The 223765-nt window shown below is 67.7% G+C and carries 210 protein-coding genes, 1 tRNA gene and 7 pseudogenes (2 of these 218 running past the window's edge); 91 read left to right on the top strand and 127 right to left on the bottom strand.

Annotated features, from left to right (window positions below; all coding sequences use genetic code 11):
• Both EZH22_RS01640 and EZH22_RS01635 read right to left on the bottom strand, forming a co-directional pair.
• Window positions 1-70, bottom strand: the start of a protein-coding gene (locus tag EZH22_RS01640) for an LLM class flavin-dependent oxidoreductase (protein WP_203194084.1). 1283 nt of this gene lie to the left of the window's left edge; 70 of the gene's 1353 nt are visible here — the first part of the coding sequence; it begins with the start codon at window positions 68-70; its stop codon lies off the left edge, out of view.
• Window positions 71-246: 176 nt separating this feature from the next.
• Window positions 247-948, bottom strand: a pseudogene (locus EZH22_RS01635) (aldo/keto reductase); the annotation flags it as partial.
• Between the two features lie 233 nt (window positions 949-1181).
• Here EZH22_RS01635 and EZH22_RS01630 point away from each other — a divergent pair.
• A complete protein-coding gene (locus EZH22_RS01630) occupies window positions 1182-2162 on the top strand; it encodes a LysR family transcriptional regulator (protein ID WP_203196327.1) in 981 nt (326 codons plus the stop codon).
• On the opposite strand, the gene EZH22_RS01625 is transcribed toward EZH22_RS01630, so the two are convergent.
• The 17 genes and pseudogenes from EZH22_RS01625 to EZH22_RS01545 all read right to left on the bottom strand — a co-directional run bounded on the left by EZH22_RS01625 (window position 2050) and on the right by EZH22_RS01545 (window position 19599).
• The gene (locus EZH22_RS01625) at window positions 2050-2334 is read right to left on the bottom strand and encodes a DUF2274 domain-containing protein (RefSeq protein ID WP_203194083.1); all 285 of its coding nucleotides are present in this window, start codon (window positions 2332-2334) and stop codon (window positions 2050-2052) included. The genes EZH22_RS01630 and EZH22_RS01625 overlap by 113 nt on opposite strands.
• Window position 2335: 1 nt before the next feature.
• Window positions 2336-3583, bottom strand: coding sequence for a TrbI/VirB10 family protein (locus tag EZH22_RS01620; protein WP_203194082.1), 1248 nt, complete (start codon window positions 3581-3583; stop codon window positions 2336-2338).
• Complete coding sequence (gene trbG / locus EZH22_RS01615; protein WP_203194081.1) at window positions 3580-4632, bottom strand: P-type conjugative transfer protein TrbG; 1053 nt, start codon at window positions 4630-4632, stop codon at window positions 3580-3582. The genes EZH22_RS01620 and trbG overlap by 4 nt, the downstream gene beginning before the upstream one ends.
• On the bottom strand, window positions 4629-5318 hold the full coding sequence (gene trbF, locus EZH22_RS01610; protein ID WP_203194080.1) for a conjugal transfer protein TrbF: 690 nt from the start codon (window positions 5316-5318) through the stop codon (window positions 4629-4631). The genes trbG and trbF overlap by 4 nt, the downstream gene beginning before the upstream one ends.
• On the bottom strand, window positions 5315-6592 hold the full coding sequence (gene trbL, locus EZH22_RS01605; protein WP_203194079.1) for a P-type conjugative transfer protein TrbL: 1278 nt from the start codon (window positions 6590-6592) through the stop codon (window positions 5315-5317). The genes trbF and trbL overlap by 4 nt, the downstream gene beginning before the upstream one ends.
• A complete protein-coding gene (gene trbK-alt / locus EZH22_RS01600) occupies window positions 6589-6849 on the bottom strand; it encodes a putative entry exclusion protein TrbK-alt (RefSeq protein ID WP_203194078.1) in 261 nt (86 codons plus the stop codon). Before trbK-alt ends, trbL begins: the two co-directional genes overlap by 4 nt.
• A gap of 9 nt (window positions 6850-6858) precedes the next feature.
• The gene (gene trbJ, locus EZH22_RS01595; RefSeq protein WP_203194077.1) at window positions 6859-7593 is read right to left on the bottom strand and encodes a P-type conjugative transfer protein TrbJ; all 735 of its coding nucleotides are present in this window, start codon (window positions 7591-7593) and stop codon (window positions 6859-6861) included.
• Window positions 7590-10019 carry a conjugal transfer protein TrbE gene (trbE, locus tag EZH22_RS01590; protein ID WP_203194076.1) on the bottom strand — a complete coding sequence of 810 codons (2430 nt, stop codon included), beginning with the start codon at window positions 10017-10019 and terminating at the stop codon, window positions 7590-7592. Before trbE ends, trbJ begins: the two co-directional genes overlap by 4 nt.
• Before the next feature lie 12 nt (window positions 10020-10031).
• The gene (locus EZH22_RS01585) at window positions 10032-10304 is read right to left on the bottom strand and encodes a VirB3 family type IV secretion system protein (RefSeq protein ID WP_203194075.1); all 273 of its coding nucleotides are present in this window, start codon (window positions 10302-10304) and stop codon (window positions 10032-10034) included.
• A complete protein-coding gene (locus EZH22_RS01580) occupies window positions 10304-10600 on the bottom strand; it encodes a TrbC/VirB2 family protein (protein WP_203196326.1) in 297 nt (98 codons plus the stop codon). Before EZH22_RS01580 ends, EZH22_RS01585 begins: the two co-directional genes overlap by 1 nt.
• Before the next feature lie 32 nt (window positions 10601-10632).
• Window positions 10633-11618 (bottom strand): annotated as a pseudogene (gene trbB, locus EZH22_RS01575) (P-type conjugative transfer ATPase TrbB).
• A 262-nt stretch (window positions 11619-11880) separates the two neighbouring features.
• Complete coding sequence (locus EZH22_RS01570; protein WP_203194074.1) at window positions 11881-12996, bottom strand: hypothetical protein; 1116 nt, start codon at window positions 12994-12996, stop codon at window positions 11881-11883.
• A gap of 62 nt (window positions 12997-13058) precedes the next feature.
• Window positions 13059-14231 carry a hypothetical protein gene (locus EZH22_RS01565; RefSeq protein ID WP_203194073.1) on the bottom strand — a complete coding sequence of 391 codons (1173 nt, stop codon included), beginning with the start codon at window positions 14229-14231 and terminating at the stop codon, window positions 13059-13061.
• Window positions 14224-15105, bottom strand: coding sequence for a hypothetical protein (locus tag EZH22_RS01560; RefSeq protein WP_203194072.1), 882 nt, complete (start codon window positions 15103-15105; stop codon window positions 14224-14226). Before EZH22_RS01560 ends, EZH22_RS01565 begins: the two co-directional genes overlap by 8 nt.
• Before the next feature lie 378 nt (window positions 15106-15483).
• The gene (locus tag EZH22_RS01555) at window positions 15484-17442 is read right to left on the bottom strand and encodes a hypothetical protein (RefSeq protein WP_203194071.1); all 1959 of its coding nucleotides are present in this window, start codon (window positions 17440-17442) and stop codon (window positions 15484-15486) included.
• Window positions 17443-17854: 412 nt separating this feature from the next.
• Entirely contained in the window at window positions 17855-18682 is an 828-nt protein-coding gene (locus EZH22_RS01550) for an aldo/keto reductase (RefSeq protein ID WP_203194070.1), read from the bottom strand.
• 47 nt (window positions 18683-18729) lie between these two features.
• Entirely contained in the window at window positions 18730-19599 is an 870-nt protein-coding gene (locus EZH22_RS01545; RefSeq protein ID WP_203194069.1) for an NmrA family NAD(P)-binding protein, read from the bottom strand.
• 178 nt (window positions 19600-19777) lie between these two features.
• On the opposite strand from EZH22_RS01545, the gene EZH22_RS01540 reads away from it, so the two are divergent.
• Window positions 19778-20689: a LysR family transcriptional regulator gene (locus EZH22_RS01540; RefSeq protein ID WP_203194068.1), complete on the top strand. Its 912-nt coding sequence runs from the start codon at window positions 19778-19780 to the stop codon at window positions 20687-20689.
• Between the two features lie 69 nt (window positions 20690-20758).
• On the opposite strand, the gene EZH22_RS01535 is transcribed toward EZH22_RS01540, so the two are convergent.
• From EZH22_RS01535 to EZH22_RS01475, 14 genes and pseudogenes are all read right to left on the bottom strand, one after another.
• Window positions 20759-21187, bottom strand: coding sequence for a CopG family transcriptional regulator (locus EZH22_RS01535; RefSeq protein ID WP_203194067.1), 429 nt, complete (start codon window positions 21185-21187; stop codon window positions 20759-20761).
• Between the two features lie 5 nt (window positions 21188-21192).
• Window positions 21193-23172: a conjugal transfer protein TraG gene (locus EZH22_RS01530; protein ID WP_203194066.1), complete on the bottom strand. Its 1980-nt coding sequence runs from the start codon at window positions 23170-23172 to the stop codon at window positions 21193-21195.
• A gap of 24 nt (window positions 23173-23196) precedes the next feature.
• Window positions 23197-24936 carry a relaxase/mobilization nuclease domain-containing protein gene (locus EZH22_RS01525; RefSeq protein ID WP_203194065.1) on the bottom strand — a complete coding sequence of 580 codons (1740 nt, stop codon included), beginning with the start codon at window positions 24934-24936 and terminating at the stop codon, window positions 23197-23199.
• A 555-nt stretch (window positions 24937-25491) separates the two neighbouring features.
• Window positions 25492-26580 (bottom strand): IS110 family RNA-guided transposase, encoded by a 1089-nt coding sequence (locus EZH22_RS01520; protein ID WP_203195835.1) that lies wholly within the window; start codon window positions 26578-26580, stop codon window positions 25492-25494.
• 190 nt (window positions 26581-26770) lie between these two features.
• Window positions 26771-27547, bottom strand: coding sequence for a lytic transglycosylase domain-containing protein (locus EZH22_RS01515; RefSeq protein WP_203194064.1), 777 nt, complete (start codon window positions 27545-27547; stop codon window positions 26771-26773).
• 42 nt (window positions 27548-27589) lie between these two features.
• A complete protein-coding gene (locus tag EZH22_RS01510; protein WP_203194063.1) occupies window positions 27590-28135 on the bottom strand; it encodes a S26 family signal peptidase in 546 nt (181 codons plus the stop codon).
• The gene (locus tag EZH22_RS01505; RefSeq protein WP_203194062.1) at window positions 28132-28659 is read right to left on the bottom strand and encodes a DUF2840 domain-containing protein; all 528 of its coding nucleotides are present in this window, start codon (window positions 28657-28659) and stop codon (window positions 28132-28134) included. Before EZH22_RS01505 ends, EZH22_RS01510 begins: the two co-directional genes overlap by 4 nt.
• Window positions 28659-28913, bottom strand: coding sequence for a hypothetical protein (locus EZH22_RS01500; protein WP_203194061.1), 255 nt, complete (start codon window positions 28911-28913; stop codon window positions 28659-28661). Before EZH22_RS01500 ends, EZH22_RS01505 begins: the two co-directional genes overlap by 1 nt.
• Window positions 28910-29563 carry a ParA family partition ATPase gene (gene parA / locus EZH22_RS01495; protein ID WP_203194060.1) on the bottom strand — a complete coding sequence of 218 codons (654 nt, stop codon included), beginning with the start codon at window positions 29561-29563 and terminating at the stop codon, window positions 28910-28912. Before parA ends, EZH22_RS01500 begins: the two co-directional genes overlap by 4 nt.
• Window positions 29560-30714, bottom strand: a complete 1155-nt coding sequence (locus tag EZH22_RS01490) for a replication initiator protein A (protein WP_203194059.1) — start codon at window positions 30712-30714, stop codon at window positions 29560-29562. The genes parA and EZH22_RS01490 overlap by 4 nt, the downstream gene beginning before the upstream one ends.
• A gap of 15 nt (window positions 30715-30729) precedes the next feature.
• Window positions 30730-31010, bottom strand: a pseudogene (locus EZH22_RS31545) (helix-turn-helix transcriptional regulator).
• Between the two features lie 140 nt (window positions 31011-31150).
• On the bottom strand, window positions 31151-31609 hold the full coding sequence (locus EZH22_RS01485) for a DUF2285 domain-containing protein (RefSeq protein ID WP_333473665.1): 459 nt from the start codon (window positions 31607-31609) through the stop codon (window positions 31151-31153).
• Window positions 31575-31919, bottom strand: a complete 345-nt coding sequence (locus EZH22_RS01480; RefSeq protein WP_203196845.1) for a transcriptional regulator domain-containing protein — start codon at window positions 31917-31919, stop codon at window positions 31575-31577. The genes EZH22_RS01485 and EZH22_RS01480 overlap by 35 nt, the downstream gene beginning before the upstream one ends.
• A gap of 127 nt (window positions 31920-32046) precedes the next feature.
• Window positions 32047-32307, bottom strand: coding sequence for a DNA -binding domain-containing protein (locus EZH22_RS01475; RefSeq protein WP_203194058.1), 261 nt, complete (start codon window positions 32305-32307; stop codon window positions 32047-32049).
• Window positions 32308-32441: 134 nt separating this feature from the next.
• On the opposite strand from EZH22_RS01475, the gene EZH22_RS01470 reads away from it, so the two are divergent.
• A complete protein-coding gene (locus EZH22_RS01470) occupies window positions 32442-32690 on the top strand; it encodes a helix-turn-helix domain-containing protein (protein WP_203194057.1) in 249 nt (82 codons plus the stop codon).
• Window positions 32691-32764: 74 nt separating this feature from the next.
• Here the strand turns inward: EZH22_RS01470 and EZH22_RS01465 are convergent, their stop codons facing one another.
• From EZH22_RS01465 to EZH22_RS01425, 9 genes are all read right to left on the bottom strand, one after another.
• Window positions 32765-33091 carry a DUF736 domain-containing protein gene (locus EZH22_RS01465; RefSeq protein ID WP_203194056.1) on the bottom strand — a complete coding sequence of 109 codons (327 nt, stop codon included), beginning with the start codon at window positions 33089-33091 and terminating at the stop codon, window positions 32765-32767.
• Between the two features lie 651 nt (window positions 33092-33742).
• The gene (locus EZH22_RS01460; protein WP_203194055.1) at window positions 33743-34183 is read right to left on the bottom strand and encodes a hypothetical protein; all 441 of its coding nucleotides are present in this window, start codon (window positions 34181-34183) and stop codon (window positions 33743-33745) included.
• 137 nt (window positions 34184-34320) lie between these two features.
• Window positions 34321-34488 carry a hypothetical protein gene (locus EZH22_RS01455; protein WP_203194054.1) on the bottom strand — a complete coding sequence of 56 codons (168 nt, stop codon included), beginning with the start codon at window positions 34486-34488 and terminating at the stop codon, window positions 34321-34323.
• Between the two features lie 387 nt (window positions 34489-34875).
• On the bottom strand, window positions 34876-35799 hold the full coding sequence (locus tag EZH22_RS01450; protein WP_203194053.1) for a DUF2493 domain-containing protein: 924 nt from the start codon (window positions 35797-35799) through the stop codon (window positions 34876-34878).
• A 324-nt stretch (window positions 35800-36123) separates the two neighbouring features.
• Window positions 36124-37176, bottom strand: coding sequence for a DUF7146 domain-containing protein (locus EZH22_RS01445; RefSeq protein ID WP_203194052.1), 1053 nt, complete (start codon window positions 37174-37176; stop codon window positions 36124-36126).
• Between the two features lie 92 nt (window positions 37177-37268).
• The gene (locus EZH22_RS01440) at window positions 37269-39332 is read right to left on the bottom strand and encodes a ParB/RepB/Spo0J family partition protein (RefSeq protein ID WP_203194051.1); all 2064 of its coding nucleotides are present in this window, start codon (window positions 39330-39332) and stop codon (window positions 37269-37271) included.
• A gap of 173 nt (window positions 39333-39505) precedes the next feature.
• The gene (locus tag EZH22_RS01435; protein WP_203194050.1) at window positions 39506-40702 is read right to left on the bottom strand and encodes a DUF932 domain-containing protein; all 1197 of its coding nucleotides are present in this window, start codon (window positions 40700-40702) and stop codon (window positions 39506-39508) included.
• A gap of 315 nt (window positions 40703-41017) precedes the next feature.
• A tRNA-Gly gene (locus tag EZH22_RS01430) sits at window positions 41018-41092 on the bottom strand.
• A gap of 317 nt (window positions 41093-41409) precedes the next feature.
• Window positions 41410-41886: a cupin domain-containing protein gene (locus EZH22_RS01425; RefSeq protein ID WP_203194049.1), complete on the bottom strand. Its 477-nt coding sequence runs from the start codon at window positions 41884-41886 to the stop codon at window positions 41410-41412.
• A 102-nt stretch (window positions 41887-41988) separates the two neighbouring features.
• Between EZH22_RS01425 and ettA the strand changes: the two genes are divergently transcribed.
• Window positions 41989-43644 carry an energy-dependent translational throttle protein EttA gene (gene ettA, locus EZH22_RS01420; RefSeq protein WP_203194048.1) on the top strand — a complete coding sequence of 552 codons (1656 nt, stop codon included), beginning with the start codon at window positions 41989-41991 and terminating at the stop codon, window positions 43642-43644.
• 32 nt (window positions 43645-43676) lie between these two features.
• Here ettA and EZH22_RS01415 read toward each other — a convergent pair whose 3' ends face one another.
• The 5 genes from EZH22_RS01415 to EZH22_RS01395 form a co-directional block, all read right to left on the bottom strand.
• On the bottom strand, window positions 43677-44489 hold the full coding sequence (locus EZH22_RS01415) for a DUF7946 domain-containing protein (protein WP_203194047.1): 813 nt from the start codon (window positions 44487-44489) through the stop codon (window positions 43677-43679).
• Between the two features lie 917 nt (window positions 44490-45406).
• A complete protein-coding gene (locus EZH22_RS01410; RefSeq protein WP_203194046.1) occupies window positions 45407-45697 on the bottom strand; it encodes a GIY-YIG nuclease family protein in 291 nt (96 codons plus the stop codon).
• Window positions 45698-45836: 139 nt separating this feature from the next.
• On the bottom strand, window positions 45837-46517 hold the full coding sequence (locus tag EZH22_RS01405) for a hypothetical protein (RefSeq protein ID WP_203194045.1): 681 nt from the start codon (window positions 46515-46517) through the stop codon (window positions 45837-45839).
• Window positions 46518-46659: 142 nt separating this feature from the next.
• Window positions 46660-48411 (bottom strand): solute carrier family 23 protein, encoded by a 1752-nt coding sequence (locus EZH22_RS01400; protein ID WP_203194044.1) that lies wholly within the window; start codon window positions 48409-48411, stop codon window positions 46660-46662.
• Between the two features lie 349 nt (window positions 48412-48760).
• Entirely contained in the window at window positions 48761-49075 is a 315-nt protein-coding gene (locus tag EZH22_RS01395) for a hypothetical protein (protein ID WP_203194043.1), read from the bottom strand.
• A gap of 55 nt (window positions 49076-49130) precedes the next feature.
• Here EZH22_RS01395 and EZH22_RS01390 point away from each other — a divergent pair, with 55 nt between their 5' ends.
• The gene (locus tag EZH22_RS01390; protein ID WP_203194042.1) at window positions 49131-49313 is read left to right on the top strand and encodes a hypothetical protein; all 183 of its coding nucleotides are present in this window, start codon (window positions 49131-49133) and stop codon (window positions 49311-49313) included.
• A 59-nt stretch (window positions 49314-49372) separates the two neighbouring features.
• Here the strand turns inward: EZH22_RS01390 and EZH22_RS01385 are convergent, their stop codons facing one another.
• A complete protein-coding gene (locus tag EZH22_RS01385) occupies window positions 49373-49570 on the bottom strand; it encodes a DUF2735 domain-containing protein (protein WP_203194041.1) in 198 nt (65 codons plus the stop codon).
• Between the two features lie 512 nt (window positions 49571-50082).
• Here EZH22_RS01385 and EZH22_RS01380 point away from each other — a divergent pair.
• Both EZH22_RS01380 and tam read left to right on the top strand, forming a co-directional pair.
• Window positions 50083-51117 carry a glutamine synthetase beta-grasp domain-containing protein gene (locus tag EZH22_RS01380; protein ID WP_203194040.1) on the top strand — a complete coding sequence of 345 codons (1035 nt, stop codon included), beginning with the start codon at window positions 50083-50085 and terminating at the stop codon, window positions 51115-51117.
• A gap of 518 nt (window positions 51118-51635) precedes the next feature.
• Window positions 51636-52409 carry a trans-aconitate 2-methyltransferase gene (gene tam, locus EZH22_RS01375; protein ID WP_203194039.1) on the top strand — a complete coding sequence of 258 codons (774 nt, stop codon included), beginning with the start codon at window positions 51636-51638 and terminating at the stop codon, window positions 52407-52409.
• Between the two features lie 38 nt (window positions 52410-52447).
• On the opposite strand, the gene EZH22_RS01370 is transcribed toward tam, so the two are convergent.
• The 8 genes from EZH22_RS01370 to EZH22_RS01335 form a co-directional block, all read right to left on the bottom strand.
• Window positions 52448-53248 carry a MetQ/NlpA family ABC transporter substrate-binding protein gene (locus EZH22_RS01370; protein WP_231711253.1) on the bottom strand — a complete coding sequence of 267 codons (801 nt, stop codon included), beginning with the start codon at window positions 53246-53248 and terminating at the stop codon, window positions 52448-52450.
• Between the two features lie 42 nt (window positions 53249-53290).
• A complete protein-coding gene (locus EZH22_RS01365) occupies window positions 53291-53899 on the bottom strand; it encodes a methionine ABC transporter permease (RefSeq protein WP_408647757.1) in 609 nt (202 codons plus the stop codon).
• Window positions 53900-53969: 70 nt separating this feature from the next.
• Window positions 53970-55079 (bottom strand): methionine ABC transporter ATP-binding protein, encoded by a 1110-nt coding sequence (locus tag EZH22_RS01360; protein ID WP_203194038.1) that lies wholly within the window; start codon window positions 55077-55079, stop codon window positions 53970-53972.
• A gap of 296 nt (window positions 55080-55375) precedes the next feature.
• Window positions 55376-55939: a TetR/AcrR family transcriptional regulator gene (locus tag EZH22_RS01355; RefSeq protein ID WP_203194037.1), complete on the bottom strand. Its 564-nt coding sequence runs from the start codon at window positions 55937-55939 to the stop codon at window positions 55376-55378.
• Window positions 55939-56406 (bottom strand): nuclear transport factor 2 family protein, encoded by a 468-nt coding sequence (locus EZH22_RS01350; protein ID WP_203194036.1) that lies wholly within the window; start codon window positions 56404-56406, stop codon window positions 55939-55941. The genes EZH22_RS01355 and EZH22_RS01350 overlap by 1 nt, the downstream gene beginning before the upstream one ends.
• A gap of 99 nt (window positions 56407-56505) precedes the next feature.
• On the bottom strand, window positions 56506-59649 hold the full coding sequence (locus tag EZH22_RS01345; RefSeq protein ID WP_203194035.1) for an efflux RND transporter permease subunit: 3144 nt from the start codon (window positions 59647-59649) through the stop codon (window positions 56506-56508).
• Complete coding sequence (locus EZH22_RS01340; protein ID WP_231711252.1) at window positions 59649-60869, bottom strand: efflux RND transporter periplasmic adaptor subunit; 1221 nt, start codon at window positions 60867-60869, stop codon at window positions 59649-59651. Before EZH22_RS01340 ends, EZH22_RS01345 begins: the two co-directional genes overlap by 1 nt.
• 110 nt (window positions 60870-60979) lie before the next feature.
• Entirely contained in the window at window positions 60980-61642 is a 663-nt protein-coding gene (locus tag EZH22_RS01335; RefSeq protein WP_203194033.1) for a TetR/AcrR family transcriptional regulator, read from the bottom strand.
• Between the two features lie 321 nt (window positions 61643-61963).
• On the opposite strand from EZH22_RS01335, the gene EZH22_RS01330 reads away from it, so the two are divergent.
• Complete coding sequence (locus EZH22_RS01330; protein WP_203194032.1) at window positions 61964-62419, top strand: DUF3574 domain-containing protein; 456 nt, start codon at window positions 61964-61966, stop codon at window positions 62417-62419.
• Between the two features lie 68 nt (window positions 62420-62487).
• Window positions 62488-63201: a sulfate transporter family protein gene (locus EZH22_RS01325; protein WP_203194031.1), complete on the top strand. Its 714-nt coding sequence runs from the start codon at window positions 62488-62490 to the stop codon at window positions 63199-63201.
• 43 nt (window positions 63202-63244) lie between these two features.
• On the opposite strand, the gene EZH22_RS01320 is transcribed toward EZH22_RS01325, so the two are convergent.
• The 3 genes from EZH22_RS01320 to EZH22_RS01310 form a co-directional block, all read right to left on the bottom strand.
• Window positions 63245-64591: an ABC1 kinase family protein gene (locus EZH22_RS01320; protein WP_203194030.1), complete on the bottom strand. Its 1347-nt coding sequence runs from the start codon at window positions 64589-64591 to the stop codon at window positions 63245-63247.
• Between the two features lie 30 nt (window positions 64592-64621).
• Window positions 64622-65119, bottom strand: a complete 498-nt coding sequence (locus EZH22_RS01315; RefSeq protein WP_203194029.1) for a DUF6790 family protein — start codon at window positions 65117-65119, stop codon at window positions 64622-64624.
• A 156-nt stretch (window positions 65120-65275) separates the two neighbouring features.
• Window positions 65276-66151 (bottom strand): LysR substrate-binding domain-containing protein, encoded by an 876-nt coding sequence (locus tag EZH22_RS01310; protein WP_203194028.1) that lies wholly within the window; start codon window positions 66149-66151, stop codon window positions 65276-65278.
• A 99-nt stretch (window positions 66152-66250) separates the two neighbouring features.
• Between EZH22_RS01310 and EZH22_RS01305 the strand changes: the two genes are divergently transcribed.
• Complete coding sequence (locus EZH22_RS01305) at window positions 66251-66658, top strand: tautomerase family protein (RefSeq protein ID WP_203194027.1); 408 nt, start codon at window positions 66251-66253, stop codon at window positions 66656-66658.
• An 82-nt stretch (window positions 66659-66740) separates the two neighbouring features.
• On the opposite strand, the gene EZH22_RS01300 is transcribed toward EZH22_RS01305, so the two are convergent.
• Together EZH22_RS01300 and EZH22_RS01295 are read right to left on the bottom strand one after the other, a co-directional pair.
• Window positions 66741-67418: a DsbA family protein gene (locus EZH22_RS01300; protein ID WP_231711251.1), complete on the bottom strand. Its 678-nt coding sequence runs from the start codon at window positions 67416-67418 to the stop codon at window positions 66741-66743.
• Window positions 67419-67640: 222 nt separating this feature from the next.
• Window positions 67641-68195, bottom strand: a complete 555-nt coding sequence (locus tag EZH22_RS01295; protein ID WP_203194025.1) for a DUF721 domain-containing protein — start codon at window positions 68193-68195, stop codon at window positions 67641-67643.
• Between the two features lie 9 nt (window positions 68196-68204).
• Between EZH22_RS01295 and mutY the strand changes: the two genes are divergently transcribed.
• Window positions 68205-69305, top strand: a complete 1101-nt coding sequence (gene mutY / locus EZH22_RS01290) for an A/G-specific adenine glycosylase (protein WP_203194024.1) — start codon at window positions 68205-68207, stop codon at window positions 69303-69305.
• A 73-nt stretch (window positions 69306-69378) separates the two neighbouring features.
• Here the strand turns inward: mutY and EZH22_RS01285 are convergent, their stop codons facing one another.
• A complete protein-coding gene (locus EZH22_RS01285; RefSeq protein ID WP_269902903.1) occupies window positions 69379-70665 on the bottom strand; it encodes a site-specific DNA-methyltransferase in 1287 nt (428 codons plus the stop codon).
• 94 nt (window positions 70666-70759) lie between these two features.
• Here EZH22_RS01285 and EZH22_RS01280 point away from each other — a divergent pair, with 94 nt between their 5' ends.
• Window positions 70760-71014, top strand: coding sequence for a hypothetical protein (locus tag EZH22_RS01280; RefSeq protein ID WP_203194023.1), 255 nt, complete (start codon window positions 70760-70762; stop codon window positions 71012-71014).
• A 75-nt stretch (window positions 71015-71089) separates the two neighbouring features.
• On the opposite strand, the gene EZH22_RS01275 is transcribed toward EZH22_RS01280, so the two are convergent.
• On the bottom strand, window positions 71090-72007 hold the full coding sequence (locus EZH22_RS01275) for an NAD(P)-dependent oxidoreductase (protein ID WP_231711250.1): 918 nt from the start codon (window positions 72005-72007) through the stop codon (window positions 71090-71092).
• 106 nt (window positions 72008-72113) lie between these two features.
• On the opposite strand from EZH22_RS01275, the gene EZH22_RS01270 reads away from it, so the two are divergent.
• Entirely contained in the window at window positions 72114-73181 is a 1068-nt protein-coding gene (locus EZH22_RS01270; RefSeq protein WP_203194021.1) for a LacI family DNA-binding transcriptional regulator, read from the top strand.
• A gap of 10 nt (window positions 73182-73191) precedes the next feature.
• A complete protein-coding gene (locus EZH22_RS01265; protein WP_203194020.1) occupies window positions 73192-73998 on the top strand; it encodes a TrmH family RNA methyltransferase in 807 nt (268 codons plus the stop codon).
• Between the two features lie 6 nt (window positions 73999-74004).
• Here EZH22_RS01265 and EZH22_RS01260 read toward each other — a convergent pair whose 3' ends face one another.
• Window positions 74005-74721 carry an MgtC/SapB family protein gene (locus tag EZH22_RS01260; RefSeq protein ID WP_203196321.1) on the bottom strand — a complete coding sequence of 239 codons (717 nt, stop codon included), beginning with the start codon at window positions 74719-74721 and terminating at the stop codon, window positions 74005-74007.
• A gap of 142 nt (window positions 74722-74863) precedes the next feature.
• Here EZH22_RS01260 and EZH22_RS01255 point away from each other — a divergent pair, with 142 nt between their 5' ends.
• The 11 genes and pseudogenes from EZH22_RS01255 to nadC all read left to right on the top strand — a co-directional run bounded on the left by EZH22_RS01255 (window position 74864) and on the right by nadC (window position 85231).
• Window positions 74864-75028 (top strand): hypothetical protein, encoded by a 165-nt coding sequence (locus EZH22_RS01255; protein WP_203196844.1) that lies wholly within the window; start codon window positions 74864-74866, stop codon window positions 75026-75028.
• A 102-nt stretch (window positions 75029-75130) separates the two neighbouring features.
• Window positions 75131-76558 carry a 3-isopropylmalate dehydratase large subunit gene (gene leuC / locus EZH22_RS01250; RefSeq protein ID WP_203194019.1) on the top strand — a complete coding sequence of 476 codons (1428 nt, stop codon included), beginning with the start codon at window positions 75131-75133 and terminating at the stop codon, window positions 76556-76558.
• 600 nt (window positions 76559-77158) lie between these two features.
• Entirely contained in the window at window positions 77159-77590 is a 432-nt protein-coding gene (locus EZH22_RS01245) for a metallopeptidase family protein (protein WP_203194018.1), read from the top strand.
• Window positions 77591-77668: 78 nt separating this feature from the next.
• Window positions 77669-78226 (top strand): cytochrome b, encoded by a 558-nt coding sequence (locus EZH22_RS01240; protein WP_203194017.1) that lies wholly within the window; start codon window positions 77669-77671, stop codon window positions 78224-78226.
• Between the two features lie 189 nt (window positions 78227-78415).
• Window positions 78416-79021, top strand: coding sequence for a 3-isopropylmalate dehydratase small subunit (gene leuD, locus EZH22_RS01235; protein ID WP_203194016.1), 606 nt, complete (start codon window positions 78416-78418; stop codon window positions 79019-79021).
• A 9-nt stretch (window positions 79022-79030) separates the two neighbouring features.
• Entirely contained in the window at window positions 79031-79687 is a 657-nt protein-coding gene (locus EZH22_RS01230; RefSeq protein ID WP_203194015.1) for a chemotaxis protein CheB, read from the top strand.
• On the top strand, window positions 79684-80706 hold the full coding sequence (locus EZH22_RS01225) for a two-component system response regulator (protein WP_203194014.1): 1023 nt from the start codon (window positions 79684-79686) through the stop codon (window positions 80704-80706). The genes EZH22_RS01230 and EZH22_RS01225 overlap by 4 nt, the downstream gene beginning before the upstream one ends.
• A 115-nt stretch (window positions 80707-80821) precedes the next feature.
• Window positions 80822-81744 (top strand): annotated as a pseudogene (locus EZH22_RS01220) (NUDIX hydrolase).
• Window positions 81745-81802: 58 nt separating this feature from the next.
• The gene (gene nadA / locus EZH22_RS01215) at window positions 81803-82813 is read left to right on the top strand and encodes a quinolinate synthase NadA (RefSeq protein ID WP_203194013.1); all 1011 of its coding nucleotides are present in this window, start codon (window positions 81803-81805) and stop codon (window positions 82811-82813) included.
• Window positions 82810-84354, top strand: coding sequence for an L-aspartate oxidase (locus EZH22_RS01210; protein WP_203194012.1), 1545 nt, complete (start codon window positions 82810-82812; stop codon window positions 84352-84354). Before nadA ends, EZH22_RS01210 begins: the two co-directional genes overlap by 4 nt.
• Before the next feature lie 10 nt (window positions 84355-84364).
• Window positions 84365-85231, top strand: coding sequence for a carboxylating nicotinate-nucleotide diphosphorylase (gene nadC / locus EZH22_RS01205; protein ID WP_203194011.1), 867 nt, complete (start codon window positions 84365-84367; stop codon window positions 85229-85231).
• Window positions 85232-85423: 192 nt separating this feature from the next.
• Here nadC and EZH22_RS01200 read toward each other — a convergent pair whose 3' ends face one another.
• A complete protein-coding gene (locus EZH22_RS01200; protein ID WP_203194010.1) occupies window positions 85424-88030 on the bottom strand; it encodes a ligase-associated DNA damage response DEXH box helicase in 2607 nt (868 codons plus the stop codon).
• 118 nt (window positions 88031-88148) lie between these two features.
• Between EZH22_RS01200 and ftsW the strand changes: the two genes are divergently transcribed.
• The 3 genes from ftsW to murC all read left to right on the top strand — a co-directional run bounded on the left by ftsW (window position 88149) and on the right by murC (window position 91996).
• Window positions 88149-89342 carry a putative lipid II flippase FtsW gene (gene ftsW, locus EZH22_RS01195; protein WP_203194009.1) on the top strand — a complete coding sequence of 398 codons (1194 nt, stop codon included), beginning with the start codon at window positions 88149-88151 and terminating at the stop codon, window positions 89340-89342.
• 117 nt (window positions 89343-89459) lie between these two features.
• Window positions 89460-90587 carry an undecaprenyldiphospho-muramoylpentapeptide beta-N-acetylglucosaminyltransferase gene (gene murG / locus EZH22_RS01190; RefSeq protein ID WP_203194008.1) on the top strand — a complete coding sequence of 376 codons (1128 nt, stop codon included), beginning with the start codon at window positions 89460-89462 and terminating at the stop codon, window positions 90585-90587.
• Complete coding sequence (gene murC, locus EZH22_RS01185) at window positions 90584-91996, top strand: UDP-N-acetylmuramate--L-alanine ligase (RefSeq protein ID WP_203194007.1); 1413 nt, start codon at window positions 90584-90586, stop codon at window positions 91994-91996. Before murG ends, murC begins: the two co-directional genes overlap by 4 nt.
• Window positions 91997-92059: 63 nt before the next feature.
• On the opposite strand, the gene EZH22_RS01180 is transcribed toward murC, so the two are convergent.
• A complete protein-coding gene (locus tag EZH22_RS01180; protein WP_203194006.1) occupies window positions 92060-93037 on the bottom strand; it encodes an aminopeptidase in 978 nt (325 codons plus the stop codon).
• Window positions 93038-93307: 270 nt separating this feature from the next.
• Between EZH22_RS01180 and EZH22_RS01175 the strand changes: the two genes are divergently transcribed.
• Window positions 93308-94072, top strand: coding sequence for a GntR family transcriptional regulator (locus EZH22_RS01175; RefSeq protein ID WP_203194005.1), 765 nt, complete (start codon window positions 93308-93310; stop codon window positions 94070-94072).
• Between the two features lie 153 nt (window positions 94073-94225).
• Here EZH22_RS01175 and EZH22_RS01170 read toward each other — a convergent pair whose 3' ends face one another.
• Window positions 94226-95617 carry an aspartate aminotransferase family protein gene (locus EZH22_RS01170; RefSeq protein ID WP_203194004.1) on the bottom strand — a complete coding sequence of 464 codons (1392 nt, stop codon included), beginning with the start codon at window positions 95615-95617 and terminating at the stop codon, window positions 94226-94228.
• A gap of 331 nt (window positions 95618-95948) precedes the next feature.
• On the opposite strand from EZH22_RS01170, the gene EZH22_RS01165 reads away from it, so the two are divergent.
• Entirely contained in the window at window positions 95949-96455 is a 507-nt protein-coding gene (locus EZH22_RS01165) for a thioesterase family protein (RefSeq protein WP_203194003.1), read from the top strand.
• Window positions 96456-96459: 4 nt separating this feature from the next.
• Here the strand turns inward: EZH22_RS01165 and EZH22_RS01160 are convergent, their stop codons facing one another.
• The 6 genes from EZH22_RS01160 to EZH22_RS01135 all read right to left on the bottom strand — a co-directional run bounded on the left by EZH22_RS01160 (window position 96460) and on the right by EZH22_RS01135 (window position 102323).
• Window positions 96460-97164: an ABC transporter ATP-binding protein gene (locus tag EZH22_RS01160; RefSeq protein WP_203194002.1), complete on the bottom strand. Its 705-nt coding sequence runs from the start codon at window positions 97162-97164 to the stop codon at window positions 96460-96462.
• Window positions 97142-97933 carry an ABC transporter ATP-binding protein gene (locus EZH22_RS01155; protein ID WP_203196320.1) on the bottom strand — a complete coding sequence of 264 codons (792 nt, stop codon included), beginning with the start codon at window positions 97931-97933 and terminating at the stop codon, window positions 97142-97144. Before EZH22_RS01155 ends, EZH22_RS01160 begins: the two co-directional genes overlap by 23 nt.
• On the bottom strand, window positions 97930-98952 hold the full coding sequence (locus EZH22_RS01150) for a branched-chain amino acid ABC transporter permease (RefSeq protein ID WP_203194001.1): 1023 nt from the start codon (window positions 98950-98952) through the stop codon (window positions 97930-97932). Before EZH22_RS01150 ends, EZH22_RS01155 begins: the two co-directional genes overlap by 4 nt.
• Window positions 98953-98957: 5 nt before the next feature.
• The gene (locus tag EZH22_RS01145; RefSeq protein WP_203194000.1) at window positions 98958-99839 is read right to left on the bottom strand and encodes a branched-chain amino acid ABC transporter permease; all 882 of its coding nucleotides are present in this window, start codon (window positions 99837-99839) and stop codon (window positions 98958-98960) included.
• A gap of 7 nt (window positions 99840-99846) precedes the next feature.
• Window positions 99847-101040 (bottom strand): ABC transporter substrate-binding protein, encoded by a 1194-nt coding sequence (locus tag EZH22_RS01140; RefSeq protein WP_203193999.1) that lies wholly within the window; start codon window positions 101038-101040, stop codon window positions 99847-99849.
• A gap of 122 nt (window positions 101041-101162) precedes the next feature.
• Complete coding sequence (locus EZH22_RS01135) at window positions 101163-102323, bottom strand: CaiB/BaiF CoA transferase family protein (protein WP_203193998.1); 1161 nt, start codon at window positions 102321-102323, stop codon at window positions 101163-101165.
• A gap of 97 nt (window positions 102324-102420) precedes the next feature.
• On the opposite strand from EZH22_RS01135, the gene EZH22_RS01130 reads away from it, so the two are divergent.
• The 8 genes from EZH22_RS01130 to EZH22_RS01095 all read left to right on the top strand — a co-directional run bounded on the left by EZH22_RS01130 (window position 102421) and on the right by EZH22_RS01095 (window position 111905).
• Entirely contained in the window at window positions 102421-103212 is a 792-nt protein-coding gene (locus EZH22_RS01130; RefSeq protein ID WP_203193997.1) for an enoyl-CoA hydratase-related protein, read from the top strand.
• Window positions 103213-103223: 11 nt separating this feature from the next.
• On the top strand, window positions 103224-105239 hold the full coding sequence (locus tag EZH22_RS01125; RefSeq protein ID WP_203193996.1) for a hydantoinase/oxoprolinase family protein: 2016 nt from the start codon (window positions 103224-103226) through the stop codon (window positions 105237-105239).
• 9 nt (window positions 105240-105248) lie between these two features.
• Window positions 105249-107306: a hydantoinase B/oxoprolinase family protein gene (locus EZH22_RS01120; RefSeq protein WP_203193995.1), complete on the top strand. Its 2058-nt coding sequence runs from the start codon at window positions 105249-105251 to the stop codon at window positions 107304-107306.
• Entirely contained in the window at window positions 107303-108226 is a 924-nt protein-coding gene (locus tag EZH22_RS01115; RefSeq protein ID WP_203193994.1) for an NAD-dependent epimerase/dehydratase family protein, read from the top strand. Before EZH22_RS01120 ends, EZH22_RS01115 begins: the two co-directional genes overlap by 4 nt.
• Window positions 108223-108963 (top strand): SDR family NAD(P)-dependent oxidoreductase, encoded by a 741-nt coding sequence (locus EZH22_RS01110; RefSeq protein WP_203193993.1) that lies wholly within the window; start codon window positions 108223-108225, stop codon window positions 108961-108963. Before EZH22_RS01115 ends, EZH22_RS01110 begins: the two co-directional genes overlap by 4 nt.
• Window positions 108964-109234: 271 nt before the next feature.
• On the top strand, window positions 109235-110023 hold the full coding sequence (locus EZH22_RS01105; RefSeq protein ID WP_203193992.1) for an ABC transporter ATP-binding protein: 789 nt from the start codon (window positions 109235-109237) through the stop codon (window positions 110021-110023).
• Window positions 110020-110841 (top strand): ABC transporter permease, encoded by an 822-nt coding sequence (locus tag EZH22_RS01100; RefSeq protein WP_203193991.1) that lies wholly within the window; start codon window positions 110020-110022, stop codon window positions 110839-110841. The genes EZH22_RS01105 and EZH22_RS01100 overlap by 4 nt, the downstream gene beginning before the upstream one ends.
• A 71-nt stretch (window positions 110842-110912) precedes the next feature.
• Window positions 110913-111905 (top strand): ABC transporter substrate-binding protein, encoded by a 993-nt coding sequence (locus EZH22_RS01095; RefSeq protein ID WP_203193990.1) that lies wholly within the window; start codon window positions 110913-110915, stop codon window positions 111903-111905.
• Window positions 111906-111990: 85 nt separating this feature from the next.
• Here EZH22_RS01095 and EZH22_RS01090 read toward each other — a convergent pair whose 3' ends face one another.
• Complete coding sequence (locus EZH22_RS01090) at window positions 111991-113139, bottom strand: mandelate racemase/muconate lactonizing enzyme family protein (protein WP_203193989.1); 1149 nt, start codon at window positions 113137-113139, stop codon at window positions 111991-111993.
• Window positions 113140-113326: 187 nt separating this feature from the next.
• Between EZH22_RS01090 and EZH22_RS01085 the strand changes: the two genes are divergently transcribed.
• Window positions 113327-114058 (top strand): GntR family transcriptional regulator, encoded by a 732-nt coding sequence (locus EZH22_RS01085; protein WP_203193988.1) that lies wholly within the window; start codon window positions 113327-113329, stop codon window positions 114056-114058.
• Between the two features lie 59 nt (window positions 114059-114117).
• Window positions 114118-115002 carry an alpha/beta fold hydrolase gene (locus EZH22_RS01080; RefSeq protein WP_203193987.1) on the top strand — a complete coding sequence of 295 codons (885 nt, stop codon included), beginning with the start codon at window positions 114118-114120 and terminating at the stop codon, window positions 115000-115002.
• A gap of 192 nt (window positions 115003-115194) precedes the next feature.
• Here EZH22_RS01080 and EZH22_RS01075 read toward each other — a convergent pair whose 3' ends face one another.
• From EZH22_RS01075 to ccrA, 3 genes are all read right to left on the bottom strand, one after another.
• Window positions 115195-116538: an amidase gene (locus tag EZH22_RS01075; RefSeq protein WP_203193986.1), complete on the bottom strand. Its 1344-nt coding sequence runs from the start codon at window positions 116536-116538 to the stop codon at window positions 115195-115197.
• A 125-nt stretch (window positions 116539-116663) separates the two neighbouring features.
• Window positions 116664-117599 (bottom strand): LysR family transcriptional regulator, encoded by a 936-nt coding sequence (locus EZH22_RS01070; RefSeq protein WP_203193985.1) that lies wholly within the window; start codon window positions 117597-117599, stop codon window positions 116664-116666.
• Window positions 117600-117931: 332 nt separating this feature from the next.
• Window positions 117932-119215 (bottom strand): crotonyl-CoA carboxylase/reductase, encoded by a 1284-nt coding sequence (gene ccrA / locus EZH22_RS01065; protein ID WP_203193984.1) that lies wholly within the window; start codon window positions 119213-119215, stop codon window positions 117932-117934.
• Between the two features lie 250 nt (window positions 119216-119465).
• On the opposite strand from ccrA, the gene EZH22_RS01060 reads away from it, so the two are divergent.
• The 8 genes from EZH22_RS01060 to EZH22_RS01025 all read left to right on the top strand — a co-directional run bounded on the left by EZH22_RS01060 (window position 119466) and on the right by EZH22_RS01025 (window position 125652).
• On the top strand, window positions 119466-119702 hold the full coding sequence (locus EZH22_RS01060) for a GlsB/YeaQ/YmgE family stress response membrane protein (protein WP_408647657.1): 237 nt from the start codon (window positions 119466-119468) through the stop codon (window positions 119700-119702).
• A 121-nt stretch (window positions 119703-119823) separates the two neighbouring features.
• A complete protein-coding gene (locus tag EZH22_RS01055) occupies window positions 119824-121797 on the top strand; it encodes a protein meaA (RefSeq protein ID WP_203193982.1) in 1974 nt (657 codons plus the stop codon).
• Between the two features lie 132 nt (window positions 121798-121929).
• Complete coding sequence (locus tag EZH22_RS01050; protein WP_203193981.1) at window positions 121930-122142, top strand: hypothetical protein; 213 nt, start codon at window positions 121930-121932, stop codon at window positions 122140-122142.
• Window positions 122139-122549 (top strand): hypothetical protein, encoded by a 411-nt coding sequence (locus tag EZH22_RS01045; RefSeq protein WP_203193980.1) that lies wholly within the window; start codon window positions 122139-122141, stop codon window positions 122547-122549. The genes EZH22_RS01050 and EZH22_RS01045 overlap by 4 nt, the downstream gene beginning before the upstream one ends.
• Window positions 122550-122697: 148 nt before the next feature.
• On the top strand, window positions 122698-123561 hold the full coding sequence (locus tag EZH22_RS01040) for a VOC family protein (protein WP_203193979.1): 864 nt from the start codon (window positions 122698-122700) through the stop codon (window positions 123559-123561).
• A 227-nt stretch (window positions 123562-123788) separates the two neighbouring features.
• A complete protein-coding gene (locus EZH22_RS01035; RefSeq protein WP_203193978.1) occupies window positions 123789-123944 on the top strand; it encodes a DUF5993 family protein in 156 nt (51 codons plus the stop codon).
• Between the two features lie 10 nt (window positions 123945-123954).
• Window positions 123955-124533: a disulfide bond formation protein B gene (locus EZH22_RS01030; RefSeq protein ID WP_203193977.1), complete on the top strand. Its 579-nt coding sequence runs from the start codon at window positions 123955-123957 to the stop codon at window positions 124531-124533.
• 189 nt (window positions 124534-124722) lie between these two features.
• Window positions 124723-125652, top strand: coding sequence for a DMT family transporter (locus EZH22_RS01025; protein ID WP_203193976.1), 930 nt, complete (start codon window positions 124723-124725; stop codon window positions 125650-125652).
• Window positions 125653-125754: 102 nt separating this feature from the next.
• Here the strand turns inward: EZH22_RS01025 and serA are convergent, their stop codons facing one another.
• The 9 genes from serA to EZH22_RS00980 all read right to left on the bottom strand — a co-directional run bounded on the left by serA (window position 125755) and on the right by EZH22_RS00980 (window position 139317).
• Window positions 125755-127341, bottom strand: a complete 1587-nt coding sequence (gene serA, locus EZH22_RS01020) for a phosphoglycerate dehydrogenase (RefSeq protein ID WP_203193975.1) — start codon at window positions 127339-127341, stop codon at window positions 125755-125757.
• A gap of 288 nt (window positions 127342-127629) precedes the next feature.
• The gene (locus tag EZH22_RS01015; protein ID WP_203193974.1) at window positions 127630-128805 is read right to left on the bottom strand and encodes a phosphoserine transaminase; all 1176 of its coding nucleotides are present in this window, start codon (window positions 128803-128805) and stop codon (window positions 127630-127632) included.
• 124 nt (window positions 128806-128929) lie between these two features.
• On the bottom strand, window positions 128930-129766 hold the full coding sequence (locus tag EZH22_RS01010) for a metal ABC transporter permease (RefSeq protein ID WP_203193973.1): 837 nt from the start codon (window positions 129764-129766) through the stop codon (window positions 128930-128932).
• A complete protein-coding gene (locus tag EZH22_RS01005) occupies window positions 129763-130626 on the bottom strand; it encodes a metal ABC transporter permease (RefSeq protein ID WP_203196319.1) in 864 nt (287 codons plus the stop codon). Before EZH22_RS01005 ends, EZH22_RS01010 begins: the two co-directional genes overlap by 4 nt.
• A gap of 63 nt (window positions 130627-130689) precedes the next feature.
• A complete protein-coding gene (locus EZH22_RS01000) occupies window positions 130690-131592 on the bottom strand; it encodes a manganese/iron ABC transporter ATP-binding protein (RefSeq protein ID WP_203193972.1) in 903 nt (300 codons plus the stop codon).
• The gene (locus EZH22_RS00995) at window positions 131589-132515 is read right to left on the bottom strand and encodes a metal ABC transporter substrate-binding protein (protein ID WP_203193971.1); all 927 of its coding nucleotides are present in this window, start codon (window positions 132513-132515) and stop codon (window positions 131589-131591) included. Before EZH22_RS00995 ends, EZH22_RS01000 begins: the two co-directional genes overlap by 4 nt.
• An 81-nt stretch (window positions 132516-132596) precedes the next feature.
• Entirely contained in the window at window positions 132597-134558 is a 1962-nt protein-coding gene (gene ybaL, locus EZH22_RS00990) for a YbaL family putative K(+) efflux transporter (protein WP_203193970.1), read from the bottom strand.
• Between the two features lie 224 nt (window positions 134559-134782).
• Complete coding sequence (locus EZH22_RS00985) at window positions 134783-135742, bottom strand: CheR family methyltransferase (RefSeq protein WP_203193969.1); 960 nt, start codon at window positions 135740-135742, stop codon at window positions 134783-134785.
• Window positions 135739-139317, bottom strand: a complete 3579-nt coding sequence (locus EZH22_RS00980; RefSeq protein WP_203193968.1) for a response regulator — start codon at window positions 139315-139317, stop codon at window positions 135739-135741. The genes EZH22_RS00985 and EZH22_RS00980 overlap by 4 nt, the downstream gene beginning before the upstream one ends.
• Window positions 139318-139577: 260 nt before the next feature.
• Between EZH22_RS00980 and EZH22_RS00975 the strand changes: the two genes are divergently transcribed.
• The 3 genes from EZH22_RS00975 to EZH22_RS00965 are packed head-to-tail and all read left to right on the top strand — an operon-like array spanning window position 139578 to window position 143096.
• Window positions 139578-140417 carry a MetQ/NlpA family ABC transporter substrate-binding protein gene (locus EZH22_RS00975; protein WP_203193967.1) on the top strand — a complete coding sequence of 280 codons (840 nt, stop codon included), beginning with the start codon at window positions 139578-139580 and terminating at the stop codon, window positions 140415-140417.
• A 44-nt stretch (window positions 140418-140461) separates the two neighbouring features.
• Complete coding sequence (locus EZH22_RS00970) at window positions 140462-141667, top strand: acyl-CoA dehydrogenase family protein (RefSeq protein WP_203193966.1); 1206 nt, start codon at window positions 140462-140464, stop codon at window positions 141665-141667.
• A gap of 16 nt (window positions 141668-141683) precedes the next feature.
• On the top strand, window positions 141684-143096 hold the full coding sequence (locus tag EZH22_RS00965; RefSeq protein WP_203193965.1) for an LLM class flavin-dependent oxidoreductase: 1413 nt from the start codon (window positions 141684-141686) through the stop codon (window positions 143094-143096).
• 125 nt (window positions 143097-143221) lie between these two features.
• On the opposite strand, the gene EZH22_RS00960 is transcribed toward EZH22_RS00965, so the two are convergent.
• The 3 genes and pseudogenes from EZH22_RS00960 to EZH22_RS00955 form a co-directional block, all read right to left on the bottom strand.
• Window positions 143222-144061, bottom strand: coding sequence for a universal stress protein (locus EZH22_RS00960; protein ID WP_203193964.1), 840 nt, complete (start codon window positions 144059-144061; stop codon window positions 143222-143224).
• A gap of 196 nt (window positions 144062-144257) precedes the next feature.
• Window positions 144258-144452, bottom strand: a pseudogene (locus EZH22_RS31540) (FUSC family protein); the annotation flags it as partial.
• Between the two features lie 197 nt (window positions 144453-144649).
• Entirely contained in the window at window positions 144650-145558 is a 909-nt protein-coding gene (locus EZH22_RS00955; protein ID WP_203193963.1) for a LysR family transcriptional regulator, read from the bottom strand.
• Window positions 145559-145926: 368 nt separating this feature from the next.
• Between EZH22_RS00955 and EZH22_RS00950 the strand changes: the two genes are divergently transcribed.
• The 17 genes from EZH22_RS00950 to EZH22_RS00870 all read left to right on the top strand — a co-directional run bounded on the left by EZH22_RS00950 (window position 145927) and on the right by EZH22_RS00870 (window position 161894).
• A complete protein-coding gene (locus EZH22_RS00950) occupies window positions 145927-147183 on the top strand; it encodes an ABC transporter substrate-binding protein (RefSeq protein WP_203193962.1) in 1257 nt (418 codons plus the stop codon).
• A gap of 6 nt (window positions 147184-147189) precedes the next feature.
• Window positions 147190-147981, top strand: coding sequence for an ABC transporter ATP-binding protein (locus tag EZH22_RS00945; RefSeq protein ID WP_203193961.1), 792 nt, complete (start codon window positions 147190-147192; stop codon window positions 147979-147981).
• The gene (locus EZH22_RS00940; RefSeq protein ID WP_203193960.1) at window positions 147968-148681 is read left to right on the top strand and encodes an ABC transporter ATP-binding protein; all 714 of its coding nucleotides are present in this window, start codon (window positions 147968-147970) and stop codon (window positions 148679-148681) included. Before EZH22_RS00945 ends, EZH22_RS00940 begins: the two co-directional genes overlap by 14 nt.
• 75 nt (window positions 148682-148756) lie before the next feature.
• Window positions 148757-149620 carry a branched-chain amino acid ABC transporter permease gene (locus EZH22_RS00935; protein ID WP_203193959.1) on the top strand — a complete coding sequence of 288 codons (864 nt, stop codon included), beginning with the start codon at window positions 148757-148759 and terminating at the stop codon, window positions 149618-149620.
• Entirely contained in the window at window positions 149620-150627 is a 1008-nt protein-coding gene (locus tag EZH22_RS00930) for a branched-chain amino acid ABC transporter permease (RefSeq protein ID WP_203193958.1), read from the top strand. Before EZH22_RS00935 ends, EZH22_RS00930 begins: the two co-directional genes overlap by 1 nt.
• A 46-nt stretch (window positions 150628-150673) precedes the next feature.
• Window positions 150674-151174 (top strand): ester cyclase, encoded by a 501-nt coding sequence (locus tag EZH22_RS00925; RefSeq protein ID WP_231711249.1) that lies wholly within the window; start codon window positions 150674-150676, stop codon window positions 151172-151174.
• 39 nt (window positions 151175-151213) lie between these two features.
• A complete protein-coding gene (gene nthA / locus EZH22_RS00920) occupies window positions 151214-151846 on the top strand; it encodes a nitrile hydratase subunit alpha (RefSeq protein ID WP_203193957.1) in 633 nt (210 codons plus the stop codon).
• Complete coding sequence (gene nthB / locus EZH22_RS00915; RefSeq protein ID WP_203193956.1) at window positions 151843-152505, top strand: nitrile hydratase subunit beta; 663 nt, start codon at window positions 151843-151845, stop codon at window positions 152503-152505. The genes nthA and nthB overlap by 4 nt, the downstream gene beginning before the upstream one ends.
• A complete protein-coding gene (locus EZH22_RS00910; RefSeq protein WP_203193955.1) occupies window positions 152489-152842 on the top strand; it encodes a nitrile hydratase accessory protein in 354 nt (117 codons plus the stop codon). Before nthB ends, EZH22_RS00910 begins: the two co-directional genes overlap by 17 nt.
• A gap of 843 nt (window positions 152843-153685) precedes the next feature.
• Entirely contained in the window at window positions 153686-154339 is a 654-nt protein-coding gene (locus tag EZH22_RS00905; protein WP_231711248.1) for a GntR family transcriptional regulator, read from the top strand.
• A 246-nt stretch (window positions 154340-154585) separates the two neighbouring features.
• Window positions 154586-155347, top strand: a complete 762-nt coding sequence (locus EZH22_RS00900; RefSeq protein WP_203193954.1) for an SDR family oxidoreductase — start codon at window positions 154586-154588, stop codon at window positions 155345-155347.
• Between the two features lie 34 nt (window positions 155348-155381).
• The gene (locus EZH22_RS00895; protein ID WP_203193953.1) at window positions 155382-156698 is read left to right on the top strand and encodes a (Fe-S)-binding protein; all 1317 of its coding nucleotides are present in this window, start codon (window positions 155382-155384) and stop codon (window positions 156696-156698) included.
• Between the two features lie 84 nt (window positions 156699-156782).
• The gene (locus tag EZH22_RS00890) at window positions 156783-157034 is read left to right on the top strand and encodes a 2Fe-2S iron-sulfur cluster-binding protein (RefSeq protein WP_231711247.1); all 252 of its coding nucleotides are present in this window, start codon (window positions 156783-156785) and stop codon (window positions 157032-157034) included.
• Between the two features lie 145 nt (window positions 157035-157179).
• Entirely contained in the window at window positions 157180-158388 is a 1209-nt protein-coding gene (locus EZH22_RS00885; RefSeq protein ID WP_203193951.1) for an NAD(P)/FAD-dependent oxidoreductase, read from the top strand.
• Between the two features lie 23 nt (window positions 158389-158411).
• The gene (locus tag EZH22_RS00880) at window positions 158412-159287 is read left to right on the top strand and encodes a dihydrodipicolinate synthase family protein (protein WP_203193950.1); all 876 of its coding nucleotides are present in this window, start codon (window positions 158412-158414) and stop codon (window positions 159285-159287) included.
• A 361-nt stretch (window positions 159288-159648) separates the two neighbouring features.
• Window positions 159649-160896: an MFS transporter gene (locus EZH22_RS00875; protein WP_203193949.1), complete on the top strand. Its 1248-nt coding sequence runs from the start codon at window positions 159649-159651 to the stop codon at window positions 160894-160896.
• An 83-nt stretch (window positions 160897-160979) separates the two neighbouring features.
• On the top strand, window positions 160980-161894 hold the full coding sequence (locus EZH22_RS00870) for a phytanoyl-CoA dioxygenase family protein (protein ID WP_203193948.1): 915 nt from the start codon (window positions 160980-160982) through the stop codon (window positions 161892-161894).
• A 240-nt stretch (window positions 161895-162134) separates the two neighbouring features.
• Here EZH22_RS00870 and EZH22_RS31535 read toward each other — a convergent pair whose 3' ends face one another.
• The 9 genes from EZH22_RS31535 to EZH22_RS00830 form a co-directional block, all read right to left on the bottom strand.
• A complete protein-coding gene (locus EZH22_RS31535; RefSeq protein WP_231711246.1) occupies window positions 162135-162440 on the bottom strand; it encodes a 2Fe-2S iron-sulfur cluster-binding protein in 306 nt (101 codons plus the stop codon).
• Between the two features lie 155 nt (window positions 162441-162595).
• Window positions 162596-163075 carry a ferredoxin reductase gene (locus tag EZH22_RS31530; protein ID WP_231711245.1) on the bottom strand — a complete coding sequence of 160 codons (480 nt, stop codon included), beginning with the start codon at window positions 163073-163075 and terminating at the stop codon, window positions 162596-162598.
• Window positions 163075-163602, bottom strand: a complete 528-nt coding sequence (locus tag EZH22_RS00860) for an MOSC domain-containing protein (RefSeq protein ID WP_408647656.1) — start codon at window positions 163600-163602, stop codon at window positions 163075-163077. The genes EZH22_RS31530 and EZH22_RS00860 overlap by 1 nt, the downstream gene beginning before the upstream one ends.
• A 57-nt stretch (window positions 163603-163659) precedes the next feature.
• On the bottom strand, window positions 163660-164973 hold the full coding sequence (locus EZH22_RS00855; protein WP_203193947.1) for an MFS transporter: 1314 nt from the start codon (window positions 164971-164973) through the stop codon (window positions 163660-163662).
• A gap of 107 nt (window positions 164974-165080) precedes the next feature.
• Window positions 165081-165434 carry a RidA family protein gene (locus EZH22_RS00850; protein ID WP_203193946.1) on the bottom strand — a complete coding sequence of 118 codons (354 nt, stop codon included), beginning with the start codon at window positions 165432-165434 and terminating at the stop codon, window positions 165081-165083.
• On the bottom strand, window positions 165431-166084 hold the full coding sequence (locus EZH22_RS00845; RefSeq protein WP_203193945.1) for a 2-hydroxychromene-2-carboxylate isomerase: 654 nt from the start codon (window positions 166082-166084) through the stop codon (window positions 165431-165433). The genes EZH22_RS00850 and EZH22_RS00845 overlap by 4 nt, the downstream gene beginning before the upstream one ends.
• Window positions 166085-166104: 20 nt before the next feature.
• Window positions 166105-166974 (bottom strand): ABC transporter permease, encoded by an 870-nt coding sequence (locus EZH22_RS00840; protein ID WP_203193944.1) that lies wholly within the window; start codon window positions 166972-166974, stop codon window positions 166105-166107.
• Window positions 166971-167786 (bottom strand): ABC transporter ATP-binding protein, encoded by an 816-nt coding sequence (locus EZH22_RS00835; protein ID WP_203193943.1) that lies wholly within the window; start codon window positions 167784-167786, stop codon window positions 166971-166973. The genes EZH22_RS00840 and EZH22_RS00835 overlap by 4 nt, the downstream gene beginning before the upstream one ends.
• Window positions 167786-168826 (bottom strand): ABC transporter substrate-binding protein, encoded by a 1041-nt coding sequence (locus tag EZH22_RS00830; RefSeq protein ID WP_203193942.1) that lies wholly within the window; start codon window positions 168824-168826, stop codon window positions 167786-167788. The genes EZH22_RS00835 and EZH22_RS00830 overlap by 1 nt, the downstream gene beginning before the upstream one ends.
• Window positions 168827-169210: 384 nt before the next feature.
• Between EZH22_RS00830 and EZH22_RS00825 the strand changes: the two genes are divergently transcribed.
• Complete coding sequence (locus EZH22_RS00825; protein WP_203193941.1) at window positions 169211-169807, top strand: helix-turn-helix domain-containing protein; 597 nt, start codon at window positions 169211-169213, stop codon at window positions 169805-169807.
• A gap of 261 nt (window positions 169808-170068) precedes the next feature.
• On the opposite strand, the gene EZH22_RS00820 is transcribed toward EZH22_RS00825, so the two are convergent.
• Window positions 170069-170770 (bottom strand): GntR family transcriptional regulator, encoded by a 702-nt coding sequence (locus EZH22_RS00820; RefSeq protein WP_203193940.1) that lies wholly within the window; start codon window positions 170768-170770, stop codon window positions 170069-170071.
• A gap of 185 nt (window positions 170771-170955) precedes the next feature.
• On the opposite strand from EZH22_RS00820, the gene EZH22_RS00815 reads away from it, so the two are divergent.
• The 12 genes from EZH22_RS00815 to EZH22_RS32750 all read left to right on the top strand — a co-directional run bounded on the left by EZH22_RS00815 (window position 170956) and on the right by EZH22_RS32750 (window position 182110).
• Window positions 170956-171333 (top strand): carboxymuconolactone decarboxylase family protein, encoded by a 378-nt coding sequence (locus tag EZH22_RS00815; protein ID WP_203193939.1) that lies wholly within the window; start codon window positions 170956-170958, stop codon window positions 171331-171333.
• 143 nt (window positions 171334-171476) lie between these two features.
• The gene (locus EZH22_RS00810) at window positions 171477-172463 is read left to right on the top strand and encodes an ABC transporter substrate-binding protein (RefSeq protein WP_203193938.1); all 987 of its coding nucleotides are present in this window, start codon (window positions 171477-171479) and stop codon (window positions 172461-172463) included.
• Window positions 172453-173298 (top strand): ABC transporter ATP-binding protein, encoded by an 846-nt coding sequence (locus EZH22_RS00805; RefSeq protein WP_203193937.1) that lies wholly within the window; start codon window positions 172453-172455, stop codon window positions 173296-173298. Before EZH22_RS00810 ends, EZH22_RS00805 begins: the two co-directional genes overlap by 11 nt.
• A 9-nt stretch (window positions 173299-173307) precedes the next feature.
• The gene (locus EZH22_RS00800; protein ID WP_203193936.1) at window positions 173308-174057 is read left to right on the top strand and encodes an ABC transporter permease; all 750 of its coding nucleotides are present in this window, start codon (window positions 173308-173310) and stop codon (window positions 174055-174057) included.
• A 2-nt stretch (window positions 174058-174059) separates the two neighbouring features.
• Window positions 174060-174716 (top strand): CoxG family protein, encoded by a 657-nt coding sequence (locus EZH22_RS00795; RefSeq protein ID WP_203193935.1) that lies wholly within the window; start codon window positions 174060-174062, stop codon window positions 174714-174716.
• Between the two features lie 36 nt (window positions 174717-174752).
• Entirely contained in the window at window positions 174753-175619 is an 867-nt protein-coding gene (locus tag EZH22_RS00790) for an FAD binding domain-containing protein (protein WP_203193934.1), read from the top strand.
• A gap of 17 nt (window positions 175620-175636) precedes the next feature.
• Window positions 175637-176137, top strand: a complete 501-nt coding sequence (locus EZH22_RS00785) for a (2Fe-2S)-binding protein (RefSeq protein WP_203196315.1) — start codon at window positions 175637-175639, stop codon at window positions 176135-176137.
• The gene (locus EZH22_RS00780; RefSeq protein WP_203193933.1) at window positions 176134-178554 is read left to right on the top strand and encodes a xanthine dehydrogenase family protein molybdopterin-binding subunit; all 2421 of its coding nucleotides are present in this window, start codon (window positions 176134-176136) and stop codon (window positions 178552-178554) included. Before EZH22_RS00785 ends, EZH22_RS00780 begins: the two co-directional genes overlap by 4 nt.
• Window positions 178555-178565: 11 nt before the next feature.
• Complete coding sequence (locus EZH22_RS00775; protein WP_203193932.1) at window positions 178566-180071, top strand: 2-hydroxymuconic semialdehyde dehydrogenase; 1506 nt, start codon at window positions 178566-178568, stop codon at window positions 180069-180071.
• Window positions 180072-180084: 13 nt separating this feature from the next.
• Window positions 180085-180867 (top strand): fumarylacetoacetate hydrolase family protein, encoded by a 783-nt coding sequence (locus EZH22_RS00770; RefSeq protein ID WP_203193931.1) that lies wholly within the window; start codon window positions 180085-180087, stop codon window positions 180865-180867.
• A gap of 7 nt (window positions 180868-180874) precedes the next feature.
• On the top strand, window positions 180875-181645 hold the full coding sequence (locus tag EZH22_RS00765) for an HpcH/HpaI aldolase family protein (RefSeq protein WP_203193930.1): 771 nt from the start codon (window positions 180875-180877) through the stop codon (window positions 181643-181645).
• A 66-nt stretch (window positions 181646-181711) separates the two neighbouring features.
• Window positions 181712-182110 carry a LysR family transcriptional regulator gene (locus tag EZH22_RS32750; RefSeq protein WP_203193929.1) on the top strand — a complete coding sequence of 133 codons (399 nt, stop codon included), beginning with the start codon at window positions 181712-181714 and terminating at the stop codon, window positions 182108-182110.
• Between the two features lie 130 nt (window positions 182111-182240).
• Here the strand turns inward: EZH22_RS32750 and EZH22_RS00755 are convergent, their stop codons facing one another.
• The 7 genes from EZH22_RS00755 to EZH22_RS00725 form a co-directional block, all read right to left on the bottom strand.
• The gene (locus EZH22_RS00755) at window positions 182241-183416 is read right to left on the bottom strand and encodes an ABC transporter substrate-binding protein (RefSeq protein WP_203193928.1); all 1176 of its coding nucleotides are present in this window, start codon (window positions 183414-183416) and stop codon (window positions 182241-182243) included.
• A gap of 65 nt (window positions 183417-183481) precedes the next feature.
• Window positions 183482-184183, bottom strand: a complete 702-nt coding sequence (locus EZH22_RS00750; RefSeq protein WP_203196314.1) for an ABC transporter ATP-binding protein — start codon at window positions 184181-184183, stop codon at window positions 183482-183484.
• Window positions 184184-184191: 8 nt separating this feature from the next.
• On the bottom strand, window positions 184192-184998 hold the full coding sequence (locus EZH22_RS00745) for an ABC transporter ATP-binding protein (RefSeq protein ID WP_203193927.1): 807 nt from the start codon (window positions 184996-184998) through the stop codon (window positions 184192-184194).
• On the bottom strand, window positions 184995-186005 hold the full coding sequence (locus EZH22_RS00740; RefSeq protein ID WP_203193926.1) for a branched-chain amino acid ABC transporter permease: 1011 nt from the start codon (window positions 186003-186005) through the stop codon (window positions 184995-184997). The genes EZH22_RS00745 and EZH22_RS00740 overlap by 4 nt, the downstream gene beginning before the upstream one ends.
• 3 nt (window positions 186006-186008) lie before the next feature.
• Window positions 186009-186887 carry a branched-chain amino acid ABC transporter permease gene (locus EZH22_RS00735; protein ID WP_203193925.1) on the bottom strand — a complete coding sequence of 293 codons (879 nt, stop codon included), beginning with the start codon at window positions 186885-186887 and terminating at the stop codon, window positions 186009-186011.
• Window positions 186888-187050: 163 nt separating this feature from the next.
• Window positions 187051-187239 carry a DUF2783 domain-containing protein gene (locus EZH22_RS00730; protein ID WP_203193924.1) on the bottom strand — a complete coding sequence of 63 codons (189 nt, stop codon included), beginning with the start codon at window positions 187237-187239 and terminating at the stop codon, window positions 187051-187053.
• Window positions 187236-188915, bottom strand: coding sequence for an FAD-dependent monooxygenase (locus tag EZH22_RS00725; RefSeq protein WP_203193923.1), 1680 nt, complete (start codon window positions 188913-188915; stop codon window positions 187236-187238). Before EZH22_RS00725 ends, EZH22_RS00730 begins: the two co-directional genes overlap by 4 nt.
• A gap of 222 nt (window positions 188916-189137) precedes the next feature.
• On the opposite strand from EZH22_RS00725, the gene EZH22_RS00720 reads away from it, so the two are divergent.
• Complete coding sequence (locus tag EZH22_RS00720; RefSeq protein ID WP_203193922.1) at window positions 189138-189977, top strand: helix-turn-helix transcriptional regulator; 840 nt, start codon at window positions 189138-189140, stop codon at window positions 189975-189977.
• Window positions 189978-190127: 150 nt separating this feature from the next.
• Here the strand turns inward: EZH22_RS00720 and EZH22_RS00715 are convergent, their stop codons facing one another.
• The 3 genes from EZH22_RS00715 to EZH22_RS00705 form a co-directional block, all read right to left on the bottom strand.
• The gene (locus tag EZH22_RS00715) at window positions 190128-190358 is read right to left on the bottom strand and encodes a DUF2783 domain-containing protein (protein WP_203193921.1); all 231 of its coding nucleotides are present in this window, start codon (window positions 190356-190358) and stop codon (window positions 190128-190130) included.
• Between the two features lie 13 nt (window positions 190359-190371).
• Window positions 190372-191976 carry an FAD-dependent oxidoreductase gene (locus EZH22_RS00710; protein WP_203196313.1) on the bottom strand — a complete coding sequence of 535 codons (1605 nt, stop codon included), beginning with the start codon at window positions 191974-191976 and terminating at the stop codon, window positions 190372-190374.
• 102 nt (window positions 191977-192078) lie between these two features.
• Complete coding sequence (locus tag EZH22_RS00705; RefSeq protein WP_203193920.1) at window positions 192079-192618, bottom strand: VOC family protein; 540 nt, start codon at window positions 192616-192618, stop codon at window positions 192079-192081.
• Between the two features lie 209 nt (window positions 192619-192827).
• On the opposite strand from EZH22_RS00705, the gene EZH22_RS00700 reads away from it, so the two are divergent.
• Window positions 192828-193292, top strand: a complete 465-nt coding sequence (locus EZH22_RS00700) for a MarR family winged helix-turn-helix transcriptional regulator (RefSeq protein ID WP_203193919.1) — start codon at window positions 192828-192830, stop codon at window positions 193290-193292.
• Between the two features lie 9 nt (window positions 193293-193301).
• Here EZH22_RS00700 and EZH22_RS00695 read toward each other — a convergent pair whose 3' ends face one another.
• Window positions 193302-193769 carry a MarR family winged helix-turn-helix transcriptional regulator gene (locus EZH22_RS00695; protein ID WP_231711244.1) on the bottom strand — a complete coding sequence of 156 codons (468 nt, stop codon included), beginning with the start codon at window positions 193767-193769 and terminating at the stop codon, window positions 193302-193304.
• 204 nt (window positions 193770-193973) lie between these two features.
• Between EZH22_RS00695 and EZH22_RS00690 the strand changes: the two genes are divergently transcribed.
• Together EZH22_RS00690 and EZH22_RS00685 are read left to right on the top strand one after the other, a co-directional pair.
• Window positions 193974-194948: an MBL fold metallo-hydrolase gene (locus tag EZH22_RS00690; RefSeq protein WP_203193918.1), complete on the top strand. Its 975-nt coding sequence runs from the start codon at window positions 193974-193976 to the stop codon at window positions 194946-194948.
• Between the two features lie 107 nt (window positions 194949-195055).
• Window positions 195056-196300 (top strand): ABC transporter substrate-binding protein, encoded by a 1245-nt coding sequence (locus EZH22_RS00685; protein ID WP_203193917.1) that lies wholly within the window; start codon window positions 195056-195058, stop codon window positions 196298-196300.
• Window positions 196301-196307: 7 nt separating this feature from the next.
• On the opposite strand, the gene EZH22_RS00680 is transcribed toward EZH22_RS00685, so the two are convergent.
• Window positions 196308-196793: a MarR family winged helix-turn-helix transcriptional regulator gene (locus EZH22_RS00680; RefSeq protein WP_203193916.1), complete on the bottom strand. Its 486-nt coding sequence runs from the start codon at window positions 196791-196793 to the stop codon at window positions 196308-196310.
• Between the two features lie 56 nt (window positions 196794-196849).
• Between EZH22_RS00680 and hmgA the strand changes: the two genes are divergently transcribed.
• The 3 genes and pseudogenes from hmgA to maiA all read left to right on the top strand — a co-directional run bounded on the left by hmgA (window position 196850) and on the right by maiA (window position 200253).
• On the top strand, window positions 196850-198211 hold the full coding sequence (gene hmgA, locus EZH22_RS00675) for a homogentisate 1,2-dioxygenase (RefSeq protein WP_203193915.1): 1362 nt from the start codon (window positions 196850-196852) through the stop codon (window positions 198209-198211).
• An 88-nt stretch (window positions 198212-198299) separates the two neighbouring features.
• Window positions 198300-199612: pseudogene (gene fahA / locus EZH22_RS00670) on the top strand (fumarylacetoacetase).
• Window positions 199613-199617: 5 nt separating this feature from the next.
• A complete protein-coding gene (maiA, locus tag EZH22_RS00665) occupies window positions 199618-200253 on the top strand; it encodes a maleylacetoacetate isomerase (RefSeq protein ID WP_203193914.1) in 636 nt (211 codons plus the stop codon).
• A gap of 166 nt (window positions 200254-200419) precedes the next feature.
• Here maiA and EZH22_RS00660 read toward each other — a convergent pair whose 3' ends face one another.
• The 8 genes and pseudogenes from EZH22_RS00660 to metC form a co-directional block, all read right to left on the bottom strand.
• A complete protein-coding gene (locus EZH22_RS00660) occupies window positions 200420-200899 on the bottom strand; it encodes a VOC family protein (RefSeq protein ID WP_203193913.1) in 480 nt (159 codons plus the stop codon).
• A gap of 215 nt (window positions 200900-201114) precedes the next feature.
• Complete coding sequence (locus EZH22_RS00655; RefSeq protein ID WP_231711243.1) at window positions 201115-202737, bottom strand: ATP-binding protein; 1623 nt, start codon at window positions 202735-202737, stop codon at window positions 201115-201117.
• Between the two features lie 47 nt (window positions 202738-202784).
• Window positions 202785-203480: a response regulator transcription factor gene (locus EZH22_RS00650; protein ID WP_203193911.1), complete on the bottom strand. Its 696-nt coding sequence runs from the start codon at window positions 203478-203480 to the stop codon at window positions 202785-202787.
• 9 nt (window positions 203481-203489) lie between these two features.
• A complete protein-coding gene (locus EZH22_RS32535; protein ID WP_333473657.1) occupies window positions 203490-203909 on the bottom strand; it encodes a DUF4153 domain-containing protein in 420 nt (139 codons plus the stop codon).
• Window positions 203910-203997: 88 nt separating this feature from the next.
• Window positions 203998-205023, bottom strand: a pseudogene (locus tag EZH22_RS32530) (DUF4153 domain-containing protein); the annotation flags it as partial.
• Between the two features lie 413 nt (window positions 205024-205436).
• A complete protein-coding gene (locus EZH22_RS00640) occupies window positions 205437-207758 on the bottom strand; it encodes a molybdopterin-dependent oxidoreductase (protein ID WP_203193910.1) in 2322 nt (773 codons plus the stop codon).
• A gap of 17 nt (window positions 207759-207775) precedes the next feature.
• On the bottom strand, window positions 207776-208801 hold the full coding sequence (locus EZH22_RS00635; RefSeq protein ID WP_203193909.1) for a M14 family metallopeptidase: 1026 nt from the start codon (window positions 208799-208801) through the stop codon (window positions 207776-207778).
• A 40-nt stretch (window positions 208802-208841) separates the two neighbouring features.
• On the bottom strand, window positions 208842-210023 hold the full coding sequence (gene metC / locus EZH22_RS00630; protein WP_231711242.1) for a cystathionine beta-lyase: 1182 nt from the start codon (window positions 210021-210023) through the stop codon (window positions 208842-208844).
• 260 nt (window positions 210024-210283) lie between these two features.
• On the opposite strand from metC, the gene EZH22_RS00625 reads away from it, so the two are divergent.
• Window positions 210284-211135, top strand: coding sequence for a LysR substrate-binding domain-containing protein (locus tag EZH22_RS00625; RefSeq protein ID WP_231711241.1), 852 nt, complete (start codon window positions 210284-210286; stop codon window positions 211133-211135).
• Window positions 211136-211206: 71 nt separating this feature from the next.
• On the opposite strand, the gene EZH22_RS00620 is transcribed toward EZH22_RS00625, so the two are convergent.
• From EZH22_RS00620 to EZH22_RS00590, 7 genes are all read right to left on the bottom strand, one after another.
• A complete protein-coding gene (locus EZH22_RS00620; RefSeq protein ID WP_203193906.1) occupies window positions 211207-211932 on the bottom strand; it encodes a maleate cis-trans isomerase family protein in 726 nt (241 codons plus the stop codon).
• Between the two features lie 18 nt (window positions 211933-211950).
• Window positions 211951-212586, bottom strand: a complete 636-nt coding sequence (locus EZH22_RS00615; protein ID WP_203193905.1) for a glutathione S-transferase family protein — start codon at window positions 212584-212586, stop codon at window positions 211951-211953.
• A gap of 39 nt (window positions 212587-212625) precedes the next feature.
• The gene (locus EZH22_RS00610) at window positions 212626-213564 is read right to left on the bottom strand and encodes an ABC transporter ATP-binding protein (protein ID WP_203193904.1); all 939 of its coding nucleotides are present in this window, start codon (window positions 213562-213564) and stop codon (window positions 212626-212628) included.
• Entirely contained in the window at window positions 213545-214576 is a 1032-nt protein-coding gene (locus tag EZH22_RS00605; RefSeq protein ID WP_203193903.1) for an ABC transporter ATP-binding protein, read from the bottom strand. The genes EZH22_RS00610 and EZH22_RS00605 overlap by 20 nt, the downstream gene beginning before the upstream one ends.
• Window positions 214573-215460 (bottom strand): ABC transporter permease, encoded by an 888-nt coding sequence (locus tag EZH22_RS00600; protein WP_203193902.1) that lies wholly within the window; start codon window positions 215458-215460, stop codon window positions 214573-214575. Before EZH22_RS00600 ends, EZH22_RS00605 begins: the two co-directional genes overlap by 4 nt.
• The gene (locus EZH22_RS00595) at window positions 215460-216446 is read right to left on the bottom strand and encodes an ABC transporter permease (RefSeq protein WP_203193901.1); all 987 of its coding nucleotides are present in this window, start codon (window positions 216444-216446) and stop codon (window positions 215460-215462) included. The genes EZH22_RS00600 and EZH22_RS00595 overlap by 1 nt, the downstream gene beginning before the upstream one ends.
• Before the next feature lie 82 nt (window positions 216447-216528).
• Window positions 216529-218151, bottom strand: coding sequence for an ABC transporter substrate-binding protein (locus EZH22_RS00590; RefSeq protein ID WP_231711240.1), 1623 nt, complete (start codon window positions 218149-218151; stop codon window positions 216529-216531).
• Window positions 218152-218654: 503 nt separating this feature from the next.
• Here EZH22_RS00590 and EZH22_RS00585 point away from each other — a divergent pair.
• On the top strand, window positions 218655-219242 hold the full coding sequence (locus tag EZH22_RS00585; RefSeq protein ID WP_203193900.1) for a cysteine dioxygenase family protein: 588 nt from the start codon (window positions 218655-218657) through the stop codon (window positions 219240-219242).
• A 15-nt stretch (window positions 219243-219257) separates the two neighbouring features.
• The gene (locus EZH22_RS00580) at window positions 219258-220850 is read left to right on the top strand and encodes a rhodanese-like domain-containing protein (protein WP_203193899.1); all 1593 of its coding nucleotides are present in this window, start codon (window positions 219258-219260) and stop codon (window positions 220848-220850) included.
• Window positions 220851-221110: 260 nt separating this feature from the next.
• Here EZH22_RS00580 and EZH22_RS00575 read toward each other — a convergent pair whose 3' ends face one another.
• Window positions 221111-223765, bottom strand: partial view of an efflux RND transporter permease subunit gene (locus tag EZH22_RS00575; RefSeq protein WP_203193898.1) — the 3' portion only. The gene runs 573 nt beyond the window's last position; the window shows 2655 of its 3228 coding nt (coding positions 574-3228); the start codon falls outside the window, past its right edge — the gene reads right to left on this strand; the stop codon is at window positions 221111-221113.

Below are 223765 nucleotides of genomic sequence, written 5' to 3'. Positions count from 1 at the left end.
CACGCCAGGCCGAGCTGTAGAAGCCGGCATTGAGGGTGTTGACGTTCAGGTGCAGCTGGCGTGGGGCCATGGCGTCTCTCCCGAAGGGCGGAGACCGGCCGGTGACTCACGTTGGAAACGGGGCCGGCCAATCGGTTCCGGCTACTCTACGATCACAAATAAGTTTGTCTATAAATTTAATGGAAATATAGATCGGGCCGAGCCTAATGCACCGCCGGCCGTGGCCGGGCTGGCGGTGTGGCCCGTTCAGGGCGCGGGGTTTCCGTGCAGCTGGTGCAGGGCGTCGATGCGGTCCTCGATCTCCGGCGTCAGGGTCACGTCGAGCGAGCCGAGATCCTCCTCCAGCTGCGCGAGGGTGGTGGCGCCGATGATGTTGGAGGTCACGAACGGCCGGCTGGTGACGAAGGCGATGGCGAGCTGCGCCGGGCTCACCCCCACCTCCCGCGCCAGCGCCACATAGGCGCGCACCGCCTCTTCCGTGCCCGGCTTTTCATAGCGCTGGGCGCGGTTGAACAGCGTCTTGCGGGCGCCGGCGGGCAGGGCGCCGTCGAGATATTTGCCGGTGAGAAAGCCCTGCGCCAGCGGCGAATAGGCGAGCAGGCCCACATCCTCGCGCTGGTGGAATTCGGCGAGGCCCGTCTCGTAGGTGCGATTCACGAGGCTGTAGGCATTCTGCACCGAGGCGACGCGCGGGCCGATGCCCTTTTCCGCCGCGGCGAGGAAGGTGTGCAGGCCCCAGGCGGTCTCGTTGGAGAGGCCGATGTGGCGCACCTTCCCGGACTTCACCAGCGCATCGAGTGCGGCCAGCGTCTCCTCGATCGCAACCTCCGGGCCGTCGCCGCCGCCCCGTGCGCGGGTGGTGGCGCGCTGGCCGAACAGGGGCACGGCGCGATCGGGCCAGTGGAGCTGGTAGAGGTCGATATAGTCGGTGCCGAGACGTTTCACGGTCTCGCGCTTGCCGGCCAAACGAGGTGAGCGCCAAGTCGGAGGGGTAAAATGGGTGGTCAGCGATCAAGGTAAGAGCGGGATCCCAGCGGATGATGCAACGATCCCCTCGGCGGCGAACGGGCGAGGGATGCCGAGAGCGCTGGCAAATGCGACGCTAAGGACAACTTAAGATTGCGATTTGGGCTGAAGGGCGGTAAATTTACCCCTATTTGGGTTGTGCGTTGAGGCGTGTTGTGAGGCGATCATTATTTGATATCGAAGTGCGTGATCTCCGATATTTCACCGCGGCGGCAGATGCTGGAAGCTTTCGGAAGGCGGCAGCGGCACTCGGGGTGCAGGAATTCTCCGTCAGTCGTCGCATTCGCGACGTTGAAAGCCAGATCGGTGCCTCCCTATTCGTGCGGCACTCCGGGGGAATCAACCTGACGATGGCCGGCCAGCGGTTCCTTCATCGTGCCTGCCTTGCGCTGGACCACATTCGCGACGGAGCGGCGGAGGTGGCCGCCATTGGCCGGTCGGAGGTGGGCCATCTGAGCGTTGGACTGTTTTCGTCCCTCGCCTCCGGCTTTGTCTCCAAGCTTTTCGCGGCTTACGACAATAAGTATCCAAATGTCGAAGTGAAATTCAGCGAGGGATCGGCTGCGCACCATCTTTTATCGATCGACAGGTCTCATATTGACCTCGCCTTCACGATCGGAAACCGCCAGCCACATCCCTACGATGCTCATCAGCTTTGGCGCGAGAACGTGTTTGCGGCGCTTTGGGACGGGCATCCTTTGAGCACCAAGAGTGAGTTGAGCTGGAGTGACCTTGCCCACGAATCATTTCTTGTGTGTTCAGGTGGTCCTGGAGATGAGGTCCTCGACTATCTCAGCCTTCGGCTTTGCCAGATGGGGCACCGCCCTAGGTTCCTGATCCAGAGCATAGAGCGCTATAGCCTCTTAACGCTCGTCGCATTACGTCGAGGAGTGGCTCCAATGCTCGAGTCCGAGACAGCAGTTTCGATTCCAGGTGTGGTCTATCGGCCAATCGCGGGAGAGCGATTGCCATTTTTTGCGATCGCGTCCCCAAGGAACGACAATCCGGCTGCACGAACTCTTCTCAGTCTTGCTCGCACGATGGCGCACCCGTCAGCGCCCTTCGGGACGACGCCAGCGTCGGATCTCGATGGCTCGAACGCCGCGCCTTTGCGAATGCGCGATCCGTCGCCATGAACCGCTCAAGCATCGGCGCAATGAGCCGGACAGGGTCGGTGATCGGGCTCCCCTTCTCCTCGCTCAGGACCTGCGCATAAGCGACAAGATCGCGATGAAGCTTCGCCGGCAATTCGACCGTCACCTTCACCGGTTTGTCGTCGAGTATCTCGGTCAGCTTCAGCTTGGGCATGTCAGCCTCCATAACGTTCTAGAACGAGATCCCGCGAAACGATGACCCGCACCGGGTATCCAGGCCGGATGGTCAGCGTCGGGGCGATGTTGAGCTGGCGCTGGACGATCTGGCGGCCGGTCTGGCTGATGCTGTCGGAGGCGCCCTCCCGCAGGGCGCTGGCGAGGTCGCTGTCGCTGTCGGATGTCCCTGCGCTCGCCCCGACGCTGAGGATTGTGGACAGCACCGCGGCCTTGAACAACTCGCCCCAGTGATAGTCGACCCCGTCCTCGAGGCCGGCGTAACCCCCGGCATCGGCACCCGGCAGGCGTTCCAGCACGATGGAGCGGCCATTGGGGAAGATAAGGCGGTTCCAAACCAGGAGCACCCGGCGCTGGCCGAAGCCGACGCCGTTGTCATATTGGCCGACGATGCGGGTGCCCTGAGGGATCAAGAGGATCCGGCCGGTCGGGCTGTCATGGACATTCTCGGTGACCTGGGCGGTGATCTGTCCCGGCAGATCGGAGCGGATGCCGGTGATCAGCGCTGCAGGGATGACGGCGCCGGCCTGCAGGATGTTGGCCGAGGCTGGAGCCGCCACGCGGTCGAGGGACACGGTGCGTCGGTCGACCGCCTGGTTGAGGAAGGCCGTCTGCCGCTCCTGGGGCGTTTGTGTCACCGCCTGCGGCGTAAGACCAACGGAAGTCAGATCCGGGACAGATGCCGCCGTTGTAACCGACGCTGCGCTCACCTGTTGCGCCACGACGGGGCTCGCCGGCCGCGTGTTGGTCTGGGCAAAAAGCCGCCCGATCCGGGCGGCCTCGGTCTCCTGCTGCTGGCGCTGCTCCTCCGGGCTCAGAGCAGGATTGGGCATGCCTGCCATCGCGGGGATCGGTGGCTGCGCTGTGGCCTGGGCATTGAGGATCGGCCGACCGAGGTCGCCGGGCAGAGGCGGCCCGAGCTTGGGGATGCCAGTGTAGTCCTTCGGCAAGCCGGCGAGTCCGTCCGGCGTCGCCTTGACATCGGTGGCGTAGAGTTCCTGTCCTCGGCCATGGTCCTTGCGCGTCTGAAGGGCGTAGATCAGCGCCCCGCCGATCCCGAGGCCCGCGACCAGCCCCAGCCCGGCCAGCACTTTTCGGGACAGGCGGGTCACCCGTGGGGGCTCCGGCCGCAGCCGCATGGCCGCAACAGCTTCCCCTGTCAGCGGGCGGGCTCCGTCAGTGCTGGTGCGTTCCGGCCCTCTCTCCCTCCCGGTTTCATTGACGCTCATAGGACCGGCCTCCCATCGGTACGGGAGATGCGCACGCGCTTCTGGTCCTTGTCGGCGCCAAAGCGCAGCTCGGCTGCGGCGAAGAGGCGGTCGACGATCATGTAGCTGCCACGCACGCGATAGTTCACGAGCTCGGAGGTGTCGCCCTGGGGGCCGACCACGAACAGCGGCGGCATCTCGCCCTGGGCGATCCCGCGGGGAAACTCGATGAACACCTGCTGGCCATCGTCGAACGCCCGTAGCGGTCGCCACGGCGCCCGGTCACCGGTGACCTCGTAGCGGAAGTTCACTTTGGTCAGGTCGATGCCGGCGGCGACGGGTTGCATGACTGCCGCCTCGGCATTCTGGCGCCTCAGGGCGATAAGCTGGTCCTGGGGATACTGCCAGGAGACCGAGGCCATGTAGGTCTTCTCGGTGGACCGCAGCTCCATGTGATAGGTGCGCAGATTGGTGTTGATGACGAGGTTGGTGACGAGGTCCGATCGCGTGGGCTTGACTAGGATGTGGACCTGCTTCCCGCCCCCTGCTCCGCTCTCCGTATCACCGATGATCCAGCGCACGGTGTCGCCGGCCGCCACGGGCCCCGTGCCCACCAGTTGCTCGCCGGGCTGCAGGGCGATGTCGGTGACCTGGCCGGGCGCGGCATAGACCTGATAGAGGGCGCCCTCCACGAAGGGATAGACCTGCATGGAGTTGATGAAGCCATTGCGCACCGGCTGGACCCGGGCGGCGGCATTGGCCTGATTGACCCGGGAGGCAGGGTCAGCGGCTTCGGGCTCCGCCTTGCCATCCTTTCCCACCGGCTTCAGCTGGCCCGGCAGCGGCAAAGGCTTCGGCAGCTCGACGATGCGCACCGGCCCCGGCGGCTCGGCCTTGAAGACGGCGGGCGGCGCATCGTCATATTCGATCTCCGGCGGCTTCTCGAAGGTGGCACAGCCGGCGAGCGCGGAAGTGCAAATGAGGAGAAGCGGCAAGCCGGACTTACGGAAAGCCAGAAAGGAGAGGCCCCGGAAAGCCGGCCTCCCGGAATTGCGGATGGCCGTCGTCATTGTGCGAGTTCCTTCGACCAGTTGATGGCGTTGACGTAGATCCCAAGCGGATTGGCCCGGAGGCGCTCGGCGTCCCGCGGCGCCTGCACCCCGACGGTGAGGATGGCGCTCCAGCGGACAGTGTCGGCGAGGCTGCCGTCCTGGTAGCAGCGCTCGGTCCAGGCAATGCGGAAGGAGTCCGGCGAGGCGCGGATCACGCTCGAGACCTCCACCGCGACCTGTTGCTTGCCGACCCGGGCGAAGGGATCGTTAGCCCGGGCATAGTCGTTGAGGGCGACTGCTCCGGCCTGCGTCGTATAGGCATAGGCCCTAAGCCAGTTCTGACGCACGATGACAGGATCGGCGGAGATGCTGCGCACCTCCTCGATGAAGCGGGTGAGGTGGAAGGCGATCTGGGGATCGGAGGGTCGATAGTCCGAGGTGGCGGGTGCAACCGCCTGCGCCTGCCCCAGCTTGTCCACCTGGACGACCCAGGGGACCACTGAGCCGCTCAGGGCCTGCCACACCAGGGCCCCGGAGAGGCCGGCCGCCAGCGCCAGGCAGCCGAAGGCCATGAGACGCCAGTTCTTCGCCTGCACGCGGGCCGAGCCGATGCGGTCATCCCAGACCTGGGCTGCGCGCTGATAGGGCGTCTCAGGCTCGGGCGAGCGGCCGTAATGAACCGAGGGTCGCTTAAAAGGCGTCATGAGCGATCGCTTTCGGAGAGGGAGATGGAGGAGCCGCCGCCATGGCTGTCGCCGGACCGGACCGCATGGGTCGCGGTCTGGATGCCGTGGGCCATCTGCTGGGAGCGGCGCATGCGCTGGGCCCACTCGGGAACATCACCGGAAGCCGGGGCGCTCGACGAGGTGGCGTTGGCTCCGGAGGCCGGCGGCGCGGCGGCTGAACCGCGCAATGGAGAGGCTGCGGCAGTGGCTCCGGCGCGCGCGACACCACCAAGCCCACCCGCGACGCCGGATAGCCCGGATTGGCCGGCAGCTCCCGCGCTGTAGGCGGATGCGGCACCCCCGGTGAGGCTCGCGCCAGCACGGGCCGCCGCGGCCGTTCCGGAGAGCGCGGCACCTGCCCCTCGCGCCGCGAGTCCAGCGGCGCCGGCGCCCGCGAGCGCCACACCTCCTGCGGCAAGCCCAGTCCCCACGGCGGCGCCGGCTCCGAGTTGCGGCGCGCCGGTGATCAGGCCGGTGGCGATCCCCGGTCCGAAAATGCCGAGACCAAGCAGCGCGAGCGCCGCCAGCACCGCCGACAGGGCCTGGCTGATGGTCGGCTGGGCATCGCCGTAGGAGGTGGTGAATTGAGAGAACAGCCCGGAGCCAATCCCGACGATGACGGCGAGGACCATCACCTTCACACCGGAGGCGACGATGTTGCCGAGCACCCTCTCGGCGAGGAAGGCGGTCTTGCCGAAGAAGGCGAAGGGGATGAGGACGAAGCCGGCGAGCGTCGTCAGCTTGAACTCGATGAGGGTGACGAAGAGCTGCACCGCCAGGATGAAGAAGGCGATCAGGATCAGGAGCCAGGAGATCAGCAGCACCGTGATCTGGACGGCATTGACGAAGAGCGCCACGGGTCCGGTGAGCTGGCTCGCGGCATCGAGCAGCGGCTGGCCGGCGGTGAGACCCACTTCCGCGAGCCGCCCGGGACGGAGGAATTCCGCCGTGCTGATGGAGGAGCCGCCGGCCTTGAGGCCGAGCCCGGCGAAGCTCTCGAATACGATCTTCGCGAGCGCGTTGAAGTTGCCGACGATCCAGGCGAAGAAGCCGATGGCCAGCGTCTTCCTCACCAGCCGGCGCATGACGTCCTCATCCGCCCCCCAGGCCCAGAACAGGCCGGCGAGCGTGATGTCGAGGGCGATCAGGATGGATGAGAGGCCCGTCACCTCGCCCTTGATCAGGCCGAAGGCGGAATCGATGTAGCTGGTGAAGGTGTTGAGGAAGGTGTCGATGACGCCCACGTCGTTCATGGCGCAGCTCCGTCCACGGGCCTGCCGAAGAAGCGGCGGCGGTTCGCCTCCCACAGCGCGGCGCAGCGCGGATCGATCTGATCTGCGGTCTCCAGCTTGGCGCAGTTCTTGAGATCGGCTGATGAGATGGTTCCTGCCGGCACACTGGTTGCGACGACCGGCTCCACCTGCAGGCCGGAGGCCATGGCAAGAGCCGCGATCACCGACCCGACTAGCCCGGCGACAACAAGGGTTCTGAGCACGGTGCCCTGATCCATGGCCGCACCTCAATTCCCGCGGAACATGGTGACGGCGGAGGGCTGGTAGCTCGACGGGGTCGAGAAGCGCCGGTAGTGCTCCTGGCCCTCAGACACCGCCGTCGCGCGCTCGGCTTCGGACAGCGCCTGCGCCCGGCCGTTGGCGGCGACCACGGCGGTGAGGTCGGAGAGCTGCTGCGCCTGGAGCGCCTGGAGCTGGTTCCCCGCCTGCATGGCCTGCAGAGCGCCGGTCGCCGCCTGACTCTGCCCGACCAGCGTCGAGGCCTGCGAGCGGCCGCTGTCGAGATTGCCGACGACGCCCGCCTGCACCCGCAGCGCATCCTGGAGGCCGGCGACCGTGGTCTCCCAGCGGCTCCTGGCCTGGGTGACAAGGGCGGCGTCCGACGCGCTCAGGGAGACCGAGCCGTACTGGCCTTGGAACGCCCGATCGATGGCGGTGACGTCATAGGCGATCTTCTGGGCCTGCCCGAGCAGTTGCTGGGTGCGTTGGGCGGATTGCTGGAGCGCGCTGAGAGAGGAATATGGCAGGCTCGCGAGGTTGCGGGCCTGGTTGATCAGCATCTGCGCTTCGTTCTGTAGCGAAGTGATCTGGTTGGTGACCTGCTGCAGCGCCCGTGCTGCCTGGAGGAGGTTCTGAGTATAGTTGGAGGGGTCAAAGACCACGGCCTGTGCCGCGGCCGGCACGAGCGGACACGTGAGGAGCGGCGCGGCGACGAGCGCCGCCCGCAACGAACGGCGGATCATTGGCGTGTCTCCAGAAGGTCGAGGGTGGGGATGAGGTCGGCCGCCCAGCCGAGGCCGCGATGCCGCAGCCAGGCGGCGAGGAAACCATCGCGCCCATGCTCGGCGAGGATCTGCGAGAGCGCCGCCTGATCGGTCTTGGACCCGGCGGCGCACAAGGCGAGCGCCACCTGCGAGAGCCCGAGCTCGAACAAGCGGTTGCCGCGCCGGGACTGGCAGTAATAGTCCCGCTTCGGGGTGGCCCGTGCGAGGATCTCGATCTGCCGGTCGTTGAGGCCGAAGCGGCGGTAGATGGCGGTGATCTGGGGCTCGATGGCCCGCTCGTTGGGGAGAAGCAGCCGGGTCTGACAGCTCTCGATGATGGCGGGGGCGATGGCCGAGCCGTCAATGTCCGAGAGGGACTGGGTGGCGAACACCACGCTGGCGTTCTTCTTGCGCAGGGTCTTCAGCCATTCCCTGAGCTGGCCGGCGAAGCCCGGATCATCGAGGGCGAGCCATCCCTCGTCGATGATGAGGAGGGTGGGAGACCCGTCGAGGCGGTCCTCAATGCGGTGGAAGAGATAGGAGAGGACAGCCGGCGCGGCGCTGGTGCCGATCAGCCCCTCGGTCTCGAAGGCCTGGACGGACGCCTGCCCCAGATGCTCCGCCTCGGCATCGAGCAGCCGGCCTTGGGCGCCACCGATGCAATAGGGCCGCAGCGCCTGCTTCAGCGCATTGGATTGGAGCAGGACGGCGAGGCCGGTCAGCGTGCGCTCTTCAACGGGCGCGGAAGCGAGCGACGAAAGCGCCGACCAGATATGTTCCTTCACCTCCGGGGTGATCGAGATGCCTTCCCGGGTGAGGATCGCCACGATCCAGTCCGCCGCCCAGCTGCGCTCAGAAAGCTCATCGACGCGGGCGAGCGGCTGGAGCGCGGTGCTATCCTCCGCGAGGCTTCCACCGAGATCGTGCCAGTCGCCACCCATGGCGAGGGCCGCCGCTCGGATGCTGCCGCCGAAGTCGAAGGCGAACACCTGGGATCCGGCATAGCGCCGGAACTGCAGGGCCATGAGCGCCAGCAGGACCGACTTGCCGGCACCGGTCGGTCCCACTACCAGCGTATGGCCCACGTCTCCCACATGGAGCGAGAAGCGGAACGGGGTCGAGCCTTCCGTCTTGCCATACAACAGCGGCGGCGCCGCAAGATGCGCGTCCTGCTCGTCTCCGGCCCAGACGGCGGAGAGCGGGATCATGTGTGCGAGGTTGAGGGTGGAGACGGGCGGCTGGCGGACATTCGCATAGACATTGCCCGGAAGGCTGCCGAGCCATGCGTCCACGGCGTTGATGGTCTCGATCATGGCCGTGAAGTCCCGGCCCTGGATCACCTTCTCGACCAGCCTGAGCTTCTCGTCCGCGATACGGGGATCAGCATCCCAGACCGTTACCGTGGCGGTGACATAGGCGATGCCGGCATGGTCGGCGCCGAGCTCCTGGAGGGCGAAATCGGCATCCTCCGCCTTGTTGGCGGCATCCGAATCCACCAGCACCGAAACTTCGTTGGTCATCACCTCCTTGAGGATGGCGGCGATGGATTTGCGCTTGGCGAACCACTGCCTGCGGATTCTCGTGAGCAGCCGGGTCGCGTCTGTCTTATCGAGGAGGAGGGCCCGGGTCGACCAGCGATAGGGGAAGGCCAGCCGATTGAGATCGTCGAGGATTCCCGGCGTCGTCGCCGTGGGAAAGCCCACGACGGTGAGGACGCGCAGGTGCTGGTCGCCCAACATGGGCTCCAGCCCGCCAGTGAGCGGCTGGTCGGCGAGGAGCGCGTCGAGATACATGGGTGTCTCGGGGACACGGACCCGCTGGCGCCGGGTTGAAACGCAGCCGTGGAGATAGGTCAGGGTCTCGGCGTCATCGAGCCAACGGCACTCCGGCATGAAGGCTTCGACCAGCCGGAGCACCCGGTCTGTCCGATCGACGAAGCCACCCAATGCTTCGTGTGGATCGACACCCTCGCGCCCACGCCCCTCATAGAGCCAGCTCTCCGCTCGCGCGGCATCCTCCGCTGGTGGGAGCCAGGTGAAGGTGAGGAAATAGCTCGACTCGAAATGGCTGCCGGCCTCGGCGAAGCCCGCCTTACGTTCGGCATCGACCAATGCGGAGGCCGGATCGGGGAAGGCGCTCTCCGGATAGGCGCCCGCCTCGTGCCGCTGGGCCTCCACGTACAGTGCCCAGCCGGAGCCGAGGCGGCGGAAGGCGCTGTTGAGGCGACCCGCCACGGCAACCAGTTCGGCGGGCACGGCGGAATCCAGGTCCGGCCCGCGGAACCGTGCGGTCCTCTGGAAGCTGCCGTCCTTGTTGAGGACAAGGCCTGGGCCGACCAGGGCCGCCCACGGCAGGTAGTCCGCGAGCCGGCTCCCGTGTCGGCGATACTCGGCGAGGTTCATCATGGCGTGCCCCGCTCAGGCCGAGAAATAAGTCGGGAAGCGCAGATGCCGGCGCACCACGTCGACGAAGAGCGGATCGCGCTTGGCGGCCCAGACGGCGGCGAGGTGACCGATCGCCCAGAGGCCGAGGCCCACGAGCCAGAGCCTCAGCCCCAGCCCGACGGCGCCGGCGAGCGTGCCGTTGAAGATGGCGAGGGCCCGCGGCGCGCCGCCAAGCAGGATCGGCTCACTGAGCGCCCGGTGGACCGGCACGGAGAAGCCTGGCACCTCTCCGACATCGCCCGCCATCAGACCAGCGCTCCGCCACTGAAGGAGAAGAAGGAGAGGAAGAAGCTCGAAGCGGCGAAGGCGATGGAGAGTCCGAACACGATCTGGATCAGTCGCCGGAACCCACCCGAGGTATCGCCGAAGGCGAGCGCGAGGCCGGTGGAGATGATGATGATCACCGCGATGATCTTGGCGACGGGCCCCTGGATGGACTCCAGGATCGACTGCAGCGGCGTCTCCCAGGGCATGGAGGAGCCGGAAGCATGGGCGGCGGAGACCGCGCAGGCGAGGGCAAGAGCCCCTGCGACGGTGACCATCAGGCGGCGATAGGGGGAAACACAGCTCGGCTTCACGGGGAGGTTCCTTCTTGACAAGGAGGGATGAGGGGGGAGATGCGGTAATCACCGTCAGGGCCGAGCCCTTCGACGCGGGTGAGCTCGGTCAGCCGGCGTGCAGCCCCACGGCCCGAGAGCACAGCGATGAGATCGATGGTCTCGGCGATCAAAGCGCGCGGGACGGTGACGACGGCTTCCTGGATGAGTTGCTCCAGCCGGCGCAGGGCGCCCATGGCGGTTCCAGCATGGATGGTGCCGATGCCACCGGGATGGCCCGTCCCCCACGCCTTCAGGAGATCCAGAGCCTCTGGGCCGCGCACCTCTCCGATGGGGATGCGGTCGGGACGCAGCCGGAGCGAGGAGCGCACCAGGTCTGACAGCGAGGCGACGCCGTCCTTCGTGCGCAACGCCACCAGATTGGGCGCGGCGCACTGGAGCTCGCGCGTATCCTCGATCAGGATGACGCGCTCGGATGTCTTGGCCACCTCCGCGAGGAGGGCATTGGTGAGGGTGGTCTTGCCGGTGGAGGTTCCGCCGGCCACCAGGATGTTGGCCCGGGAGGCCACGCCTTGGCGCAGGGCCTCGGCCTGCGGCGCCGACATGATGCCTGCGGTGACGTAGTCGTCGAGCGTGAATACCGCGATGGCGGGCTTGCGGATGGCGAAGGTCGGAGCCGCGACGACAGGTGGGAGCAGGCCTTCGAAGCGCTCTCCCGTTCCGGGAAGCTCGGCGGAGAGCCGCGGGGCACCGGCATGGACCTCGGCGCCGATATGGTGCGCGACGAGGCGGATGATGCGCTCGCCGTCACCGGGGCCAGTCGCTCACCGGTGGTGCCGAGCCCGTTGGACAGGCGGTCGACCCAGAGGCATCCATCCGGGTTGAGCATGACCTCGACGACGGTTGGGTCATCGAGAAGGCGGGAGATCACCGGGCCAAGGGCGGTGCGCAGCATGCGCACGCCACGCGTCAGACCCTGCGAACTGTAAGCTGAACCCGCCATATCATCCCCGCCTTGGCCGGGAGAACAGCAAGGCTTCCCGGACGGGGATGATTAAAGAAGGGGGAATTGGGGGAGATTCAACAACGGAACGCGAGCATCGCAGCGTGGCGTGCGATTGCCTGAAATCGGCGTGGTGCTCCTCCTCGGCACTTGGCCGCAGCTACCGGAGTTGACCCTTCTCGGACAGTGGGAAGGTCTGCTTTCGGGTGAAGCCCGAACCCTTCTTCTCAACGCGCAAGAGCACACTAGCTTGTGCCATCGCCTACGCTCCAGAATCCGCATCGCCATCCGGATGATTTTCAGAGCGCCGGAAAAGTTCGCAAATCCTCTCACGAAGATGCTCATCCACCACGCCTTCCCGATCAGCGTAGCTGATAACGAGATCGACCTGCTCGCGCGAATTCCGCCGCAGCCTGTAGACGGCTTCGAGCTGCTCCGAGTTCAGATAGCGGTCCAGATGGTTGTGCGGATCGGGCGGCCGTTTCCAGTTCAGCCAGTTTCCGAGCATGGCATGGTACATCATACGCCTGTCTCGCAGCACTTTCTCCGCGATGATGCTGTCGTAGTCGCGCAACGCGACGATGCGCTCGGATTGAAGTTCGAATGTGAGCCAGTCATTGAAGCTATCTGCGCGCGCGGCGTAGTCGGCGAACATGTTGCGCAGATCGATCGATGACGGCTGCGCCGCGAGATAGGCTTTGGCCTTGCTCGATAGCTTGTCGGTTTCGCTGCTGATGCGCGTCAAGGTTTCTTTGCTGAGGACGAACGAAGCAGTCTTGTCGCCGTTGCGATAGTCCGCAGTCAGGTTCCATCCTGCGTCGACGATACGCAGGTGATGGAGAAGCACCCTGAGCGACACCACAAATTCATGAAGCCCGTCGGTTCCAAAGCATTCCACGCGCTTGCGGTTGTAATCCGGAAAGGAGATGGCTTCTGAAACGCGCCTAGCGTGGTCGACAAGCGATACGGCCGCATTCGTGCAGGTGAACAGCTCTTTCTGGACATCCAGCACTATCTCGCCAAGGCGCTCCTCGCCCTGCGCACCCATAAGGTTCGAGTCTTCCGCCAGCGCTTCCGCCTCGAAGCGTGCAATCATGTCCAGCAGACAGCGAAGGCTTCGCCGCATGATGGCAAGGCTTGAGCGATAGGAGTCTCGCTTTCCGGCCAATGGATAGCCCGTGTGGCTGCGCAGGATGTCGCGCATATCGCTGTTGAAGAGCAGAACAAGCTCCTGCCGTAGATCAGGCGGTAACGGCGCAGGGCTTTCGGCGACGCACCTGCGAAGCTCCTCACGCCATTCCGCTTTGCGCGCTTCCTGGCGCCGCCATATCTCGTCGATCTCTGCGCGGGTAAGGCGCGGGCGTGCCGCTTCGGTCATTTCCAACCACTCTCCTAGCAAGAGTTACCACACACTGCTGCCATGCAACGCGGGAGACGGCTTCAGTCCTCCGCTGCAAGGACAATGTCGTCGTGCTTTGCGAGAAAGCCCTGCATGGCTTTCGAAAGCGGGCTTTCGACGACAAAGCTCCCGAACTTCTCCCGGAACATCGGCCACCTGCTGGACAGCAATCCGCTGCAGCGGAATTTCGGGGCGACCCACACCCACTGAAGGCCCCACCATGTCCGGCCCTCGTGCTCCCGCAACCGAAAGGCGCATGCGCCCGCAATCACGTCGCCCGGGCCCGCGAACAAAAACCCGTGCACGTTCGGGTCCTTGTCTCCTTTCGGGCTCAGCCATTGAACAAAATCGTACCGAAATTCGCGCTGGAAGGCCAAAGCGCGCTGGTAGATTTCCTTGTGCTTCCACCGCGCGGATGAATGGGAGACGAGTTCGGCGGCATCCCTATCTTCCGCCAGAGCGGCAACGAATTGCGGGACAGGCGCCGGCTCCAGGTAGCCTAGTCGCTGCTTGTGCGCGCTCCGGTGAGCCGCGCTGGAATCCGGATCGCCGCGATACCATTCCACACCGCACACTGCGCAGACGGTTTTGACTGGCTCGGGCCTCCGGCGATACTTCGGCGCCCTGACCGTCAGATGGATTGGTTGGTCGTTGCCATCAAACCATGCTTCCAGCTTGTAGCCGGTCGCCAGCGTTCGCTTCTGGATGCTTTCCGTATCCGGCCAGGGCCAGTTCAACGACAGCGTCAGCGCCACCGTTCTCTGGCGCTCCTTCTTGTAGCGCAGCACGGAAAGTTCGGCGCGCGTGACGTGGTCTTGGGTACGCAGCCGGGGCTCAAGCAGCTCGACATATGGCATCGGGTCCACCGCATAACCCACGCGCTCGAGCTGGATCAGCAGCTCAGTAACGTCCGCGGCACGAACCGACTCGGAACTGATGAAAGTTGCCTGCTTGGCGCGCGGCCGCGGATAGACGGCGACCAGAGGGACGTCGAATATCGTGCACCAGGCGCGCACATCGACATCGTGACGCAGGTCGTCCAGGCGGACATCGGTGGCGTAAAAGATATCCTCGATATCGGCGAACGACGCCCATCCGCGCTCCACGATGTTAGCTGCGAGACGCTGTGCGGAGGCGTGGTTTGGAAGGCGCAGCGTTTTCCCGAGAGAGGCGACGATCGCCGTTAGCTGTTCGGCGCTTGGGTTCTCAGCCATCGCTCACCTGCTCGACCACGGTGTTATCAGCGCGAAGTACCCCCGCCTCGATCAGCGCGAGGCGGTAAACGGCAATGAACTGGCTCGCGATCCCCCATTGCTTGCTCGGCGGCTTTCCGCCCATCGCAACGGCGAGCGCCCAGAGGAGATCATGATAGGTTTCGGCGAATTGCGCGCACAGATCACCGTAATCGTCACCCAGGGAGACCGAACCGCCGTCCGTGGCATAGAGCATGTGATTGCGGAATTCGGCGCGTGCCAGAACGTACTGCTTGAGTGTGAGGCCGAGCTGCTCCGCGACGATTCCGATCATGTGTTTCATGATGACTGGAACGGTATCCTGGCCGCGCAACTCGCCATGGGAAATATCGATGGCGAAGGGGTCGGTTCGTATGAGCTCTTCGCCGTTTTCCTTACAGAGTGCGAGCCTGATCTGCTTTCCCTCGACGACCGGCTTCACTGAAAAGCTCAGGACGTCTTCCAACCCGTCGAGCGTAATACCGTCGGTCAACATGTCGCCGATAACGAACCGGAACTGGCGAAGAACGGGATAAAAGGCGAGCTTCACGACGTGGTTTTTGAATTTCCCGACAAAGTCCTTGTGCTCGGGAAAAATCTTATCGTTCAGCTTGAGCCACTCGAAGATTGCGACGACCAGTTCCTCCTCTCCGGCGATGAGCCGGATGACCCCCATTTCCTCATCGATCCCGGTAAGTTTCTCGGCACCGGCGAAATGTTCAATCGCTTTGCAGACACGTGTCGCAACTTTGCGTGGTGCGTTCTCCAGAATGAAGCTGATGATGTCTTCGCCAATGAGCGCCGCAAAGGGCGCGATATCGACGTCTTTCACTTGGTCATAGACAATGGCTTTCAATCTAGACCCCTCCAAGGGCAAGCGTAGCATCCGAGGCGAGCCGGGCTCACGAGAATTCTTTTTACCCCTCCACGTCGCGGGAAATTCCCGATCCGCCCGGTCGTGGTGACGCAAAAGGGTATGCGCCTGTGTCGTCCTGCGGAAGCCGTGCTCGCGATCCTACTGAATCCGGCGATCGGCACGTTTACGAAGGAAGACGGGGAAATCGTGCCGGGCCTGCATCCGTAGGTCTGAAGCCGCCTTCCCCCCGACGATGGGTCCAGGCAGAAAACGATCTCCATGGTCAACCACGACTGCCTCTATCAAGCTTGGGGATCCCCATGGAAGTCGTTGAGAAGGCCTCGCCAAGCCGATCAGCGTTCGCTCGCTGATGCGGGGTCACTTAACCGGTCGCCATTTGCCGGCGGTCAGCCCGCCGCGTTCGGCATGAGCCAGCTCGGTCCAGAAATCACGGGAGCTGAAGGTGATGTGCTTGAGTGGCCGAAACGCATCCCAGACGGTGTCGGCCCGGTCCAGAACGTACAGTAGCTGGCCGAGGTCCAGCCAGAACACGTCGATGAGGTACGGGAACAGCTCGGCAAGCCCGTCCTTTTTCGGCGCCACCTGGACTATGTCGTCGAGGAGCGAGGCGGTCCTCTTGTTGAACGCGGCGATGATCCGTTCATTCTCTCGATCCGGCGTCACCACCGACAGCTTCGCGCCGACCAGCGAGCGAATAACAGTATTCGACAGCGCTTTGTCACTTGCAGGCCCATAGCTCAGCGGCGATACGGCGACTTTGACCGGCCTAAGATCGTCGACCGCTTCGCCTGGCGAAGTCAGCGGTGTGTCGCCCGCCCGGAGATTTATCTCGTGGCGGACGAGTTGGCTCAGCATGCGAAGGAAGCTGTCGCTGTAATCGCGAAAGAAGGAGAACATGTCACCGGAGCGCGACTGCCGGGTCAGCATCTTCCCCTTTGTTTCGATCAGAACGATGCGGTCCTCATGCCGTGTTGCGGCATCGAATTCGTAGCGCTGCCCCCTAACGGCGTATGCCTGACTTGCGAGCACCGTGGGTGCCTTGCCGCAGCACGCGGTCTCTATCGCCCGCTCCATGGTCAGCCCAACTACATCGGCGGCTCGTGAGCCCAGCTTCGACCAGACAAGGCCGAACACAAACTCGCACGCCGCTTCCGCCAGAAATGAGCGGGGCAGCGTCATTGCACGATTTGGCCCGCACGCAAAAAACAGAACGCTATCTTGAGTGCGCCCATCGACAGCGAGCGGATCGCTGTAGCCGCTGTCTACCCGCTCAGAGGGACCTTTGGTCAGCCGGTTGAGCAGAGGAAGTGCCCGTTCGACATCCGGGCGGGGAAAGGTGGTTATACCGTCTTCCGCCGACCACTCACAAAGCTTCGTTATCTCGCTCACCAGTGCGGAAGGCTTGAAGCCCAGGCGATGTGCATCGTCCTCGGTCAGCACCCCGACCAGCGCATCCAGCACCTTGCGCATGGCCTGCGCTGGCATTTGTGGCAGCGTGAAGAACTCTCGCCATAACGTCGAGGCAGCCAGCGTGCGGTGAAGCTGACTGGGATGAAGGTCCATATCCTCGAATGAACTGTATCGCTGGCAATCGTGGACAGCGGCGAAGTCCGTCGCCAGCTCGATGAGCGTAGCCCATGCGACCGCAGGTTTTCTTGCATTTCCTTTCTTTTCTATGATTCGCAGAGCTAGAGACATCAACCAGCCGACCGGGATCATCGGCTGCTTGGCGTCGTAAATGCCCAGCCCGACCTCTCCAAACAGCCACATTCCGTCGTGAAGATTATTGGCGTCCCGCATAGCGCGAAGGATTTGATTAGCGGTTTCAAATCCACCCAGGAGACCCATATATCCTTCGACGATTCTGACAATCTCTCGGCGGGAGTTTCCGTCTATTCGTGGCCCATAGGCGCCGACGTTAATTTTGAAGCCGCGCTTTCGCAGGCGTAGGCAGGCATCCCCAACGATGGTTTCGCGATCTCGAAACGATAAAGAAGCTAGAGCATCCGGATTGCGAAGCGCTGGCTGTGTCACTGCCCAGGCTATCGCCTGAGACCAAGCATTGTGTTCAGCCAAGGGTGCAAATCGCTGTGCTTCTATAGCGTTGAGTATGAGCCTCGCTGCAGCGGCCGCCAGTGGAGGGGCGTCTCCGAGAACAGCGGCGATTTGTAGGGAGCTTACGAGACGACCGAACTCGGTAGCAAACAGGCCATCCTCGCTCAGCAAGACCTCAGCGGGCGGCCTAGGGTCAACGCCGGGCAAATGCCTGGCTTCGAAGGCGCTCAGGAACTGAGTTAAGTCACCATCATCGAGCAAAGCAACCGCCTATCACCCTGAGGCCAAACCCAGAGGTTGAGGCTCTGAATCTCCATCGTTGTCCCATGGCCGCGTCAGCTCTGGAAGGCCCTCCCATCCTGAGCAGCGGAATACTGGGTGAAAGGGTTTCACTGAGCGCTCGCCATTCATAGTAGCGACCACCGATTCTCCGCCAAAGCATCTTTTGCAATTTAAGGCTGACGGCCACGTCTGCATCCTTCCAGATAACTCGACTCCGCGCATATTCGCTTCACACGCAGCGCTGGTCAGCTATCCGGAGAGAGACCAGTAGGCAAGCCGTTCCTACCCCCGCTCAGCACCACGGCCTCGCATTAAGAGGGGGCAATCGCGAATGCCCGCTTCCCGGCAACGACCAAACGTCCGCAAGTGGCGCACCCCGTCCATAGATTGCCTACGCCGCCGCGTCCCAATCCGGCGCGAAGGGCGGGCGCACGAAGCGCTGGTCCTTCGGGAGCGCGGCGATGGCGGTGCGATCCTCGTTGTCGAGCCGGATCGCGAGCGCATCGAGATTGGCCCGCTGGCTCTCGGGACGGGCGGCCTTGGGGATCACCGCGATGCCCGGCTGGTCCAGCAGCCAGGCGATGGCCATTTGCGCGGCGCTACAACCATGCTTGGCGCCGAGCGCGGCAAGCGTCGGATCGTTCGCCGCCCGTCCCTGCGCGAGCGGCGCATAGGCGGTCAGCGGAATACCCTTCTCCCGCAGATAGGCAAGCATCGGCGCCTGCGACAGGAACGAGTGATACTCGAGCTGGACGCTCGCGATCGGCGCGTCGATTTCTTCCAGGGCGCGGCGAAGCATCGGCAGGTTGAAATTGCATACGCCCATCGCCCGCGTCAGGCCGCGCTCGCGCAGCGACATCAGCGCCTCCAGCGTCGCCGCCATGTCCATGTCCCGCGCAGGCCAGTGGATCATGTAGAGGTCCACATGATCGAGGCCGAGCTTGCGCAGGCTAATGTCGAAGGCGCGATGGAGCGCATCGGGCGCAAGCTGGTCGTGCCAGACCTTGGTGGTGACGAACAATTCGTCGCGCGCCACGCCGGAGGCCGCGATGGCGGCGCCGACGGCGGCCTCGTTCTCATACATCGCCGCCGTGTCGATATGCCGGTAGCCGAGCGCGAGCGCGCTTTCGACGACGGGCTGGGCATCGGCGCCGGGCATGCGGAACGTGCCGAAGCCGAGACGCGGGATCGCGACGCTTTGAGCAGTGACGGTTTCCATGATCTTTTCCTTATCTGGCATATGGAGATGCCGGCTCACGCCGCGGCCTAGCCGCCACTGGCCTTCACCAGGTCGGCGATGACGATCTCGACTGTGGTAGTCCCCTTGCGCGCCGCGCGGCCCTCGTTAGCAAAATCGATCCAGCCTTCGTTGAAGCCGTCGATCATGCGGATGCGCGGCTGCGGGTTGCGCGCGCCCTGCGCCCGGAAAATGTCCTTCCAGGTCTCGCGCAGCACGATCTCCATCGACACCGGGTGCCCCAGCGCGGCGGCAAAGGCGCGGGCGATGTCGTTCGGCGAAACGCGGGCGGGACCTTCCAGCTCGACGATCCGCGTTCCGCTCCAGTCTTCGCGCAGCAGCGCGGCGGCAGTGCAGCCGACATCCTGCGTCGCGATCATGGGGAACGGCTTGTCGGCGGGCTGCAGGAAGCTGCGCAGCACACCTTCGTCGCGGGCCGCAGGAACATCCCATTGCGCATTCTCCATGAACCAGCCCGGCCGCAGGAAGGTGACCGGCAGGCCGAGGCCCCCCACCGCCTTTTCCAGCAGTGTGCGCTGGGTGAGCAGGTTTTCATGGGGCGCGTCGGCGCCGATGGTGGACAGGCACACGACCTTGGCCGGGCGGGCCAGGATGAGCGCCTCCGTCACGGCGTCGATGACGCGGCGGGCTTCAGGGAAGCCGGGCTCCGGGTCGAATTCCGACGGCGGCAGGATGAAGACGCCCTCGGCGTCCGTGAAGGCGGCGGCAAGGCTTGCCGCATCGTCCATCTCGGCGATGGCGGCCTCGCACCCTCTGGCGCGCCACTCGGCCGCCTTGGCCACGTCGCGCAGCACGGCGCGAACGGGCAGATGATCGGCGAGCAGGCTGCGCGCCAGCGCGCCGCCGACCTTGCCGGTGATTCCGGTGATGGCATACATGGTGGTTCTCCGTGAAACTTATGGGATCGCTCGGGCTCAGGCGAGCAGCGCCTCATTCCGCCGCGCGTTCCGTTATGGAGATGGTTGTATGTGGTGCCGTGGCGTGATTCCTGCGCATTAGTATCAGTGCTATATTGACTAAAAATCACTTCGGTGCAGGAAGCGGAGCGTGCGGGGCATGGTGTTCGATACGCGACTACTGACGGGCGTGGGCGTGATGGCTGCCGTCACCGAAGCGGGCAATTTTGCGCGCGCCGCCGAGATGCTGGGCCTGACGCCTTCTGGCGTGAGCCGGGCTGTCGCGCGGCTGGAGGCGCGGGTGGGCGTGCGGCTGTTCGATCGCAACCCGCGCGAGGTCTGCCTGACGGAAGAGGGGCGACGCTTCCATGCGCAGGTGATGCCGCTGCTCGCCGGCCTCGAGGAGGCCGCGTCCGAGGCCGCCGGCGCAGCGGCTGTGGTGCGTGGGCGGCTGCGCGTGTCGGTGGACCCGTGGTTCGCACGAATGGTGCTCGCCTCGCGTCTACAGGAGTTTCTGCAGCGCTACCCGCTGCTGTCTGTGGATTTTTCCACCAGCAATTACCGCGAGGAGATGATGGCGGGCTTCGACGTGGCGGTGCGTTTCGGTCCGCCTGATGCGTCATCCCTCATCACCCGTAAGCTGTTGGACACCCGTGTGGTGACGGTGGCCGCACCCACCTATCTGGAGCGGCACGGGGAGCCGCGCTCGCCGCATGACCTTGTCCATCACGAGGGGCTGCTGTTTCGCGATCCACAGACCGGCCTACCCTTTCCCTGGGAGTTCCACCGCGACGGCGAGCTCGTCCAGGTCAAGGTCTCGAGCCGTTTGGTGCTGGACGATCCATCGGTCGCGGTCTCCGCCTGCCTGGCGGGCCTGGGGATTTTCCAGAGCCTCGCCGTGGGCCTCGCGCCCTTTCTGTCAGCGGGTGACCTCGTGCAGTTACTACCGGAGTGGTCGGAGGAGCTTTATCCGCTCTACGCTTACCACCCCTCGCGCCAGCTCCCGCCGGCAAAGGTCCGAGCGTTTCTCGACTTCGTGCGGGAGATCGCCCAGAACCCTGGTTCTGCTTGACCGCCGTGGTGCGAAAGTCGGCTTCCTGGCACGGGCCTCGTGTCCGAAATTGGCGCGAGAGCCCCTTTCTCAGGCTTTGGCAGCATCGCCGTCCTCGGCGATCTCCTGCGCCAGCCACGGCCCCTTCGCGAGCCGCCGCCCCAGCGCCGCGACGAACGCCTCATAGCGCTCCGCTGCCTTTGCACGTGCTGCCTGCGCGGCTGGTTCCGGCAAAGCTGGCGTGGTGGCCAACCAAAACCTCACGAACACGGCCAGCGTCTCGACCGAGATGCTGAGATCGCGCTCCAGCCGGGTCATCCGTCGGTCCAGCTGATCGAGCCGCTTGGCGATGGTAGCTTCCCGTTGCTCGGCAGCGTCTGGAGAAAGGAAGGACGCAATGGCAGCCTCCGCGATCAAGGACTGAGGTTGATCCCTCCGCGCGGCATAATCGGCTAGAAGCCCCATCGTCGTCGGATCCAGATAGACCGAGATCTGCGCCTTCTTCTTGCGTGGGGCCATCGCCGTCACAGCTCCAAGCCGTCGTTGGGATCGAGTGAGACCTGACGCGCGACGCCCTGCATGAGACGGGTCATGCGACTGGTCCGGGCCACGTCGTCGTCCGTCTCATCGACCGGATCGATCTCGAACTCGTTGCGGGGTTGCGCAGGCGCCTCCAGGGTCTCCACCCGCGCCAGCTCCGGTTGGCGCCGCTGCTCCGAACCCGTGGTGTCCTCATCATCGGTCTCCTCGACCAGCAGACTGAGCTGTGACGGCACCGGCAACGGGAGCACTGTCCAGTCGTCGGGCTGGCGATCGCGCGGGGCTAGAAGCTCCGGCGGGTGCATCACGCGTTCCCTGAACCGCTCATCCTCGTAGTAGCGGGCCTTCTTTGCCCGGATCGGCGGTGTGCCAGCGACCATGACGATCTCGTCCGCAGGCGGAAGCTGCATCACCTCGCCCGGCGTGAGGAGCGGACGGGCCGTCTCCGAGCGCGAGACCATGAGATGGCCGAGCCAGGGGGAGAGCCGGTGGCCGGCATAGTTCTTCATGGCCTTCATCTCGGTGGCGGTGCCGAGGGCATCGGACACGCGCTTGGCGGTGCGTTCGTCATTGGTGGCGAAGCTCACCCGCACATGGCAGTTGTCGAGGATGGAGTTGTTCGGCCCGTATGCCTTCTCGATCTGGTTCAGGGACTGGGCGATCAGGAAGCTCTTGAGCCCATAGCCCGCCATGAAGGCGAGGGCGCTCTCGAAGAAGTCGAGCCGCCCGAGCGCCGGGAACTCGTCCAGCATGAGGAGAAGCCGATGCCGGCCGGCCTTCGCCTGCAGGTCCTCGGTGAGGCGACGCCCTACCTGGTTGAGGATCAGCCGGATGAGCGGCTTAGTCCGGTTGATGTCCGAGGGCGGCACGACGAGGTAGAGGCTGGTCGGGCGGGTACCCGTCACCAAGTCGGTGATGCGCCAGTCGCAGCACCGGGTCACCTCGGCCACCACGGGATCTCGGTAGAGCCCGAGGAAGGACATGGCGGTGGAAAGCACGCCGGACCGTTCGTTCTCGGATTTGTTGAGGAGCTCGCGGGCGGCGCTGGCGATTACGGGATGAGGACCCGTCTCTCCGAGGTGAGCCGTCGTCATCATGGCGGCGAGGGTCGTCTCGATGGGCCGCCGGGGATCAGAGAGGAAGGCCGCGACACCGGCCAGGGTCTTGTCCCGCTCGGCATAGAGCACATGGAGGATGGCGCCCACGAGGAGGGCGTGGCTGGTCTTCTCCCAGTGGTTGCGCTTTTCCAGCGAGCCCTCGGGATCCACCAGGATGTCGGCGATGTTCTGGACGTCGCGGACCTCCCATTCTCCGCGGCGGACCTCCAGCAGGGGATTGTAGGCTGACGAGCGCACGTTGGTGGGGTCGAACAGGAGCACACGCCCGTGCCGGGCCCGGAAGCCGGCGGTGAGCTGCCAGTTCTCGCCCTTGATGTCATGGACGATGGCAGAGCCCGGCCAAGTCAGCAGCGAGGGGACGACGAGGCCCACGCCTTTACCGGATCGGGTGGGCGCGAAGCACAGGACGTGCTCGGGCCCGTCATGGCGCAGATAGTCCCCGCCATTGCGCCCCAGCACCACGCCGTCAGGACCGAGCAGCCCGGCTGCGCGGATCTCCTCGGGCTCGGCCCAGCGGGCGGAGCCATAGGTCTCGACGCGCCTTGCTTCCCGCGCCCGCCAGACCGAGAGGCCGATGGCGGCGGCGATGGACAGGAACCCGCCGGATGCGGCGATGATCGCCCCCTCGGTGAAGATGACCGGCGCATAGGCGTCGTAGAAATACCACCACCAGAAGAAGGCCGGCGGGGGATAGACCGGCCAGGGTCCCAGCAGGAACCAGGGCGGGCCGAGCTGGTCCTGGAAGCCGAGCCGCCATGCCACGAACTGAGTAGCGCCCCAGGTGGTGACGAGCACGATGGCGAAGACGAGGAGGATCTGGCCCCAGAGAATTTTGGTCGCGGACATGCGGCGCTCCGGTGATGTGCGGTGTCAGAGGCCAAGGCCGCGCTTGCGGCCGAAGGACCAGTCGATGCCGCCATCGGCACGGGCGACACCGGAGACGTGCTTGCCGAGTTGCTTCTCCAGCGAGGGTGTCCACGGCACGAGCTGAAAGCCGAGGCCGTCGTCGAGCATCGCGAAGCGGCTGGAGGCGAGCACGAAGCGCTGGCGATAGGTGCCCGCAACATAGTCTCCCGCGCCTGATCGGTTGAACGGCTGCCCGCTCTCGGCTGAGAGCTTCTCGCCCAGTGCCTCCACCTCCCGCAGGCGCAAGGTCTCGATCAGGTCCCGGGTGAAGGTGACACGCTGGCCGTGACGCTCCGCGAGCCCCTCCCGAATTAGATGATCGGCGCGGCGCTCCAAGGCTTCACGCACCTCGGCGCCGAAGCCGCCTTCGGAGAGCGATGCGGGCGCGCGGCTGAGCGCCTGCCGGTCGAGCCAGGTGCCGCCCGATGCCGTGACCTGCCGGTCGATGTCGAGATCAGAGCGGACCGCGAGGGCAACACGGGGCTGGCCACGCACATCCTCAAACCTCCGGAGTTCGACGATAGAGCCGAGAGCACCGTCGCCGGCCGCATCGAGGTCGGGCAGCCGGATGTGGTGAGTGCGCCCGTCGACGCCATCCACCACGGCATAGGCTGTGCCCTTCAACTCATCATCGAGACCACGATCGACGAGACGGCCGATGATGGGAGCATCGAGGCTCTCGCCCGCGAGCACATAACTTGCCATGCCGCGCTCGATGCCCTGGGTGGTGAGCGCCCGGTGCATCCGCTTGATGATATCGCCGCGCTCGCCCAACGCGCGCAGCGTCGCCTCGGCCTTCTCGTCGATCACCCACTGGCCGGGGCCGATCTCGTCAGCGAGGCCGAGGGCTTCAAGCTTGCGCAACCGCGCGACCTTCATCGGCAGGAAGGCGTCCGGCCCACCATCGCGATCGCGCGCCACGTCGATCACGCCGGTCTCGCGCTGGTCCCGGACCAGTTGGCGGTCGAGCTGCGTCCACCTCTCCGCCTCCACCTGTCGCTCGGCGGCGCGGTGGATGTCGAGGTCGGCGCGCGGGCCAAGCTCCTGCGTGACCAAATCCTGCGCGCGGGCGCGCATGCCCTCCTTGATGTAGTCGCGGGAGATGACGAGGTCCTGGCCGTCATCGGTCCGGCCCCGCACCAGAATGTGCAGGTGGGGATTGTCCGTGTTCCAATGGTCGACGCCGATCCAATCCAGCTTCGTGCCGAGGTCCTTCTCCATTTGCCCCGCGAGGTCGCGGGCGAAGGACCTGAGGTCGGCCATGTCCGCTGCATCCTCGGGCGAGACGATGAAGCGGAAATGGTGCCTGTCGTCGGCGCACCGCTCGGCGAAGGCGCGGCCGTCCCCCTCCTCGGCGCTCGGCCCGAACAGGCGGGCCTTCTCCCCGTCCCGGGTCACGCCTTCCCGGCGCAGATAACTGAGGTGAGCCGAGAGCGGCACTGCCCGCGCCGTATGCCGGACCACACGGGTCTTGATCACGACGATACGCGAGCGCCCGGTGAGCAGGCCGTTGGCGACGATGCTCGCCGTCCGGCCTCGGCCGAAGTGCGAGCGGCTGCCCGATGAGATCCGGCCGGATCGGGAGATTTGCCCACCGGCCTTCTGGGCCGCCGCGAGGGCCTGGGCGATGAAGGGGCGGGCTCGCTGCGCTCGGGTCGAGCGGATGCGGCCGGGCCGGACACGGAACTCGCGCTCATCGGCCATGGCGCGACCCCGCAAGGTGCGAGAAGTTCTGCGGTGGCAGCGACTTGAGTGTTCGACACACATTGCCGATCAACGCCGCAATGTGTGTTTGGTCGCGAATTTCCCAATAGAAACAACCGCCCAACCGCAGCGCACCCTGCGCCCTTTTATCTCGCCCTCCTAATCGGTCGTATTTCCACTGCTCTTGCGGACATCGTCGCTCATCCTTCCTGATGCGAGAATATACTATGCTGTTCGCCACGGCACGCCTCCGCTCGCGGGCTTCAAGTTCCGATGCGCCTTGCACTCCTCCGCGCTCTGCGACGGGGTGTTCCGGCTGCACGTCGGCAGCGCTCGAACCGTCGCGGCGCACTTTTCCATCGGATTGACGGAGCATCGTCACAGGCAATCGAGCGCGGTCCGGCCGTCTTCCGATCGGCACGGCCGCAGGCAAGATAACGTGCGTTCCGTCGGTCCTGGTCTGCATCGGTCCTCATCCGCCGAGGGCGGATCTCCGTGTTCAGAATGACGTCCGTCAGTTGCGGGCGCGCTGCATGTCTCGTGTCAGCAAGTTGCTCATCGGTACGCTCCCAGGAGCTTGCGATCCTTGGTGTGCGCCCGCTGGGCGGCGTCGGCAGTGCTCGCTGCCGGATCGCCGAGATAGAAGGTGCCGTCGCTCCACATGGCGTGCATGATGACGGCGAGTTTGCGGGCCACGGCGACGCATGCTTTGCGGTGGCAGGAGCGCTTGGCGATCTCCTGGCCCCAGGCCTTCACCTTGTCCTTGCCCTTGAAGCGGGTCAGCAGTCCCGATGCCGCCTCGTAGAGCGCGCGGCGCACATCGGGGTCCCCAGCCTTTGAGATGCGCCCCTGCACGTCGATCGATGTGCCCGACTGCCATCGCCTGGACGTCAGCCCGAAATAGGCGGCAACGTCACGCGAGCGGCGGAAGCGGGACGGGTCGTCGATCGCCGTCATGAAGCTGAGCGCCGTCACCGGCCCGACGCCGGGGATCGCCATAAAGCGCCGGCACAGCTCGCTTTGCGCCACCAGCTTCACGACGAGATCGTGCAGCCGGCAATACTCCTTCCACAGCGCGGCGCGCGCCGACAGCATGGCGTCCATCAGTTCGCTGGACAGCGGATCTTCGGCCACGGCCTCCCTCACGGCCTGGTCGAACTTGCCGCGCGAGGTGCCACCGAGCTTGATCCCGAAACTCTTCAGCGAGTGGCGGATGGCGTTCTCGAGATCGAGGAACTTGCGCTTCAGGTTGCGTCGATGCGTCAGCAGCAGACGCATCCGGTAGCAGCCTTCCGTCTTCACATGAGCCTGGCGGAACCAGCCGGTGCGCATGATGTGGGCGATCCCGAGGGCGTCCGCTGCGTCGGTCTTGTTGCGCTGGGCCGACATTGCGGCACGCACATGCTGCGTCTCCAGGCAGATCGCCGGCAGGCCGAGCCTCTTGAGCTCGGGATGCAGCCAGGGCGACAGCGAGCCGGCCTCGTGGCCGACACGCTTCAACCGCCCAACGAAGGGCTTCAGCACCGCCAGCAATGCCTCCGGCTCGGTCGCCACCTTCACCGTCAGATGTACTTCACCGCGGTCATCGACGACGCACACCGCCGTCTCCTCGATGGCCACATCCAGCCCGCAAAAGAAGTCCATCACCCGCCTCCTGCGTTGCGTAACGCGGGAGATTTTACCGGGCGGCGAAGCTGTTGGTGGTGTGCTCTTCGGCAGGGAACCGTCCTGCCGATTACGGGCGGCAATCGGTCGGTCGTTTCCCAGTCCTTCCGCCCCGTCCTTCGCTTGAACGGCAGAAAACCCGACGAGGTGCGAATGAGCCCGGTCGTGGTCATTGCACGCCTCCCGAGCCACCAAGAGCCACGAAGAGGCCTTCCGCGCGCGGAGCGATCGCTGAGACATCCCGTACGTCGGGCGTCGGCTGGGCACGATCGTGTGGCGCCGGATCTGCAGCCAAAGCGCGGAACGGCTGCACCGCAAAGAGGGGTGCTTGAGCCCAGGACGGCGTCTCGACCGCCGGCGGAGCGGCCCACTTCAGTGCGGACGGCTCGGCCTCGTCGCGCGCGATCTCTGGCACCAGCTTGTCGACATAAGCGCGCGTCTCCGGTGACAGGGCACGCCCCTTGCGCGAGGCCTCATGGCGGCCAGGACCTGCATTGTAGGCGGCGAGGAAGCCGGGATTGCCGTAGCGGTCGAACAGCTCTCGCAGATACGCCGCGCCGGCCATGATGTTGTCATGCGGATCGTAGGGGTCGTCGCCGAGGCCGTAATGGATGCGCAGTTCGGCCCAGGTCTGCGGCATGATCTGCATCAGCCCCATGGCGCCCTTGGGCGACGTCGCGCGCGCATCGCCGTCGCTTTCTGTGCGCATCACCTTACGGATCCAGGCGGAGGGAATATCGAAGCGCTCCGTGGCCTCCGTGATGAAATCGGCGTAGCGATCGACAGCGGGGCGCGCGTTCCGGGCCGCCTGCCCTTCAGCCGCGGGGACAGTCGTCGACGCGCCTGAGAGCACCCCCGAAAGGACAAGGAGGACGGCGGCACGATGGCCGTTGCGCGCTCGCAGCAGCAGGTGCACGGCAGCCGAAATTAATCCGGTCCGCAGCATGGCGGCCTCGCGAAGCTGATGATGGTTGAGGTGGGACTGCGCTCAGCGTGTCGGCGCGCGCCAGACGAAGTGGCCGTCGCCGGCTTCATCGGTGTAGATCGGCATGGCGCGCCCGATCACAGTGCTCGCCGGCAGCGGCCCGAAGTACCGTCCGTCGAGGCTGTCCGGCACGTCGAAGTTCATGAGGAATAGCTCGCCCTTGGCGATGCGACGGCATCCGCGCCAGACCGGCAGTGGCCGACCCATGCGGTCGCGCTCCAGCGCCTCGCCGTAAGCCACGCCATCGACGGTGATGATGCGGTCCTTGCGGCAGACCTCCTGCCCGGGAAGCGCCGCTACGCGCTTCATCAATGGGACGCCGGCGCCCACATAGCCGCGCTCCACCAGGAAGCGGGCGAGCGCCGCCGGCGGCGCGATGGCGAGAAGGTCCGTGACATCGGGCCTGCGCGCGGGCTCGATGGCGTAGAGCCCGACGGGCGCGCTGGCGGAGACGTTCCACACCAGCTTGAGCGGTGTCGGAACGAACGCGGAGGCTGCCACTCCCATCACAGAGAAGTACGTGACCATCACGGTGCCGAAGCGGGTCATGCCTCGCACTCCCGGCGCTTGAGCCACGCTTGATGGCGCTCCGGCGTGTAGGCGCGGGGCATGTGGCCGGCGATCAGGCGATTGTGGACATGCCGCCAATGGTCCGGCGCCACGTCCGCGCCGTGGACGCCGATCGCCTCGACGGCATCCATATGTTGGAGCACCTTCTCCACCTTCGGCCAGCCGTCGACGCGCAGCAGGATTTCTCCGCCGGGACGCACGAAGGGCAGCGTCTGGTAGGCTTCGCCCGGTGCAACGGCGCGCACGACGTCGATGCGCGACACTACGGTGCCGAAGTCGTTCGCGGCCCATCGGACGAAGGCGAAGATCGCTCCGGGCGCGAACGATACGATGCGGCGGCTGCGGTCGAGTGTTTGCGCATGGACTGGCCGGCCGAAGCGGATCCAGTTCTCAATGCGCTTCGCGATCCAGGTCAATTCCACATGGGTAAGCGGGTCAGCGGTCGGTGCGGCGGGTGCTGGGGCGATGGGTTTGGGAACGGAGGATTGCACAGGCTGGCTCATCATGACGCCTCTCCTGATGTCGGGGGAAACTCACGGGCGAGGAGATCGCGGAGCATGTCCGCGACGGTCTGGCCGCGGCCGAAGGCGGCGATCTTGATGCGCCCGCGAAGGTCGGGCGTGATGTCGATGGTGAGCCGCGCGGTAAAGGCGCCGGATGAGCCATCACCTGCCGGCTTGGCCTCGGCGGCCTTGATCCAGCACTCCGGATCAGCCGGGCGCGCGGCGAAGCCCTTGCGGATCGGTGGCGCGTTCATGGCAGGCGTCCCGAACCGGCGAGACCGGCGATCTCCGCCGCCAGCGCCATGATCTCGCGCGCCGCCGGCCCGCCTTCGTCGAGCTCGCTGACGAGCCGCCCGGACTGCGCCGACATGGCGAAGGCGACGCGCTGGCCGATGGTGGTCGCGAGTACCGGCGGATCGTGATCCGCCAGCGTCTCGGCGGTCTCACGGGCGAGCACGGTGCGGGCGCCGCAGCGGTTCAGCACGAACCGCGCGGCAAGTTCCGGCCGGTAGACGCGGGCCTCACTGAGGAGGGCCAGCATCTCGGCGGAGGCCCAGCCGTCGAGGGGCGAGGGCTGCACGGGGATCAGCACCAGGTCGGCGGCGAGGAGCGCGGAGCGCATGAGGGCAGCGACACGGGGAGGCCCATCGATGACGATCATATCGGCATCGCGCGCCAACTCGGGGGCTTCCCGGTGCAGCGTGTCACGGGCGAGCCCGACGACGCCGAACAGGCGCGGCAGCCCTTCGCGGCCGCGTTGCTGCGACCAGTCGAGGGCCGAGCCCTGGGGATCCGCATCGATGAGCGTGACGCGCCGGCCGCGGCTCGCCCACGCGCCGGCAAGGTGCAAAGCGAGCGTCGTCTTGCCGACGCCACCCTTCTGATTGAGCAGCGCGACGATCATCGAGGGCCTCCCGATGTGTCGGCAGGCATCGTCTCGGGTGCGGAGAGAGGATCTGGAGCCTGAAATCCGTCTTTACGGAAAGACGGAAGACCTTCATCCTTAAAGGTGCGCAGATGGGCAGGCTTTTGGGCCGGCTGAGCGCAGTTATCCACATTGCCCGCGCGCCGTTTAAAGTTAGAGTCTATGTTAGAGTCTAAGTTAGGGGCGCGATTTTGCCTTTTCGGGCTTGGGGTTAACCCCTGTTTGGGTTCCCGAAAGCACGAGGGGCCGGTTCCTGATGGCACGTGGCACCGGGTTCCCGATGGCACGAAGGGATTCACAGGTTGTCCACAGGCCGGCTCGAAGGCGAGCAGCGCGCGCGCACCCGCGTCACACTCCAGGAACAGGGTGTAGCCGGGCAGCGGCTGGCGGCGGATGATGTCCCGCAGCTCGAAGGCGAAGCGCTTGAAGGGCGAGAGGCTGCCGGATTTCAAATAGAGGTGGCGGAAGTCGAAGCGCCAGCCGGCGTGCTGGCGGCCGCCGTGCTTGCGCACCAGCCGGTAGAGCCAGCGGTCGAGCCCGCCGGTCAGCTCGAAATACGTCCGGTCGATGGTGAGGACGAGGGCGTCCTCCACGATGGCGCAGTAGAACCAGTCGGGGACGATGAGCTCGATTCCCGCGGGCCTGCCATCCCGGTCCGTGCGTTCCTTCCATTCATTGATCCAGGAGAAGCGATGGCGCCGTCCCTCGGCCGGCTGGCGGATCGAGGTGGACACGGTGGTGGACTGCAGCCGGTCGAGTGCAGCTTTGAGGCGCTGATAGTCCCGGAGCGAGGTGCCGCGCCCCACGAACCTGAGGATTTCATAGGGGGTGGCGACCATGAAGCGCGACGTGCGCAGGCCGGCGTCGCGGGCTTCCACGATCTGGCTCGCCGCCCAGATCAGGATGTCGGCGTCCCAGATGGTCGCCATGCCGTGGTCAGGCACGGCCTCGACCCGGATGGAGACATCGCCGGCGGCAAAATCGATGGGCGCGATACGATGGGTCTTGGAGAGGGAGAAGAAGGGATAGGCCATGAGATCCTGCGCATCTCGTGGCGCGAACGCGCCGGGAAGCGCGCGGAACAGATCGAGCTGTCCGCGCTCCGGCTGGGAGCGATGCCGCGCCGCCATGGAGAAGGGTTCCGATCAGCGTGCGAAGCGGTGGTGCTCGGCAATGCCGGGCAGGCCCTGGCGCTTGGCCGGCAGGATGCCGCCTCGCGGATCGGAGGTGGAGGTGACGGCGCCGCGGGCGACCCAGGCCTGCAGATCCTCGATGGCATAGACTACCCGTCCGCCGAGCTTGCGATAGGCGGGACCGGTTCCGTAGGTGCGGTGTTTCTCGAGCGTCCGGGGGAAAGGCTGAGGAAGACGGCGGCTTCCTTGGTGCGCAGGTAGCGCGGCGGGAACGTGGCAGCATCAGGTCGCATGGATCGAACCTCCGTGGGCGATCTCGGGCCGCTGGTCATCAGCGGCGGATGGCGATCACGGTGGCGAAGGGCAGCTGTCGAGGGGGATGGGGAAGTTGAGGGGGGCGAAAATCCCCACCCTCAGGATGCCGGCGATGCGGCTATGGTCTTCTGCGATGACGCAGGAGCTTGAGATAGCCGCCGCCGATCATGGCGAGGCCGCCTTTGACGAGGCCGATGACCTTGTCGCGCAGCGCCGAGGTTTTCCAGGGCTCGGAGGCGACGCGCTTGTGGCTGTAAAGGACCATCGCGATGTCGCGATAGCTGGCGCCGTTCGCCCGACCATCGGCCGCCAGCATCATGGTGCGCAGCCGGCCACGCTGCTGCGCGGTGATGCGGGTGTCGGGGATCACCGGCCGACCCTCGACGGCGCGCCAGAAGCGGGTCAAGGCCTCCAGCCGCCCAATGGTGTCCACGTCCAGCGGGATCAATGCCGCCAGCGGCGCCTCGGAGCGTGTGCCGGTCAGCAGCAGCACCTGCGCGGCATGAGGTGCCGGACCATGGACCCAGTATCGGCCCTCGGTGCTATCGCGCGGCGCAACCATGCCGCCGAACGACACGCTGGGCGCGCCCGGAAGAAACGCGGGCTGTTGGGCGAGAAGCACGATGGCCGGATCGACAACCGGCGACCACGGGACGTTCTGTTCCACGGCGGAGAGAGATGGCCGCGCGGCGAAATCGCAGCCCCCAGCGTTGCTCCACCTCCCGGGGGAGCGGGTCGGCGTCCGAGCCGGCCGTCACGAGGGACAGGTAGTGGTCCTGATAGGTCTCGTCCCGGCGCAGGCATTCCCAGGCGAGGCCCTCCACCGACAGCGTGTCGAAATAACCGTAGCTGGCATCCTCCCGCCAGCGCGATGTATCGGGCTTCATCACTCGTCTCCGCATCAAGGGTGCGTGTCGAGTGAGAACAATCAGGGATTGATGGTATTGGGGGGAGTCGGCCGGGGAGCATCGCGTGATGCGACCGCGGCATCACCCCTGCGAACGGGCCGCAACGTCAGACGGGACGGCGAAGGAGGTCCTTGTAGCCGCTTGAGGCCACCCATCGGGCGCGCGCCAGATGGCTGTCATGGACGCGCTGGGCACGTTCGGGCTCCCGAGCCGCGTCGATGCCGAACAGCACCGAGGCGATCTCCTCCCAGCCGGCGCCATCCGCCGTGGCGTCCAAAAGGCGCGCATAGAGCTTGATGTGCGCCCGGTCGTAGTCGGTGAGCTCGGGAGCGATTGGGACGGTGTCTGCAAACGCGTCGGTCACCATGTCTTCCTGCTGCCCGTCCCGATATCAGGTTCTTTCCCGAACCCTACACGCCTTTCAATGACGCCGCTGCTGCGTCAGTCTTTGTAGAGAATACTCCGTGGTGAAATACTCATCAAGGCGGTGCTCTCTCGATCATGGAGATCCGAGAGGTGTTCGCCCGGAATTTGAGGGCTGCGAGGCTCACCAAAGGCCTATCGCAGGAAGAGCTTGCCCATCGCGCCGGGATCGATCGCACATACATCAGCTCGTTGGAGCGCAGCGTCTACAACGCCAGCATTGATGTCGTGGATCGACTGGCCTGCGCCCTTGATCTCGATGCGGCCGCATTGCTGAAGCAACCCGCGGCCGACGTCCCGGGCGAGCCAGAGAATACGTTCGAGTAAAGCGCCGGGCCGCTGGCGATGGCCTGTCTCGATGTGGAGGCCCCGGCTTGATCAGCCGGGGCCTTGTGCGAGGCTCACTCGCCGCGCCGCCCGCTGGGACGGGACCAGATGAGGCTGAAGGTGTCGGCGTCCTCGTCGTCGAAGAGGTTGGCGTAGATCGGGGCGTTGAAGCTCGGGTCGTCGAGCTTGAGGCCCAGATAGTCGCGGCCCTCGCTGGAGCGCTTGGACCAGGCGGCGCCGATCTCGATCCGGCCCACCAGGACCCGGTGGCTGGGGGCGTTCTCACCGTTGGTCCGCAGGTCGGGGACGATGCGCACGCCCTTGGCCTGGACGCTGAGGGTGACGATCTCGCCGGTGAACTCGTTCGTGCCGGTCTTCTTGAAGGTTCCGATGGTGGCCATGGTAAATCTCCGTCTTCCGTTTCCGAGCCCGCACCATGCGGCCTCGATGGCGATCGGAAGGCCGGAGGCGACCGACGCCGCATCGCCTCGGGGCCCCCATCGCGCTCGCGCGATGGGGTGAGGGATTGCGACCGGAGCGAAGCGGAGGACGGCGCGAGAGGGACTTTCTTGGCTCGCGAGGAATGACGGCGCCTCGGGGTCCCCACGCGACCTGTCGCGTGGGGTGGGGTCCGGCAGGGGAAGAAAGTCATGATGCGCCGTTGCGGCAGAGGCGGTCGAGGCGCAGCCGCCCTTCGGCCAGATCCGCCCATTGGAGAGGCCGTTTGGAGCGGTCGACCGACGGATACCGAACGGGGATGATGGCGACCCGCCGCAACCTCACGGAAGACCGGCCTGATCCTCTTCGGGTTCACGTCCCCCGTTCCGGGCCGGCTCCGTGTGCTTCCGCAGCCAAGGTTACGACCGGCCAAGATCGCCCCATCATGCGCTGGTCCGTGACTGACCACGAGGCGTCGTCTCGTCTCAAGAAATCGCGATCGACCGCCGCTTGGGCCTCTGCCGCAAGCGGGGGCGCTACCGATCCACCTCCTCGGACAGCGCGAGCGGCAAAGCTCTTTCGGCTCCGGCCCTGCCGAATGACATGGAGCGTGCTCAGACCTGCGCAAGGTCCCGGCTGGACGGGCCGGCGGCCGCCATGCCCGCGACCCGCAACAGCGTCGTGATGCCGATGGCAATAGCGCCGATGATCGAGAAGACGATCTGCCACGTCTCGGACGGCATGGCGAGCTTCGCGATACCATACGTGACGTGATAGCCGGCGATGACGGCGGGCGCGACGAAGGCGAGCGCAATGGGGAGGCGCACCCACATCGGACGCACGATCACGAGCAGAACCTGGCCGATGCCGAGCGTGATGCCGCCGGCGATCAGGCCAACGACGATCGCACCGAGCCAGCCCGCGCCGGTTTGGTATGCCCAAGTGCCGGCGCTGACGGCGGCGAAGAACGGCAGCGCGAAAACGGCGAGCGTAAACAGCAGCCAGCAGAATAAGACGATGGCGGCGAGACCAAGCAGGATGCCGAGGAAAATCATGGTGGTGTCTCCGTGAGGAAAGCTCTGGCGGTTGCGCCTTCCACCACCACCACGGCGCGATCAGCAGCATAGCAAGAGAAGATGCATGCCGGAATCCCAGCAAGGGGGATATCCGGCACGTCATGCGTACATCTCCGCTATCTGGCGAAGGGATCGATTTCACGGACGATCTGCGACGCGTCACCGTCGAACTCGTCGGCTGGCACGACCGAGAGGCTGCCGTCACCGGCGCGGAAGATCACGATGACGACCATCAGGGTCTTGGCGAGGCTGAGGGCGAAGGCCTGTGCATCGGCGGAGGACATGGGGTCCGGCTCCTGCTCGAAGCGGAGGACCATCCCCCGCTGACAGGCGCCCGACGGGTCCGGCCTAGGGCCGCAATCACCGCGCAGGCGAAGCGGAGCGGCGGCACGCTATGCGTAGCCGACCCCTTGTGGGTTGATGGCGTCAGGCCCTCGGCCGGCACCTAAGGATCAGCGCAAAAAAGCGGGGGTGGATCGTCGCTCGAAGATCGGCAGGTGCCGATGTGGCCATCTCCCCGCATACGCGGGCTCAGGAGGCACCGCTTATGCTTCACACAAGATGAGACCGGTTCGTCAGTTCGGTGAAAATCGATAATGGAGCCAGCACTTTCATGAGAAACGTTCAGGGCTCGTGAAATACGATTCCGATGGTCGAGGAAGGGGCAGCGCTCACGCGCCGCCCGACCCGAACCGATAGACCGGGATGCCGAGCTTGCGGGCCTTGTCGGCGAGATTGTCCTGGATGCCCGTGCCGGGGAATATGATGACCCCGATGGGCATGACCGCGAGCATCTGGTCGTTGCGCTTGAAGGGCGCGGCCTTGGCGTGCTTCGTCCAGTCCGGCTTAAACGCGACCTGGGGCACCTTGCGCGCATCGGCCCAGCAGGCGGCGATCCGCTCGGCGCCCTTGGGCGAACCGCCGTGCAGCAGCACCATATCGGGGTGCTTGGCGTGCACTTGGTCGAGCTTGGCCCAGATGAGCTTGTGATCGGCCGTGTCACCACCGGAGAAGGCGATCTTCGGACCTGCGGGCATCAGCACCTCGGTCTCCGAGCGCCTGCGGGCGGTGAGGAAGTCGCGGCTGTCGATGAGAGCGGAAGTCAGATTGCGATGGTTCACCAGGGATCCGGTGCGTGGGCGCCAGACTGAGCCGGTGTGGCGCTCGAAGGCGTCGGCGGCTTCGTCGCGCATCAGCTCGAAGGCGTCGCGGCGCTCCACGAGGCTCTGCCCCTCGGCGATGAGGCGTTCCAGTTCCACCGAGCGCACCTCGCTGCCATCCTGCTCCTGCTGGCTGCGGCGCTGGCCCTGCTCGTTATCGTCAAGGGTGCCCGAGATCCGGCCGGCGGCCCGGTGGAAGAGATGGACGGTGGACCACAGGAGGTCGGGAAGGTCCGGCTCGAGGCGGGTGTCCTGCAGCGTCACGATGAGGGCGTCGAAGATGTCGGTGATGGCGCCGGTGATGCGATCGGCCTCGGGAAGCGGCCGGGGATCTGGCTCGTCGTCAAATGGGCGGTAGCCGTAGAGCTGGAGTTCCTGCAGCAGGTGATCGGTGGGAGAAGAGGTGTGGCGGGGTTCGTCGTGCTCGGCGCCCATGGGATGCTCCGTCGGTTGGACCGCAGCCTTGCGGCCTTCATGGCGACGAAGCCGGCGGGCGGGACGGACCTGCACCCCGCGGGACGCGCGGGGCCGGAGCGCAGCGGAGGATGGCGGAGGCCGGCGATTTTGGTTCGCGATGGAACGGCGCGTGTTGGGACCCGCGACGCCTGCGTCGTGGGGAAACACCGCCGCCGGAAAATCGTCGGCCGCAGCCATTGCCGGGCCGGCGCGACTGCTGGCCGATCGCCCTCTGGAAGGCCAGGCTGCGGACCTCTTCGATGACGGGGAAACATTCACGCGCAGGGCGAGAGCGAGTCCGCTTCACCGCGCCCTGGATTCCCGGCGCAGCATCATGAAGCAGGTAACGTCCTCGGGTGCGATCTGACCTCGAATACTGGCCCGGACCGTATCGACACCAAAGACGCGCAGATCCTCGTTGAAGTCTCCGAGAGCTGGTGAGAGCACGATCGCCTCAATTCCGGCGAAAGCCGCTCGTGCGATGAGGCTGTCCCGCGCCCTGTCCCCGGCCGTATCATTGTCGCGAGCGATGTAGAGCCGCCGCAGCCCTGGCGGAAAGGCGATTGCGACGAGGTGCGCGGCAGAGAGCGCCGCCGCCATCGGGAGGTTAGGCAGCACACAGCGGAGGGAGAGGATGGTCTCGATGCCCTCGCCGGCGGCCATCACATCGTCCGTGCTACCGAAACGAACCGCGTGCCCGAGCAGGTGGCCCATGGCGCGCCGGGGCGTGGCGATGCTTGCCTTGTCCGATCCGTCGGGAGCGAGCCATGTCCGGTGGATGCCCATGACTCGTTGTCTGAGATCGGTGACGGCGGCGATCATGGCCGGCCGGGGTTGAATGGGCTCGGGTGGATCCGGGCGGTAATAGCAGCGCGGGTGAAAGCGCAGGCTTCCGGTTTCGTGCAAAGCCGTGATGCCGCGGTTCCCCAGATACGTCTCCACGATTGTGCCCGGAATCGACTGTGCGGCGGCAAACAGCCGTCGTGCCGAGATGACGGGATCACGTGAGGAGTTTTCCGTTTTGCACAACGGAGCCTGCGCCTCATGCACTGATCGGGGAATGCGCAGAAACATCTCGGCCTCTGCAGCCACATCGGTGAAGTGGGACAGGCCCCGACTTTCTCGGATCACGTCGAGGAGATCACCGTGCTCCCCCGTCGCTGCATCGGTCCATTTGCCGGCGGGGCCTTTCACGCTGTCCGTCAGCCGCACGAACATGGAGCGGCCGGGCGAGTTGCGAACATCGCCCACCTGCCAATAGTGCCCTTGCCGCCGACCAGCGGAGAGATAATGGCGGCAGACTGCCTCCGCCTGCCGCCCCAGCCGCCGGGCGAGATCGTGCGCAGCATCCGTCATGGGGACGCTCCAAGAAAATGGCCCGCCGTCCGGGCCACGCGATAGGGGGGATCGCGGAGCCACAGGCGGCGGGCCAGGTTGCCCGGGGAGGATTATTCGGCAGCGATCGAGGAGGAGATCGCTTCGGGCTCCTCAGTGTCGGCGAGGTCTTCGCTGTCGGCCATGGCCGTTTCGCCGTCGGTCTCCGCCGTTTCCTCGCCGACGGTGTCCAAGGGCTGGGTCCGCAGCGCCTCCGGGAGCCAGCCGCTGTCGGCAAGGAGGGTTTCGGCCTCCCGCGCCATGTCACCCTTCTTGAGGTGGGCGATCCGTTCCGCTGCACGTTCGCCCTTCGCCTCGCTAACCGCCTGCAGGATGCGGGCCTTGGTGACCCTGCCGAGGAAGGTGTCCACCGTGGGCTTCCATCCGACGGCTGCCATGTCGAGCGACACCGCCTGCGCCAGCCTATCGGCATGGGCGAAGGCGCGGGGACGGCGGTTCCAGGCCTCATGCACCGCATTGACCGAGAGGCTCACCACATGGGCGAACAGGGCGCCCCGGCTGTCACGGTCCCATCCACTCAGGGTGTCCCAGAGCGCGACCGACTCCTTGGGCAGCGCCTTGGCCCAGCTTTCGTGCCGGACACGGATCGCCTCGGCCGAGACGCTGTCGTTGAGGCCCGGCGCCTGGGCGTTGAAGGACACGCTCTTGAGTTCGAGCTCGAGGCAGCTGTCCGAGCCGTAGGCGTAGAAGGCCTTCAGCGTCAGGGCGTGGACTGCCGCGAGGAAGGCGATGTCAGGCTGCTCGCCGAGCGCATGGCGCAGGCCGAGGGTGCGATGGGTGGTCAGCTCCGTGAGCAGACGGTCGGAGATCGGGGCGAGGCCGTCTTCCTCCTCGGGCTCAGCGTGAGCATCGGGTGTGGCCGCCTCCTGGAGAGAAGTCGATGCCACATGGTTTGCATCATCGGTCTCGGTGGAAGTGCCATGCTCCTCTTCGACCGGCACCTCGTCCTCCGGGCGGACATAGCCCCGCTCCACCCGGAGCTTGCCGTCCTGGGCGATGCTGACGAAGGCGCCGGCGCGGCCGACCTCCGCCGGATCGAACGCGAGGGGGCGCGTATCAAAGGCCTCCAGCACCGCCTCGAGCTCACCGAGCCGCGCATCGACCTCTTCGGGAAGTTCGTCGGCATCGGCATGTTCTTCGGAGAGGCGATCATATGCGGCCTGGGCGGTCTCCCGCGCGGCCTCCTCCTCCGCCGTCAGCGGCGCGGGCTCGCCGCGCAGCTGGCGCAGGCCGTAGGTGTGGCCATAGGCAAAGTCCGGCGCGACCTCGGTCCACTTCCAGCCTTCACTTCGGATCGCGTCGGCCTCAATAGCGAGCTTCTCCGCCACCATGCGATCGACGAGGGTGACATCCTGCAGCCAGCCGCCGTCGTCGCCCTGGAACAGGTCGCGCAGCACCGTGCCGCCGGCCGTCTCATAGGCCTCGATGCCGATGAAGCGGGCCCGCTTGTCGCTGGCTCGGACGGCGCCTTCCGTCAGCATGCGCCGGATGACATAGGGCTGCTTGTCGTAAGCCTGGGCGAGACGCTCCAGCACCTGCTCCTGCCGCTCGTGGTCGCCGGACACGGTGAAGGCCATGAGCTGGTCGAGGGTGAGGCCGTCCTCGGCATAGGTGTCGAGGAGCTTCCGGGAAAGCGATGCAAGCTTCAGCCGCTGCTTCACCACCGCCACCGAGACGAAGAAAGCCGCTGCGATCTCCTCCTCGGACTGGCCCTTCTCCCGCAAGACGAGGAAGGCGCGGAACTGGTCGAGGGGATGGAGAGGGGCGCGCTGGACATTCTCGGCGAGGGAATCCTCCTCGGCGATACCGCCCTCCCGCACGATACAGGGCACGGGGGCGGTCCGGCCAAGGCGCTTGCGCTTCACCAGCAGCTCCAGCGCCCGATAGCGCCGTCCGCCGGCGGGGATCTCATACAGGCCGGTCTCGACGCCATCCGCATCGACGACGGCGCGGACATTGAGGCCCTGGAGCAGTCCGCGCCGGGCGATATCCTCGGCGAGCTCCTCGATGGAGACGCCGGCTTTCACCCGGCGGACGTTGGACTGGCTGAGCACCAGCCTGTTGAAGGGGATGTCCCGCGAGGGCGAAAGGGTGATCTTCTGAACAGACGTGGCCATGGGATGCTTCTCCGCGACGGGCGGCCGGAGAAGCTCTCTCTGGCCTCCAACCCGTCACGAAGCACGGCGCCGCCCTCTGCCTCTAAGGGCAGCGCCGCAGAACCGAGGATCCGGAATGCTGGGACCGCACGAAGCCGGAGACACGGCATTCCGCATCTCCGGCATTGCGGATCTCAGGCGGCACGGTCGAGAAGCTTCTTCGCCCGCGCTTCCAGATCGAGGCGGGCGTCCTGGTGCGGCTTGTCCCGCGCCACGGCGGTGATGCCTTGAACGAAGTCGAAGATGCTCTCGGGCTTGCGGCCTTCTTCGGCGAGCACGGTCTCGATCACCTTCTGCGTCTCCGACTTGGAGAAGCCCTTGCGTCGCAGGAACTCGGTACGGTCCTCGTCAGTGCGCGCCACGATGCGCTCGCGCGCCGCCTTGATGCCGTTGACGAAGGGCATGGGGGAGGAATTGGCGAAGCGCTCCAGAGCCGGCGCCGCCTGATGGGCGAAGCGGGACGCGGCATACTTGGAGTGGCGGATGGTGATCTCCTCGAAATCCTCCACGCCCCAGAGGTTGCGGTTCTGGCAGACGGCCCGCAGATAGAAGCTGGCGATCCCCAGTGTCTTGGCGCCCACCTCCGAGTTCCAGCAATAGAAGCCTCGGAAGAACAGGTCGGGAGAGCCATCCGGCAGCCGCCCGGCTTCGATAGGGTTGAGGTCGTCCACCAGAAACAGGAAGACGTCCCGGTCCGAGGCGTAGAGCGTGGTGGTGTCCTTGGTGATGTCGACGCGGGGATTGTAAATGCCGGTCGACCAATCGAGCACGCCCGGGACCTTCCAGCGGGTGTCACCGGTGCCATTGCCGGCGATCCGGCGCACGGCGTCCACCAACTCATGGTCGTAGATGCGGCCATAGTCGGGACCGGTAACGGCCCGGAGCTCGACGCGGCCGTCCTCCACCTCCAGTGTCTTCACCTGCTCGGCGCGGTGCGTCAGCAGGCCGTGCTGCAGGTTAATGCCGGCCAAGGGGGCTGGGAGCTGACGCAAATAGGCGGCGGGCGCCCCTATGAGGCTCGCAAGCTGGCCGAAGCTCCAATGGGTCGGGGCAACGGGAGCCTCCGCCCCGGGCAGTACAAGCGTCAGCCGGTCCGGAGCCTCCCGGCTCGCCTCGACGCGGATGGCGGCGCTCTCCACGGTGCGCGTCCGGCTCCGGTCGGACCGGCCGCGCACCGCGCCATAGAGCTCCAACAGGGACAGGTAGCGCTCGTCCGCCGGCCGGGAGAACCACTCAGAGGATACGCGGCCGATCCGCTCGCCGCGGCTCGCGTCCACTCTGTATCCGCCCGCCGCATCGCGGTGTCCTTCGAGAACCTGAACCTCGGTCATGGGATCAAACTCCATGACGGGCGCCGAAAGCTTCTCTCCCGGCCCTCAACCCGTCATGGCAAACCCGGCCAGCCTCTCGCTCTCGACTGACGACGGGGTGCGTTCCGCAAGCGGTGGGAGGCATGCCGAACAGCCGTGCCGCCCGTTCCGGGCTGTCGCCGACCGGCCGGGCAGGACGGTCGCCTACGCTGGAGCGCACCACGGCTTTCCCTGCCGCGCTTACCGCCTGCTTACCGAGATAGTCCATCTGCGGCCGGTAAGCAAAAAACGCCCTGCGGGGCGTTTGCCAACTATCTGATTTTCTTGAGAGAAACTTGGAGCGGGCGAAGGGATTCGAACCCTCGACCCCAACCTTGGCAAGGTTGTGCTCTACCCCTGAGCTACACCCGCATCCATCTGCCGGCGGCGCAGTGCGTCGCGGCAGGTGCGTGTCTATGCCAAAAGCCGGCGGGGAATGCAACAGGCTTTCGTGCCGACTATCCACAGCCCCGGTGTCCGGTGCGACGCCGGCACCCATCCGACCGGCTGCGGCGCTGGGATCGGCGGGGGGCTCCAGGGGAGGGGGCACCGCGCGGCGGGCGATCGCGCGTGTGCGCATCGCCGGCGCCTTGGCAGAGGCCGGCCCGTCCACGCGGGCGGGAAGGGGCGCAGGGAGGAAGAGGCGCGATCCGCCGCACCTGGCGCGCGCGCCCACCCGGCCCGGCGCGTCAGGTGCGGTGGATGGGGTCGATCCACTTCACGGCCTGCGGCTTCTCCACCGGCTCGATGTCGAGGTTCACCACCACCGGATCCTGTCCGGAGCGCACCAGCACGCATTCCAGCGTCTCGTCGGCCGAGGCGTTGATCTCCTGATGGGGGACAAAGGGCGGCACGAAGATGAAGTCGCCCGGGCCGGCCTCGGCCACATATTCGAGGTTCTCGCCCCAGCGCATGCGCGCCCGGCCCCGCACCACGTAGATGATGCTCTCCAGGTCGCCGTGGTGGTGCGCGCCGGTCTTGGCGTCCGGGTGGATGTGCACGGTGCCGGCCCAGATCTTCTCCGCCCCGGCGCGGGCGGCGTTGATGGCGGTGGCGCGGTTCATGCCCGGCGTCTGGGCGGTGTTGGGGTCGAGGCTGTCGCCGGGGATCACCTTCACCCCGTGCTCGCGCCAGTCCACCTTGTCGTGCGCGTGATCCAAGCCCATTTCTTCCTCCAGATCCCGGACGTCCGTTCCCTTGCCGCGTCCCTCCGGCGAGGCTAGAACGGCGCCAACTCTCACGCATCCCTTTTCAGGAGACGGCGGCCCATGGCGCCCTATCAGTATGCCTACCACATGCACGGCATGACCAAGGCCTATCCGGGCGGCAAGAAGGTGCTCGACAACGTGCACCTGTCTTTCTACCCGGACGCCAAGATCGGCGTGCTCGGCGCCAACGGCTCCGGCAAGTCCACCCTGCTGCGCATCATGGCCGGCATGGACAAGGACTTCTCCGGCGAGGCGCGCCCGGCCGAGGGCGTGCGCGTGGGCTACCTGCCGCAGGAGCCGCCGCTCGATCCCACAAAGAACGTGCGCCAGAACGTTGAGGACGGGGTGGCCAAGCAGAAGGCCATTCTGGAGCGCTACAACGAGCTCGCCATGAACTATTCGGACGAGACCGCGGACGAGATGACGCAGCTCCAGGACGAGATCGAGGCGCAGGGCCTGTGGGATCTCGATTCGAAGGTGGAGCAGGCCATGAACGCGCTCGGCTGCCCGCCGGACGACTGGGAGGTGACGCGCCTCTCGGGCGGCGAGCGCCGCCGCGTGGCCCTGTGCCGCCTGCTGCTGGAGCAGCCGGAGCTGCTGCTGCTCGACGAGCCCACCAACCATCTGGACGCCGAGACGGTGAACTGGCTGGAAGGGCACCTGCGCACCTATCCCGGCGCCATCCTCATCGTCACCCACGACCGCTACTTCCTCGACAACGTCACCGGCTGGATCCTGGAGCTGGATCGCGGCCGCGGCATTCCCTACGAGGGCAACTACTCCTCCTGGCTCGGCCAGAAGCAGAAGCGCCTGCAGCAGGAGGGCCGCGAGGACGAGGCCCGCCAGCGCGCGCTCGCCCGCGAGCAGGAATGGATCGGCGCCAGCCCCAAGGCGCGGCAGGCCAAGAACAAGGCCCGCATCCAGCGCTATGACGATCTGGTGGCGAAGGCCTCCGAGCGGCAGCCGTCGGCGACGCAGATCGTCATCCCCGTGGCCGAGCGCCTGGGGCAGAACGTCATCGCCTTCGACCACCTCAGCAAGGCGTTCGGCGACAAGATGCTGATCGACGATCTGTCGTTCAAGCTGCCGCCGGGCGGCATCGTCGGCGTCATCGGGCCGAACGGCGCCGGCAAGACCACCTTGTTCCGCATGATCACCGGGCAGGAAAAGCCGGATGGCGGCACCATCTCCATCGGCGAGTCGGTCAAGCTCGGCTATGTGGACCAGAGCCGCGACGCGCTCGACGACAAGAAGACCGTGTGGGAGGAGATCTCCGACGGCAACGAGGTGATCTACGTCGGCAAGAAGGAGATCCCCTCGCGCGCCTATTGCGCGGCCTTCAACTTCAAGGGCGGCGACCAGCAGAAGAAGGTGGGCATGCTCTCCGGCGGCGAGCGCAACCGCGTCCACCTCGCGAAAGTCCTCCAGCGCGGCGGCAACGTGCTGCTGCTCGACGAGCCCACCAACGACCTCGACGTGGAGACCCTGCGCGCCCTGGAAGAGGCGCTGGAGGATTATGCCGGCTGCGCCGTCATCATCTCCCATGACCGCTTCTTCCTGGACCGCATCGCCACCCACATGCTCGCCTTCGAGGGCGACAGCCACGTGGAATGGTTCGAAGGCAACTTCGCGGACTACGAGGAAGACAAGAAACGCCGCCTGGGCACGGATTCGGTTATTCCGAAGCGGATTCAGTATAAGAAGTTTTCGAGGTGAGGGGGTGAGGTGCTCCGCCTTGTCGGGGCACCTCAACTATTATCGAGGCTAGCTATATCGCGTCTGACTTTGATTACTTTTATTTTTTTGACCCTACCGTCGAGGGTTCTAATCGCGCGGTATTTGAATGCGACGGCGCTCTGGAGATTTTCGCCTAAGCGTCTACGCCGAGCATACGATGAAAAACTCCATATAAGTGCTTCAATTGATTTTTCGTCGGCCATAGTATTAATTTCGAACGGTATAGTGCGGAGCTCCTCAAAGTCAAATGCTCGCCCATATCCAGAGTTGGAATTGAAGCTTGCCACACTGAAAATCTTAGAGCTTAATACGTTGTCTTCTTCAAATGCATTTACGAATGATTTGGTTGCAGCGTTAAAATTTACGGTATTATGACTTCCTGTGATAATAAATATATTGCTAGCTCCGTTTCCTACTATTTTATGTCCCTCTCTTAGGGATGGTTCGATTGCCTCGACAAGGGCGGAGGTGTCTCCTGTGCTTATTTCTTCGCTTGTTTCCAAGTCTTCGATGGTTTCATGTGCTGATCCGCCCACAGCGCGTGAAAGCATTGAAATGATAAAATGCCCCAAAAGGCCAGACGTTATTCCAACGGATATATCATATCCAATTTTCATTGCGTCTGGATTGGTTATTAATTCAAATAATGTCTCAAAGCTTCCTGGATTTTGAGTTAGTAAATTGAACTCAAATTTAATATTTTCAAATCGCCTGTGCCTTACGCGACCCTCGTCTAGATAGTTCGTTGTCATCAATATCGCACGGGAAATTCCATAAAGACTTTGAATTGCATCGTATGCGGGGAGCTTATGGGTGTCAGCCATTTCTCCTTCAAACTTGATTAGAAGTGGCGTTCGCACGTCTAACCCTCCCCCCTTTCGACCAGTGCGGTGATAGCCGCATCCTATATTGCTCTCATCGAGACCATTCTTCGCTATATCAACTCAAGATTGTTTTGGTCAATTTTTCTCCTCATCAGATCCTGGGTAGGCTTGGGTGCATGCCTAGTTGCAGCGCCCCAGCTTGCCACCTTCTCCCCGATCCGCAAGCCCCCGCGCCCGAACCACCCGCGCGCCCCGGCCGACTGCAGCGGAGCGGAAGGAGAGCCGGGGCCCGGCGCAAGGGCCCCGCCGCAGGCGCTTCTGAAACCAGCCGCCCTCCGGCATGGACCGCTGCGCGGGAGTCTCGCGCTGGACCCCGGATCAGCGCTCCGGCTTCGCCGTCGCTTGTCCGGGGAGCGGTGCCCCGGAGCACGCAGCGCGGCGGAATGCGAGCCGGGGCCCAGCGCAACGGCCCGCCGCAGGCGCTTCCGAAACCAGCCGCCCTCAGGTTTTGCCCCGCTGCGCGGACGTTCTGCGCTGGACCCCGGATCAGCGCTCCGGCTGCGCCGTCGCTTGTCCGGGGCGCGGTGCCGGCGATGCCGTCGCCGGGCGGGGGGGCACCCGCGCGCCCCGGCCGACTGCAAGGAATCGCCGCAGCGCTTCCGAAACCAGCCGTTCTAAGGTTTCGCCCGCTGCGCGGAGGTTTTGCGCTGGACCCCGGATCGGCGCTCCGGCTGCGCCGTCGCTTGTCCGGGGAACGGCAGCGCGCACCGGACGCACTTCTTCAGCCCACCACACTCAGGTTTTGCCCGCTGCGCGGGAGTCCTGCGCTGGGCCCCGGATCGGCGCTCCACCTGCGGTGTCGCTTGTCCGGGGAACGGGCGCCGGCTGCGCCGTCGCTGATCCGGGGAGTGGAGCGCTCAAGACAGCCAATCCTCCGCGAGATCGCGCCAGTCGGGATTGTCGCGCTCGATGAGGGCGAGCTTCCAGGCGCGGTGCCATCTCTTCAGGCGGCGTTCGTGAGCGCGGGCAGCGTCGAGCTCGTCGAACAGGTCCAGATGCACGAGGAGATGCACGCCATATTGCCAGGTGAAGCCCGGCACCGCGCCGGAGCGATGTTCGCACAGGCGGCGGGCGATGTCGTTCGTGACGCCCACATAGAGTGTCCCGTTGCGGCCGCTGGCGAGGATGTAGACGGCGAAGCCGGGCATGAAGAGGAAGCTAGCATGGCGGTCGATCGGCCCGCGATGGTTGTCCCACCCTCGCGCCCCGGCCGACTGAGCGTCAGCGCAGTGGAAGGAGAGCCGGGGCCAGCGCAAGGGCCCGCAAGGCCTGCTCACCCCTCCCGGATCAGCGCCGGGCTCTGGTTGATGGTGGTGCCCGTGGCGTCGGGGATGAATTCCAGCGGCACGGCGAAGGCGCGGCCGCAGCCGCTGACGGTCCAGGTTTCCCACCAGGGGCCGCGCGCCTCGGCCTCGGTCGCCGGTTCGCGCGGGGGCTGCCGTGCAGGCCGTAGGCCTCGAACCGCGTGTTGGTGACGGTGAGGTCCGGGCAGCTCTCCATGCGCAGCTTCACGCCGGTAAAGGCGTAGAGGAGCGCATCGCGCTGCAGCACCAGGTCGGCATGGGTGGTGCCGGGCAAGGCGACCACCGGGATGATGCGTCCCCGCTCGCCCACCGAGAAGAAGATGTTGATGACCGTGTCGATGCCGCAGCCGGACACCGGCGATCGCGACCACCAGGCGCCCGACCGGGGCTGGCCGTTCTTTGCGAACGTCACGTCCTTCGCGATGGTCACGGTGGAGTCCGGCGACGACAGATCGGGGCAGGGTGGAAGCACCGCCGGCGGGATGGCGTCGCGGGCCACGGCGAAGGCCGCCTTGTAGAGGTCCGAGGCGAGGAAGGCGCGGAACTTGGCCGGGTCGGTCTGCGCGCGGGCGGAGGATGCGGAAAGGTCGCCCGCCAGGGCTGCTGCAAGCACCGCCGCGGACGTGCTCAGGCGAGATCGGCGCGCTCCGCGGGCCTTGACCATGGCGTTCCCCCCGCCCCCTCGATACGGGTCGTTTGGGCCCGCCATCCTCGCGGTGGATACCACCATGGATCGCCTCCCGGCGCAGCCGCGATTTTCGCGCCCGGGCGATGCTCCCTGCCGGTCCACCTGCCACTGGTCCACCTTACTGGTCCACTTGGCACACCAGCTCGTGGCGCCCGTCCGAAAGCGTGCGCCGGGTGAGGCGGTCGGCGATGCGCTCCATGAGCAGCAGGGTGATGCCGTTCAGCATGGCGTCCTCGTCCACCCCGTCGTCGAAGGTGGGCGCCGGGCCGGGCTGCAGGGGGCGACCCTGCCAGACGAAGGCGAGCTCCAGCACGTACTCGTCGAATCGCGTCGTCACCGCGACCTGTGCGCCTTCCTGTGCGCCCTCCCGCGTTCCCACCAGCGAGCGCGCGGCGGTGGCGAATTCCTCCGCCAGCTGCACGAGGCGGGCGACCGCATCGGCGCGGGCGCCGTCGATGCCGCCGGCGTCGAGCAGGAACTGGCGCAGCGGCGGGAAGCCGGCGGCCGGCGCCCACGCCATGCGGTTGGATTTGCGCGCGCCGATGCGGAACAGCGCGTTCAGCGTCAGCGCGGTGAACAGGCCCAGCATCAGCGACGAGCTGACCACCGATTGCAGCGCCGGGGAGAGGTTCTGCGCGTAGAAGGCCGGCAGCTCGTCGAAGGAGACGCCCACCAGGAAGCCGAGCCCCACCACGATGGTGCGCCGCGCATCGAGCAGCCGCTGCCCGAGGATCGCGACGCCCGACAGCACGATGAAGGCGGAGGCGAACAGCAGCGCCGCCCCCAGCACGCCGCGCGGAATGGCCATCACCACGACGGTCGAGCCGGGCAGGCAGGCGAGCGCGATCCAGCCGATCCCCACTGCGAGCGCCACCCGGCGCGCCAGCACCTCGGTGGCGACGGAGAGGCCGACGCTCGCCGAATAGGTGTTCAGCCCCATGGTGCCGATGAGGCCGGCCGAGAAGGTGCCGAGCCCGTCCGCCAGCACGCCGGCCTCGATGTTGGCATAATCGGGCCGCTTCCAGTCGCGGTTGTTGGCCCGCTGGCTGGCCACCATGTCACCGAAGCTGCGCAGGGTGCAGGCGAGCGCTCCGGCGAGGAAGCCGGGCAGCAGCGCCGCCTCGAAGCTCGGCGTCACCAGCGGCCAGACCAGCGGCCAGGTCAGGGGCCATGCGAGCAGGTCGGGCGGTCCGGCGGGCGGAACCCCGGTCGGCGGCGCGCCGAGCCCGGCGGCGAAATGGAAGGCGGTTCCCGCGGCGAGGCCCACCAGAACCGCCATGGCCCGCAGGCGCGGGCTGCCCCACACCGCCAGCACGATCATGGTGGCGAGCGCCGCCAGCGCCGCCCCGGTGCCCGCGAGGCTGAGCGGGTGCGCCTCGTCGAAGCCGACGATCAGCTTGAATGCGACGATGCCGAGGATGATGCCGATCATCATCACCACCAGCCCGACGATCTCGATGGGCAGGAAGGGCCGGAAGCGGCCCATGACGCGGCTGAAGACGATCTGCGTCAGCCCGGCGGCGATGGTCAGGCCGGCCACCGCCTCGAGCCCGCCGGTGCGCGCGGCGGCGAGGGCGGCGGGCAGGTAGGCGGCGGTGAAGACGGCGGGCAGCAGGAAGCCGCTGCCGATCTGCGGCAGGCCGAAGACCCGTCCGCCCCACGCCTGGAGCAGGGTGGAGATGCCCATGGCGAGCATGGCGAGGGCGAGGTAGCGGGTCTGCGTGGCCGCGTCGGCGCCGGCGGCCTGGGCGACCAGCAGCGGGAAGACCAGCGTCACCGCCATCAGCCCCATGTGCTGGGCGGCGGAAGCGAGGAGCACGGCCGGCGGGGGGCTGGACTTCAGGTCGTAGCGCAGCCTCGCGGTGACCATACGCATTCCTCCCGAGCCACGTTGCGCCCCGCTCTTGCGGCGGACGTCCCTGGACGCTGGCTTTCCCGTCACGCTGGCATTCTTGCGGCCCGGGGGTCAACCGGGCGACGCCGCGAGCAATCGGGGGGCGGGGGGAGCGCGGGGGCGGGGGCGGGGGAGCGCAGGGGAGGGGGAACGCCGGGGCGGCGATGCCGCCCCGGCCGGTGGATGCGCCGGAAATCCGGGCGCGCCGCCGCGCGGCCGGGGCGGCGGAGCGCGAAGCCGCCGCCGAAGTCCCCGATTCCAATGGCGCGAATCCAGAACCCGCGCCCGCGAGCCGTCGCAGATCGAGGACGCGCGGGCGCCGATCCTACAGGCTCACATAGATGAACTTCTCGCCGGCGAGCGCCGGATAATTGGCCCGAAGCGCGGTGGCGAGCTTGCCGACCAGGGTCTTGTCCCCCGCCGCCGAGGGACCGACGAAGTCGGTTCCCGACATCCAGGTCTCGAAATGGCAGTGCAGGCCCTCGTCATAGTCCGCGCCGGTGGGGTTGGCGGTCTTGTCGGCGAGCGTCGCGATGCCGTCCTTCGACACTTCCAGCCGCCAGTCGCGGTCGTCCACCACCGAGCCGATGAGCCCGGCGAGGTCCGCATCGGTCCAATCGCCCTTGAGATCGAGAGCCATGTCGCATTTCCTACCGGTGAATCCGTCCGCGGCAGGCAGAGGCAAGAAGCGGTCCATGGCAGTGGAGCGGGGCGGGGCCGCTTCGTTCCTGCGGGCCTTCGTTCCTGCGCGCGATTCCACGCGCGAGGGCCGCCGCCATCCGCCGGGGCTCCGGGAAACCGGAGGGCGCGCGAGCCGCAGGTCTTTGGCCTGGTGGATCATCATTCAGAACCGGATGGAGGCCATCCGGTTCGGTTGATCGCGTTCGGTGCCGGGGTGACCGCGCGGCCCGTTCCGGTGAACGGGCCGCGCGGCATCTCAGCGGCGCCGGGGCCGATCGTCCGCCTTTACCGCTTCTTCGTGATACCAGCTGCTGCCGATGGCGGCGTGGGCGGCGCCGACCGCCGCGAGCTCGGCCGCCCATTTCGCCTCTTTGGCGGGCATGCCGAACGTCGCGCCATTCTTCACCGGGAAGATATAGATTTTCGCCGTCTCAGGCTTCTGGTTCGCAGTCATCACTTAAACTCCGGTCGATGAGCCTCCTGGGCACCATCCATTGGGCCGTTCATAGCAGATTTTATTTTCCAGATATACATCAGATGCCCAAAAAATTAGTTGTAAGCCTAATTTATGGGCACATATAAATTGAGGTCAGAACCGCGATTTATTTGCACGCGCAGCGCATGGCCCGGGTGCGTCTTTCGCAGTGCAGCGAGGCGCTGCTGAACCAAGCACCCGTGGCGCGCAATTGTTCCGCTGGCGCCCGCTTCGGTGGAATTTATTCACGCGGAGTCCAGATACTGCCTATGTAATAAGCGCGGCGCCCAAGGGTAAGGCCTAATCATGATGCATAGATAGGCGCAGGGCCCCCTTGCGCGGCGCCGCAACCCCGACTCCGGCGTTGGCCGGCCGGGCGGCACGCTCCTTGCTTGTAGTCTCGCGGCCCTTCGCGGCCGGTGGATTCTTCACGGCCGGACGCTCATTCACGAGTTCCAAAAACCCACGTCATCGGCTTATGAGAGACTGCAATGCCAAAGTTTAAACTCGAGTACATCTGGCTCGACGGCTACACGCCGGTCCCGAACCTGCGTGGCAAGACGCAGATCAAGGAATACGACGTGTTCCCGAGCGTCGAGGAACTGCCGCTGTGGGGCTTCGATGGCAGCTCCACCATGCAGGCCGAGGGGCGCAGCTCCGATTGCGTGCTGAAGCCGGTCGCGGTCTATCCCGACCCGGCCCGCACCGACGGCGCCCTCGTCATGTGCGAAGTCATGATGCCCGACGGCGTCACGCCGCACCCGACCAACAAGCGCGCCACCATCCTTGACGATGCCGGCGCCTGGTTCGGCTTCGAGCAGGAATACTTCTTCTACAAGGACGGCCGCCCGCTCGGCTTCCCGGAGCACGGCTATCCCGCGCCCCAGGGCCCGTATTATACCGGCGTCGGCTACAAGAATGTCGGCAACATCGCCCGCCAGATCGTCGAGGAGCACCTCGACCTCTGCCTGGCGGCCGGCATCAACCACGAAGGCATCAACGCGGAAGTCGCGAAGGGCCAGTGGGAATTCCAGATCTTCGGCAAGGGCTCCAAGAAGGCGGCTGACGAAGTCTGGATGGCGCGCTACCTGCTCCTGCGCCTCACCGAGAAGTATGGCGTGGACATCGAGTTCCACTGCAAGCCGCTCGGCGACACCGACTGGAACGGCTCGGGCATGCACGCCAACTTCTCCACGTCCTTCATGCGCGAAGTGGGCGGCAAGGCCTATTTCGAAGCGCTGATGGCGGCGTTCGAGGCCAACCTCGACGACCACATCGCGGTCTACGGCCCGGACAACCACATGCGCCTCACCGGCAAGCATGAGACCGCGCCGTGGAACCGGTTCAGCTACGGCGTGGCCGACCGCGGGGCTTCCATCCGCGTTCCCCACTCCTTCATCAAGAACGACTACAAGGGCTATCTCGAGGATCGCCGCCCCAATTCCATGGGCGACCCCTACCAGATCGCTTCGCAGATCCTGAAGACCATCGCGTCGGTCTCCACCGACGTCTCGGCCGCGGCCTGATCACCCATCGTCGCGGCGCGGGTTTCCCGCGCCGCGACCCCTTCCGGCCGGCTCCTGCCGCCTTCGCTGCTTTTCTTTCCTCGATTTCCTCGCTCTTCCTCGCCGTCCGGGTGGATCAGCCGCGCACGGCTGTCGCATGCCCGCTGCGCGCCGGCATCCGCGCCGCGGCGTGGACGGACCGCCGGCTTCCGGCACGAATACGGCCCGGAACAGCCCTGCCTGAAACACCTCTGCCTGAAACACCTCTGCATGGAACGGGAGTGCGCCGAAGGCGCTGGCGTGTCCGGCCTTGCCCGGAGCTGTTCCGCCGGCGCGGGCGGTCTCGCCCCGGCGCAGGCCGGCGCCGGTTCTCAAGCTCCGGCACGGGCTGCGCCGCCGGACCGTGGGCCGCCCTCCGCGCAGCGTTTTTGCCAAATGCATGCCCCGGCGCCGGTGCGCGGGCGCGGCGGCTCGTGTAATGCTCGGCCGTCCCTTCGCCCGCCCGCCGCCGAAGGGCCGCCGCCCAGGGAGCGCCGTTCATGCCGGCCGATTGGAATGCCAGCCAGTATCTGAAGTTCGAGGATGAGCGCACCCGCCCGTCGCGGGACCTGCTGGCGCAGGTGCCGCGCACGGACGCGGCCTTCGTGGTGGATCTCGGCTGCGGGCCGGGCAATTCCACCGAGCTGCTGGCGGCGCGCTTCCCGGCCGCCGAGGTGCTCGGCCTCGACACCTCGCCGGACATGCTGGCCGCCGCCCGCACGCGCCTGCCGCAGGCGCGGTTCGAGCTGGCCGACGCCTCCACCTTCACCCTGCCGAAGCCGGCGGACCTCATCTTCGCCAATGCGGTGCTGCAATGGGTGCCGGAGCATGCGGCGCTGCTGCCGCGCCTTCTCTCCCTGCTCGCCCCCGGCGGCGTGCTGGCGGTGCAGATGCCCGACAATCTGGACGAGCCCTCCCATGTGGCCATGCGCGAAACCGCCATGGCCGGCCCCTGGGCGGAGAAGCTTGAGCGGGCGACGCGGGCCCGCACCATGCTGCCCGCGCCCGGCGCCTATTACGACATGCTGGCGCCCCATGCGGGCCGGGTGGACATCTGGCACACCATCTACAACCATCCGCTGGACGGCGTGGCCGCCATCGTGGAATGGGTGAAGGGCACGGGCCTGCGCCCCTTCGTCGATCCGCTGGAGGGGGACGAGCGCGTCCAGTTCCTGGAGGAATATGCCGCCCGCCTGGTCGATCCCTATCCGCCGCGGGTGGATGGCAAGGTGCTGCTGGCCTTCCCGCGCCTGTTCATGGTGGCGGTGAGGTGAGGGGGCAGGCGAGGTGAGAGGGCCTGCCCCGCACCGGCTCACCAGCTCGGCAGCACCGCGCCCTTGAAGGTCTCCAGGATGAAGGCCTTGGTCTCGGGGGACTGGTAGGTCTCGACGAAGGTCTTCACCCAGGGCTTGTCCTTGTCCTCGGCGCGCACGGCGATGATGTTCACGTACGGGCCCTTGGGGTCCTCGCGCAGGATAGGGTCCTTCACCGGGTCGAGGCCGGCTTCCTTGGCATAGTTGGTGTTGATGCCGGCGGCGGCGAGATCCGGCAGGGAGCGCGGCAGCTGGGCGGCGTCGATCTCCACGAACTTCAGTTTCTTCGGGTTCTCGACCACGTCCACCACCGAGGCCTTCACCCCGACCCCGTCCTTCAGCTTGATGATGCCCTTGTCGGCCAGCAGCAGGAGAACGCGCCCGCCATTGGTCGGATCGTTCGGAATACCGATCGAGGCGCCGGCGGGAATGGCGTCGAAGCTCTTGAACTTTTGCGAGTAGATCCCGATGGGGAAGTTCACGGTGAGGCCCACGGGCACGATCTTGTAACCGCGGTCCTTGATCTGGTTGTCGAGATAGGGCTGGTGCTGGAACGAGTTCGCCTGCAGGTCGCCGGAGGCCAAGGCGGCGTTCGGCACCACATAGTCGGAGAACTCCATCACCTTGATGTCGAGGCCCTTCTTGGCCGCCTCGTCCTTCACCTTCTCGAGGATCTGGGCGTGCGGGCCGGGGGTGACGCCGACCTTGATGGTCTCGGCGCTCGCCGCCGGGATCAGGCCGGCGGCCAGCGCCAGGCCGAGAATGCCGGCCTTGATGCCGGCTTTGGCGAGGGCTTTCATGGGGAAGTCTCCTTGAACCTGAAGAGCGCGAGAGTGTGAGGCTCAGCCGCGGCTGCGCTTGTCGAGGCGGCGGGCGATGAGGTCGCCCAGCGTCTGCACGCTTTGCACCAGAAGGATGAGCACGATGACCACCGCCGCCATCACCTCGGGCATGAAGCGCTGGTAGCCGAAGCGGATGCCCAGGTCGCCGAGACCGCCGCCGCCCACCGCGCCCACCATGGCCGAGTAGCCGAGCAGCGACACCGCAGCGAGGGTGAGGGCGAGTGTGATGGCCGGCAGCGCCTCCGGCAGCAGCACCTTGGCGACGATCTGCAGGGGGCTCGCCCCCATGGCCCGCGCCGCCTCCACCAGCCCCTGGTCCACCTCGCGGATCGCCGCCTCGATGAGGCGGGCGATGAACGGCGCCGCAGCCACCGTCAGGGGTACGATGGCGGCGTTGGTGCCGATGGAGGTGCCGGCCACCAGCCGGGTGAAGGGGATGATGGCCACCACCAGGATGATGAAGGGGGTGGAGCGTGCCGCATTCACCACCAGGCCGAGGACCTGGTTGGCGAGGGGGGCGGCAAACAGCTCGCCCTTGCGGCTGGTGGCGAGGAAGACGCCCAGCGGCAACCCGACGATCGTCCCGACGATGCCCGACACCGCCACCATGTAGAGGGTCTGCCGGGTGGCGTCGATGATCAGGTCGACGATGGCCGGTGGCAAAAGGCCGAAGCTGAGGTCAAACATAGCCGAGCACCTCCGCCGAAAGATGAAGCCGTTCCACCGCATTGGTCACGGCGGCGACGGTGGCGTCGTCGCCCGGGATGGAGACGACGATGACGCCGAAGGGCGCTCCCGCGATCTCGTCCACCTGGGCCTGGATGATGTTGACGTCCACCGACAGGAGGCGCGACACACGCGACAAAACGGGGTCCGTCGCATGCGAGCCGGTGAAGACGATGCGCAGCACCGCCTGGCGTCCGTTCCCCGGCTCCCGGGTCAGCCGGTCCGCCACCTGCGGCGGCAGGCTCTGGCCGGTGAGGGCGGACAGGAAGGAGCGGGTGGTGGGATGCTGCGGGCGGGCGAAGACGTCGTAGGTCGCGCCCTCCTCGACGATGCGCCCGCCATCGATCACCGCCACCCGGTCGGCCACCGCCTTGATCACCGTCATCTCGTGGGTGATGAGCAGCACGGTGAGGTTGAGCTCGGCGTTCACCTTGCGCAGCAGGGCGAGGATCTGGTTGGTGGTCTCGGGATCGAGGGCGGAGGTGGCCTCGTCGGACAGCAGCACGCGGGGGCGGGTGGCGAGCGCCCGGGCGATGCCGACGCGCTGCTTCTGCCCGCCGGAGAGCTCGGCCGGATAGCGGTCGCGCTTGTCGGAGAGGCCGACGAGGTCGAGCAGGGGCTCCACCCGCGCCTTGATCTCGCGCGCGGGAACGCCGGCGATTTCCAGAGGCAGCGCCACGTTCTGGAACGCCGTGCGGCGGGCCAGCAGGTTGAAATGCTGAAAGATCATGCCGATGGAGCGCCGCTCCTTGCGCAGCGCCGTCTCGTCCAGCGCGCCCATGTCCACCCCGTCCACGGTGATGCGGCCGGAGGTAGGCTTCTCCAGCCCGTTGACGAGGCGGATGAGCGTGGACTTGCCGGCGCCCGAGCGCCCGATCACGCCGAGGATGGCGCCCTCCGGCACGTCGAGGGAGATGTCGGAGAGGGCGGCGACCTGCGCGTTGCTCTGGCGCGCCGGATAGGTCTTGGCCACCTTCTCGAAGCGGATGATCGGCCGCGCGGTGGCGGCAAGGGGGGAGGGGGCGTCCAAGGCGTTCGCCGATAAGGTCAGTGGGGCGTTCACGGGTGGCTCCGGGCGTGTCGCCTGTTCGCCAGACCGGATCGCATTATGCCTCAAAACGAGGGCGAGGGCAGTCCGGGAAAATCGGCGAGGGGCGCGGTTCAGGGACGACGTGGCGGCTTCGAACCTGCTCGACCTTGATAAGGCTCAGGTTCGGCGACGTTCTGGCTGGTCTCAGCGACACATCATCATAGCGGCGGCCCGTCCGTTCTGGGGCAGTGATGGGGCCAATATCGTTCGTTTAAACGAACGCGTCAAGACCAATTAATATGATCAATTTAGTTCTATATGTGGCGGTTTCAACCCGGCGCCAGCAGCCTGTGCTCCAGCCGCGCCAGGGCGCGGGTGAAGACGCCGGTGTCGTCGAGGGCCCGGGCGAGGACCAGGGCGCCCTGGATGGCGAGCACCGCATCTTCCGCCCGGCCGCGCGCCGTGTCCGGGTCGAGCCCGGCGCGGCCCAACGCCTGTGCCAGCGCGTCCCGCCAGCGGGCGAAATAGCCGAGGACGGCGTCCGAGAACCGGTCGCGCACCTCGCCGAGGGCGAACACGCCGACGAGGCACACCCGGCGGCCGGAGCGGAAATAGGCGTCCACCTGCGCCAGCATGTCCCGCACGCCGGCGGCCGCATCGGCGCCGGTGCGCAGGGGGGCGTAGACGTGGGTCTCGAACCAGCCGTCGATCTCGGCCAGCACGGCCGCCGCCATCTCCTCCTTCCCGCCCGGGAAGAAATGATAGAGGCTGCCCTTGCCGAGCCCCGTGCGGGCGGTGATGTGGGCGAGGCTCGCCCCCTCGAAGCCGTGCTCGCGGAACACCTCGCCCAGAGCGGGCAGGATGTCCGAGCGCTCCGCCACCGTCTTGGCCATCACATCCCCAGTTCGGTGAGCCCCGGATGGTCCGCCGGCCGCGGACCCAGGGGCCACAGGAAGCGGCGGTCGGCCGCGCGGATCGCCACGTCGTTGATGGAGGCCTCCCGCCGGCGCATCAGGCCGTCCGCGTCGAACTCCCACTGCTCGTTGCCGTAGGAGCGGTACCACGCCCCGTCCGTGTCGTGCCACTCATACTGGAAGCGCACCGCGATGCGGTTCTCGTGGAGGCCCCACACTTCCTTGATCAGCCGGTAATCCAGTTCCTTGCGCCACTTGGCGGTGAGGAAGGCGACGATGGCGGGGCGCCCGGTGAGGAATTCGGAGCGGTTCCGCCAGTGGCTGTCGGGCGTGTAGGCCAAAGACACGCGTTCGGGATCGCGCGTGTTCCAGGCGTCCTCCGCCATGCGCGCCTTGCGCGCAGCGGTCTCCATGGTGAAGGGGGGAAGCGGCGGACGCTGTGTCATGGGTGTTCCTGTCTGTACCAATCAGTCAATAATTTACCGATTGGTACAGATCGGGTTCCAAGTCAAGCGGGACGGGATCTCTCCCGCCCGGCTGAAGGCTCATTCGGCGGCGCGCGGCAGGCCCGGCGCGTGGGACGGAGCGGCGTGCCCATGGTCGCCGGGCTCGTCCTTGCCGCCGATGAAGCGGCCGAGGAGGCGCCCGAGAATATGGCTCACGTCGTCCATCACCGAGAACACCGCCGGCACGAACACCAGCGACAGCACGGTGGAGGTCAGCAGGCCGCCGATGACCGCGATGGCCATGGGCGCGCGGAAGGCGCCGCCTTCCCCCAGGGCCGCCGCCGAGGGCACCATGCCCGCCACCATGGCGATGGTGGTCATGACGATGGGCTGGGCGCGCTTGCGACCGGCCTCGATGAGGGCGGTGAAGCGGTCCACGCCCTGGTGCATGGCCTCGATGGCGAAGTCCACCAGCAGGATGGCGTTCTTGGTGACGATGCCCATGAGCATCAGGAAGCCGATGACCACGGGCATGGACACCGAATGCCCGGTGATGAGCAGCGCGATGAAGGCGCCGCCCACGCACAAAGGCAGCGACACCAGGATGGTGATGGGCTGCAAAAGGTCGTGGAACAGCAGCACCAGCACCGCCAGCACCAGCATGAGCCCGGCCGCCATGGCCATGGCGAAGCCGGAGAACACCTCCTCCATGATCTCCGCGTCGCCAGCCTCCTTCAGGGTGACGCCGGCCGGCAGGTTCTGCGCGCTGGGCAACGCCTTGACCTTGGCGAGGGCATCGCCCAGCGGCGCCTCGCCCACGAGGTCGGCCTCCACCGCGATGCGCCGGGCCCGGTCGTAGCGGTCCAGCGCGGTCGGGCCCTTGCCGAAGCGCACGTCCGCCACCGCGGAGAGCGGCACGGCCCCGCCGGCGGCGGTGGGCACCTTCAGGGCGTCGAAGGTGGAGAGGTTGGTGCGGGCCTTCTCGTCCAGCTGCACGCGGATGTCGATCTGCCGGTCCTTGGCCGAGAACTTGGCGAGGTTGGCGGAGATGTCGCCGATGGTGGCGATGCGCACCGTCTCGGCGATGGTGTCCACCGAGACGCCGAGCTGCGCCGCCTCGTCGAGCTTGGGCACGATGCGGATCTCGGGCCGGTCGAGGGCGGCGGAGGAGACCACGTTGGCGAGCTCCGGCAGCTTGGCGCGGATCTCCTTCTCCAGCGCCACCGCCGCGCCTTCCACCGCCGCCCCGTCATTGCCGGAGAGGACCACCTGGAAGCCGCGCTGGGTGTTCTGCCCGTTCTGGCTCCAGGAGAAGCGCATGTCCGGAAGGCTCGCGAGGGTCCGGGAGAACTGCGTCTCGAAGGTCTTCTGGTCCATGTCGCGCTCGGCGCGTGGCTTCAGGTTGATGACGATCTGCGCCTTGCGGATCTCGCCCGCGGTGAGGGAGAGGCCGCCCGATCCGCCGGAACCGGCGGTGGCGTACACGCTCTTCACCTCCGGCAGCTTGAGAAGGGTGCGGGTGATCTCGTCCGACACCTTCTGCGTCTCCGCCAGCGTCGTGCCCGGTGGCAGCTCCACCGACAGGAGGGCGCGGGAGATGTCGTTGGCCGGCAGGAAGCCCGACGGCAGCAGCGTGGACAGCCAGATGGTGCCGGCGAAGATGGCAAGGCCCATGCCGATGGTGGCGAAGCGGTGCCGCACCGACCAGGAGAGCAGGCGCACATAGCCGCGCATCACCGGCCCGTCGCCGGCTTCCCGGTGGCCGGTATCGCGCATGAAATAGGCCGCGACCAAAGGCGTGATGAGGCGGGCCACCGCGAGCGAGAACAGCACGGCGATGGCGACCGTCAGGCCGAACTGCTTGAAATACTGCCCGGCGATGCCGCCCATGAAGGAGACCGGCGCGAACACGGCGGCGATGGTCAGGGTGGTGGCCACCACCGCGAGGCCGATCTCGTCCGCCGCCTCGATGGCCGCGCGGTAGGGCGACTTGCCCATGCGCATGTGGCGGACGATGTTCTCGATCTCCACGATGGCGTCGTCCACCAGGATGCCGGTGACGAGGGTGATCGCGAGCAGGCTCACCGCGTTCAGCGAGAAGCCGAGCATGTCCATCACCCAGAAGGTGGGCAGGATGGACAAGGGGATGGCCAGCGCCGTGATGAGGGTGGCCCTGAAGTCCCGCAGGAACAGGAACACCACGATCACCGCGAGGATCGCGCCCTCCACCAGCGTGTGCATGGCGGATTCGTAGTCCGACTTGGTGAAGCGGACCGTGGTGTCGATCTCGGTGATGGTCACGTCGGGATGGGCGGCCTTGAGCTTCTCCAGCTCCGCCGTGACCCGGTCATAGACGGTCACGTCCGAGAAGCCCTTGGCGCGATAGACGCCGAAGGCGACCACGCTCTTGCCGTCGAGCCGGGCGAAGACCCGCTGCTCCGCCGCCCCGTCGACCACCCGGCCGAGGTCGCCGAGGCGCACCGACCGCCCGTTGGAAAGCACGATCCGGGTCTCGGCGAGGGCCTCCACCGAGGCGGCACCCGCCAGGGTGCGGATGGACTGCTCCTGGGTGCCCACCTCGCCGCGGCCGCCGGACACGTCGAGATTGGTGGCGCGCAGCTGCCGGCTCACCTCGGCGGCGGTGATGCCGAGGGCCATCAGCCGGTCGGGATCGAGGGAGATGCGGATCTCGCGATCGACGCCGCCCTGCCGCTTCACCTGCGCCACGCCGCGGATGCCCTGGAGCGCGCGGGCGAGGGTGTCGTCCACGAACCAGCTCATCTCCTCCGCGCTCATGTTGGGCGAGGAGACGGCATAGGTGACGATGGGCAGGCCCTCGATATCCACCCGCTGCACCTGCGGCTCGTCGATGGAGCGCGGAAGGTCCTGGCGGATCTTGGTCACCGCGTCGCGGGTGTCGTTCACGGCGCGGTCCACCAGCGTCTCCAGGTGGAACTCCACCGTCGTGACGCTCGTGCCCTCGGAGATGGAGGAGGTGATGTGCTTCACCCCGGCGACGCCGGCGATGGCGTTCTCCACCTTCTTGGTCACCTGGGTCTCGAGCTCGCTGGGCGCCGCGCCGGCCTGGGTGACGGTGACCATGACGATGGGCACGTCCACGTTCGGCATCTGCGTCACGGGGAGCGAGCGGAAATGCACGATGCCGAGCACCGTGAGGATGAAGAAGAAGACGAGGGAGGGGACGGGCCGGCGGATGGCCCAGGCGGAGACGTTGAGGGCCATCAGCGCACCTCGCCGACCGACACCGGGGCGGTGACCGCGGTCACCCGGTCGCCGTCGCGGAGGAAGCTGCCGGCGCGGGCGACCACGGCGTCGTCGGCCGAAAGGCCATCGACCACCAGGACGCGCCCGCTCTTCTTGAGGCCGGGGAGAACCCGCCGCACCCCGACGAGACCGTCGGTCACCGTCAGCACATAGGCGCCGTCCGCGTCGAACATGACGGCGGACTGGGGCACGCTCAGCCCCTTCACCTCGCCCAGCGTGATCACCGCGCGGCCGTAGGAGCCCGACTTGAGGCGCGAGTCGTCCGGCAGGGCGATCTCGGCCTTGCCGAGGCGGGATGCGCGATCCACCTCGGCGGAGACGAGGCGCACCTTGCCTTCGATGGGGGCGTCGAAACCGGCGGGGGTGACCTGGGCCACGAGGCCCTCCTTCATGCGCGGCATGGCGCCCTCGGGCACCTCGGCCTCGAGGTCCATGGCGCCGTTCTGCGCGATGCGGAATAGCGGGGAGGAGCGGGTGGACAGCGCGATGGCGCCGAGCCGCGCCTCGCGGGAGAGGATGAGGCCGGCGGCGGGGGCGCGCACGTCGGTGCGCTTCAGCTTCACCTCGATCTCGTCGCGCTGGGCCTGCACGAACACCGCCTCCGCCTCCGCGGCGACGAGGGTCTCGCGGGCTGCGGCCACCTGCGCGGTGGCCACCTTCACGCCGCGCTCGCGTTCGTCGAGCTGCTCCTGGGAGGAGGTTCCGGTCTTGCGCAGCTGGCGGGTGCGCTCCACGGCGGAGGTCGCCTCGGTCTCCTGCGCCAGCGCCTGGTCGAGGGCGGCGCGCTGCTGGGCGATGGCGGCGCGCGCCTTGGCGGCCGACGCGGTGTTCTGGGCGAGCTGGGTCTCCAGCACCTCGCGGGAAAGGCGGGCGAGCACCTGCCCCTTCTCGACGCGGTCGCCCGCCTCCACCAGGATCTCCATCAGCCGGTAGCCCTCGATCTCGGGGCCCACCTCGATCTCCTCGCGCGGCTTCAGCGTGCCGGTGACGAGGAGGGTGTCGCTCAGGGTGTCGGGCCGGGGCGCGACGACGGTCACCGTCAGGGCCGGCGCGGCCTTCGCCGGCGCCGTCTCGGCGGCCGCCGCCACCGGCCCGAGGGCCAGGGTCGATGCCAGCAGGGCCGCCGCCAGCAGGGCGGACGGCGCGGCACGAAGGGCGAAACGGACGGGGCCAGGCATGATGACGCAAACCTCGATGCAAAACGGCGCGGGACGGTGACCGCGGACCGCGGCTTTCCCGTGACGGAGCGGAAGAACGCTGGTGAAAGCGTGGCGGTGCAGCATGGATGTCACACCTCGGGCGCGCGCCGGGGCGCGAGCATGCGTCGCACCAGCGCCTCGAAGGCAGGCAGGCGCCCCTCCAGGCCCCAGTTCGGGTGGAGCTGGTGGTGGAGGACGACGCCATCGCCGATGATCTGCAGCAGCATCACCACCGATTCGAGATCGAGGCCGGGATCGATCTCGCCGCGGGTGACGGCTTCCGCCAGGGCCGCCTTCAGCTGGGCGCGGCCCTCCTCCTCGTGCGGTTCCACCGCGGCGCGAAGGTCGGCGTTGCGGATGGCCTCGGCCATGATCTCCGGACCGAGCTGGGCGGTGGGAAGCGACTCTTCCGCCAGCATCTGCCGCATGCAGTCGGTCAGCGCCGCGAGGATGGAGGGGGCCTTGGCCACGGCGTCGAAGAAGGCCAGCCGTTCCGCCCGCTCGCTCTCCACGATGGCGGCGATGATGGATTCCTTGGAGGGGAAGTAGCGGTAGAGCGCCCCCGGGCTCATGCCGGCCTCGGCGCAGATCTTCTGCATGGAGGCGCCATGGAAGCCGTCGCGGGCGAAGCATGCCATGGCCGCGTCGAGGATGCGCTGGCGCTGCCCCGCCCGCCGGTCGGGCCCGGTGCGGGATGCGTCCGCGGGCCCGGACTTCGATGTCCGGGCGGATGCCAGGGGGAAGGACGTCACGCGGCGTGGTCCGTCTGGATTCGAGAGCGAATGTTCGTTCGCATTATCCCGAATGGCGGCCTGACGCAAGAGCGAACATTCGTTCGCGACTTTCGGGCGCGCCGCCCTGCGTTTGCGCCCGAAAGCTGGCCGGGCGCCGCGCATTCCACGGCCGTCGCCCCTTGCAACGCGCGCGGTGCCAGCTTCAATCGGCGAATGGGAGCGCTTTCGCGATTCGCCGACGCGGGGGAAGGCCCCAGTCGCCTGTCGCGACGCGCCGTCGTCCCGCCAACCGGTCCTCGATTCGCTCGAAAGCGCCCTGACCGTCCGCCCGGAGCCCCCATGCCGCAGGCCGCGCGTTCCATTCCGTTCCGGCTGCTCGTCGCCGCGGCGCTCGCGGTGCTCGTCGCCCTGCCGGCTGCCCGTGCGGAAGAGGCGGCACCCGCCGTGCTGAAGCCGGGGACGAGCGTGGTGATGATCGAGACCAAGCTGCTGTTCGGGCTCGCCAGCGCCGACGGCAGCGGGGTGAGCGAGCAGGAATGGACGCGTTTCCTCGCCGAGGAGGTGACCTCCCGCTTCCCCGACGGCCTCACCGTGGTCGCCGCCTACGGGCAGGTGAAGGGCGAGGCCCACGGCACGGCGCAGGTGGTGCAGGAGAACATGCGCCTCGTCCTCATCTACCATCCGGACACGCCCGATGCCGCCCGGCGCCTGGACGAAATCCGCCGCCTCTATTCCGAGCGCTTCCACCAGTGGGGCGTGCTGCAGGTGACCAACGCCGTCCGCGTCACCCTGTGAGCCCGTCCCCTTGAGGCGCGCGGCGCGGCATCCTACCTGTCGCTCACGCCCAACCTGTGGACAGTGCCATGCTCGCGGCTGCTTACGACGCCCTTCGCCAGACCTTCTCGCCCCTGCTGCGCGGGGTGCTGCTCAAGTCCATGGCGCTCGCGCTGCTGCTGCTGGTGGTGCTCGCCATCGGCCTGGAGGCGGCGCTCGCGCATTTCGTCGATGTGCCGTCCTATCCGTGGGTGGAGACGACGCTGGCCGTCGTCGCCGGCCTCGGCCTCGTCTTCGGCGTCGTCTACCTGATGCCGGCGGTCTCCTCCCTGGTGGCCGGCCTGTTCCTCGACGACGTGGCCGAGAAGGTGGAGCGGGCGAGCTATCCCGCCGATCCGCCGGGCCGGCCCCAGCCGGTGCTGCGCGCGCTGTTCTATTCGGTGCGCTTCTTCGGGCTGGTGCTGCTGGTGAACCTTGCGGCCCTGCTCCTGCTGCTGGTGCCGGGGGTCAACCTCATCGTCTTCTACGTGGCCAACGCCTATCTCATCAGCCGGGAATATTTCGAGCTCGCGGCCATGCGCTACCGCACGCCGGAAGAGGCCCGCCGGCTCCGGCAGGCGCATGCGGTCCAGGTGTTCCTCGCCGGGCTGCTGATCACGCCGATCCTGCTGGTGCCGGTGCTCAACCTGATCCTGCCGGTGTTCGGCACCGCCTTCATGGTGCATTTCCACCGCCGCATCGCGCCCCTGCCGGTGGCACGCGCGGCGGACGGCGGAATGGTGATCGAGGGCCGGCCGCTCTGACCGGTGATTCGCCCTCGCGCTTGTTGAAGGGAGCCGATCCGGCTCAGAGCCCCGCCGCCGCCAGCGCCGCGGACTGGCGAGCGGCCACCCCGTCCTGCGAGAAGTCGGCGACGGCCGCCTCGAACAGGCGGTGGAAGTTGAGCTCCGCCCTCAGGTGCAGGAACACCGCGCCAAGGCCGATCGCGGCCCGGTCCATGAACACGAACTCCCGCGGCACCGTCACCGGCCCCAATTGCTTCAGGGCGGTGTGGACGGTGAAGGCTTCCTTGCGCCCGTACTGGCCCGGCGCCACCCCGTCGGCGATGGTGCGGACCCGGTCATCCATGAGCGGGCCGTAGATGAAGCGCGCCCAGATGTTCAGAACGTCGATGAGCTCGCGCTTCAGTCCCTTGAAGCCCCAGGTCTCGTAGGCGTGCACCACGCGGGCCTCGTCGCCTTCCTTGAGGCCGCGATAAAGATCCATCACCCCGGCGACGAAGCGCGGCGGGAAGATGCGGATGCAGCCATAGTCGAGCAGGTTGATGCCGGCCGGCCGGCCCTGTTCGGAAAAGACCGTGTAGTTGCCGAGGTGGGGATCGCCGTGGATCACGCCGAAGCGGCTGAAGGGCATCCACCAGGCGGCGAACATGGCCCGCGCCAGGAGGTTGCGCTCTTCCAGCGGATGCTCGGTGAAGGTGAGGATCTTCTCGCCCTCCAGCCACTGGAGCGTCAGCAGGCGGCCGGTGGAGAGGTCGGCGCGCACCCGCGGCACCCGCACCCGTGGCTCTTCCTGGAGCATGAAGGCATAGAGCGCGGCGTGGCGCGCCTCGCGGTGGTAGTCCAGCTCCTCGCGGACCCGCTCGCCGATCTCGCGGGCGATCTCCCGCGTGTCGATGACGCCGTTCATGCGGCGGTGGATGGAGAACAGCACGTCGAGCTGGGCGAGGTCGGCCTCCACGGCCGCCTGCATGTCCGGATACTGGAGCTTGCAGGCCACCGCTTCCCCGTCGAGGGTCTCGGCCTTGTGCACCTGGCCGAGGGAGGCGGCGGCGGCCGGGGCATGCTCGAAGCGCGCGAAGCGGCTTTCCCAGTCGCGGCCCAGCTCCGCCATCATGCGCCGGCGCACGAAGGACCAGCCCATGGGCGGGGCGTCGCTCTGCAGCTTCTGCAGTTCGGCGGCATATTCGGGGGGCAGCACGTCGGGGACCGTGGCCATGAGCTGGGCCACCTTCATCAGCGGGCCTTTCAGCCCGCCGAGGGCGGACGCCAGCGCCGCGGCGTTGCCTCCGTCCCGGTCGAGCCCCATGAGGCGGGTCCCGGCGATGCGCGCGGCGACACCCCCCACATTGGCGCCGACGCGGGCATAGCGCGCCGCGCGGGCGGAAAAGCGGTTTCTCTCCTCGTCGACCATGCTGTTTCGCGCTCGCTGGATCCGCCTGTGCTACGCGGCGGGGCCCCGCGCGGATCGGTAGGTGAGGGCGAGGAGGATAAGCAGCAAAAGCGGCGTCAGCACGTCCGTGTAGAGGATGGGTCCCGCATTGCCTGCGGCAAGATTGCCGGTCTCGGCGATCTCCACCACATGGGTGATGGCCGCCCCGCCCAGGAAGCCGGCCGTGACCACCGCCACTCCGGCGCGGAAGCCCCAGTTCGGGTAAAACGCGGCGACGACGCCGGCGAGGCCGATGCCGAGGTTGGCCGCGCCCACCTCGGTCTGAAACGGGCTCGTCGCCCAGCCGATGGCGGCCGCCGAGCGGGCGGGGAAGACGATGTGGCCGAGCGCTCCCCACAGCCCCATGAGCCCCACGGGAAAGAGATTGAGGTAGCGCAGCAGGGCGTTCGCGGCGAGGTGCGGCGGGCGCGGCGCCGGCGCACGCAGGACGGCGACCGCCGTCAGCAGAATGACCGCCGCATAGGACAGGATGGGTACCCAGAAGACCATGCTTTCCCCCAATGGAAGCCGACCGGCCCAGGTTACCTTGGGCCAAGCGGATTCGACTATCCGCTTAAGAAGGGGGTGTCCGCCGATCGGATGGCGCCGCGCCGCGATCCGATCGTGGCCCGTGGGGCTCCGGAGCGAGAGGCGCGCAGGCCCGGGTCACGCGACGGCGTAGAGCGGATGCTCGCGCCGCAATTCCTCGACCAGGATCTCTTCCACCTTCACCAGCGCCGGCAGCCGCGCGCCGGGGCGGCCGTAGAGCATCAGCTCCATGTCCGGCAGCCGCGTGCCGTCGAGGTCCGCCACCACCGCGAGGTCGGGCCGCAGCGCCCGCGGCGAACGCACGGTGACGCCGATGCCGGCGCTCACCGCCGCCATGAGGCCGGGCAGGCTGGGGCTGGTGAAGGCGACGCGGAAGGCGCGGCCCGCCGCGGTGAGGGCAGAAAGCGCCGCGCTGCGGCAGACGCAGGGGTTCTCGAACATCACCAGCGGCACCGGCACGTCCCGCTCGAGCCGAAGCTGGCGCGCGGCGATCCAGACCATGGGCTCGCGCAGGAGGAGGATGGCCGGCAGGTCGGTCTCCGCGCGAAAGCCCACGGCGAGGTCGAGATCCTCCGCCCGCAGCTTGTTCAGCATGGTGGCGGTGGTGCACACGCGCACGGTGATGGGCGCCTGGGGGAAGCTCGCCGAGAGGCGGTGAAGAATGCGCCGCATCACGTCCTCGCCCACATCCTGCACGAAGCCGAGGCGCAGGGGCTGGGCGAAGGTGCCGTGCACGTGCTGGGTGAGCACCCGGTCGTTGAGGTCGAGCAGGCGGCGGGCATCCTCCAGGAAGGCGGCGCCGCGCGCGGTGGGCATCACCGCTCGGCCCCGCCGCTCCAGCACCGCGAAGCCCAGGGACTCGGCCAGCCGGTCCATCTGCAGGCTCACCGCCGACTGGCTGCGCCCCACCTTGCGCGCCGCGGCCGAAATGGAGCCGAGGTCGGCCACGGCCACGAAGGAGCGCAACAGGTCGAGATCGAGATTGCGGATCATATTATGAGCCTAGCAAATCTCTCGGATTTTAGAATTCAAATTTTCTCATGAGATGGACGGACGTAGGGTGAGGCTGTCGCCAACCCGACGGAGGCCGTCATGCCCCTTCTCGAAGTGAAGCTCTCCGGAGCCCCCGATGCCGCCCTCGCCGCCACGGTGGCGGCCACCCTCAACGAGCTGACCGCCCGCATCCTGCGCAAGGATCCCCGGGTGACGGCGGTGGCGGTCGCCTTCATCCCCGCCGAGCACTGGTTCGTGGGCGGGCAGGCGCTGGCGGCGAAAAAGCGCTCGTCCTTCTCCCTCGACATCCAGGTGGTGGACGGCACCAACACCAAGGATGAGAAGGCCGCCTACCTGGACGCGGTCTTCGCCGCCATGGCCACGCTGCTGCCCGACCTCGATCCGGAAAGCTACATCCTGGTGCGCGAGGTGAAGGCCGATGCCTATGGCTATGGCGGGCGCACCCAGGAGAGCCGCTACGTGGAGCGCAAGCTCAAGGCGGCCTGAAAGGGGCGGCGGCCGCGTCCCGAAACGAAAATGCCCGGCACGCGGCCGGGCATTCAGCGGTCTGGCTCCAGACGCGTGCGGCCTATTTGCCGGCGAGCAGCGGCTCCAGCTGCTTGTCCCACCAGTCGATCGGGAACGCGCCGGACTCCTTCTTGCCGTTGATGAAGAAGGTGGGCGTGGAATTCACCCCGAGCTGCGCGTTGCCGTAGAGGGCGCTCTCCTGCACCTTCTTCGCGAGGTCCTTGTCGGTCAGGCACTTCTCGAAGTCCGCCTGGCTCATGCCGGCCTGCCGGGCGATGGCGAGCAGGCCCTGATAGGGCTTGTCCGCCGGATCGCTGGCGCTGGTCTTCAGGAAGCTCATCTGCCGCTCGAACAGCACGGAGACCATGGGGTAGTATTTGTCATCCGGCATGCAGCGGGCGAGCATGAAGGCGGCCGTGGCCACCTCGTCGAATGGAAACTCGCGGAAGATGAACCGCACCTTGCCCGTGTCGATGTACTTCTTCTTCAGTTCCGGAAACGTCGTGGTGTGGAAGTGGGCGCAGTGGCTGCACGTCATGGAGGCGTATTCCACCACGGTCACCGGCGCGGTCGGGCTGCCTATGGCCCGCTCCGGCAGGGGGCTCGCCGCCGGCGCCATCAGCTTGACCTGATCCGCCGACTGCGCGCGGGCCGGCTCGAACGACAAAGGCAGGCCGAGCCCGGCGGCCAGGGCGGCAAGGCCGGCTCCGGCCAGGAAACGGCGGCGATCGAGAATCATGGTCATCTCCGGAAGGGCCGGCGCTGCGGGCGGGCGCGGGAGCGGAAGGGTCGCATCACCGGGATCGTCGCAGCATCGAACCGAGGCGCGTTCGAGGATGGGGGCGGCCCGCTTGCGCGCGCCAGGGCAATGTTTCGCGCTCTAGCATGTCGGGGATATGGCGGCAAACATCGCTCCGATCACAGCTTGGTCAGCACCGGTCCCGCTTGCGCGCCAGCGTTCTCACCCCGATTGGCCGCCCCGCTCGCGCCGCACCAGCGCGCCGAGCCGGGCAAGGGACGCGGCCAGCGCCTCGTCCTCGAACGGGCCGATCTCCCGGCGCATGGCGGCGACGCTTGTTCCATCCGGGGGCGGCGGAAGCGCGGGCCGGGCGTGGCGCTGGGGCACCGGCCCCTGGCGCAAGGCGAGCCGGCCGACGCAGCGCCAGCCGAAATAGGCGTTGATGCGCTCCACCACCACGCCGGCCGCATATTGCAGCTCGATGGCATAGGCGCCCTCCACCCGCACCACCAGGGTGGCGGCGGCGCCTTCCTCCTTCGGCCATTGCAGCTTCAGCGGGACGCAGCGCGGGGCGAGGTCCGGGCCGACGATCTCGTCCCAGTGGATCACCACCTCCACCACCGAGAAGCCGGCCTTGCCGCACAGCTCGCCGATGCCCGGCGCCACGAAGTCGGCGAGGGGACGGGGGCCGTTGGGCCGGCGGGGCTTGAAGGGGCGCGTCACGGAATGCTGGTCCAGGGCCTGCGGCCCCTTGTCCTCGGGCCTGAGCGCGGCCACCTTGGCCGCATGACATCCTCCCCCGCCGCCCGCCCCGCCGCAAGGGGCCCCGCGCCGGCCGCCGACGCCGGCGCCCGTCCTAATCCCGCCGCGCTGCTCGCCTGGTACGACCGCCACCGCCGCCGGCTGCCGTGGCGGGCGGAGCCGGGGAAGCGTTCCGACCCGTACCACGTCTTTCTGTCCGAGATCATGTTGCAGCAGACCACGGTGAAGGCGGTGGGGCCCTATTTCGGTGCCTTCCTCGCCCGCTGGCCCACGGTGTCGCATCTCTCCGCCGCGCCGCTGGAGGAGGTGCTCTCGGCCTGGGCCGGCCTCGGCTACTACGCCCGCGCCCGCAACCTGCACGCCTGCGCCAAGGCGGTGGTGGCGCGCCATGGCGGACGCTTTCCCAGGGACGAGGCGGCGCTGCTCGACCTGCCCGGCATCGGGCCGTATACGGCGGCGGCCATCGCCGCCATCGCCTTCGATGCGAAGGCCAGCCCGGTGGACGGCAACATCGAGCGCGTGGTCTCGCGCCTCTACGCCGTCGACACGCCGCTGCCCAAGGGCAAGGCCGCCATCAAGGCGCATGCGGCGGCGCTGACGCCGCATGCGCGGCCGGGGGATTTCGCCCAGGCGATGATGGATCTCGGCGCCACCATCTGCACGCCGAAATCCCCCGCCTGCTCCCTGTGCCCGTGGATGGCGCCGTGCGTGGCGCGGGCGCAGGGAGATCCCGCCCGCTATCCGGTGAAGGCGCCCAAGGGGGAGAAGCCCCGGCGGGAGGGCGTGGCCTTCCTCGCCGTGCGGGCCGACGGGGCGGTGCTTTTGCGCACCCGGCCGGACAAGGGGCTGCTGGCGAAGATGACGGAAGTGCCCTCGACCCCATGGGGCGGGAAACCGGAGCGCCCCGAGGACCACGCGCCGCTGGCCGCCGTCTGGCGGCCCCTGCCGGGGACGGTGGAGCACGTTTTCACCCATTTCGCGCTGACACTCGCCGTGCTGCGGGCGGACCTGCCGGCCGGCACGCCGGCGCCGGCGGACCACCGCTGGGTGCGGCCGCAAGCGTTCGATGCGGAAGCCCTGCCTTCCGTGATGCGCAAGGTGCTGGCGCACGGCCGGGTGGGCTGAGGGACGTCGGAGTTTCGCTCAGGTGCCGCGCGGGCTTGACCAGGGCCGGGCGGCGGGCGCGCCGGCTCTGGTCCTATTCCGCCGCGATGCCCATCTCGGCGCGCAGGCGGGCGCGCAGCGTATCGATGGGATGGCGGCGGCCTTCCTGCTCCACATGCCAGAAGGTCCAGCCGTTGCAGGCTTCAGCCCCCTGGGCGAGGGCACCCACGCGGTGGATGGAGCCCACGTTCTGCCCGCCCGAGAGGGCGATGGTGCCGTCCGCCCGCACCACGGCGCGGAAGCGGCCCTTGGCATCGGTCAGCTCGGCGCCGGGCGTCACGAAGCCGCGGTCCACCAGGGCGGAAAAGGCGACGCGCGGGGCCTCGCGCGCGCTGGGCGGGGCCAGGAGCGCATCCTCGTGGAGCGGCTCCACCGCATCGATGCGGGCGCGGGCGGCCTCGGCGTAGCTCTCTTCCCGCTCGATGCCGATGAAGGAGCGGCGCAGGCGCCTGGCCACGGCGCCGGTGGTTCCGGAGCCGAAGAAGGGGTCGAGCACCACGTCGCCGGGCCTGGTGGCCGACAGCAGGATGCGGGCGATCAGCGCCTCGGGCTTCTGCGTGGGATGCAGCTTGCGGCCGGCGCCGTCCTTCAGCCGCTCCTGGCCGGTGCACAGGGGAAACAGCCAGTCCGAGCGCATCTGCACGTCGTCGTTGCCGGCCTTGAGCGCCTCGTAGTTGAAGGTGTATTTCGCGTCCGCGCTGCGGGCGGCCCAGATCAGGGTCTCGTGGGCATTGGTGAAGCGCCGGCCCCGGAAGTTGGGCATGGGGTTGGCCTTGCGCCAGACGATGTCGTTGAGGATCCAGAAGCCCAGGTCCTGCATCATCGCGCCGACGCGGAAGATGTTGTGGTAGGAGCCGATGACGAAGAGGGTGCCGTTCGGCTTCAGCGCGCGGCGCGCGGCCAGCAGCCAGGCGCGGGTGAAGGCATCATAGGCCTGGAAGCTCTCGAACTGGTCCCAGGCGTCGTCCACCGCATCCACCCGGCTCTCGTCCGGCCGCTTCAGCTCGCCGCCGAGCTGGAGGTTGTAGGGGGGATCGGCGAAGACGAGGTCGGCGCAGCCGGCCGGCAAAGCCGACATCTCATGGACGCTGTCGCCGAGGAGGATCTGGTCGAGGGGCAGCTGCGGCGGAGCTTCCGGCGCGCCGGAAGCCGGCCGGCCGGACGCGGGGCGCCGGGCCGGCGCAGGCGCCGGGAGGGCGGCCTCGGGCACGAGGGCCGTCGCCGGAGCGATGGCCGCCAAGGGGGCGGATTCGGGATACTCAGGACGGACGCCGAACCGGCGCACCGGCCGCCCGGCCGCCCCCTTGGCCACACTACGCATGACGCAACCCTACGCAACGCTTACGCACGAGACGCAGAATGGCGGCAAGGGGTTAAGGGCGGGTGAAGGGGGAGGGGAGAGTTGACCGCGCCGAGTGCACCTGTTCGCGTCTTGCCCCGCGCTGCGTTGGCGCCGATCCCGCGCTTATGGTTATTATAAGATATATTACAACTTAGTGGTGGAGGTCATGATTTTTAAGCTTATTGAGAAAGAATGTGCCGGTCTGAATGTGATCGTATTAAAATACTATCACAATAAAATGCTCTCGAATTTCTATAAAATGGATTTCGGCGTCGACTGGGTGCCGCCGCCCTCATGCGACACCGACACCGGGCTGACACCGGGCTGACACCGGGCTGACACGCGGATGTCGGCCGACATGTCGGCCGGCGCAAGGAGCGCGCGTCGCCGCGTCCGCCTCAGCCTATTCCGCCGCCATGCGCTGGGGCACCGTGGGCACGCCGTTCATCTGCGCCACCACGTCGACGATCTGCGGCACGTTCTTGCCGCCGTTCCCGAGCCCCTCGGCGGCGGCGTAGATGTTCTTCACCGTGGCGCTGATGAAGGCCGCCGCACCGGTGTTGGTGGCGAGGTTGGTGACGTAGCGCATGTCCTTGTGGGCATTAGAGATGGCGAAGCGGTGAGCGTTCACGTCGCCGTCCAGCACGTAGCCCATGAAGGTCTGGTAGAAGCCGCAATCCATGCGTCCGCCGCGGATCACATGGTCGAACACCTGCGGCGTCACCCCGGCCTTGGCCGCCAGCGCCAGCGCCTCGGCATAGATGGCGCCGTAGCCGAGCGAGAGGAAGTTGTTGAGCAGCTTCATGGTGTGCCCCGCCCCCGGCGCGCCCACCCGCACGATGCGGCTGGCGAAGGCGGCGATGGCGGGCTCGATCACCGCGAAGGCGGCGTCGTCCGCCCCCACCATGGCGGACAGCGTGCCGTCTTCCGCCTGCACCGGCGTGCCGCCCAGGGGCGCGTCGCAGAAGAAGATGCCGCGCGCCGCGAGCTCGGCGGCCAGCGCCATGGTCAGCGTCGGCTCGGAGGTGGAGGTGTCCACGATGTGGAGGCCGGCCTTCGCCCTCTTCAGGATGCCGTTCTCGCCGCGCAGCAGCTCCTCCACTTGCGGCGCGCCGGTGACGCACAGGACGATGATGTCGCAGCTTTCGGCCATCTCGGCCGGCGACTTCGCCTCGGTGGCGCCCCGGGAGAGGAGGTCTTCCACCGGCACCCGGTTGCGATGGCCGAGGACGGTGAGGGGGAAGCCCTTGGCGAGGATGTTCTTCGCCATGCCGTGCCCCATCAGGCCGACCCCGATGAAGCCCACGCGCGCCTTGTTCATGACCGTCCCTCCCAGAACCGATTGCCGTTGGTCGATGGCGTTAAATCGTTTAGCATGAACCAAAGGACGGCGCGAGACGCGACAGATCCGGTTATAGGGAAGGCCCATGGACGAGACTTCTCCCGCTCAGGCCACCGCTTCCATCGGCAAGGTCACGCTTCAGGGCCTTGCCCGCGAGCTCGGATTGTCCACCGCCACCATCTCGCTCGCCTTGCGCGACAGCCCCATGGTGGCGGAGGCGACCAGGCTCAAGGTGCAGGAGGTGGCGCGCGCCCGCGGCTACGTGGCCAACCGCGGCGCCGCGGCCCTGCGCACCGCGCGCACCAATATCGTGGCCCTCGGCCTGCATGACATCGTCAACCCCTCCTTCACCGAGCTTCTGGCGGCGGTGGAGGATGCGCTTACCGCCGCCGGCAAGACGGTGCTGCTCGGGGTCAGCCAGGAGGATGTGGCGCGCCAGACGCGGACGCTGGGCACCCTCGCCGAATACCGGCCCGACGCCTTCCTCGTCTCCCCCGCCGCCCATACCACCGTCGCCGACCTGAAGGCCCTCGCCTCCACCGGCATCGCCGTGGTGCAGGTGACGCGGGAGATCGAGGGCTCCGGCTTCGATTTCGCCGGCTCGGACGATGTGGCGGGCGTGGCGCTCGGCGTGGCGCATCTGGTGGCGCTGGGCCATCGGCGCATCGGCATGATCGGCGGCTTTGCCGCCATCTCCACCGGCCGCAAGCGCCTTGCCGGATACAAGGCGGGCCTTGCGGCGGCCGGGCTGCCGCTGGACCCCGCGCTGATCATGGAAGGGCCGGGCCTGCGCGACGAAGGCCGCCGGGCCATGGCCCGGCTGCTGGCGCTGGAGGAGCCGCCCACCGCCGCGGTCTGCTTCAACGACCTGTCCGCCTTCGGTGCCCTCATGGAGCTTCAGGCGGCGGGGCTCCAGGCGGGGAGGGACTTCTCCCTCGTCGGCTACGACGATATTGCCGAGGCCAAGGTCTGGCACCCGCCGGTGACCACCGTGCACACCTTCATTCCCGAATATGGCCGCGCCGCCGCGAGCCTTGCCCTGAAGCGCATCGCCGACCCCGGCCGGCCGGTGGAACGGGTGGAGATGGCGCCGGAGCTGGTGGTGCGCGCCACCACCGCGCCGCCGGTGCCGGTGAAGCGGCGGCCTCTATGACCTCGTCCCCATGATCGTGCCCGTCGCCGACGCCGACGACCCGCGCATCGCGGACTACCGGGCCGTGCGGGAGCGCGACCTCGTGGGCCGGCAGGGCCGGTTCATGGCGGAAGGGGAGGTGGTGCTCCGCCTTCTCGCCGCCCGTCTCGGCGCCGCGGGGGGCCACCGCCTCCTGTCCGTGCTGCTGTCGCAGGCGCAGGCGGAGCGGCTCCCGGACCTGGTGGCGCGCCTGCCGGACGACGTCCCGGTGTTCGTCGCGGGGCAGGCGGCGATGGACGCGGTGGTGGGCTTTCCCATCCATCGCGGCATCCTGGCGCTCGGGCAGGCCCGGCCGCTGCCGGAGCCGGGCGCGCTGCTCGACGCCCTGGGGCCGCGGGCGCTGGTGGTGGCGGCGCTGGGCCTCACCAACCACGACAATATGGGCGGCATCTTCCGCAACGCCGCCGCCTTCGGGGCGGACGCCGTGCTGATCGACGAGGCCTCGTGCGATCCGCTCTACCGCAAGGCCATCCGCGTCTCGGTGGGGGCGAGCCTCGTGGTGCCCTTCGCCCGGATGCCGGACGCGGCGGGGCTGCTGGACCTGCTGCGCGCGCGCGGCTTCGAGGTGGTGGCGCTGTCCCCGTCCGGAAGCGAGCCGCTCTCCCGCCTCGTGCGGCCGCCCCGCGTCGCGGCCTTGTTCGGCACCGAGGGACCGGGGCTGCCGGCCGCGGTGATGGCGCAGGTGCGCACCGTGGCGATCCCCATGGCCCCTGGATTCGACAGCCTCAACGTGGCGACCACCAGCGGCATTGTCCTGCATCACCTGGCGGGGGTGTGAGGAGGCTCACTCCTCGGTCGTGCTCTCCCAGGTGGCATGGCGCACGCCGGGCACGGCGGCGAGGCGGTCCGTCACCGCGTCGAGCTCGGCCGGGTTCACCGCCGTGCTCACCAGCTTCGCCACCAGCAGGGAGGTTCCGTCGGTGCCGGTGCCTTCCTCTACGTCACCCACCGGGTACTTGGCGGCTTCCAGCGCCTCTATGAGCAGGTCGCGCAGGTCGGCGAGGGCGGAGGCCTCCACGGTCAGCCGCACCTCGTAGCTCACCTCGGAGCGGCGTTCGTCGAGCGGGATCCGGTCGATGGCATTGGCGACGGGCCGCAGGATGGTGTTGCCGGCGATGATGATGAAGGTGATGAGCACGGCTTCGGCCAGCATGTCCGTGCCGGCGCAGCTGCCCACGGCAGCCGAGCACCACAGCGTCGCCGCCGTGTTGAGCCCGCGCACGTTGAGGCCTTCCTTCATGATCACGCCGGCGCCGAGGAAGCCGACGCCGGTGATCACGTTGGCCACCACGCGCATGGCGTCGGTGGGCCCGCCGAGGCGCGAAGCAAGGTCGGCGAAGGCGGCGGCCCCCACCGCCACCAGCACGTTGGTGCGCAGGCCCGCCGTGCGCTGGCGGTATTGCCGCTCGGCACCGATGAGGGTGCCGAGCACGAAGGCGGCCACGAGGCTCAGCACCGTGTCGAGAAAAGAAGCCGCATCGAAGGTCGCGATGAAGCGCACGTCGTCCCCCGCCATCCTGCCGAACCCGGCCCCTACCTCGCCGGGCGGCCGCGGCGGAGCAAGGGAAAAGATGGCGCGAAGACGTTTTCACGGTTCCGCGCGCCGGATTGTCGCGGCAGCGTGGAACTGATAAAAACCGGCCATGTTCGATGCGCGCGTGCCTTCTTCGATCCTGAGCCGGGTGGCCTTCTGCGCCGCCGGGCCGTTCGCGCGCACCACGATGGAATTTGCGGCGGTGCCGGATCACGTGCGCCTGCCGGGCCGCTTCTTCGGCCGCTTCACCACGGCCGCATCAGCCGTGCTTTGAGGCCGGACGCGCCCGCTTCGACGCCTTTCATCGCCATCGGATCATCGACATCGGACCGGCCCGCGCCATGCGCGCGCCGGCCTCTCCTCAGGACAGGACATCATGAGCGCACCCGCGAACGGCCCCCGCACCCTCTACGACAAGATCTTCGACGAGCACGTGGTTTCCCGGCAGGAAGACGGAACCTGCCTGCTCTATATCGACCGCCACCTGGTGCACGAGGTGACGAGCCCCCAGGCGTTCGAGGGGCTGCGCATGACCGGCCGCAAGGTGCGCGCGCCGCAGAAGACGCTCGCCGTGGTGGACCACAACGTGCCCACCACCGACCGCACCCTGCCCAACCCCGATCCCGAGAGCGTCGCGCAGATCGCGGCGCTGGCGGAGAACACGCGGGAGTTCGGCGTCGAATACTATGACGGGTTCGACAAGCGCCAGGGCGTCGTCCACGTGGTCGGCCCCGAGCAGGGCTTCACCCTGCCCGGCACCACCATCGTCTGCGGCGACAGCCATACCTCGACCCACGGCGCCTTCGGAGCCCTGGCCCACGGCATCGGCACGTCGGAGGTGGAGCATGTGCTGGCCACCCAGACGCTGATCCAGAAGAAGGCGAAGAACATGCGGGTCACCGTCTCCGGGCCATTGCCCGAGGGCGTGGGCGCCAAGGACGTGGTGCTTGCCATCATCGGCACCATCGGCACCGCCGGCGGCACCGGCTACGTGATCGAGTATGCGGGCGACGCCATCACCTCCCTGTCCATGGAAGGGCGGATGACGGTGTGCAACATGTCCATCGAGGGTGGCGCGCGCGCCGGCCTCGTGGCGCCGGACGAGAAGGCGTTCGAATATCTCAAGGGCCGTCCGAAGTCGCCGAAGGGCGCGGACTGGGACGCCGCGATGCGCTTCTGGCAGACCCTGCGCACCGACGAGGGCGCGCATTTCGATAGCGAGATCCACATCGACGGCGCCAACCTGCCGCCCATCGTCTCCTGGGGCACCAGCCCGGAGGACGTGGTCTCGGTGGAGGGTGTGGTGCCCGACCCGGCCCTGATCGCCGACGAGGGCAAGCGTGCCGCCAAGATCCGGGCGCTGGGCTATATGGGCCTTTCCGCCGGGACGAAGATCTCCGACATCACCCTCGACCGGGTGTTCATCGGCTCGTGCACCAACGGCCGCATCGAGGATCTGCGGCAGGCGGCGGCCATCGTCCAGGGCCACACCGTGAACCCCAACGTGTCCGCCATGGTCGTGCCCGGGTCGGGGCTGGTGAAGGAGCAGGCGGAGGCGGAGGGGCTGGACAAGATCTTCCTCGCCGCCGGCTTCGAGTGGCGCGAGCCCGGCTGCTCCATGTGCCTCGCCATGAATGCCGACCGCCTTTCGCCGGAGGAGCGTTGCGCCTCCACCTCGAACCGCAATTTCGAGGGCCGCCAGGGCTTCAAGGGGCGCACCCACCTGGTGTCGCCGAGCATGGCCGCGGCGGCGGCCATCGCCGGCCGCTTCGTGGACGTGCGCCAATGGCCCAAGGGCGCCTGAGGCGGGTTTGAGCGGAAGGCGCGAACGGTATCCGGGAGGGGCTAGGTCCCTTCCGGGTCGCCGCGCAGCGAAGCCCGGAACAGGTCAGCTCGCGCCGTCCGCCCGGACCAGCGCCGGCCTGCATTTCGCGCTTGCGAAAGCGACGGGCGCCTGTGGCAGGAAGGAAACGGGCCAGCCGAAAGGGCTGGTGTCGTCTTCACAATCGCGTGATCAAACGGCGTGCAGAGCGCACGCCGCCGGGGCGCCGGATCAGAAGATGAGGCCGATCACCGCGCCCGCGGTGGCGGCATTCGCCTCGTGAGGCGCGAAAAACGCAGCAATTCCAAGGATGGTCACCAAAGCGCCGGTGACTGCAAGCTTCCGCAGCATGGCCACTCTCCCAAGTCGTAGTCTGCGTGGTTAACGATGCAGACCCATTAAGAGTTCCTTAACCAAGACCTTCTGAACCCCGCTTGATGCTTGTGTTCAGAAAGTGTTCAGGAAACTCACGGCTGCGTGACGACTGAAAGGGTCCGGCGCGAGGGCGGCGCGGTCACGGCGCCGTGTTGGTGCGGCGCGGGATGGGGTGGTGGTATGGGCGTCTTCGGGGAGGGCGGCGGCATGTCGGGAAACAATGGCGGCGAGCGGACCAACTGGCGCGACCTGGAAGCGCCGACCATCGCCGAATTCGAGCGTCTCGCGGACGAGGCCTTCGCCTCGCTGCCCGCATCCTTCCGGGCGCTTTGCGAGGGCGTGGTGATCCGCGTCGAGGACTTTCCCACCGACGACGTGCTGGACGCCCTTGATGCCGAGACTCCGTTCGACCTTCTCGGCCTGTTCCAGGGCATCGGCCGCGCCCAGCAGGGGGCGGTGACCCACACCGGGCAGATGCCCAACATGGTCTTCCTCTACCGGCGGCCGATCCTGGACTACTGGGCCGATAACGAGGAGACCCTCGGCGATTTGGTCACGCACGTTCTGGTGCACGAGATCGGCCATCATTTCGGTCTGTCCGACGACGATATGGCCGAGATCGAGGAGCGGGCCAATTAACCGCAGGGAAGGCAGGGCCTTCGCGCTGGACCCGAGGGGCAAACTTTTTAGAATAACTCAAAACAAAGGAAGGCCCCCATGCCCACCGATCCCCAACTGTCGCGCTACGGCGCATCGCTGAGAGCCCTGCACTGGCTCACCGTTCTCTCCATCATCGTCGTCTTCGGCGTGACCTATCTGGAGAGCCTGTTCGCCCGGGGCGCTCCGGGCCGCGCGGCCGTGTGGTGGACGCACATCTCGGTGGGCCTGCTGCTGATCGCCCTGGTGGCGGCGCGCATCCCGGTGCGCATCCTCGGCAGGCACCCCGCTCCCTCGGCGCAGGTGAGCCGTCCGGTGCAGACCGCCTCCCATGTGATGCATGGGCTGCTCTACCTGCTGCTGATCGCGACGCCGCTCGTCGGCATCTATCTCGCCTTCCTGCGCGGCAATGCGGTGAGCTTCTTCTCGCTCTTCACCATTCCCTCGCCCATCCCGGTCGACCGGCCGACGGCCCGCCAGGTGCAGGAGGTGCATGAATGGCTGGCGAACGGGCTCGTCATCCTCGCCGTGCTTCACGCCGCCGCGGCGGCGGTGCACCATGTGGTGCTGAAGGACGACGTGCTCAAGCGCATGCTGCCGGAGCGTCTCGCGCGATGAGATGACGCCGGATTCTCGGCCCCGACCGGCACCGCGTTTCGCCCGCGGCGCCGGCTTTCGTGTCTGGGCAAGCGTGGATACGCCTGTTATGGAAGGTGAAACAGGCGCATTCCCCGGCCCCCGGCCGGTTCGCGCCACTGCTGTCCGAGGCAGGAAGCCATTCAAGACAAGCCGAGGCTGAAGGGTCCCATGGAGAAGTTCACCGTCCTTGAAGGCGTCGCCGCCCCGCTGAAGCTGGTCAATGTCGACACCGACATGATCATCCCCAAGCAGTATCTGAAGACGATCAAGCGCACCGGCCTCGGCACGGGCCTCTTCTCCGAGATGCGCTACAAGGACGACGGTTCCGACAATCCCGACTTCGTCCTCAACCAGCCGGCCTATCGTCAGTCGAAGATCCTGGTGGCCGGCGACAATTTCGGCTGCGGCTCGTCGCGCGAGCACGCACCCTGGGCGCTGCTCGACTTCGGCATCCGCTGCGTGATCTCCACGTCGTTCGCGGACATCTTCTATAACAACTGCTTCAAGAACGGCATCCTGCCCGTCGTGGTGTCCAAGGACGACCTCGACAAGCTGTTCGACGACGCCGAGCGCGGCGCCAACGCGACCTTGACCATCGACCTTCCGGCGCAGGAAATCCGCGGCCCGGACGGCGGCGTCGTGCACTTCGAGATCGACCCGTTCCGCAAGCGCTGCCTCATCGAGGGGCTCGACGACATCGGCCTCACCCTTGAGAAGGCGCCGTCCATCGCCGCCTATGAGACCGCCAAGGGCGCCGAACGCCCCTGGCTCTGAGGTCCGGCCGTGACCGGGCGCGCGGCGGCGGAGCCGTCCCGGGCGGTTGCCGCCTGGACGGCCAGCCCCGGCAGCCGTGACGCGGTCCGCCCCTCCGCGCCAGCCGAGCGGCTGGTGGTGATCGGCGGCTCGGCAGGAGGGCCCGCCGCCTTGCTGCGGCTCCTGCCCGCGCTCGACCCGGAACTCGACGCCGCCATTGCCATCGTGATTCATGTGGGCGCCGACAGTCCGGACCTGCTGCCGTCCATCCTTGAGGCAACGTCGGCGCTTCCGGTGAAACTTGCAACCGAGCGTCTTCCGGTTGTATCGGGTATCGTCTGTATCGCCCCAAGCGGCTATCATCTTCTTGTCGGGCAGGACAGGTGCTTCGCCCTCTCGGTCGATGAGAAAGTGTGTTTCTCGCGCCCTTCCATCGACGTACTGTTCAAGAGCGCGGGCGAGGCGTATCGAGGAGCCGTCGTCGGTGTCCTGCTCACGGGAGCGAGCAGCGACGGCGCCCAGGGATTGAAGCGGATCCGAGAGCTTGGAGGCTTGGCGCTGATTCAGGAACCGGCAGAGGCGGAGGTCGATACCATGCCGCGTGCGGCGCTCGAACAGGCGGGCGCGGACCTGTGCGCGCCGCTTGCCGCGCTGGCGGCGCGGATCAATGGATTCGGGCGGCGATGAGCACCGAGGATCTGCCAAAAATCCTCGTGGTAGACGACGTGAAGGCGAATCTCGCCAGCATGCGCCGCCTGCTCGCCTCGGTGAAGGCCGAGATCTTCGAGGCCCGTTCGGGCAACGAGGCGCTGGCGCTGTGCCTCGACCACCGGTTCGCGCTCATCCTGCTCGACGTGCAGATGCCGGACATGGACGGCTTCGAGGTGGCGTCCCTGCTCAACAACGACCCCTCCACCTGCGACATCCCCATCGTCTTCGTCACCGCGGCGTATCTTGACGACATCAACCGGCTGAAGGGCTACACCTTCGGCGCGGTGGACTACATCGCCAAGCCCATCAACGACGCCGTGCTGCTCTCCAAGGTGACGGTCTTCCTCGATCTGCACATCTCCAAGCTGCGCCTCAAGGCCGCCATGGAGGAACTGGAGAAGCGCAACCGCCAGCTCGAGGTGGAGATCGACGAGCGCCGGCGGGTGGAAAAGCAGATCCGCCACATGGCCACCCACGATGCGCTCACGGGCCTCGGCAACCGCATCTTGTTCGTGGAGCACCTCTCCCGCGCCCGCTCCCAGGCGGTGCGGCACAACCGTGCCTTCGCCCTGCTCTACATCGACATCGACGGCTTCAAGCAGGTGAACGACCAGCACGGCCACGGCATGGGCGACAAGCTTCTGTGCGCCATCGCCCAGAGGCTGAGGTCCAATTTGCGCCACGAGGACTTCGCCGTGCGCCTTTCCGGCGACGAGTTCGCCGTGATCATGGTGGACCTCACCGATGCAGCGGTGGCCCTCGACCAGGGGGAGCGGCTGTGCAGCGTGCTGGGAGAGCCCTACGTGCTGACCCATGGTGAGAGGACGGCGACCCTCCACGTCAGCGCCAGCATCGGCATCGCTCTCCATCCCGACCATGCGGACGACGAGGCGGAGCTGATCCGCCTCGCGGACACCGCCATGTACGAGGTGAAGCAGCAAGGCAAGGCCAGCGTCCGGTTCGCCACGCCCCGCCGGCCGGCGGTCGAGGCCTGAGCCAGGCGGGCGTCGGCCGCCGGCTGCATCTCACCCGCCGCTTCCGTCCGCGCGGCGAGGCGTGCTATCGGGAGGCACACCGCATCCTCCTCCGGTGGAGTCCCCCGGGAGCTTCATGACGAGCCCGTCGCGCGCCAGCCGATCCGTCGCCGTGGACCTCATCGCCGTGCTGGCGGCGGTCACCCGTGGCGAACCGCGGGTGATGACCGTGAAGGAGGCGAGCGCCCTCCCGTCCGGCCCGTTCGCCCTCGCCCACCGCTCTCTCCAGCAGGGCCTGCGCGACTGGGTGGAGCAGCAGACCCATCATCCGCTGGGCTATGTGGAACAGCTCTACACCTTCGCCGACAGGGATCGGGAGGAGCGCGGGGCGCGCACCATCTCCATCTCCTATCTGGGCCTCACCCGGGAGCAGGGCGCGGCGGAGGCAGGCTGGCGCAGCTGGTATGAATACTTCCCGTGGGAGGACCATCGGGCCGGCCCGCCGCCGCTGATCGCCAAGGTGCTGGGGCCGGCGCTGGACGCCTGGGCCGGCGAAGCGCCGGAGCCGACGGAGCGGAGCCAGCGGCGGCAGCGGGCGGCGGCGACCTTCGCGCTCGGCGGCGAACCGTGGAACGAGGAACTCACCCTGCAGCGCTACGAGCTGCTCTATGAAGCGGGGATCGTCTGCGAGCGGCTGCGCCGCGCGGACAAGGGCGAGGCCGGCGGCGCCGGGCGGCCCATGATCGCCGACCACCGGCGGATCCTCGCCACCGGGATCGCGCGGCTTCGGGCCAAGATCAAGTATCGCCCCGTGGTGTTCGAGCTGATGCCGCCCACCTTCACCCTGCTGCAGCTGCAACGCTGCGTGGAGGCCATCGCCGGCCGGACCCTGCACAAGCAGAATTTTCGTCGGCTCATGGAACAGCAGGACCTGGTCGAGGAAACCGGGGGACCACATCCGAAACCCTTGGGCGACCTGCGAAACTCTTCCGCTTCCGCCACGCGGTGCTTGAGGAGCGGGCTCTCTCCGGCACGAAATTGCCCCTCGCACGCTCTTGACAGAACTTATGCTCAGGATAAGCATATGGCCAACATATGCTCAAACTGAGTATAGACAATGGTTGGATACGCTCAAGCTGCCGCGCCTGCCGCCCTTAGCGGCGCCTTTGCCCGCACCGCCCCGCTTTACGAGCGGGTGCGACGGGTGGTCCCGCCCGCCGACTGGGCCTTCTTCGCCGACGACGTGGAGGCCATCCTCCGCCTGAAGCGCGAGCGGAACGCGGTGATCCTGGCGCACAACTACCAGACGCCGGAGATCTTCCACTGCGTCGCCGACATCGTCGGCGACAGCCTCGCCTTGGCACGGGAAGCCATGCGGGTGGACGCGGACGTGATGGTCCTCGCCGGCGTCTACTTCATGGCCGAGACGGCCAAGCTGCTGAACCCGGGCAAGACCGTCCTCATCCCGGATGCCGGCGCCGGCTGCTCGCTGGCCGATTCCATCACGGCCGAGGATGTGCGCCTCATGCGGCAGGCCTATCCGGGGCTTCCCGTCATCGCCTACGTCAACACGTCCGCCGCGGTGAAGGCGGAGGTGGACGTCTGCTGCACCTCGGGCAATGCGGCGCGCGTGGTCAAGTCCTTCGGCGTGCCCAAGGTGATCATGCTGCCGGACCAGTATCTGGCGAAGAACGTCGCCGCCGAGACCGGCATCGAGATCATCTCCTGGGCCGGCCAGTGCGAGGTGCATGAGCGCTTCACCGCCGAGGACGTGCGCGAGCTGCGCGCCGCCAATCCCGGCGTCACCGTGCTGGTGCACCCCGAATGCCCGCCGGACGTGGTGGCGGAGGCGGACTTCGCCGGCTCCACCGCCGCCATGAGCGACTATGTGGGCGAGAAGCGCCCGCCCCGCGTGGTGCTGCTCACCGAATGCTCCATGAGCGACAATGTCGCCGTGCATTATCCGGACATCGACTTCGTGCGGCCCTGCAACCTGTGCCCGCACATGAAGAAGATCACGCTCGCCAACATCCGCGCGGCGCTGGAAGGCAACCGGCACGAAGTGACCATCGAGGCGAGCGTGGCCGGGCGCGCCCGCGCCTCGGTGGAGCGGATGCTGGCGCTGTGACCGCGGCGCTCGAAGCCGTCGATGGCCGTCCCGTCATTGTCGGCGGCGGCATTGCCGGGCTGGCAACGGCACTGTTCCTGGCGCCGGAGCCCGTGGTGCTGGTCGCCCGCGCCCTCCTCGGCACGGACGGGTCGAGCCCGCTGGCCCAGGGCGGCATCGCCGCCAGCGTGGGGGCGGACGACGATGCCGGCCTCCACCTCGCCGACACGCTGAAGGCGGGCGACGGCCTGTGCGACCCAGCCGCCGCCCGGCGCATCCTCGCCGCCGGGCCCGACGCGGTGGCGGAACTGGAGCGGCTCGGCGTGGCCTTCGACCGGGCGCCGGATGGCACCCTCGCGCTGGGCCTTGAGGCCGCCCACAGCCGGCGGCGCATCGTCCATGCGGACGGCGACGCCACCGGCCTTGCTTTGGTGCGCGCGCTCACCGCCGCGGCGCGTGCCTGCCCGTCCATCACCGTGGTGGAGGCAGAGGCCCGGCGCATCCTGGTGCAGGATGGGGCGGTGGCGGGGCTCATGGTCGCCGGTCCGTCGGGCGGCGCGGTGCTGCGCACCCGCCGGCTGGTGCTGGCGACGGGCGGCGTGGGCGCGCTTTACGAGCACACCACCAATCCCGCCTCCTCGTTCGGGCTCGGCCTCGCGCTCGCCGCCGAGGCGGGGGCGGAGCTGTCCGACCTTGAGTTCGTGCAGTTCCACCCCACCGCCCTCGCCACCGGCGCGCGGCCGCTCGCGCTCATCAGTGAGGCGGTGCGCGGGGAGGGCGCGATCCTGGTGGACGGCGCCGGCCGTCGCTTCCTCGAAGCCGTGCCGGGCGCAGAGCTGGCTCCGCGCGATGTGGTGGCCCGCGCGGTATGGCGGGAGATCATCGCGGGACGGGACGTCTATCTCGATGGCCGCGCCAGCCTCGGCGCGCGCTTCGCCACGCGCTTTCCCTCCATCACCGCGGGGTGTCGGGCGGCCGGCATCGATCCGGCGACGGATCTCGTGCCGATCCGTCCGGCGGCGCATTACCATATGGGCGGCATCGCCGTGGACGCCGAAGGCCGCAGCACGGTTGCCGGGCTTTGGGCCGCGGGCGAGGTGGCCTCCACCGGCCTGCACGGCGCGAACCGGCTCGCCAGCAACTCGCTGCTGGAGGCCGTGGTATGCGGCCGCGAGGTCGCCCACAGCATCGCTGGGACCCCGGGCGGCGCCGCCGCGCGGCTCGGGACCGCCCGCCTGCCGCCGGCATCGGACCCCGCCGCCGCGCGGCCCATCGTCTCCCGCTTCATCGGCGTCACCCGTGACGCTTCGGGTCTCGAGACTGCCATTGCCAGCCTGCTGCCGTTGGCGAGGCGTGAGGGGCCCTGCGCCGCTCCGGCTCGGGTGGGCCTGATGATGGCGGTCTCGGCGCTGGCCCGCGAGGAGAGCCGCGGTGCCCATGCCCGCACCGACTTTCCCGCCACCGCCGCGGTGGCCCGGCCGGGACGCGTCACGCTCGCCGACGCGCTTGCACGGGCGCAGCGTTTCGCGGTGGCGGATCTTGCTCTCGCACTCTCCAGCTGACGGATATCCCATGCTTGCCGAAACGCCGGCCCTCGATCCGCTCCCCGAGCTGATGGTGGAGCCCATCGTCCGCGCCGCGCTGCTGGAAGACCTCGGCCGCGCCGGCGACATCACCACCGACGCGGTCGTACCCCCCGGCCACACCAGCCGGCTCGTGCTCACCGCCCGGCAAGCGGGCGTGGTGGCCGGGCTCGACTGCGCCCGCCTCGCCTTCCTCCTGCTCGATCCCGGCATGCGCTTCACCCGCCACGTGGCGGACGGCGCCGCGGTTGCACCGGGCGCGGTGCTGGCGGAGGTGGAGGGCTCATCCCGCGCCTTGCTGACCGGCGAGCGCACGGGCCTCAACCTCGCCTGCCGCCTCTCCGGCATCGCCAGCGCCACGGCCGGGCTGGTCCAGGCCATCGCCGGCAACCGGGCGCAGATCGTCTGCACCCGCAAGACCACGCCGGGCCTGCGCGCGCTGGAGAAATATGCGGTGCGCGCCGGCGGCGGGGCCAACCACCGCTTCGGCCTCGATGACGCGGTGCTGGTGAAGGACAATCACGTGGCCATCGCCGGCTCGGTCGCCGAGGCGGTGAAGCGCGTCAAGGCGCGCGCCGGGCACATGGTGAAGATCGAGGTGGAGGTGGACACCCTCGCCCAGCTCGAAGAGTTGCTCACGCTGGACGCCGACGCGGTGCTGCTGGACAACATGACCCCCGAGACTCTCGCCGAGGCCGTGCGCATGGTGGGCGGGCGCATGCTCACCGAGGCCTCGGGCCGGATCAACCGGGAGACGGCCCCGGCCATCGCCGCCTCCGGGGTGGACCTCATCTCCGTGGGATGGCTGACCCACAGCGCGCCGATCCTGGATATCGGGCTGGACTGGGCGGGGTAGGGGCGCTTTCGCCCGCCGCCACCGGGCGCCTCTCGCTGTCGTCAGCGTCTCTCTCCGCCGTCATCCCCCGGCTTGTCCGGAGGGATCCATGGCCGCTGGAGCGGTGCCCGGAGGTTTGGACGAACGGACCGGTGGATGCCCCGGACAAGCCGGGGCATGACGGCTGATCATGCGGCGCCCGCCACCCCTTCCTCACCCCATCGCCGCGCGCACCAGATCCTCTTCCGCTTCGGCCAGGAGCGCGTCGTTCGCTTCGCCACCCACACTCTCCTGGCCGATCTCCAGCAACACCGGCACCGCCAGCGGCGATACGTGGTCGAGGGGCTGGTGGACGATGCGCCCCTTGATGCGCGCCAGCATCTCGGCGAGCCGCTTCACGTCGAGCAGACCGGTGGCCGCATCCGCCCGCGCCGCGCGCAAAAGGAGATGATCCGCCTGGTGCCGGCGCAGCACGTCGTAGATGAGGTCGGTGGAGACGGTGACTTGCCGCGAGGTCTTCTCCTTGCCCGGAAAGCGCCGCTCGATGAGCCCGGCAATGACGGCGCAATGGCGGAAGGTCCGCTTCATCAGGGCGCTTTCCGCCAGCCATGCCTCCAGGTCGTCACCCAGCATGTCCTCGTCGAACAGGTCCGCCAGAGACAGCCGGCCCTGTCTTATGGCGAGGCCCATGTCGTCGGCCGCATAGACGGCGAGCGCATAATCATTGGCCACGAAGCCCAGGGGCTTCAGCCGCGCCCGCTCCAGTCGCCGTGTCAGCAGCATGCCCAGCGTCTGGTGGGCGAGACGGCCCTCGAATGGGTAGGTGACGAGGTAGTGGCGATTCCCCTGCTCGAAGGTCTCCACCAGCAAATCGTCGCGCCCCGGCAGGCGGGAGCGGGCGCGCTGCAGCTCCAGCCAGTCGCGCACCTGCGTCGGCAAGGCGGACCAGCGCTCCGGCGCGGCGAGGAGCGCGCGCACGCCGGCGGCGAGGAAGGTGGAGAGGGGGAACTTGCCCCCCGCGTAGGCTGGCACCCGCGGCTCCTTGGCGGTGGTGCGCGAGACATAGACCTCGTCCTCCACCAGCACCTCGTAGCGCAGGATCTCTCCGGCGAAGACGAAGGTGTCGCCGGGCACCATGGTCTCGACGAAATATTCCTCCACCTCGCCGAGCAGCCGGCCGCCGAAGCGCACGCGTCCCGCCACCCCGGTCTTCGGCGATCCGCGCGCCGAGACGAGGCGGACTTTGAGCATGGAGGCTTCCACGATGGTGCCCACGTTCAGCCGGTAGGCCTGGGCGATCATGGGGTTGGCGACGCGCCACAAGCCATCCTTGGTGCGGCGGATCTTGGCGTAGCGCTCATAGGCCCTGAGCGCATAGCCGCCGGTGGCGACGAAATCGAGGGCGGCGTCGAAGTCCGCGCGGGACAAGGCGCGGTAGGGCGCGGCCGAGCGCACCTCGGCGAACAGCGCCTCCGCGTCGAAGGGCGCGGCGCAGGCCATGCCGAGGATGTGCTGGGCCAGCACGTCGAGGGCGCCCTGGCGCTCGGGCGGGGTGTCCTGCGCACCCGCCTTCACCGCCTCCAGCGCCGCGCGGCATTCCAGCACCTCGAAGCGGTTGGCCGGCACCAGCACGGCGCGGGAGGGCTCGTCGAGGCGATGATTGGCGCGGCCGATGCGCTGCATGAGGCGCGAGGCGCCCTTGGGCGCGCCCACGTTGATCACGAGGTCGACGTCGCCCCAATCGATGCCGAGGTCCAGGGACGAGGTGGCCACCACCGCCTTGAGCTTTCCCGCCGCCATGGCCGCCTCCACCTTGCGCCGCTGCTCCACGGCCAGCGAGCCGTGGTGGAGGGCGATGGGCAGGTTCAGGTCGTTGATGCGCCAGAGCTCCTGGAACAGGAATTCCGCCTGCCAGCGGGTGTTGACGAAGGCCAGTGACAGCTTGTTCGCCGCCATCAGCGCGTAGATCTCGCCGAAGGCGTGCTGGGCGGTGTGGCTCGCCCACGGCATCTTCTGCCGGCTCTCCAGCATGGAGATGTCCGGCGCCGCTCCGCCCTGCGTCACCACCAGATCGGCCAGCGGCCCGGTGCCATCCTGCGGCACCAGGTAGCGGCGCAGGTCGTCGGGCTCGGCGACCGTGGCGGAGAGCCCCACGCATTGCAGGCCCGGCGCGATGGCCCTGAGCCGCGCGAGGGCGAGGGAGAGCAGGTCGCCGCGCTTGGAGGTGACGAGGGCATGCAACTCGTCCAGCACCACCCGCTTCAGCCCCGAGAAGAGATGCTCGGCGTCCTTGGAGGCGAGGAGCAGGGAGATCTGTTCCGGGGTGGTCAGGAGGATGTCGGGCGGATCGCGCCGCTGCCGCTGGCGCCGGGAGGACGGCGTGTCGCCGGTGCGGGTCTCGACGCGGATGGGGAGCTCCATCTCGGCGATGGGCGTCTCCAGGTTGCGGGCGATGTCCACCGCCAGCGCCTTCAGCGGAGAGATATAGAGCGTGTGCAGCGGCGAGGCCGTCGGCTCCGCCTGCCAGCGGGCGAAGGGCACCGGCGGGGCGGGGATGTCGCCGGCCGCGGCCGGGGCGGGAGCCGCCTTGGCACGGACGGCGCGCTTCGCCCGCCCCTCGCGCAGCTCGATCAGCGTCGGCAGGAAGCCGGCCAGCGTCTTGCCGGCGCCGGTGGGGGCGATGAGCAGCACCGACCGGCCGGCGTTCGCCGCGGCGACAAGATCAAGCTGGTGCGCCCGGGGCGTCCAGCCACGGGCACGGAACCAGCTGTCGAACGGATCGGGGAGAGGGGATGCCCCCTTGCGCTTTGCCTTGGCCACTCCGTGAAGATAGGTGCCATCCCGCGATTGTGCGATGGGCAGGGCGCCGCTCTTAATCGACCGTCAACCCTCCCGGACGCATGGTGCGGGAAATATCCCGTACCGGAGTTGTCGCCCCATGATGTCGCGCGCCGACCGCACCGTGCTCAGCGAGTGGTGGTGGACGGTGGACCGGGCGCTGCTCGCGAGCCTCGTCGGCCTTATGGTCATCGGCATCATCCTGTGCCTCGCGGCCAGCCCGGCCGTGGCCGCGCGCCTGTCCATCGCCGATCCGTTCCACTTCGTGAATCGGCAGGTGTTGTTCCTCGCCCCCGCAGTGGTGGTGATGATCGCCACGTCTTTCCTGTCGCCGCGCACGCTGCGGCGCCTGTGCATCGGCGTGTTCGCCCTCTTCCTCGTGCTGTTGCTGGCGACCCTCGTGGTCGGGCCGGAGGTGAAGGGCGCGCGGCGCTGGCTCACCATCGCCGGCATCACGGTGCAGCCCTCCGAATTCATCAAGCCGGCCTTCGTCATCCTCGCCGCTTGGCTGTTCTCCGAGAGCACCAAGCGGCCGGAAATGCCGGCGCAGCTGTTTGCCTTCGCCCTGCTCGGCAGCGTGCTGGCGCCACTGGTGAAGCAACCCGACTTCGGGCAGAGCCTGCTCATCTGCCTGGTGTGGGCCTCGCTCTTCTTCCTCGCCGGCCTGCGTTGGATCTGGATGGTGGGCCTCGTGGGCATTGGGGCCGGGGGCGGCGCGCTCGCCTACATGACCGTTTCCCACGTGCAGAAGCGCATCAACCGCTTCCTCAATCCGGATTCCGGGGACACCTACCAGATCGACGCGGCGCTCAACTCCTTCCGCAACGGCGGCTGGTTCGGGCAGGGCCCGGGCGAGGGCACCATGAAGCGCCTGCTTCCGGACGGGCATACGGACTTCGTCTTCGCCGTGGCGGGGGAGGAGTTCGGCATCATCTTGTGCCTCGTCATCCTCTCGCTGTTCGCCTTCATCATCCTGCGGTCGCTGTCGCGCGCCTCCAAGGAGAGCGACCCCTTCGCCCGCTTCGCCATCACCGGACTGGCGCTGCTGTTCGGGCTGCAAGCGGCCATCAACATGGCGGTCAACGTGCACATCGCCCCCGCCAAGGGCATGACGCTGCCGTTCATCTCCTACGGCGGCTCCTCGCTCATCTCCATCGCCTTCGGCATGGGGATGCTGCTCGCCCTGTCGCGCAAGCGGCCGGGGGCGGCGGCGCTGGCGGCGCTGACCGAGAAGCCGGCGCAGGAGGGCAGCGCCCGTGCGGTGGCGTCGGGGGCGGTGCCGGATCCGGCCTGAGGCCCGCCGGGCGCGGGGCGGGCAGGATCCGTTCGTGGAACGGCCGCATTGGCAGGGCAGTGACTGCGCGCGGCACGGCGAGCGATTCGCCCGGTCGCGCGGTCATCGAGGGGGAACGTGAGCGAGCTTATTCTCCTTGCCGCCGGGGGTACCGGCGGCCATCTGTTCCCGGCCGAGGCGCTCGCGGCGGTGCTCACCGCGCGCGGGATGACGGTCGATCTCGCCACCGACGCCCGCGCGGCGCGCTATGCCGGGCACTTTCCCGCCCGCGAGCTGCACGTGCTGCCCGCCGATACCGTGCGCGGCCGTTCCCCCGTGGCGCTCGCGCGCACCGGCTTCGCCCTCGCCACCGGCCTCGTCTCGAGCCTCGCGCTGCTGCGCCGGCTGAAGCCCGCCGTGGTGGTGGGCTTCGGAGGCTATCCCACGGTGCCGCCGCTCATCGCCGCCTCCCTCACGGGCGTGCCGACCCTGATCCACGAGGCCAACGGCGTCATGGGCCGGGCCAACCGCATGCTGGCGGGGCGTGTCACCGCCATCGCCACCGGCTTTCCCGGCCTTGCCAAGGCGAACCCCGCCCTGGAGCCCAAGGCGGTGTGGACCGGCAATCCGCTGCGCCCGGCAGCCGTGGCCGCCGCGGCCACGCTTTATGACCCACCGGTCCCCGGGGGCGCGCTGCGCGTCCTGGTCTTCGGCGGCAGCCAGGGCGCGCGGGTGATGTCCGATGTCGTGCCCGAAGCCGTGGAGCGGCTCGGGACGGACCTCAGGGCGCGTCTCCTTCTCGTCCAGCAGGCGCGCGAGGAGGACCTGGAGCGGGTGAAGGCCACCTATGCCCGGCTTGGCGTTGCTGCGGAAGTGGCGCCCTTCTTCGACGACCTGCCGGCGCGCATGGCGCAGGCCCATCTCGTCATCGCCCGTTCCGGCGCGGGCACCGTGGCGGAGCTGTCCGCCATCGGGCGGCCGTCCATCCTAGTCCCCTTGCCCCACGCCCTCGACCAGGACCAGGCGGCCAACGCCCGCACGCTGGGGGAGGCCGGCGCCGCCCTGGTGCTGCGGCAGGTGGAGTTCGATCCCGACCGGCTGGCGTTGGAACTCAACACCTTTGCCGGCGAACCCCAATCATTGACGCGGATGGCCGATCGGGCCAGAAGCCAGGGCGTGCTCGATGCCGCGGAGCGGCTGGCCGATCTCGTCCGGCACCTTGCGGGCAAGGGCGCGGTCGCAACCTTCAAGGGAAAACAGGCATGAAACTGCCGTCCGGCCTCGGCTCCATCCACTTCGTCGGCATCGGCGGCATCGGCATGAGCGGCATCGCCGAGGTGCTGCACAATCTCGGTTACGAGGTGCAGGGCTCGGACGTGGCGGAAAATGCCAACGTGAAGCGCTTGCGCGATCACGGCATCAAGGTGGTGGTGGGCCACCAGGCCTCCAACGTGGACGATGCCGACGTGCTGGTGGTGTCCTCCGCCATCAAGCGCGACAATCCCGAACTGGTCGCCGCCCGCGCCCGGCGCCTGCCGGTGGTGCGCCGCGCCGAGATGCTGGCCGAGCTGATGCGGCTGAAGAGCTGCGTGTCCATCGCCGGCACCCACGGCAAGACCACCACCACCTCGCTGGTGGCGACCCTGCTCGACGCCGGCAATTTCGACCCGACCGTCATCAATGGCGGCATCATCAACGCCTACGGCACCAATGCCCGCCTCGGCGACGGCAACTGGATGGTGGTGGAGGCGGACGAGAGCGACGGCACCTTCCTGAAGCTGCCCACGGAAGTCGCCATCGTCACCAATATCGACCCGGAGCACCTCGACCACTTCAAGACCTTCGACAAGGTGCAGGAGGCGTTCAAGGCCTTCGTGGAGAACGTGCCCTTCTACGGCTTCGCGGTCATGTGCATCGACCATCCGGTGGTGCAGGCGCTGGTGGGCCGCATCGAGGACCGGCGCGTCATCACCTATGGCGAGAACCCGCAGGCGGACGTGCGCCTCGTGGACGTGGACCTGAAGGGCGGCATCACCAAGTTCGGCGTCGTCTTCCGCAACCGGGCGGGAGAGACGGTGCACGAGATCCGCGGCCTGCGCCTGCCCATGCCGGGCAAGCACAATGCGCTGAACGCCACCGCCGCCATCGCCGTGGCGCACGAGCTGAAGGTGCCGGACGAGAAGATCATCGAGGCGATCTCCCAGTTCGGCGGGGTGAAGCGCCGCTTCACCCGCACCGGGGACTGGAACTGCGTCACCGTTTATGACGATTACGGCCACCACCCGGTGGAGATCGCCGCCGTGCTCAAGGCGGCGCGGGCGGCGAGCGAGGGACAGGTGATCGCCGTGGTGCAGCCGCACCGCTATACGCGCCTCGCCTCGCTGTTCGACGAGTTCTGCACCTGCTTCAACGATGCCGACCACGTGGTGGTGGCCCCCGTCTATACGGCGGGCGAGGCGCCCATCGAGGGGGCGGACCGGGACCACCTGGTGCAGGGCCTGCGCGCCCATGGGCATCGCTCGGTGACGGCGCTGGAGGGGCCGGAGGCCCTCGCGGGCATCGTGGCTGGCTTGGCCAAGCCCGGAGATTATGTGATCTGCCTCGGCGCCGGCTCCATCACCCAGTGGGCCTATGCGCTTCCCGGCGAGCTTCAGGCGCTCAAGCCGGCAGCGTGAGGTGATGCGGCCCGGTGGGCGCCTCAGGGACGCCGGCCGAGCCATTTCCCGTGCAGACGACGATCAGACGAGGACCTCGCGGTCCTTCAGCACCACCTTGCCGTCCACGGTGACGATGGGGTGACGGATGACCAGGTCCACGTGGCCGACCGCGCGGATGCTGCTGCCGAAGGTGATGCCGTTGCCGATGCCGAGGTGCAGGGTGCCGAATTCGCCTTCATCCTCGAGCTCGACGCCGCGGCCGATGCGCGCCTTCGGGTTGAGGCCGACGCCGAGTTCCACGTGGCAATACATGTTCTCGTCGCCATAGGACTTCAGCAGGTCGGCGAGCTTGCGGCCGTCTTTCGTGGCGGTGTCGATGTCCACGATCCGCCCGTCCTTGAGGGTGATCTGGAACGGATCCAGCACCTCGCCGCCCGGCACCACCGCGCCGTCGATGATGGCGATGCCATTGGTGGAATGCTCTACGGGGGAGACCGCCGTCTCGATGCAGGGCGGCGGCGAGATGGTGCCGGGCTTGTGGCAGATGCCGGTCTGCGGCACCGCGTGGCGGCCGCGAATGTCGAGGGTGAAGTCGGTGCGCCCGTCATTGCTGGTGACGCGCACGCTCTCCCCCCGCTCGAAGGCGCCGGACAGGCGCATGATGATCTCCGCCTGCTTGACGAAGTCGATGTCGAGGCTCCCGTCCAGGAACATCTTTTCCTGGCAGCCCGGAAAGAAGATGAGGCGCGCGCCGGCGTCGCTCGCGGCCTTGCGCGCGCTGGTGTGGTTCACCGAGAAGGTGGTGGGGGCGACGATGGCGTCCGCCGCCTTCATGGCGTCGGCGACGACCTTGGGCAGCTCCTCGCCGTGCCGGGTGCGCGGCTTCATCACCATCAGGAAGGTGTCGGCGCCGCGCTCGATCCCGGCGAGGGTGAACAGGTTGCCGACCGCCAGGTTGTCGGCGTCGGTCAGGACGAGCAGCTGTTCTCCCGCCCGGATGGCGAGACAGCTGTCGAGGATGTTTCCGATGGAACGCATCATGGCCATCTTCTCGATCATCGCTTGCCTTCTCCGCCTCTCCGGGATGCCGACGTACCATAAAATTGTATACACTCGACAATGTGCGAGTCAACGCTGGCGCGGGGATTCCAGGGGGCGAGGCGCGGTCTGGACCGTTTCAACTGCAGATGTACACTGGCAAGATGCGGGCGAAGGTCCCGAAAGCGATTCGGGCGGGCAGGGGAAGCGCGAAGGTCATGCCAGTACAGGCCATGTCGGGACAGGCCGGATCCATGTGGAGCGCACGGGCGCTCGCGCGGTGGCGGACCGATGCGCGCTAGCAGGCACCTGCAGCCGGTGGCGCCGGTCCGCAGCCGCCCCGCCAGCCGGCTCCCGGCGACCCCCGAGCCGGACATCACGCTACCGGACGTGCTCGGCTCGGAAATCGCCAACATTCTCGAGCGGCGGATCATCTATCTCGACATCGCGCCCGATGCCCGCGTCACCGAGCAGGAGGTCTGCGACGAGTTCAACATCTCCCGCTCGCCGGTGCGCGAGGCCTTCCGGCAGCTGGAGGCAACCGGTCTCGTGGTCCGCCTCGCCCGGCGCGGCATCCGGGTGAAGGAGCTTTCCGTCGCCGACCTCGACGACATCTATGCCTGCCGCACGCCGCTGGAGGGCATCGCCTCCGGCCTTGCCGCCAAGCGCGCCACGAAGGAGGACCTCGCCACCATGCAGGGCCACCTGAAGGCCATGCAGGCCGCCCTGAAGGCGGGCAACGTGCGCGAGTTCTTCCTCCACAACGTGGGCTTCCTCACCTCCATGCACGAGGCCGCCGGCAACAAGATGCTGGTGCGCATCCTCTCGGTGATCGAGAAGCAGGCGATGCGCTACCGCTATCTCGCCCATATCGAGGACGAGACCATGCTGGCGCTGGTCCACCAGGGCCTCACCGAGGTCTATGCCGCCATGGTCGCGCGCCAGCCCGCCAAGGCGAAGGCGGCGCTGGTGCGCACCATGATGCAGGCGCAGAAGACGATCCGCGGCGTGCTGCGCCGCCATCCCATGACTTTGGGCGCCGCCGCGGACGACTGAGGACGCGGGATTGGCTCCGGCGCATGCTCTTCCTTGGTCTTAGGGGCGGATTCGACCTGATCGGTGAATCCGCCTGATCAAAGAGTCGGGGTTCGACCTGCTCGCGGCAGACTGCTCGCGACAGATGGGATCCACCTGTCGCGGTCGAGCCCTTTAGGCGGCGGGTGCCGCGCGGGTCTTCACCCACGTCCAGGTCTCGTCCAGCGCGGCCCCGAAGCGGTCGAGGATCAGCCCGATCTGGTCGGCGGTGATGATGAGGGGCGGGCAGAAGGCGAGCGTATCCTCGATGGCCCGCAGGATGAGGCCGCGCTCCTGCGCCCGCGCATGGAGATAGGCGGCCACCTGGCCGGGAGGATCGAACTTCGTCCGCTGCGCCTTGTCGGCGACGAGCTCGACCCCGGCGATGAGGCCGACGCCGCGCACCTCACCCACCAGGGGGTGATCGGCAAAGCGGGCGCGCAGGCCGTCCTGCAGGACGGGAGAGATGGCGGCAGCGTGGGCGATCAGGCCGCGTTCCTCGATGATCTTGAGGTTTTCCAGGGCAACAGCCGTGGCCACGGGGTGGCCGGTGGCGGTGAAGCCGTGGCCGAACGCCCCGATGCGGTCGGAGTTGTCGGCGATGACCTGATAGATCTTGTCGCTCAGCATGATGGCCGAGAGCGGCATGTAGGACGAGGTGAGCTGCTTGGACAGCACCATGAAGTCCGGGGCGATGGCATAGCGGTCGCAGCCGAAGGGCGTGCCGAGGCGGCCGAATCCGTTGATCACCTCGTCCGCCACCAGCAGCACGTCGTGGCGCCGGCACACCGCCTGGATCTTCGTCCAATAGGTGTCGGGCGGCACCATCACGCCGCCGGCCCCCATCACCGGCTCGCCGATGAAGGCCGCCACCGTTTCCGGCCCCTCCCGCAGGATGGTCGCCTCCAGCTCGTCCGCGAGGCGGGTGGCGAACGCCTCCTCGGTCTCGCCGGGAAGGGCGTTGCGGTAGTGGTGCGGGCAGGTCACGTGCAGGAAGCCGGGGAGCGGCAGGTCGAAGTCCCGCTGGTTCGTCGGCAGGCCGGTGAGGCTTCCGGAGACGACCGTGATGCCATGATAGGCGCGGTGACGGGAGATGATCTTCTTCTTGTCGCGCCGCCCGAGGGCGTTGTTGTAGTACCAGATCATCTTCACGACCGTGTCGTTCGCTTCCGATCCGGAATTGGTGAAGAAGACCTTGGTCAGTCCCTCCGGCGTCATCTCCACCAGGCGCTCGGCCAGCTCGATGGCCGGCGCGTTCGATTTGTGCGAGAACGTGTGGTAATAAGGAAGGGCCGCCATCTGCCGCGCGGCAGCCTCCATCAGCCGCTTTTCACCGAAGCCGAGCGCGACGCTCCACAGGCCCGCGAGCCCCTCGATATAGGCCTTTCCCTGGTCGTCATAGACGTAGATGCCCTCGCCGCGCGCGATGATCATCGGGCCCTGCGCTTCGTGCCGGCGGGCGTTGGTGTTGGGATGAAGCAGGTTGGCGACGTCACGCACGTGCAGCGAGTTGGACTGATCGGTCATCGGGGGCTCCTGCGGATGCGCCGCGCGCTCACTCGGGAAGGGAAACGGACGCGCAGCCCGGGCTGGGCAGGTCCGGTGGATCAACCAAAACAGATGGTATCCATCCGTTTCGAAAAGTTGATCCGCCAGACCAAAGACTTGTGGTTCGCCCGGCTTGCGACAGAGGGGTTCCACCTGTCGCGGTCGAACCACTAGGCGCATCCGGCTCTCGGGGCAACATCCCGCATCCGGCGCGATCTTGCCGGAAGGGATCTTGCCGGACGCGGGGAGTGGACATGGTCTTGGCCAAATTTGTATACAATAGACGAAAATGTCAATGTCGGAGCAGCTTATGTCGGCCCCTGAATGCGTCGTGAGCCATGCGGTGGTCGAGCCGCACTGGATCGATTTCAACGGACACATGAACTATGCCCACTACGTGGGCGCGTTCGATGCCGCCTCGGACGTCCTCATCGCCGCCCTTGGCCTTGGTCCCTCCTATCGTGAGCGCACCCACCGGACAATGTACGTGGTCGAGGCCCATCTCACCTATGATCGGGAGGTGAAGGAGGCCGATCCGCTGGAGATCCACAGCTTTCTCGCCGGCGCCGACGACAAGCGGCTGCATCTGTACATGCGCATGTACCACGCCACCACGCGTGCGCTCGTCGCCACCAACGAGCTGTTGTGCCTGCACGTGGACCAGAGCGGGCCGTCCGTCCGCGCCGTGGTCTTCACGCCGCAGCAGGTGGCGGTGATCGCCGCCATGGCCGCGGCGCACGCCCCGGCGGTGCGCGACTTTCCGCTGGGCAAGGGCATCGGTCTCAAGGGCCGGCGGCGGGGGGACGCCGACGCCTGAGGGACTACCGGCCGAGATAGGAGCGCAGCACGGCGGGATTGTCCACGAGCCCGGCGGCGGGACCGGAGAACGCGATCTCGCCGTTCTGCAGGATGTGGGCGAACTCGGCCACGGCGGCGGCCACGCCGATATTCTGCTCCACCAGGAGAATGGTCAGGCCGCGGGCATTGAGCGCGAGGATGGTGTCCACCATGTCGCCCACCACCGACGGGGCAAGACCGGCGGAAGGCTCGTCCATGAGCAGGCATTTGGGCCGCGCCATCAGCGCGCGGCCGATGGCCACCATCTGCTGCTCGCCGCCCGAGAGGGCGCCGGCCGGCCGCCGCTTCTTTGCCGTGAGCCTGGGAAACAGGGCGTAGACCTCCTCGAGATCCGCGCGGATCTGCGCCCGGTCGCTGCGGGTTGCCGCGCCAAGCTCCAGATTGTCGTCGACGCTGAGGCTCGGCCACACCTCCCGGCCCTGCGGCACCTGCACAATGCCGGTGCGCACGAAATCGTAGGCGGTGAGGCCTGCGCACTCCTTCTCGCCGAAGCGGATCGAGCCCGAGACGGGGCGTACCAGCCCCGTCAGCGTGTTGAGCATGGTGGTCTTGCCCGAGCCGTTGCCGCCGAGCAGCGCCACGATGCGGCCCTCCGGCACGTCGAACGACACGTCGCGCAGGACCTGGGTCAGCCCGTAGGAGACCTTAAGATGCTGAATGACGAGCACGGAGTTCCTTTCCGAGATAGGCCTCGACGACGGACGGATCGTTGCGCACCACGTCGGGCTTTCCGTCGGCGATGATGCGGCCGGAGTTCAGCACGGTGACCTCGTCGCACACGTCCATGACGAGGCGGATGACGTGCTCGATGAGCAGCAGCGTCACCCCCTTGTCGTCGCGGATGCGCCGCAGCAGCAGGTCGAACTCGCTGAGGCGGTTGAGGCTGAGGCCCACCGCCGGCTCGTCCAGCAGCACCACCTTGGGTTCGCTGATGAGGGTGCGGGCGATCTCCACCACCCGCTGCTGGCCGAAGGAGAGCTGATGCCCCGGCCGGTCGGCGAATTGCGACATGCCGACGAATTCCAGCGCGAGGCGCGCCGCCTCCTCGGTCCGCTCCTCCTCCTCACGGCAGGACGGCAGGCCGAGGCCGGCGCCGACGAGCCCGGTCACCGTCCGGCGATGCAGGCCGCACATGAGATTTTCCAGCACGCTCATGCCCTTGAACAATTGCGAGGTCTGGAAGGTGCGGCCGATGCCCCGCCGCGCGATCTTGCTCGGCTTCAGGCCGGTGACGAGGTCGCCGTCGAGCACCACCTGGCCGATGTCCGGCGGGTGAATGCCGCAGATGACGTTGAGCAGCGTGGTCTTGCCGGCGCCGTTCGGGCCGATGATGCCGCGGATCTCGCCCTCGCCCACGTCGAGGTCCACATGGTCGAGCACCTGGACGCCGCCGAAGCTGACGCCGACGCGCCTGAGGGCGAGCATGGAACGGCTCATGATGCCCCCCTTTCCTGCGCCGGGGGCGTCAGCGGGCTCGCCGCCGGCGGGTCCGCCTCGGGCCGGGTCGGCGCGCGATGCAAGGGTTCCTCCCAGCCGGGGATGTGGCGCTTGATCACCGATATGATGCCGCCGCGCATGAAGATGATGAAGACGAGCAGCAGCGCGCCGAATACCACTTCCTGCGCGCCCTTGAACTCGCGCAGCAGTTCCAGCACCAGGACGATGGTTCCCGCGCCAAGCACGGAGCCCGCAATGGAGCCCAGACCCCCGACGACGACCATGGCCTTCTGCAGCACCATCTGGAAGAGGTCGTAGCCTTCGGGCGAGACGAAGTTCAGCATCTGCGAATAAAGGCCACCCGCGATGCCGGCGTAGAAGGCACTCAGCCCGAAGGCCAATGCCTTGTAGCGCAGGAGATCGACGCCGAGGGATTCCGCCGCCACCTCGCTGTCACGGACGGTGATGAACGCCCGCCCGATGCGCGACGTGACGATGTTTCCGGCGAACCAGACCAGGGCCACCATGATGACGAGGCTGAGATAATAGAGGCCGTGGCGGTGATCCACCGGCAGCGGCGCAAACGAGATCTGGGGTGTCTTGAACCCGCCGGCGCCGAAGGTAACGCCTTCCCAGTGGAGAAACACCCACTGGGTGAACTGGGCGAAGGCGAGGGTCGAAAGGGCGAGGTAGAGCCCGGTGAGCCGCAGCGCGGGCAGCGCGAGCGTCAGCCCCACCGCCGTGGCGATCAGCGCCCCCGCCGGGAAGGCGACGAGGAACGGCCAGCCGAAATGGACCTGCAGCAGCCCGGTGCCATAGGCGCCGATGCCGAACATGGCGGCATTGGCGAAGGCCAACTGTCCAGCATAGCCGAGCAGGAGGTTGAGCCCCACCGAGAGCAGCACATAGATGAAGATCAGGTTCGCCACGAAAAGCTGATAGGGGTTCGCGACGAACGGCAGCACCGCCGCCACGCAGACGAGTGCGGCCATGACATTGCGGCGGCGAAGGATATCCATGGGTGTCATACCCTCCGCGCTTTGTGGAAGCTGAGGAGGCCGGTGGGCCGGATCAGCAGCACCAGCATGATGGCGATGAAGGCGGAAACCTCCATCATGCTGGAATGGATGTAGCCGCCGGCGAGGGCTTCCACGATGCCGATGGCGAGCCCGCCCACCACGGCGCCCGGAAGGCTGGTGAGCCCGCCCACCACGGCGGCGGCGAAGCCCTTGATGAAGAAGGAAAAGCCCATGTCCGGATAGAGCAGCGTCAGGGGCGCGCTGAGCACGGCGGCGGCTGCCGCGACCGCAGCTCCGGTGCCGAAGGCGAGGGTATAGATGCGCTCGATGCGGATGCCGACGAGGGTGGCGGCCTTGGCGTTGTCGGCGGTGGCCTGCATCATCTTGCCGATGCGGGTGAAGCGGAAGAAGAGGGCGAACGCGATCATAATGGCGATGGCACCCGCCAGCACTGCGATCTGCTGCGGCACGATGACGATGTCGCCGAGCATGATGGGGTCGGTGGAGGTGATGGGCGGGAAGGAGAGGTAGTCCCCCTTGCCGCCCCAGATGATCCGGCCGATCCCCTTGAGCATGAAGGAGATGCCCACCGTCGCGAGGACGATGGACACCACGTCTGCCCGCAGCAGGGGGCGAAAGGCCACCCGGTCGATGGCGCATCCGAGCACGAAACCGACGAGGACGGCGCCGGCAAACGAAATGCCGAAGTCGAAGCCGAACTGCACGTGGATCGACCAGGCGATGAAGCCGGCCACCATGAACAGCTCGCCCTGGGCGAAATTGATGACGCCGGTCGCCTTGTTGACGACCACGAGCCCGAGGGCGACGAGGGCGTAGAGCGCCCCCGTCGTGATGCCGCTCAGGAGCAGGTAGCTGAGCATCGTCATCTGTCGATCACTGGACGTGGGTGATGCTCAGGACCTTGATTGGACCGCCGGGCTCCTTGGCGATCCAGGCGGGATACTTGTTGCAGCGGTGGTCGGTCGGCGAGCAGGTGATCGGGCCGGGATAGACGTCGACGGAGAGGTTCTTAAGGTCGGCAAGCTGGGCGATCAGCTTCTCGCGGGTCAGGTCGGGTCCGGCGCGCTTCAATGCCTCCACCAGGACCTGCGCGGCGCCGATGCCGAACAGGTTGAAGGTGGACAGGCGGTCGCCGGGGAACTTGGTCTCGATCAGGGTCCGCCACTTGTCCACGGCCGGGTCGGTGGGGGTGTACTTCACCATGGAGATGGTGGTGAACTTCGCGGTGGCGCCGGGCACGCCGACCTGGTCCTCGAAGGCGGCGGGATCACCGATGCCCGTCTGGCCGATGAGGATCGGCTTGAAGCCGAGCTTCTGCGCGTCGCGGGCGAAGACCGCGGCCGGCTTGGGGAACAGGACCATGATGACGGCGTCGGCACCGGACTGCTTCAGGCGCAGGACCTGAGCGGTGGCGTCGTTGGCGTCGGGCGACATCTCTTCGTCGGCGACGAGCGTGATGCCCTTGGCCTTCAAGGCTTCCATCAGCGGCGTGTAGCGCGCGCGGCCCCACGAATCGCGCATGGAGACGACGGCGATCTTCTTGGCCCCCTGCTGGAGTGCGAATTCGAGCTGCGCCTGGCTCTCGATGCTGGAGGTCAGCGCCATGGAGAAGATGTTGGCGGCCGGCGGCTGGGTGATGCCGTCATGCACCGAGGCCACCACCACGAACGGGATCTTGGCCTGCTCGATGGTCTCGCGGGCGGCGAAGGTGGCGTTGGAGCAGCCGCCGCCGATGAGGGCGAACACGTTCTCCTGGTGGATCAGCTTCTGGACCGCGGTGATGGCGGTGGCCGGATCGCAGCGGTCGTCCTCGCGGATGTGCTGGAGCTTGCGACCATTGACGCCGCCGGCCTTGTTCACCTCGTCGAACACCACGTCGATGCCGTTCATGGCGAGCTTGCCATAGAGATAGCCCGGACCGGTGAGAGCGCCGAAGGTGCCGATCTTGATCGTGTCGGCGGTGATCCCGGGCTGTCCCTGGGCGGCGGCCGGCGCACTGCCACCGAGGGCAGCGGCCACGCAAGCCAGGATCGCGACGGCGCAGCTGAGACGTGTCGTGCGAGGCATGAGAATTCCCCTCGTGCTGTGAAGGATTTTGGAAGGGTGCGTGTGGTTCTTGACCTGTGGTGTTCGGACTTCACTTCAGGCGATGGTGCCGGATCGACGCCCTTTCGGACGTTGCCCGTGTGTCACGCCCGGGCGGCGGTGCGCGCCGCATGCGACGCGAGCACGTCGCTCGTATGCTCGCCGAGGAGCGGGGCCGGCCGCCGCACGGCGCCGGGCGTTTCCGAGAGCTTCACCGTCACGCCGAGGGTCTTCATGGCGCCGGCGCTGGGGTGGTTGGTGTCCACCACCATCTCCCGCGCGAGGATGTGCGGGTCGGCGAGGACCTCGTCGAATTCGAGCACCGGGCCACTCGGAATGCCGGCCGCGTCCAGCGCCGCGAGCCATTCGGCCGACGATTTCTTGGTAAACTGCTCCTGGAGCAGGGCGATGAGGGCATCGTTGTTGGCGACGCGGTCGGCATTGGTGACGAAGAGCGGATCGCTCTTCAACGCGGGCGCACCGAGAATGTCGCACAGGCGCTCCCAGAAATTCTGCTGCGCGGCGCCCAGCGTCAGCCAGCCGTCGGCGGTCTGGATGATCTGGTAGGGCGAGCTGCCCCGGTGGGCCTGTCCCAGGCGCTCGGGCCGCGTGCCGGTGGCGAAGACGTGGGCCGCCTCGTAGACGCCGAGGGACAGGGCGGCGTCGAGCAGGGAGGTCTCCACCATCTGCCCGCGCCCCGTCCGATGGCGGGCTTCCACGGCGGCGAGGATGCCGAAGGCGAGGAACATGCCGGCCGCCACGTCTGAGATCGCGATGGGCAGGCGATGGGGCGGCCCGTCCTTCGCGCCAGCGACGCTCATGAGCCCCGACATGCCCTGAGTCACCAGGTCGAAGCCGCCCCGCGTACTGTAGGGGCCGTACTGCCCGAAGCCGGAAATGGAGGCATAGATCAGGCGCGGATTGCGCTGCGACAACACTTCGTAGGAGAGGCCGAGGCGGGCGAGGGTGCCCGGCCGGAAGTTTTCCAGCAGGATGTCGGCGCTGTCGACGAGCGTGAGGAAATCGGCTTTGCCGGGCTCCGATTTCAGGTCGAGCGTGATGGAGCGCTTGTTGCGGTTCCAAAGCATGAAGGGCGCGCTCTCGCCCCCCACGTAGGGCGGCATGCCACGCGCCTCGTCCCCGGTGCCGGGCCGCTCGATCTTGATCACGTCTGCACCGTGATCGGCGAGCATCATGGCGCAGTATGGACCGGAAAGATGGCTCGACAAATCCAGCACCCGTAAGCCTTCGAGGGCACCTGACATGGATCTTCCGTCTCCGTGAGAATTTGTACATTGTACACGAAATCAGAATCCCGCATAGTGTTTGTGCCTGGTCAATAAATGCGCAATGAGGAATTCGGTGGCAGACCAAGACACGGACATTCTGGTTTCCGTCGAGGCTGGCGGGCTGGCGGTGGTCACCCTGAACCGGCCGGCCCGGCGCAACGCGGTCCGCCTTTCCATGTGGCGCCGGCTGGAGGAGATCTTCGTTTCTCTCAAGGCGCGCCCGGAGGTGAAGGCGGTGATCCTGACCGGCGCCGGCGGGCAGTTCTGCGCCGGGGCCGACATCTCCGAGTTTTCCGAGGTTCGTGCCGACGCCGAGAGCGGCCGCATCTACGAGGAAGCCACCGAGCGCGCCGCCATCGCCATCCGCGATTATCCGCGCCCCACCGTCGCGGCGGTGTCGGGCTTCGGCGTCGGTGGCGGCTGCGGGCTGGCGCTCACTTGCGACTTCCGGGTGGGCGACGCGACGACGCGCATGGGCATTCCCGCCGCGCGCCTCGGTATCGTCTACAGCGCGCTCGATTCCGGGCTTCTCTACCGGCAGGTCGGCTTCGCCAACGCCAAGCGTGTCCTGTTCTCCGGCCGCTTCTTCGAGATCGACGACTGCGTCGCCATGAAGCTCGTCGATGTCCGCGCCGAAGGCTCCGCCCTCGACGGCGCGCGGGCGCTGGCGGCCGAGTTCGTCGACAATGCACCGTTGTCCATCGAGGGCGCCAAGGCGGTGCTGGAGATCCTCGCGGCGGGCGAGGCCGAGGCCCGCGAGGCGGAGATCCTGAAGCTCTTGGACCAGGCAATGGAGAGCGCGGACTACCGTGAGGGCGGCCGCGCGTTTCTCGAAAAGCGCAAGCCCCGCTTCGTCGGGCGCTGAGGGAGTTGGCGATGGCTTGGCTGGGCGTCGATGTGGGCGGCACGTTTACCGATCTCGTTCTGTTCGATCGGGAGACGTCGCGGCTTGAAGTTCTGAAGACACCGTCGACACCGAAAAATCAGGCGGACGGCATCCTCACCGGCGTCGAGCGGCTGGCCCTCGATCCCGCGCGCCTGGAACGCATGGTCCACGGCACCACGGTCGCCACCAACACGGCGCTGGAGCGCGACGGGCCGCGGCTCGCGGTGGTGTCCACGCGCGGCCATCGCGACGTGCTGGTGGTGGGCCGCGGCAACCGCATGGCCATGTACAACATCAAGGCCCCGCCCAACCGGCCGCTGATCCCGCGCTCCCAGTGCTTCGAGGTCGACGAGCGCATCAAGGCGGACGGCACCATCCATCGCCCGCTGGATGAGCGGCAGGCGGAGGAGCTCGGCGACCTCCTGGCGGCCGAGGGCTACACCGCGGTCGCGGTCTGCTTCATCAATGCCTATGCCAATCCCGCCCACGAGCGGCGCTGCGCCGAGATCCTCGCGGCGAAGCTGCCCGGTGCATCCATCACCACGTCGAGCGCGGTGCTGCCGGAATATCGCGAATATGAGCGCTTCTCCACCGCGGCCCTGAACGCCTATGTGGGGCCGCGCATGCGCCATTATGTGGGCGACCTGCGGGGGCGGCTGGAAAAGGCCGGCATGCGCGCGCCGCTGACCATCATGAGCTCCAACGGCGGCTCGCTGCCGGCCAAGCGGATCGAGGAACTGCCGGTCCTGTCCATGCTGTCGGGTCCGGCGGCGGGGGTCATCGCCGCCACCCATGTGGGCCGCGCGGCCGGCGTGCCGGATCTCATCACCTGCGACATGGGCGGCACCTCCACCGACGTGTGCCTGGTGCGCGGCGGCGAGTTCGACATGACCACCGAGGGGCGCGTGGGCGCCTTTCCGGTGAAGATCCGCCAGATCGACATCAACACCATCGCGGTGGCGGGTGGCAGCATCGCCAGCGCCACGGCGGGCTTCCTCAAGGTGGGGCCGCGCTCGTCCGCCTCCATGCCCGGGCCGGCCTGCTTCGGGCGGGGCGGGCTGGAGGCCACCGTCACCGATGCCAACGTGGTGCTGGGCCGGCTGCGCACCGATCGGCCGCTCGGCGGCGAGATCCATCTCGACCGCGCCGCGGCGGTGGACGTGGTCGCACGCCTCGCCGAGCAGGTGGGCCTGGGCGTGGAAGCCATGGCCGAGGGCATCCTGCGGATCGCCGCGGTGTCCCTCGCCGGCGCCATCAAGGAAGTCTCGGTGATGCGCGGCATCGACCCGCGCGATTTCGCCCTCCTGCCGTTCGGTGGAGCGGGTGCGCTGCATGCCGCGGACGTGGCCGTCGAGCTCGGCATGACCACCGTGCTGGTGCCGCCCTTGCCCGGCAACTTCTCCGCCTTCGGGCTGCTGGTGGCGGACCTGCGGCGCGACCTGGTGCAGACCCGAGTGGTGCGCACCGACGAGACGTCGGTGGAGGCGGTCCGCGACCAGCTCAAGGTCCTCGTGGAGGACGCGCAGGAGGAGCTCGCCGATGCCGGATATGGCCCCGACCGGACGCGTTTTTCCGCCAGCCTCGACATGCGTTATTCGGGCCAGTCCTTCGAGCTTTCGGTGCCGGTGGCGCTCGACGTGGCGGACATGGCGGTGATCGAAGCGGCCTTCGCCCGCGTCTATGCGGCCCGCTACGGCGCGCCGACCGCGGCGCGGGTCGAGATCGTCAGCTATCGCGTCGCGGCCTGGGGCCTGTCGGAGAAACCGGTCCTGCCCCCCGTCGATCCGCAGGGGCGCGCGCTGGATGCCGCCCGCACGGGCATGGGCGAGGTGGTGTTCGGCGGCGTCGCCCATCCGACGCAGGTCCTCGCGCGGGACCTGCTGCCGCCCGGGGTCTCCATCGATGGGCCCGCCCTCATCGAGGAGGCGGGCTCGACCACCGTCGTGCTACCCGGCTGGAGCGTCGCGCTCGACGCCATCGGCTGCCTCGTGATGCGCCAGACGTAAGGACCGGCCGTGACCATCGATCCCATCACCCTCGAGATCCTCACCCAGGCCCTCATTTCCACCGTGCGGGAGATGCGGGCCACCGTGTGCCGCACGGCAAGCTCGGTCGCCATCTACGACGCCAAGGACTTCTCCTGCGGCCTGTTCGCTCCGGACAGCCAGGTGGTCGCCCAGTCGGAAGACATCGGCTCCCATGTGGTGCCGCTGCCGTGGTCGGTGCGCACCGCCATGGAGAAGATGGGCGCCACCTTGAAGGAAGGCGACGTCATCCTCGTCAACGACCCCTATACGGGCGGCACCCACCTCAACGACGTGACGGTGATCTATCCGGTGTTTCGCGACGGCCGGCTGATCTTCTTCCCGGCGGTGCGCGCGCACTGGGCGGACGTGGGCGGCATGGTGCCCGGCAGCATGTCCGGCAAGGCGACCGAGATCTACCAGGAAGGCATCCGCATCCCGCCCATCAAGATCATCGAGGGCGGACGCACCAACGAGGCGGCGCAGGACCTGCTGCTGGCCAACATGCGGGTGCCGGAGGAACGGCTCGGCGACCTCAACGCCAGCTTCGCGGCGTGCCGGGTGGCGGAGAAGCGGGTGCACGAACTGTGCGATCGCTATGGCCTCGAATTGCTGCTGGCGGCGGTGAAGGTGGACCTCGACCGCGCCGAGGCGCGCATGCGGGCCTGCATTGCGGCGCTGCCGGACGGGGACTTCTTCTACGAGGACTATCTGGAAACCTACATGGGCGGCCGCTTCGAGCCGCTGCTGCTGCCGCTGAAGCTCTCCATCCGTGGCGACCGCATGATTGCGGACTTCACCGGCGCATCGGCGCAGGTGCCCTTCCCGGTGAACTCGACGGCAGCGGTCACCTCCGCCTCGGTCTTCATCACCGTGAAGTCGGTGTTCGATCCGCAGGCGCCACTGAACCAGGGCTCGTTCCGGCCCATCGACGTGATCGTGCCGCCGGCCTCCATCGTCAACGTGCAGCGCCCGGCCCCGGCCGGGTCCCATGGCGAGATCAGGAAGCGCGTCATCGCCACCATGGTGGGCGCCCTATCGCAGGTGGTGCCGGACATGGTGGCGGGCGACCTGTGCCGCACCTCCTTCCACAACCTGCTCGGGGGCTACGATCCGCGCACCGGTCGCGAGTGGGTGCACTACGAATGGTCCGCCGGCGGCAACGGCGCCTTCCTGGAGGATGACGGGCCGAGCGCCATGGCCCCCATCGACTGGGGCGACCTCGTCACCGTCCAGTCGTCCGAGGTGATCGAGCTGCGCATGCCGCTGCTGGTGGAAAGCTCGCGCCTCGCGGTGGATTCCGGCGGCGCCGGCCACACCCGCGGCGGCCTCTCCATGCAGCGCGGCCTGCGGGTTCTGGCCCCCGAGACCCGCTATTCGCTGCTCTCCGACGGTGCCGTTGTGCCCGCCTTCGGCGTGCGCGGCGGACTGCCGGGCTTCCCGGTGGGCTCCTGGATCGACCGCGACGGCGTGATCGAGGATTTCGATACCCCCGGCAAGATTGCCGGCCATCCGGTGGAAGCGGGCGCCATGGTGGTGGTGCGCTCGGCGGGCGGCGGCGGCTACGGCGATCCCTTGACGCGGGAGCCGGCGCGGGTCGCTCTCGATGCGGCCGAGGGCTACATCTCCGCCGAGGCCTGCCGGCAGCTCTATGGCGTCGTGCTGGACAATCGCGGCGAACCCGACGCCGTGGCCACTCTGGCGCTGCGCAAACGGCTGGAGGCGTCCCGCTTCAAGCTCACCGCCGTGGCCGATGAGGATACGTTCGAGCCGGGCGCGGTGAGCCGGCGGCGCATCGTGCGGCTCAATCCCGCCGATGCCCGCGCCGCGGGTCTCGACGAGGACGAACTGGTGGAGCTGGATGCGCGCCTTGCCGCCGCGCTGCGGGGCTGGGTGCGCATCGATGCCAGGGTCGCGCCGGGCACGCTGCCGTGCGATGCGCGCGGCCTCGCCATCCTGAAGAGCACCGCCGGGGCGAAGGTTGAGTTGAGGTCCGTCCTGTCGGCGGTCCGCCCGCGGGTGGTGGTGGCGGCGGAGGCGGCGGAATGAGCGCGGGCGCCATTCTCGTCACCGGCGTCGGCGGCCTGTTGGGCGGTGCGATGGCGCGCCGGCTGCACGCGGCCGGCCGGCGGGTGGTCGGCATGGACAGCGTGCCGCTCTCCGGTCTGCCATTTCCCGTCCTGCGCCACGATCTTCCAGACCCGCACGGCTGGCATGCGGCCATCGCCCGCTTCGGCGTCGAGGCCGTGATTCATGCCGGCGGCATCTCCGGGCCCATGGTGATGCGTGATACCCCGGCGCGGGTGTGTGCCATCAATCTCGACGGGCTGGTGGACCTGCTGGAGGCGGCCCGCATTCATCGCCTGCGCCGCGTGGTGTGGTTCTCCTCGGTGAACGCCTACGGGCCGCGCGCCACCCTCGATCCGGTGGACGAGGCGGCGCCCTTGCATCCCGATACGGTCTACGGGGCCACCAAGGCTGCGGGCGAGGCGCTCATCGAGGCCTATCGGGCGGAGCATGGCGTCGATGCGGTGGCGCTGCGCGTGGCCTCCTGCTACGGACCCGGCCGCACCACCTCCTGCCTCATCCGCGCCTTGGTGGAGGACGGGCTGGCGGGGCGGGTGACGGCGGTGCGGCCGGCGACGCGCCAGACCCGCCAGCACGTTTTCGTGGACGACGTGGCCGCCGCCATCCTGGCGGCGCTCGACGCGCCGTCCCTGTCCCGCACCGCCTACAATGTGGGGCCCGGACGCGCCCAGGAGCTGGACGAGATCGTCGCCGAGGTGCGCGAGGCCGTGCCGGGCGCGCGCATCGAGCTGCGCGAGGACGGGCTCGTCTGGAACATGTTCCCGCTCGGGCCTCTCTCCATTGCCGCCGCGCAGCGCGATCTCGGATTTTCCCCATCCACCCCGCTTGCCGAGGGCGCGCGCCGTACGCGCGCATGGGTCGAACAGAGGGGGCGCGCGTGAGCCTCGGCCGCGATCTCGACTTCACCGGACGGCGCGTCCTGGTCACCGGCGCCGCCAACGGCTTCGGCGCCGCCATGGCCGAGCTTTACGCGGAACATGGCGCGCGCCTCGTGCTCGCCGACCTGGAGGAGGCACCGCTTCGCGCCATTGCCGGCCGCCTTGGCGTCGAGGCGATGGTGTTCGATCAGGGCGACCTTGCCTCCGTCACCGCCCTGGCGGAGCAGGCGGGGGAGGTGGACGTGCTCGTCAACAATGCGGGCATCCTTGTCGCCCGGCCGCTTCTCGAAACCCCGATGGCGGATGCGGCGCGCCTCGTGAACGTGGATTTCCTCGGCGTCATGGCGCTGATGCAGGCCATCGGGCGCGGCATGGTGGAGCGCCGGCGCGGCGTCATCCTGTCCATCAGCTCCCAGACGGCTTTCTGCGGCGGGGAGAACCGCGGCGTCTACGCCGCCGCCAAGGCTGCCGTCTCCCAGCTGACGCGGGCGGTGGCGGTGGAATGGGGGCCTTACGGGGTGCGGGTGGTGTGCCTCGCACCAGGGCGGGCGCTCACGCGGATGACCGCGGAAACGGCACGTGCCGATTATTCGGGCGACCGGGGCCTGGCGCGCGTGCCCCTGGGGCGGTGGGGCACGGCGGAGGAGGTGGCGAAGATGGCGCTCTTCCTCACCTCCGATGCCGCCGGCTACGTGACGGGCGAGACCGTCATCGCCGACGGGGGCTATGTGTTGGGTTGAAAAATGAGGTTCACGCCAAGCATGTTTCCGCATTTTTTAAGAAAATAAGATGAGATTGAATTTGGATGACAAGGAGATATTCAAATTTCCTATAGATGTGACGCGAAAATAATAGCGCTCGCGATTGAATTATATTTAATATTGGCATGCCGATTGCATAAAGTTTGGGTCGTGTGACGAACGACGCGTGTCGCCGGGGATCAATGGCATCTCCGCTTCGCCTTCGCTTTCCGGCGCAGGCCGGGCGCAGTGCCCCATCGAGGTGAGAACCATGGCTTTCATCCAATTGCGGGACGTCACCAAATCGTTTGTCTCGCCACGCAATGGACGGCTGTCCGTCGCGGTGAACCGCTTCAATCTGGACATCGAGCGCGGTGAATTCTTCTGCCTGCTCGGGCCGTCCGGCTGCGGCAAGACGACGGTACTCGGCATGATGGCCGGGTTCGAGAGCGCCACCTCCGGCGAGATCCTGCTCGACGGCAAGCCGGTGCGCGGCCCCTCGCGCGATCGCGGCGTGGTGTTCCAGGGCGACGACAGCCTCTATCCCTGGCTCAACGCGCAGGAGAACATCGAGTTCGGCCTGCGCATGTGCGGCGTGCCGGCGGCGGAGCGCCGCGAGCGGGCCCGGACGGCGTTGCGCCTCGTGGGCCTGAACGGCCAGAACGAGAAGTACCCTTCCGAGCTCTCCGGCGGCATGAAGCAGCGCATCCAGATCGCCCGCGCCCTCGTCAACGAGCCCAAGATGCTGCTGATGGACGAGCCCTTCGGCGCGCTCGACGCGCAGACGCGCTACATCATGCAGCGCGAGCTGCGCAAGATCTGGCTCGCCACCCGGAGCACGGTCCTCTTCATCACCCACGACGTGGACGAGGCGATCCTGCTCGGGACGCGGGTCGGCGTCATGTCGGCGGGGCCGGGCGGCACCCTGCGCGAGGTCGTCGACATCGATCTGAAGGGCGAGCGCGATCGCACCGATCCGCAGTATTCCAAGTATTTCAACGTCGTCTACAGCATCATCCGGGACGAGGTCGCAAAGGCGGCCCAGGGAGTGGCCGCATGAGCGCCGTCGAAACCCGCCTTCCCATGCAAAGGTCGCGCTCCATGTTCCTGCGCCGCGCCGCGGACGTCCTTGCCGCCGTATGGCCGGCCACCGTGGGATTCCTGGGACTGCTCGTCACCTGGCACGTGGCCTCGGTGTTCCTGGTCCAGTCGGTGCTCTTCCCGCCGCCCCACGTGATGTTCCTGAAGGCGCTGGAGCTGCTCAAGAGCGGCGTGCTCGTGGAGAACGTCGCCGCGAGCCTGATGCGCATCATGGTCGGCTTCATCCTCGGCTCGATGATCGCCATCCCCGTGGGCCTCGCCATCGGCAGCTTCAAGATCGTGCGCCAGCTGGCCGAGCCGTGGACCGAATTCCTGCGCTTCATCCCGTCGGTGGCGATGATCACCATCGCGGTGATCTGGTTCGGCATCGGCGAGGAATCCAAGATCTTCCTCATCATCTACGCCACCGTGTTCATCGTGATCCTGAACACGGCGGCAGGCGTTGCCTCCATCTCGCCCAACAAGGTGCGCGCGGCGCAGGCGCTGGGCGCCAGGCCGTGGCAGATTTTCCTCTATGTGAGCCTGCCCGCCACCGTGCCCTTCATCCTCACCGGCATGCGGCTCGCCATGGCCAATTCCTTCACCACCATCGTGGCGGCCGAGATGATCTCTGCCAACGAGGGCCTCGGGGTGATGCTGTGGAACGGGCGCATGTTCATGCTGGTGGACGACATCTTCGTCTCCCTCTTCTGCCTGGGCCTGCTCGGCCTCCTGACCGACCGGCTGTTCCGCTGGGCCATCTTCCGCTTCGCCGGCCGGTTCTCCCCGGTGGCGTGAGCACGGATCACGCACGCGCGGATGCGGGGGTCCGCATCCGCGACCTTCAAGACCAACCAGAGGGGTTCATCATGACCATCCTGCAGAAGACGGTCCGCGCCGCGGTCACGGCGGCGGTGCTGGCCCTGTCCGCCGCCGTGGCGCCGGCCTCGGCCGAGCCGACGAAGATCACCATCGGCACCGGCGTCGATCCATCCTTCTCCGCATACTACGTGGCCAAGCTCGCGGGGATCTTCGAGAAGAACGACCTCAACGTGCAGCTGAACACCGGACCCAGCGGCTCGGCGATGGTGGCCTTCGTCATCCAGAACCAGATCCAGTCCGCCTTCGGCGCCGAGCAGGCGGGCATCCAGAATTTCAACATCGATCCCAACGTGGTCGTGGCGGCCGAAGGCGCGCTCATGGGCCAGTGGTACGGCATGGTCGCTCGCGGCTACACCAGCATCGACCAGCTGAAAGGCAAGCGCATCGGCGTCGCGCGCGGCTCCGGCAGCGAGGTGTTCTGGCTGGCGATGGTCGACAAGCTCAAGCTTAATCCGAAGGACTACACCATCGTCCAGGTGGAAGCCCCCGAGATGATCGCCGCCATGGAGCGCGGCAACATCGATGCCTTCACCAGCTGGGAGCCGTGGCTGACCCGTGCCGTGAAGGCCATTCCCGATACCAAGGTGGTGGTCAATTCAGACGGCATCCTCAGCCCGCGGGTCTATGTCTATGTCAACAAGGGCTGGGCGGAGAAGAACAAGCCGGCGGCGGTGGCCTTCATGCGCTCCATGGTGGAAGCGAGCGACCTGATCACCAAGGATCCGGAGGCCGCGGCCGGCCATGTGGCCACCTTCCTCAAGCTCGACAAGGCGCTGACGCTGGAGCTGGTGAAGAAGGTGCGCTTCGACATGCGCCTCGACCAGGGCTCGATCAACAATTTCGAGCTCCAGGAAGCCCAGCTCAAGGGCCTTGGAAAGCTTGCCAAGCCCGTGGATTGGAAAAACTTCGTCTATCCGGACCTGCTCAAGGAAGTAAAGCCCGACGCCGTGAACTATGAGCTGCCGAAGCCCAAATCCTGACGTCCAAGTCCCGAGCCCGCCTCCCTGGCGGAACCGCCGTGGTGGGCCAAACACGGGGAGCGACGGGGGAGGGCCCTCGGCTCACTCAAGCGGCGAGCGCTGCGAGGCGGCGCTCGTCAACAACGACGCCGAGGCCGGGGGAGGAGGGGCAATGGACCCGCCCGTCCCGGCACGCCAGGGGAACCACCACCGGGTCCTCGGCGAGCCAAAGATTCCCAAGGCTCAGGCCCCAGTCCAGATTAGGCACGGCGCAGGCAGCATGAACCATGGCAGAGGCCGCAAGGCTCGATTCCATCATCATCGCAAGATTGATGCTCAACCCGAGCACGTCGCACAGCCCGCCGGCGGACACGACCTGCGTGACGCCACCAAGCTTGATGGTCTTGAGGCTGACACCGCGCACGGCCCGGGCCTCGTGATGGCGCAGGATATCGGAGATGGCGTGAATGTTCTCGTCGGCGCCGATGGGCACGGGCGACCCGGCCGCCACTGCGGCGAGGCGCGCCAGGTCGCCGGCGGGGGTCGGCTGCTCGAGGAAGGCGAGCGCGAAGGGCGCGGCGGCGCGGGCAAAGCGCAGCGCGCTTTGAACGTCCCAGCCCATGTTGGCGTCGGCGGCGATGAGGCAGTCTTCCCCCAGCGCCTCGCGCAGGCGGCGGATGGTCTGCGCCTCTGCGGACACCGATGCGATCCCCACCTTCAGCTTGAACCGGCGCACGCTTTGCGCGTGCAGGGCGAGGGCATCGGCCACGTCGCGGTCGCTCTCGCCGGTGCCGCCGATGAGCCAGAGCGGCTCGACGCTGCGCCGGAGCGCGCCGCCCAGAAGATCCACCGCCGGCACGCCGGCCACATGGCCGGCGAGGTCGAGCAGGGCCATGTCCACGGCGGCGAGGGCGCCGCGATTGCCGTACATGCCGCGCCGGATCGCGGCGCAGGCGGCCGAGCGGTCCGCGACCGCGCGGCCGATGATCTGCGGCGCGATCATCTCGCGCACCGCCGCCACCATGCCGACCAGGGTTTCGCCCGACATGATCGGGCTCGCTGCCGCTTCCCCCCAGCCCTCCGCGCCGTCGCGGGTGCGCACGCGGACGAACAGGACCGGGCCGGCGTCGATGCGGTAGGTGGACATGACGAGCGGCTTCTTCAGCGGCAGGCACGCCGGGAAGCAGTCTACGGATGCGATTTTGCCCGCGGAACCGGTCGGAGCCGGGTCCGTGTCGGCGTCGACCATGCTCATGGGATGTCTCGCATTTCTCGGGACGGGAGGGGCGCGCGGGTGTGCGCTGCAAATCGAAGATAGTATATTGTATCCGATTTTGCTACGCGGGCGTCAGCCTGGCGCCGGCGGCCGGGCCCATGCACGGGCAGTCTTGCCGGGCCGCCGGAGCGGGCCGGCCTCCGCACAAGGTACGAAAGGTTTTCCGGTGATCGATCGAATGAAGCGCGGCGCCGCCGACTTCGTGGTGCCGAAGGTGATCGGGGCGGAAGTGGCGCGCGCTTTCGCCGATCACATCATCTACCTGCGCTGGCCGCCGGGAATGCGGCTGATTGAGGAAGATCTGTGCGCCCATTTCAACATCAGCCGATCGCCGGTACGCGATGCCTTCCAGATCCTCGAGGCGGACGGCCTGATCGTGCGGGCGGCGTGGCGCGGCGTGCGGGTGGCGCCCATGAGCATCGCCGACCTCGACGAGGTCTACAAATGCCGGGTGGCGCTGGAAGGGCTGGTCGCCGCCGAGGCCGCGCGGGCGGCGGATGAAGAAGCGCTCGCCACGCTGTCCGGCCTTCTGGACGAGATGCGCGCCGCCATGGCGGAGAAGGATGTGGACACCTTCTTCGAGCGCAACGTGGCGTTCACGCGCGCCCTGCACCAGGCATCGGGAAACCACACCCTGGAACGCCTGGTCTCGGGCATCGAGAAACAGGCGCTGCGCTATCGCTACCTGGCGCACCAGAACACGCGCGAGATCGTCGACCTCGCCTTCGACGGCGACCGCAAGGTGTTCGAGGCCGTCTCCGCGCGCAAGGCGGACCTCGCGCGCCGGGAAGCCGTCAAGATGATCCGGCACGCCCACCGTGTCATCGCGCGGGTGGTGGGCGCGCTCGATGCGCCGGAACCCCAGTCCCCCAGCGGCGCCGAGCCGTCGCCGGCCTGAGCCGCACGGTGTCGCTCGCCCCACCGCATCGAACGATTTGACCTCAACGGGAGCGGCCCATGGCCCATGTGACCACCGACGACGGCGTGAAGCTTTATTACGAGGAGACCGGCGCCGGCACGCCGGTCATCCTGGTCCACGAATTCGCCGGCGACCTGCGCAGCTACGAGCCCCAGCTGCGCTATCTCGGCAAGCGCTACCGGGTCGTCGCCTACAATGCCCGGGGCTATCCGCCGTCCGACGTGCCGGAGGATGTCGCGTCCTATTCCCAGGCCCGGGCCGCGGACGATATCGCCAGCGTCATGGACGGCATCGGCATTGAAAAGGCGCATGTGATCGGCCTGTCCATGGGCGGCTTCGCCACGCTGCATTTCGGCGTCCGGCACCATGATCGCGCGTTGTCCCTGTGCATCGGCGGCTGCGGCTACGGCGCCGAGCTGGAGGAGCAGCCGCGCTTCCAGGCGGAGGCGGACACCATCGCCGCCTACATCGCCGAGGCGGGCATGGAGGCGTTCGCCGAGCGGTACGCCTTCGGGCCCACGCGGGTGCAGTTCGAGAACAAGGATCCGCGGGGCTTCCTCGAGTTCAAGCAGATTCTCGCGAGCCATGATGCGGTGGGGTCGGCCAACACCCAGCGGGGCGTCCAGCGCTTCCGCCCCTCGCTCTACACCATGGTCGAGGAGATGAAGAAGATCTCCGCGCCGACCCTCGTCATCACCGGCGACGAGGACTGGCCCTGCCTGCTTCCGGGCATCCTGATGAAGCGCAATATTCCTTCGGCGGCCCTTTCGGTGATGCCCAATTGCGGCCACGCCATCAATATCGAGGAGCCGGAGGAATATAACCGCATCGTCGGTGCGTTCCTCGCCCAGGTGGACAGCGGGCGCTGGCCCATGCGCGACCCGCGCGCGGTGAGCGCATCCATCACCGGTATCAAGGCCTGACGACAGAAAAAGGTGGCGGCTTGTGAAAATCCGCCGCCTTTTATTTCATTGTTCAAGTCATTCCGGCTCGCCTGCGGCTTCCCATGGCGGAAGCTCCGGGATGCCATCGGTGGGGTCGGCGGTGGCGGCGACGGCCTGCGACATGTCGAAGATGCGCAGATGCGCGCGGGCGAGGAGGGCTTTCGGCCGGGATCATGCGCACCGATCCTTGAGCGACGCGGCGGCACAGACCGGCGGCCGGCGCTCGTGCCAGCGGGTGAGCTGCTGGTAGGTGGCGACGAGGCGCAGCAGGGACGGCTCGCTGCCGGGCCGCCCGATCACCTGCATCGCCAGCGGCGTGCCGCGGCCATCGAACCCGACCGGAACGGCGATCGCCGGCAGGCCCAGCGCATTGACGAAGCGCGTCAGGCTGGTCATCGCGTAAAGCAGGCGGGGCCTGAAGTCCGGGTCGCGCGGATCGACGTCGCAGGCGAGGGGGGCCGGCATGGGCATCACCGGCAGCACCGCGGCGTCGGCGCCCGCGAGGCCCTTCAGGAAGGCGGCGCGCAGGCCGGGCCGCGCGGCGCGCGCGGCGGCGAGGGTCTCGTCGGAGATGGCCCGCCCCTTCTCGATTCTGCGGGCGAGGGCGCGGTCGCCCAGTGCGGCGGCACCCTCGGCGGAGCCATGGGTGCGGGCGACCTCCGCCTGCATGATGGTGAGGCTCGCGGCATCGGCCGCCGCCACCACGTGGGAACAGTCCGCCAGCCGATGCCCGATGCCGGCGGCAGCCAGGGTTTCGAGCGCGGCGGCGAGCCCGCGGCGCACCGCCGGGACGGCCGTGGCCGCGGCATGCTCCAGAAGGGCCAGCGACCGGATGGTGCCGCCGTCGTCGCCGGCGTCCGCCACCGCCGCCCAGACCCGCAGGAGGTCGGTGGAGCACCGCGCCATGAACCCGATCACGTCCAGGCTCGGCGCCAGCGGCATGGCGCCGTCCACCGGCAGGGCGCCCCATCCGGGCTTGAGGCCGACGAGGCCGCAGCAGGCGGCGGGGACGCGGATCGAGCCGCCGGTGTCCGAGCCGATGCCCAGATAGGCGGCCCCCGCTGCCACCAGGACCGCCGAGCCGCTGGAGGATCCGCCGCTGACCACGCCGGGGTGCCAGGGGTTGCGGGCCCGGCCGAGCGCCGCATTGTAGCCCGAGGGCTCGTAGGCCAGGGCGCTCAGGGATGTCGTCGCGACCTCGCGGCCGCCCGCCGCGTCGAGGCGGCGCAGGATGCCGGCATCGGCCCCGGCGGGGCCGGGGGCGCGGCATCCGCCCCATTCCGCCCGGCGCCGCTCCCGGTCGAAAATGTCCTTGGTCACATAGGGCATGCCCTTCAGCGGACCGAAGCCGGCACCGCGGCGGGTAGAGGGGGCGACGGAGGACGGGGGCGCCGGGGACAGGGCGACGGTGGCGTTCAGGCGCGGCCCCATCACCGCGGCGGCGGCGAAGCAGCGCCCGATCTCGGCGGAGCGGGCCGCCGGCGGGAGGTCGAACCAACTGGACCGAAAAGACATCTGCACCATTTCACCCCAGCACCTGCGCGGCGCGATGACGTTGGGATGAAAAGGAGTGTCACTCGTGCCGGGATCGATAAAGGCGAATTACATCAATCCAGGATTCGCAGAATTCGAATTGGTGATCACTTGAGCAGAAACGAGAGCAGCCGCTTGGCCGGTGGGTCCAATTCAGGCACGGTCCGCACGCACAGCACAAAATTTCGTCCCGCCCACGGTTCGTCGATTTCAATGACCTTGAGCTGGTAGGACTGTTGCAGCGGCAGCAATGCGGGCTCTGGAATCACCGCGACGCCGAGCCCCTGGCTCGCCATCAGCGCCATGGCCCCGAAGCTCGCCGCCTGCACGCGCACCTTGAGCGGCGCGCCGAGGAGGCGGGCCTGCTCGGCGAGGATGCGGCGCACGGCGGTTCCGTGGCCGAGGGTCACGAAATCCTCGGCGATGAAGTCGGCGAACCGCAGCTTGTCCTTCTGCGCCAGCCGGTGCGTCAGCGGAACGCCGAGCACCAGCCGGTCGCCGCCGAAGGGGAACGTCTCCAGCGGCTGGGTTTCGGCGCCGCAGACGACGAGGCCGATATCGGCCTGCTTGCTCCGCACCATCTCCAGCGTCGCCTCGGTGCCCCGCTCCTCGAGGTCCAGGGTGATATCCGGATGCGCTGTCGCAAACCGCGACAGATCGAAGGCGAGCCGCGCCAGCAGCACCGAGCTCGACGAGGCCACGCGCACATAGCCGCGCATGCCGGATTCGTACTCGATCAGCAGATGGTCCGCCCGGTCCACCAAGTGGAGGATGTCGCGAGCGAAGCGCAGGAAGGTCTGGCCGGCGGCGGTCGGCTGCACGCCGTGCGGCAGGCGATCGAGCAGCGGCGTGCGGGCATCGTGTTCCAGCAGCTGGATCCGGCGCGTCGCCGCGGACGGGGCGATGGCGAGGCGTTCGGCGGCGCGCGCGAGGCTGTTCAGCTCGCAGACGGCAACGAAGAGCTGCAAGGTCTTGAAATCGTTCCGGTAGATGGCCCGTCCCCCGAACGGCAGATGGTGCGGATGTCGCAGCGGCATCAGCATAGGGCCAATCCCACGTCCCTCCAAAATCACGCCCCTCCAATCATGCGCCGTCCAGGGCCTCGCGCCGCTTCGGACGCGCGGCGGCGCCGCCGCCGGCCTTCGGGCCGTGGGCTTGCCTGGGGAAGGAACGGCTTGGGAGGAGAGGCGTGAGGGGGCGCGGGGCCGCTTGAACGGCCGCCGCCGGGCTGGCCCTGGAACAAGGGCCCCGGCGGTCATGGCCGGGCTCACCCGGCCTTTCGCATCCCGCCCTTGCCCGTGAAGGCCCGGGCCGAGCCCGGGCAGGGGGGCGCCTCGGCCGTGGCCTTGTTTCCTTGGGGCCTTGCTTCTGGGCCTTACTTCTTGGGACCGGCCTCGATCACGTCCTCAAGGGTCCGCAGCCCGGTGCGGGGGGCGCTGACCAGCACCGCCATGTTGCCGGGGGCATGCTGGTTCTTCCACATCTTGGTGTGCGCCTCGGGGATGCGCTCCCACGGGAACACTTCCGACATGCAGGGGTCGACGCGCCGGTCGATGATGAACTGGTTGGCGGCGGAGGCCTGCTTGAGGTGGGCGAAGTGGGAGCCCTGGATGCGCTTCTGCCGCATCCACACGTAGCGGGCGTCAAACGTGATGTTGAAGCCGGTGGTCCCGGCGCAGAACACGATCATGCCGCCGCGCTTGCCCACCAGGGTCGAGACCGGGAAGGTCTGCTCGCCGGGATGCTCGAACACGATGTCCACGTCGCGCTTGCCGGTGATGTCCCAGATGGCCTTGCCGAACTTGCGGGCTTCCTTGGTCCACTCGGTGTATTCGGGCGAGTTGACCTTGGGCAGCTGGCCCCAGCACTTGAAGTCCTTGCGGTTGATCACGCCCTTGGCGCCGAGGCCGAGCACATAGTCGCGCTTGGTCTCGTCCGAGATGACGCCGATCACATGCGCGCCGGAGGCGGCGGCGAGCTGCACGCCGAACACGCCGAGGCCGCCCGAGGCGCCCCACACCAGCACATAGTCGCCCGGCTTCACGTCGTGCGGCGGATGGCCGAACAGCATGCGGTAGGCAGTGGCCATGGTCAGCGTGTAGCAGGCGCTCTCTTCCCAGGTCAGGTGCTTGGGACGTGGCATCAGCTGGCGCGCCTGCACCCGGCAGAACTGAGCGAAGGAGCCGTCCGGCGTCTCATAGCCCCAGATCCGCTGGGAGGGGGAGAACATCGGGTCGCCGCCGTTGCACTCCTCATCGTCCCCGTCGTCCTGGTTGCAGTGGACGACCACCTCGTCGCCCACCTTCCAGCGCTTCACCTTGGACCCCACCGCCCAGACGATGCCAGAGGCATCGGAGCCGGCGATGTGATAGGGCAGCTTGTGCACGTCGAACACGGAGATCGGCTCGCCGAGGCCGGCCCAGATGCCGTTATAGTTGACGCCGGCCGCCATCACGAGCACGAGCACGTCCTGCTCGCCCAGCTCCCAGGTCGGCACCACCTCCAGCTGGAAGGACTGCTCGGGCGGACCGTGGCGCTCGCGCCGGATCGCCCAGGCATACATCTTGGACGGAACGTGGCCGAGGGGCGGGATCTCGCCCAGCTCGTAAAGGTCCTTCACCGGTGCATCGCTCGCGTCGGCGGTTGCCGTCTGGGCCATAGCGCTCGTCCTCTCCTCTCGTGCGGACCGTTCGGTCACGTCATTTGGGGGCTATCTCGCATTGCAGCGTAGCAGAGAAGAATTCCAAGGCGATAGTCCCTCTTTCGGGGCATGGGGCCGGTCCGGGCGGGTTTGGGTGGATCGCGCGGTCAAGCCCGCGTTGTCGTTTCCGTGCCGCTCGCGGAGGGATAGAGTGGGTGCGTCGCGCATCCGGGGATGACGGAGCCGGCAGGGGATGGGGAGAAAACACATGAACATTTTGTGGATGATCATCGTCGGCGCCATTGCCGGCTTCCTCGCGGGGCAGCTCTTCCAGGGCTACGGCTTCGGGTTGATCGGCAACATCGCGGTCGGCATCGTCGGCGCCCTGATCGGCGGTTTCCTGTTCGGCGGCGTGTTCGTGGTGGGTGGCGTCATCGGCCAGATCATCTCCGCCACGCTGGGCGCGGTGATCCTGCTGTTCATCATCTCGCTGGTGAAGCGCTGAGGGTGCGCGCCGCCGGGTTGCCGGCGGCGCCTCCCCCGGTGGAGAAATTTCCCATCGACGTCACGCGCATTGCGACGCACAATCGCGACAAATTCCAAGATCAGACGGATGGGGAAAAGGAATGGTAGCCCGCGACAAACCCTGGCTTTTCCGCACCTATGCGGGGCACTCCACCGCCACGGAATCCAACAAGCTCTACCGCTCCAACCTCGCCAAGGGGCAGACCGGCCTGTCGGTGGCCTTCGACCTGCCCACCCAGACCGGCTACGATTCAGACCACCCGCTCGCCCGCGGCGAGGTGGGCAAGGTGGGGGTGCCCATCTCTCACCTCGGCGACATGCGCACCCTGTTCGACGGCATCCCGCTCGCCGAGATGAACACGTCGATGACCATCAATGCCTGTGCGGCGTGGCTGCTCTCGCTCTACATCGCCACCGCCGACGAGCAGGGGGCGGACCGCTCCAAGCTGCAGGGCACCACGCAGAACGACATCATCAAGGAATATCTCTCGCGCGGCACCTACGTGTTCCCGCCGGCGCCCTCCATGCGGCTGACCAAGGACACCATCATCTACACCACGAAGGATCTGCCCAAGTGGAACCCGATGAACGTGTGCTCCTACCATTTGCAGGAGGCGGGGGCGACGCCGGTGCAGGAGCTGGCCTTCGCGCTGGCCAACGCCATCGCCGTCCTCGACACGGTGAAGACGTCCGGTGAGGCCGAGGGCCCGGCCTTCGGCGAGGTGGTGGGGCGCATCTCCTTCTTCGTGAACGCGGGCATGCGGTTCATCACCGAGATGTGCAAGATGCGCGCGTTCGTGGACCTCTGGGACGAGATCTGCGTCGAGCGCTACGGCATCACCGACGCCAAGCAGAAGCTGTTCCGCTACGGCGTGCAGGTGAACTCGCTGGGCCTCACCGAGCAGCAGCCGGAGAACAACGTCTACCGCATCCTTCTGGAGATGCTGGCCGTCACCCTCTCCAAGAAGGCCCGCGCCCGCGCCGTGCAGCTGCCCGCCTGGAACGAGGCGCTCGGCCTGCCGCGCTCCTTCGACCAGCAATGGTCCCTGCGCATGCAGCAGGTGGTGGCCTACGAGACCGACCTGCTCGAATACGGCGACATCTTCGACGGCTCCACCGAGATCGCGAAGAAGGTGGAGGAGCTGAAGCAGGAGGCGCGCGCCGAGCTCGCCCGCATCGACGGCATGGGTGGCGCGGTGGCGGCCATCGAGAATTCCTACATGAAGCAGCAGCTGGTGGAATCCAACACCCGCCGGCTCGAGGCCATCGAGCGCGGCGAGCAGGTGGTGGTGGGCGTCAACCGCTGGACCGATACGGAGCCATCCCCGCTCACCACCGGCGAGGGCTCCATCCTCACCGTGCCGGAGGGGGTGGAGGCGGAGCAGATCGCGCGTCTTCAGGCCTGGCGCGCGGCGCGCGACCCGAAGGCGGCGGAGGCGGCCCTCGCGGCGCTCAAGAGCGCGGCGCAGGAGGGGCGCAACATCATGGAGCCCTCCATCGTCTGCGCCAAGGCCGGCATCACCACCGGCGAGTGGGGCACCTGCCTGCGTGAGGTGTTCGGGGAATACCGCGCCCCCACCGGCGTCGGCCGCGCCGCGCGGGTGGACACCCAGGGCCTCGACGAGGTGAGGAAGAATGTGGACGCCGTTTCCGAGAAGCTCGGCCGGCGCATCAAGTTCCTGGTGGGCAAGCCGGGGCTCGACGGCCATTCCAACGGCGCCGAGCAGATCGCCGTCCGCGCGCGCGATTGCGGCATGGAGGTGGTCTATGAGGGCATCCGCCTGACCCCGGCCGAGATCGTCAATGCCGCGCTGGAGGAGAGCGTGCACGTCATCGGCCTGTCCATCCTCTCCGGCTCCCACGTGCCGCTGGTGCGCGACGTGATGGAGCGGCTGCGGGCCGAGGGCCTCTCCGACGTGCCGGTGGTGGTGGGCGGCATCATCCCGCCGGAGGACGAGGTGCAGCTGAAGGGCTTCGGCGTGGCGGCGGTCTACACGCCGAAGAATTTCGAGCTGAACCGCATCATGGCCGACATCGTCACCATCGTGGACCGGGAGTGCCAGAAGGCGGCCTGAGGCGGGAAGGCCGGTCGGGGCCCGACGCCCCGCCGGCGTTGAAACAGGGGCGCAACGCAGCCGAAAGACACGCGCCATCGCCGTTCGCTATTCCGCCCTCGAACCACGGTCCGGGCGACGGAGGGGAGAGGCATGAGGATCGGCGTCGTCACCCTGTGTGCGGTGATCGGGCTCGGCCCGTTCACCTCATCCGCAAGGGCGGGGGAGACGCCGACCGGGGCTGCCGCGAATGCTCCGGCAGCTGGGACGCAGATGGCGCAGCCCGCGCCTGATCCGGCCGCGGTTGCGGGCCAACCGGCGAGCAATCCCTATGCCGGCCTGCCCAAGGTGGTCGCGGGGCGGTGAAAGGGCTGGAAGCGGCGTGCAGGGCCGAGGATGGCACCCCCCAATGGTCGGCGAAGACCGTCTTCACGGTGGTCGACGTCTCCCCGGACGGACGGCCGGATTACCTGATCGACACCCACGACATGGCCTGCGAGGGCGGCTTCACCCCCTGGGTCGGCTCCGACGGCTTCCGCTACATCCTCTTCGTTTCCACCGGGCCGGGGCGCTGGACGCGGGCGTTCGATCGCGGCGCGCGCGGCTTCGAGATCGCGCCGGGCGGGCACGGCAAGCTGCCGCATCTCGTGGTGTTCTCCCACTCCGCCTATTGCACGCGGTCCAACCCCGAGCGCTACATGCGCTGCACCCAGATCTACGAATGGCGGCGCGGTAAGCTCCGTAAGACCGATGAGGCGTGGTTCACCGATTGAGGAACACACCGGCGAGGGCGTGCGGGGGTGCTGGCTTTCGCTTGCATCGACGCAATGGCGCAGGCTTGGGCGCTCCTCCATATTTGAAGCAACGCCAGGGTAGATCGGTCCCCGAATGGGAATCCGCCCCTCCGCGAGGAGCTTCATCGTGACTGCCGCCCTTTCCCTTTCTCCCGAACCCGAGCCCCACCACCTCGCCCTCGGCGCGGTGGCGCTGACCAGCGCCGACCCGGACCGTCTGGTCCCCTTCTACCGCGACGCCGTGGGCCTCGACGTCCTCGCCACCGGCGACACCACGGTGCTCGGCGCCGGTGGCCGGCCGCTGGTGGAGATTGTTCGCCGGTCGCAGGCTCGCCCGGCGCCGCACCGTGCGCCCGGCCTGTTCCACATGGCCATCCGCGTGCCGGACCGCGCCAGCCTCGCCGCTCGCCTCCTGGCGCTGCACCACACGGGCCTGCGCCTCGGCGCCTCCGACCATCTGGTGAGCGAGGCGCTCTATGTGGACGATCCGGACGGCAACGGCATCGAGATCTATCACGACCGGCCGGAGGCCGAATGGCCGCGCAGTGCCGACGGCAGCATCGCCATGGCGACCCTGCCCCTCGACCTCGCCGCCCTCGCCCGCGAGGCCCCGGCGGTTCTCGGAAAGGCGCCGGCCGGTACCGACATGGGCCACGTCCATCTCAAGGTCTCCGACCTGGAGGCGGCGCGGCGATTCTGGGTGGACACGGTGGGGCTGAAGATCATGGCGCGTTATCCCGGCGCCCTGTTCGTCAGCGCCGATGGCTATCACCACCATCTCGGCCTCAACACCTGGCAGTCGTCCGGCGCCCCGGCGCCAGCGGCCGGCAGCGCCGGGCTCGACCATTTCACCGTGCGGCTGCCGGCGGCGGCGGTGGCGGGGCTGGCGCGGCGGCTCGCGGCGGCGGACGTCGCCTTCACGCCGCTGGCGGATGGCGGGCTCGAGGTGGCGGATCCCTCCGGCAACACGGCGGTGGTGCTCCCCGCCTGAGCCGGCGACCGCGCCGCAGCATGACGCGGGGGCCGGGGTTCGCTACCGTCCCGTGCGGGCCTGAGTCGGGATGCGTCGATGGAACCGGCGTCCCCCGGTCGCTCGAGCACGCGCCGATCGCCTTGCAGTGCAAGCTGACCGGGTCACGCGTTCTCCATCAACGATTCTGAGCGCGATCCGAGCAATTGGGTTCAATTTGCCCGGAGCGCGCCCCAAGGGGCGGCGCCATGATGTCACTGCCGTTTTTCGGAGTCTTCCTGGCGCTCTCCGCCACGCTGGCCGGCCAGCGTGGCGCGGCCCTCGTCCTGTGGGTGGTCGCGGTGGCGGCGATGCTGGCGCTGTTCCGCCTTCATGCCACCGATTCCCTCCACATCGCCTTGTGAGGGGGCGGCCATGAGCGAAAGCGCGCGTTTCCGCCTGCTCAACGCCCTTGGCCTGGTCGCGGTGGCGGCGGTGCTGATCACCGCCTTCATCGACCAGATCGCCTTCCACGATTTGCCGTGCCCGCTCTGCATCCTGCAGCGGGCGGGCTTCCTCGGGGTCGCGGTCGGGCTCGCGCTCAACGTGAAGTTCGGGCCGAGGCCGTCCCATTACGGCCTGATGATCCTCTCCTCCCTCGCCGGCGGGGCCGTGTCCGTGCGGCAGACGCTGCTGCACATCGTCCCCGGCGAAGGGGCCTATGGCGATGCTTTCTTCGGCCTGCATTTCTACGCCTGGGCGCTGATCCTGTTCGCCGTCTGCGTCACCGGCTCGGCGATCCTGATGCTGTTCGACGGCCAGTTCGAGCGGGGGCCCGAGGCGACGTCCCCGGCACCGCTGCTCGGCACCCTCGCCATCGTGCTGGTGCTGCTGCTCGCCCTCGGCAATGGCGTGTCCACCGTGCTGGAGTGCGGCGGCGGCCTGTGCCCGGACAGTCCCACCGGCTACATGCTGATCGACGACGGCACCGTGCAGCGCCTGATCGGGCGCTGATCCATCACGGCATTTGATGGATCGGTCGCGAGTTTAGATTTCCCCTCCGGCCATGGAGGCGGTACAGCGGAACTCCGGCCGCAAGAGGGGCGGCCGGCTGCCTCGGAAACGGCCAACCTCAAAGGCCGACCCGGAAACCAAAATGGGAGAGGCGTCGCGGGCCGAAACGGGCGCGCGGCGGGAGGAAACATGTCGGTGAGGCCATCGCGCACCTCGGGATTTGCTCTCTTCGACGCGCCCTATCTGCTGCTGACCCTCGTGGCGCTCCTGTGGGCCATCAACATCGTGGTCGGGCGCTTCGTCGCCGGCCACGTGCCGCCGGTGGGCCTCGCCTTCGTGCGCTGGGTGGGGGCGACGCTCATTCTCCTGCCGTTCGCATGGAACCAGCTGCGGCGCGACCTGCCGCTCATCCGCCGCCACATCTGGCTGCTGGTGCTGCTGTCGGGCACCGGCATCGCCTGCTACAACGCCATGAGCTATTACGGGCTGCAATATACCCAGGCGCTGAACGGCCTGCTGGTGCAGTCCACCGCGCCCCTGCTCGTCGCCGTGTGGACCTTCGTCCTGTTCCGGGAGCGGCTCGGGCTCGGGCAGGTGGCGGGCATCGCCACCTCGCTCACCGGCGTGCTGGTCATCATCAGCCACGGCGACCTCGACACCTTCCTGCACCTGAAGCCCAACGTCGGCGACGTGTGGATCATCGCGGCGCTGGTGGTCTACGCCTTCTATGCCGCCATCCTGCGCAACCGGCCGGCCCTGGGGCCGCTGTCCTTCCTGGCGGTGATCATGGCGCTGGGATCGGTGCTGCTGATCCCGTTCGCCCTGTGGGAGGTGCTCCAGGGGCGGATCCTGCACTTCGACCGGGTCACGGTGGCGACCCTCGCCTACGTGATGATCGGCCCCTCCCTCGTCGCCTACCTGTTCTTCAACCGGGCGGTGGACCTCGTGGGAGCGAACGCTGCCGCGCCCTTCCTGCATCTCATGCCGGTGTTCGGCACGGCGCTCGCCATCGTCTTTCTCGGCGAGCAGATCGCCTGGTACCACTTCGCCGGCTACGCCCTGGTCATTTCCGGCATCCTGCTGGCCACGGTGTCCGCCCGGGCGCGCCGGAAGGCCTGATGCCTCCGTCCCGGTCCGCGGCCGGACCGGGACGCCCCCCTCGCACAGACGAAAACGGCCGCCCCTTCGGGCGGCCGCTGGAAGCCGGGCGGTGACGGCGGCTCAGAAGGTCAGGGCCTTCGCCGCCTTGACGTGGGGCAGGCCCTGCACCTTGCCGAGGGCCTCGGCCGGAACCTTGCCGTCCACCGCCACCAGGGCGATGGCGTCCCCGCCCGCATGGTCGCGGCCGAGGGCGAAGGTGGCGATGTTCACGCCCGCATCGCCGAGCAGGCTGGCGAAGTGGCCGATGAAGCCGGGCTTGTCCTCGTTGGTCACGTAGATCATGGAGGGTGCGAACTCGGCGTCCACCTTGATGCCCTTGATGTTGACGATGCGCGGGTGGCCGTCGGCGAATACCGTGCCGGAAACCGAGCGCTCGTACTTCTCCGTCACCACGGTGAGGGTGATGAGGCTCTCATAGTCGCCGGTGGCGGCGCGCGTGGTCTCCTCGACCACGATGCCGCGCTCCTTGGCGACGGAGGGGGCCGAAACCACGTTCACGTCCGGCAGCGCCGGGCGCAGCAGGCCGGCCACGGCGGCCGAGGTGAGCGCCTTGACCTTGAGGTCGGCCACCGCGCCCTCATAGACGATGCGCACGGTCTTGAGGCCGGTGTCGGTAAGCTGGCCGGCGAACGAGCCCAGCTTCTCGGCGAGCTCGATGAAGGGCTTGAGCTTGGGCGCTTCCTCGGCGGTGATGGAGGGGAAGTTCACCGCGTTGGAGATGGCGCCGGAGAGCAGGTAGTCGCTCATCTGCTCGGCCACCTGGAGGGCCACGTTCTCCTGCGCCTCGGTGGTGGCGGCGCCCAGGTGCGGCGTGCACACCACGTTCGGGTGGCCGAACAGCGGGTTCTGCTCCGCCGGCTCGACGGTGAACACGTCGAAGGCGGCACCGGCCACGTGCTTGGATTCCAGCGCGGCAGCGAGCGCCGCCTCGTCGACGAGGCCGCCGCGGGCGCAGTTGATGATGCGCACGCCCTTCTTGGTCCTGGCGATGTTCTCGGCCGAGAGGATGTTCCTGGTCTTCTCGGTCAACGGGGTGTGCAGGGTGATGAAGTCGGCGCGGGCGAGCAGGTCGTCCAGCTCCACCTTCTCCACGCCCAGGTCCAGCGCCCGCTCCGCCGAGAGGAAGGGATCATAGGCGATCACCTTCATCTTCAGCCCCACGCCGCGCTCGGCGACGATGGAGCCGATGTTGCCGCAGCCGATGATGCCGAGGGTCTTGCCGGTGACCTCGACGCCCATGAAGCGGTTCTTCTCCCACTTGCCGGCCTGGGTGGAGGCATCCGCCGCCGGGATCTCGCGGGCCAGCGCGAACATCATGGCGATGGCGTGCTCGGCGGTGGTGATGGAATTGCCGAACGGCGTGTTCATCACGATCACGCCCTTGGCGGTGGCCGCAGGCAGGTCCACGTTGTCGACGCCGATGCCGGCGCGGCCGATGACCTTCAGCCGGTCGGCCTTCTCCAGGATCTTAGGGGTGACCTTGGTGGCCGAGCGGATGGCGAGGCCGTCATAATTGCCGATGATCTCGGCCAGCTTGTCCTTGTCCTTGCCGAGGTCGGGCTGGAAATCCACCTCGATGCCGCGGTCCTTGAAGATCTGGACGGCGGCGGGAGAGAGCTTGTCGGAGATGAGGACGCGGGGTGCCATGGGGGGCTCCGTTTCGCGAATGGGATGGGCCGGGCATGCGCGGTCGATCGCGCGTCACCGGCGTGGACCTCTCCCGCGTGCGGGGGAGGAGAAATGGGATCGTGCGCCGCCTGGGGCTCTCCCCTCTCCCCTTGCGGGAGAGGGGTCGGGGGTGAGGGGGGCTCAGGGTGCTGGGGGCGGGGCACTCGCGGTGAGGCCTTTACCCCTCACCCTAGCCCTCTCCCGCAAGGGGAGAGGGGACGCATCGTTCCCGGCCGGACCACTTGTCCAACCTCACCCTGCCCGAACTCACGCTGCCTTGGGTAACGCCGACTTGGCCTCATTGAAGGCCCAGTCCAGCCAATGGGTCAGGGCTTCCACGTCGGAGCGCTCCACGGTCGCCCCGCACCAGATGCGCAGGCCGGGAGGGGCGTCGCGGTAGGCGCCGATGTCGTAGGCGATGCCGCCCTTCTCCAGCCCCGAGGCGATGGCCTTGGCGAAGGCCGCCTGCGCGTCCGCCGGGAGCGAGGTCACGTCGGCGTCCACCACCTTCAGGCACACCGAGGTGTTGGAGCGGGTCAGCGGCTCTTTGGCGAGGAAATCCACCCACGCAGTGGTGTGCACCCACTGGGCGATGGCCTCGAAATTGCGGTTCGAACGCTCCTGCAGGGCGCTGAGCCCGCCGATGTTCCTCGCCCACTTCAGCGCGTCGAGATAGTCTTCCACGCACAGCATGGAGGGCGTGTTGATGGTCTCGCCCTCGAAGATGCCGGCAATCAGCTTGCCGCCCTTGGTCATGCGGAAGATCTTCGGCAGGGGCCAGGCCGGCTTGTAGGTCTCCAGCCGCTCTACCGCGCGCGGGGAGAGGATGAGCATGCCGTGGGCCGCCTCGCCGCCGAGCACCTTCTGCCAGGAGAAGGTGACCACATCGAGCTTGGCGAAGTCGAGCTTCTGCGCGAACGCCGCCGAGGTGGCGTCGCAGATGGTGAGGCCGGCGCGGTCGGCCGGAATCCATTCGGCATCCGGCACCATGACGCCGGAGGTGGTGCCGTTCCAGGTGAAGACCACGTCGTGGCTGAAGTCCACCTGAGCGAGGTCCGGCAGCTCGCCATAGGGGGCGGTCAGCGTGCGGGCGTCGGCCAGCTTGAGCTGCTTGGCCACGTCGGTCACCCAGCCCTCGCCGAAGCTTTCCCAGGCGAGCATGTCCACCGGGCGGGCGCCGAGCATGGACCACAGCACCATTTCCACCGCGCCGGTATCGGAGGCGGGGACGATGCCGATCTTGTAGTCCGCGGGCACTTCGAGCACCTCGCGGGTCAGGTCGATGGCTTCTTTCAGCTTGACCTTGCCGACCTTGGCGCGATGCGAGCGCCCGAGCGGGGCGTCGGACAACCCGTCCAGCGTCCATCCGGGACGCTTGGCGCAGGGGCCGGACGAAAAATTGGGATTCTCCGGGCGCGTGGCCGGGGCAGGATTTGCAGTCATTGTACCATCCTTGCAGATGAGCGCCTCCCGTTGGGGGGAGGTGTCCCGCGGATGGGGTTACGCCTGAGGGGGTGGGGCGTCAAGGGTGAGATGGTGTCAGGTGCCGAAGGCTTGGTCGCCATGCCTAAGCGGAAGGCAGAGCCCGCTCCGCCCGTCCAGCCTGCACCCTCACCCCCACGAATGCCGCCACGAAAACCGCCGTCATCAAGAGCACGATGGTCGGCGCCGGCGCCGAGTCGAGGAAGAAGGAGAGGTAGACGCCCGCGAGCGCGCAGCCCACGGCCACCGCCACGGAGACCACCAGCATCCAGCCGAAGCGCCGCGTCACGAGAAACGCGATGGCCCCCGGCGCGATCAGCAGCGCCACGGCGAGGATGATGCCCACGGCTTTGAGCGCCGCGACGATGGTCAGCGACAGCATCACCAGCAGCCCGTAATGCAGCACCCCGACGCGCAGGCCCACGGCCTTGGCCTGCGCCGGATCGAAGGCGTTGAGTAGCAGGTCCCGCCACTTGGCGAGCAAGGCGAGGGTGACGAGGCCGGCGATGACCGCGCTCTCGGCGATGTCGCCCCAGCTGACCCCGAGCATGTCGCCGAACAATATGTGGTCGAGGTGCACGTCCGACTGGATCTTGGTGTAGAGCACCAGTCCCAGCCCGAACATGCCGGAGAAGACCACGCCCATCACCGTGTCTTCCTTGATGCGGCTGTTGGCCTTCAGGTAGCCGGTGCCGAGCGCGCAGACCATGCCGGCGGCGAACGCCCCCACCGCCAGCGGCAGGCCGGCCATGTAGGCCAGCACCACGCCGGGCAGAACCGCGTGGGAGACGGCATCGCCCATCAGCGACCAGCCCTTCAGCACCAGGAAGCAGGAGAGCAGCGCCATGGGCACCGCCACCAGGGCGGAGATCACCAGCGCGCTCAGCATGAAGTCGAACTGGAACGGCGCGAGCAGGCTCATGCCGCGTCCTCCCTGAGCGCTTCTGCCGCCTGCCGCCGCGCCGCAAGGAGCCCGTGCTTGGGGGCGAAGACGAACGCGGAGAGGAAGATCAGCGTCTGCAGCACCACGATGATGCCGCCCGTCGCGCCGTCGAGGAAATAGGAGAGGTAGGCGCCGACGAAGCTCGTGCCGGCGCCGATCAGCACGGCGAGGGTGATGAGGCGGGGGAAGCGGTCGGTGAGCAGGTAGGCGGTGGCCCCCGGGGTCACCACCATGGCGATGACCAGGAACGCGCCCACCGTCTGCAGCGCCGCCACCGTGCAGGCGGAGAGCAGGGTAAAGAACATGATCTTCAGCGCCGTGGGGTGCAAGCCGATGGAGCGGGCGTGGCTCTCGTCGAAGAAGGTCACCATCAGGTCCTTCCAGAACACCAGCAGCACCGCCAGCGAGACGAAGCCGATGATGGCAAGTTGCAGCGTGTCCTGCGGCGAGATGGCGAGGATGTTGCCGAGCACGATGGTCTGCACGTTCACCGAAGTGGGCGACAGCGAGACCATGAACAGGCCGAGGCCGAAGAAGGAGGTGAAGATGAGGCCGATGACGGCATCCTCCTTCAGCTTGGTGCGCTCCTGCAGGAACAGCATGGCCCCTGCCGCCAGCGCGCCGGAGAAGAAGGCACCGATGGAGAAGGGCAGGCCCAGCATATAGGCCCCGGCGACGCCGGGGACGATGGCGTGGGACAGGGCATCGCCGATGAGCGACCAGCCCTTCAGCATGAGGAAGGCGGAGAGGAAGGCGCACACCGCGCCCACCAGCGCGCTCACCCACATGGCGTTGACCATGTAGGAGTAGCCGAAGGGTTCGAGGAGAAGGGAGAGCATCGCGGGCATGGGCTCAGCCCTTCCTTGCCGCTGCTGTTGCGCGGGCGGGATCGTCCCGGGCCATCACCCGATCCCCTCGGACGATCCCGCGGTGCCGCTGGCCGCGGGGCGGTCCTTGTAGAGGACGAGGGGGCGCTCGTCGTCGGTGAGGACGCCGAGGGTGCCGGGGGTGGCGGCGTGGCTCTCGTCCAGCACGAAGTGGCGCAGCACGCCGCCGAAGGCCTGCTCCAGGTTGGCCTGGGTGAAGATCTCCGAGGTCAGGCCATAGGCCAGCACCGTGCCCTTGATCAGCACCGTGCGGTCGCAGAATTCCGGCACCGAGCCGAGATTGTGGGTGGAGACCAGCATGACCCGCCCCTCGTCGCGCAGGGCCTTGAGCAAGGCGATGATGGCGTCCTCGGTCTTCACGTCCACGCCGGTGAAGGGCTCGTCGAGCAGGATGACGCGGGCATTCTGGGCGAGCGCCCGGGCGAGGAAGACGCGCTTGCGCTGGCCGCCGGACAGTTCGCCGATCTGCCGCTTGCGGAATTCCAGCATGTTGACGCGGCCGAGGGCCGCCTCCACCGCCGCATGGTCGGCCTGGCGGGGAATGCGCAGGAAGCTCATGTGGCCGTAGCGGCCCATCATCACCACGTCCTCGACCAGGACGGGGAAGGTCCAGTCCACCTCCTCCGCCTGCGGCACGTAGGCGACCACGTTGCGCTTCAGCGCCTCGGCGACGCTCAGCCCGAGGAGCGAGACCGTGCCCCGCGACGCCCCGAGGAAGCCCATGATGGTCTTGAACAAGGTGGACTTGCCCGAGCCGTTCACCCCCACCAAAGCGGTGATGGTGCCGGTGGGGATGCGGAAGGTGGCGTCGCGCAGGGCGGTGTGGCCGTTGCGGTAGGTCACGGTGACATGCTCGACGGAGATGCCGGAGCCGTCGGCGTCCACCCGCGCCGCCGTGGGGGAAAGGGGGGCGTTCATTTGCCGGCCGCCTCCGCTGGCGCCGGAGCCAGGCCCCTGGCGATGGTGGCGGAGGTGACGCGCAGCAGGTCCAGATAGGTGGGCACCGGCCCGGCGGCGTCGCTGAGGGAGTCCACGTAGAGGACGCCGCCATATTGCGCCCCGGTCTCCCGCGCCACCTGCTTGGCCGGCTCGGCCGAAATGGTGCTTTCGGAGAAGATGACGGGGATCTTGTCCGCCTTCATGCGGTCCACCACCCGGCGCACCTGCTGCGGGGTGCCCTGCTGGTCGGCGTTGATGGGCCACAGAAAGAGCTGCTTCAGGTCGAAGTCGCGGGCGAGATAACTGAAGGCGCCTTCGCTGGTGACGAGCCAGCGCTCGCCCGGCGGCACCTTGTCCAGCTCGGCCCGGATCGGGGCGATGGCGGCGGTGATCTTCGCCTTGTAGGCCTCGGCATTGGCGGTGTAGGCGGGGGCGTTGGCCGGATCGTATTTCACCAGCGCGTCGCGGATGTTGTCCACGTAGATCAGCGCGGCGGAGGGCGACATCCAGGCGTGCGGGTTGGGCTTGCCGGAATAGGGGCCCTCGGTGATGCCCATGGGCGGGACACCGTCGGAGACCACGACGCTCGGCACCTGCTTCAGGCGTGAGAAGAATTTCTCGAACCACAATTCCAGGTTCAGCCCGTTCCACAGGATGAGGTCCGCTCCCTGGGCCTTGATCAGGTCGCCGGGGGTGGGCTGGTAATTGTGGATCTCGGCGCCGGGCTTGGTGATGGATTCCACCTGCGCGGCGTCGCCCGCCACGTTCCGCGCCATATCGGCGATGACGGTGAAGGTGGTGACCACCTTGAACTTCTCCGCCGCCCCGGCAGGGGCGTGGGAGAGCGGGACGACAATCAGCGCGGCGACGAGGACGACGAGGAAACGGAAAATACGGCGCATGGGCAGTCGCTCCAATTGCGAGCCATTCGCAAAAATAGGGGATCTGAGATGCAATTGCAAATTATTTGCATTTAGGTCGGCCTATGGATTTTCCTTCTGCGCCGCCGCGGGCGTCTCGGCAAGGCCCACGCCCGGCGGTGCGGCGGTTTGCATGCCGGGGGCATCGGCGACCGCGCCGGCGGGCGCATCCGCGTCGGGGACGGGGATGGGGGCGGACGCCTGCGAGGGTATCGCGGTGGCGGTGCCGCTCGCGCCGCCGGCCGCCGATCCGCTCTCGGGCGGGGCCGGCGCCGCATAGGCCTGCACGCCGTCGGCCTCCGCCTCGGCGGCCACCTCCGCCGCGTCGATCCCCAGCACGTGGGCGAGCATGCCGCGCGCCACCTCCCGCTCGCCCATGATGATGAATTCGGCGCCGCTCTGGCGCAGGTGCTCCACCTCCGCGTCCGAATGGGCGCGGGCGACGATCTCCAGCTTCGGGTTCAGCTGCCGCGCCTTGCGCAGCACGCCGCTGGCCTCGAACCCGTCCGGAATGGCGAGGATCAGCCGCCGCGCCCCGGCGATGTTTGCGGCGGCGATGGCGGCGGGGGAGGCGGCGTTGGCATCGATGGCCTCGATGCCGGCGCGCTTCAGCTCGTCCACCCGGTCCTCCTGGTCCTCGACAACGAGGAAGGGCACCCCGGCGGCCAGGAGCCCGTCCGCCACCAGCCGGCCCACGCGGCCGTAGCCCACCAGCACCGTGTGGGCCTGCTGGGTGGTGACCGGCAGGCTCGCCGTCGGCTTCTCGTCCGGCTTTCCGGGTGGCCCGGCCGGGGCGAAGGCCGCCGGCTTGGGCACGGCGGCCTTCGCCCGGTAGCGGTCGAGGATGAGGAAGAAGAACGGGTTGGCGAGAATGGAGAGGATCGCCGCCGCGAGGATGAGGTCGCGGCCCTCCGCCGGCAGCAGCTCCAGGTCGGCCCCCAGCGCCACCAGGATGAAGGAGAACTCGCCGATCTGCGCCAGCGACGCCGAGATGGTGAGGGCGGTGAAATTGCCGTAGCCGAACGCCCGCACGATCAGGAAGGCGGCCACCGACTTGCCGAACAGGACGATGAGCAGGGTGGCCAGGAGCGGGAGCGGGCTCTTCAGCACGATGCTGGGATCCACCAGCATGCCCACGGAGACGAAGAACAGCACCGCGAAGGCGTCTCGCAGTGGCAGCGTTTCCTCCGCCGCGCGGTGGGAGAGGGGCGATTCGCTCAGCACCATGCCGGCGAAGAAGGCGCCGAGGGCGAAGGAGACGCCGAACAGCTTGGCCGAGCCGAAGGCCACGCCGAGCGCGATGGCGAGCACGGCGAGGCGGAACAGCTCGCGCGAGCCGATATGCGCCACCCAGTGCATCACGCCGGGGATGACGCGCCGGCCCACCACCAGCATCAGCACCACGAAGCCGGCCACCTTGGCGAGGGTGAGGGCGAGGGTGGTCCACACGTTGTCGCCGCCCAACCATTCGACGGTGGGCGTCGCCACCGTGCGGCCGCCGAGCGCGCCGGACACCGCCGGCAGCAGCACCAGGGCGAGGACCATGGCGAGGTCTTCCACGATGAGCCAGCCCACCGCGATCCGGCCCTGCTCGCTCTCCACCATGCGCCGTTCCTGGAGCGCCCGCAGCAGCACCACCGTGCTCGCCACCGACAGGGCCACGCCGAAGACCAGACCGGCGCCGACCCCCCACCCCATGCCCCAGGCCAGCGCCATGCCCATGAGGGTGGCGACGGCGATCTGCACCACCGCTCCGGGGATGGCGATGGCCCGCACCGACAGCAGGTCGCTCAGGGAGAAATGCAGGCCGACGCCGAACATCAGCAGGATCACGCCGATCTCGGCGAGCTCCACCGCCATGTGCGAGTCGGCGACGAAGCCGGGGGTGAACGGCCCCACCATCACGCCGGCGATCAGATAGCCCACCAGCGGCGACAGCTTCAGGCGCTGGGCGATGGCACCGAACACGAAGGCCAACACGAACGCCCCGACGAGGGTCGCGATCAGCGGCGTATCGTGGGGCACGGTCCTACCTCCTTCAGGGCAAGGGGCCGTATGTCGCGCGGCATGCGCGGGAAGGCCCGACGGATGGGGATGGTGACAGTTTAGGCGAACGCCGCTGCCGGATCACTCACTTCTGGTTCAGGAACGCGGCGGTGTCATGGCGCAGGTTCCGCCGGAGCAGGCGCCGGCCCGCTGCATCGCCGGGCGGTCGGGTCGCGCATTCCCGTTCCCGCCTTGGAGGGCCGTCACCGTTCGGGCCGGCGCGGGTTGAACGGCTCCGGGACGGGATTTCGCGGCCCGCCCGGCGCGCCGGTCCTCAGCCGATAGAGTTGGGCGTTGGCATCCACCAGCTGGAACTGGGTGCGGGCCGGGGAGAATTCGAGGTTCTCCCGGGTGCCCACGCAGAGGAAGCCGCCGCGCACCAGGCTCTCGGCGAAGCGCGCCAGGACGCGGTCCTGGAGCGGGGTGGTGAAATAGATGAGCACGTTGCGGCACAAGATGAGGTGGGCCTCGCAGAACACCCCGTCCGTCACGAGGTTGTGCTCGGCGAAGGTGACGCGCGAGATCAGCCGCTCGTCGAGCTTCATCAGGTCGTAGCGCGCATGGTAGTAGGCCGAGAAGCTGTGCGCCCCGCCCGCCGCGAGGTAGCGCCGCGCCGCGTCCGGCGCCTCGCGCAGCGGGAAGATGCCCTCCCGCGCCCGCGCCAGGGCACTCTTCGAGATGTCCGTGGCGAAGATGCGCGTGCGCTCGTAGAGCCCCGCCTCGCTGAGCAGGATGGCGAGCGAATAGATCTCCTCGCCGTGGGCGCAGCCGGCCTGCCACACGTTGATCTGCGGGTAGGACGCCAGATGCGGGAACACCTTCTCCTTCAGGGTGAGGAAGACGCTCGGATCGCGGAAAAATTCGGAGACCGGTACGGAAAGGCCGGAGATCACCTCGGCGATGCGCCCCGGCTGGTGCAGCAGCCGGGTGGTGAGGTCGGAGATGGTGGCCAGGTTCAGGCTGGTGACGAGGTTGCGCACCCGCCGGGTCAGTGAGGCGCGGCTGTAGTCGCGGAAGTCGTAGCCGTAGCGCCGGTGGAGCGCCTCGACGAACAGGTCGACCTCGATCGTCTCCAGGGCCAGCGCGTCCGCGGCGTCGTGGCCGGGGGGATCGCCGGGGGCGCGGCCATCCCCGGCGGGGGGCTCGTCCTGGGGGGAGGTCATTTCGCGGGCAGCCAGGAGCGGATCATGGACAGCAGCTTGGGCACGTCCACCGGCTTGGCCAGATAGTCGCTGGCGCCGGCGGCCAGGCATTTCTCGCGGTCGTCCTTCATCGCCTTGGCGGTGAGGGCGATCATGGGAAGCTTGGCGAAGCGAGGCTGGGCGCGGATCTGTTCCATGGCCTCGTAGCCGTCCATCACCGGCATCATGACATCCATGAGCACGATCTCGATATCGGGCTCGGCATCGAGCTGGGCAAGGGCCTTGGCACCGTCCTGGGCCAGCACCACGTTGATGCCGCGCGCGCGCAGCACCTTGGCGAGGGCGAAGATGTTGCGCATGTCGTCGTCGACGAGGAGGAGCTTCCTGCCCTCCAGGTCGCCGTCCGGATGCTCGGGCACGCTCCTCGGCTCGTGCTGCACCGAGTGCAGGAACAGGTTGACCTCGTCGAGCAGCCGCTCGGGCGAGAGCGCCCCCTTCACCACGATGCTGTCGGTGAAGGCGCGCAGCCTCAGGCTCTCCTCCTGCGTCAGGTCGCGCCCCGAATAGACCACCACCGGCACCGGGTGCTCGCCCTCGGCGAGGCGCTCGATGAGGTCGAAGCCGGACATGCCCGGCAGGCCGAGGTCGAGCACGATGCAGTCGAGCTCGGTCTTCGCCGCCACCTCCAGCGCCTCCTCGCCGCTTCCCGCCTCCACGATCTCCGCCTTCTCGCGGGCGAGCAGGGTGCGCACGGCGTGGCGGGCGGCGGCGTCGTCGTCCACCACCAGCACCCGGCGCGGGCGGTCGGAGGCGAAATGGGCGAGGAGCTGAAGCGCCTCGCCCAGCTTCTCGGCGCTGACCGGCTTGGTGAGGAAGCCCACCGCGCCGAGGTCGCGCCCGCGCCGCGTCTCGTCGAGGGCGGAGACGAAGTGCACCGGGATGTGCCGCGTGGCCGGATCGGCCTTCAGGCGCTCGATCACCGTCCAGCCGTCCATGCCCGGCAGCATCACGTCCAGTAGGATGCCGGTGGGTTTGTAGCGCCGCGCCAGCTCGATGCCGCTCTCCCCGTCGCCGGCCGCGAGCACCTGGTAGCCCTTGCGCCGCACGATGCCGACCAGGGTGCGGGCGAATACCGGGTCGTCCTCCACCACCAGGATCGCCGTGGCGCCGGGGGTCAGCGCCTCACGGTCGTCGGGCACGGAGGGCATCGAGACGGCGGGCAGCGGGGCGAGGCCGGACACGCCGCGGGCCCGCGCCATGGGAGCTGGCGCGCGGGCGAGGGCGCCCGCATCCTCGCTTTCCTCCTCCGCCGGCGGCTCGCCCACCGGCAGGGTCAGCGTGAAGGTGGAGCCCTGGCCGAGCTTGCTCTCCACCGCCACCACGCCACCCAGGAGCTGGGCGAGGCGCTGGGTGATGGCGAGGCCGAGGCCGGTGCCGCCGAACTGCCGGCGGGTCGATGCATCCACCTGCTCGAAGGCCTCGAAGATGGCGTCCTGCTTGTCGTCCGGGATGCCGATGCCGCTGTCGGTCACCGCCACCTTGAAGGTGTCCGCCGTCTCGCCATTGGCGAAGGAGACGGAGACGCGGCCCTGCACGGTGAACTTCAGCGCGTTGCCGACGAGGTTGGTGAGGATCTGCTCCAGCTTGCCGGCATCGGTGTAGACCATCGGCGGGGCGTCGGCGACGGTGACGGAGAAGCGCAGCTTGCGCTCCTGGGCCACGCGCCGGAAGTTGCGCTCGATGCGCTGGGCGAAGGCGGTGACGTTCACCGGCTCGCGCACCACCTCCATCTTGCCGGCCTCGACCTTGGACAGATCGAGGATGTCGTTGATGAGCCGCAGCAGGTTGGAGCCGGAGGCGTGGATGATGGTGGCCGCCTCCACCTGGTCGGCGTCGAGGTTGCCGGAGCGGTTCTCGGCGAGGTCGTGGGACAGGATGAGCAGGCTGTTCAACGGCGTGCGCAGCTCGTGCGACATGTTGGCGAGGAACTGCGACTTGTACTGGTTGGCGCGCACCAGCTCCTCGGCGCGCGCCTCCATCTGGCGGTTGAGGGTCTCCAGCAGCTCCTTCTGGCCGGTGAGCTCCTCGCTGGAGCGGCGCAGCACGTCGTTCGAGGACTTCAGCTCCTCCGCCTGGACCCGGAGCTCCTCCTCCGAGGCGGACAGCCGCTGCGACTGGCCGAGGAGCTGCTCGTTGGTGGCGCGCAGTTCCTCCTGCTGGGTGCGCAGCTCCTCCTCCGCCACGCGCAGGTCGGTGGCCTGCCTCTGGCTCTGCTCCAGCAGCTCGCGGGTGCGGATGGCGCGGGCAAGGTTGTCGAAGGACAGGGCGGCGAGGGTGCGGACCTCGTCCAGGAGGCGGGCGCGCCGGTCCTCGATGGCGACCAGGCAGCCGAGCTCGACCACCCCCAGCAGGCGGCCCTTCAGCACCAGGGGCATCGCCGCGACGGCTTGCGGCGCGGCCTCGCCGATGCCGGACCGGATGCGCACATAATCCTCGGGCACCGGCGAGAGGATGATGGTCTTCTTCTCCAAAGCGCACTGGCCCACCAGTCCCTCGCCGAGCCGATAGGCGGTGGACAGGTGCCGCCGCTCGCCGAAGGCATAGCTGCCGAGCAGGCTCAGCTCGTCCGTCGCCTCGTCGAAGCGGTAGAACACGCCGACCCCTGCCTCCACCCGCGGGGCCAGTTCGGCGAGCAGGGAATCGGCGAAGTCCTTGAGGTCGTCGGCCCCCTGCACCCGCGTCGCGATGGTGTTGAGGCTGCCCTTCACCCAATCATTGTCGCGGGTCTCAATGGCCATGGCCTTGAAGACCTTGAGGGCGCGCGCGATGATCCCGACCTCGTCGCCGCGCTCGGAATAGGGCACCTCCACATCGAGTTCGTGCCCGGCCAGCCGGCTCATCAGCTCGGCGAGGTGACGCAGCGGCCGGGAGACGAAGCGCGCGCCGAGGACAAGGCCGCCGATGCCCGCCGCCACCGTGGCGATCAGCGCGATGACGTCGATGGCGCCGACGATGGCCTCGTTCTCCGAAAGCGCGCTCCGTGCCACCGTGATCTGGGCGTTTGCGGTCGCCGTGAGTTCGTCCAGGGCGCCGTTGATGCCGCGCGCGCCGGCCTCGCTGGCCTCTGCCGCGAGGAAGCCGCGCAGGGCGGCCGGCAGCGCGGCCGCGTCGCCGGAGGCGGCGAGGAGGGGCGCTCCGATCGCGTCGGGCCAAGCGGTGGCGATGCGGGTTGCCCGCTGGACGAAGGGCGCCAGGGCCGGGCTGGCGCCGGCGGCGGCGGACAGCGCCGCGAGGCGCTCGGCCACCTCTGCGGAGGCGGCGGGGATCTGCGAGGCCAGCGAGCGCGGATCGGTGAGGGCGTCCCGCACCGCCTGCGCCTGGCGCCGGGCCACCGCGCGGGTGGCGGCATCGCTCAGGATGACGATGCGCCGGACCGAATCCACCTGCGCCTGGACACGGTCGCCGGCCCGCGTGAACAGGGCGTTGGCGCCGAGGAGTAGCAGGAACATGGCGACGAGCATCGCCACCACGCCGCCCGCCTTCCACTGCATGGATAGATCGGCGAACCACGATCCCCCCAAACGCCTCTCCGCCATCGCCTCGTCCCTTCCCTCACGCGCGCCGCGCAGCATGCATAACGGGCAGTGAAGAAGAGCTGAAGAGAATTGCGGAAGGCGGCGCGACGCCCGGGCGAAAGCCGCTTGGGAGACGGCCGCTCATGCCCCGGAGCCGCCACTGGGGCCGCATCTTTCCGATTCATAGTTTACTAAATCAATGGATTTAATTATAAAATGAATCAGCGGGCGCACTGCCCACCAATCGCCGGCATGCCCGGCCCAGAGACAGCGACGGACACATGACCTCACCTTCCCCCTCCCGCTCCGGCGTCTTCGCGCTGCTCCTTTCCGGCCTGGCGCTCCTTTGCGTCGGCACGGCGGCCCATGCGCAGGCCCCCGCGACGGCGGCAGACAAGCCCCTCAAGGTCGGCGTGTCCGCCGGCCCCTATGGCGACGTGCTGCGCGAGGCGGCCCGGCTGTCCGAGAAGCAGGGAATCAAGGCCGAGATCATCGAGTTCACCGACTGGAACCAGCCGAACGCGGCTTTGCAGGCGGGCGACATCGACCTCAACAACTTCCAGAACCGACCCTACCTCGCCAACCAGGTGAAGACGCGGGGCTACCAGATCGCCGCCCTCGACGAATCCCTCCTCGTGCCGGCCGGCATCTACTCCAAGAAATTCACCAGCGCGGCAGACATCCCCGTCGGGGCCAGGATCGCCATTCCCAACGACCCCACCAACGGGGGCCGCGCCCTGCTGCTGTTCCAGAAGGCCGGGGTCATCAAGCTGAAGCCGGGCACGGGCCTTTACGCCAGCGTGCTGGACGTGGCGGAGAACCCGAAGAAGCTGCAGATCGTCGAGATCGACGCCGCCCAGTTGCCGCGCTCGCTGGATGACGTGGCGGCGGCCTTCGTCTCCTCCAACTATGCCTATCTCGCCGGCCTCGACCTCAACACGGCGCTGGTGGCCGAGACGACGGTGGAGGAAGCCAAGCCCTATTTCACCCTCGTCTTCGCGGCCCGCGAGGACCGCAAGGATGATCCGCGGATCCGCAAGTTCATCGAGATTTATCGTTCGCAGCCGGTGAAGGACTTCACCCTCGCCAAGTTCAGGGGGAGCATCCTGCCCGCCTGGTGAGCGCTCGCCCGCTGCCGTCGATCCGCGCCACAGGAGCCTCGCCCATGACCCGTTCTTCCCTGCAGCCTGTTGCCGCGGCGCGTCCGTCGCCGCGGCCGGACTGGACCGCCCTTGCCCAGGGCGTCGCCGACGCGCTCGCGCCGGATGCCGCCGTGCGCGACCGTGCCGGAGCCTCGCCCCGGCGGGAGGTGGAGCTGCTACGGGAGACGGGGCTGCTCGCCTTGCTCAATCCCGTGGCGCACGGCGGAGGCGGGGGAAGCTTCGCTGACGCGTTGCTGGCCACCCGCATCATCGGCCGCGCCGATGCCTCCATCGCCCAGCTCCTGGCCTACCACTATCTCCACCTCACCAATGCCGTTTGGCGGGCGACGCCGGAGCAGGCCGAAAGGCTTTCTCGCGGGTCGGTGGCGGGCCAGTGGTTCTGGGGCGGCGCCTCCAACCCGCGCGATCCCGAATCGCGGCTCACGCCGGAGGCGGCGGACGGCTTTCGCCTGAACGGCCGCAAGACCTTCGCCTCCAACGCCGCGCTGGCCGACAAGATCACCTTGCGCGCGCAGCTCGGCGACGGCTTCGCGGTCATCGTCGTGCCCGGCGATCGCGGCGGCGTGACCCACGGCAACGACTGGGATGCCTTCGGCCAAAGGCTGTCGGAGAGCGGCACCGTCACCTTTGCCAACGTGCGGGTGGAGAAGGACGAGGTGCTGGGCGACCCGGCCGCGCCGCCGCCGCCGCGCACCAGCCTCGTGGTGCCGTTCCACCAGCTCCTCATCGTCAATTTCTACATCGGCACGGCGGAGGGCGCGCTTGCGGAAGCCGCCCGCTACATTCGCACCACCTCGCGGCCATGGCAGGCCTCCGGTGTCGCGAGGGCGAGCCTCGACCCCTATATCCTCGAGCACTATGGCGATCTGGATGTGGAACTGCGCGCTTCGGCCGCCCTCGCCGATGTGGCCGGACAGCGTTTCGAGGCGGCGACGGCCCGCGGCGATGCCATCACGCCTGACGAACGCAACCTGGCCGCCGCCGCCATCTACGCCGCCAAGGTCCATGCCAGCCGTACCGCGCTGGAGGTCACCTCGAAGATTTTCGAGCTGATGGGCGCCCGCGCCACCGCCGGCCATTACGGCTACGACCGCTTCTGGCGGAACATCCGCACCCACACCCTGCATGACCCGGTGGCCTACAAATCGCGGGAGGTGGGGAATTTCGCGCTCAACGGCATCATCACGCCGACCCCGCTTTACAGCTGACGCCGGAGGATCCGCTATGAGCCGACCCCGGCAAATCCGCTTCAATGCTTTCAACATGGCTGCCCCGGGCCACACCTGGGCGGGCCTGTGGGCGCACCCGCGCGACCGCGCTGCGGACTACAACAGCCTCGACTATTGGGTGGAACTGGCACGGATCGCCGAGCGCGGCCTGTTCGACGGCATCTTCATCGCCGACGTGTTCGGCCTCTACGATGTCTATGGCGGCAGCCCGGACGCCGCGCTCCGGTCGGGGGCGCAGACGCCGCAAATCGACCCGGCGCTGGTGGTTCCCACCATGGCGCACGCAACGCGGCATATCGGCTTCGGCGTCACCGCCAACCTCACCTACGAGCACCCCTACCAGTTTGCCCGGCGCTTCGCGACGCTTGACCATCTCACCGGCGGGCGTGTCGGCTGGAACATCGTGACGGGCTATCTCGACAGCGGCGCGAAGGGAATGGGCCAGAAGGCCAACCGCTCCCATGACGTGCGCTATGACGCGGCGGAGGATTTCCTCGCCGCCGCCTACAAGCTGTGGGAGGGAAGCTGGGAGGATGGCGCGGTCCGGCGCGACCGGAACGCGCGCGTCTTCAGCGATCCCACCCTCGTGCACCGCATCCGCCACGACGGCCCCTTCTATCAGGTGGACGGCATCCAGCTCGCCGAGCCGTCGCCCCAGCGCACCCCGGTTCTCTACCAGGCCGGCACCTCGGGGCGCGGGCGGCTGTTCGCGGCGAAGCATTCGGAGGGCATCTTCCTGAACGGCCAGACCCGCCCCATCCTGGCCGAGGCGGTCCATGCGGTGCGGCAGGCGGCAGCGGGTTTCGGGCGCGACCCCCATGACATCCGCATGTTCGCCGGCGCCACCGTGATCGTCGCCCCGACGCGGGCGGAGGCCTTCGACCGCCTCGCCGACTATGCGCGATATGTGGACACGGCCGGGCAGCTGGCCCTGCTCTCCGGATGGACGGGGGTGGACCTCTCGGCGCTCGACCCGGAGGAGGCCATCTCCTACGTGAAGAGCAACGCCATCCAGTCCACTCTCGAAAACCTCACCCTGCGCAGTCCCGAGCCGCTGAAGGTGAAGGACCTCGCGACGCTGTCCGCCACCGGCGCCCGTGCGCCCTTCATCGTCGGTGCGCCGGGAGAGGTGGCGGACGAGATCGTCTCCTGGGTCCGGGATACGGATGTGGACGGCTTCAACCTCAACCGGCTGGTCTCCCACGAGACGCTGGAGGCGTTCGTCGATCTCGTGGTGCCGGAGCTGCAGGACCGCGGGGTGTACAAGGTCGCCTATGACGAAGGCACGCTGCGCGAGAAGCTGTTCACCGGCCGCGGCCCGAAGCTGCCGGACACCCATCCGGCGGCGGACTTCCGGGGCAGGGGCGGGGCCTCCGGGCAGCCGCGGCCCCTCGTCGCCCGGGCCTGACGCCGTCCGTGCGATGCCCGCCCGCCGGCCGGCGCGGCCGGGACAGGCGAGATAAGCGCGACGTCGGCGTCTTGCGCCGGGTGGCGATCGGCCTCAATCGCGCCCTTGCTCACATCTCCATCCGTTCAATGGGAGATCAGCAGGGGAATCGGTGACCGCGCCAGGAGCGAACGCGTCACGCCGCCGAGCACGATCTCCCGGGCGCGGGCATGGCTGTAAGCGCCGAGCACGATCATGTCGTGGGCGTTGGTCACAGCGTATTCCAGGATGACATCGGGGATCGCCCGCCCGTGTGACTGGACGGGATCGACGGTCAGGCGCACACCGTGGCGCAGCAGGAACATGGCCACTTCCACCCCAGGCTCCTCGCCCGCGGGGATGCTTGCCTGCGGATCCACGATCAGCACCGTCACCGATGAGGCAAGCGCCAGAAAAGGCAGGGAATCGCCGATGGCGCGGCGCGATTCCCGGCTTGCGTTCCAGCCGATGAGAATGCGCTGCGGCGGTTCCGTGTTGCGCCATGTCTCCGGTACGAGCAGGAAGGGCACGCCGGTCGCAAGCTGCACCACATCGGCTGGCGGCCCGTCGTCGAGCCAGGAATCTTCTGGAGACGCCGCGACGACGAGATCCGCATGCAGGGCGCTGATGCGGCGTTCATCTTCTCCATGGGGCGTGTGGACGCGGAACTCGCACGGCACATCCTGCCGGGCGGCGCGCTTTTCGAAGGTGTCCCGCGCTTCGCGGATCATCTCGTCCTTGCCGGCCTGTTGATGGTGCAGAAAGTCGGCGATCGCCGCCTGCCCGCGGATATGGGAGGCGGCCGGCCCCCCGCCGATGTCCGGGGGAAGCAGGAAGATTCCGATGAGGTGCGCGCCGTGGCGCCGCGCGAGAGCGGTCGCATAATCCATCCGCGTTTCGCGCGACGCACTGGTGTCGATGAGAACCGCGATCGTCTTGATATCCATGGATCTTATCCTGTGATGTCCATTCATTGTACGCCGCCTCGCCGAGGCCGCGGCGGCAAGGTGCATCGCTCTCACCGGACCGGCCGGGAGGCGGCACGTGTTGGGCGAGGCGCACCCAGTTGAAGGTGGGATTGATGTTGGCGAGGCGGCGGGCGGTGATCTTGGCGCCGAAGGGCTTGGTCGCCAACACCCAGATCCAGGCGAACAGGAAGCCGCCGGTCACCGCCAGGCCTTCTTTCACATAAACGGTGAAATCAGCGTTGTAATGGCTCTGGACCGAGAGGGAGCCCGAACCGGTCGCGGCGAGCAGGAGGGTGACGAGGCCGAGTTCCGGGCGGGGCATGAGGAGCCCCACTAGCAGGAACGGCGGTGCCAGCGCCAGCACGGGCATCACCAAGTCGTCGAGCCGGGGCACCACCGCGAACAGAGCGCCAGCATGGCGGCGGTGAAGGCCTTGGCGGAGTACAGCCAATCGCGCCGCGAGGGACGTTTCATCGGCCCGCCTCCGAGAACGCCTCCAGAAAGGAGGGGGCCCGCTCGATGGCTGCTTTTGCCGCATGGGCTGCTCCCCTCTCTGGAGGCGAGAGATCAGTGTTTCAGTATGCGATGATCCCGCCGCATGACATCGACGATAAAATCGATGAGCGCCCGAATCCGGGGGACTGACTGAAGATCCTGGTGGACGACAAGCCACCAATCCCGCGTCAGGCTGATCTGGGCCGGCAACAGCCTGACGAGACCCTCGTCTGCTTCCCCCATGAAATGCGGCAGCATGACCAGCCCGACGCCGGCCCGCGCCGCCTCCTGCTGGGCGATGAGGCTGGTGGAAGCAAAGCGGGTGCGCGGTTCCTCGATCACGTCGGGCAGCCAGCGCACGTGCGGCACGGCGATCAGTTCATCCACATAGGTCACGAAGGTGTGGGCCTTGAGGTCCTCCAGGCTTTCCGGGTGGCCAGCCTGCGCAAGGTAGGCTGTCGCGCCGTAGAGGCCGACCCCGAACTGTCCCACCCGCCGCACCATCAGCCGCCCTCGCCGAGGATTCATCATGTTGATGGAGATGTCGGCCTCTCGCTCCGACAGGTTAAGGATATGCTGGGCATTGACGAGTTGCACCGTCAGGTTGGGGTGCAGCTTTAAAAATTCTCCAAGGCGCGCGGCAAGGTAGCTGCTGCCGAAGCCCTCCATGGTGGAGACGCGCACCACGCCGCTCAGTTCGCGAGCCGTATCGGTGGCGTCGCGGGCGATCTCGTTGCCCTGCTCTTCCATCCGGCGGGCGATGGCAAATATCCGCTCGCCGTCCACGGTGAGCTGGGAGGTGCGCCCGTTGCGCACGAGGAGCCGTGCGCCGATGGTCGCCTCCAGTGCGGCGATCCGGCGCCGCACTGTGGTGGTGTCGATCTTCAGCGCGTCGGCGGCCGCCGCGGTGCCCTCGCCACGCGCCACCTCCAGAAAGGTCTGGAGATCGGTCCAGTCGAACCGTGTCAACGCCTTTGCCATGCGCTCACGCCTTCAGGTCTTTGATGTCGGGCAAATTCGCCCGATAGACGGGCAAATTTACATATAGAGCGGCTTTCATGCACGCCATATGGTTCTGTTATGGCGAGGCTGCACCTGCGGGATCAAGAGGCGCCTGCCGCGCCCTCTCTGGAGTCGTCGTCCAGCGTGAGCAGTTGAAGGCGGCAGAGTAATCTGAAATTCAAAACATAGAATGGGGTGGGCAACACATGTTGTCTGCCTATGTCGGCATTATATATCAATAATAGAAATATTTATTGGCTATTTATTGATCATTCATTGAGAATTATTTGATCTTTGAACTCTTGTATCAATTCATATGATGCCGGGCATCACCTGGAGACACATGAATGACCAACTGGCATCCAAACCGTCGCTCCGTTCTGCTCGGTGCCGCCGCCGCGGCGTCCGCCGGCGTCTTCGCCGCGCCCCGTGCGCATGCCGCCGCATCCGGCGAGCCCATCCGTATCGGCCACCAGTGCGAGGTGACGGGCAGCCTTGCGAGTTCCGGTTACTGGCACCGCAAGACCATCAATCTGGCGGCTGAATGGTTCAACGCGCATGGCGGATTTGCCGGGCGGCCGATCGAGATCGTCGGCATAGACACCGAAACGAAGGTGGACGTGGGGATCGCGCGGCTGCGTCAACTCATTCAGGACCAGAAGGTGGATTTCGTCATCGGCTCGCAGCACGGCGGCATTGCCCTTGCCAGCACGGCCATCGTCAAGGACGAGGGTGTGCCCTACATGTCCATGAGCCGCAGCGAGGGCGTGACCGAGGGGGGCGGCAATCCCTTCGTCTTCCGCCTGATCGTCAATACCCGCCAGACCGACCTCGCGGCCGGCAGGGCCATGGCAGATCGGGTCGGGAAGAAGTGGGCCGTGCTTTATGCGGACTACGTGTGGGGCCAGTCGCACAACACCGGCTGGGCCGAGGCTATTGGCAAGGCCGGCGGCGATGTGGTGCAGTCCATCGCCCTGCCTGTGAACAGCAACGATCCGATCTCTTACATCTCGAAGCTCGACCGCTCTGCGGACGGGGTGTTCGTCGCGCTGATCGGTGCCGATCTGCCCAAGGCGTTCGTGGCGTTGCCGCAGCTCGGCTTTACTCGCAAGCCGATCGTTACCGCCGACTACGTCTTCGGCGCCTTCGATCCGCTGAGCAACGGCAAGTATGTGGAAGGCGTATGGGGCATCGACACCCTGCCGTGGGAGCTCTCCGACAAGAACACGCCATACCTGGCGGCATTCCGGGAACGGCTCGGCATCGACCCCAACGGCCGCGAGGTCGGCACTGGCCGCAATGTGTCGGTGGGCGAGACCTGGCCGGTATGGGAAAGCCTCTCGGTGCTCAAACTGGCGGTGGAAGGGGCGAACTGGCGCTCACGTGCAGACAGCGCCACTCTCCCCAAATATATCGAGGCCCATCCGGACTATGCCGCGGGCGAGCTGTTTCCGCAGGGCGCGCTGCACCTGCGCCCGCAGGATCATCAGGCCTTCGCCGCCATCAACCTGTTGCAGATCGAGAAGGGCCGTATCCTCTCCCGGCAGGAGCTGCCGCCGGAGGCAGGCCTCTATCCCACCAAGATGAACCTGGTCGCCGGTTGAGGCCCGATGGCGATGCAGGATGACGATCCATATGTGGCGCGCGCCTCGGCGCCTCAGGCGTTGCTGGAGATCAGCGGCCTTACCAAAGCGTTCGGTCCCCACAGCGTGTTGAAGGGGGTCGATCTGAAGATCGCGCCGAACGCCGTGCATGCGGTGATCGGCCCGAACGGCGCCGGCAAAACGACCCTGGTCAACGTGATCACCGGTGTGCATCCCCCCTCCGGGGGGACTATCGCCTTCGCCGGAGAGGATGTGACAGATCTTGCCGTCCACCATCGCGCACGGCGAGGCCTGGCGCGCACGTTCCAGATCACCAACCTGTTCGGTGATCTGAATGCGCAAGAGAATGTGGAGGTGGCGCTGGCTGGCACGCGCCGGTATCGCCTCGCGCGGCTCGATGCCGATGTGCGGGCACGGGCGGGCGCCACCACGGCGCGGGACCTGCTCGCCCTGGTGGGCCTCGCGACAGCGGCGCAGGTGAAGGCGGAGGTGCTCTCCCATGGCGACCAGCGGCTTTTAGAGGTGGCCGTGGCGCTGGCCTGCCAACCCAGGCTGCTGCTGCTCGACGAACCCAGTGCCGGCATGAGTCCCGCCGAGACCAAGGCCTTCATCGACCTCGTCAATGAGCGTCTGCGCGGCAAGGTCACAATTGTCCTCATCGAGCACGACATGGCGGTGGTGATGGGCACCGCGGACCGCATCTGCGTGCTCGCAGGTGGCGCCGTGCTCGCCGATGGCACGCCGAACGAGATCATGCAGAACCCGTTCGTGAGGGAGGCCTATCTTGGTCGCGCTTGAGCTCAAGCATCTTCATGCCTTCTACGGCAAGGCCCACATCCTCCAGGGCGTAGACCTCGCGCTGGAGCCCGGCGCCGTGGTGGGAGTGATCGGCCGCAACGGAGCCGGCAAGACGACCCTGCTGCGCGCCGTCATGGGCCTTGCACCGCGGGTCGAGGGCGAACTGGAATTGTTCGGCGCGTCGCTCCGCTCCCTGCCCACCGATGCCCGCGCGCGCGCGGGCCTGGCCCTCATGTCCCAGGACATGAGGGTGTTTCCCGAGCTCACGGTGGAGGAGAACTGCCGCACCGCCGCCTTGACTGTGCGAGACCCCATGCCCCTCGGGGAGGTGCTGGGAATGATCCCGGAACTGAAGGAGCATTGGCGGCGGCCGGCCGGACGCCTCAGCGGCGGGCAGCAGCAACTGGTCGCCATCGCCCGCAATCTCACCGTTCGCTGCAAGGTGCTGATGCTCGACGAGCCCACGGAGGGGCTGATGCCCTCCATCGTCACGCGCATCGGCGAGATCGTGCGCGCGCTCGCCGCGCGTTCGGTGGCGGTCCTTCTGGTGGAACAGAACGTGGAGCTCACCCTCGCCGTCTGCACGCGCCTGCACATCCTGGAGAAGGGGCGGTTCGTGGCGCAGGGCACGCCGAAGCAGATCGTCTCCAACGGTTTGCTGGAGCGCTATCTCGGCGTCAGCGGCGCCGGCGCGCACTGAGCCGAGGGCGTTCCGACATGCTTGCCTTTCCCTTCCGGAACATCCGCGTCTTCACGCCAAAGGACCAGCCCTCAGATGGCTTTTGACCAGATCCTATTCGAGCTCGTGAACGGGGTGGTGTGGGGCTTGATCCTGAGCGTCATCGCGCTCGGCCTCTGCCTCATCTACGGCCTCATGGGCATCATCAACCTCGCCCACGGCTCCCTCTACATGGTGGGCGCCATGTGCGCGGCCTATCTGATCAATCGCGCCGGGCTCGACTTCTGGCTGGTGCTGCCACTCGCCGCCCTGTGCGTCGGGCTGCTCACGCTCGCGCTGAACACCGCCATATTCGAGCGTGTGCTCAGCCGCGACCCGGCCATCGGCCTCCTCGCGACAGCGGGCGTGTTTCTCACCCTGGACAACATGGTGCTCGCCATCGCCGGCGGCGACCCGCAGAGCGTATTGCCGCCGGTCTTCGAAGTGGTTGAGTTCGCCGGCGTGTATTATCCGGTCTACCGCCTCGTGGCGGCGGGATTGGCTCTCCTGGTGCTCGTCGCCGTCGCGCTGTTCCTGCGCTTCACCAAATATGGGCTCTGGATGCGCGCGGTCCCTCAGGCGCGCGACCTTGCCGCAGTCACCGGCGTCCCCATCCGCCGGGTGAACGCCGTCACGGCCGCCATCGCCGGACTGACCGTCGGCCTCGCCGGCGCGCTGGCGACCCCCATCAGCGGCGCGCATTTCCAAATGGGCCTGTCGGTTATCGCCGCCTGCTTCATCGTGGTCGTCATCGGCGGCATGGGCAATCTGGTGGGCGCAGTGGTGGTCGCCGTCGCCTTCGGGCTGATCCGGGGCCTCTACAGCACGCTCCTCAGCCCGACCTGGTCGGAGGTGGCGGCGCTCTCGACGCTGCTGTGCGTCGTCTACTTCAAGCCGAACGGCATTTTTGGGAGGCGGTGATGATGCGTCGCAATTGGACTTCCGCCCTCATCGATGCGCTGCAGACGGCCTCGCTCGTCCTGCTGTTGATCGCGCCGCTGCTGGCGAGCGACTACTGGAGGTTCTTCTTCTTCCAGATGGTGGTGATGGTCTATCTCGCGATCGGGTTCGACCTCAGCTACAGCTACGCGCGCATCTTGAGCTTCATGCATGCGCTGTTCTTTGCAATCGGCGCCTATCTGGCGGTTCCGCTGGTCTCCGCGGCGGCCTGGTCTCTGCCGGCAGTCCTGGTCGGATCGCTGGTGGCCGCGGGGCTCGCGGGGCTGCTGGTGGCCGCTGTCCTGGTACGGATGGAGAACCACAATCCCACCATCGCCACCGTCATCATCTCCTCCATCGCGCTGCTCGCCGCCAATGCCATGTCGGGTGTGACGGGGGGCGAGGACGGGCTCCTCATCGACGCCCGCACTATCGGCTTCATGGGATTTCAGGTCGGCATCGGCCCCACGGTGGCGCTCTACTACCTCGCGGTGCTTCCCCTGGTCGCCATCATGCTCGGGCGGCTCGCCTTGCAGCGGGCCGAAACATGGATGCTGGTGCGGGCCGTTGCGCAGAACGAGGACCGCGCCCGCCAGCTCGGCTTCGATGCGCGGCTGTGGCGCCTCCTGATGTTCGCCGCGAGCGCGGCCATCGCGGGCATGGGCGGGGCCTTTTACGCGCTGATGATGCGCCACGTCAGCACCTCCAGCCTGGAGATCGGCCTGTCCATCAATGCCATCCTCTACGCCGTCATCGGCGGGCTGGGCACCGTGTTCGGGCCGCTCATCGGCGTGTTGCTGATCTATCCGATCACGGAGGTTATCTCCCTCTACTTCGTCTACGTGCCGATCCTGGTCGGCGTCGTGCTCATCATCGTCTCGCTCTTCTTCGCCCGCGGTGTCATCGGCACCCTGCGCGGCCTTGGGGCGGGAGCCGCGCCGACGCCCGCGTTCGGCGCAGACGAAGCCGCCGCGGCTCAGGGCGGTTGAGCTGACGCACCGGTCCCGTCCCACCTTTCATGAACACGAGGCAGAAATGAACTCAAAAGCGGCACCGCTCATGGACGGCGAGGCACCGATGTGCTTCGGCGCCACCTCCCTCAGCCCGCAGAAGGAGATCGTGCGCATGTTCTACAAAGACATGTGGGACCATGCGGACGTCGGCCTGATCCCTCAGATCTTCCACCCCGATTTCACCTTCCGCGGCTCGCTCGGGCCGACGCTTGTGGGCCACGCCCAGTTCGCCGATTATGTGCGCTGGGTGACGGATTCTTTGGAGGGCTATACTTCGGATATCCTGATCATGATCGAGCAGGATAACCAGGTTGCGGCGAAGGTGCGCTTCCACGGCATCCATCGCAAGCCGCTGTTCGGGCACGCGCCCAGTGGCCGGCATGTGTGGTGGAACGGTGCACCGATCTTCACCTTCGAAGGTGGTCTGGTGCGCGACCTGTGGGTGCTCGGCGACATCTACGGCCTCATCAACCGGATCGAGGATAGCGCCCTGAGCAAGCCGGAATTCGCGACCGTCGCGTGATGGGCGGACACGCCACCTGCATGAGCCAGGAGACGAGAGATGTCGGGAGATCATGAGCACGGACATGATCATGACGAGGGCAGTTCGCTCTCGGAGATGGAGCTGAGGGTCCGGGCTCTGGAGACGGTGCTGGTCGAGAAGGGCTATGTCGATCCGGCGGCCCTCGACCTCATCATCGAAAGCTACGAGACGCGGATCGGCCCGCGGAACGGCGCCCGGGTGGTCGCCAAGGCCTGGCTCGAACCCGACTACATGGATTTCCTGCGCCGCGATGCCTCCGCGGCCATCGCCACCCTCGGCTATGGCGGCCGCCAGGGTGAGACGATGGTGGCGCTGGAGAACACCGACAGCGTGCACAACGTGGTCGTGTGCACGCTGTGCTCCTGCTATCCATGGCCCGTGCTCGGCCTGCCGCCCGCCTGGTACAAGAGCGCGGCTTACCGTTCACGGGTGGTGAGCGATCCGCGCGCGGTGCTGGCGGATTTCGGCGTGACGCTGCCAGTGGACAAAAAGATCCGGGTCTGGGATTCCACCGCCGAAGTGCGTTACCTCGTGATTCCCCAGCGCCCCGCCGGCACGGAGGCCTGGGACCTCGCCGCCCTCGCCGCCCTCGTCACCCGCGATTCCATGATCGGCACCGGCCTCGTCACCGTGCCTGGAGGCGCCGCATGAACGGGGCCCACGACCTTGGTGGCATGGAGGGGTTCGGGCCGGTGGTTCCCGAGCCCGTCCACATCCCGTTCCACTCGACCTGGGAGCGGCGCGTGCTGGCAAACACGCTCGCCTGCATGGCGATGGGCGTGTGGAACATCGACGCCATGCGCGCGAGCCGGGAGAAGCTGCCTCCGGCGGAGTATCTGACCTCTTCCTATTTCGAGATCTGGTTCAAGGGGCTTGTCTCCCGCCTGGTCGCCGAGGGGTTGGTGAGCCGCGCCGAGGTGGAAAGCGGCATCTCGCAAGGTCCGGGCCGGCCGGTGCCCAGCGTGCTGACGGCAGAGCGGGTGCTCCCGGCGCTGGCGGCTGGAGCGCAATACACCCGCGAGCCGGATCGGCCGGCGAGGTTTGCCGCGGGTGCCCCGGTCCGGACGCGCCAGATGAACCCCTCTCACCACACCCGCCTTCCCCGATACGCGCGCGGCAAGGCCGGCGTGATCGAAGCGGTGCGTGGCTTCTTCGTATTCGCCGATGCCAACGCCCAAGGCCTCGGCCCTCAGCCCCAGTGGCTCTATACTGTCCGCTTCGACGGACGCGAGCTGTGGGGCTCAGAGTCCGACCCCACCTTGTCAGTGACCATCGAAGCGTGGGAAAGCTACCTTGAGCCACCAATCTGACGCCTCTTCGCACCCCGAGCCACCGCCGGGGGGAGCTGTCTTTCAGGAGCCGTGGCAAGCGCGGGTATTCGCGCTTGCCGTCTGCCTCAACCGCGCCGGCCTGTTCTCCTGGATGGAGTGGACCGAGGCGCTGGTGGCGCGGACCAAGGCTTCGCCCAGCGGCGAGGCCAGCTACGAGCTGTGGCTCGACACTCTGGAAGAACTGCTGATTTCCAGGGCCGCCACCGACCGTGCGGTTCTCGACGCGCTACGCGAGGCCTGGCGCGCGGCGGGTAAGGCGACGCCCCATGGTCAGCCCATTGAGCTTGCACCCGGCATTCTGGAACAAGGCTCGTGACCGCAGCCTGGATACGATGAGGGCGCAGCTTTTGCCGTCCCCGGGCGGGTCGAACGACTGATGGTTGCTCTCGGTCTCCAGGCAAGCGGGGGCGTGTGTGGATGCCCCCGCCTTTGCAAGGAGATTTTCTGACGGGGCCTGGGCAGCTTGGCGCTTCTATGGGTCGTGTGTCAGGCCTGTGGTCGTGGCCTGTGCCACGGGGCCGACATGCAGTGCGAAGAGCAGGCGGCCGCATCGGCTCAGAGAGCTTTGCGCGCGAGCCCCCGGACTGACTTTCCCCCCATCCTGGACATTGAAGCCCTTGCCGCATGGGCGCCAGGCGATCTCCTTGCCGGGGGGGGGAGGACGCCGGGGCGCCTGGCGTCCCTTCCGATGGATGCGGCCGTTCACGCCATCCTGCAATTCTGCCCCCCTGTCATGATTGCCCAGACGATCCGAGCTTCTGTTTCGCCAAGGGCGACGGCGGCGATCACTCACGCTTGCCCATCAGCCACGAATTGTCCTTCTTTTTTGACATGCTAAATTGACATGTCAATTCGGCAAGGATAGCGTTTGGCAAGAAGAAGGGAACGGACGTGATCCGACGGCATCAGACATTCGTTGACGGACGGGCCACGTTGCTCGGGTCGAGCATCGCCGGGTACTGCAACCGTGCCGTAGCCTGGCGCCTGAGGGCGCCAACGCCGGGTCGGGTGGCGCTGCTCGACAGGGGCGTCGGAAGATTTTCGTTGACAGCAACATGTCCGGGTATCCGCATCGCGGATGCTCGGCTAGCTTTCTGCCCGCAGGATGGCGCCGTTTCCGCGGCGATCGCGCAAGCGGCTGACAACGAACCGGTCGATCATGGACGACATGCCGAATACCGCCGCCAAGGAGCTCTCCGCCGTCGACCTCGCCTACAACGGCATCATCGATCTGGTCCTGCGTCGCGAGCTGCGGCCGGGAGAGAGAACCTCGGTGTATCTTCTGGTCGATCGGCTGCAGATCGGCAGGACGCCGGTCCGGGAAGCGATCAACCGCCTGCAGAGCGAAGGCTTCCTGTCGGTCGCCGGGCGCAGCGGAACCGTTGTCAATCCCATCGACCAGGCCCAGGCACGCCAGCTCTTTGCTTTGCGTCTAACCTTGGAATCCTTCGCCGCCGATTACGCGGTGCAGAATGTGACGGACGCGGATCTTCAGAAGCTAAAACGCGCCGTCGACAAGCTCGGCGAAGCCGGATCGAGCGCAGATTTCGTGCGCGCGAACACGGAGTTTCATTCCTCGATCGTCGCTCTCGCCGCCAACCCGATGCTGATCCGGTTTTACGCGCAGCTGCAGATCCAATTGCACGTGGTCATTTACCTGGCGGAGCGCGGCGCAGATCCTGCCGCGGCGACGGCCCGCCACCAGGAGCACCTGGATATCTTCGCCGCGCTCGCGAAGCGCGATGCAGAAGCCCTCAAGGCGGCTCTTCAAAGACATATCCGCACCACAGAGCGAGCTGTTCTCGGCAAGTAGTCCGGTCGCAGCCGCCGAAACGGCGGACGGCCGACCGCGCCGCTCATTCTTGCTCCAAGCTTTTGTCCCACCGCTCGCCGGGATCCCTGATCCCGCGTGAGCACCGGCATGCGCGGCGCGCGGCGACAACGCCGCCACGGTCGGCGAGCGAGGTCCACTTCAGCTTTCCCCCTCCGTCGCGATACCGTTCCGGCCTGGCTGTGAGCAGGCGACGACAGACCCTTTCCCGGTGACCTGGAGATTGCAATGCGTTTGAGGAACAAGACGGCCATCATCACCGGCAGCGGTTCAGGGATCGGCCGCGCGGCAGCGCTCGGCTTCGCGAAAGAAGGCGCGTCCGTCTGCGTTGCAGATCGCAATGACGTCGAGGCTTCGCGAACGGTGGGCGAGATCAGGGCGGCTGGTGGTGATGCCTTCGCCGTCACGGCCGACGTCTCGAAATTCGAAGACGTCGCAAGAATGGTCGACGTGGCTCAAGCAACCTGGGGCAGAATTGATATTCTGGTCAACAATGCGGGTTACGGGATCGGCGGAACCGTTGTCGATACGACGGAGGCCGACTGGAATGCGCTGATGGCGACGAATGTCAACGGTGTGTTCTTCGGCTGCAAGGCCGTCATTCCGATCATGGCAGCACAAGGGGGCGGGTCGATCATCAACACGGCCTCGGCGGTGTCGGTGGTCGGCATCTACGATCGGGCCGCCTACGTCGCGTCTAAAGGTGCGGTGGCAGCTCTGACCCGGGCGATGGCCCTCGATCATGCCGACCAGAAGATTCGCGTTAATTGCGTTGGTGCCGGTACGGTTGAATCCCCCTATTACGACCGGCTGTTCGCCGCCAGTCCGGAGCCGGACAAGCTGCGCGCCCATCTCGAGCAGCGGCAATTGTTCAATCGACTGGGACGGCCGGAAGAAATCGCCGCGGCGATGCTTTTCCTTGCCAGCGACGAGTCGTCTTTCTGCACCGGCTCGACGCTGTTCGCCGACGGCGGCTGGACCGCGCGATAGGCGTCTGTCGTCAGTCGGAAAAGGAAGAACTGATATGGACTTCGTTGAAGCCCTGGGTCAGCGCATGGGCGAGATCGCGGACGCGTGCACAGCGTGTGGCAAGTGCTTCACCGCCTGTCCAATGACCGAGGCGGTCGGCATCCATGCCGCCGACCCGACCGGCGTGCTGCAGGGGATGATAGACCTGCTGCGTGGCGGCGACGGAACCGAGGAGGCCGTGCGCTGGGGCGCCGCGTGCTCGAGCAGTGGTCTGTGTGTCGACGCTTGCGACTACGGGGTCGATCCGCGCCTGCTCGTCAGGCTCGCGAACTATGCCCATGGTCAAAGGCGCGATCGCCAGACCGTTAAATTGAATGCGATGAAGTCGTTCCGTGCCATGGCCAAGACCGTCCGGGTTGTGTCGCGCCTTCAGCTACCGAAACGGGAAATCGAACGTCTCCAGCCGGCCGGCCCCTCGCAGAAACCACAGGTCAGGCCCGATGTGGCCCTCTATACGGGATGCAACATCCACAAGACGCCACATATCCTTATCCTGTGCCTCGATGTGCTCGAGCGGATCGGAGCGTCCTACCAGATCATTGGCGGCACCTCCGCGTGCTGCGGGATCAACCAGTTTCGCGCCGGCGATGGCGAGACCTCCGGACGGGCCGGTTTGAGCACGCTGTCGCAAATCCAGGAGGTCGGCGCGGAGACGAAAGTCTCCTGGTGCCCAAGCTGCCAGTCGCAGTTCGATGAGATCATCATCCCCAGTTACGAGAAGATCACGCAGGACCGCTCTTTCAGCCTCCAGCCGTTTTACGAATATCTCGAAGAGCGGCTCGAACTGTTGCGTCCGCATTTCACCCGCGTCGTCAACAAGACGGTCGCGCTGAACGAGCGCCCGGGTCTTCCCGGTGTGACGCGGGCCGTCAAAAACATTCTCTCCGCCATCCCCGGGGTCAAGTTGGTCGAACTCGACGTGCCCCGCGTCGGCTTGATGTCGAACTATCTCACGGTGACGCCGCGGTTCAAGGAGGAGCTTCGCGAAAAGGAGTTTCGGGCAGCCGCGGAGGCTGGCGTCACCACGCTGGCGACAGTCTTTCACGCCTGCCACCGCGAGCTTTGTCATTTCGAAAAGGACGTCTCTTTCGAGATCATCAACGTCATGGAGATCATCGGCGAGAGCATGGGGCTTCACGCCGATGATATCTACAAGCGCATCAAGATGATGGATGGCATCGACCGCATGATCGACGAATGCAGCGACATGATCGCCGAGCATGGGCTCGATCCCGACGAAGCCCGAGACATCCTTCTCGCCGATCAGATCGCCGCCAAACCGGTTCAGGGCGCCGTGATGGAACGCGTCTGAGAAAGGAAGCAAATGCCGAGTGTCGTTTTCGTTTCACCAAGTGGAGCCCGTCAGGAACTCGTCTTCGATCGTCCGACCTCGGCCATGCAGGTGGCCCGCAGCCATGGCGTCGCGGGCATCGAAGCCGAGTGCGGCGGAGCGCTCTCCTGTGGAACCTGCCATGTCTATGTCGACGAGGCGGACACGGGGCGGCTCGCCGTCGCTTCGGAGCAGGAAAGCGACATGCTGGATCTCGTCGCGGCCGAACGCAAGGCGACGAGCAGGCTGTGCTGCCAGATCGAATTGTCCGATCAACTCGACGGTTTGGTTCTGCATGTTCCCGAGACGCAATTCTAATGGATCAATCGAATTGGATGCTGCTCATCCATTTCTAAAAGTTGATCCACCGGATCGAAGACTTGGAGTTCGACCCGTGGGCGCCGGTCGGGTTTCATTTGTCATGGTCGAGCAACAAGCGCGAGCGCGAACAGGGGAGGGGTGAATGGACAGGATCGTCATCCTCGGGGCCGGCCACGCCGGATGCCAACTGGCCTTTGCCCTGCGCGCCGGCGGCCATCAGGGCGCGCTCACGCTGGTGAACGGGGAAGACGCGCTTCCCTATCACCGGCCACCGCTTTCGAAAGCGTTCCTGACGTCGGGCTGGGCGGAAGAATTCCTGCTACGAGGCGAAAGCGCATTCGCCGAAAGCCGCATCCAGCTCATCCGTGACACGGCGCAGGAGATCGACCGCGATCGTCGCGAGGTCAGGATGGCCACCGGAAAGCCGCTGCCTTACGACCACCTGATACTTGCGACCGGAGCGGTCAACCGGCGCCTTCAGGTCCCGAGCGGTGATCAGGGGGTGTTTTATCTCAAGACTGTCAGCGATGCGGAAGCAATACGGCGCGCCCTGCCGGAGGCCCGGCAGGTTGTCATCATCGGTGCGGGCTTTATCGGTCTCGAGTTCGCCGCGTTTGCGGCCGGCGCCGGCAAAGCCGTGGATGTCATTGACCTTGCTGACAGGGCGATGGCACGGACCGCGTCGCACGAGATCTCGACCTACTTTGAGAGGCGCCATCTCCAGGCGGGCGTTCAGTTTCGGTTTGCCGCCACGATTTCGGACATCCTCCGGAAAGAGGGGACGGTGTGCGGCCTGCGGCTTGCGAGCGGGGAGGTGGTTGAAGCCGATCTCATCGTCGCCGGTATCGGGGTTGTGGCCAATACCGAGCTTGCCGATGCCGGGGGTCTGGCCACCGACGATGGAATCGTCGTCGACAGGTATTTGACGACATCCGACCCCTGCATCTCGGCGATTGGTGACTGCACGCGTTTCCCGACCTCCTATGCGTCGCATCCGGTTCGCCTGGAAAGTGTTCAAAATGCCAATGACCAGGCACGCAGCGTCGCCCGGAAGCTTACCGGCAAGGCCCTTCCCTATTCGGCGCTGCCATGGTTCTGGAGCGACCAGGGTCTGGACAAGCTTCAAATCGCCGGCCTCACCGGGGGGAGCGACCGTCACGTTGTGCGCGGATCGCCCGAGGAGAACACGTTCTCGGTCTTCAGCTTCCGCGACGACCGCCTGATCGCCGTCGAATCAGTTAATCAGTCCGCCGATCACATGGTCGCGCGCCGGTTGATCGCCGCGCAGACACTGTTGGATCCGGCATGCGCGGCGGATGTCACCTTCCAACTTAAAACGTTAGTCCAGTGACACTGGCTGGGGTGGATTGATCAATGTTTCACTTCCAAGGCGTCTTTCCCTATATCGTGTCACCCCTTGACGGCGATGGAACTGTTCGCCGCGCGGTTCTGGGACGACTGAGCGACGATCTCATTGGCAAAGGCGTGCATGGTCTCGCCGCCCTCGGGTCGACCGGTGAATTTGCCTATCTCAATCGCTTGCAGAAGATCGATGTCGTGCGAACGGTGGTGGAGGCCGCGGCCAAACGGGTCCCGGTGATTGCCGGCGTATCGTCGACTTCCACCGACGAAGCGGTCGATATGGCAAGGACATACGAAAAGCTTGGCGTGGATGGCATCATTGCTGTCATCGACTCTTACTTTCCCCTGACCGAACCGCAGATCGAGGGCTATTTCCGTGCGATTGCCGATGCGGTCGAGGTTCCCATCGTCATCTATACCAACCCGAGCTTTCAGCGAACCGATCTCAGTCTCGACCTGATCGAGCGTCTGGCCGGGCACGACCGTATTCGGTACATCAAGGATGCCTCGTCGAATACCGGGCGATTGCTTTCCATCCTGGAGCGCTGTCGTGGCAAGATCGACGTCTTTGCCGCCTCCTCGCACATTCCTGCCGCCGTTTTGCTGATTGGGGGGCGTGGTTGGATGGCGGGGCCGGCCTGCCTGATTCCGGAGCAATGCGTCCGGTTGTATGATCTCTGCATGGCAAAGGATTGGGAGCGGGCACTCGCCCTCCAAGCCAAGCTCTGGCGGGTCAACGAGGTCTTCAATCGCTTCAATCTGGCCGCTTGCATCAAGGCGGGCCTGATCATCCAAAGGTATGATGTCGGAGAACCAGTTCTGCCGCAATCTCCCATGGGTTCGGCGGAGCGGGACGAGCTCGAAAGTCTTCTGGCGTCGCTCACCTAAAGCAATTCAGGTGGACTCCTGTTCGCCGGAGGCGCCTTAACTCGTTATTTCGACGCCTGTCAGCTGCGCGAACCGGAATTCACTTCGCTCGACAGCGCCCTGACAGGCAGAAAGGCGGCCAAAAATCGCCCCTGTCGGGCAATTTTTGACATGTCAAATTGACATGTAAATTTATCGTGTCAGAATTTTCCTAAATCTGCTCGAAGAAGCGGACCAACAAAACGGGGGCATCGACTCGATTCATCGGGCGGTGCCCCGAGACGATCAACGATATGACATTCAGAAGGGGAAGTTTATGTCAAACGCTTCACATGTAGTGGACCTTGAGCGGGATATGGCGCCTGCTTCTTCGAGAACCCTGGTGGCCTGCTCCACCATGATCGGGACAACCATCGAATGGTATGATTTCTTTATCTTCGGAACTGCCAGCGCCCTGATTTTCAGCAAGGTTTATTTTCCCTCTTTCGATCCGGCGGTGGGAACGTTGTTGGCCTTGACGACATTCGCCGTCGGGCTCTTTGCGCGACCTTTCGGCGCCATTCTCTTCGGTCACTTCGGGGACCGCATCGGCCGCAAGAAAATGCTCGTCGCTGGCCTGCTTCTGATGGGAATTCCCACCGGGGTGATTGGTGTACTCCCCACCTATGATCAGATTGGCATTCTGGCGCCGATCGCGCTTCTTCTCATCCGGGTTTGCCAAGGTGTCGCGCTTGGCGGGGAATGGGGCGGCGCCGTCCTGATGGCGGTCGAACATGCGCCCTCGCGGCGAGGAGGATTGTTTGGAAGCCTGCCGCAGATGGGGTGTCCAGCCGCTCTGATCCTGTCAAGCGTCGCCTTCTCCCTGGTCGGGCTGCTGCCTGCAGATCAATTCGAGGCATGGGGGTGGCGGTTGCCGTTCATTGCGAGCTTCGTCCTCGTTTTTGTCGGTTTTTTCATCCGCAGGAAGGTCAATGAATCGCCGAGCTTCAAGAAGCTGAGCGCGACTGGTGGCGTTGTCCAGATCCCAATCGCTCGCGTCTTTTCCAAGCATCTTGGGGCCGTGGTTCTGGGAACGGCCGCGAAGCTCGGCGAAATCACGCTTTTCTGGCTGTTTGCGATATTTGTCCTTTCCTACGCAACCGGAAAGCTCCAGCTGCCCCGCAGCGAGGTCTTGAACGCCACGACCGTCGGTGCCGTCATCATGTTCCTCCTGATGCCGGTCTGCGGGATCCTGAGCGACAAATTCGGCAAGCGGATGGTGTTCAACGCCGGAACGCTTCTTCTGATGATCAGCGCGGTTCCACTGTTCCTGCTTATCGAAACCGGAAGGGTTGAGCTGGTCTGGCTGGCAATCGTCTTTGCCCTCGGCATCCTCTACCCGATCATGTACGCGCCGGAGGCCTCCCTTTTCGCCAATTTGTTCCCGGTCGAGGTGCGTTACACCGGCCTGTCGATGTGCGCCAATATCGGAGGCGCAATCGGCGGCGGTATCGCTCCGATCGTCGCGACCGCCCTGCTCGGCCAATTCGGCTCGGCCGTCCCGGTTGGCCTCTATCTGGCGGCCGTTTCCCTCATTTCGTTCCTCAGCGTGCTGGCGATGAAGCCGCGCCACAATGCCTCGGCTGAATGATCCGCAGCCTGGCTGGTAGATTTGCACGACAGCCCATGGGCGCACCGTCCATGGGCCATTCCTGGAGTCTGGGATAGCAAGCAATGCTGATACCTGAACCCCCTTCCCGCGTGTTGTCCGAAACCGAGATCGATCGGTTCTGGAGCGATGGAGTCATCATCGTCCGCGACTTTTATTCCGAGAAATGGATCTCGACAGTCCGGGAGGCCCTCAACGAAATCTGCGGGCTTCGGGATGATGGTGCGGAAGCAGCGAAAGACCCGCGCTTTCGCGCGGACGCCTATACGTGGCATACGAACGACAGGCTGCGGGACTTTTCCCTGTTCGCCCCGACGGCCCACGCCGTCAAACAGGTCTTGCGCTCGGAGCGGATCAATCTGTTCTGCGACCAGATCTTCGTCAAGCAAGCCCACAATGGCGAACGCACACCGTGGCATCACGACTTTACCTTCTTCCCGTTGAGTGGCGACCAGATTGCCTCGGTGTGGACGTCCGTCGACCCTGTGACGACAGCCGAATCCGCTCTCGAGTTCGTCGTGGGCTCTCATCGTTGGTCTCAGCGATATCGGCCCCTCGGGGTTGGCGGCATCGTCAAGTCGGTCGCGCCGCTCGGCCCAACGCCCGATTTCGACGGTGCGCGCGAAGACTACCAGATCGCCAGTTGGGACATGCGGCCGGGCGACGCGGTCATCTTTCACGCATTAACGCTCCATGGCGCCCGCGGACGGCCGGCGGGAAATCAGAACCGGCGCGCGATTGCGACGCGCTGGTGCGGCGACGATGCGCGCTTCACGCCCACCGGCCAGGAGTTGCAGGTCCCCTGGCCGCACGGGCTGAAGGCCGGCGATCCAATCGGTGGCCCGGTGTTTCCGCAGGTTCTTCCCGAAATTCGCGCCGAAGACATCGACGCCCGGATGAAGGGACCGATACCGCCGGACTTGGCGGTCGTGAGCCAGAACGCCGAACTCGCAGCGCGCTTCGAGCGGGTTCCCTTGTAACGTCAGCGCCCGTCCATCGATGTGGCGATCTGCCTGCGCGACCGAAGCATGGTGTTTCGCACGGCGTCTTGGCCGAACCGCGCGGCCCGCTTCCCGCGCCTGCTGACCGCATCATCACCGGATCCCCATCGTGATCGGCGAGGCCGACGTCCCGGTGCCAGTCGGGTGGGGCAGGGGGCGCGCCGCCTCCTGCCCCCGGTTGAGGATGAGGGTGGCCCGTGCGGAAGGCAGCCGGTCGCGCTACAGGTCTACAACCAGGCGCGGGCCGGCGGACAACGCAACGCAAGCCAGGAGGCTTTTCCGGCGTTCATCCGGGCTGAGGCTCCGATCCCGGTGCAGGGGCTCGCCCTCGATCCAGCCCACCTTGCACAGGCCGCAAATGCCGCCGCAGCATGAGTGGGGGATGGCGATGCCGTGGGCCGTCAGCTTGTCCAGCATGCTCGCGCCCGCCTCGACCTCGATTTCCTCCCCGCTGCGCGCGAGCACGAGCCGGTAAGATCGTGCGTCCGGCGGCGGGGTCATGGGAGGGGCGACGAAGCGCTCCACATGGACCCTGTGCGCCGGCCAATGCGCGGTCGCAGCCTCGAAGCCGGTGACGAGCGCCTGCGGGCCGCAGCAGGAGGCGGAGGCCTGCCCCGCATGGGGCGCAAGGAATGCATCGAGCGAGGGGCGGGGAGCCGCGCGCGTGTCGTGGATGCGGGCTACCCCGCGGCAACGAGGGGGGAAATCAGATTCGCAAGCGGCGGTGCGCCGCGGGCGATGACGTGGAGCATGAAGTCGCTGCGGCCGGCCCGGAGCAGGGCGGATGCCGCCGACAGGAACGGGGTGACGCCGATGCCTCCAGCGATGAAGACCTGGGGCTCCGGCCCCAGCCGTAGACCCCCGCGCGGAAGCCCGACGCCGATCTCGTCGCCGGCCTCGATGGCGTCGCACAGCAGGCGGGAGCCGCCGCGCCCAGCCGCCTCGCGTTTCACCGCAATCATGTAGCGGTCGTTCTCAGCCGGGGCGTTGACGAGCGAATAGGTCCGCACCAGCCCTCCAGGCAGGTACAGATCCACATGGGCGCCGGGGCGGAACGGCGGCAGTTCCCAGCCGTCAGGATCCTGCAGGACGAAGGCCACCACGTCCCGGCCCGCCGGGATGCGGGTTGTCACCACCGTGCGGATGTTGCGGGGGGTCATCACAGGTTCTGCACCAGGTCACCCACGCGCACCTCGCCGCCGCTGAGGATGCGGCAATTGAGGCCGGAGCGGTTGATGAGCGGGTCGAAAATGGCCTTGCCCGTGATCTCCTCGATATGACGGCAGGGCACCGAGAGGCGCGTGGCCTCCAGAAGCGTCTCGCCCAGGCGGAAACGCCGCCCGACGAGATGGTTCAGGGGCACGCCCTCCACGGTCACGTTGCGGCGATGGTCCTCGGGGCGCAGGTCGATGCCGGCATCGCGCCTCAGCGCTTCCAGCGTCTCGATCTCGAACAGGGTGATCTGCCGGCCCTCCTCGGGGCGGTCGGAATAGAAGCCCTCCTCGCGGCCGAGCATGTAGCGGTCGCCCTCGATGCCTCTGCCGGCCACCAGGGTGATCGCCGGCATGGCGCGCATGGGCAGAAAGGCGCGTGGGGTGATGTGGAGGAAGCGCACGACGCCGACGAAGCTGAGGGAGACGGGTGGGGACCCCTCGGCCGGGCTCGCGATGAGGCTTTGCACGTCCATGAACTTTTTCCTCAGGGCTGGGGAGAAGGGGCGGCTTCGTGGCCGCCCCGGATTTGGTCAGGTGAGTTCCTTGCCGGCGGTCTCGGGCGCGGCCCAGGTGGCGATCGCGGTGACGAGCGCGCAGAAGATGAGAAAGAGCGACACCGGCCAGGTGGCGCCGCCGCTCCAGGCCATCAGGGAGGCCGCGACCACCGGCGTGAGGCCGCCGGAGATGGCCGCGCCGATCTGGAAGCCGAGCGAAGCGCCGCTGTAGCGCAGGCGGGCGGTGAACAGCTCCGAGTAGAAGGGCGCGCCCACGCCGAACATGACCATCTGGCCGAACGATATGGCGACGACGACGGTGAGGGAGACGATCACCGGGTCCCGCGTCTCCAGCAGCGCGAACATGGGGAAGGCGAAGCCGGCGCAGAACAGGCAGCTCAGGAAGAACAGGGTGCGCCGGCCGAAGCGGTCGGAGAGCCAGCCGAAGGCCGGGATGGAGAACAGCGCCACGAACGAGGAGAGCATCACCCCGTTGAGGATGGTGGAGCGTGTCATGCCCAGATGCTGGGTGGCGTAGGACAGGATGAAGACCGCGGCGATGGACGCGTAGGAGATTTCCGCGATCTTGAGGCCCACGGCGGTGAAGAAGGTCTTCTTATGGTCGCGGAACACCTCGGCCACCGGCATGGCGGCGACGTCGTGCCTGGCCTTCACCTGGCGGAATGCGGGCGTTTCGTGCAGCTTCAGGCGGATGAAAAGGCCGACGCCGATGAGCACGATGGACAACAGGAACGGGATGCGCCACGCCCAGCCGAGGAAATCCTGTTCCGGCAACTGGGAGGCGATGGCGAACACGCCGAGGGCGGCGAGGTTGCCGATGGGGTTGCCCACCTGCACCATGGAGCCGAAGAAGCCGCGCTTTTCCTTCGGGGCATTCTCCACCACCATCAGCACCGCGCCGCCCCATTCGCCGCCGATGCCGATGCCCTGCACGAACCGCAGCAGCACCAGCAGGATGGGCGCGGCGACGCCGATCTGCTCGTAGGTGGGCAGCAGCCCGATGCAGAAGGTGCCAAGCCCCATGATGATGATGGTGGTGGACAGCATGGCCTTGCGACCGAGCTTGTCGCCGAAATGGCCGAAGATGACGGCGCCGAGCGGGCGGGCGAGATAGCCGACCGCATAGGTGCCGAAGGCGGCGATCGTGCCGATTGCAGGGTCTTGCGTGGGGAAGAACAGCTTGTTGAAGACGAGCGCGGTAGCCACCGCGTAGATGAGGAAGTCATACCATTCCACGGCCGTGCCGATCACCGACGACCAGACGATCCGGCGCATCTCCGACGCCTGTAGTTTCGGGGTGGAAAGGCCCATGTGTTCCGTGACGGTCATGTGAGTATCCCCATGGAGGTTTGGAAGGCCCAGGCGCGCACTGCTCCGTTCCACCCGGCTTCTTCACGGCCGGGCGGTTGCTGTTCCTCTCATTGGCCGATGTCTCGTCAGCCGTCGGGCAAAGCCGAGATGCAGCCGATTTCCACCTTGATGCCCGGGTGGGCGAGCCGGCTCTCGACGCAGGCGCGCGCCGGCGCCTCGCCGGGCGGAACCCAGGCGTCCCACACCGTGTTGAAGGCGGCGAAGTCGCCGATGGCCGGCAGCCACACGGTCGCGGTCAGAATGCGGGCCTTGTCGGTCCCCGCCTCGGCGAGGATGGCGTCGATCTTGGCGAGCACCTGCCGCGCCTGGTCCTCGACGCCGGTGGACAGGTCGTCCGGCACGTGCCCCGAGACGTAGACGAGGCCACCGTGGACGGTGGCGGCGGAAAGGCGGGGGCCGCCCCCGATGCGGCGGATCACGACGCCGCCTTCAGGTCGGCGAGCGCGGCAGGCTTACCGAGGGCGCGGGAGATGGTCGCGTCCAGCATCTCCAGCCGGTCCTGGCCCCAGAAGCCCTCGCCGCGGAAGACATAGAACGGTGCGCCGAACATGCCGTTGGCGATGCCTTCGTCGGTGTTGCGGTAATATTGCCCGGCGGCCTCCTTCCCTTTGGAGCGGGCGAGGATGGCTGCGCCGTCGAGACCGAGGCCGTTAGCGATGGCGACGAGGGTCGCCGCGTCCTCGATGTCCTTCTCCTCCACCCACAGGGCGGTCATGATGGCGTGCACGAGGTCGTGGGCCCGAAGGCCCATGTGCATGGCGGCGATGGCGAAGCGCGAAGGGATCTCCACCGACTGAGTCATGTGTTTTGGTTCGAGATTGATGGGCATGCCGAGGATGTCGCGGAAGCGGCGCATCTCCAGGAAGCGGTAGTCGCGCCGCTCCTTGGAGCGCAGCGGCAGCTTGATGCCGCCGGTGCGGGCATAGACCGCGCCGATGTCCACCGGGTAGTAGTTGATCGGCAGGCCGTAGCGCTCGCCCATGGCTTTCAGGCGCGGATTGCCGAAGTAAGCCCAGTCGGAATTGATCCAGAAATAATAGTCGATGGCGTCCGGCGTGGTTTCGCTCATTTTGCGGCTCCGATCAGCATTCAGCGTTCGTTGAACTGGGGCGACCAGCGCAGCAGGCGTCGCTCCAGGCGTTCGGCGAGGGAGACGAGGCCGACGCCGCACAGGCCGAGCACGGTGATGGCGGCGAACATCTCGCTGGCGTTCAGGGTGGAGAGGGAGGAGACGATCAGGTAGCCCATGCCCGTGGTGGTGCCGACGAATTCGGCGATCACCACCCCGACCAGGGAGAAGGAGATGGCATTGGGCAGCGCGGCGAAGGTCCAGGCCAGCGCGCTCGGCACGCGCACGCTCCACAGGATCTGCCGCGGCGATCCGCCCAGCGTCTGGCAGAATTGCAGGATGTGCTTCTCCACCGACAACGAGCCTTTGAAGGTGTTGAAAAAGATCAGGAAGAACACCACGAACCAGACCGTGACCACCTTCGCCAGCAGGCCGAGGCCGAACATCATGGTGATGAGCGGCACCATGGCGATGCGCGGCAGCGAGTTGCAGCAGACGATGAAGGGGTTCAGCGTCCGGGCGAGGATGGGGTTCTGGCTGAGCACCAGGCCGGCGGCGAAGCCTGTCACCCCGGCGACCGCCAGGCCGAGGAGCGTCGCCCCAAGGGTCGAGGCGAGGTGGGGCATGAGGAAGCCGGCCTGGGCGCCGAAGGTCCATGCCCACAATTGCTCGGCGATGAGCGAGGGGCGGCTGATGAAGAACGGGTCGAGGAAGGTGTTCTTGATCAGGTAAGGCACGCGCGTGAGCCCTTCCCACAAGCCGAGGAACAGGGCGAGCAGGACAAGCTGGTAGATCCGGACGCGAGCATCGTCGCTCAAGCCGGCGTGGCGGGCGGGCGGGGCCGCCGGGGGCGCCAGCGGCGTGTGAAGGCTTTCCATTGTGCTGCTCATGCGGCGGCTCCGGTGACGGACCGCGTGCCGTCGGGCGTGCGCTGGTATTCGCGTCCCAGCACCGCCCAGATGGCTTTGAGGTGCTGGCCGAAGGCATCGGTCTCGCGCACGGCGTAAGGATCGCGCGGGTGGGGGATGTCGATAGGGTGGTCGAGAAGCACCCGGCTCGGCGGGCCCGAGAGGACAATGACGCGGTCGGCCAGCGCTACCGCTTCGTCGAGGTCGTGCGTGACCATGACGATGGTCTGGCCGAGCTGCCGCCAGATCTCGTGCAGCTCGCGGTGGAGGTTGATCTTGGTGTGTGAATCGAGCGCACCGAAGGGTTCGTCGAGCAGCAGCACCTGGGGATCGCAGGCGAGCGTCATCAGGAGCGCGGTGCGCTGCCGCATGCCGCCGGATATCTGATAGGGGAAGTAGCCCGCATACGGCTCGAGGTTGGCGAGCTTGAGCAGGCCCTGCACCTTCTCGGCGATGCGGTCGGGCTGAAGGTGGGCAAAACGCAGGCCCAGGCCGACGTTCTGCTCCACGGTCAGCCAGGGCAGCACCGTGTCCTTCTGGAACAGGTATCCCAAGCCCTGGGGCACGGCACCCGGCTGCACCGGCACGCCGTTCACGGTGATCGCACCGGCGGTCGCCGGCTGGAAGCCGGCGATCATGTTGAGCAGGGTGCTCTTGCCGCACCCGGAGGGGCCGACCACGCAGACGAATTCGCCTTGCGCAATTTCGAGGGAGACGCTGCCGATGGCGGTGTGGCGCGTGGCCTTGGAGCTGTAGGTCTTGCCGACGCCGTCGAGGCGGATCATGACGCGCATCACGCCTTGCCCCGCGCCTTGAGGACGAAGGAATTGTCGACGAGGTCGGCAAATTTGGCCCGCGCCGCGAGGTCGGCCGTGGGATACATGCGCCCCTCGCCCATGACCGCCATGAGGTCGGCATAGGCTTTCGGCGTGTAGGTATTGTCGAAATTCCAGGTGGCCTTGAACTTCTTTGCTGCGCTCACGAGCGCGGGGAGCGGGGTCGTGGGCAGGAAGTCCGTCTTCACCAGCTCGGCGATCTCCTCGGGGGAGGCGGCTTTCACCCAGTCCGTGCCCTTTACCAGGCCGTCGACCAGCTTCTGCACCTCGGCCCGCTTCTCCTCGAGGGTGTCCTTGAGCACGTAGACTCCGACGCCCGGAAGGTCGCCCTTAAAGGCGGAGTTCCAGTCGGCGTCGTCATAGGCACGGAAGATCGGCATGCCCCAGCCCTCGGCCTCGGCGGCATCGAGCATGGAGAAGGAGGCGATGCAGCCGTCCACCGAGCCCGCCTTCACCGCGCCAAGCATGGTGGTGAAGTCGCCCAGGGGGCGGAAATCCACCTTGCCCTTCAGTCCGGCCGCCTCGGTGATGGCGACGCCCAGTAGCCATGTGAGCGACTGGGGCTGGGTGACGCCGATCTTGCGCCCGGCGAGATCCTTCACGCTGCGCACGCCGGCGTCGTAGGCGGCCTTGCTGACCACGATATTCGCCAGCGCCGGCCGGCGCTCGAACGAGCACACCAGGACGGAGGGCTTGCCGGCCATGGTCAGCGCGACGGAATCGCTCGATCCGGTCGCGGCGGCGAAGATCTGCCCGGCGGAAAGCATCTGCTTGGTGCGCGGACCGCTCTGGGAGTTGAGGTGTTCCACGTCGAGGCCGGCCTCGACGAAATAGCCCTTCTTCAAGGCGGCGTAGATGAAGGCGTAGGAGACGTCGAGGCTCGCCACGCCGAACGTGACGTGCGGGGCGGCAAGGACGTTGCGCGGCAGCAGGCAGATGCCCGCGCCCATCGCCGCAGCTCCCAGCAGACCGCGGCGGGTGATGTTCAAATTGGCCATGCAGATTCCCCTCGTTCCTGTTTGGCGCCGTAGTTGCGAGCTACTCGCAAAGCCAAGCAAGTTTACTGATGGAAATCAATAGCCGTATTTTTGCGCGATCCCGCCTGCTGCTCATTTCCTGGGCGATGGGTCAAAAAATTTAGATGAAATGACGGTTTTTGACGCTTTTCGCCCAATCCTTCAGCGTTTCGGGCACGAAATTTCCGCACAGACGGTTGTTTACCAGTGGATGTATTCTGATCAAGAAGCTGTATCTAGGTGGGATTAACGTGGCCGTCCTTCCCTGCTCGCGCGCCGTGATCTCGGGTGATTGCGTTGCTCAGCTGGAACGAGTTTAAGGACGGACGCGCAGCCGCGGTTGCGCAGAGGTGAGCGGAGAATTGAGTGCTCGACGTCGCAAAGCCAGATCGTCTTGGCCAGAACCTGCGCAAGCTCCGCGTCGAGCGCAGCCTGACGCTGGATCGCCTCGCCGCCATGAGCGAGCTGACGCGTGGCTACCTCTCGCTTGTGGAACGCGGCTTGAAAACGCCGTCCATCGCGGCGCTCCTGCGCGTGGCGGCGGCGCTCGACGTGCATGTGGCTGAGCTCTTCGATCTCAATGCGACGCCCAGCCCACGTTACACGCTGCAGCGGGCGGCGGACGCCACCGGCGCAGGCGGTGCGGGCAGTTTCGTGTCCCTTGCGCCCGGTCGCGCGCGCAAGGTGATGGAGCCGTTCCTGTTCCGGCCGCCCATGGCCAGCGGGGGCAAGGCGAGCCCGAAATGGTCCCATGGCGGCGAGGAGATGCTGTTCGTCGTCTCCGGCACCATCGCGGTGAAGCTCGGGACGCAAGAGTTCATCATGGAAAAGGGCGATTGCCTCTATTTCGCGGGCGAAGAGCGCCATGAACTGGTCAGTCTCGGCGGCCAGCAGGCGGAGGTGCTGGTGGTGGTCGCCGTGGCCGCCGCCGGGAGCGACGGCGCCTCGACACATTCGGACTAGCTCAAGCCCGTGCCCGACTTGGTCGGGCCATGAGCATGGCAGCAAGATCTGACAGGCGGCGTGGGGAGGCCGGCTTGGGGAAGAGCGGTTTGGGTTTCGAGTCGACGAACCCAGGGCCTTGATCAAACGGACGGCGCAATTCGAACGGCGAGGCTGACGGATTTCTGCGTCACCACCCGTACGAACGCTGCCCGGCGGGCGCGCAAGGAGGGCAGGGGCCCCTCGCACCCGGCGGCGTCGCCGACGGGCCTCGCGGATTGGTCAGTCGCAGAGCGCCTGGGTGAAGACAGGGGATTTCGAGGCGATCTCAAACACCCGCTCGATATGGCGGTCGAGCAGGGCGCAGGCCCGCTCGGCATCGCGGTCGAGGGTCGCGTCGAGGATTTCCTGGTGGTCCGTCGCCACCTGCGGCGGCAGGCGCGCGCTGCGAAAATAAAGCCTGCGATAGCGATCCGCCTGATCGTAGAGGACGCTCTGGAACTTGGAGAGCCAGCGCGATCCGGCGCCTTCGATGAGGGCCCGATGGAAGGCCCGGTGGCGCTCCTCCCAGCGGGCGAGAGCCTCGTCGTCGGACGTCGCGAGCGTTTCATCGAGACGCTTCAGCTTGTGGTAGGCGCCCACGACCCGCGCCTCGTAGTCATCGTCCATCCGCTCGATGGCGCGGCGCAGCGCCGTGCATTCCACCAGCTTGCGCTGATCGGTGACGTCCCGCAGCTCGCTCAGGCTCAGGGGGGGAATGCTGAAGCCCTTGTTCTCCTCGCTTTCCACGAAGCCGTCGGCGGCAAGGCGCGACAGGGCCTCTCGCAATGGGGTCGGGCCGATGCCGTAGCGCGTCTTGAGCGCATCGATCCGCAGCTTGCTGCCCGCCGCCAGGGCGCCGACAAGAATGTCATGATGAAGCAGGCTGTACGCCTGCTGGGACAGCGTGGACGTGTCGGGACTGCTGGTTTCGGGTCTCGCCATCATGGGGTCCTGAAATGCGGCAAATTTGCCTAAGCATGCACCATGCACGATAAAAATCAATAAATAATATAAAGCTAAAAATCATCGATAAAATATCTTTACATCGATCTTGCGTGATTCTAGCTTGCCTCGTGCCTGGAGCGCACCGACGCCCCCAACAACCGGCCCGAGGCAAGAGCCCTGTCATGTCTGGAAACGCCCCCGCCTACGAAGACATCTATGTGGACCTGATCGGATTCGTCCCGCCCCGCATTCAGCACCGGCTGCGGGTCGAGCGAGAGTGCGATCCCGAGCTCCTGGATCTGGTGGAGGCCCTGCGCACGCGCGCCATGTACCCCGAATCCATGGAGACCAAGGTTTCCCAGCTGATCCTGTTCGGCATCCTGCTGTCGCACGTCGCTCCCGCAGCCGAATACCATGCCCGCGGCGCCATCCGGGCTGGCGCGACCAAGCGCGAGCTCCACGACGTGGCCGCGCTCGCCTTCCTGTTCCGCGGCTTGCCCGCCTTCAACCTCGCGGGCGAGCTGATCAACAAGATCTACGACGCACCCGCCGCCGAATAGGCGCGCTGCGCGCCGGCCACCGGACCGGCGGAGCGGCATTCGGGGGACTGGAAGCCGCGCCCGCCCGGCCGGGCGCTGGTGAGCCCCGGCGTGTGCCCATGCCAGCCAAAACGAGGCGAAAGCCCGCCCAAGGAGGAACGCCAATGAGAGTCTGGAGCCGTCTGGCTGCCTTGTTCGCCGCATGTGTCTTGCTCGCCGCTCCCGCGACCGCCCAGACGGTGAAGGTCGGCCTGCTGATGATCGGCAACCCGCTGGTGGTGGGTGTCGAAAAGGGCTTCTTCAAGGAATACGGGGTGGATGTGGAGCCGGTCTACTTCCGCTCGGGGGCGGAGCAGATCCCGGCCCTTTCCACCGGCACCGTCGACGTCATCCTGAGCTCGGCCACCGCGTCCCTGTTCAATGCGATCGCCTCGGGCGTCGATATGAAGATCGTCGCCGACTACATCTCCCTGGTGCCGGGCACCGCGCCGCACGGGCTGCTGGTGCGCGAGGAGCTGATGGCCAGCGGCAAGGTGAAGACCGTGGCGGACCTCAAAGGCCGATCCATCGGAGTCACCGCGGTGGGCGTCTACACGCATCAGGCGGCGGTGCGCATCCTGAAGTCCGCGGGCCTCACCGAGAAGGACGTCCGGCTGGTCAACATGCCGTATCCGGACATGGTGGCCGCGCTCGCCAATGGCGCCATCGACGCCGCCAACATGACCGAGCCCTTCGTCACCCAGGCCCGGGAAATGGGAGTCGCCCGCCTGCTCCTCAACCACACGGAAGCCTTCCCGAACCTCCAGCTCGGCGTGACCATCTACGGGCCGCGCCTGGCGACCAGGGACCGCGATCTCGGGGAGCGCTTCATGCGCGGCCTGGTGAAGTCCATGCAGTACATGCGGGGCGTCCTCACCGATCCGGCGCGCACAGTGGAGGTCGCCGCGATCATGCAGAAGAGCCTGCCGGTGAAGGATCCGAAGATGTACGAGCGCATGAGCTGGCAGCTGACGACCGACGGCCAGAAGGTGAACCTTCCCAGCCTCCAGGAACAGCTCGATTTCTACGCCGCACAAAAACTGATCCCCAAGATGCCGAACCTTGCGGCGGTCACCGACACCAGCTTCCTGGAGCGCGCCCATGCCCGCTGAGGCCTCCCGGACGATCCCCCTCGATGCCACCGCTCGGATGACCTCGCCCACAGCCGCCCCCAAGGTTTCCATCCGCGACGTGTGCCGGACATTCTCCGTCAATCGGCAGGTCTTCCACGCGCTGGCCGACATCAACCTGGAGATCCGCGCCGGCGAGTTCCTCTGCCTCGTGGGCCCGAGCGGGTGCGGCAAGTCGACCTTGCTGCGCATGCTGGGAGGGCTCGACCAGCCCTCTTCCGGAACCGTGAGCGTGCGCGTGGAGGATTCCCGGCGCCCCACCAGCGCCATCGTGTTCCAGCAGGAATCGGTCTTTCCCTGGCTCACGGTTGAACGCAACGCCACCTATGCCGTGCGCATGCTGGGCCTGTGGAACGGCGCCGAGAGCCAGCGGCGCGTGGACTATTTCCTTGAGCGCTGCGGGCTGTCGAAATTCCGCGACTTCTACCCGCACCAGCTTTCGGGCGGCATGAAGCAGCGGCTCTCCATCGTGCGCGCCTTCTCCGCCCATCCCGAGCTGCTGCTCATGGACGAGCCGTTCGCCGCCCTGGACGAGCAGAACAAGCTGCTGCTCCAGCAGGAGGTCGAGCGCCTGTGGGAGGACAACAAGATCTCGGTCCTGTTCATCACCCACAGCCTCGACGAGGCCATCCTGCTGGGCGACCGGGTCGCGGTGATGTCGGCGGCCCCCGGCCGCATCAAGGAAACGATCGATATTCCATTCGAGCGTCCGCGCAATCTCCTCACTCTCAAGAGCACTCCCGAGTTCGGCCAGCTCTACGGCCGGCTGTGGGACCTCCTGGGTGAGGAAGTCATGGCCGCGCGCAAAGACCGGTAGGGCACTCAGATGAAGTATCAATCCTGGATCTCTCCCGTCATCGTGCTCGTGGTCTGGCAGGCCGTGGCCAGCCTCGGCCTCGTGGAGACGCGCTTCTTTCCTGCTCCCTCCGCCATCTTCGCCAAGTTCGCCGAGATGGTGATGACCGAGCAGTTCTGGCTCGACCTGCGCGTCTCCGTCGTCCGCCTCATGGTCGGCTTCGTGATCGGCGCAGTGCCGGGCGCGGCGGTGGGCCTGCTGATGGGTCTCTCGTCTTTGGCCGAGCGGATGATCTCGCCGCTCATCAGCATGCTCTACCCGCTGCCCAAGATCGCGCTTCTACCGCTGATCATGCTCATCTTCGGCCTCAGCGAGGCCTCGAAATACGCCATCGTCGCCATAGGCGTCTTCTTCATCATGGCGATCAACACCTATGGCGGCGTCCAGAATATCAACAAGATATATTTCGATGTTGCCAAGAACTTGAAGATCCCGGGCTGGAAGGTCTACCTCACCGTGGCGCTGCCCGGCGCGCTGCCGGGCATCTTCACCGGGCTGCGGCTCGCCACCGGCGTGGCGCTGATCCTGCTCGTCTCCGCCGAATTCGTCGGTGCGACGGAAGGGCTCGGCTTCCGCATCTGGTGGTCCTGGACCGTGTTCTGGGTGGAGCAGATGTACGTGGGGCTGGTCATCATCGCCCTGCTCGGCTTCACCTTCGCCAGCCTGGTGGGGCTGTGCGAGCGCACCTTCCTGCCCTGGCGGCGCGGCGGGGGCAACTAGCCATGGCGCTCGTCTTCACCGGCTCCTACCTGATCCCGGCCCCGCGCGAGCGGGTCTGGGCGAGCCTGAACGATCCCGACGTCCTGGCGCGCTGCATTCCGGGCTGCACCGCCCTGACGGCGACGGGGCCGGACAGCTTCGCGGCGACGGTCGTCGCTCGCATCGGCGTGATCTCCACCACCTTCAAGGGGGATCTGCACCGGGCCGAGGCCGACCCGCCGTCCCGCTACGTGCTCAACGGCCGGGCCAACGGTGGTCTCGCCGGCTTTGCTCGCGGCGGCGCGGAAATCCTGCTCGACGCCGGTGCGGGGCCGGACAGCACCGTCCTCACCTATCGGGCCGAGGCGGACATCGGCGGCAAGGTTGCCATGGTCGGCGGGCGGCTGATCCAGTCGGTGGCGAAGTCGCTCGCCGACGACTTCTTCGGCGCTTTTGCGCGGGAGCTGGGCGGTGACGCCCGTCCCCTCGCCCCGCCGCCCAGGCCCGCCGCTCCCCCGGCCACCTCCGCCGTCGGAACCACGGCTGCGGCCCCTCCCACATCCGTGCACCAAGGGGACATGCTTGTGCCCGTGCGGGTAGCGACGGCGTTCCTCACCGGCATTGCTGTCGGCATCGCCGCCACGGGCGCCGCGGCGCTCGCTTTGGGACTGGCGCGCTGAGATGGCACGCGCCACCGCGAGCGGACCGCGCCGGCCATGAAGCCCGCGCCGTTCGCCCTTCACCGCCCGCCCGACCTCGCCGAGGCCCTTGAGCTTCTCGCGACGCTCGGTCCCGACGCCAAGGTGCTGGCCGGCGGCCAGAGCCTGCTGCCCACCATGAACATGCGCCTCGCCGCCCCCAGCGCGCTGGTGGACCTCAGCCGCATCGCCGCCCTGAAGGGTGTCGAGGTGAAGAGCGACCATGTCCGCATCGGCGCCGCGACGACCTATGCGGCCTTCCTTGCCGATCCCGCCTCCATCCATGTTCCGCTGCTGCGGCTGGCGTTGCCGCATGTCGCCAATGCTGCGGTTCGCAATCGCGGCACGCTGGGCGGGAGCCTGTGCCACGCCGATCCGTCGGCGGAGACGGCGGGATCCCTGCTGGCCCTCGATGCGCGCCTCGAGCTCGCGTGGCGGGATGGGGTGCGGCAGGTGCCGGTGGCTGATTTCCTACGCGGGGTGTTCCAGACCGCGCTGCGTCCCGGGGAGCTTCTGCGGGCCATTCTTGTGCCCCGGCCCGTACCCGCCTGGTCGTGGTTCGACGAGCACGTCCGGCGTCGCGGCGATTTCGCCATTGCCGGGCTCGCCGCGGTCGGCACCCCGGCGGGCGGTGCCGTTGCCGGGCTCCGGCTGGTGTTCATCGGCCTCGGCGACCGCGCGGTGCTGGCCGAGGACACCATGGCGCGCCTCGCGCAAGCACCGTTCGACGCACCGTCAATCGCTCGCGCGGTGGCCGGCCTTCCGGTGGAGCTTGCCGCCCGTGCCGGCGCCGGCGCGGACGCGTATCGGATTGCCCTGACCCAGGACCTGCTGGCGCGCGCTCTCGCGGCGGCGGGCGCGTCCGTTCGGGAGGATCACCCATGACTGCTCATCGCCGTGCAATGGAGCATCCCCCCACGAATGTCGGCAGCGGCGTCGAGGTTGACATCACCGTCAAGGTCAATGGCGAGTGGGTGCGTCAGCGGGTCGAGGCGCGACTGTCCCTTGCCGACTTCCTGCGCCAGTGCTGCGGCGCCACCGATGTTCATGTGGGCTGCGAGCAGGGCAAATGCGGCGCCTGCACGGTGCTGCTGGACGGGCTGGCCGTGCGTGGCTGCCTCACCCTCGCCGCGCAGGCCGACGGCGCGGCGGTGGAGACCGTGGTCGGATTGACCCAAGCCGGCCGGCTGACCGCGCTACAGGATGCCTTTCTCGCCCGCAACGCCCTGCAATGCGGCTTCTGCACGCCCGGAATGCTGGTGGCGGCGATGACCTTGCTGGAGACCGGGCCCTGCCCCGACCGGGCCGGGATCCGAGAGGCCATTTCCGGCCATTACTGCCGCTGCACGGGCTACGAGGCGATCGTCGATGCCATCGCCGCCGCGGGGGAGGGCAACCCATGACGGGCCGTCCCTCCCACGGCGCGGCGATCGGCCGCCCGCTGCCCCGGCGCGAGGTCCGGCGCCTCCTGGAGGGGGGCGGCCGCTACCTTGATGATGTGACCCGCCCCGGCCTGCTCCACGCCGCCTTCGTGCGCAGCCCCCACGCCCATGCCAGCATCCTCGGCATCGATGTGCTGTCGGCCCGCCTGATGCCCGGCGTGGTGGCGGTGCTGACCGCGGAGGAGGTGGACCAGGTCTGTGCCCCCTGGTCCGGCGTCCTGGAGCGCCCTCCCGGCATGCGCTCGCCCCTCCAGCGCCCCCTGGCGAGGGGGCGGGTGACCTACCAGGGCGAGCCGGTCGTGGTGGTGGTGGCCACCAGCCGCGCCCGTGCGGAGGATGGCTGCGATGCCGTCGAGATCGCCTACGAGCCGCTCCCGTCCGTGACCGATCTCGCCGCCGCCTGCGAGGCGGGAGCGCCGTGCGTCCATCCCGAGCACCCGGACAACATCGCCTTCCACAGCGTGACGACGGCTGGCGATGCCATTGCGGCGCTCGCAGCCGGGGGCCTGACCGTCGTGGAGGAGACCCTCCACTTTCCCGGCGTCACCGCCGTGTCCATGGAGACCCGCGGCGTCCTGGCCGACTACGACGCGGCCATGAAGCGGCTCGACGTCGTCTGGTCGGCCCAGGCGCCGTTCCAGATGCGGGACGTGGTGGCGAGGTGTTTCGGCCTCGCGGAATGCGACGTCAACGTCGTCGTGCCCGACGTCGGCGGCGCTTTCGGCCTGAAGCTGCATGTCTTCCCCGACGAGATGGCGGCGGTTGCGGCGTCGGTGCTTCTTGGCCGACCGGTGAAGTTCGTGGCCGACCGGCTGGAATCGTTCATGAGCGACACGCAGGCCCGGCGGCAGATCGTGCAGGGGCGCCTCGCCGTCGATGCCCAGGGGCGGATCCGGGCGATGATGGTGGATATCCGCGCCGGCATCGGCGCTTACTCGGTCTATCCGCGAACCAGCTTTTTGGAGCCCAACCAGGTCAGCCGCCTGTGTGGCGGGCCCTATCTCGTGCCGCATTACCGCGCCGTCGCAACCTGCATGTTCCTCAATACGCCGCCGAGTGGGCAACTGCGCGGCGTCGGCCATCCGATCGCCTGCGCCCTCACCGAAGCGCTCATGGACAAGGCCGCCCTGGCCCTTGGCCTCGATCCCTTCGAGATTCGCGCCCTGAACCTGGTTCCCGCCGACGCCTTTCCCCACCAGTCGCACGGGGGCTTCCGCTTCGAGCGGCTGGGCCAGCAGGCGGCGCTGGAAACGATCCGGCAGGTCACGGCCGAAGCGCGGGCGCGGGTCGTGGCGCAGCGCGGCGCGGGCGGACGCAAGCGGCTCGGCCTCGGCATCGCGCTGTTTGTCGAGCTCACCTCCCCCGGCGTCGGCTATTACGGCCTCGGCGGCGCCCATATCTCGTCCCGCGAGACGGCCACGGTGCGCCTCGAGCCCGATGGGGGCGTCACGGTTCAAGTGGGCATCACCGACCAGGGGCAGGGCATCGAGACCGTGATCGCCCAGGTGGTGGCAGACGGTGTCGGCGTGGACGTGGAGCGGGTGCGGGTGCTGCACGGGGGCACGTCGGGCGCTCCCTTCGGCGGCGGCGCCTGGGCCTCTCGCGGCGCCTCGCTCGGCGGAGAAGCGGCCTGGCTTGCCGCGCGCGCCCTGCGGCACCGCATCCTGGCCGTGGCCGCCGCGGCGCTGGATCGGCCGGACGGGACCCATGCCCTCGCCATCGCCCACGGTCTCGTCGTCGACGGGGACGGCCAGACGCGCGCGAGCCTCGCCGATATCGCCCGCCGGGTTCACTACCGGCCCGACACCCTGCCGGGCCACGCGCTGGAAAGCCTGACCGCCACCGAGACCTATCTGCACGAGGACTTTCCCTACACCTTCACCAACGGCGCCCATGCGGCCCTCGTGGAGGTGGACGAGGTCACCGGGGAAGTCCGCCTCGCCGGCTTCTGGGTGGTGGCCGATTGCGGCACCGTGCTCAATCCGCTGCTGGCCGACGAGCAGGTGCGTGGCGCGGCGGTGATGGGCATCGGCGGCGCCCTGTGGGAGGAGTGCCTCTACAGCGCCTCGGGTGATCTCGCGACCGCCACCATGGCGGACTACTTCACGCCCATGGCCGTGGAACTGCCCGACATCGTGGTGGTGCACATGTCCACCCCCACCGCGCAGAGCCAGCTCGGCGCCAAGGGTGCGGGGGAATCCGGCATCGCCGGCGCCCAGGCGGCCATCCTTAACGGCGTGAACGCGGCCCTCGCGGAGACCGGCGCGCGCCTCGACACCTTTCCGCTCACCGCCGAACGCATCTGGCGCGCCTTGCGCGCGCGTCCGGCGCCGATCCACCCGGCGCCCGGCACCGAACTCGTTAGCGACGTCACGTGAGGAACCAGACCATGACCAGTGCCGCTTCGAGCGTCGCGGCCGCCTGCGCGGGCGCAACGCCGCGACGCTACCCGCATTTTATCGCCGGCCGTTTCGTGCCGGAGGGGCGGACCGAATTCGAGAACATCAATCCCGCCACCGGCGCTGTCGTGGGCCTCGTGCCCGAAGCGGACAGCGCGTTGGTGGACGCGGCGGTCCGCGCCGCGCGCGCGGCGCTCGACGGGCCGTGGGGCCGCAGCAGCGAACAGGAGCGCGCCGCGATCCTGCGCAAGGTTGCGGACGGCATCCTCGCCCGCTTCGACGCGTTCCTCGAAGCGGAGATTCTCGACACCGGCAAGCCGCGCAGCCTCGCCTCGCACATCGACATTCCGCGCGGGGCCGCGAACTTCAACGTATTCGCCGACCAGGTGCTCACCCTGTCCACGGAAGCTTTCCGCACCGCCACGCCGGACGGCGCCGGTGCGCTCAACTATGCCATTCGCGTGCCGCGCGGGGTCATCGCCGTGGTCTGCCCGTGGAACCTGCCGCTGCTGCTGATGACGTGGAAGGTGGCTCCGGCGCTGGCCTGCGGCAACACGGTGGTCGTGAAGCCCTCGGAGGAGACCCCCGCCACCGCGACCCTGCTCGGGGAGGTGATGAACGCCGCCGGCGTGCCGCCGGGCGTCTACAACGTGGTCCACGGCCGCGGCGAGGACAGCGCCGGGGAATACCTTACCCGCCATCCCCTGGTGAACGGCATCACCTTCACCGGGGAAACGCGCACCGGCGAGGCGATCATGCGCGCCGCCGCCACCGGTGTGCGACCGGTCTCCCTGGAGCTGGGCGGCAAGAACGCGGCGATCGTGTTCGCCGACTGCGACCTGGACAAGGCCCTGGAAGGGGTGACCCGCGCGGTGTTCGCCAATTGCGGGCAGGTGTGCCTCGGAACCGAGCGGGTCTATGTGGAGAGGCCGATCTTCGCCGCCTTCACGGAGCGGCTGCGGCTGGCGGCGCAGGCGCTGCGCCCCGGCAACCCGTTCGACGCCGCCACCACCCTCGGCCCGCTGATCAGCCATGCCCACCGGGGCAAGGTGCTGCGCTATTACGCCCAGGCCCGCGCGGAGGGGGCCGAGGTGGTCGCCGGCGGCGGCATTCCGGACCTTCCCGCGCCCTATGACGGCGGCGCCTTCATCCAGCCGACCATCTGGGCCGGCTTGAGCGAGCATTCCCCGGTGATGCGCGAGGAAATCTTCGGACCCTGCTGCACCCTCGTGCCCTTCGACGACGAGGATGCGGTGCTCGCCGCGGCCAACGACAATCCGTACGGCCTCGCCGCCACCATCTGGACGCGTGACCTCGCACGTGCCCACAGGGTCGCCTCGCGGATCGAGGTCGGGCTCTGCTGGGTCAATTCATGGTTCCTGCGCGACCTGCGCACGCCGTTCGGCGGGTCGAAGCAATCGGGGATTGGCCGGGAGGGCGGAGTCCACTCCATGGAATTCTACACCGACCTGCGCAACGTCTGCATCAAGCTGTAAGGGGCCTGCCGCCATGTTGACCGAAGAAGAACGCGCGCGCGCCGTCGCGGGCCTGCTGGAAAGCCACCGGACCAAGGTCCAGGGCCTGCGCCCGTCCGAAATGTTTCCGCACATCGAGATCGCCGACAGCTACGCCATCTCCTCGGCGGTGGCGCAGGCCCGCATCGCCGCCGGCGCGCGGATCATCGGCCACAAGATCGGCCTCACCTCCAAGGCCATGCAGGCCTCCTCGAAGATCGACGAGCCGGACTACGGCTACATGTTCGACGACCAGGTGCTCTCGGATGGGGCCAAGGTGCGCTTCGAGGACTTCTGCGTGCCGCGGGTCGAGCCCGAGCTGACCTTCGTGCTCAAGGAGCCGCTCAAGGGGCCGGACGTCGGCCTCGTCGACGTGCTGCGCGCCACCGAGTGGGTGGTGCCCTCCATCGAGATCATCGATGCCCGCGTGCGGGAGCCGCGCCGGATCTTCGACACCGTGGCCGACAACGGTGCGGCCGCGGGCCTGGTCCTCGGCGGCCGGCCGGTGCGGCCGACGGATGTCGATCTTCGCTGGGTGGGGGCCATCTTCTATCGCAATAGCGAGATCGAGGAGACGGGCCTTGCCGCCGGCGTGCTGGGCCATCCGGCCATGGCCGTGGCGTGGCTCGCCAACAAGCTTGCTCCCTTCGGCGTGACGCTGGAGCCCGGCCACATGCTGCTGTCCGGCAGCTTCACGCGTCCGGTGTGGGCCAGAAAGGGCGACACGCTGCATGCGGATTTCGGGCCGCTCGGCTCCGTCGCCGTCCAGTTCGTATGAGGCGCGCATGAACGCTCCCGAAAACCGCTTCAAGTCCAGGCTTCTGGCCGGCGAGGTCCTGCACGGGCTGTGGATGACGCTGGCAAGCCCTGTGGCAGCCGAGGCCCTGTCCCTGCTCGGGCACGACTGGCTGATGTTCGACACCGAGCATACGCCGCTGGACGTCGCCGGGGTGCAGCCGTTGCTCCAAGCCGCGGCTGCAGGCCGCGCCGCCACCGTGGTCCGGCCGGCATGGAACGATCCGGTCCTGATCAAGCGCGTCCTCGACATGGGCGCGCAGACCCTGCTGGTGCCGTTCGTGCAGACCCCGGAGGAGGCGCGCGCGGCCGTGGCCGCCACGCGCTATCCCCCTGAGGGCGTGCGCGGGGTCGCCGGCCTCACCCGGGCCAGCCGCTTCGGCCTCACCACGGACTATTTCCGCGTGGCGAACCGCGAGGTGTGTGTTCTGGTGCAGATCGAGACGGGGGCGGCCCTGGCGCGGCTGGAGGAGATCGCCGCGGTGGAGGGGGTTGACGGGGTCTTTCTCGGCCCCTCGGATCTTGCCGCTTCACTCGGGCACCTGGGGCAGCCGGGGCATGCCGATGTCCAAGCCGCGCTCGAGGATGCCGCCCGCCGCATCCTCGCCGCGGGCAAGGCGCCGGGGATCCTCGCCACCGCCGCCGTCGATGCCCGGCGCTATCTGGGGTGGGGCTACCGGTTCGTCGCCGCCGGCGTCGACCTCGCCCTCCTGCTCAAGGGCGCCCAGCGCCTGCATGAGGAGGTGACGGCGGAGAACTGAGGCCGACGGGCGTGAGGCCGCGCGGCGCCTCGCCCTCACGCCCCCGCCGTCAGCCGCAACGTCGCCATGCCGGAGCGCAGTCTCGGTGTCCGGCTGTTCCAGCGCTCGACACGCAAGCTGGTGCTAACCGAGGCGGGCGAGCGCTTCCTCCCGTCCATCGGCGACACGCTCGGCATGCGCCAGGCGGCGATCGCCGACGCCTCGTCCGGCGCATCGGAGCCGGCCGGCGTGCCGAGGGCGAGCCTGAGCCCCACTTTCGGCACCACCCACATCCTGCCGCTTCTGCCCGAATTCCTGGCCCGCTACCCACGGGAGATGAGCCGGCCTCCGGCGCTACCGGCTCCCGGGCTGCGCGCCCGGTCGCGAGGCGATTGCGGCGGCATGGCCGTCGACCTGCGGGACACTGCGGAAACCGGGGCGATGCCGCGCGGGATATCGCCGGCGCGGCTATCCTCAAGGTGGTAGGTGACCTGGACGAATCGGCACCGCCGAAGGGGCGAGCGTCGCGGGCCCGCCTTTTTTCCGATTGCTGTCGTGGCAAAAAATGCGGCGGCGCCAGCCCGGCGCCGTCGCAATCTGTGCACTCGGGGAGGCCCTATGGGGCGAGCTGCCAGTCGCCGTCCTTCACCACCGCGATGATAAAGGCGGAGCTGTCGAGGCCCATGTGGTCCTGCGGCGTCATGTTGACCACGCCGTTGAGGCCCACATAGCCCCTGGTCTTCTCAATCTCGGCGCGGATCGCCTCCGGGGTCACGGGCTTGCCCGCCGCGACCACGCGCTCGATGGCGCCAACGGCGATCTTCAGCGCGTCATAGGCGATGCCCGCACCATAGGAGACGGGTTCCTTGAGGCTGGATTCAAAGGCCGTCCGGAACGCCTCGGCGACGGCCGCCTGGGGATGGGAGGCCGGCAGCTTCCCCGCCAGCAGCACGGCGGACACCGGGATGTGCACGCCCTCGGCGGCGGCGCCGGTATTCTCCAGGAAGGCACGGGAGGCGACCGCCGGAGACAGGTAGAGTGCCTGTGTAAGGCCGAGCTGCTTGACGTTGCGCGCGATGATGGAGGGGCTTGCGCCGATGCCGAAATTGAGGATCGCCTGCGCCCCCGAATTTCGGATGCGGGTGAGCTGGGCCGTCATGTCCGTGTCGGTCGGCGCATAGATCTCGTCGGCGACGATGTCCACGCCCACCTCCTTGGCGGCCTTCAGGGTCTGCTCTCGGCCGGACTGGCCGTAGCCGTCGGAGCCATTGAGCATGGCCACCTTGGTGAGGCCGCGCGCCTTCATGTGCGCGAGGCTTCGCTCGGCGGCGATGCGGTCGGTGGCCGGTACCTTGAACACCCACTCCTTGGTGGGCGAGGTGACGACGATGGCACCCGCCAGCGAAATGAAGGGGATCTCCTCATCCTGGAACACGGGCACGGCGGCCATGGTGGTGCCCGTGTTGCTGCCGCCGAGGACCACCACCACCTTATCCTGCTTGACGAGGCGCAGGGCGAAGGAGCGGGCCTGGGTGGCGTCGCCCGCATCATCGTAGGCGAAGAGCTCCAGCTTCTGGCCCTTGATCCCGCCTGCGGCGTTGATGGAGTCCACTAAGAGCTTCAGCGTCTTCATCTCGGGGTCGCCGAGAAAGGCGTTGGGACCGGTGGCCGACACATAGGCGCCGATCCGGATCGGCTCCGCGATGGCAGGCCCCGCGGCGAGCGTGAAGGCAGGCGCCGCGGCGAGCGCGAAGCCTGTAGCGAGGGCGGCGAGGGTAGCCTTGAGTGTCACGTGTTCCTCCCGTTGATGGGTGATGTTGTTGTTCCCGCCGTGCGGCGGGTGCGCTTTGGGCGGGGTCAGGCGCCGAGATAGGCGGCGCGGACCCGTTCGTCGGCGGCCAGAGCCGGGCCCTCGCCGGACAGGACGATGGCACCGTTCTCGATCACATAGGCCCGGTCGGCCAGAGCGAGTGCGGCGGACGCGTTTTGCTCGACGAGGAGAATGGTCATGCCGTCCGCGCACAGGAGGTCGATGGCGTCGAAGATCTGTTCCACCACCACCGGGGCAAGCCCCATGGACGGTTCGTCCAGCAGCAGCAGCTTCGGGCCGGTCATCAGGGCCCGGCCGATGGCCACCATCTGCTGCTGGCCTCCGGACAAGGCGCCGGCGAGGCTGTCGCGCCGCTCCGCCAGGGCGGGAAACAAGGTGAAAACCTGTTCCAGCGTCGCCTTGCGCTCCGCCTTGCGGCGCAGGTAGCCGCCCAGCTCCAGATTGTCGTCCACCGACAGCTCGGCGAACACCATCCGCCCCTCCGGCGACTGGGCGATGCCCGCTGCGACCCGCGCCGAAGCCCGGGCGCGGGTGATGTCCGCCCCCTCGAGGCGGATGGTGCCGGCGGCGACGGATTGCACTCCGCTGATGCAGCGCAGGAGCGTGGTTTTGCCCGCCCCGTTGGAGCCCACCAGGGTGACGATCTCGCCCCGCCGCACCTCCAGCGTGACGCTGGACAGGGCGATCACATGGCCGTAGGCGGACGACAGGTCGGTGATTTCGAGCAGCGCCCCGCTCATTTCCGTCTCCGCCTGGTGGTGCCGGAGCCGAGATAGGCGGCGATCACCGCCGGGTCGGCGCGCACCGCCTCCGGCGACCCCTCGGCGAGTTTCCTGCCACGATCGAGCACCACGATGTGCTCGGACAGGTTCATGACCAGCTTCATGTCGTGCTCCACCAGCACGACGGTGACCCCGCCCGCCGTGATCCGGCGGATCAGCTCCGTCATGGCGACGGTCTCCGAAGGGTTGAGCCCGGCGGCCGGTTCGTCCATCAGCAGCAGGCTCGGCTCGGTGGCGAGCGCGCGGGCGATGTCGAGCCGCTTCAGGGCGCCGTAGGGCAGGGCGTCGGCGCGGGCGCCGAGATAGGCGGAAAGGCCCACCGTCCGCATCAGCGCCTCGGCCTTGTCCTGCGCCGCGCGGTTGGAACGGCGCACGCCGGGAAGTCCCAGCATGGCGGGCAGGAAACGGGTGTTGGAATGGATGTGCCGCCCCACCATCACATTCTCCAGCGCCGTCAGCTCGCCGAAGGTCTGCAGGTTCTGGAATGTGCGTTGCAGGCCGGCGCGGGCCCGCAGCATGGGCGGCAGACGGGTGATGTCGGCGCCGGCGAAGGTCATCTGTCCGGAACTGGGCGTGACGACGCCCGCCACCAGGTTGAACAGGGTGGTCTTGCCGGCCCCGTTCGGGCCGATGAGGGCATGGATGCGGCCCGGCGCGACGGAAAAGCTCACGTCGTCCACGGCGCGCACGCCACCGAACGCCTTGACGAGGCTCTGCACCACCAGAAGGGGGACGGAAGAAGGTGATGTCGCGGCGGTCATGGCCGACGCCTCCCGCGTGCGGCGAGGCCGGTGAGGGTCGGCACGATCCCCCTGGGCAGGAACACCATGGTGAGGATGAGCACGAGGCCGATGGCGATGTTCTTGTATTCCGCCACTCCGGCGAACACCTGCGGCAGAGCGGTGAGCAGCCCCGCGCCCACCAGCGCGCCATAGGTGGAGCCGAGCCCGCCCAGCACGATCATGGTGAGGAATTCCACCGAGTGCAGGAAGCTGGCGTCGGCGGGCGTCACGAACCGTTCGGCCCACGCGAACAGCGAGCCGGCGAGGCTGGCATAGACCGCCGACAGGGCGAACACCCGCGCCTTGCCCCGCGCCACGTCGATGCCCGAGGTGGAGGCGGCGATCTCCGAGCTGTGCAGGGCCCGCAGCGCGCGGCCGGACGGCGAGTGGATGAGGTTCTCCGCCAGATACACCGCGACGACCACGCCCACCGCCACCACCACGTACCAGGTCTCGATGGCCCGCACCTTCACCCCGCCGATCACCAGCGCCGGCACGGTGAGGCCGTCCGGTCCGCCGGTGAGGCCGATCTCGCGGTTGAGGACGATGGAGATGATGGAGCCGAGGCCGAGGGTGGCCATGGCCAGGTAGTGGCCCTTCAGCTTCAGGATCGGCAGCGCCACCAGCGCGGCGAACACCCCCACCACGGCGGCGGTGAGCAGCGCTGCCGGGATGGCCGGCAGGCCGAGACGCAGGGGCAGAAGCGCGGTGCCATAGGCGCCGAGGGCGAAGAAGGCGGCATGGCCGAGGCTGATCTGGCCGGCATAGCCCACCAGCAGGTTGAGCCCGACGCAGACGATGGCGTTGACGGCGATCTTGACCGCCACGTCATAGTGGAAGGCATTGGAGAAGGCCAAGGGCGCCAGCGCGAGGACCAGGCACAGCACCGCGAGGCGCGCCAACGGCACCCCCACCGGCAGCGGGCGGAAGGCGGTCAGCGGCTCGGTCACGGCCCGGTCGGGGACGACGGGTTCAGTCGTCGCCATGGCTCACACCCGCTCCAGCTTGACGCGCCCGAACAGGCCGGCGGGTCGCAGCACGAGGAGGCCGAGAATGAGCAGGAACGCCACCGCATCCTGGTAACCGGAGGAAATGTAGCCGCCGGCCAACGCCTCCGCGAGGCCGAGCAGGAGCCCGCCGGCCAGCGCGCCGTAGGCGCTGCCGAGGCCGCCGAGCATTGTGGCAGCGAAGCCCTTGAGGCCGAGCATCAGGCCCACGTCGAAGCGGGTGAGGGTGATGGGCGTGACGAGGGCGCCGGCCAGCGCCCCGAGGGCGGCCGAGAGCGCGAAGCTCGCCACCAGCACGTTGCGCACGTCGATGCCCACCAGCTGCGCCGCCATCGGGCTCTGCGCCGTGGCGCGCATGGCCTTGCCGAACAGCGTGTGGTCGAAGAACAGCTTGAGGCCGATGGCGACCAATACCAGCGTGCCCAGCACCCACAGGCTTTGGACATCGATGGCGGCGCCGAACAGGTGGAGGGGGCCGGTATCGGTGAAGGCAGGATAGACGAACTCGCGCTTGCCCAGCACCACCTCCACCACGCCGCGGATGAGGATGGAGCTGCCGATGGTGATGATGATGATGGTGGCGAGCCGCGAGGGCTCCACCTGGGCGACGGCGAAGCGATAGAGGGCGATGCCCACCAGAACGGTGACGAGAACGGCCAGCGGCACCGCCAGGACGAGCGGCAGCAGGCCGGTGGTGACCACGAGATAGGCCGTCACCATGCCGCCCAGCATGACGAATTCACCCTGGGCGAAATTGATGACGTTGCTGGCGCTGTAGATGATGGCGAAGCCTGCGCCCACGAGCGCGTAGATCGCCCCCCGGGTGAGGCCCGAGGCGACGAATTGGGCCAGATCCTGCAACGGCGGTCCTCCAGACGATTATTTGCGGACGATTTTTTGATTGCGCCGGATCATCTGCCCCGGCCGGAGGGGAGCCCATCCCCCCCAGGGGGGACAGGCCGGCGCCCGCCGCCTCCCCAATCGGCGGAGGAGGAGCTTCGCGGACCCCAGGCCGGCGCCACCCCTAAAGATCGCAGCGGGCGGCGCTCACCGCGTCGGCGATCCGGCCTTCGTCACCCACCAGATTCGCCAGCACCAGAGCAAGCTTGGCCAGGAACAGGGGGCGCTTGTCTTCAGGGGTTGCGTCGATGGCCTCGGCGATGCCGTCATAGGCGGCTTCGAGCGCGGTGTCGGTGATGTTCCTTTCGATCATGGACGCTCTCCGGCAATGGCAGTGGTGAGCGCCGCCGTCACGCCCTCCGGGGTGGGGGCGCGCCAGCGGGCGCATACGTGAAGGTCCGGCCGCAGCAGATAGGCGGTGCCGGGCGCCGCGCCGTAGCGGGCCGCCACCACGCCATCGGGATCTGGAAGCACGACATCTGCCCCCTCGGCAGCGCCCCGTCCCAGCGCCAGGACCGTGACCGGCAGGCCGCTGGCATGCATTGCGGCAGCCAGCGGCGCGACATCGGCGGGCGTCGCGGGGAAGCACAGGAGCTGGAAGCCGGGACCGAAGTGGTCCTGCAGATGGTCTCCCTCGGCGATCCGCGCATTGAGCGCCGGCTCGCCCGGCGCGGGACCGGTGATGAAGGCGTCCGCGGACGGGCTGTTGAGGGCGGAGTGGGCATAGACGTGGGGCCGCGAGGTGCGCCAGTGGAGCAGGTTCCTGCAGAAATCCTGGCTGAGGCTCAAGGAGAGGACCGCGTCGCGCATCAGCCGATAGCCAGGGGTTGGCGGGCTCATGAAGCGGGTGCTCTTGGCCGCCTCGTCGCAGATCTCGCGGGCGGCGGTGACGCGCTCCTGCGAATAGCTCTCCAGCAGGCGCGGCGGCGCCAAGCCCTTCGCCACGAGCGCGAGCTTCCAGGAGAGGTTGCCCGCGTCCTGGAAGCCGGTGTTGGCCCCGCGTACGCCAAAGATGGGCAGGAGATGTGCGGCATCGCCGACGAAGGCGACACGGCCGCTCACATAATCGGGCAAGGTCAGGGTGGAGGCCGAATAGACCGTGGCCCAGTCCAGCTCCCACGGCACCTTCCTTCCGATCATGGCCAGGATGAGGTCGATGCGCGCGGCGAGGCGGGAGCGCTCCAGCGCCTCCTCCGCCGTCTCCCCGTCCGGCAGGCGGAAGTCGAGGCGCCAGATGTCGTCGGGCTGGCGGTGCACCAGCACGTTGTTGCCCGGGTTCCAGTCGGGATCGAAGAAGCACAGGCGCTCGGTGGGCAGGTCGATGTTCGCCTTGATGTCGGCGATGACGAAATTGCCCGCGTACGCCCGGCCCTCCATGCGCAGGCCCAGCAGGCGCCGCACCGTGGAACGGCCGCCGTCCGCCGCTACCACGTAATCGGCGGTGAGCGCATATTCACCCTCGGGGGTGTCGATGCTGAGGAGCACGGCATCGGCGTTCTGGTGGATGTCGGTGACCTTGGAGCCCCAGCGCAGGTCCACGAGGCCCGTGCGCTCGGCGGCGTCCACGAGATATTCCTCGATATATTGCTGGGAGATGTTGAGGCCGGGCAGGAACCGGTCGTTGGAATCGTGGGGCATCACCATCTGGTAGACCTCCTTCCCGCGGAAGAAGGAACGCCCCTTCGACCATTGCAGGCCCTTGCGCACGAACGGCTCGGCGACGCCGGCGTGCTGCAGGATCTCCATGGAGCGGCGGGTGAGCACTATGGCGCGGCTGCCGTGGGAGACCTGCTGCTCGGCCTCCAGCACCACGCTCCGCACCCCGTAGCGGGCAAGATCGATGGCGGTGAGCAGGCCTACGGGGCCGGCGCCGACGATGACCACCGGGGCCCTGGCCGCGCCTCCCACCAGTTCCTCGGGGCGGCGGAACGGATAGATCTTGTAGGTGTAGAAAACCGATGCTCTCGGCTGCGTTTCTGGCGTGTGCATTCTTGGCTCTTCTTGTGCGTCGAGGAGATTTCGTCGGTAGACGCGCAATTCCACGCCTCGACGAACTAACCCCTGGGCCGCCGCTGATCTGTCCCTTCAAACGGGGACAGCGGGCGGGATCATGCGATCGCACGGAGCCACGCCGAATTCGAAGCCCCTTCCGCTTGTCGTCGACGCGCGGGAATGCTTTCATGGGTTAAATAAAGGAAACGCTCGCCCGCCATGCCGACGCTTCATGCACGCCAGGGCCAAGGGACCGCCCAGCCTCCCCGGCTCGGCCCGCAGCGGCCGGATACGCTTGCCGGCGGCAGCGAGGTCGGTGCGGTCTGCCGCCTCATCTCGGTTCTCGGCCATGCGAACTTCATGGACGAGCTGGCCCAGGAATATGCGGCGCTCACCGGCGCGGCACAGGTGACCACGTTCTTTCTGGAACAGCAGCGGGTGCGCTGTGCCCTCGCCTACCGTCCGAGGGAGCCGCGTCTCGTGGAAACCCTGTGCCGCAGCTACGCGCGCGGCCAGTTCGAGCGCGATCCGGTGCTGCAGCGCCATCTGGAGGGTGGGCGGCAGGGCGGCGACTTCATGGCGCGCAGCTTTGTCTCAACAGATATCTACGATGAACATTATCGAAGCCGATTTTTCTCCGGTGCCGACCTCTCTGGAAAGATGGCGCTGATCTCAAGACGCGGTGAACGTGTCGTCTATGTGAATTTTTACTTTCGTGACGCGGCGCCGGATGCCGTTCCCGGCCTCGGTCCGGACACCAGCGGCACATTGCTGGCCGAGCTGTTGCACAAGCATGATGCTCTCACCGGCGGGCAATTCGGTGCCGGTACCGCCAGGACGCGCGCGGAATCATACCTGAAGGAGCGCTTTCCGGGCCTGTCGCCGCGGGAGGCGCAGGTCTGCGCGTTGATCGCCTGCGGATTCTCGGTGGCGGCCATCGCGCTCGAGCTGCACGTCAGCGAGGAAACCGTCGTCACCTTCCGCAAGCGCGCCTACGGCAAGCTCTCCATCACCAGCCGGGGCGAGCTGTTCGCCCAATGCGCCGGTCTCGCCATGTGAGACGGGCTGCGTGGAACGAACGGCGTGAGGCGGTCCGGTGCGGCGGTCCGGTGCGGAAGGACGCCGCCCCGCGGCCACGTTCCTCAAGCGCAATCGCAACACCGCCGGTCCGACAAGGCGGCACGGCGATTGCGCGCGAGGAGGTTGCAGTCAGCGGTGGTCGCACTCCAACTTGCCGCCGGCCGCCTTCAACGCTTCGGTCAGCACCGCGCGGTTGCCGATATGGTTGGCGAGCAGGAGGATGAGCTTGCAGTTCATGAGCTGCGCCTCTTCCTCGCTGAGGTTCCGCTGGCTGTCGATCAGCTCCTCGTAGTAGCCGTCGGGGTCCGGGATATTCGGCGTCAGCACGAGGCTGGTGTGTCTCGGGGCTTCCCGCAACATGGGCATTCCTCCTTCAGGCGGCCACGGCGCGCCGGATCGCGCTTTTGATCTTCTGGGCGTCGAACGTGCGCCAGCGCGCGGCCACGTGCTGGTCGGGGCGGATGAGATAGGTGGTGCCCGGTGCGCCGTCATAGCGCTCGGCGAGGCGTCCCTTCGCGTCCGTCACGTCGGATCCCACACGGATGACCGGGGCGCGGATGCCGTCCCACACCACGTCCGCCACCGGGGCCGCCCCGAAGGTAACCACCGTGAAGCCGGCGCCGAGGAGCCCGAGGAACCAGCACTCCCGTCCGTCCACCACCACCGGGGCGTCCGCGCAATTGGCGCCCGGCATCATGCAGCCGGCGAACGGCGCGTCATCCGCCGAGTTGAGGGAGGAATGGAGATAGGGCGTGGGCATGGAAAGCCGGCCGGAATTCACCAGCGGCCGCGCGAAGGGATACTCCTCCGCAAGCTCCAGCACCGCATTGCGGAAGCGCCGGCTCATGGGGCTCTTCGGGGTGATGAAGTCGGTGGAGCGGGTGGAATTGGCGATGTTGTCGTCCGCCGCCAGCGCCCGTTCCTCGTGATAGGTATCGATGAGGGCCTCGGGCGCCAGCCCGTCCAGTACAAGCTTCAGCTTCCAGCTGAGATTGTCGATGTCCTGCACCCCGGAATTGGCGCCGCGGGCACCGAAGGGGGAAACCTGGTGGGCGCTGTCGCCGGCGAAGACCACCCGGCCATGGCGGAACCGGTCGATGCGCCGGCAGGCGAACTGATAGACCGAGGCCCATTCCAGCTCGAACTGCGTATCCGGTCCCAGCATGGCCTGGACACGGGGGATGATGTTCTCCGGCTTCTTCTCCTCGGTGGGGTCGGCGTCCCACCCGAGCTGGAAATCGATGCGCCACACATCGTCCGCCTGTCGGTGCAGGAGCACCGACTGATTGCGATGGAACGGCGGATCGAACCAGAACCAGCGCTCGGTGGGGAAATCCGCCTTCATCACCACGTCGGCAATGAGGAACCGGTCATGGAAGAACTGGCCGGTGAACTCCGCCCCCACCATCTTGCGGGTGTCGGAATTGGCGCCGTCACAGGCCACCACCCATTGCGCCTCCATGTTGAAGATGCCGTCGGGGGTTTCCACCACAAGGGTGGCGAAGTCACCGTCCTGCCGCAGGCTGAGCAGCTTGTGTTTCCAGCGCAGGTCCACAAGCGGCTGACGGGCGCATTCTTCCACCATGAACTCCTCCAGATAGTATTGCTGGAGGTTGATCATGGCCGGCATCTTGTGGTCCGGCTCGGGCAGGAGGTCGAACTGATAGCGCAGGTCTTCCTCAAAGAAGACCTTGCCCACGCGCCAGCTCACGCCTTTCGCCACCATGCGCTCGCCGCAGCCGAGGCGGTCCCAGATCTCCAGCGGGCGCTTGGCGTAGCATACGGCGCGCGAGCCGATGGAAACGGTGTCGTTGTCGTCCAGCACCACGGTGGGAATGCCGCGGCTGGCGAAGTCGAGGGCCGCCGTGAGCCCCACGGGACCGGCGCCGATCACCACCACCGGATGGAGCAGGAGGCGGCCCGCCTCCTGCTCCGCGGAGATGCGGTAGGGGTACTTTGGATAGGTGTAGGTGCTCATCATCGGAGCGCTCTCCCGGAAGATGTGCGGGCCGTTCGGCCTCTCGATTTGCCTTTGTCTCACGCCCCATGGCGGACGTGGGGCGTCACGGTTTCCGCAACCTCAGTTGGCGGAAAACTCCTTCTCGTGCAGCCAGGCGGCATGGCGCGGCGGCTTTTTCGTCTGCGCCCATTCCTCGACCATGGCAGGGGCCACCGCCTTCAGCCGCGCCAGGGTCTCCGGCGTGGTGGTCCAGGCGGCGAGCTCCAGCCGGTGGCCGGACGGATCGAAGAAATAGATGGACTTGAAGATATCGTGGTCGGTGGGCCCGACCACCTCGACGCCGGCCGCCTCGGCCTTCGCCTTCACCGTCTCCAGCGCCGCCAGGTCCGGCGCCTGGAAGGCGATGTGCTGGGTCCATTCGGGGGTGTTGGGGTCACGGCCCATGGGCGGGGAGTTGGGCAGCTCGAAGAAGGCGAGGATATTGCCGGAACCCGCATCCAGGAAGATGTGCATGTAGGGGTCCGGCTCCTTGGTGGAGGGAACCTTGTCCTCGGCGATGGCGCCGATCAGGTCCATGTCGAGGATGCGCTTGTAGAAATCGACCGTCTGCTTGGCGTCCTTGCAGCGATAGGCGACGTGGTGAATCTTCTCGACGAGCATATCGGGATCCTCCCTTTTGGTGGTTGGGCTGTGTGGGGCCGCATTAAAAGTAACAAGTGTTACCAATTGGCGCAAGCGAAATCCGTTGCGATCGCGACGAATTATACCCTCAACCTCAAACCCACATCCCGATGGCACCTTTCCGTTCCGGTTGGTGTATAAGTCACCTGTGTTATCAATGAGCCGGTCGGCGGAAAGGCGGAGCGAGCATGTCGAAACACGAGCCGGTTCCGTTCGCGCTCTCGGACTTCTTCCCCTACCGCCTGGCGGTGCTGGCGGAGCGGGTGTCCGTCGCTGTGGCGCAGCTCTATGCCGACCGCTTCCACATCAGCCGGGCCGAATGGCGCGTGCTGGCGGCGCTCGGCGCCAACAACGGCATGGCGGCAAAGGAGATCGGCGCCTATTCCACGCTCGACAAGATGCAGGTGAGCCGCGCGGTGAGCCGCCTCGAGGAAGCCGGCCTCATCACCCGCGCGCCCGACGACACCGACCGGAGGGCGAAGATCCTCACCCTGACGGCGGCGGGGCGCATCCTGTTCCAGAAGATCGTGCCGTTGGCCCGCGCCCGGGAAGACTACCTGCTCGAAGATCTCGATGTGGAAGAACGTGCGGTCCTGGAAAAGGCCATGGACAAGCTCCTGGCCCGGGCCCAGGGCCTGATCGAACGGGGCTGATGTCCGGCTTCAGTCCGCGCACTGCACGAGATCGAAGCTCTTCTCTAGCTTGTCCATGAGGTGATCGAGCTGGGCCCGCTCCTCCTGCGTGAGGCAGGCGAGGATCGCCTCCTCGCGCTTCAGCAGCAGCGGCACGAGCTCGTTGTAGATGGCCCGCCCCTTGGGCGTGAGTTCGAGCATCACTTCGCGGCGGTCATCCGTGCTCTCCAGGCGGGCGACGCAGCCGAGCGTCACCAGCGCGCCCACCGCCCGGCTGATGCGGGATTTGTGCGTGCGGGTGCAGCGGACCACATATTGGGCACTGCGCGGCTCATCGTGCAGGCCCAGCGTCGCGAGCACCCGCCATTCGGGAATGTCGATGCCGAAGCGGGCCATGTATTCCATGGCCAGCGCGTTGGAGAATTCCGCTGCCAGCCGGTTGAGCCGGAACGGCATGAATTTCAGCAGGTTCAATCGCTCCACCTTGCGCTTTGACATGGTTCGCGACCCGCACCTTTCCATCCAGGCCGCCATCCGGCCCTTGACTGTTGCAGTTGCAACTGTATAACATCGTCTCAGTCGCAACCAATTGCGCTATATCAAACTGTTGGGGATCAAGGAAGCGTCCGGCGGACCTCGGGTTCAAGTGACCCGGTCCGATCCGTTCCGGCGTGCCTTACACCCGAACGGGAGGACGACCGCGTGAGCACCGCTTCAGGAACTGCGGCCAAGGTTTTTGCGAGCCAGGCCGATCTCGTCGAGAAGAAGGAAACCTTCACCGAGCTCGCGGACGGCGTCTTCGCCCTCACCGCCGAGGGCGATCCCAATTCCGGCGTCGTCATCGGCGACGACAGCGTGCTCGTCATCGATGCGCGAGCGACGCCGGTGATGGCGCAGGAACTGGTGGCGTGCATCCGCACCATCACCGACAAGCCCATCCGCCACATCCTCCTCACCCACTACCACGCCGTGCGCGTGCTGGGGGCGGCGGGCTTCGAGGAGCGTGTCAACGTCATCGCCAGCGACGTGACCCGCGACATGATCGTCGAGCGCGGGGCGCAGGACATGGCGTCCGAGATCCAGCGCTTTCCCCGCCTGTTCCGGGCGCGGGAGACCATTCCGGGCCTCACCTGGCCCACCGTCACCTTCCACCAGGAAATGACGCTGTGGCTCGGATCGCGCGAGGTGCGCATCATCCATGCGGGGCGCGGCCACACCCGCGGCGACACCGTCGCCTGGCTGCCGAAGGAGAAGGTGCTGTTCTCCGGCGACCTCGTGGAATTCGGCGCCACGCCCTATTGCGGCGACGCCCATTTCCGCGACTGGCCGTCGACCCTCGACCGGCTGGAAACGCTTTCCGCCGAAAAGCTGGTGCCGGGCCGCGGCGAGGCCCTCGTCACCCCCGCGCAGATCAAGGCGGGGCTGGACGAGACCCGCGCCTTCCTGCGCGATGCCTTCGCCATCGCCGAGGCGGGGGTGAAGGCCGGCCACGATCTGAAGACCGTCTATGCCGAGGCCATGCGGCAGATGCGGCCGAAGTACGGGCACTGGGTCATCTTCGACCACTGCATGCCGTTCGACATCTCCCGGGCCTATGACGAGGCGCAGGGCATCGACACGCCGCGGATCTGGACCGCCGAGCGCGACATCGAGATGTGGAGCGCCCTCGAGGGCTGAAAGCGGGCGCCGCCAGCGAACGGCGGCGCCAAGGTCTCGACAAGAAGAAAGAACCAACCCGCGCTGCGTCGCAGGGAGCGATGCCGCGCGCCCAAGGGAGGAAGAACATGCAACGGACGGATCAATCGCGCCGGGTGCGGGTGAGGCTTTGCAAGCTCGCCACTTCGGTCATTCTCGCCACGTCGGTTCTGTTGCCGGCCAGCGCCCGTGCCCAGATCTCCGACACCGTGGTGCGCATCGGCGTGCTCGGCGACATGGGCGGGCAGTTCGCTGACATCGGAGGCAAGGGGTCGGTGGTGGCTGCCCAGCTTGCCGCGGAGGATTTCGGCGGCAAGGTCGCTGGCGTTCCCATCGAGATCATCGCCGGGGATCACCAGAACAAGGCGGACATCGGTGGCGCGACACTGCGCAAATGGTTCGACGAGGGCGGCGTGGACGCGGTGGCCGATCTGCCGGTCAGCTCCGTTGCGCTGGCCGCGCAGGAGATTGCTCGCGAGCGGAAGAAAACCCTGCTGATCTCCGGTGCCGCCGTCTCCGATCTCACCGGCAAGGCCTGCTCTCCCTATTCCACCCATTGGGCGGACGACACCTATGCCCTGGCCAATGCCACCGGGCGGGCGGTGACCGCCGCCGGCGGCAAGACCTGGTTCTTCCTCACCGTGGACTATTCCTTCGGCCACGCCATGGAGCGCGACGCGTCGGCGGCGGTCACCGCGGCCGGCGGCAAGGTGCTCGGCGCCACGCGCCATCCCCTTGGCACCGCCGATTTCTCATCCTTCCTCATCCAGGCCCAGGCCTCCAAGGCCGAAGTGGTGGGCCTTGCCAATGTCGGCGGGGACACCACCAATTCCATCAAGCAGGCGGCAGAGTTCGGCATTACCTCTGGAGGGCAGAAGGTGGCCGGCTTCCTGGTCTTCATCACCGATGTGCACGCCATCGGCCTGCCACTGGCCAAGGGCCTGCGCGTCACCACCGGCTTCTACTGGGACCAGAACGACAAGGCCCGCGCTTTCGCGAAGCGCTTCTTCGCCAAGATGGGCCGGATGCCCACCAAGCAGCAGGCTTCGGTCTATGCCTCGATCACCCATTACCTCAGCGCCGTGGCCGCCTCGGGTACCGATGAGGCGGGCAAGGTCAATGCCGAGATGCGGCGCCTGCCGGTGGACTATTTCGGTCACGCCGCATCCATCCGGGCGGACGGGCGCGTGCTGTACGACCTCACCCTCTACGAGGTGAAGAGCCCCGCCGAGAGCAAGGCTCCGTGGGACTATTACAAGCCGGTCACCACGCTGCCCGCGGCAGAGGTGTTCCGTCCCGCCGGCGAGACGGGGTGCCTGCTGGGCAAATCCTGAGCCCTGCTTACGGCTCTTGCTCCGGGCCCCCCGCAGGCGCGGGGCCCGGGCGTCCGCCGCCGAGCTCCAGCACGTCTTCCAGCCGGTCGAGCGCGTGCAGCACCGCGCGCGTGCCGTCCGGCCCGAGCGAGGCCAGCAGGCGCGCCTCGAACGCGGTCATGTCCGGGACGATGGCGCCGTAGGCCTGCAGGCCCGTTGCCGTCAAGGCGAGGAATTCCTCGCGCCGGTCATCCGGGTTTTCGCTGCGGGCGAGCCAGCGCCGCTCCTCGAGCGCCTGGACCGCCCGGCTCACTTTGGTCTTGTGCAGCCGCGCGTGCCGGCCCGCCGCCTTCGCCGTGCTGCGGGGAAACTGGGCGAGGGTCGCCAGCACGCGCCATTCGGGAATGGTGAGGCCGAACTTGCGGCCATAGACCTCACGCAGCTGCTCGGAGACGGCAGTCGCCACACGGTTCAGCCGGTAGGGCAGGAATACTTCGAGGTCGAGAGTGCGCATGGCTTGTTAGTTACATTTTCAACCGTCATGCTCGCAACCAGTTTCGGGAGGCCATCATGAACATTCTGCCCCAACCCACTCTCGAAGGAACAAGGTCGAGCGCTCTCGTGCCCGGCTACATGTCCGGCTTCGGCAATTCCTTTGAAACCGAGGCGCTGGACGGCACCCTGCCCATCGGCCGCAACTCTCCGCAGAAGATCAATTACGGGCTTTATGCCGAGCAGCTCTCGGGCTCGCCCTTCACCGCGCCGCAGGCGGTGAACGAGCGCTCCTGGCTCTACCGGATCCGCCCCGCGGTGAAGCATTCGGGCCGGTATCACAGGGTGGATAAGGGCTTCATCCGTACCGCCCCGATGGCCCGTGACGAAAGCGACATCGCGCTCGGACAGTATCGCTGGAGTGCCATTCCGCTGCCGCAGGAGAAGCTCACCTTCATTGCCGGCCTGCGCACCATCACGACCGCCGGCGACGTCGACAGCCAAGGCGGCATGGCGGCGCACATGGCCTTCGTCACCGCCTCCATGGAGAACGAATATTTCTTCAATGCCGATGGCGAGCTGCTGGTGGTGGCGCAGGAAGGCGCCTTGCGCTTCCGTACCGAGTTCGGCGTCATCGACATCGCGCCCGGCGAGATCTGCCTCATCCAGCGCGGCGTCATCTTCAAGGTGGAGCTGATCGACGGGCCGGCCCGCGCCTATGTGTGCGAGAATTACGGCGCCACCTTCACCCTGCCGGATCGCGGCCCCATCGGCGCCAACTGCCTCGCCAACCCGCGCGATTTCCTCACCCCCGTCGCCGCCTATGAGGACAAGGAGGAGGCCTCCCTCCTCTATGTGAAATGGGGCGGGGAGCTGCACGTGACCGAGATCGGCCAGTCACCCCTCGACGTGGTGGCCTGGCACGGCAATTACGCCCCCTACAAATACGACCTGCGGCACTTCTCGCCGGTGGGCGCGCTGCTGTTCGACCACCCGGACCCGTCCATCTTCACCGTGCTCACCTCGCCCTCCGGCACGCCGGGCACGGCCAACATCGATTTCGTGATCTTCCCCGAGCGCTGGATGGTGGCGGAGAACACCTTCCGTCCGCCGTGGTACCACCGCAACATCATGTCCGAATTCATGGGCCTCATCTATGGCGTGTACGACGCGAAGCCCGCGGGCTTCGCGCCGGGTGGCTTCTCCCTGCACAATCTGATGCTGCCCCACGGGCCGGACGAGCAGGCGTTCGAGCACGCCTCCACCGGCGCGCAGACACCAGTGAAGCTGGAGAACACACTCGCCTTCATGTTCGAGACGCGCCTGCCCCAGCGCGTGACCGCCTATGCGGCCGGCGTGCCGCAGCTGCAGGCGAACTATGTGGACTGCTGGGCGGGCCTCAAGAAGCGCTTCGATCCCACCCGCCGGAACGCATGGTAGCGCGCATTCGAGATTGATCGGCGCCCGCGCCAGCCTTTGTCGGCGCGCGAGCTTTCGATTTTCTGCCCCTCCCGTTTCGGAACCCTCCATGATCGACGCAACCCACGCCCCCGACCGCACCAGCTGGGTCTCCACGGCCAACGGGCATCCCGCCTTCCCCCTCCAGAACCTGCCCCTCGGCATCTTCAGTCCGGCGGACGGGGGACCCCGCGGGGGCGTCGCCATCGGCGACGAGATCTTCGACTTGCCGGCCGGCCTTGCGGCCGGGCTGTTCGAGGGATTGGCGAAGGAAGTGGCGCAGGCCGCGGCAGGGCCGAGCCTCAATCCGCTGTTTGCCCTCGGCACCGGGCATCGGGTGGCGTTGCGGGCGCGGCTCGCGGACATCCTCGATGCGAAGGGCCCCGACCGCGTGGCGGTTGAAGCCCTTGCCGGCACGCTGCTCCATCGGGCTGCAGACTGCCGGATGCACCTGCCCGCGGTCATCGCCGACTACACCGATTTCTATGCGGGCATCTCGCACGCCACCAATGTGGGCAAGCTGTTCCGCCCGGACAATCCACTTTTGCCCAACTACAAATACGTGCCCATCGGCTATCACGGGCGGGCCTCCTCCATCCGCCCTTCGGGCTTCGACGTGCGCCGGCCCAACGGCCAGCGCAAGCGGCCCGACGAAGCGGTGCCCACCTTCGGGCCGGCCCGCAACCTCGATTACGAGCTGGAGCTGGGTATCTTCGTCGGGCCGGGCAACGAGCTGGGCGAGCCGATCCCCATCGCCGGGGCGGGCAGCCACATCGCTGGCTTCTGTTTGCTCAACGACTGGTCGGCCCGCGACATCCAGGCGTGGGAATACCAGCCGCTCGGCCCGTTCCTCGCCAAGAACTTCGCCTCCACGATCTCGCCCTGGGTGGTGACGCCCGAGGCCCTCGCCCCGTTCCGCATCGCCCAGCCGTCGCGGCCCGAAGGCGACCCGGCGCCGCTGCCTTACCTGCTCGATGCCGAGGACCAGGCGCGGGGCGCCCTCGACGTCACCCTTGAAGTGCTGCTGGAGACCGAGGGGCTGAAAGCGAAGGGCCTGCCGCCGCACCGCCTTTCGGTGGGCTCCACCCGCGACCTCTACTGGACCTTCGCCCAGTTCGTCGCCCACCACACCTCGGGGGGGTGCAACCTGTCTCCCGGCGACCTGCTCGGCACCGGCACCATCTCCGGCACCGCCCCGGGCAGCTTCGGCAGCCTGCTGGAGCTGACGCAGGGAGGCAAGGCACCCATCGCGCTGGAATCGGGGAGACGCGGCGCTTCCTGGAGGACGGCGACACCGTGGTCATCCGCGGTACCGCCCGGCGCGAGGGCTTTGCCCCCATCGGCTTCGGCGAATGCCGGGGCACCATTCTGCCGGTGCGGTGAGGGCCATGCGGCTCTACGGCTATTTCCGCTCCACCTCGTCCTACCGGGTGCGGATCGCCCTCGCCTTGAAGGGCATCTCCTGCGAGCAATGGCCCATCCACCTGGTGCGGGGGGGCGGCGAGCAGTTCTCACCCGCCTATCTCGCCCTCAACCCGACGGGTCGCGTGCCGACCCTGGTGCTCGACGACGGCACGGTGCTCATCCAGTCCCCCGCCATCCTCGAATATCTCGACGAGGCCTTCCCGCGTCCCCCGCTGCTGCCTGCATCCCTGGAAGGGCGGGCGCAGGTGCGCGCCGTGGCCGCCATCATCGGCTGCGACATCCACCCGTTGAACAATGTTTCTCCGCTCAACGTCCTGCGCCGGGAGCTGGGACACACGGAGGAGGATGTCTCGGCCTGGATCGCCCGCTGGATCCATGCGGGATTCAGGGCCGTGGAGCAATGGATCGGCGCCGAGGGCTACTGCTTCGGGCCGGAGCCCGGCCTCGCCGACATCTATCTCATTCCCCAGGTGTTCTCGGCACGCCGCTTCAATGTTCCGCTCGACGCCTATCCGCGCATCCTGCGCGTCGACGCCCTCGCCGCGGAGCACCCGGCCTTCCGGACGGCCCATCCTGCGCATCAGGCCGATGCGGAATGAGCGTTCACCGCTGACGCCTTTGCAATGCCAATGCGAGCGGAGCAAGGACCCTCGCATCGACGATGCCATTGGGCCGGCTTCATGGGTCCGTCCTGCCCGCCAGCGTGCGCGCAAGCTTGCCGGAAGCAGGCATGGCCGGCGGCAGCGAAGGGGCAACCCATGACCGTCAGCCGCGCCGCGCCGCCTCGATCCCGGCGACATCGATTTTCTTCATGTTCATCATCGCGGCAAACGCGCGCTTTGCTTCATCGCCGCCGGCAGCCAGCGCCTCGGTCAGCACGCGTGGCGTGATTTGCCAGGAGATGCCCCATTTGTCCTTGCACCAACCGCACGCACTTTCCTGGCCGCCATTGTCGACGATGGCGTTCCAGTAGCGGTCGGTCTCCTGCTGGTCGTCGGTGGCGATCTGGAATGAGAAGGCTTCGTTATGTTTGAACACGGGCCCGCCATTGAGGCCGAGACAGGGGACGCCGGCGACTGTGAATTCGACCGTCAGCACGTCGCCCGCCTTGCCGGACGGGTAGTCGCTGGGAGCACGGTGGACGGCGCTCACCGAGCTGTTCGGAAAGGTCTCGGCGTAGAAGCGGGCGGCAGCCTCGGCGTCCTTGTCGTACCACAGGCAGATCGTGTTCTTTGCCGTTGCCATTGCTTGTCCTTTCGGGTTTTGAAGCCGATTGCGGCCCGGATTTCCCCCGCGCTCCGGGCGCGTTCGCAGTCAGCCTCGGCGACACCACGAGCATAGAATGCGCTTGCGCCATCTGACGTTCCACCGGCAATGCCCGACCGGTTATCGCGGTATCTGAGCTACCGCTTTCAGGACCAGATGATGAGGGCCGCGCCCCGATCAGGGCAACGGCTGCATCATTCGCGGTGTCCTTTACCCTCTGCCGGAATCATGCGCCCTCGTGCGGCCGATGCGCTGGATTGAGGAGCAAGCGGGATCGAGAGAACAAAGGTTGCGCCCTCCGCGGCGCCGTCGCTTCCTCCCAGCACGATGCTGCCGCCATGGGCCTCCAGCATGGCCCGCACGATGGACAGGCCCATGCCGGTGCCTCCGCTGTCCCGCCGGGTGGTGAAGAAGCTCTCGAAGACCTTTCCGCGGTTGGCGGCGGAGATGCCGGGCCCGTCGTCGCGCACGCTCACGCGCAGCCTGTCGGCCTCGCGATGGGCGGATATGGCGAGGGAGCGCGCCCCGTGGCGCAGGGCATTGTCGGCGAGGTGGGAGAGGACGATGCGGGCATTCTCCGGGGAGATGCGGACCGGCTCGGACACGGCGCCCTCAGTCTGGATCTTCAGCGTGGCGAAGCCCGAGCGCAGGTCGGCGACGGTAGCGGTGAGGGTGGTTGCGCCTGCGGTCGGCACCCCCTCCGCCCGCGCCAGCTCCCGCAGGCGCTGGACGATGGTGGTGAGGCGCCCGGTGTCCGAGACGATGTTGTCGAGGAAGCGGCGCCGGTCGGCGCGGTCCATGCCGGGTGTGCCCGCGTCGAGATCGTCTCGCAGCAGCTCGGCCGCGCCCTTGATGGCGGTGAGCGGCGATTTCAGCTCGTGCGAGACATGGGCGGCGAAGGTGGCGATGAAGTCAGAACGGTCCTGCAGGGCCTGCGCGGTGTCGAGGAAGCCTTGGGACAGGGCGGCGAATTCGGCGGTGCCGTGATGGGCCAGCGGCGTGAGGGCCACGCGGTCGCCCCGCCCGATGGCCTCCGTCCGCTTCATCAGCTCGCGGATGGGCCGGGTGATGGCCCGCTGGAAGATGAAGCCGATCAAGGCGGCGAGGGCGAGGATCGTCAGCCCGGCGGCTATCAGCTTGCCACGTTCCTCGTGGAAGCTCTTGAACACGTTGCTGGGCGTACGTGAGGCGTAGACCACGCCGGCGACGCGCCCCGCCACGATCACCGGCATGGCCACGAACAGCCGCACCGAGGTGCCACGGCTCAGCGAGTAGAGCGGCGGCGGCTCATGCTTCGAGACCCGCAAGCGCATGACGGCCCTGAACCGACCATCGAGCGCCGCCGCCACCTCCTCCACATGGGCGAGGGACAGGCCCAACTCCTCGCGCCCGGCGATCACAACGCCACGCGGGTCCAAGAGGCGGAAGCCGGCGAGGGTGGTCTTCTGCGTCGCCACGAGATCGGGCGCGAGCCGTGCCCCGAGGGCGACGAAGGCGGGATCGGCCGGCACGGGCGCCGCCGCGGCAGGCGGCCGGCGGTCGAGGATGGGATCGTGCGCCAGGTCGAGCGCCGGCAGGATCGGCCGGTAGGGCATGTCTGCCTCGGCCGGGGCAGGCGGCTCGGCGCTGCCGAGCGGCACGCCGGGTGGCAGCGCCGCGATCTCCCGGGCCATCACGGTGGCAAGCACCGCGCTCTGGCCGATCAGGTCCGCCTCCGTCTGGCGGATCAGCTGGTTCTCGTAGATGCGGAAGAAGAACAGCCCGGCCAGCGGCAGCGCCAGGGCGGTGAGGATGACCAGGCCGACGATGAGGCCCATGGTCGGCCGCCATTTGCGTGCGACCTTCGGGGCCGATACGCGCGCGCTCACGGCTCGGCCCGGCATCGGCCGATGCGAAATCCCACCCCATGCACCGTGTCGATGACGCTGTCACAGCCGGCGGCGGCGAGCTTGGCGCGGATGTTCCGTACGTGGCTGTCGATGGTTCGGTCCGCCACATGGATCACCCCGCCATAGGCCGCATCGAGGATCTGGGTGCGGCTGAACACCTGTCCCGGCCGCGTGATCAGCGTCCTGAGGATGGCGAACTCGATGGCGGTGAGGGCGATGGGCTCGGCGCGGAACGTCGCCGCGTGTGCATCGGGATCGAGGGCGAGCGCGCCGTGCGAGAGAGGCGCAGGGCCGGGGGCGGGCCTCGTCTGAACCCGCTTCAGGATGGCGTTGACCCGCGCCACCAGCTCGCGCGGGCTGAACGGCTTGGTCACATAATCATCGCCGCCGATCTCAAGGCCGATCACCCGGTCGATCTCCTCGTCCCGCGCGGAGAGGAACAGCACCGGCACCTCGGAGGTTTTGCGGATGCGGCGGCACACCTCCAGCCCGTCCATCTCCGGCATGCCCACGTCGAGCACGACCAGATCGGGTGCGCCTAGACCGAACTGGCGCAGCGTCTCGGCTCCATCGCGGGCGGGGAGGGCGGTCATGCCCGCCTTCTCCAGCGCGAAGCAGATGATCTCGCGGATGTGCGGGTCGTCGTCGGCGACGAGGATGCGGTAGGCCACGGCGGCCGCCTAGTTCGCCGATGCGGGCGCGGTGCCCGACGGCGCCGCATCCAGGGGATGGGCCGCGAGAACGCGCTTCAGGCGCCAGTTGCGGAAGGTCCAGCTGCGCCAGTTCGCCTGTTCAAGCATGTGCTCGGCGGAGCTCTGTTCACGTTGCAGCCTGACGACTTGCCACCCGGCGAGCCGATACGGATTGGCGCCCACCGCGATCCCGGCATAGGCCGGCAGCGCGTCCGGCCCGAGGGCGGCCAGATAGGCGACGTCGAGCACAGGTCCCATGTCACTCCTTTCCTGCCAGTGCGTCAGGTTGTAGCGCGCGACCATATAGGGAAAATTGGCGAAGCAGCACAGATAGAGCGTCGCCACGACCGCAATCGCATTGGCATCGAGCAGCCACGCGTTCGATTTGCTGCACAGGATCTTGACCACGATCAGCGCGAGGCCCCAGCCCCACCAGTCCCATCCAGATGAACGCGGCGAGCCGCAGCTGGGTCAGCCCATAGGCTTCCACATAGAGCGCCGTGCGCAGGATGGAGGAGGCCACCAGCGCCACATTCTGCGCCACGAAGACGAGCACCAGCGGCCGGATTCTGCGCGACGCCCCGGCGGGGCCACCTGGGCGCATGGCGGCGAGCACGAAGGCGGCGGCCAGCAGCGCGGTGACGATCAGCGGATAGGCCCCGCGATGGGCATAGGCCGCATAGGTCATGCCGTCCGGCAGTGCGAGCCCGCCCCAGAGATAGGCCGCGTCGAGCCCGGTCTGGAGGGCGAACAGGGCATTGAACAGGATCAGCGAGCGCAGCACGGACGCCGGGCCGAGAAGGGCCTGCATTTCCGGCAGGTCAGGTGGCTGCATTGCAGTCACCGGCGCCGCCCGCCTGCGGGCGCGCTTCAGGTGCACGAGCGGCCAGATGAGGCAGAGCGCCACGAGCCAGAAGCCCAGCCGTGGCAGCGAGATCAGCTCGGGAAGGCGCTGGGGGTCGAGCGCGCGCAGCCATTCGTGGATCAGAGGGTTCGCCGCATCGAACAGACCCAGGAACACCAGAGTCAGCACCACCGGGGCGATCCACGCCGCCAGCGATGCAGCGCCCTTGAACCCCCTTCGGCCACATGCCGAAAGGCGGCGGACACGCGCGAGGTCCGTCGCAAGTCGGAACGGACCGGCGAAAGGCCGGCCAGCGGAACGTAGCAGCCCCACCGTCCAGCGCTCTCCGCCGCCGCCGACGAGCAGGCCGGCGAGATGGAGGGAGGTGAGGCCCGCCACGAGCACCGACAGCCAGGACACATCCTCGACCAGCGCGGCGAGCGCCAGGAGAAACGTGAGCGCGCAGAAGATCCTGAGCCGGGCGGACGCCCGGATAGGGTTCACCGCCACCACAAGCCCGCCGCAGGTGCCGAGGAAAAGGGGCAGCGAAATGCCGATGGCGTGCGCGTTGAAGAACAGCCAGTCGGCCAGCGCGATGGCGGCGAGGGCGAAGCCCGTCCGCTGGGCCAGCCAGCACAGGGCCGCCCGCCGGGTACGCAAGTGCGCGTCAGGCGTCATGGGACAACTCGTGAGAGGCGGGCGGGAAGGGGAGAGGGCGGGGCAGCTGTGGAGCCGGGAGCGGGCCGGAAGGCGTCGCCGTTGAATGCAGAGGGGACAGGCACGAGCCACCAGCCGTCCCGGGTCAGGCAGCGCGGCAGCGGGGCGGGTCGTAAGGGAAGATCGATCAGGTTTTGCATGCCGCGCAGGATGAGCGGCGGCTGTGCAGTGGCCTTGAGGGCCGGGAGGAGATTTCGAGGATTGTCGTGCAGTTTCTATGCAGGGGCGCCGCCTGGTCCGAATCGGGCGAGGTCAAGCTCGCTGGCCCCATGCCCCGGGGAAGGCGTTCGGGGGTCCGGCATCCACGCCGACGGTCATCGTCCGTTCGTGCAGACCCGCTCCGCTTGTCCACGACCAGATGTTCGGCCGGACCATCAGGAGCGCTGAAGGCCCCGGTCACGACGGTCCACCGCGGCTGCCGGACCGACCCGCCCTTCCCGGTCCTGTGCGGGCCGGACCTCGACCAGACAGCCCATGGCGTTCGGGCCCTGTGTCAGCAGCGATGTTCCCACATCGAGCGTGAGGACATTGGCGGTGCCGGCCCGTTCGGCGCCGTTGCCGCCGAGGTCGGGATCGAACCACGCCCCGGTCGCCATCACCGCGACGCCACGGCGCACGCCGTCGCTGATGCGCAGGCCGGCGAGGCATGCGCCGCGCGCGTTGGACACTTCCACGAGGTCGCCGTCGCGGCAGCCGCGGCTGGCGGCATCGGCGGGATTCAGGGCAATGGCTTCCCGCCCCTTCACCTTGTTCGCCTGCGGCAGGGGGGCGAAATCCAGCTGGCTGTGCAGACGGTCGGCGGGCTGCACCGAGAGAAGATGCAGCGGGTAGCGTTCCACGGACGGCGCTCCGAGCCACTCGGCCGGCGGGATCCAGGCGGGATGCGGGCGGCAGTCCGGCAAGGCGAGGCGGGCGATGGTCTCGCTGAACAGTTCGATCCGCCCGCTCGGCGTCTTCAGCGGATGTGACACCGGGTCGGCGCGGAAGTCCGAGAACAGGACGAAATCGCCCTCAGGCTCTGGCAACTCCACCGTCCCGGCGGCCCAGAACGTCTCGAAATCGGGAAACGGGATGTCCGCTGCCCGGTTGGCGGCAGCGCAGCGGGCATAGATGTCGCGCACCCACCCCATCTCGTCGCGACCTTCGGTGAAGGCCTGCGCATGGCCCAGTCGCGCGGCAAGGTCGTGGAAGATGTCGAAGTCGGATCGCGCGGCGTGGAGCGGTTCGATCGCCTTGTGCATGGCGACCACATAGCGGTCGCGCGAGGAGCCGCCGATGTCGTTGCGCTCCAGCGTCGTGGTCACCGGCAGCACGATGTCGGCGAGGCGCGCGGTGGGCGTCCACCAGATCTCGTTGACGATGACGGTCTCGGGCCGCCGCCAGGCCTCAAGCAGGCGGTTGAGCTGCTGGTGGTGGTGGAAGGGATTGCCGCCCGCCCAATGGATGAGGCGCACGTCCGGATAGGTCTCCTGCCGCCCGTCGAACGCATAGGGCGTTCCGGGGGCGAGCAGCATGTCGGCGATGCGGGCGCAGGGAATGGCGCGCCTCAGCGGGTTGCGGCCCACCGCCATTTCCGGGCCGGGCGTGGCGGGGCGTGGATTGCCCACCCCGTTCATGGAGCCGTGGCCGAAGCCGAAGCCGCCACCCGGCAGGCCCACCTGCCCGAGCAGGGCGGCGAGCGCGATGGCCATCCAGTAGGGCTGCTCCCCGTGCTGGGCGCGTTGCACGGCAAAGGAACAGGTGATGTAGGAGCGCTTGCCCACGAGGCGCGCGGCAAGTCCGGCGATGGCGGCCGCGGGCAGCCCGCAGATCCCCTCCGCCCAGTCCGGCGACTTCGGAACGCCGTCGCTCTCGCCGCGCACATAGGCCGCCAGCGCCTCCGCGCCGACCGTGTGGCGCGCGAGGAAGTCCTGGTCCGCGCCGCCGAGCCGCAGGATCTCGAAGGCGAGGGCCAGCATCAGCGCCACGTCCGTATTGGGACGGATCGGCAGCCATTCGGCCTCGAGAAAGTCGGGGCAATCGTCGCGGGTGGGCGAGATGTTGACGATCGGGATGCCCTTGGCGGCCAGACGCCGCAGCCAGAGCTCTTGGGTATGCTGGACGGCTCCGCCGGAGGAAACCTGCCCGTTCTTGAGGGCGAGGCCGCCGAAGGCGAGGAAGATCTCGGTATGGGCGAGGATGCTGGGCCATGCGGTGACCCGCCCGGTGAGCGGCTGGTAGGTGCCGATCACATAGGGCAGCAGGAATTGCGCGGTGCCCCAGCTGTAATTGCCCACCTGGTCGACGGCGCCGCCGCCAGAAAAGTAGAAGCGGCGGATGAGCGAGCGCGCATGGTGGAAGCGGCCCGCCGAGGACCAGCCATAGGAGCCGGCGAAGAGCGCCTCGCGCCCGCGCTCGGCTTCCACCCGGCGGATTTCCCCGGCGACGAGGTCGAGCGCCTCGTCCCAGTCCACTTCGATCATCTTTTCCCGGCCGCGCCCCTCGCCTCCGGCGCCATGGCGGCGCTTCAGCCAGCCTTCGCGCACCGCGGGCCGGCGGATGCGCTTGTCCGAATAGACCCCGGGCGCGACGCTCCCCAGCATGGACGAGGGATTGGGGTCGGCGAGAAACGGCTCGCAGGCGACGAGCACGCCGTCCTCGACCACCGCCGTGAAAGCCCCCCAATGGGCGAGATGGGGATAGCGCCGGATCGCCATTGTGGATGCTTCCGCGTTCAGGCCGGGACGTTGGACCAGTGTTCCGCGACGAAGGCCACGCGGTCACCGAAATGCACCACCGGATCGCGCCGGATGCCGATCACCAGGGCATCGAACGGCAGCGTGATCTGCTCGCGCACCACCCCGTGCAGATCCATGACCTCGCCGAGGGGCTGCCCCGCCGGGATGACCGTGGCCGGGCGGGCGAGGACCCGGAAGATGCCCCCTTCCGCGCAGGTGACGTGCCGGCGCTTCGTCACCTGGCGCAATTCGGCGGGCGCCACCGCCGCGCCCGGCAGCAGGCCGAGCCGGCGCGCCAAACCCTCGAAGCCGGTGATGCCCTGGGCCACATGCTCCGCCACCAGGCGTCCACCCCCGCCCAGCTCCACCATGAAGGCGATCTGGCCCCGGTCGAGGCACTGGAAATCCAGCGCGCCGGCGAGGTTGCCGGGCAATTCGCCGGTGCCGCCCGCCACGTTCATGCGGCAGGCCACGGCCGGGGCGAACGGCGCGACGAGGTGGAGCAGGGTCTCCTCGCTCACCCGACCATTGGGATGGACCTTGTAGACCGCGTAGGGATCGGCATCGAAAGTGGTGCCCATGGTGTGGAGGTTCACCACCACATCGGCGCAGGTGCAGGCCTCGAAGAAGATCTTCGCCATGCGTTCGGAGGAGAGGCCGCCGGCCGAGCCGGGAAACGACTGGTCCAGGTCGATATCGTCCTGCGGCGCCTTCTTGCGGCGTCCGTCGAAGGCGAGCGGATTGGCGGTGGAGCTCACCACCACGCTGCCCGACAGCTCGGAGAGGTCCAGCTCCCGGGCGAAGTCGAGGGCGGCGACGATGCCGTTGATCTCGTCGCCATGCACCTGCCCGTTCAGCCACAGGCATTTTCCGGGCTTCGCGCCCTTGGCGATCACATAGGGAATTTCCACGGCCGCGCCGGAGGCAAGGCGCCCGACGAAAATCGCGCCCGTCGCGAGGCGGCCGGGCTCGGCCATGGCGAGAATCTCGGAGAAGGCGCGGGAGGAAGACGAAGCGGGCATGGGCAGAACCTGCAAGAAGCGATGAAGATCGAAGCGGGCGTCACGCCCGCGCGGCGGATGGGGCTGCGCCGTCCTGCGCCGCCCGCATGGCATCAAGGGCGCCGGCGAGGTCGCAGATCAGGTCCTCGGGGTCTTCAAGACCCACGTGCAGGCGCACCAGCGCGCCGGACAGGGGGAAAGGCCGCGCCGCGCGGGTGAAGCGGGCCGGCACCACCAGGCTTTCAAAGCCGCCCCAACTGGAGCCGATGCCGAACAACTCCAGCCCATCCACGAAGGCTGAGACCGCCGCCGGTGCGGTCACCGCCAGCTCCACGCCGAACAAGGCCGACGCGCCGGTGAAATCCCGCTTCCAGAGCGCGTGACCCGGATCGTCCTCCAGGCCCGGATGGAGCACACGGACCACGTCCTTCTGCCCCGCCAGCCAGCGGGCGACCGCGAGCGCGCTCTTCTCCTGGTGACGCAGCCGCACGCCGAGCGTCCGCAGGCCGCGCAGCACCAAGTAACAATCGTCGGGGCTGGTGGAGAAGCCGAGGTCGGCCACCACGTTCCGCACCGGCCGCCACCAGGCCTCGGTGGTGGCGATGGTGCCCATCATCACGTCGGAATGGCCGGACAGATACTTGGTGGCCGCCTGGATGGAAATGTCCACGCCATGGCCGAGCGCATCGAAGAAGAGCGGGCTCGCCCAGGTGTTGTCGAGCAGCACCGCAATGCCACGCTCCCGAGCGACGGCAACGATGGCGGGAATGTCCTGCACCTCGAAGGTGAGGGAGCCGGGGCTCTCGCAGAAGATGGCGCGGGTATTGTCGCGGATGAGATCGGCGATCCCCGAGCCGATCAGGGGATCGTAATAGGTGGTGACCACGCCGTTGCGGGCGAGCAGGCCGTCGCAGAAGGCGCGGGTCGGGCCATAGACGGTATCCACCATGAGCAGGTGGTCGCCCGGCTTCACCACCGCCATGAGCGCGGCGGTGATGGCGGCGAGGCCCGACGGCACGATGATGGCGCGATGGCAGCCTTCGAGCCGGGTCAGCGCCTCCTCGAGGGCGAATAGGGTCTGCGTGCCGTGGATGCCGTAGCGCAATCCGGCGAAGCGGTCGCCGCGCAGGGCATCGTAGGCGGCGAGGTCCTCGAACAGGATGGTGGAGGCGCGGGCGACCGGCGGGTTCACCGGCCCGGTGGCACTGCGCCCGGCGTGAACGAGAAGCGTGTCCTTCTTCACCGGCGGCACTCCCGCCCCGCACAAGGGACCTTGAGGGTTGCTAATGGATCGACTGAAAATTCGGAGGCCATCGACAAGGCGTCTCCATCCGCGGAATGACCGGCGCAATGTGACGCAAAGCGCCGATTGAAGCCGAATTGACACTGTATCCGGCGTCATGGATACGCATCCGCGGGGCGCCGGACAATTTAAAAGTCGTGACGCGATCCATTAGATACGCTAACTTTTATCCCCCACCTGCTGCCTTGGCCTCCGCCGTGATGCGCAATCTCGACCTCGATCTCCTGCGGACTTTCGTCGCCATCGCGGACGCTGAAACGTTCGCCGCCGCCGCGCATCGCGTTCATCGCACCCAGTCGGCGGTGAGCCAGCAGATGCAGCGTCTCGAAGGGCACGTGGGCAAGACCCTGCTGGTGAAGAACGGGCGCTCGAAGCGCCTCACTGAAGACGGCCTGAAGCTGCTCGACTACGCCCGCCGCATCATTGCCCTGAACGACGAGGCCAACATCGCCCTTGCTGCCGGCCCCGGACAGGCGGACGTGGTGCGCCTCGGCGCCAATCACGACATGGCGGACAATATCCTGCCCATCATGCTGGGACGCATCGCCAAGGCCCATCCCAACGTGCTGCTGGAAATCCGCACCGGCCGCAGCCCCTTCCTCATGGAGGAATTGCGCAAGGGCGAGCTCGACCTCGCCATCACCACCCGCCTCGATCCCGAGCGTCCCCGCATCATGCTGCGCACCTCGCCGACCGTCTGGCTGTGCGCGGCCGATTTCCCCTACGAGCGCAAGAAGCCGCTGCCGCTCATCGTCTCCAACGAGCCGAGCCTGTTCCGTGCCCTCGCCATCGACGCGCTGGACAAGGCGCACATGGCTTGGCGCATCGCCTATCTCAGCCTCAACCTCGGCGCCATCCGGGCGGCGGTGCGGGCGGGGCTGGGGGTCACCGCCCGCAATATCGAGATGCTCACCCCGGATCTGCGCGTGCTCGGCGAGGCGGAGGGGCTACCGCGGCTGCCGGACGTGACCTTCCACCTCTACATGCGCGACGAGAGCGTCAGCGACGCGGTCAAGCGCGTGTTCGAGACGTTCCGCGGCATGGCTTTCTGAAGACCCTCCGGCCCGGCCGTCAACCGGCGCCGGGGGGTCGCTCAAGCGCGCGGGCTATGGCATGGCCTGCCTCAGGGCGCGAGGCGGAACAGCCGCCCCGGCCCCGCCGGCGCGTGGACCCCGAGCCGGCCGAGCGCCATCCAGAGCGTTGCCTGATTGGAGGAGACCACGGGCACGCCGAGCCCGACCTCCAGCCCCTCGATCTCGTTCATGGTGAGCAGATTGGTGCAGCTGACGAAGAGGGCATCGCATCGGGCGATCCGCGCCCGGTGCCGCAAGGCAAGGCCCGCAACCTGATCCGAGGTCAGCGCCCGGATCTCGGCCGAGGTGGCGCAGCCGAACGCATCGACGCCCGCCACTTCGAACCCGTAGTGGGTGAGGAAGGCCACCTCCTCCGCGTTCACGGCGTCGGGGTAGGGGGTGATCATGAAAACGCTCTGTGCCCGCAACGCCTTCAGCGCCGCCACCACGGCCTCCGACGTGGTGAAGGCGGCAACGCCGGTCACCGCCTCGATCTGCCGCGCCACCGCGCCCTCCGCGCCGCTGCCTTCGAGGAAGGAGCCGGACGTGCAGGCGTAGGCAATGACCTCGGGCTTGGCGAAGGCGAGGTCCCGGGCGGCCCGTTCCACCGACGCATTCATGGCCAGAAGATCGTCCTTCGCCACCAGGGTGGACGGACGGGACAGCCGGTTGTGGTTCATCACCACGTCCGCCGGCAGATAGCGCGGCCATTCGCGCTCGACCGCAACATTGGCGGGCGGGGCGAGGACGCCGATGCGGCGGACATTGTGGTCCATGACATGGTGATCCATGGCTCAGGTCAGGGGCGTGGTCATGAGCTGCGCCGCGGCGGGGCGCAGCTTCAGCCGGCCGTGCCAGGCAGCGAGGCGGGGAAGCGGCGGGCGCTCCAGCGGCAGGCCGTCGAGCGGCAGGTTGAACCAGCGGTGCGCCGCCGCGCCGAGCGGAATGTCCGCCATGGTGAAACGATCGCCCACCAGATGGGTGCGCCCCACGAGTGCGCCGTCAGCCACCACGAACACCTCTTTCAACTCATCGAAGGCGCGGGCGATGGAGGTCATGTCGCGCGCCTCCGGCGCCGTGCGCACGAGGCCGCGGAAGACCGGCGAGAGCAGCGGCGCCACGGTGCCGAGCTGGAAGTCCATCCAGCGTTCCGCGTCGGCCCGCGCGTGCGGGTCCAGCGGCATGAGGGTGCCGGAGCCGTGGCGGGCGGCGAGATAGCGCACGATGGCGTTGGATTCCCACAGGACGAACCCGTCGTCCTCGATCACCGGGACGCGGCCGCAAGGGTTCATGGCGCGGAATTCCGGCGTGCCGACCACTCCGAACGCGCCGCCCGCATCGATCCGCTCGAACGGCAGCCCGAGCTCGAGGGCGCACCAGACCACTTTCTCCACGTTCACCGAATTGAGCCGGCCCCAGATCTTGAGCATGTTTCTCTCCTTCCTCGAACGCGTCGGGGATTTGCGGCCTCAGGCGAAGTGGCAGGCGACCTCCTGGCCGCCCGGCAGGGTGCGCAATGCCGGCGCCTCGGTGGCGCAGACCTCCTTCGCGATCGGGCAGCGGGTGCGGAAGCGGCAGCCGGAGGGAATGCGGGCCGCGCTCGGCAACTCGCCCTTGAGCGCCACCGCGGTGCGCTTGCGGTCGATGTCATAGGAGGGCACCGCCGCCATCAGGGCGCGGGTGTAGGGGTGCAGCGGATTGGTCCACAGCGTCTCGTAGCTGCCGCTCTCCACGATCTGGCCGAGATACATCACCATCACCCGGTCGGTGAAATAGCGCACCACCGACATGTCGTGGGAGATGAAGAGGTAGGACAGCCCGAGGTCGCGCTTGAGGTCCACCAGCAGGTTGAGGATCTGGGCCTGGATCGACACGTCGAGGGCCGAGACCGGCTCGTCGCAGACGATGAGCTCCGGCGAGAGCACCAGCGCCCGGGCGATGCCGATGCGCTGGCGCTGGCCGCCGGAGAATTCGTGCGGAAAGCGGTCGAGCGCGCTCGACGACAGGCCGACGCGCTCCACCATCCCGGCCGCGCGCCGGCGGCGTTCGGCCCGATCCGCGACACCGTGCACCTTGAGCACGGTTTCCAGCAGGGTGCGCACGGTCTGTCGCGGGTTGAGCGATCCGAACGGGTCCTGGAAGATCATCTGCATCCGCCGGCGATAAGGCGAAAGCGCCCCGCCCTTCAGCGGCACGATGTCGGTCCCGCCGAGGCGGATGGCGCCGGCTGACGACGGCACGAGGCGCAGGATGGTCTTGCCGAGGGTGGACTTGCCGCAGCCGGACTCGCCCACGAGCCCCACCGTCTCGCCCTTCTCCACGCGAAACGAGACGCCGTCCACTGCCTTCAGGACACGGCCGTGGGAGCGATAGCTGGTTTCGAGCTTCTCAACATCCAGCAGCGACACGGGCGGCCTCCTTCGGCGTCTCGGTGGCGAGCCGGCAGGCGGCGAGCCGGTCCGGCAGGGGCACCAGCGGCGGCGGGGCGATGCGGCATTGGGCGATCACCTGCGGGCAGCGCGGCGCGAAGGTGCAGCCCGTCTCGCCGGTGGCCGACGCCACCGAGCCGGGGATCTCGGTGAGCCGGGCCGTGGTGTAGTGGGCGCCGCTCTCGAGCCGGACGGTGGAGCCCATGAGCCCGCGCGAATAGGGATGCAGCGGCCGCTCGAACAGCGCGTGCGTCTCCGCCATCTCGACGATGCTGCCGGCGTACATCACGGCGACGCGGTCCGCCCACTGCGCCACCACGCCGAGATCGTGGGTGATGAGCAGCAGCCCCATGTGGAGCTGCCGGCGCAGGCTGTCGAGCAGTTCCAGCACGTCCGACTGCAAGGTCACGTCGAGGGCGGTGGTCGGCTCGTCGGCGATGATGAGTTCCGGATTGCAGGCCACCGCCATGGCGATCATCACCCGCTGGCGCATGCCGCCGGACATGTTGTGGGGGTAGTCGTCATACCGGCGGTGGGCGTCGGGAATGCGCACGAGGTCGAGCAGCTCCACCGTGCGGGCCCGCGCCAGGCGCGCGGTCAGCCGGTCGTGGCGGATCAGGCTCTCGGCGATCTGCTCGCCGATGGTGAGCACCGGGTTCAGGGAGGTCATCGGCTCCTGGAGGATCAGTCCGATGCGCTTGCCGCGCACCTCCCGGAGCATGTGGGCGTCGGCGCGGACGAGATCGGTGCCGCCGAATAGGACCTGCCCGGAGAGGCGGGTGCCGCGCGGCAGGAGCTGCATGATGGCCAGCGAGGTCGCCGACTTGCCGCAGCCGGATTCGCCGACCAGCGCCAGTGTCTCCCCGCGCCGGATCTGGAAGGAGATGCCGCGCACCGCCAGGTGCCCGGGAAAGGCGACCGACAGGTCGCACACGTCGAGCAGCGGCACCGGCCGGTTCGATGTTTCGCCGTGAAGGCCCTGCGCACTCATCGCTCGCGCATCCTTGGATTGAAGACTTCGTTGAGGCCGTCGCCAATGAGGTTCAGGGCGAGCACGGTGAGCGCCGTGGCGATGCCGGGCAGGGCGGTGAGGAACCACGCCGTGCGCAGCATCTCGCGGCCGCCGCCGATCATGGACCCCCAGGACACGAGGTTGGGATCGCCCATGTTGAGGAAGGACAGGCCGGTCTCGGTGAGGATGGCGCCCGCCACCATCACCGAGGCCGTCACCACCACCGGTGGCAGCGCGTTGGGCAGGATCTCGACGAAGATGATGCGCGCGTCCGAATAGCCGAGGCTGCGCGCCGCCATCACGAAGTCCTGCTCCCGGAGGCTGCGGAACTGGGCCCGCACCAGCCGGGCGATGGTGGGCCATGAGGCGATGCCGATGGCCGCCGCCATGACCGGCAGGGACGGCTCGCCGATGGCCACGATGACGATGACGAGGAGGAAAGTCGGCACCGTCTGGAACAGCTCGGTGAGCCGCACCAGGATATTGTCCACATAGCCACCGAAGAAGCCGCCCGCCGCGCCCACCAGGGTGCCGATGACGAGGCCGATGGCTGCCGCCGAGAAGCCGATGATGAGCGAGACCCGGGCCCCGTGCACCAGCCCCGCCGCCACGTCGCGGCCCAGGGAATCGGTGCCGAGCGGATATTCCATGTCCGCGAACGGCCACAACAGCGGCGGTCCCACCATATCCTGCGGATCGCCCGGATAGAGGATGTCGGCCCCGAGGGCGAGCAGCACGACGATGGCGAAGATGAAGAGGCCCGCCGCGAAGGTGGGGTGGCCGAGGAGCAGGGCCGCAAGGCCCCGCCGGGACTTCGGCACGAACAGCGGCAGGCTGGCCGCCCGGGTGGTGTCTGAGGACATCAGTGCGCCTCGATGCGGGGGTCGAGCCAGGCGTGCAGCAGGTCGATGAACACGTTGGCGAAGATGACCACGAAGGATGAGAGGAGCAGGACGCCGAGCAGCACGCTGAAGTCGCGCGCCATCACCGCGTCGAGGGCAAGGCGGCCCATGCCGGGCCAGCCGAAGACGGTCTCCACCACGATGGCCCCGCCCAGCATGTTGCCAAGGTGGAGGCCCGCCACGGTGGTGACCGGGATGAGCGCGTTGCGCAGCACGTGCCGGGTCTGGATGGTGAAGGCGGAAAGGCCCTTGGCCTGCGCCGTGCGCACGAAGTCCTGCCGCTCCACTTCCAGCATGGCCGAGCGGGTGAGGCGCGCGTAGACGGCGATGAAGAAGCAGGCGAGCGAGAAGCTCGGCAAGGCGAGATGGGCGAGGCGGTCGGCGATGGCGGGCCATCCCGAAAGGTCGGCGCCGATGGTCATGGCCCCGCCGCTGGGCAGCCAGCCGAGCTTGACCGAGAACAGCACGATGGCCATGAGCCCGACCCAGAAGCCGGGCGCCGAATAGAGCACCAACACCAGGACCGACAGCAGCCGGTCCGGCCAGCGGCGGGCGAACGCGGCCATGAGCGTCCCGAAGGCGATGCCCAGCACCAGCGACAGGGTGAAGGCGCTCACCATCAGCAGCAGGGTGAAGGGCAGGCGGGACATGATGAGCTCGCCCACCGGCATGTTGTAGCGCGGCGAGAAGCCGAGGCTGAAGTGGGCGAGATGATCGAGATAGCTCAGCAACTGCACCAGCACCGGCTGGTCGAGGCCGAATTGCCGCCGCAGGGCCTCCATGCTCTCGAGGGTCGCGGAGCCCGATTCACCGGCGATCACGTCCGCCGCATCACCGGGCACGAGCTGGAGGAAGAGGAAGTTCAGGACGACGATGCCGAGGACCGTGGGCACCGCCTGAAGAAGCGTGCGCCCGAGGCTTCGGCCGGCGCGGGACAAGAGTCTCATGGACGAGGCCTCCGGCCGCCGTCGCCGGCCGGAGGCCGCCGAGGCGGGCACTGGCGGGCGAAGGCGGCCATTGCGGGATCTGCTACTTGACGTTGACGTGGGCGAGATTGCCTTCGGCACCGTCCGCGGTGGTGACAAGATCATGGACCCGCACATTGTGCAGGGTGAGGAAGGTGGGCGACACCAGATTGATGTCCGGGATGTCCTTGCCCACGATCTCCTGGAACTTGCGGAACAATTCCACGCGCACCTTGGGGTCGTTCTCCACCGCCGCCTGCTCCAGCAGCCGGTCCACCTCCGGGTTTGAATAGTGGGTGGCGTTCGAGAAGGGCACGCCCTTCTGGAAGCTCTTCGACCAGTAGAGCCGCTGCACGCCCACCGTGGGATCGAACAGGTTGCTTGCCCCGTTCACCACGAAATCGAAGTCGCGGTCGGTGTAGATGCGACGGACGAAGGCAGAGATGTCCTGCGCACGCAGGTCCACGGCGATGCCGATGCGCGCCAGCGAGGCACGGATGTATTCGGCGAGGCGGCGGCCCTCGGTGGTGATGGGATTGTAGTCGAGGGTGAGATGGAAGCGGGTGCGCCCGTCCTTCGGCGTCAGCCCGGCCTCGTCCAGCAGCTTGGCGGCGGCCTTGAGGTCGTAGGCGTAGGGGCTCGGGGCGGGATCGTGGAACTGGGCCAGCCCTGGCGCGATGGGCGAACTGGTGGGGGTGGCGAGGCCGTAGTGTATGGTCTTGACGATCACATTGCGATCGATGGCGTGGGCGATGGCCTGGCGGACGCGGGGATCCTTGAAGTATTCGTTGTCGAGATTGAATTCGAGGCGGGTGACGTTGGACGAATAGCTCGCGCCCTTGGTCTCGAACTTCAGGTTCGGCAGCGCCTTCAGCCGCTCCACGTCGGACAGCGCCACCGGCGTGCGATAGCCGAAATCCACTCCCCCGGATTCAAAGGCGATGGAACGGGCGGCGGCGTCGGGGATGAACTTCACGATGAGCTGGTCGACCTTGGGGTCCGGCTTGCCCCAGTAATCGTCGTTGCGCTCATAGGCGATATAGTTGCCGCGTGCCCATTCCTTGAACTTGAACGGACCGGTGCCGATGGGGGCGTTGCCGTTGGGGTTCGAGGCCGGGTCCGTGCCAGCGTAGATGTGCTTGGCGACGATGGGCGTTTCCGCCGGGGCGAAGGCCTTGATGAGGTAGGGCGCCGGCTTCGACAGGCGCAGCACCACGGTCAGCGGGTCCGGGGTCTCGATGGCGGAGACATTGGCGAACGTGGTCTTGCCGCGCGGATGCACCTTCTTGAGCAGGTCGATGGAGAACGCCGCATCCTCCGAGGTGAAGGGCTTGCCGTCGTGCCACTTCACCCCGTCGCGCAGCTTGAAGGTGTAGGTGAGGCCATCCGGGCTCACGTCCCAGGCGGTGGCCAGGAGCGGCTTGGGATCGAGCTTCTCGTCGTATTCGAGCAGCCCTTCGGTCACCTTGGCGCTGACGGCGAGGGCGGTGGTCGCCACATTGGTCAGCGATACCAGGGTCGGCGGCTCGGTTGCCTGCACCATGGTCACCGTGGCAGCCCCTGCCGGAGAGGCCTGTGGCAGCAGGATCGCCGCGCCCAGCAACAGGGCCGCGAGGGCGCTTCTGCGCCAGATGGACGCGCTACGGCCGCTGGCTGCTTCGCCACCCCAACTCGTCAGAACCATCATGTGACTAGATCCCTTCAGCTCTGGAAGCTCTCGGCCGCGCCTTCAGGCGTCTGCTGCCATTCATTGTTCGGACCGCATCGGGACCGCTTCCCCTCATCCGCCGCCGGGCCCCGTGCCTTCAGGTCCCGCCACGCGGATGCGCTTCATTGTCCGGCGATCGGCCATGGGGCGCCCCCGGTGTAACCCTCCGCCACCGCACCGGAGCCGGTACGGAATGGGACTGTCAGGCGTGCAGTAAAGCCATGCCCGGCGCACGGCACAATTTAAAAGTCGCACGCACATAGGTAAGGGGTCCTAATGAATGGCGCTCGGGTTCGAAGGAGGGGTATCTTTCAAGCCTTATTTTTCAACGCGCATATCGGGCAGCCCGCTGCATCGGCGATAAAATCATTACACAGCCTAATGCTTCTCCGACGACAATTAAATTGTTGCCGGATTCGGCCTGCCTTAAGGCTCATGGTCAGGACCGGGCCCCAAGGCCCCTTTTGTCAGGGAGACGAGGGATGAACCTGAGCGAGCAGCGCCAGAGCGCCGTGCAGCAGTCGATCGAGCGCATCAAGGCCTTCACCGCCAAGGGCGGACTCGATCGCGGCGTACTCGCCCAGGTGCTGGAAGAAGTCCGCAGGCTGGCCGACGCCCGGGACTTCTGGACCGGAGACGCGTTTCCGGTGCCGGACGAGACGTCGCGGCAGGCGCGCTATCTCATCCAGGAAGATCCCGATCACGGCTACGCGCTCTATCTCAACGTGATGCTGCCCGGCCGGCGCATTCCCCCGCATAATCACACCACCTGGGCCTGCGTCGCCGGCATCGAGGGCGAGGAGCACAATTTCGTGTATCGCCGGCTCGACGACGGCGGCACGCCCGGCCACGCGGAACTGGAGCTTTCCGATCTGGTGCTGGTCGGGCCGGACAGCGGCATCGCTTTGCTGCCCGACGACATTCACGCCGTGGAGATCCGCGGCGACAAGCCCATCCGTCACCTCCACATGTACGGGCGCGCCCTCGAGACGCTGTCCGAGCGCCTCACCTTCGACATCGAGGCGAAGACCTGCAAGCCCATGCCCATCGGCGTCCAGACCCGGCGCTGAGCGAGATCGAGCATCATGAACGACATGTCTGCGGCGCCTGTCGCCCATCGCGCGCGCGTCTCCGCCCGAGAGCTGAAATCCTGGCTGAACGACGGCGGCGAGATCGCCCTTTTGGACGTTCGGGAGCATGGCCGCTACGGCGAGGGGCACCTGTTCTTCTCGGTTTCGGTTCCCTACAGCCGGCTGGAGCCGGAGGCGCGCCGGCTGGTGCCGCGCCGGTCCACTCGCGTCGTCGTCTATGATGGCGGCGACGAGGGGGTCGCCGATCGTGCCGCCCGGCGCCTTGCCGCCCTGGGATACAGCCGGGTCTTTGTGCTGGATGGCGGGGCGGCGGGTTGGGCCAAGGCCGGCTTCCAGCTCTTCGCAGGCGTGAATGTTCCCAGCAAGACCTTCGGCGAATTGGCCGAGATCGCCTTCCACACGCCGCGCATCGGCGCGCTCGAGCTGTCGGAGCGCCTGGCGAAGGGCGAAAACCTCGTGGTGCTGGACGGCCGTCCGGTCGAAGAATACCGGAAGATGAGCATCCCCACGGCGGTGTGCTGCCCCAATGGCGAGCTCGCCTTGCGGGCGGGCGCGCTCGCCCCCGATCCCACCACCACCATCGTGGTGAACTGCGCCGGCCGCACCCGTTCCATCATCGGCGCGCAGACACTGATCGACATGGGCGTGGCGAACCCGGTGTTCGCCCTCGAGAACGGGACTCAGGGCTGGTACCTCGAAGACCTTGTCCTCGATCGCGGGGCGAACCGGCTCTATCCGCCGCCGCCGCCGGAAGCCGCGCTCCCCCGTCTGCGCCGGCAGGCACGGGCCTTCGCCGATGCCTGGAAGGTGCCGTTCGTCTCCGCCTTCGAGGTGGAGGCCTTCCGCGCCGACACCGTCTGGACGACCTACCTGTGCGATGTCCGCACACCCGAGGAATTCGCCGCCGCCAGCCTGCCGGGGGCGCGCAGCACGCCGGGCGGCCAGCTCGTCCAGGCGACCGACCAATATCTGGGAACACGCATGGCCCGCGTGGTGGTGTTCGACGGCGAGGGCGTGCGTGCGCCCGTCATCGCCGCGCGCCTGCGACAGATGGGGTGGGACGCGATGGTGCTCGCAGAAGGCGTCTTCGCGACCCTGACGCCGTGCGAGGAGGCCCCGCTCGCCCTTCCCGACCTGCCCGCGGTCTCGACGCGGGAGCTCGCGGCCATGGGCACCGGCGCGACGTTGCTCGACCTCCGCTCCAGCCCCGCCTATCGGGCGGAGCATCTGAAGGGCGCCATCTGGACCATAAGGCCCCGCCTCGGCGACCTCGCGCTTCCTTCCTCCGGCCCGGTCATACTCATTGCCGACAGTGCGGAGGTGGCCCGGCTCGCGGCCCTGGAGCTCACCGAGCGCGGCGTTCGTGACCTGCGCCTGCATCTTGCCGATCCGGCCGGCTGGGCCGCGGCAGGCCTTGGGACCGAGGCGACGCCCGATGTTCCCGCCGACGCGGAGTGCATCGATTTCCTCTTTTTCGTGCACGACCGCCACAGCGGCAACAAGGCGGCGGCTCGGCAGTATCTGGCGTGGGAAACGGACCTCATCGCCCAGATCGACGCCGACGAGCGTGCGAGCTTCCGCATCTGAGCGGACGCGAGAGACGGCCTCCCGGTCCGTTCCGGCGGTGCCGTCTGGAGCGTCCGAGATGCGCCCGGACCCAGGCGCGGCCGGAAAACCTGCTCACGTCTATTCCGGCCTTGACGCGGGGGGCGATGGTTTCCGGCCTGTCCTCCCGCTAATGGGGCCCGCTTCCGTCCTGGGCCTCGCCAGCTTTCCGCTCATGCGTCGCGGTCGGAGAGCGAAGGCCGATCGGATCGACGCCGAGGCATGGTGTTCATCCTGCGCGCCTACATCGGCGGGAGACCTGTGCGCCCGGTGCCGCGCAGCACCACATAGATTGCGGGAATGACCAGAACCGTGAGCGCGGTGGACGAGGCGAGGCCGAACAGGAGGGAGATGGCGAGCCCCTGGAAAATCGGATCCGTCAGGATCACGGCCGCCCCGATCATGGCGGCGAGCGCGGTGAGGAGGATCGGCTTGAAGCGGATGGCGCCCGCCTCCAGCAGCACGTCAACCAGGGGCCGCTCGGGCGTGCGCGCATGGCGGATGAAGTCGACCAAAAGGATCGAGTTGCGCACGATGATGCCGGCAAGCGCGATGAAGCCGATCATGGACGTTGCCGAGAACGGTGCCCCGAACAGCCAGTGGCCCAGCATGATGCCGATGAAGGTCAACGGGATCGGCGTCAGGATGACGAGGGGCACCTTGAAGGAGCCGAATTGGGCGACCACGAGGATGTAGATCCCGAGGATCGCCACGCCGAAGGCCGCCCCCATGTCGCGGAACGTGACCCAGGTCACCTCCCATTCACCGTCCCATAGCAAGGTGGGACGGCTTTCGTCATCGGGCTGTCCGTGGAGTGCGATCACCGGCTTCGGCACATCGCCCCAGTCGGCTTTCTCGATGGCGTCGGCCACCGCCATCATGCCGTAGACGGGAGCCTCGAACTGGCCGGCGAGTTCGCCGGTGATCATTTCGGCGGCCCTGCCGTTGTGGCGGAAGACGGGGTAGGAGGCCGGCTCGCGCGTCACGCTCACCACGTCGCCCAGCTCCACGATGCTGCGGGCGCCCGGCAGGGCATTGGCAGGCACCGGGATGGTGAGCGTGCGCTCGTTCACGACACCGGCGCCCTTGGACAAGGCGAGGCGGATCGGGATCGGCTGACGGGCGCCGCCGCGGTGCGAATAGCCCACCGTCGAACCGGCATAGAAGGCGCGGAGGGCGTCGTACACATCGCCCTGCTCGACCTTGTAATATTCGAGGTTGTCCTGGTCGATGGCGATCCGCACCCGCTCGGGGCGGATGCCGTAGCTGTCGTCCACATCGACGATGAAGGGCACGCTCTCGAACGTTGCGCGCACCTTGGCCGCCACCGCGCGCCGGGTGGCGGGGTCGGGGCCGTAGATCTCGGCGAGCAGCGTCCCGAGCACCGGCGGCCCCGGCGGGGGCTCCACCACCTTCACCGCCGTGCCCGCCGGCAGATCGAGCCCCCTCAGGCGCTCGCGGATGTCGAGGGCAACGGCGTGGCTCGGCCTTTCGCGCTCGCCCTTCGGCACCAGGTTGACCGTGACGTCGCCCTGCTGCGGCTGGGAGCGCAGATAATAGTGCCGCACGAGGCCGTTGAAGTTGAACGGCGCCGACGTGCCGGCATAGGTCTGGAACGAGATCGCTTCCGGGATCGCGGCGAGCCGGTCGACGATGCCCTGCAGTGCCCGGTTGGTGTCCTCCACCGAGGAGCCCTTCGGCAGGTCGACCACCACCTGGAGCTCGGTCTTGTTGTCGAACGGCAGGAGCTTCACCGTGACGTGCCGGGTATAGATCAGCCCCAGCGAGGCGAGCGTGGCGAAGCCGACAAGGAGAAGAAAGGTCCAGGCGCGAGCCTTCGTCTTGAGGATCGGCGCCGCCACCGCCACATAGGCTCGCCCCAGCCAGCCGCCATGCCCGCCACCACCGGCCGCATCATGCCCATGGGCGGTCGCATCGCCCTTGCGGCCCAGCTTCATCATGAGCCAGGGGGTCAGCACCACGGCGACGAAGAAGGAGAACAGCATCGCCGCCGAGGCATTGGCGGGGATCGGGCTCATGTAGGGGCCCATCATGCCGGAGACGAACAGCATGGGCAGCAGCGCCGCCACCACCGTCAGCGTGGCGACGATGGTGGGGTTGCCGACCTCGGCCACCGCCTCGATCGCCGCCTCCTCCCGTGGCCGGCCATCCCGCATGGCCCAGTGGCGGGCGATGTTCTCGATCACCACGATGGCATCGTCCACCAGAATGCCGATGGAGAAGATGAGCGCGAACAGGCTGACGCGGTTGAGCGTGTAGCCCATGAGGCGCGAGGCGAAGAGGGTGAGCAGGATGGTGGTGGGAATGACCACCGCCACCACCAGCGCCTCCCGCCGGCCGATGGCGAGCGCGACCAGCACCACGATCGAGACCGTGGCGAGGGCCAGGTGGAATAGGAGCTCGTTCGCTTTCTCGTTGGCGCTCTCGCCGTAATTGCGCGTGACCGTCATCTCCACGTCCCGCGGGACGATCTGCCCGCGCACCTGTTCCAGGCGCTGGACGACGTCCTCGGCGATCACGACCGCGTTGGTCCCGGGGCGCTTGGCGATGGCGAGCGACACGGCGGGCACGCGCTCGAGCCCGGCGGCGGTCCTGCGCACGTCGGTGACGCGCGCCTCGTTGGGCTCGGTGGCGAGCACCACCTTGGCGACATCGCGCACATAGACCGGCCGGCCGTCGCGGGCGGTGATGAACAGGTTGCCGATTTCGGGCGCGGTCTGCAGGGTCTGGCCGGCGACGAGGGTGCGCTGCTGCCCCTCTTCGCGGACCTTGCCGATCTGGAACGAACGGTTGGCGCCCTCGATCTTGGCGGACAGCTGCTGAAGAGTGACGCCGTAGAGCGAGAGCTTCTCCGGATCAGGCTCGACCCGGATCTC

This window comes from Xanthobacter dioxanivorans, assembly GCF_016807805.1.
GTDB lineage: Bacteria > Pseudomonadota > Alphaproteobacteria > Rhizobiales > Xanthobacteraceae > Xanthobacter > Xanthobacter dioxanivorans.
The sequence above is the reverse complement of the archived record's forward strand: the minus strand, read 5'-3'. Positions and strand labels throughout refer to the sequence as shown.

What these genes read in the sequence shown, in the direction of transcription:
- EZH22_RS00780 (WP_203193933.1), top strand. Translation starts at nt 176,134, where the DNA reads ATGACGGGCCGTCCCTCCCACGGCGCGGCGATCGGCCGCCCGCTGCCC.
- EZH22_RS00655 (WP_231711243.1), bottom strand. Translation starts at nt 202,737, where the DNA reads ATGGGCCTCATCGTCGGCCTGGTCATCCTCACCGCCCTGGCGCTGCCG.
- EZH22_RS00855 (WP_203193947.1), bottom strand. Translation starts at nt 164,973, where the DNA reads ATGACCGTCACGGAACACATGGGCCTTTCCACCCCGAAACTACAGGCG.
- EZH22_RS01455 (WP_203194054.1), bottom strand. Translation starts at nt 34,488, where the DNA reads ATGTCCTCCGCCGATGCACAGGCCTTCGCCCTCAGCCTCGCCAAGACC.
- EZH22_RS00885 (WP_203193951.1), top strand. Translation starts at nt 157,180, where the DNA reads ATGGACAGGATCGTCATCCTCGGGGCCGGCCACGCCGGATGCCAACTG.
- EZH22_RS00795 (WP_203193935.1), top strand. Translation starts at nt 174,060, where the DNA reads ATGGCGCTCGTCTTCACCGGCTCCTACCTGATCCCGGCCCCGCGCGAG.
- EZH22_RS01080 (WP_203193987.1), top strand. Translation starts at nt 114,118, where the DNA reads ATGGCCCATGTGACCACCGACGACGGCGTGAAGCTTTATTACGAGGAG.
- EZH22_RS01095 (WP_203193990.1), top strand. Translation starts at nt 110,913, where the DNA reads ATGACCATCCTGCAGAAGACGGTCCGCGCCGCGGTCACGGCGGCGGTG.
- nthB (WP_203193956.1), top strand. Translation starts at nt 151,843, where the DNA reads ATGAACGGGGCCCACGACCTTGGTGGCATGGAGGGGTTCGGGCCGGTG.
- EZH22_RS00720 (WP_203193922.1), top strand. Translation starts at nt 189,138, where the DNA reads ATGCCGACGCTTCATGCACGCCAGGGCCAAGGGACCGCCCAGCCTCCC.
- EZH22_RS01535 (WP_203194067.1), bottom strand. Translation starts at nt 21,187, where the DNA reads ATGGCCCCACGCAAGAAGAAGGCGCAGATCTCGGTCTATCTGGATCCG.
- EZH22_RS01075 (WP_203193986.1), bottom strand. Translation starts at nt 116,538, where the DNA reads ATGTCTTTTCGGTCCAGTTGGTTCGACCTCCCGCCGGCGGCCCGCTCC.
- EZH22_RS01170 (WP_203194004.1), bottom strand. Translation starts at nt 95,617, where the DNA reads ATGACCGATCAGTCCAACTCGCTGCACGTGCGTGACGTCGCCAACCTG.
- EZH22_RS01005 (WP_203196319.1), bottom strand. Translation starts at nt 130,626, where the DNA reads ATGCTCTCCCTTCTCCTCGAACCCTTCGGCTACTCCTACATGGTCAAC.
- EZH22_RS00785 (WP_203196315.1), top strand. Translation starts at nt 175,637, where the DNA reads ATGGAGCATCCCCCCACGAATGTCGGCAGCGGCGTCGAGGTTGACATC.
- trbL (WP_203194079.1), bottom strand. Translation starts at nt 6,592, where the DNA reads ATGAACGACGTGGGCGTCATCGACACCTTCCTCAACACCTTCACCAGC.
- EZH22_RS00725 (WP_203193923.1), bottom strand. Translation starts at nt 188,915, where the DNA reads ATGCACACGCCAGAAACGCAGCCGAGAGCATCGGTTTTCTACACCTAC.
- EZH22_RS00685 (WP_203193917.1), top strand. Translation starts at nt 195,056, where the DNA reads ATGCAACGGACGGATCAATCGCGCCGGGTGCGGGTGAGGCTTTGCAAG.
- EZH22_RS01105 (WP_203193992.1), top strand. Translation starts at nt 109,235, where the DNA reads ATGGCTTTCATCCAATTGCGGGACGTCACCAAATCGTTTGTCTCGCCA.
- EZH22_RS00840 (WP_203193944.1), bottom strand. Translation starts at nt 166,974, where the DNA reads ATGAGCAGCACAATGGAAAGCCTTCACACGCCGCTGGCGCCCCCGGCG.
- EZH22_RS01380 (WP_203194040.1), top strand. Translation starts at nt 50,083, where the DNA reads ATGCCAAAGTTTAAACTCGAGTACATCTGGCTCGACGGCTACACGCCG.
- EZH22_RS00960 (WP_203193964.1), bottom strand. Translation starts at nt 144,061, where the DNA reads ATGGATATCAAGACGATCGCGGTTCTCATCGACACCAGTGCGTCGCGC.
- EZH22_RS01445 (WP_203194052.1), bottom strand. Translation starts at nt 37,176, where the DNA reads ATGACGGATGCTGCGCACGATCTCGCCCGGCGGCTGGGGCGGCAGGCG.
- EZH22_RS01435 (WP_203194050.1), bottom strand. Translation starts at nt 40,702, where the DNA reads ATGACCGAGGTTCAGGTTCTCGAAGGACACCGCGATGCGGCGGGCGGA.
- ettA (WP_203194048.1), top strand. Translation starts at nt 41,989, where the DNA reads ATGGCGCCCTATCAGTATGCCTACCACATGCACGGCATGACCAAGGCC.
- EZH22_RS01565 (WP_203194073.1), bottom strand. Translation starts at nt 14,231, where the DNA reads ATGGCTGAGAACCCAAGCGCCGAACAGCTAACGGCGATCGTCGCCTCT.
- EZH22_RS01060 (WP_408647657.1), top strand. Translation starts at nt 119,466, where the DNA reads ATGAACATTTTGTGGATGATCATCGTCGGCGCCATTGCCGGCTTCCTC.
- EZH22_RS01580 (WP_203196326.1), bottom strand. Translation starts at nt 10,600, where the DNA reads ATGGTCACCGTCGCAGGGGCTCTTGCCCTCGCCTGCGCGGTCTCCGCC.
- EZH22_RS01175 (WP_203194005.1), top strand. Translation starts at nt 93,308, where the DNA reads ATGCGCGCTAGCAGGCACCTGCAGCCGGTGGCGCCGGTCCGCAGCCGC.
- EZH22_RS01450 (WP_203194053.1), bottom strand. Translation starts at nt 35,799, where the DNA reads ATGGGCGCCGAGCACGACGAACCCCGCCACACCTCTTCTCCCACCGAT.
- EZH22_RS00625 (WP_231711241.1), top strand. Translation starts at nt 210,284, where the DNA reads ATGCGCAATCTCGACCTCGATCTCCTGCGGACTTTCGTCGCCATCGCG.
- EZH22_RS00930 (WP_203193958.1), top strand. Translation starts at nt 149,620, where the DNA reads ATGATGCGTCGCAATTGGACTTCCGCCCTCATCGATGCGCTGCAGACG.
- EZH22_RS00935 (WP_203193959.1), top strand. Translation starts at nt 148,757, where the DNA reads ATGGCTTTTGACCAGATCCTATTCGAGCTCGTGAACGGGGTGGTGTGG.
- EZH22_RS01010 (WP_203193973.1), bottom strand. Translation starts at nt 129,766, where the DNA reads ATGAGCCTGCTCGCGCCGTTCCAGTTCGACTTCATGCTGAGCGCGCTG.
- EZH22_RS01460 (WP_203194055.1), bottom strand. Translation starts at nt 34,183, where the DNA reads ATGATTTTCCTCGGCATCCTGCTTGGTCTCGCCGCCATCGTCTTATTC.
- leuD (WP_203194016.1), top strand. Translation starts at nt 78,416, where the DNA reads ATGGAGAAGTTCACCGTCCTTGAAGGCGTCGCCGCCCCGCTGAAGCTG.
- EZH22_RS00925 (WP_231711249.1), top strand. Translation starts at nt 150,674, where the DNA reads ATGAACTCAAAAGCGGCACCGCTCATGGACGGCGAGGCACCGATGTGC.
- EZH22_RS32750 (WP_203193929.1), top strand. Translation starts at nt 181,712, where the DNA reads ATGCCGGAGCGCAGTCTCGGTGTCCGGCTGTTCCAGCGCTCGACACGC.
- EZH22_RS01550 (WP_203194070.1), bottom strand. Translation starts at nt 18,682, where the DNA reads ATGGAAACCGTCACTGCTCAAAGCGTCGCGATCCCGCGTCTCGGCTTC.
- nadC (WP_203194011.1), top strand. Translation starts at nt 84,365, where the DNA reads ATGCTTGCCGAAACGCCGGCCCTCGATCCGCTCCCCGAGCTGATGGTG.
- EZH22_RS01585 (WP_203194075.1), bottom strand. Translation starts at nt 10,304, where the DNA reads ATGGCGGGCGATGTCGGAGAGGTGCCAGGCTTCTCCGTGCCGGTCCAC.
- EZH22_RS01390 (WP_203194042.1), top strand. Translation starts at nt 49,131, where the DNA reads ATGGCAGTGGAGCGGGGCGGGGCCGCTTCGTTCCTGCGGGCCTTCGTT.
- EZH22_RS00680 (WP_203193916.1), bottom strand. Translation starts at nt 196,793, where the DNA reads ATGCGCACTCTCGACCTCGAAGTATTCCTGCCCTACCGGCTGAACCGT.
- trbJ (WP_203194077.1), bottom strand. Translation starts at nt 7,593, where the DNA reads ATGATCCGCCGTTCGTTGCGGGCGGCGCTCGTCGCCGCGCCGCTCCTC.
- EZH22_RS01410 (WP_203194046.1), bottom strand. Translation starts at nt 45,697, where the DNA reads ATGCCCGGCTTCGCCGTCTACATCCTCGCCAGCGGCCGCAACGGGACA.
- EZH22_RS01115 (WP_203193994.1), top strand. Translation starts at nt 107,303, where the DNA reads ATGAGCGCGGGCGCCATTCTCGTCACCGGCGTCGGCGGCCTGTTGGGC.
- nadA (WP_203194013.1), top strand. Translation starts at nt 81,803, where the DNA reads ATGGTTGGATACGCTCAAGCTGCCGCGCCTGCCGCCCTTAGCGGCGCC.
- EZH22_RS01245 (WP_203194018.1), top strand. Translation starts at nt 77,159, where the DNA reads ATGTCGGGAAACAATGGCGGCGAGCGGACCAACTGGCGCGACCTGGAA.
- EZH22_RS00800 (WP_203193936.1), top strand. Translation starts at nt 173,308, where the DNA reads ATGAAGTATCAATCCTGGATCTCTCCCGTCATCGTGCTCGTGGTCTGG.
- EZH22_RS00890 (WP_231711247.1), top strand. Translation starts at nt 156,783, where the DNA reads ATGCAGGTGGCCCGCAGCCATGGCGTCGCGGGCATCGAAGCCGAGTGC.
- EZH22_RS00635 (WP_203193909.1), bottom strand. Translation starts at nt 208,801, where the DNA reads ATGCCCGCTTCGTCTTCCTCCCGCGCCTTCTCCGAGATTCTCGCCATG.
- EZH22_RS00710 (WP_203196313.1), bottom strand. Translation starts at nt 191,976, where the DNA reads ATGAGCACCTACACCTATCCAAAGTACCCCTACCGCATCTCCGCGGAG.
- EZH22_RS01395 (WP_203194043.1), bottom strand. Translation starts at nt 49,075, where the DNA reads ATGGCTCTCGATCTCAAGGGCGATTGGACCGATGCGGACCTCGCCGGG.
- EZH22_RS01385 (WP_203194041.1), bottom strand. Translation starts at nt 49,570, where the DNA reads ATGACTGCGAACCAGAAGCCTGAGACGGCGAAAATCTATATCTTCCCG.
- EZH22_RS01500 (WP_203194061.1), bottom strand. Translation starts at nt 28,913, where the DNA reads ATGAACGCGCCACCGATCCGCAAGGGCTTCGCCGCGCGCCCGGCTGAT.
- trbK-alt (WP_203194078.1), bottom strand. Translation starts at nt 6,849, where the DNA reads ATGGATCAGGGCACCGTGCTCAGAACCCTTGTTGTCGCCGGGCTAGTC.
- EZH22_RS01505 (WP_203194062.1), bottom strand. Translation starts at nt 28,659, where the DNA reads ATGAGCCAGCCTGTGCAATCCTCCGTTCCCAAACCCATCGCCCCAGCA.
- EZH22_RS01055 (WP_203193982.1), top strand. Translation starts at nt 119,824, where the DNA reads ATGGTAGCCCGCGACAAACCCTGGCTTTTCCGCACCTATGCGGGGCAC.
- EZH22_RS01310 (WP_203194028.1), bottom strand. Translation starts at nt 66,151, where the DNA reads ATGATCCGCAATCTCGATCTCGACCTGTTGCGCTCCTTCGTGGCCGTG.
- EZH22_RS01265 (WP_203194020.1), top strand. Translation starts at nt 73,192, where the DNA reads ATGATCGTGCCCGTCGCCGACGCCGACGACCCGCGCATCGCGGACTAC.
- EZH22_RS00790 (WP_203193934.1), top strand. Translation starts at nt 174,753, where the DNA reads ATGAAGCCCGCGCCGTTCGCCCTTCACCGCCCGCCCGACCTCGCCGAG.
- EZH22_RS01515 (WP_203194064.1), bottom strand. Translation starts at nt 27,547, where the DNA reads ATGCTGCGGACCGGATTAATTTCGGCTGCCGTGCACCTGCTGCTGCGA.
- EZH22_RS01365 (WP_408647757.1), bottom strand. Translation starts at nt 53,899, where the DNA reads ATGGTGGCGGTGTCGGGCATCGTCGGGACGATCGTCGGGTTGCCGCTG.
- EZH22_RS00955 (WP_203193963.1), bottom strand. Translation starts at nt 145,558, where the DNA reads ATGGCAAAGGCGTTGACACGGTTCGACTGGACCGATCTCCAGACCTTT.
- EZH22_RS01070 (WP_203193985.1), bottom strand. Translation starts at nt 117,599, where the DNA reads ATGCTGATGCCGCTGCGACATCCGCACCATCTGCCGTTCGGGGGACGG.
- murC (WP_203194007.1), top strand. Translation starts at nt 90,584, where the DNA reads ATGAAACTGCCGTCCGGCCTCGGCTCCATCCACTTCGTCGGCATCGGC.
- EZH22_RS00985 (WP_203193969.1), bottom strand. Translation starts at nt 135,742, where the DNA reads ATGACCTCCCCCCAGGACGAGCCCCCCGCCGGGGATGGCCGCGCCCCC.
- EZH22_RS00810 (WP_203193938.1), top strand. Translation starts at nt 171,477, where the DNA reads ATGAGAGTCTGGAGCCGTCTGGCTGCCTTGTTCGCCGCATGTGTCTTG.
- EZH22_RS01345 (WP_203194035.1), bottom strand. Translation starts at nt 59,649, where the DNA reads ATGGCCCTCAACGTCTCCGCCTGGGCCATCCGCCGGCCCGTCCCCTCC.
- EZH22_RS01320 (WP_203194030.1), bottom strand. Translation starts at nt 64,591, where the DNA reads ATGGTCGACGAGGAGAGAAACCGCTTTTCCGCCCGCGCGGCGCGCTAT.
- EZH22_RS01240 (WP_203194017.1), top strand. Translation starts at nt 77,669, where the DNA reads ATGCCCACCGATCCCCAACTGTCGCGCTACGGCGCATCGCTGAGAGCC.
- EZH22_RS01225 (WP_203194014.1), top strand. Translation starts at nt 79,684, where the DNA reads ATGAGCACCGAGGATCTGCCAAAAATCCTCGTGGTAGACGACGTGAAG.
- EZH22_RS01255 (WP_203196844.1), top strand. Translation starts at nt 74,864, where the DNA reads ATGTTCGATGCGCGCGTGCCTTCTTCGATCCTGAGCCGGGTGGCCTTC.
- EZH22_RS00765 (WP_203193930.1), top strand. Translation starts at nt 180,875, where the DNA reads ATGAACGCTCCCGAAAACCGCTTCAAGTCCAGGCTTCTGGCCGGCGAG.
- EZH22_RS01530 (WP_203194066.1), bottom strand. Translation starts at nt 23,172, where the DNA reads ATGTCCGCGACCAAAATTCTCTGGGGCCAGATCCTCCTCGTCTTCGCC.
- EZH22_RS01525 (WP_203194065.1), bottom strand. Translation starts at nt 24,936, where the DNA reads ATGGCCGATGAGCGCGAGTTCCGTGTCCGGCCCGGCCGCATCCGCTCG.
- maiA (WP_203193914.1), top strand. Translation starts at nt 199,618, where the DNA reads ATGCGGCTCTACGGCTATTTCCGCTCCACCTCGTCCTACCGGGTGCGG.
- EZH22_RS01140 (WP_203193999.1), bottom strand. Translation starts at nt 101,040, where the DNA reads ATGCCTCGCACGACACGTCTCAGCTGCGCCGTCGCGATCCTGGCTTGC.
- EZH22_RS00715 (WP_203193921.1), bottom strand. Translation starts at nt 190,358, where the DNA reads ATGTTGCGGGAAGCCCCGAGACACACCAGCCTCGTGCTGACGCCGAAT.
- EZH22_RS01475 (WP_203194058.1), bottom strand. Translation starts at nt 32,307, where the DNA reads ATGGTGACCGACGCGTTTGCAGACACCGTCCCAATCGCTCCCGAGCTC.
- EZH22_RS01165 (WP_203194003.1), top strand. Translation starts at nt 95,949, where the DNA reads ATGTCGGCCCCTGAATGCGTCGTGAGCCATGCGGTGGTCGAGCCGCAC.
- EZH22_RS01620 (WP_203194082.1), bottom strand. Translation starts at nt 3,583, where the DNA reads ATGAGCGTCAATGAAACCGGGAGGGAGAGAGGGCCGGAACGCACCAGC.
- EZH22_RS01150 (WP_203194001.1), bottom strand. Translation starts at nt 98,952, where the DNA reads ATGGATATCCTTCGCCGCCGCAATGTCATGGCCGCACTCGTCTGCGTG.
- EZH22_RS00600 (WP_203193902.1), bottom strand. Translation starts at nt 215,460, where the DNA reads ATGTCCTCAGACACCACCCGGGCGGCCAGCCTGCCGCTGTTCGTGCCG.
- parA (WP_203194060.1), bottom strand. Translation starts at nt 29,563, where the DNA reads ATGATCGTCGCGCTGCTCAATCAGAAGGGTGGCGTCGGCAAGACGACG.
- trbE (WP_203194076.1), bottom strand. Translation starts at nt 10,019, where the DNA reads ATGATGAACCTCGCCGAGTATCGCCGACACGGGAGCCGGCTCGCGGAC.
- EZH22_RS01285 (WP_269902903.1), bottom strand. Translation starts at nt 70,665, where the DNA reads ATGCGTAGTGTGGCCAAGGGGGCGGCCGGGCGGCCGGTGCGCCGGTTC.
- EZH22_RS01465 (WP_203194056.1), bottom strand. Translation starts at nt 33,091, where the DNA reads ATGGCCACCATCGGAACCTTCAAGAAGACCGGCACGAACGAGTTCACC.
- EZH22_RS01180 (WP_203194006.1), bottom strand. Translation starts at nt 93,037, where the DNA reads ATGATCGAGAAGATGGCCATGATGCGTTCCATCGGAAACATCCTCGAC.
- EZH22_RS00895 (WP_203193953.1), top strand. Translation starts at nt 155,382, where the DNA reads ATGGACTTCGTTGAAGCCCTGGGTCAGCGCATGGGCGAGATCGCGGAC.
- EZH22_RS00605 (WP_203193903.1), bottom strand. Translation starts at nt 214,576, where the DNA reads ATGAGTGCGCAGGGCCTTCACGGCGAAACATCGAACCGGCCGGTGCCG.
- EZH22_RS00975 (WP_203193967.1), top strand. Translation starts at nt 139,578, where the DNA reads ATGACCTCACCTTCCCCCTCCCGCTCCGGCGTCTTCGCGCTGCTCCTT.
- EZH22_RS01275 (WP_231711250.1), bottom strand. Translation starts at nt 72,007, where the DNA reads ATGAACAAGGCGCGCGTGGGCTTCATCGGGGTCGGCCTGATGGGGCAC.
- EZH22_RS00965 (WP_203193965.1), top strand. Translation starts at nt 141,684, where the DNA reads ATGAGCCGACCCCGGCAAATCCGCTTCAATGCTTTCAACATGGCTGCC.
- EZH22_RS01400 (WP_203194044.1), bottom strand. Translation starts at nt 48,411, where the DNA reads ATGGTCACCGCGAGGCTGCGCTACGACCTGAAGTCCAGCCCCCCGCCG.
- EZH22_RS01350 (WP_203194036.1), bottom strand. Translation starts at nt 56,406, where the DNA reads ATGACACAGCGTCCGCCGCTTCCCCCCTTCACCATGGAGACCGCTGCG.
- tam (WP_203194039.1), top strand. Translation starts at nt 51,636, where the DNA reads ATGCCGGCCGATTGGAATGCCAGCCAGTATCTGAAGTTCGAGGATGAG.
- EZH22_RS00995 (WP_203193971.1), bottom strand. Translation starts at nt 132,515, where the DNA reads ATGCGCCGTATTTTCCGTTTCCTCGTCGTCCTCGTCGCCGCGCTGATT.
- EZH22_RS00660 (WP_203193913.1), bottom strand. Translation starts at nt 200,899, where the DNA reads ATGGCAACGGCAAAGAACACGATCTGCCTGTGGTACGACAAGGACGCC.
- EZH22_RS01355 (WP_203194037.1), bottom strand. Translation starts at nt 55,939, where the DNA reads ATGGCCAAGACGGTGGCGGAGCGCTCGGACATCCTGCCCGCTCTGGGC.
- nthA (WP_203193957.1), top strand. Translation starts at nt 151,214, where the DNA reads ATGTCGGGAGATCATGAGCACGGACATGATCATGACGAGGGCAGTTCG.
- EZH22_RS00730 (WP_203193924.1), bottom strand. Translation starts at nt 187,239, where the DNA reads ATGATCGAAAGGAACATCACCGACACCGCGCTCGAAGCCGCCTATGAC.
- EZH22_RS01490 (WP_203194059.1), bottom strand. Translation starts at nt 30,714, where the DNA reads ATGGCGGCGCGGCATCGCTCCCAGCCGGAGCGCGGACAGCTCGATCTG.
- EZH22_RS00640 (WP_203193910.1), bottom strand. Translation starts at nt 207,758, where the DNA reads ATGGCGATCCGGCGCTATCCCCATCTCGCCCATTGGGGGGCTTTCACG.
- serA (WP_203193975.1), bottom strand. Translation starts at nt 127,341, where the DNA reads ATGGCACCCCGCGTCCTCATCTCCGACAAGCTCTCTCCCGCCGCCGTC.
- EZH22_RS00970 (WP_203193966.1), top strand. Translation starts at nt 140,462, where the DNA reads ATGACCCGTTCTTCCCTGCAGCCTGTTGCCGCGGCGCGTCCGTCGCCG.
- EZH22_RS00775 (WP_203193932.1), top strand. Translation starts at nt 178,566, where the DNA reads ATGACCAGTGCCGCTTCGAGCGTCGCGGCCGCCTGCGCGGGCGCAACG.
- EZH22_RS01145 (WP_203194000.1), bottom strand. Translation starts at nt 99,839, where the DNA reads ATGACGATGCTCAGCTACCTGCTCCTGAGCGGCATCACGACGGGGGCG.
- EZH22_RS01520 (WP_203195835.1), bottom strand. Translation starts at nt 26,580, where the DNA reads ATGGACTTCTTTTGCGGGCTGGATGTGGCCATCGAGGAGACGGCGGTG.
- EZH22_RS01440 (WP_203194051.1), bottom strand. Translation starts at nt 39,332, where the DNA reads ATGGCCACGTCTGTTCAGAAGATCACCCTTTCGCCCTCGCGGGACATC.
- EZH22_RS01135 (WP_203193998.1), bottom strand. Translation starts at nt 102,323, where the DNA reads ATGTCAGGTGCCCTCGAAGGCTTACGGGTGCTGGATTTGTCGAGCCAT.
- EZH22_RS01305 (WP_203194027.1), top strand. Translation starts at nt 66,251, where the DNA reads ATGCCCCTTCTCGAAGTGAAGCTCTCCGGAGCCCCCGATGCCGCCCTC.
- EZH22_RS01100 (WP_203193991.1), top strand. Translation starts at nt 110,020, where the DNA reads ATGAGCGCCGTCGAAACCCGCCTTCCCATGCAAAGGTCGCGCTCCATG.
- EZH22_RS00695 (WP_231711244.1), bottom strand. Translation starts at nt 193,769, where the DNA reads ATGTCAAAGCGCAAGGTGGAGCGATTGAACCTGCTGAAATTCATGCCG.
- EZH22_RS00580 (WP_203193899.1), top strand. Translation starts at nt 219,258, where the DNA reads ATGAACGACATGTCTGCGGCGCCTGTCGCCCATCGCGCGCGCGTCTCC.
- EZH22_RS00845 (WP_203193945.1), bottom strand. Translation starts at nt 166,084, where the DNA reads ATGAGCGAAACCACGCCGGACGCCATCGACTATTATTTCTGGATCAAT.
- EZH22_RS00905 (WP_231711248.1), top strand. Translation starts at nt 153,686, where the DNA reads ATGGACGACATGCCGAATACCGCCGCCAAGGAGCTCTCCGCCGTCGAC.
- trbF (WP_203194080.1), bottom strand. Translation starts at nt 5,318, where the DNA reads ATGACGCCTTTTAAGCGACCCTCGGTTCATTACGGCCGCTCGCCCGAG.
- EZH22_RS00740 (WP_203193926.1), bottom strand. Translation starts at nt 186,005, where the DNA reads ATGGCGACGACTGAACCCGTCGTCCCCGACCGGGCCGTGACCGAGCCG.
- EZH22_RS01545 (WP_203194069.1), bottom strand. Translation starts at nt 19,599, where the DNA reads ATGTATGCCATCACCGGAATCACCGGCAAGGTCGGCGGCGCGCTGGCG.
- EZH22_RS00815 (WP_203193939.1), top strand. Translation starts at nt 170,956, where the DNA reads ATGTCTGGAAACGCCCCCGCCTACGAAGACATCTATGTGGACCTGATC.
- ccrA (WP_203193984.1), bottom strand. Translation starts at nt 119,215, where the DNA reads ATGGCCCAGACGGCAACCGCCGACGCGAGCGATGCACCGGTGAAGGAC.
- EZH22_RS01000 (WP_203193972.1), bottom strand. Translation starts at nt 131,592, where the DNA reads ATGAACGCCCCCCTTTCCCCCACGGCGGCGCGGGTGGACGCCGACGGC.
- EZH22_RS01270 (WP_203194021.1), top strand. Translation starts at nt 72,114, where the DNA reads ATGGACGAGACTTCTCCCGCTCAGGCCACCGCTTCCATCGGCAAGGTC.
- EZH22_RS00615 (WP_203193905.1), bottom strand. Translation starts at nt 212,586, where the DNA reads ATGCTCAAGATCTGGGGCCGGCTCAATTCGGTGAACGTGGAGAAAGTG.
- EZH22_RS00950 (WP_203193962.1), top strand. Translation starts at nt 145,927, where the DNA reads ATGACCAACTGGCATCCAAACCGTCGCTCCGTTCTGCTCGGTGCCGCC.
- EZH22_RS00770 (WP_203193931.1), top strand. Translation starts at nt 180,085, where the DNA reads ATGTTGACCGAAGAAGAACGCGCGCGCGCCGTCGCGGGCCTGCTGGAA.
- EZH22_RS01625 (WP_203194083.1), bottom strand. Translation starts at nt 2,334, where the DNA reads ATGCCCAAGCTGAAGCTGACCGAGATACTCGACGACAAACCGGTGAAG.
- EZH22_RS01480 (WP_203196845.1), bottom strand. Translation starts at nt 31,919, where the DNA reads ATGAAGCCCGATACATCGCGCTGGCGGGAGGATGCCAGCTACGGTTAT.
- EZH22_RS01370 (WP_231711253.1), bottom strand. Translation starts at nt 53,248, where the DNA reads ATGAAAGCCCTCGCCAAAGCCGGCATCAAGGCCGGCATTCTCGGCCTG.
- EZH22_RS00700 (WP_203193919.1), top strand. Translation starts at nt 192,828, where the DNA reads ATGTCGAAACACGAGCCGGTTCCGTTCGCGCTCTCGGACTTCTTCCCC.
- EZH22_RS01090 (WP_203193989.1), bottom strand. Translation starts at nt 113,139, where the DNA reads ATGAGCATGGTCGACGCCGACACGGACCCGGCTCCGACCGGTTCCGCG.
- EZH22_RS01125 (WP_203193996.1), top strand. Translation starts at nt 103,224, where the DNA reads ATGGCTTGGCTGGGCGTCGATGTGGGCGGCACGTTTACCGATCTCGTT.
- EZH22_RS01025 (WP_203193976.1), top strand. Translation starts at nt 124,723, where the DNA reads ATGTCGGTGAGGCCATCGCGCACCTCGGGATTTGCTCTCTTCGACGCG.
- EZH22_RS00835 (WP_203193943.1), bottom strand. Translation starts at nt 167,786, where the DNA reads ATGCGCGTCATGATCCGCCTCGACGGCGTCGGCAAGACCTACAGCTCC.
- EZH22_RS01030 (WP_203193977.1), top strand. Translation starts at nt 123,955, where the DNA reads ATGAGCGAAAGCGCGCGTTTCCGCCTGCTCAACGCCCTTGGCCTGGTC.
- EZH22_RS01425 (WP_203194049.1), bottom strand. Translation starts at nt 41,886, where the DNA reads ATGGGCTTGGATCACGCGCACGACAAGGTGGACTGGCGCGAGCACGGG.
- EZH22_RS00620 (WP_203193906.1), bottom strand. Translation starts at nt 211,932, where the DNA reads ATGGACCACAATGTCCGCCGCATCGGCGTCCTCGCCCCGCCCGCCAAT.
- EZH22_RS00595 (WP_203193901.1), bottom strand. Translation starts at nt 216,446, where the DNA reads ATGAGACTCTTGTCCCGCGCCGGCCGAAGCCTCGGGCGCACGCTTCTT.
- EZH22_RS00945 (WP_203193961.1), top strand. Translation starts at nt 147,190, where the DNA reads ATGGCGATGCAGGATGACGATCCATATGTGGCGCGCGCCTCGGCGCCT.
- EZH22_RS01155 (WP_203196320.1), bottom strand. Translation starts at nt 97,933, where the DNA reads ATGAGCCGTTCCATGCTCGCCCTCAGGCGCGTCGGCGTCAGCTTCGGC.
- EZH22_RS01570 (WP_203194074.1), bottom strand. Translation starts at nt 12,996, where the DNA reads ATGACCGAAGCGGCACGCCCGCGCCTTACCCGCGCAGAGATCGACGAG.
- leuC (WP_203194019.1), top strand. Translation starts at nt 75,131, where the DNA reads ATGAGCGCACCCGCGAACGGCCCCCGCACCCTCTACGACAAGATCTTC.
- trbG (WP_203194081.1), bottom strand. Translation starts at nt 4,632, where the DNA reads ATGACGACGGCCATCCGCAATTCCGGGAGGCCGGCTTTCCGGGGCCTC.
- EZH22_RS01315 (WP_203194029.1), bottom strand. Translation starts at nt 65,119, where the DNA reads ATGGTCTTCTGGGTACCCATCCTGTCCTATGCGGCGGTCATTCTGCTG.
- EZH22_RS01325 (WP_203194031.1), top strand. Translation starts at nt 62,488, where the DNA reads ATGCTCGCGGCTGCTTACGACGCCCTTCGCCAGACCTTCTCGCCCCTG.
- EZH22_RS31530 (WP_231711245.1), bottom strand. Translation starts at nt 163,075, where the DNA reads ATGACCCCCCGCAACATCCGCACGGTGGTGACAACCCGCATCCCGGCG.
- EZH22_RS01015 (WP_203193974.1), bottom strand. Translation starts at nt 128,805, where the DNA reads ATGACTGCAAATCCTGCCCCGGCCACGCGCCCGGAGAATCCCAATTTT.
- EZH22_RS01405 (WP_203194045.1), bottom strand. Translation starts at nt 46,517, where the DNA reads ATGGTCAAGGCCCGCGGAGCGCGCCGATCTCGCCTGAGCACGTCCGCG.
- EZH22_RS00860 (WP_408647656.1), bottom strand. Translation starts at nt 163,602, where the DNA reads ATGGACGTGCAAAGCCTCATCGCGAGCCCGGCCGAGGGGTCCCCACCC.
- EZH22_RS01510 (WP_203194063.1), bottom strand. Translation starts at nt 28,135, where the DNA reads ATGACCCGCTTCGGCACCGTGATGGTCACGTACTTCTCTGTGATGGGA.
- EZH22_RS00830 (WP_203193942.1), bottom strand. Translation starts at nt 168,826, where the DNA reads ATGGCCAATTTGAACATCACCCGCCGCGGTCTGCTGGGAGCTGCGGCG.
- EZH22_RS00880 (WP_203193950.1), top strand. Translation starts at nt 158,412, where the DNA reads ATGTTTCACTTCCAAGGCGTCTTTCCCTATATCGTGTCACCCCTTGAC.
- EZH22_RS00705 (WP_203193920.1), bottom strand. Translation starts at nt 192,618, where the DNA reads ATGCTCGTCGAGAAGATTCACCACGTCGCCTATCGCTGCAAGGACGCC.
- EZH22_RS01470 (WP_203194057.1), top strand. Translation starts at nt 32,442, where the DNA reads ATGGAGATCCGAGAGGTGTTCGCCCGGAATTTGAGGGCTGCGAGGCTC.
- EZH22_RS01300 (WP_231711251.1), bottom strand. Translation starts at nt 67,418, where the DNA reads ATGATTCTCGATCGCCGCCGTTTCCTGGCCGGAGCCGGCCTTGCCGCC.
- EZH22_RS00980 (WP_203193968.1), bottom strand. Translation starts at nt 139,317, where the DNA reads ATGGCGGAGAGGCGTTTGGGGGGATCGTGGTTCGCCGATCTATCCATG.
- EZH22_RS01035 (WP_203193978.1), top strand. Translation starts at nt 123,789, where the DNA reads ATGATGTCACTGCCGTTTTTCGGAGTCTTCCTGGCGCTCTCCGCCACG.
- EZH22_RS01330 (WP_203194032.1), top strand. Translation starts at nt 61,964, where the DNA reads ATGCCGCAGGCCGCGCGTTCCATTCCGTTCCGGCTGCTCGTCGCCGCG.
- EZH22_RS01340 (WP_231711252.1), bottom strand. Translation starts at nt 60,869, where the DNA reads ATGCCTGGCCCCGTCCGTTTCGCCCTTCGTGCCGCGCCGTCCGCCCTG.
- EZH22_RS00900 (WP_203193954.1), top strand. Translation starts at nt 154,586, where the DNA reads ATGCGTTTGAGGAACAAGACGGCCATCATCACCGGCAGCGGTTCAGGG.
- EZH22_RS01540 (WP_203194068.1), top strand. Translation starts at nt 19,778, where the DNA reads ATGGTGTTCGATACGCGACTACTGACGGGCGTGGGCGTGATGGCTGCC.
- mutY (WP_203194024.1), top strand. Translation starts at nt 68,205, where the DNA reads ATGACATCCTCCCCCGCCGCCCGCCCCGCCGCAAGGGGCCCCGCGCCG.
- hmgA (WP_203193915.1), top strand. Translation starts at nt 196,850, where the DNA reads ATGAACATTCTGCCCCAACCCACTCTCGAAGGAACAAGGTCGAGCGCT.
- EZH22_RS01050 (WP_203193981.1), top strand. Translation starts at nt 121,930, where the DNA reads ATGAGGATCGGCGTCGTCACCCTGTGTGCGGTGATCGGGCTCGGCCCG.
- EZH22_RS00805 (WP_203193937.1), top strand. Translation starts at nt 172,453, where the DNA reads ATGCCCGCTGAGGCCTCCCGGACGATCCCCCTCGATGCCACCGCTCGG.
- EZH22_RS00745 (WP_203193927.1), bottom strand. Translation starts at nt 184,998, where the DNA reads ATGACCGCCGCGACATCACCTTCTTCCGTCCCCCTTCTGGTGGTGCAG.
- EZH22_RS00585 (WP_203193900.1), top strand. Translation starts at nt 218,655, where the DNA reads ATGAACCTGAGCGAGCAGCGCCAGAGCGCCGTGCAGCAGTCGATCGAG.
- EZH22_RS01415 (WP_203194047.1), bottom strand. Translation starts at nt 44,489, where the DNA reads ATGGCTGACACCCATAAGCTCCCCGCATACGATGCAATTCAAAGTCTT.
- EZH22_RS00820 (WP_203193940.1), bottom strand. Translation starts at nt 170,770, where the DNA reads ATGGCGAGACCCGAAACCAGCAGTCCCGACACGTCCACGCTGTCCCAG.
- EZH22_RS00870 (WP_203193948.1), top strand. Translation starts at nt 160,980, where the DNA reads ATGCTGATACCTGAACCCCCTTCCCGCGTGTTGTCCGAAACCGAGATC.
- ftsW (WP_203194009.1), top strand. Translation starts at nt 88,149, where the DNA reads ATGATGTCGCGCGCCGACCGCACCGTGCTCAGCGAGTGGTGGTGGACG.
- EZH22_RS00590 (WP_231711240.1), bottom strand. Translation starts at nt 218,151, where the DNA reads ATGATGGTTCTGACGAGTTGGGGTGGCGAAGCAGCCAGCGGCCGTAGC.